Consider the following 230,686-nt stretch of genomic DNA (forward strand, 5'->3'; position numbering starts at 1 on the left):
CGCTCAATGGCGGCAGCGAAACCATTAACTTCCGCTTTTCGCTGGCGAACGTAGATAACAAAAGCATTTTGCCTAATTCGACCTTCAACCGGAAAATTGGCAATCTGAACATCAACGCCGTGCTCAGTAAACGACTTTCGCTCGAAACGGTCGCGCAGTACAACCTGGAGCAGGCCAACAACCGACCAAGCGCGGGCGATGCACCCGGTAACCCCAACTGGGCAGTTTATATGGTCGCGAACACGGTAGACATCCGGCAATTGTCGCCGGGGTATGACGCTACGGGCCGCGAAACCCAATGGAACGAAACGCCCTACGCGTCGAACTCGTATTTTGTCGTGAACCGATTTAAGAATACTGATACGAAGAATCGTTTCATTGGTCAGGCCAACGTAAAGTTCAACCTGTTGAATAATTTGTACCTGCGGGGTAGCGTCAGCCGCGATTTTTACAATTTCCGCTCAGTTGGTATTATTCCAACCGGAACGGTGTACACCAATAACTCAGCGGGCGAGTATCACGAAATAAACTCATCGGTTGCCGAAACCAATTCGCTGCTGACCCTGAACTACAACACGACATTCCTGAAAAACTTCGGCCTGACAGCGCTGCTCGGCGGCAATAAGCGGACGTATAATCTGAACGAAACCTACATCGATGGAACCCAGTTTATCATCCCATTCTTTTACAGCTACACCAACCTGACATCGTTTACGACGCGTCCGGTTAACCAGAAAACGGTGACCAATTCCGTATTTGGCTCGGCCGACCTGGACTATAAAAACATTGCGTTCTTAACCGTAACCGGCCGACAGGACTGGTTCTCAACGCTCAGCCCGCAGAACAACAGTATCTTCTACCCGTCGGTGGGCGGTAGCTTAGTGCTATCGCAGGCCGCCCGGATGCCGACCTGGGTTAGTTTTGCTAAGCTACGTGGTTCGTGGGCGCAGGTGGGAGGGGCAACGCCCGATCCGTACATCCTGAATCAAACCTACAGCATGGTACAGGGTGGTCACGACGGACGCCCGCTCCAGCAGGTGACCCAGTCGAATGGCGTAAACCTGGTCACGAACTCGAGCCTCCGGCCATTGACGTCAACGACCTATGAGTTGGGTATCGATACTAAATTCTTTAATAATCGGCTGGGACTTGACCTGACGTTCTACAACCGGAAAACCACCGACGACATTGTTCGGACGGCCGTTTCGGGAACGACGGGCTACCAGAACGTGCTGCTCAACATCGGGCAGGTTAACAACCGGGGTGTCGAAGTGCTGGTGACGGGTACGCCAGTGAAAGCCCGGAGCTTCGGCTGGAACGTTAGCTACAACCTCGCGTATAACAAGAATGAAGTGATACAGCTGGCCGACGGGCTGAACACCATCGAAGTGGCCAGCAGCGTAGGTGGATGGGCGTTTATAAACAATGCGGTTGGGCATCCCTATGGCGTTATCAAAGGCTATACAATGGCTAAGGATGCCAATGGAAACGTGATCTTCAACACGTCGAACGGCTATCCGCAGCGAAGCGCCCTGACGGAGCTGGGGCAGGGCGTTCCTCCGCTCACAATGGGATTGAGTAATACATTTACGTACAAAAACTTCTCGCTGGATGTCTTGATCGACGGTAAGTTCGGTAACAAAGTTTTCTCGACGATGGACGTGTATGCCACGCGCTTTGGCCTGCACAAAAACACCTTGCCTGGCCGCGACAACGGGTTAGCTGTATCGGGCGTAACGCCGGAGGGAAACCCTTATTCGGCAACAATTCCGGTATCGGGGCTACGGCTGTACTACGACAACCTGAAGAACTACACCGATCTGTTTCTATACGACGGTAGTTTCGTGAAAATGCGGCAGGTCGTCCTCAATTATAACATCCCCGTCAAGGCGCTTCGGTTTGTCAAACTTCAGGGCGCGTCTATATCCTTCGTGGCTCGCAACCCATTCATCCTCTATAAAAAGACGGACAATTTCGACCCCGAATCGAGCTACACCAACAGCAATGCCCAAGGCTTCGAGGCTTTCGCATTGCCTCGTACGCGTAGCCTTGGCTTTAACCTGATGGTCAAATTCTAATCGCATTCCTGATCATGAAGACATTATTTTCGACTAAACACCTGATCCGTACGGCTGCCGTAACGCTCACGATGGCCGGTCTGACCGCCTGCGACAAAGGATTTCAGGAACTAAATATCAATCCCGACGCATCGACGGTTATCACGCCCGCTTACGTATTTACGAAGGCGCAGCTCGATGCCATGAACAATAGCTATTACTCGACTGGCGTCGTATCGACTGGCGGGGCTATGCAGCACTACGCTACGTATAAAGACGTGCCGGGACTCGGCGATAAGTACTACTTCCAGCAGGGCGGTTACCCGTACGATTACTTCACGAGTGCTTACCCGTCGGCAGTGAACGAAACGGCCGAGGTGATCCGGGCCGTATCAACCGACCCGAATAATGTTAATTTACTGTCCGTAGCCCGGATCTGGCGTGTATATATTTTTCATCGCGTCACAGACCTCTACGGTGATATTCCCTACAGCGAAGCGGCCAAAGGCTACACGAACAATTTGTTTACGCCTAAATACGATGCTCAATCCGCCATTTACGCAGATATGCTGAACGAACTCGATCAGGCCATTCAGGCGTTTGACCCGACAAAACCTACGTTCGGCACGGCTGATCTAATCTACGGGGGCGACATCGCTAAATGGAAAAAGTTTGCCAATTCGCTTATGCTACGTTTGGGTATGCGCATGACTAAAGTTAATGCTGACATGGCAAAAACGTGGGTACAGAAAGCAATTGCGGGTGGGGTCATTACGCAGGATGCCGATCTGGCGAAGATCAACTACCTCTCAACCGGGCAGGATTTTAACAAAAACCCGTACGCGGTTGCTATGCGGGCCAACGATTATGGAGCGGGCGACGGCGATGCGAATACCGAAGGCGGCAAGCTGGCCAAAACCCTGATCGATGCGCTCAAAAACACGGGTGATCCCCGTCTGAACGTCATTGCGGTGGTTTGGAACAACAAAGTCCCCGACACAACGACGACTCTTCAGAAAGGAATGCCGAACGGCCTGCTTGGTAAACCCGCTGATTTTAAAACGTATTCGGAGCCAAACCCAAATACGGTACTCCGCTACGATGCTCCGGTATTAATCCTGACAGCCGCTGAAACTAACCTGCTACTCGCCGAGGCAGCCCTGCGAGGTTGGTATACGGGCGATGCCGCCATGGCTTATGCTAACGGAGTAAGCGCTGGGATGCGTAACTGGGCCCTGTTTGGCAGTGGAGGAGCAATTGCACCTACCAAAATCAGCGCGTATCTAACCCGGAACCCGTTCCTGAGCAACGGTACCCTGGAGGCTAAGCTAGAGCAGATTCATACGCAAATGTGGGTCAGCTTGTTTCCGGACGAAGTAGAAGTGTATTCTAACTGGCGCCGGACGGGCTATCCTAAGCTGACCCCGGTCAACATTGTCGGTAATATTACGGGCGGGACCATTCCCCGCCGACTCCTCTATCCGCCTACCGAAGAGAGTATCAACAATGCTCAGTTTTCAGCGGCTGTTGCCCGGCAGGGCGCTAACCTGCTGACCACTCGGGTCTGGTGGGATAAATAGGTAACTAATGAAATTGTACCAAGTACTTGGGTTTTTCTTTCTTCTCAATCAGATTGGCTGGGCCACCCTTTGCGCCCAGCCAATTTCTACTACGTCGGGCCCTACCGTGCCGGGCCTTACCACGCCGGGCCCTACCGTGCCGGGCCTCATTCCGGTGCCGGTGTCGTACACACACCAGCCGGGTGCTTTTCGGGTTTCGGCCAGTACTTCCATTGAAGCCGACCGTCAGCTCTCGGGGGAGACCGCTTCGTTTTTGCAACAGGCTATTGAACAGCTAACTCGTTACCGACTGCCCATCGGTCAACCGGCGCAACCAAACGCGATTCGGTTACGCATCGACTCAACGATGATTACCCAGCGGGAAGGGTATCGTTTAGTAGCCGCGCCCGGCGCTCTGACTATAACCGGCCACGACAAAGCGGGTGTGTTTTATGGGTTACAAACGCTGGTTCAGCTGCTGAATCAGGCAGGCCCATCGTATGGAATCGCCAGTTGTCAGATTGATGATTACCCGCGTTTCTCGTATCGGGGTATGCATCTGGATGTTAGCCGCCATCTTTTTCCGGTGTCTTTTATCAAGAAATACATCGATCTGTTGGCGTCGTACAAGTTCAATACGTTTCACTGGCATTTAACCGATGATCAGGGCTGGCGTATTGAAATCAAGCGGTATCCGGCCTTGCAGCAAAAAGCGGCCTACCGCTCCGAGACGATGATTGGTCATAAAAAAGAACTGCCTCACCGCTTTGATGGCAAACGGTATGGAGGCTATTATAGCCAGACGGAGGTCAAAGACATTGTTCGGTATGCCGCACAACGGCACGTAACGGTCATTCCCGAAATTGAAATGCCGGGTCACGCCCTGGCGGCTCTGAGCGCCTATCCGCAGTTCGGCTGTCTCAAACCCGACGGCAGACCCGGTGGACCGTACCAAACTGCTACCTTCTGGGGCGTCTTCGACGATGTTTTCTGCGCCGGTACCGATAGCACCTTTACGTTCCTGGAAAACGTACTGGACGAAGTAGTTACGTTATTTCCTTCTACGTCTATCCACATCGGCGGGGATGAATGCCCTAAAACGCGCTGGAAAACCTGCGCCCGCTGTCAGGCTCGTATCAAAGCCGAACACCTGAAAGACGAAGACGAACTTCAGAGCTATTTCATCCGCCGGATCGAGCAACACCTCAACAAAAAAGGGCGGCAGATTATCGGCTGGGATGAAATCCTGGAAGGTACCGGGCCATCGTTACGGTTATCGCCTACGGCAACTGTCATGAGTTGGCAAGGTACTCAGGGCGGTATTGACGCCATGCGCCAGAAACGCAAAGCCATCATGACACCCGAAAGCCACGTGTATTTTGATTACTACCAATCGCTTTATCCCGAAGAACCGCTAACGGCCGCTGGCTACACGCCCCTGAGCAAAGTCTATGCGTATGAGCCGGTTCCGGCCGAAGTCACCGCCGGGGAGGCTGCTTACCTGACGGGTGTTCAGGGGAATGCCTGGAGCGAATACATGGACAGTCCTGAGAAGGCGGAGTACATGATTTTTCCGCGCGCCCTGGCCGTGGCCGAAATTGCCTGGAGTCAGCGGTCGCAGCGCAACTACACCGATTTTTTGCGTCGGCTGCGGTTGCAGGAACCCATGCTCAGCCGCCGAAAGATTAATTACGCCAACCGCTTCGATGAAGTAACCGATACCGTAACCGTAAGCAACAATGGAACGGTGCAGATAATCTTGACGACCACCTTACCCAATGCCGTTATCCGCTACAACACCGATGGAACGATTCCTACTAAGGATAGTCCTGAGTACGACCGACCGCTGACGATCAGTACCAGCGGTGTTGTGAAAGCCGCCGTCTTTAAAGACAGCCAACAGCACGGGCGTGTCTTCCAGAAAGAGTTTACCATCAGTAAAGCCACCGGCAAGCCCATTACGTTTACGTACCCGCCTAAAGGCAACTACCGACCGGCCAGTATGCTGGTGGCTATCAATGGCGTGAACGGCACAAGTCGCTATAACACCGGCGAGTGGCTCGGCTTTCAGAGAAACGATGTGGAGGCCGTCATTGATTTGCAAACCGTCCAGACCATTTCGCGGATTGGGACGCACGTTCTCAACTACCACTGGCAACGCATGTGGGCACCCACGCAGCTTCGATTTGCCGTTTCCGAAGATGGGAAGACGTATCGGGATGTCTACGAGCAAACCCAGTTCTCAATCAACGGTATCAATCCCGTGGAGGCCAAATTTAAGCCGGTCCATGCACGCTACGTTCGCGTTCAGGCGATGAACAAAGGTATCATTCCGGCGGGCGAATACGGTGCCGGGACGAATGCCTGGCTTTTACTCGATGAGTTTATAATAAATTAAGTACGGACGAGGCTTCGGTTGCCGTCTGTAGTCGTTTTACCAGTTCACGTACCATGCGCATTCTTTGTTTTCTTGTCTTTCTATTACTAAGCCCATTCGTCTCCGACCTAAACGCCCAGATTGGAGCCAACCATAATAAGCCCGAACGCGAAGAATGGCTCAAAGACGCTGGTTTTGGCATGTTCATTCACTGGAACGTCGATACGCAGTTGGGCATCGTTATTAGCCATTCACTAGTGGGTGCATCACCCGACTATGTAGAGCGGTACATCAATGAGCTGCCCAAAACCTTTGATCCGAAGGATTGGAACCCCGAACGACTGGTGATTCTGGCCAAAAACGCGGGTATGAAATACATCATGTTTACCACCAAACACCATGCGGGCTTCTGTATGTGGGACACCAAAACCACCGACTTCGGTGTCATGAACACCCCCTACAAGAAGGATATTGTTCGGCAATACGTCGATGCCTGCCGCAAATGGGGACTCGCCGTCGGCTTCTACTACTCGCCCGAAGACTTTGTGTTTGCCTACCGCAACGGCATGAAAGACATCACCCGCAACGACCATTGGGAGAAGGCAAAGCCCTTCCACGCCAAGTATAAGCAGTTTGTGGAGGAGCAATGCAAAGAGCTGATGACCAACTACGGGCCTGTCGATTTGTTCTTTATCGACAGCGACGTACTGCGCGAAGAGGTGAAAGCGACCGTCTGGAAATACCAGCCGAACTGCCTCATCACCCGTGGGGTGCTGCAAACGCCCGAGCAATACCTACCCGGCGAAACGCTGACGACGGCCTGGGAAAGCAACATGACAATGGGCACCGACTGGAGCTACAAACCGACCAACGATCACTACAAATCGGGCACCGAACTGATTAACGTGCTTATCGAATCGCGGGCAAAGGGTGGTTCATATTTGCTCAACATCGGGCCAACGCAGTGGGGTGACCTGAACGAAGGCCAGCAGGGACGGCTAATGGAAATTGGTGCCTGGCACTTTATTAATCACGAAGCCGTGCATAATGTGCGGCCCTGGATTGTACGCAACGAAGGGGATGTCTGGTTTACGAAGCAAAAAGACGAAAACACGGTCTTCGCTTATCTGACCAACATGCCCGACTGGCCGCGCGGGCAACGCCGGACGTTCCTGCTCAAGTCCGTAAAAGCGACCGGCTCAACCGAAATCAGCGTACTGGGCCAAACGGGAAATATTGTCGAGTATCAGCCCGCAAATGATGGGAAAGCACGTTTCAAACAAACACCCGAGGGGCTGGAGATTTCGGTGGTGCGGGCGCAACGAATTTACAATAACCATAAGTGGCCCAACCCGATTGTTGTCAAGCTGAAGAATATCGCTCCGGCGCTCGAACCCGCTCATTTTAGAACGGTAAAAGCCGAAAAGCTGACCAACGGCAATCTAAAGCTGACGGCCGACCTGACCAAGCCAGGCAATGGAAACAACTACCGGCTTGGCTTTGAGTATCGGCCGGTGCAAAGTTCGCTCAACGAAGAGTTTAACCAGAAATGGACGGAGACGGATATTTACCCGGTCGCTAAAACCGGCGAGCAGAGCCTGGAAATTGTGCGGGGAAATATTCGATCGTACGACGAAATCGAATACCGCGCCATTTTGTATCAGGACGGCCTCAAAATCGAAGGCAATACGATGAAGATTAGCCAACTGAAGTTGGAATAAGCACTGGCTTGCACGTAATAGCAAACACCAGTGCTTAATCTACATGAAAGTAAGAAAGCGCTTATTTGGCCTTATAAAAAAGTTAATCAACTCAACCAGAAAGCGTCATGGATTGGCGCAGCACTACTCAAACAGTCAATCACTACTACGTACAACAAACATGCAAACCACAGTACTTACACCCGACGAAGCCTTTGCCCAAACCGGCCTCTCTTTACCGCCTGCTCCTAAACCACTGGGCGTTTATAAGCCGTATCTGATCGACGGCAAATACCTGTACGTTTCGGGGCACGGTCCCGTACAAAATGACAAAAGCCTGATCATTGGCCGGATTGGCGCTGACATGGACATGGAGCAGGGCAAGTTAGCCGCTCGCCAGGTTGGACTGACAATTTTATCGACCATCAAAACCAACTTAGGTAGTCTCGACCGGGTGAAACGGGTAATCAAAGTGTTGGGCATGGTTAATTGCACGCCCGATTTTGAACGGCACCCTTACGTTATTAACGGTTGTAGCGAACTCTTCGCCGAAGTCTGGGGCGAAGAAAACGGCATTGGCGTACGGTCGGCGGTGGGATTTGGCTCGTTGCCCGATAACATTCCAGTCGAGATTGAAGCGTTGTTCGAACTAGCCTGATTCATGGAGCAAACACCCTGGTATTTCATTAACGATGTTACGGAGCTGGACAGTCCGGCATTAGTTGTTTATCCGGACCGGGTTCGGCAAAATATTTCGTTGCTGATACGGTCCATTGACGACATCAGCCGGTTGCGACCGCATGTCAAAACGCACAAATCAAGAGAAGCTACGCAACTGATGATGGCGGCTGGTATCCGCAAATTCAAGTGCGCAACCATTGCCGAAGCTGAGATGCTGGCCATGGTGGGTGCCCCTGACGTGCTACTGGCTTACCAACCTATTGGGGCGAAACAACATCGGTTCATTGAATTGATAAAAACTAATTCTTATACTCAGTTTAGCTGTTTGGTCGATAACCTCGTCACTGCACAACATCTATCAGATTTGGCAGTAGAAGCAGGTATGGTAATCCCGGTTTATATCGATTTGAATGTGGGAATGAACCGTACGGGTATCGCTCCAGATGAAGCTGCACTGACGCTTTACGAAGCCCTGGCTGAGTTAGAAGGTGTACGGCCTGTAGGGCTACATGCCTACGATGGGCACATTCGAAATCCGGATATTGACCTGCGTACGGCCGAGTGCGATGCTGCTTTTCGACCGGTGCAGCAACTCGCCGAAACGCTGACCGCACGAGAGTTCGATAAACCTGTTATAGTAGCTGGCGGAAGCCCAACCTTTCCGATTCATGCTAAACGTACCGGTGTTGAATGCAGCCCCGGTACGTTTATTTACTGGGATAAAGGCTACGGAACGATTCTTTCCGAACAGCCATTCCTACCCGCAGGCTTGGTTGTAACACGGGTTATTTCGTTGCCCGATCCGACGAAGATTTGCCTGGATTTAGGGCATAAATCCATTGCCGCTGAGTCGGAATTAGCGCAGCGTGTTACGTTCCTGAATGCGCCTGAATTGAAGGCTATTGGCCAGAGTGAAGAGCATCTGGTTATGGAAGCCGGGAAAGGACACTCGTATCAGATTGGCGACGTGCTGTATGGCCTACCGAACCACATCTGCCCAACCTGCGCCCTCTACGAACGGGCTCACACCATCGAAAAGGGAATAGTGACTGGCGAATGGCAAACCATCGCCCGAGATCGTATTATTTCTGTATAAGGTATTCGGTTCACTGTCGTGTTGAGGCTCTTGCTTTGCTAGTACCTTAGCACGACAGCGCTCGTACAATTTTACAACCTGACCACGTATTGACTCACCGTTACTTAAAACGCATATGTTTACCATTGACGCCCACCTCGATTTAAGCATGAATGCCCTGGAGTGGAATCGCGATCTGCGCCAGCCCGTCGATTACCTAAGAGAACGAGAACAGGGCATGACCGACAAGCCCGACCGCGCCAAAGCAACCGTATCGCTGCCTGACCTGCGCCGGGGTAACGTCGGCCTCGTGGTTGCCACCCAAATCGCCCGCTACGTTGCCCCCGATAATCCGTTGCCCGGCTGGCACTCGCCCGAGCAGGCCTGGGCACAAACGCAGGGCCAGCGCGCCTGGTACGAAGCTATGGAAGCGGCTGGTGAGATAGTGCAGATTCTTGATCTGGCCGGTCTTGAGAATCATCTGGCGCTCTGGAATGATGGTACGCCCAATGATCTGAAACCCGTTGGCTACATATTGAGTCTGGAAGGCGCCGACTCGATTGTGACGCCCGCCTACGTTGAGCGGGCGTATCAGTACGGGCTGCGGGCTATTGGGCCAGCGCATTACGGTCCGGGTCGCTACGCTCAGGGAACCGATGCAACTGGCTTTATGGGGCCGGCTGGCCATGCCTTACTTCGCGAGATGGAACGGTTCAACATCATTCTCGATGCTACTCACCTCTGCGACGATAGTTTCTGGGAGGCTCTCGACCATTTTAATGGCTCGGTTTGGGCGAGCCATAACAACTGCCGGGCACTCGTGAATCACAATCGGCAGTTCAGCGACGAGCAACTAAAAGAACTTATCGCCCGCGACGCCGTTATTGGTGGGGCGCTGGATGCCTGGATGATGGTGCCGGGCTGGGTACGTGGCCAGTCAACCCCTGAAGGTACAAACTGTAATCTAGCCGTGATGATTGACCACCTCGATCATATCTGTCAGCTGGCCGGAAATGCCCGGCATGTTGGTATCGGCTCCGACCTGGACGGCGCTTTTGGCAAGGAGCAATGCCCGTACGATCTGGAAACAATTGCCGATTTACAGAAAATTCCGGATTTGCTCCGGCAACGCGGTTACACGGATGGCGATATTCGTGGCATCATGCATGGCAACTGGCTTCGGTTTCTGCGCCAGGCGTGGAGTTAGTAGCCTGGCCGGGCTGTCGAACCAGCAGCTACCCGGACCAGCGTGGAGCCGCCCGTGCGGTCCAGGCTACACTTTTTCGTAATTCGTCACTCGCTTTTCATGTTTCGTCATCGACCTGCTGGGGAGAGAGCCTGACCTTTGTTGTGTACTAATTAACTCACAAACGTCATGAACACAACTCCCAACAAAAGCTCAACAAACAGCCTCATCTTAGGCGCTACCGGTAGTATTGGTTATGCGGTCACCACTAACCTACTGGCTCGTCAGTTGCCCGTTACCATTCTGGTACGCAATAAGGCCAAAGCGGAGGCTTTATTCCCGAACGCATCGACGCTTACCACAGTGGAAGGCGATGTGCAGAATACGACTCTGCTCAACGGCATAGCAGCGGACAAAACGCATATCTTTCACGGTATTAATTATCCTTACCACCAATGGTTTGGAAATATGCAGGCTGTTACGCAAAAAGTAATTGATGCGGCTTCACTGAACTCCGCTACTGTTGTTTTTCCGGGTAACATATACAACTTCGGCAATCGTAAAGAGCCCATTCGTGAAGACAGTCAGCCCAGACCCATTACCAGAAAAGGGCAATTGCGTGTCGAGATCGAAGCCATGCTTGAGCAGGCTGCCCAGGTTGGCCGTTGCCGGGTACTGAATGTTCGTTTGCCTGACTTCTGGGGCCCCAACGTTCTCCATGAGAGTGTGGCACCTATTTTTGAAGGAGCGCTGCATGGCAAGGCGCTTCCCTGGTTGCTAAACGCCGACGTACCTCATCAGGCAGTATATACCCCCGACGCGGCTGAAATTATAGCTCGGCTTATGCTGCACCAACCTACTCAGTTACCCGTAGCGCCCTACGAAGTCTGGAATTACGGCGGGACTGTTTTGCCTTCAGCACGTGCCTGGTTCGGGCAAATCAGTGAACTGGTAGGTAAATCTCTAAGCACACGGGTTTATAGCCGGTTCACAATCAGCTTTCTGGGGCTGTTTATCCCGATCCTGCGCGAAGTAAAGGAAATGTTGTATCTCTACGAAAACACAGTTTTGCTAGATGATACAAAAGTACGGGAAGCCTTCCCTGATTTTCGGCCAACACCTATGAGACAAGCGCTGACAGACACGTTGAGTTGGTTCGCTCAGCATCGGTTACAGCGTTCATTTACACCTGTTTCAACCGCAAATACTCCCGTAGTAGCTTAGTCAATAATCATTTATAACTCGTTCAATCCAATGAAAACCTTACTCAAACTCGAAGAATTAGCTTTGTTTCTAGGCTGCATTTATTTGTTCTCCCGGCTAACGTTCGCCTGGTGGTGGTTTCCAGCCTTGCTGTTATTACCCGATATAAGTATGATTGGTTATTTAATTAACCCAGCCGTCGGCGCAGTGACTTACAATCTAGTGCATCATAAAGCGCTGGGTATAATTATCGGGTTGGTTGGCCTGATGATGGGCAATCAAACGCTGATGCTGGCAGGGATTATACTCGTCGCCCATTCCAGCATGGACCGTGTAGCAGGATATGGCCTGAAATACTTTGATAGTTTCAAGCATACGAGTTTAGGGACGTTGTAGCGTGCCGTAGCGTGGTCGGAAACCCGCATAGCCCAAAGGTTAAGTTGTGGCTGGCAATCTCGCTTAGCAATTCAACTAACGGTGCGCGGGGTTTCCCCGCAACGGCGGACCGCCCGCCTTAGGCAACTTGGGCCGCCATGCGATACGCACCTGGGGTTTGCCCAGTCCATTTTTTGAATGAACGGAAGAAAACGCTCGGCTCGGCGAAACCCAATAAATAAGCAATGTCGGTGGTACTTAAGTTCGGCTCGCGCAGGTGTTTGACCGCCAGCTCTTTCCGGATGCCATCCAGCAATTGCTGATACGTTGTGCCTTCGTCTTTGAGGTGGAGTTGAAGCGTCCGGATGCCCATAGCCAACCGGTCGGCGACCGTGGCCAGGGTCGGCTCTTCGCCTTTCATAAGCGTAATGATTTCGGCTCGGACGCGGGCACTGAGCGTAGGTTTATGAAGCCGCTGTAAGAGATCGTCAGCGTGTTGATTAAACAAGGTGAACAGGCTGGGGCTGGCGTTCATAATCGGAGTGTTGAGCAGCGCAGCATCCAGCACCATCGCTGTTACATCGGCATCGAACGACAGTTGAGCAGGACTGAAAACCCGTTCGTGTTCGGTTATATCCAACGGACGAGGATACGAAAAGCGAACCTCACGGGCGGTTATGTGTAATCCGGTCATCGCCCGAATGGCGGATAGGTAAATTGACAGCTCTGAGTTTACCGCATAGGCTGGATAGATAATGTCAGGACTGATTAATTCAAGTGATAGAATATACTGTTCGCCTTCCTGGTGACCTACCGTCCGGATACCTTCGCAGACAATGTCCTGATACTGGCATAATTTCTCAAAGGCTTTGCCAAGTGTAGGACAGTGCATCATAACGTAGGCCAAAACACCAACACCGGCTGGATTAATCATTTCCCCCAGTTTTAGTGCAATGTTTGGATCACCCGTGGCGGCTACAATCTCGCGCCACAGCGCTTGTACCTGGCGAATCGCAATCCGGCCATCGGGATCACGAAGTTGATCGGTACTAACACCGATCGATTGGGCCAACTGCTCGGCATTGGCCCCTTTTTGCCGGGCGGCAAACAAGATCAGGTTAACCGAAGCAACCGAAAGGGTATGGTCAGTGAGCGGTACGTTCATCTAGCGAAAGATTCGTTCGTGGGGTACAAGCAGGTCAGGGAAGATGCGGCACGGAATATTCCCCGACTCATACACGTCGACCAACGCATATTCGCCGTTTTCTAGGGTGTACACGTTCACTGCTTTCTCTACCGGCTGAACAATCCAGTATTCCCGGACGCCTGCTTCTTCGTACAGGTTATATTTCTCGTTGAAATCATGTTTGGCCGTTCGGGGCGACGTAATCTCGATAATCCAGTCGGGAGCGCCCATACAGCCGTCATCATCTAACATGGTTAGGTCGCATATTACACAAATATCAGGCTGAATAACGGTGTAGATCTGATTCGGCTTTTTTCGATTCTGCACCGGCAGTCGTACATCAAATGGCGCGTCGTATACTTTACAGGGTTTATCCTCAAAATATTGTAAAAGAGTATATTCCAGATTTACCGATGCGTCCTGATGCTTACGTTTAGGGGCCGGAGACATTCGATGCAGTTTACCTTTGATAAGCTCAACGCTCTCGTCAAACTGCCATTTCAGATAGTCGGCGTAGGTATAGGTGCCCTTAGGATCGAGCTGCGAAATGTCCGTAATCATAAAGTTAGTTGGCAATTTGCTTATGCAAGTTCTTAAAATAATCGGCCGCCCGCAACAACCGACTTCCGTACCAGGAGAATAGTTCACCATCGACAATCAGCACCCGCGACGAAGGGCAGATAGCCTCAAATTCAGGGATGTGTTTTTCGATGAATGGGTACGGCTCCGACGACAGGAAGATCAGGTCAGGCTGGGCTGCCCGCAAATCGTCAGCCTTTATGTCTGGGTAACGCGTGCGATTAGAAAAGATATTCTGGAATCCGGCTCTTTCCAGCATCGCATGAATAAACGTATCGTTAGCTGCTACCATGTAGGGGTTGCGCCAGATGAAATAAGCAACGGTTAGTCGTGGGGCGGTGGGCAAAGGGCTGAGCGTTTGTTCAATCCATTGTGCTATACTTTCGGCAGCTTCCTGTTTACCTACTAATGCTCCCACGTCCCGAATCATCGCTATCGCATCAGGCAAGGTGGCCATGTCGGTGACGTGGACTCGGTAATGCCGTTGAAGTTGTTCAATCTGGTCGCGCGTGTTTTCTTCTTTATTGGCAATGATCAGGTCGGGTTGCAGCGCGTGAATTCGGTCGAGATGCACCGTTTTGGTGCCGCCTACAATGGCTTTATTTTTGACTTTATCAGCCGGGTAAACGCAAAATTTGGTAATGCCAACAACCTCTTCGTCCAGGCCGAGGTCGAAAAGCAATTCGGTTTGCGAAGGGACTAATGAAACAATGCGGTTGGGAAACATTATAAGCTATTTGGAAGCTGAAAATAGGCGTTCGGCATTGATTTAACGACTTTTAGCAACGTTTTGGTAGAGAGTTGAGTAATTTGTGCAACGTTTACTTTCGTAAACTGCTCCTTTCCCTATGAAATTTCTTGTCACTCTCGCTGCTACTGGTCTGCTTGCTCTTTCGGCATGTGGCCAAACGCCCGTTTCCGGTAAAATCACCTATGAAGGAATGCGCCGGATCGATATGTCGCAGATGCGCACGGTTGTCAATGGCCAGGAGGTGAGGCCCGGCAGTCCGGGTGCTCCTGACGCCCCCGAAGGCGGCTCAGACCGAGTTATTTCGTTTACACAGAAGTTGGTTTTTGCCGGGACAATGGCCAGGGAAGAACGTGATCGGCCTCAGAACTTTATGATGCGCCGGATGGGCGATCAGGGAGCGGGTGGTTCAGGCCAGCGTGATGGACAACCGCGCACCATGAACATGACGCCCCCTTTTGAGCAAACAACGTTTCTGGATCTGGCCAATCGGAAGGCCATTGAAGTGATGACCGTCAAGAAAGATTCGGCTACGCAGACGTATCGGACGGAACGCTCGATGCCCGCGGCCGAAGGGTGGCAATTGTCCGACAAGACTAAAAAGATTGCGGGTTATGTTTGTCACAAGGCCACCGTTACGCGTCGGATGTCCAGAAGGCAGGGCGGGCCTAACAGTAATGGCGCTGCTGCTCAAAGTAGCGATAACGCGCCCGAAGAGACCTACACAATCTGGTATACCACTGATCTGCCCTTCACGTATTCGCCCGTTGCCCGGCTAACCCCCGAGAAAGGTGTTGTGCTCCAGATCGAGTCGGATAGCGAGTCGTTTAAAGCGACCGGAGTTTCTACCGAAGCCGTTGCTGAAGCTACTGTACAGCCTCCCAAAGAGGCCAAACCTATTTCTGATGAAGAAATGAGTCAACTACGTCGGAGAACTATGGCCGACTTCCGGCAGAAGATGATGAATGCTGGTGCCTTCCCAGGCCGAAATTAATTCGGTGCATCAGCTACCCAATGAAGTGTGTGATCGGCAAATCAACGGTTTATGAAACAACTACTCTACAGCTTTTTCTTTATAGCCTGTATATCCATACTTAGCAGCCAAAACTTTGCCCAGGCCCAATCGGGTGCAATCCGTGGGACGGTGGTCGACTCCGTAACTCGTAAACCGTTGCTCGAAGCGTCGGTGTCTTTGTTGTCGGGCCGTGATTCGTCGCTCGTTACGTTCGGTATTACCGATGGCGATGGGCACTTTACATTCCCCAAAGTAGCCGAAGGGCAGTATCGGGTACTGGTCACTTATGTCGGCTATCGAAGTAAAGTCCGACGGGTATCGGTCACCAGCGCGACCCCGGCAGTCGATGCTGGTACGCTGGACCTGGTCGCCCAATCGCAGACGTTGGGCGAAGTGCAGGTACAGGGCGAACGGGCGCCTATTGCCGTCAAGGGCGATACGCTGGAGTTTAACGCTGGTTCGTTTAAAACGAGGCCCAACGCGCAGGTAGAGGAACTGCTCAAAAAACTCCCCGGCGTTCAGGTCGATCGCGATGGAACGGTTACGGCACAGGGCCAGGCTGTTAAGAAAGTCTTGGTAGATGGTAAGCCATTCTTTGGCGATGATCCGAAAATGGCGACGCGTAATCTGCCCGCTGATATAATTGATAAGGTTCAACTTTTCGACCAGATGTCGGAACAGTCTGCCTTTTCGGGGGTGGACGATGGCAACCGTGATAAAACGATTAATATCACGACCAAGAAAGACAAGCGTAAGGGCAGTTTCGGTCAGGAGTCCATTGGCGTAGGACCAAAGCCGGGCGATAATGCTCGTTATAACGGTCGGGTGAGTCTTAACCAGTTCAACGGTAGTCGTCAAATTTCTGTGTTAGGCATGGCCAATAATATTAACCAGCAGGGGTTTACGGCGCAGGATTTAGGTCTTGGGGGCAGTTTTGGCGGGGCTGGTCAAGGGCAGGGCGGTGGTGGAGGAAGTAACGTAATTCGCGGTGGAGCTGGGGGCGGCAATTTTGGTGGTCAGAATCAGGTAGGTAGCAACGCCATTACCCAGTCGTGGGCCGGTGGTCTTAACTACCGCGATGCGTGGGGTAAAAAAGTTGACGTGGCGAGCAGTTACAACATCTCGAACACCAATACGTTCACGAACCAAAGTAGCCGCCGGGAAAACGTGCTGCCGACAACAGATGTTGTAAACGGTGGAACGCCAGCCCGGACAGATTCGTCGTTTGTGCGGTATCAAACCAACGGATCAACAAACAGCAATACCAACAACCGCGCTAATCTACGACTTGACTACCGGCTTGATTCATTAACCACCATCCGGTTGATTCCAAGTGTGTCGTGGCTCAATTCCAGCTATAACAACACCAGCCAATCCCGTACGCTCAGTGGCCCAGACACGACCAACACCAGTAGCACGAACTATCGGTCGACAGGTAATGGCCTTAACGCGAATAACCAGCTGTTGTTGTTTCGTAAATTTCGGAAACGCGGCCGTACGGTATCGCTGAACTGGAACGTATCGGCTAACGATCAGGAAAATATAGGCTTTAATCAGTCGCAGAATCGATTTGTCCGGGCCAATACTCCGCTTTCTACAACGGCTGTGTCGACTACGGCCGTTTCTGGAACGGCAACGCCTGGTAGTCAGACTGCCGTTAATGGATTATTTGATAGAAATATCAATCAGCGCAGCAGTCAGCAAACAAACTCAATGACGAACAGCATCAACGTGAGCTACACGGAACCGCTGTCGCTGCGGCAAACGCTTGAATTTCATTACACGGTTTCCATGAACCGCAACACGTCAGACCGTATCGTCAATGATCGCAACGAATCGACTGGGCAGTACGACAGATTTAATACGCTACTCAGTAACAGCTTTATAAACACCTTTAACACCAACCGAGGTGGCGTTACGTGGCAAACCCGACGGCTGAAATATTCGTACTCACTTGGCCTCGATGGGCAGCAAACCAGCATGCGTTCAGATAATGTTAGGAGCGATACAAGCCTTGGTCGAATAGACATAAGCAGGACATATACTAGTCTGTTGCCCAATGCAATGTTTACCTATAACTTCGCCAGGAATCGGGCGCTTCGTATTAACTACCGTACCCGTATCAATGCGCCCAGCGTGAATCAGTTGCAGCCAGTTTTCAATAACACAAATCCGCTGAATATTCAGACAGGGAACCCAAGTCTACAGCCGGAGTTCAACCAGACTTTATCACTAAATTTCAATCGGTTCGAGCCGAACACGTTTCGAAACCTGTTCGCTTTTTTAAACATCAGCCGCACTGATAACAAAATTGTTAATTCAACAACGTTTACTCAGGCCGGGGCACAAACGACGCAGCCCATAAATACGGACGGGTACTATACCGTAAACGGGTCGCTGGTGCTGGGACAGCCTGTCAAATTCGGTGAGCAGAAAGCGAATCTGAACTTCACAACCAATGTGACGTATAACCGGGGTACGAGCTTTATCAATAACCAATCAAACCAGTCCCGGAACTGGTTTGTGGGCCAGGGCGTGGGGATTAGCTCAAATTTCACCGAGAAACTAGACCTTAATTTAGTCGGTAACATCAATCTCCAGTCGGCGAAGTACTCGCTGCAACCGCAGCAGAATACAACGTTCCTCAACCAGACCGTTACGTTGGATGTATTCTACCAACTGCCGTTCAATTTCACCATCTCCACAGATGTATATTATAATCGCTACGGTGGTAATTCGGCAAGCTTTAATCAGTCGTTTACGCTTTGGAACGCAACCTTAGCCAAGCAGTTGTTTAAACAGAAGCAGGCCGAGTTGCGCTTTCAGGCGTTCGACTTGCTGAATCAGAACCGCAGTATTGTCCGGAACGTAACCGATACGTATGTAGAGGAGGTGCAAAGCCAGGTGCTGAACCGCTACTTCATGGTGAGCTTCGTGTATAACCTGCGGAATTTTGGCGCTGGCATTACACCACCCCGCGACCCATTTCAAGAACGCGGTTCAGGAAACCGGGGAGGACGCGGACAAGGAGGAGGTTTCCGCCGGAATTAGTGCTGTTAAAAGAGAGACTATTCGTTTTCGCAAAAAATCTACGCTCCAGCGTGTTGGTCTGAACAATATCAGATCGGTCGGCTGGAGCGTAGATTTTTTGGTACCAGTCAGTACCGGTACCAAAAAATCGTATAAGGTAATCTTATGGCGAAATAGCAAACTATAGTACAAGCTACCCGCAATTTATTCCGGAATGATCTGAGCTTTATGTTCACGCCGTGTTTGATGCGTTGATGAAGGTAACGACTGGTCATCGGACGGCGCGAGAGGCTTTGGGGCCCGATTGAGCTGATAATCGAATTTACCTGTATCGGTCATCCGCTCTTTGTGATTTTTCTGCTGTTGAATGTAGTTGTTAACCTGCTCTTTAACTTGTTCGTAAGCAGTCATCAACTTCTCTTTCAAACCTGGGCCAGACGAAGAATCACCTGATTGGGTACGTTTATCATACTCACTTTTCAACCACTGGCGAGACTCGCGACCAGTGCGCGGAGCCGTCAATAAACCGATCGTTACGCCGGTTGCAATGCCAACAAAAAAATCACGGGTGCTACGCATCGTCGTAAGTGTTTAAGAGTGAACTATTTTTATAACACTGCAAAATTTCATGCCAGCGTGAGCAGCAGCGTTTTACTTTGAATTAAAGGGTTGATATATAAATGGTTAAAACATTGGGTGAAGGTAGCCTCATCAGGTTTTAAGCATACCACATGAGGACTAGTTTCCCCATAGATTGTGCATTCATATCGCCGGTTGGGTTGCCGCTGCATTAATTGCGTTGACGTTCTGATTGGCACAAAAAAAGAGCCCAATTGCAGTTGGACTCTTTCGTATGTGTTCGCTATGACTATTTAATGTACCGAAAATCTTCGCCACCCTTCAGGGCCAGTAGCGTCTCGTACATAAGCTTGATTACGTTCTGAACATCGTCCATGTGGACGGTTTCAACAGTCGTGTGCATATACTTCAAAGGCAGTGAAATCAGGGCAGAGGCAATGCCTTCTGTGGCGTACGCAAAAGCGTCAGTATCAGTGCCGGTTGAGCGACTAACCGCCTGACGCTGGAACGATATGTTCTGCTGCTCAGCTACGCCAATCATAAAATCAAGCACGTTGTTCTGCACCGCCGGGCCGTAGCATAACACAGGGCCATCGCCACATTTCAGATCACCCTGCTCTTTTTTGTCGTATTTGGGCGATTGAGTGTCGTGCGTGACATCGGTGCAGATGGCCAGGTCGGGGCGAAGCCGTCGGGCAATCATTTCGGCCCCACGCAGGCCAATTTCTTCCTGAACCGCGTTGACGATGTAAAGCGTGAAGGGGAGTGTTACGTTGTTTTCTTTAAGCAACCGGGCCACTTCCGCAATCATGAAACCCCCCATGCGATTGTCCAGCGCCCGACCCACAAAATAACGCCCGTTTAACTCCATAAGCCCGTCGGAGAAAGTGCAGACCGTACCGACGTGAATGCCCATGTCGAGTACTTCCTGTTTCGTAGCGGCACCTACGTCAATAAACAAGTCTGTTACTTTGGGAGCCGTGTCTTTGGCCAGATCACGAACGTGGATGGCCGGCCAACCGAACACACCGTCGACAACGCCTTTCTTGGTGTGCAGGTGAACCCGCATTGATGGCGCAATGAGTGCATCGGAACCGCCGTTTCGCCGAACAAAGAGGTAGCCGTCGTCGGAGATGTAATTCACAAACCACGAAATCTCGTCGGAGTGGGCTTCAATAACGACTTTGTAATCTTTACCCGGCCCGATAACACCCACTGCCGTACCGTAGGTATCGACAATGTACTCATCGGTATAAGGCTTGAGGTAATCCAACCAGATCTGCTGTCCCGACGACTCGAAGCCGGTCGGAGAGGCATTGTTAAGGTACTGATAGAGGAAGTTTCTACTTTGTTCGTTCATTCGTTTTTAAATCTATACCCCGCAAAACCGAATTGAGCAGAAAAAGCTGGGCCGTTTCTACACATCATTTGCGTTCCTGCTGCAAGGTAAATGACTCTTCTGTTTTGACAAAAGAATCAGAATCCAATCCGTTCCCGTTTCTGCTCGACGCCCATTGCTCTGGCGATTTCCATAGCGATGCGGTCATCGTATTTGCGTTTCCAGTAATCGGCTTCCAGGCGAAGCTTGTCTAGCTCGACCTGCTGTTTTTCGAGCGTCAGCCGGAGGGTTTCGAGTTCGTGGTTAGTCACTTCAACCGGTTTGTCGTCAACAACTTGCGCAGTAATGGCGTCGTCGGTGAAAAGCGTAACGGGTGGAATGTTTAAGGCGTTGGCAATCTGAGCCAGCCGGGAGAGGGTCAGGTCGGTTTTACCACGCTCAATGTCGCCGTAGGCCGTAGTGGACAAACTCAGTAAGTCGGCCATGTTTTCCTGCGATAAACCGCGCTGGAGTCGTAGCAGCCGTATCTTTTCTGCGATGGATGCCTTCATATCAAGTAACAACGATAAAATCTAAACTAAAACCGACACTGATTTTCGGGATGATAACGCAATTTTGCATCGTTAGGTGCAAGATAGCGTTAAACACGAAGAGAACTGGGGTTTCACAGAGGCTACGGAGTTATATCACATAAACTCTGAAGGTAAGCTTTGAGATCTCTGTGAGACCTCGGTTCTCTCCGTGTTCAAATTAACCGAAACTTACATTAATCGTTATTCGTTTTTAAACTTAAAGAGTAAACCCAATTTATGAATTACGAAAAAGAATTCCGCAAGTTCGCCGTGCACCATATGGGCCTCAATGGCCTAACTGTGGACGGTTACATGAACCACACCGTCGAAAATATGACGCGCTCGGTCATTGAAGAACGCCCGATGAACTTCCGTGAGGTAGACGTATTCTCGCGCCTGATGGCTGATCGTATTATTTTCATGGGTCTGCCCGTCGACGATAACATCGCTAACATCATTGTAGCGCAGCTGTTGTTCCTGGAGTCGGCCGATCCAAAGAAAGATATTCTGATGTATTTGAATAGCCCCGGTGGATCTGTCTACGCCGGTTTAGGGATTTACGACACCATGCAGTACGTTCGTCCTGACGTGGCCACGGTTTGCACGAGCTTGGCGGCTTCAATGGGAGCCGTACTGCTGGCCGGTGGTGCTGCCGGCAAACGGTCGGCGTTACCGCACGCCCGGATCATGATTCACCAGCCATCGGGCGGTGCGCAGGGGCAGTCGGTGGACATCGAAATCACGGCTCGTGAAATTGTTAAGTTACGGGAAGAACTGTATCAGATTTTAGCTGATCACTCGGGTAAGAGCGTCGAGCAGATTGAGAAAGATTCGGATCGCGACAAATGGATGCGGGCTGAAGAAGCTAAAGAATACGGCTTAATCGATGAAGTGTTACGTCGGGAAAAAACGGCGTAGTTCAGCCATCATTAGTCAGACAAAAAAAGCGTAGCGGGTTCGGCCCTCTACGCTTTTTTATTGTTGTCCTTGTGAGAAATTAAGGATTCGCCAGCTTCATCGTTTTGGATTCTGTCAGGAGAGAAGGGTTGCCGGTTAGTTGGCGGATAACGGCGACCTCCTCTGAACTGTATACAGAACCATCGGGCCGGAAGATGTCATGAAACCAGATTTTAGGTTCTTCTCCGCTAGGCATGGGGGCGTCCCAGGCATAAACCGTGTTTGTTTTTCCTTTCACTAACCCCCAGTTAATGGCCCCTACGTTATACTTTTTAAACACGGGTAAACAAGTCTGAAACGTGCTGTTACGTGTACGGGCCATATACTCGGTGCAGATAATGGGCCGTCCGGTTTTCTGAAGGTCCTCGATTGCTTCTTCTAACTTGGAGGCCTCCTGGTAATCGTGAAAGGTGATAATGTCGGAGTTTGCTCTTATTAAATCGTTGGAACGGCGATGATCATTCCAGGAACCAACTGTTATGGGTTGGCTTGGCCTGACAACGCGCGCCCACTCGAATGTCTTGGTTAACAAGGGCATCACATCATCCATGTAGCCTGAGTTCGTTGGTTCATTATACAGATCCCAGGCAATCACACGCGGATCATGGGCAAAAGCTGATATGACACCTTTCGTGTAGCTTTCCAGACCATGCCAGGTTGATGGGTCTTTGAGCCGCTTGGTGCCGGGGGCGCGTACCCAGCCCGAGTTGTGAATACCGGGTTTGGGAGTCGGTTGCTTGCCTAGGGCAAACTCATCGTTCCAGCACGAATCGAAGAGCACAAACATAATCTTGATTTTGTGCCTGTCAGCAATCCGAAGAAATTGGTCGATGCGCTTCTTAAAACCTTCGGCATCATTTTCCCACAAAAGATTATGCAGAAATACGCGCATGACGTTCATACCGACTCCTTCAGCGTACCCCAGTTCACGATCAATGGTGACCGAATCAAAGGAGTCAGCCTGCCACATTTCCAACTGGTTGATCGCAGTACTTGGAGTGAAGTTAGCGCCTACCAGCCAGGGTTGCTTAGCGTACCATGCTTTGGCTTGCTCGGGCGTCCACCGGCCAGCAAATACGGTTGGCTTGGTGGGATAGAAGTGCTTCCAAAGCCAGAACGAACCCAGTAGCACTAAAGCTACGAGTAAGGATATAGATAAATTTTTCATGGAATAATGATGGGAGACGAAGTGCAATATAAATCAACAACCAAGACTAAGCCAATGCTCTTATTAAAAGGTCAATATTTTCAGTTAATACGTAGACTTACGAGCGTAATGGGTTGTGCAACAGGCAATCAGAGGGGATATTAAGCGAAGGAAGTGCGATCTGATTCGGGCCACCCTCCACAAATCAAGGCTTTTGCATTTGGCCATCTCACGACCGATTAATAACTTTGTTTACTGCTGACGACCCGGGTTCGCCTGGGTCGTCTTTATTTACCAGAACAAAAGTAACAAAGGACCTAAAAGAACCGTTAACCAAGCCCAGGTAAGGCCCATTTTCAGGCGTTTTATCTGTTAAACAACCAGCCCTTTTACTCTGCAAACGTACATGCCACAAATCAGTTGCTCGTTCTGCGGACGGCGCAAAAACGAGGTGATGCTGCTGCTGTCAGGAATCGACGCGCACATCTGCAACTACTGCATTGAGCAGGGACACCAAGTGGTGTTAGAAGAAATGCGCCCTCAGCGTAGTGAACCGGCCGAGGTAAACATTAACCTCATAAAGCCAATAGATATGAAGCATCACCTTGACCAGTATGTAATTGGTCAGGACAATGCTAAAAAATCTATTTGCGTTGCTGTCTACAATCACTATAAGCGGCTAATGCAGCCCAAGACCAACGATGATGTGACGATTGAAAAATCGAACATTATTATGGTCGGTGAAACCGGTACCGGAAAAACATACTTAGCCCGCTCCATTGCGAAAATTCTTGAAGTACCATTCTGTATAGCCGATGCAACGGTCATCACCGAGGCTGGCTACGTGGGGGAAGACGTCGAGACGATTTTGACGAGGCTCCTGCAGGCGGCCGATTACAACGTCGAAGCGGCCGAACGTGGCATTGTTTATATTGACGAGATCGACAAAATTGCTCGTAAGGCGGATAACCCCAGCATTACCCGCGACGTTAGCGGAGAAGGTGTGCAGCAGGCTTTACTGAAGCTGTTAGAAGGTTCGGTCGTAAACGTACCACCCCAGGGAGGACGTAAACATCCCGATCAACGGCTGATTGCTCTGAATACCGAAAACATCTTGTTTATCTGCGGGGGCGCGTTTGACGGCATTGAGCGGCATATTACCAAACGGATCAACACCCGGCCCATTGGTTTCTCGGGTGACCGACGGCTCAATGATACCTTCGAGAAGGGACATTTGATGCGTTATATTTCGGCCCTCGACCTGAAATCATTCGGATTGATTCCCGAGCTTATTGGGCGGTTGCCGGTGCTGACGCACCTTGAACCTTTAGATCGTGCGGCTTTGATGCAGATCCTGACAGAACCGAAGAACGCGATCACGAAGCAATACGATAAGCTTTTCCAAATGGAAGGTATTACGCTCCATTGGGACCCCAGTGCACTGAATTATATTGTTGATCAGGCGTTGCAGTATGGGCTGGGGGCTCGTGGACTCCGCTCGATCTGCGAGTCTATCATCACCGATGCCATGTTCGAGATGCCATCGCAATCAGGCGTTAAAGAGCTCATCGTCAGTCTGGAATATGCCCGTGAGAAGTTCGGAAAATCCAGTACGTATCAGTTACGCTCAGTGGCCTAGTCTGTCGAATAGAATGGCAAAAAACAAGCCCCGATTTCACAGGAAATCGGGGCTTGTTTTTTGCCATTTACTCGGAATTCTTCATTTGTGTGTAACAAAGCAACAAGCGTTCAGTTTATCCCTTGATAATTAATCTGTTACATTCATTATAACGTATGTTACTTATGAAAATCAGTACTCAACGCCTTTTAGGTGGCTTGTTGATGGTTAGTTTATTTACTGCCTGCAGCCGTCCAGTAGCTTATTTTCAAAAAAGTTCACGGGAGCATTTTGCAACAGCACCGGCTACGCCAGTGGCTTCTCCTATGCTAGAAACTCCCGCTGCACCGTCAGTCCAAACGCCAGCATTAGTTACTTCCCCTGCCGAACAAGTTGCCCAGGCGAAGGCGGCCTTACATCAAATGGATGCACTGGTTAGTAGCGATAGTAAGCTAGCGAGTGACAAATCATTACAAAAGCGGTTGGGTCGCGTTCGGACAATGCTGGCCTCTGCTTCGACAAGTTCAGCCTTGACATCGGCAGCAACCAACAAATCGCACAAAGCAAACCTGATGGAGCGGATGGTGCTGAAGAAAATGAATAAGAAAATCAACAAGCAACTGGCACCTAGCAATCCGAACAAGGCAATGGCTAATACGGGTGTTCTGGCCGCTGGAGCCGTCCTGGTCATTGTGGCGCTTATTTTATTATTAACAGGAGCTAGCTCTACCCTCGGAGTAATTTTATTACTAGCCGGAGCGGTTGTCTTATTAGTTGGTCTCCTGTAAATTACAGGGTGTTGATAATCAAATTAATACGTTGATACCTTTTAGCTCTATTGATAAAATAGGTAAAAAGGTATCAACGTACTTAAGCAACTGCGTTCAATCAAATTTTTTTGTCAATCCACAACAAACCATAGAAGATGCAGTTGTTGTGGATGATACATTAAACGTTTATCCTTTAAATCCCGTACTCTATGAGCACATTCTCCAAGCATCTTTTCGCAGCCCTTATGGGGGTCGCTGTTATTTCTTCATGCAGTCGTCCAGTAGCTTATTTTCAGAAAAGCCAACGCGAAAGTTTTAAATCACCAAAACAGGAAACCGTTGCCGTAGTAACGCCGGTTGAAGCTACTCAACCAGCTGAGGTGAGTCCTTTGGCTACTGAGACAGCTCCTGCACCAGCCGAACAAGTTGCCCAGGCCAAACAAGTGATGAATCAGGTGGAGGCTTATGTCCGGAACGATAACAAACTGGCGTCAAACAAGAAATTAACCAATCGCCTTGAGCGGGTTAAGGAGTTGTTGACCGTTTCTGGTGAGAAAGCGGCCGTGTCGACAAATACAGCATCTGCCAAGAAGATGTCGCTGATGGAGCGGACAATGCTCAAGAAGATTGACAAAAAAATTAAGAACCACGTAGCGCCCGACGAAGCAAAGGCGCTGAATCGTAACGCCCGTAATGGTATCATCATTGGAGCCATTGGACTTATCTTATCTCTCCTCTTTACGGGAGTTATCGGTGTCCTTGGTCTGATTCTTTTAATAGTTGGTATTGTACTTATTCTGCTAGGTGTTTTAGAATAGTCAGCTCTTTTCTATAATGATCGGCGTTGATATAGTCAGTGAGACTGTGTGAACGCCGATTAATTTTATGAAGCAATAGCCAAACAAATAGTTAGCAAGCTTTATGAGGCTGCTAATTCACCGTCCCCTTACGTAAGATTTATGTAACATTGTCTGGTTTTCTTGTCTATGGCTTAACAAAGCAAACCATGTTGGGTTGATGGGTTGATAACTACAAGGTTCACCTAACTCAGATGTGTCTATGCAAACCTTAACTAACCGTTTTTTTGCTGCCCTACTGGGCATTGCTACACTTGCTTCGTGCAGCCGCCCGGTTGCGTATTTCCAGCGCGGTCCGGTAGAGCATTACAATGCTCCTAAAATAGAAGCAGTAGCTGCCGTAGCGACCCTAGAGCAAGCCCAGCCTGCGGAGGTTATCGAGCCGACGAGTGCTGCTCCAGCGCTTGAGCCAACACCTGTGCAGCAGGTAGCACAAGCAAAGGCTGCCATGACGCAGATTGAGACTTATGTGCGGAATGACAGCAAGCTAGCAGCTCACAAGAAGCTGAACAAGCGGATGGATCGGGTGCGGAACATGCTCAATACGGTAGCCACCAAAACGCTCTCGGCACCGACAACGTCAGCATCTGCAAAAAAGATGAACCTCCTGGAGCGCATGACTGCCAAACGGATTGACAAGCAAATTAAAAACAAGCTATCGCCCGAGAAGACCATGGCTCAGTCCAGGATGACCATTGGTATTATCGTTGCTGCAGCTGGCTTGCTATTGCTGCTGATTGGGAATGGATTCGGTGCCGTCATTGGCGGTATTGCTCTCTTGGTGGGTGTCGTGTTAATTATCTTGGATCTGGTTCAATAAACAAACCTGCTTATGCCTGAGCCCGCAACGCTGGTTCTCATTCACGGCCACGGCGTAGATGCTTCCATTTGGGACGGCATCTACGCCGATTTGGCTTTAGAAACGTCAGTTCTTACACCAGATTTTGCCCGCCTGACCAACCACACAACTATCGAAGCGTATGCCGAAGACTTGTTGGCCCGCCTGCAAGCAGCGCAGCTAGACAAAGTGCTATTAGTCGGTCATTCGATGGGCGGATACATGGCCCTAGCTTTCGCTGAGCGGTGCCCCGACTATGTGCAGGGACTATGTCTGTTTCACTCGACGGCCTACGCTGACGACGAAGCTAAAAAGGAACAACGTCAGCAAGTCATTCAGAAACTGGACGCTTCTGGAGGCCGGTCCTTTCTCGAAACGGCGATCACAAACATGTTTGCTGCGGAGAACCAGCCGAAGATGCAACAAACAATAGTGCAGTTAATTGATCGGTACAGCGAACTACCTAAAGATGCGCTGCTTGCGGGGATTCAGGCAATTTTATCCCGCCCTGACCGCACGCACGTTATCCAGCAGGCTACGTTTCCTGTATCGATTGTGGCCGGTCGGTATGATCAGCTTGTACCTCTGGAAAAGAGTCAGAAGCTGGCAGAAGTAGTCCCTAACGTAAACCTGACGATACTTGAACATTCGGGACATCTGGGCATGGTAGAAGAGCCTGAGGCCTCGCTGGACGCACTTCGGTCATTCGTTCGCTCTGTATAGCAAAATTTGAAAAGAATAGCGAAAAGGAAGTCTCGTCGGCTTCCTTTTTGTAGTTCGGTCTTTTTCGCCTGATAATCCGTAAACTTGCACCAGATTTTGGAAGTCAGAGTAGGATTGTTACTTTTTTAAGAAATGGCTGAGCTTTTTAACGTTTATCCGTTATACGATATTGAACCGGTTCGGGCGCAGGGAAGCTACCTGTGGGACGTCAACGGGACGCGCTATCTTGATCTGTATGGTGGTCATGCCGTAATTTCGGTCGGGCACACGCACCCTCGCTATGTGCAGGCGATCAGCGACCAGCTGCATAAGATTTCGTTCTATTCAAACTCCGTCCGGATTCCCCAGCAGCAGGAGTTAGCCGATAAACTAGGTGCTCTGTCTGATCACCCCGATTATACATTGTTTTTGTGTAACTCGGGAGCTGAAGCCAACGAAAACGCCTTGAAACTGGCGTCGTTTCATAACGGCCGGACTCAGGTAGTGGCCTTCTCGAAGTCGTTTCACGGACGCACGGCTGGCGCTGTCGCGGCTACTGATAACGCATCAATCGTTGCTCCGGTGAATTACAGTAAACACGTTACGTTTCTGCCCTACAATAACGTTGAAGCGGTTCGGGCGGGCATAACGTCGGAGACCTGCGCCGTCATTATCGAAGGCATTCAGGGGGTAGGGGGCATTAACGTAGCGACTGATGAATTTTTGCAGGCACTTCGTCAGCGTTGCGACGAGACAGGCGCTGTCCTAATTCTCGATGGCGTTCAATGTGGCTACGGACGTTCCGGTAAGTTTTTCTCGCATCAATTCAGTGGTATCAGGGCTGATATTATCTCCATGGCGAAGGGAATGGGTAATGGCTTTCCTATCGGTGGCATCCTGATTTCTCCTTCATTTAGGGCGAGCTACGGTTTGCTGGGTACTACCTTCGGCGGAAATCACCTGGCTTGTACGGCTGCCATTGCCGTGCTGGACATCATGAAAGACGAAGGGCTGATGGAAAATGCCACGCGTATGGGTAATTACCTGATGGACGGCATTCGGCAGATTGGTGGTTATAAAGAATTACGCGGCCGCGGCTTGATGATTGGTATCGAATACGATTTTCCGGTTGATGCGCTGCGTAAGACGCTGCTGTTCGAGCACAAGCAATTCACGGGTGTAGCAGGTAAGAATATCATTCGTCTACTACCTTCTTTAGCGCTTGGCATTGACGAAGCCGATCAATTCCTGGAAGCGTTAGGAAAAGAAATGAAGGTTGTTCATTAACCGCAAAGGCGCAAGGTAAAGCGCAAAGGGCGCAAGAAAATGACCGAAAATGAAATTGCCAAAATCACTTTTGAGTGTTCGTTAAAAGTACATCGGCGGTTAGGGCCAGGGTTACTTGAGTCAGCTTACGAGAGTGTCTAAACTATGAGCTAAGTAATGTCGGCCTATCTGTCGAACGTCAAAAAGGGCTTCCACTTGTGTATGATAGCATCAAACTCGATGTCGGTTACAGAATTGATTTGTTGATTGAGCAGAAAGTAATCGTCGAGTTAAAGGCAGTAGAAAGTCTTAACGATGTGCATACGGCACAAGTAATCACATATTTGAAGCTCTCAGGCTGCCGACTTGGCTTACTCATAAACTTTAATGTGGCCTTATTAAAAGATGGAGTTCGACGCTTAGTTAACAATCTATAACTTCTTTGCGACCTTTGCGCTATCTTTTGCGCCTTTGCGGTTAAATAACAATGACCAACTTTCTCTCCCTAGCCGACGTCACTGACCTTAATGCACTAATACAGTCTGGCCTTGACGCTAAAGCCAATCCTTTCGCCGACCAACAATTAGGCAAGAACAAGACCATCGGTTTAATTTTCTTTAATTCGAGTCTACGCACTCGGTTAAGCACGCAAAAAGCAGCTCAGAACCTGGGTATGAACGTCATGATCATGAACGTTGGCCAGGATAGCTGGGGACTGGAAATGGAAGAGGGCGTGCTTATGAATGGTGATAAAGCCGAACACGTTCGTGAAGCAGCCGCCGTAATTGGCCGCTATTGTGACGTTATCGGGATTCGGGCCTTTGCCGAGTTGAAAGACCGTGATAAAGATTATCAGGAGCAGGTAATGCACCAGTTTGCCAGGTACGCCGGTACGGTGCGCCGTCCGGTGCCAATTGTCAATCTGGAGTCGGCAACACGTCATCCACTACAATCATTGGCCGATTGTATCACGATTGAAGAATCGAAAGCGAAATTAAGCCTGGCTCGTCCGAAAGTAGTGCTGACCTGGTTACCGCATTTTAAACCCTTGCCCCAGGCGGTGGCTAATTCGTTCTGCGAGTGGATGAATGCCCGGGCAGCCTCGGGTGACGTAGAGTTCGTGGTGACGCACCCCGAGGGCTACGAGCTGGCCCCCGAGTTTGTTGGAAACGCTAAGGTCATTTATAATCAAGACGAAGCGTTTGCCGGGGCAGATTACATCTACGGAAAGAACTGGTCGTCGTATACACAGTACGGGCAAGTATTGACCCAAGATCCTTCGTGGGCCGTCACAATGGACCATATGAACCTAACCAACAATGGGAAGTTCATGCATTGTTTACCGGTTCGGCGTAATTTAAAAGTGGCGGATAACGTCCTCGACAGTCCACAATCCTTGGTGATTGAGCAGGCTGCCAACCGTGAATGGTCGGCCCAGGCTGTTTTAAAAGAGATCCTGCAAAATTTAGCGTAAGCAGAGAGGAATGGATGTGAAGCATCAAGAACACGTTTCCATTAATTCACACCTCTGTGTTTAAAAACAATGGATAATCTTACTGTTATAAAAATAGGCGGGAATGTCATCGACGATTCTGCTGCTTTACAACGTTTCCTGACGGCTTTTGCTAAGCTGGCTGGTCCGAAGCTACTCATTCACGGCGGAGGGAAAATTGCTACTCAGATAGCGGCTAAGCTGGGTGTCGAAACGACCATGGTTGACGGGCGCCGTATTACTGACCAGGCTATGCTCAACGTAGTGACGATGGTGTATGGAGGTTTGGTCAATAAGCAAATAGTGGCTAAGCTCCAGGCGCTGGACGTAAACGCCATTGGCCTTACCGGAGCCGACGCCAGCACTGTGTTGTCTGAGAAGCGCCCGGTTAAAGACATTAATTATGGATTTGTTGGCGACATTAAAGAGGTTGATTCAGGACAAATCCAGTTCTTTCTCCGTCAGGAATTGACTCCTGTGTTTGCGCCCATCACATACGACGAGGTGGGTAACTTGCTAAACACAAATGCCGACACAATGGCGTCGGCGATTGCGGTAGATATGAGCCATCACAACAGTGTAACACTAATATACTGTTTTGAGAAGAAGGGAGTTCTGGCCGATCCCAATGATGATAGTAGTGTAATTTTAGAATTGACACCTACTTTGTATGCCGAGTACAAAGCCGCCGGAACCATCAATAAAGGCATGATACCAAAGCTGGATAACGCTTTTCAGGCCCTGCAACAGGGAGTCTCGAAGGTAATTATCTGCCATGCTGATGAAGTTGCTTTGGCAGTGGAGCAAGGGGCAGGCACTACACTGAAACAGTAAAGCGGCTTTCCTGCCGCTATTGAAACAAGAAAAAAGCAGCTGGGAAGCTGCTTACTTTTCTGCCAGCAAATGAACGACGCGACGAACGCCCATAAATCGTCGTTTGTAATAATCGGCGTGAAGGTAGTCGTAACGAACGCCACCGTTCCAGGCGGAATGAATAAATTTTACTCGGTTACCAACCACTTCTGTGATCAGACCAACATGGCCAATTCGACTGCCTCCTGAACTGTGTCCTTTGAATAAGATCAGATCGCCGGGTTGCGCTTCGTCCTTGTCAATAGCCTGGCCAACGTTGCCCTGGGCAGCGCTGGAGTGAGGTAATGAAATGCCGAAATGTTTAAAGCAAAACCGGGTGAAGCCCGAGCAATCAAACCCGTGGGTGGTAGTACCGCCAGAGCGATAGCGAATGGTGAGATGTTTTTTGGCAAAGCTGATGACGTCACTAACGAGTGGGATCTGCTCGTAAAAGCTTACGTTATCAGAGGTTACGGCGGGTACTTCAGCTACAGTGGGTGTTCCATTGATTACGGTGGGTACTTCAGTTACGGCGGCTACGGTTTGAGCTTGAACGATGCCAAACGAGACAACACAAACTGTTGTCAGGAGCATTTTCCTCATCATTAATATAGGTCAAATTCAAATTACGTGTTATAAAAGTATTGAATTGTGGAATTATTGCCAAATAAATGAGGAATATATTCTACACTTTTAATGTAGTTGGTGAACGTATAAGATTATAATTTATTGATAATTAGATCATTATATAATAGAAAATAAGTAAGATAAATAATAATTTAATATAGAAGATGAACAAATTGCATAGACTCTGATGTCGTAATTTTTTAAGTTAGAAAAAACTGGCCCATGAGGTGGAGATGACTCCACCTCATGGGCCGCTTATGAGCACACTATATTAGTTAATTAAAACCAACCTGCACCAGCGACTCTGAATGGCCAGGGGATAGCTAACAAGATGAGTAATAGACCTAGACCATAAAATATAGCAACCATACGATGTTTACTTATGGCGTCAGTGAGCCGCTTGTGTCTGGAGTAACCAATAGTCACAAGAACAGCAGCAATGAGCATTGTTGTAATGTGCTCTACTGTATAAAACCGGTAGAACTTGTCCATGGCCAGGTCAAAATTGACTTTGGGACTACCGCCAGCGCTTGCCGGAATTAAATACAATAGCAAGCCGCCCGTTACTTGCAGGTGCGTTGCAATCAGGGCGAACAAATACAGCTTTCGATTGCCATCTGTGTATGAGTTTTTAGCGCTAAGCCGTTGGATGGCTATAACTACGGCGGCTACCAGCAGGATGAGCACAATCCAGCGCAATCCGGAATGGGCATGTCGGAGAATATTGTAAAGCATTAATCAAACGAGTTAGAATTGTTCGGACAAAGAAACAACCAAATGGCTAACTTATGCAGAGAATCGTTTGTTTGGGTAGTATGATCCTCTACAATACTACCTACAGTGTGGCCAGTGAAATTGCTTCAGACTGGCTCCGCTGGATGAAAGCGTTCTATCTGCCAGCCGTAATGGCCACTCAATTACCAGTCAGTTACCGAATGCTCCGTCTTCTTACCGAGCTTGATAACGGGGGCGTGACTTATTCTGTGCAATTTGATTTCAGAACGATGGATGACTACTCATCATACCAACATCTCCACGCCGATGCTATGCAGGAGCGGATTAAGCACCGCTTTAGCAACCAGTTCCTGTCATTTGATACGCTGCTGGAAGAAGTTTAAAACCTCGTTAGCTCCCTAGTCGGGCATAACCTTGGTTGGCATAGTCTTCAGACTACGTTCAACCAGGAAGCCGGTAACGGCCGAACGCAGTCTCCAGACCGCAACCAACTGAAAACTATTGCTAACCCGTCTAAACGTTTACCGAAGCTTGCTGGCTTCTTCTCTTGTTCACGGTTAACAAAAACGCCGGTAGTAAAATCAAATTAGACGCCATACCCATCAGCAGCGTAATAGAAACCAGAATGCCAAGTGCCACTGTGCCCTGAAACGTTGATGCGGTGAAAATGGCGAAACCCGCAAACAAAATCATGGCGGTGTAGAACATACTGATCCCCGTATACCGAATGGTCTCCGATACGGCTCGTTCAAGGCTAAGTTTCTGATTACGTAACTCATCGCGATACTTTGTGATAAAATAGATCGTGCCATCCGATGAGATACCAAACGCAATGCTGAAAATCAGGATCGTAGACGGCTTCAGGTGAATACCGCAGAAGCCCATAATACCCGCAGTAACGATTAAGGGCACAACGCTTGGCAAAATAGCAATCAGGCTCAAACGAATGTCGCGTAAAAGAATGACCAGAATTACCGAAACCAGTACAATCGCCAGTACCGTACTCTCGGCCAGGTTCGTTAACAGATAGTCGTTGCCTTTAGTAAACACGACGCTGTTGCCTGTAATATGGACGTCGTACTGTTCATCGGCGGCTACGCGTTTACCCGTTGCCCGATCTATATTGAAAATAGAGTCAGCTTTGGGTTGAAGTTCGTTCAGGAGCTGTGTCGTACGCACCGTGCCAACATCGGGCATTTGAAAGCTGACTCGGGTGTATTGCTTAGTGCTGTCTAAATAACCCTTGAAGCGGCTTTCGGAGCCTTTCAGCTGAGGGGCGTAGCTGGCTAACTGATTTAGCTCTAATGCCCCTGGCAACGCAAAATATTTAGGGTCGCCACCTCGGTAAGCCTGATAGAAAAACTTGATGGCTTCTACCAGCGAAAGCGGTCGTGTGAACTCGGTATGCTTGCTGAACTCGCGCTCGAGCAGTCTGATCTTAGTCATCGTCTGGGGCGATAGTACTCGGCCCGGACGTTTGGTGTCAATGCTCACTTCAAAAGGCATCACCCCTTTAAAACGGCTTTCAATAAACTTTAAATCAGTGTAGATCGGGTCATTTTTAGGCAGGTCATCAACTACATAACCAATGGCGTTGATACGTAGTGCACCAACGATGGCAATGCCCGTTACGACGGCGATAAAGGTATAGATGGCTGTCCGACGGGTGTGCGCTATGCGGTCAACCCAGGTTAAGAAACCACTGACTTGTTTTCGCTCCAGATGGCCACGCTGTTTAGGCGAAGGTGTTGGTAAATAGCTGAAAATAATAGGAATCAGGATCAGCGATACCGCATAGGTCGTCATGATGCCGAAGGCCGCGACCAGACCAAACTGTAGCAGGAGAGGACTTGCGGTGAAATAAAAGACAAAGAAGCCAATGCTCGTCGTGACGTTGGCGAAGAAAGTCGTTTCGCCTACTTTCTCGGTGGCAATGGCTATCGCTTCTTCTCGACTACGTCGCCGGTTTAGCTCTTCGTGGTATCGGTTCAGCAGGAAAATAGCGTTGGGAACACCGATGACAATGATCAGTGGAGGAATGAGGCCAGTCAGTAACGTAATGTCGTACCCAAACAAAACGATATAGCCGGTTGCCCAGATAACACCCACGCCCACAACCGCCAGCGCTGCAAAGACGACGGTTAACGAGCGGAAAAAATAGAACAGAATGACCGCTGTTACCAAGAAAGCTAAGCCCATAAAGAGGCTCATCTCCTTGCTCACCTTAGCCGAGAATTCCGTTCGGATGTAAGGCATGCCTGACATGTGCACGGTTAACTTATGCTGAGTGCCAAACGAATCGGCGACGGCTTCAACCCGACGAACTATATCAATTCGACTCTTGGTGTTGACTAATTTTTGGTCGAACGTAACGGCCATCAGGTGCGCCCGGCCGGTACTGTCTGAAACCAAACCCCGGTAAAAGGGTAAGGCGGCAATCTTATCGCGCAGACTATCTACGCCAGCCTGCGTTGTCAGGGGGCGAGGTACAAGCGGCTTAATGCGAAACGTATGCGCCGAATCATCACGGACGATGTCGTACAAACTAGCATTTGATACTACATCTTTAATTCCTCCAATAGCCCGTATCTTCTGACTCAAGTTATACCAATCGTTAAAGAAGCTAAGCCGATACATACTATCTGATTCGATGCTCAGCACCATCACGCTGCCATCCTGCCCAAAGCGGGACTTAAAGGCTTCGTAACGCTGGAACTCCGGGTCACTAACGGGCAGAATTTTAGCGAGTTCGTAAGAGAGTTTTACGCGGCTGGCCTGGAAGCCCATAAAAATTGTGCCGAGCAGTACGACGGCTACCAGAGCCACCCGATTGGAAAGGATAGATTGAGAAATGCGCTGCCAGATCATTCAAAGAGGTCGGTTCGAGGTTTGACGTGAAACGGTATGAATACGTAACGTCAAACGTCAAGTTTTGAACGTAAGTAAGGCCGCAAGTTAGGCAAAAAGGGTGGGGATTAACGAAGACAAAATAGTATTTGGACGGATGTAACCAGTGTTGTAGATTACCGACAAATTTTCATTTGTTCACTGTTTAAACACTATAGTATGGTTCCTTTTTACCGGTTTCTTTTTATTGTAAGTTTAGTAGCAACCTGTTGTGCCACCACTTGGGCTCAAAACAATCTAGTAATTACAGGCCCAGAGTCAGCGACACCAGGAGGAAGTAATACCCTGATTGGCTTGGGTGTCGGTCAATTCATAAATGTGAAAAATGCTCAATCAAATGTCTACGTTGGTGGGGGAGCTGGTGGAGTTAGTCAGGGATCGAATAACACTTTTGTAGGTTACATTGCTGGCTTACGGTCAAACGGTAATGATAATACGTACTTGGGTTACTGGGCAGGCTACTCGCTAGGAGGTAATCAGAACGTTGCTATTGGTAAGTATGCTGGTTATGGTGGAGGCATATATGCAGACATATCTAAATCTCGTGGTTCATACAACGTGTACCTTGGAGCATCCGCCGGTTATAATGGATATGCTGATGGCGTTGACCATAACGTAGTCGTTGGTGATTCAGCAGGTTTTAACAATACTGCCGCTGGCAATGTGTTCATTGGCAGCAAGGCTGGGTACGCTAATACAACTGGAGCTACGAATACATTCACTGGGTACAATGCTGGTTTGGCTAACACCACCGGAGAAAGTAATTCCTTTTTTGGATGGTCATCCGGACGGAGAAATGAAACAGGAAAGCATAACGTGTTTTTAGGATACTATTCTGGATACAACAATCAGAGTGGCTCTTTTAACGTGGTCCTAGGCGCACAGGCAGGACAGGCAAATACCAGTGGCTCATACAATGCATTCATGGGTTATTACACAGGAAGTGCAAATACAACAGGCCATGACAATGCATTCCTAGGGTATAGGTCTGGATACAACAATACTATCGGTAATTATAATTTGTTTTCGGGCGGTTATGCAGGTGCTGCCAACAAAACCGGCTCTCAAAACACTTACCTCGGCTACCAATCTGGCTACAACGCCGTAGCTGACTCGAATACGTTTGTCGGGTATCAATCTGGCTACAGCACGACGACTGGTAAAGGCAATACGTTCTTTGGGACGTTATCAGGTAAAGGTAATGCCACAGGAAGCCATAACACCTTCGTTGGCAACGGAGCTGGTCCGTCTAATGGGAATGGCGATGACAACGTTTATATCGGCTATACCACTGGCAACCGTGATGGTGGCTCGCGAAACACCTTCCTTGGCACGGGGGCTGATGCCTTAGCGCAAAACCTGACCAACGCAACCGCCATTGGTGCGGGGGCGGGCGTATCGGTTAGCGATGCGGTTGTGCTGGGTCATAACGCCAATGTGGGTATTGGCACGAGCGCTCCTACAGCGCGACTGCATGTACGTAGCGAACGAATTGATGATGCAGGAATACGGCTGGAAAACCTGACGAGTCATAGTCCGGCTGTAGCACAAACCGATAAAGTGTTAACCGTGAACGAGCGGGGCGACGTGTTGCTGGCCCGGCCCACTATGGGGAAGTTGCTCGTGAAAAGCCCTGCTGACTGGGCAGATCGGGTGTTTGAGCCTGGTTATCAACTCCGGCCTTTAGAGCAGGTAGCCAAATATGTGAGCGTCAACAAACACTTGCCCGGGGTTCCTTCCGCCCAAGAGGTCGTCAAGGACGGCTACAACGCTTCGACCATGGATGCTGCGTTACTAGCCAAAATTGAAGAAACAATGCTCTATATAATCGAGCTTAAAAAAGAGGTGAACCAGCTTCGACAACAGAATAAGCAGTTACAACGCACAATCCAACGCATAAGAAAACAATAAACTAGGCTGTTAAGTCGCTTAACCTATCCCGTTCGTAAGGCAAAAGCGTGCCCGAACGGGATATTTACTTTTTAGCCTATTTCAATATAAATTATGTTTAAAAGCAGTTATGCATACGTATTATTTGCTTAGTGAAGTTAAAGCATAGAATATGTCATTTAAATGTTTGGTTTTGGCAAACAAAAGTGAGGCTAAGGCGCTTATTACCATGTGTTAGTAGTACTTGGCTTTTTCCAGTAACATACTATACCCATTCAACGATTATGATAAATCATCAGAAAAACTCAGTAGTGTGGGATCACAAGCCTAAAAATGTGGCCTTCATTGGTGATTACTTACCTCGTCAGTGTGGGATTGCCACATTTACGTCCGACCTCTTTACATCTTACGACTCATTCATTCCCGACTCCAACGCTTTAGTCGTATCCGTAAACGATACACAGGAAGGTTACAACTACCCCAGTGAAGTTCGGTACGATTTCTACCAGCACGACCAGGAGGCTTACCGCAGAGCCGCTGAATTCCTTAATTCTAAAGATGCCGACGTTGTTTGTCTGCAACATGAATATGGTATTTACGGTGGCCCGGCTGGCAGTTATATCCTGACTTTGCTACGTAATCTGACCATGCCCATTGTGACGACATTTCACACAATTCTGAAAAGTCCGAATGAAGAGCAACTGCTGGTGTTAAAAAGCATCGCCGATTTATCGTCACGGGTGATTTGTATGTCTGAAAAAGGGCGCGATTTCCTGATTAATATTTACGAGGTTCCCGCTGAGAAAATAGATTTGATTCCACACGGTATTCCGGACATGCCGTTTGTCGACCCTCATTTTTACAAAGACAAATTTGGCATGGAGGGTAAGCAAACACTGCTGACGTTTGGTTTACTATCGCCCAACAAAGGCATTGAAAACGTAATTAAAGCCTTACCACGTATTGTTGAACAAGTGCCGAACGTGGTTTATATGGTGCTTGGCGCCACCCACCCTAACTTAGTAAAGCATGAAGGTGAAGTATATCGCGAAAGCCTGAAACAACTAGCGGCTGATCTGGGTGTTCGTGATAATGTCCGTTTTTACAACCAGTTTGTTGAGTTAGACGATTTACTAGAGTACCTCGGATCGGCCGACATTTACATAACACCTTACCTTAATCCCGCCCAGATTACGTCTGGTACGCTATCCTACGCGTTTGGTTGCGGAAAAGCAGTTGTTTCCACGCCTTATTGGCACGCCGAAGAGCTACTAGCCGACGGCCGGGGTGTGCTTGTTCCGTTTGGTGATTCGGACGCTATTGCCGAAGGAATTATAAACTTACTCGTTGACGAATCCAGTCGCCACGTCATTCGTAAAAAAGCGTACATGATGGGCCGCGAGATGATCTGGGAGCGGGTAATTCAATCGTATGCCAACTCATTTGCCCAGGCCCGGCAGGAGCGGATGAGCATCGTTAATAATCAGGCGCCTTACACCATGGGTGGTATGGGCAGTGCTGCGGTTAAGCTGCCCGCCATACGGCTTGATCACCTCTACCGAATGACCGATTCGACCGGTATTGCTCAGCACGCCCGGTATCATCTTCCGTTTTATGAGGAAGGCTACTGCACTGACGATAACGCTCGGGCATTAATTCTGGCGCTCACGCTTCAGGAAGCTGGATTAGGCGATCGGCAACTTGCACAGGCGGCTGATAACTACTGCGCATTCCTAAACCATGCGTACACGGAAGAGCACCATCGGTTCCGTAACTTCATGAGTTATGACCGTCGCTGGCTCGAAGAGTTTGGCTCCGATGACAGCACCGGCCGCACCATCTGGGCGCTTGGTAGTTGCATTGGCCGGGCCACCGACCGTAACACCGTTACGTGGGCCATGAGCCTCATCGAGAAAGTGCTGCCAACCGTTGTCGATATGACCTCACCACGAGCTTGGTCGTTTGCATTGCTAGGCATCTATGAGTATCAGAAAAAATTTAACGACGACCGGTTAGCCAAGAATATTCAGCGACAGTTGCTAAATAAACTGCTGTTCTGCTATACAGAAACGGCAACTGAAGACTGGCCCTGGTTTGAGAATACACTAGCTTACGACAACGCCGTACTAGCACACGTATTTGTGCGTTCGGGGGATGAGCGGTTGGTGCAAATTGGGCTGAAGTCGCTGCGTTGGCTGATCAATCTACAAACGGCTGACCGGGGGCATTTCCAGCCTATTGGCTCAAATGGTTTCTATACAAAAGGAGAACCACGGGCTTATTTTGATCAGCAACCACTGGAAGCGCAGAGTACCGTTTCGGCCTGCATTGCCGCCTTTAACGTGACCGGAGATGATGAATGGTATCGCACCGCCATCCGTGTCTTCAAATGGTTCTCGGGACTAAACGACCTTGGCCTTCCCCTATACGACCAGCAGACTGGGGGGTGCCGCGACGGTCTGCACATTGATCGGGTCAATCAGAATCAGGGAGCAGAGTCCACGCTGTCTTACTTGCTGGCGCTGGCTGAGTTATACACTTTGCAAAAGGATCGAACCGAAAAAAAGTCAGTTGACGTAGCGATTTCGACACTAGTAGATAGCTAGTAGGCCGCTACAGAACGAATAGGGTTATAAAGTTGTCGGATAAGCCCATTTATTTGGGTTGATCTCCGCAACTTTATAACCCTATAACTTTAGGCGGTCACCTTGTTTTCGGCTGCGCTTTCGTTGTATTTTGTATTACCAAAAAATTGTCTTCAACGCAGATGAGTATAAAAGCAACCCGCACGGGTATTGTTCTCCGGCCCGATCCAACGCGTGTCTTGTTTCGTCCTTTTGATTTAGGAAGCACTACCCGGACCTTGAAAATCATTGCGCGGGTAGGAGCGATGAGTGACGACGAAGCTGAGCGGAAGCTGGACGAGGTTATCCACGAATTTGGTGGGCGTCACTATAAGCTCGAACGCTTCCTGCTTCAGCGATTTGAGCAAATCAAACCCCAGTTATTAACCGACGAACCATTGACATTGGAGCGAAAGCTCTTACTGGGGGCCTATTTTACAATGGAGTACTCGCTCGAATCAGCGGCCTTGTTTAATCCGTCGATGATTTGGCACCCCGACCAAAGCAATGTACCGCCGGGTTACAAACGCTTCATCCTGAGCTTACGGGCAACGGGGGAGGGGCATATTTCCTCCATATCGTTTCGAATGGGCTACATTGATCAGGAAGGAAAAATCGTTCTGCGGAAACCTTCGCGTTACGTAACATCGCCCGAGATTGTGCAGAACCACCGATTTAACCGGGCGCAGTTTGAACGCAAGCTGTATGAACTTCGATTGGAGAACAGTATTCAGGAAAAAATGATGGCAGGCCTGGGTGACGAGTTTAGTCTTTCCGAGCTAGATGCGCAAATCAAGCGAGTGTCAGCACAATATCGCTACAATGCCGAGTATGAAACCATTGCTAGCGGACTATTGGCGTTGGCCCGGTCGAACTACGAAATTCACTTTGAAGATGATCAGAGCCTCGACGAGCGATGTATTTTCCCGACCTCGCCCAACGAGACAAACGGAATTGAAGATGCCCGTTTTGTGCAGTTCATCGACGATGATGGCGAAGTAACGTATTATGCAACCTACACCGCCTACAACGGTCGCGTAACGTTTCCTCAACTGCTGGAAACAAAGGATTTTACGCACTTTAGCATCAGCACGCTGAATGGGGCTGAAGTTTCTAACAAAGGTATGGCCTTATTTCCGCGAAAAATCAACGGCAAATATGCTATGATTTCGCGGCAGGATGGGGAGAACATCTACCTGATGTATTCGGATGATCTGTATTTCTGGCAAACCAAAGAGTTGATCTTAAAACCAACCTATCATTGGGAGTACGTCCAGTTGGGCAACTGTGGTTCGCCCATTGAGACCGAAGCCGGTTGGTTGGTATTAAGCCACGGCGTTGGCCCAATGCGGAAATACGCCATCGGGGCTTTCTTGCTTGATTTGAATGACCCCAGCAAAGTCATTGGCCGCACGACAGAGCCTATCCTGAGCCCCGACGAAAACGAGCGGGAGGGTTACGTCCCCAACGTAGTGTACAGCTGTGGTGGGCTTATTAATCAGGGAGAGTTAATTATCCCTTACGCTATGGCTGATTACGCCAGTAGCTTTGCTACTGTAAATGTTGATGAGCTGCTGGCCGAACTAACAGGGGCGAATAAGGCTGAACAAGTAACTTCGGAGCAGGTCGTTTAGTGATTTCTAAACGTGCAAAAAGGCAGCCAACTAGCTGCCTTTTTGCACGTTTGATGAATTTAATCGTTAATCAACTCGCTGAAGCTTTTCCGTGATCACCCGGTCGCCACCAGCACCAGCGTACCGGTAGTTAAGTGTGAACGTGCGTGTAGCCGGGTCATAGGTGTTAACACCCGTTTGAACCGTTGTTGGCGCTCCATTTCTTGGAGTAAGTGTAACGGTATTATCCGCATTAATTTTTAACCACATCAGATAACCACTACCTCCTAAATCAGCATACTCTGTTTGGCTGGTTGTCTCGTCGATTGATGCCAAAGTCTTTGACTTATTAATATCCCGAGAGCTAGCCGGATTCGGGTGCGTGAAACGACCTGTTGCCTGATAAGTACCTTCGTAGTTATTACGCAGTTTAATAGCCAGAATCTTTGTGCCGTAATTGCTACTCACCGTCACATTATTCGTTGCCGTTTTAATTACAAACGGAATCGCGTAGTTGTCAGTGAAGCTTAATGACGTTGTATTCAGCTGGAAAGAAACTGGCGCTAATCGGGTGCCTGCTTTCACCGTAACAGTAGGTGTAGTCAGCTGATAAAGCGATGCTGGCAAGATTTTGTAATCAGTATCATTCTGCGCGTTAAAAGCTGTTAAAGCTGCTTCGTCGATGGCTACTGAAATCTGAACATCCTGCGAGGGTATGTTTGGGGAAGAGACTTTGACATCAAACGTGTCGGCAGCTGCCGCTACCTTCAGATAACTTCGAGTATCTTCCAGACCATAGAATGCCGAAGATGGAATCTCAGCGATTGCTCCAACATTTTTAAAATCAACGTAGTGTTCGTCATCGTTCAGGCAAGAGCTTAGACTACCGGTCAGGCTCGCAGCGACGATAACATATAAGAACTTTTTCATGGTTGTGTCTTTACGGGTGTTAACGTTTTACTTTACCCAGAAAATCTTCGTCGTGAATTGACTCACCGTTCCCTGCGCGTTTGCATTCGTTGCGTTGTAGTTAAACTCGCTCGTTGGGTACAGCAGACGTACTGGAATCTGCCGAACCGTTGTGCTCGGGTCCTGAGAAATCGGTACGTTTGGGTAACCTAATCGACGATAATCAGCCCAGGCCTCAAAGGGGGTAAATCCATTGAGCGACGCCCATTTCTGCGTGATGATAGCCTCTAGCTTGTTAGCTGATGCATCATAGCTCACATTATTGACTGGCTGAGCATAATACGTTGCGGCCTGTGCAGCCGTCAAACCAGTATTTAGGAATGATTCGGTGATTGCCTGCTGATACAACGTTTTAGCATTGCCCGGAATCCATCCACGTTGAGCCGCTTCCGCTTGCAGAAACAAAGACTCGTGTGACGATAAAATAACCGCATCCTGGTCCGGACTGTCAACCAGGGCCGGGCCAATAGCTGACACCGCACTATTCACCTGAGGATCAATGGTACCAAAATAGGTAGCGTTGAAGTTTGTGCCAGTACCGCCGACCGGGGCATAAAATCGGGCTAGTCGCGGATCATTGGTTTGCTGATAAAAATCAATGGCGTACTTGTTACCCCTATACTGATTGTTTAATTCGGTAGGCGTGCCCGTTACTGTTTCGCCAAAATTGCCATAAAATGGATTCTGGCGGTTAGCCGAATTTGTGTAACCAGGGTTAACAGCAGCGTTTGCCCCTTGTCCTAGATAGCCATAGTCAGAGGCATTCAGAATAGCCAGTTGTGCCTGAACGAAAGCTTGACGTTCGGGTTTTTCTGACTGGCGTAATAACATCCGTAGCTTCAACGTATTGGCAAATTCCCGCCACAAGACCAAACGCTCATGTAAGTCGACATCGCCACCGAACACAATGTCATTCGCACCGGGGTCTAATACTGTTTCACCCTGAGCTGATTTGGCATCGGCTTGGTCGAAAAGCGCCAGAGCTGCATCAACCTGCTTAAAGAGATCTTCGTAGATAGCCACCTGATCATCATACTTTGGCGATGCAGTAGTAAGACCATTCAGCGCTTCAGTATAGGGTATGTTGCCGTACGTATCAACCAGGATCTGGAAGTGATACGCTTTCATGATCTTAGCAATCCCCTGAACTACCGGTTGATTTAACGTGGCTCCTTGAGTATCTATGTAATTATAGTTTTTTAGAATCAAGTAGCCATTATCCCAGATTGGAGCACCAAACCCGTTAGTGAACTGATAGTTTTTATCAGACGTACCAATCGAGTAATTACCACTCCAGTTCCAATAACCCATCCATAAGTTCAGGAACGGAAACCGAGTCTGTACATAACTGGCCGTAGACGCCAGAGCGCTGGGCAAAACCAGGTCGGGTGTTGCCGACGTTGCCTGGTTCGGGTTGTTATTGATGTCAAGGTAATCTTCTTTACAACTTGACGTCACCGTGAGCAGTATAGCCAATACGCCAACAGTTATTCTCTTTATATTGAACATTGTTAGTTGCTGATTAAGATTTAGAAACCAAGGCTAACACGGAAACCGTAGAACCGTGTAGGAGGTGTCTGATATTCGTCTGTTGTACCCTGCGCGTTACTGTTATCCAACGAGAACTCCGGATCGGAGAAGACGTTTGTTTTTGGACGCAGCATAAGTAAGTTCCGGCCAGTAATCGCAATATTAACATTGCTGAAAAGTTTAAGCTTGCTTAAAAAGGCGGTTGGTACGTTATAGCCAAGCACTACTTCCCGAAGTTTCCAGAAGGCGGCACTCGTTACGTAGCTCGAACCAGCATTATGGTAGCCCGAATTGGTCCAGAATTCCAGGTTGCCATCGCGAGTCGACACGCTCGTATTTGGTGTATACGAACCATCCGAATTCTGAATGACAGAGTTCGGGTAGATGAAGTTCTGTCGGCCATTGTAGGTCGACCGAATGCCTGCTCCTGTAAACTCAAGGGCGTTACCAATCTCATTATAGATCACGTTGCCCCCACGGTATTCAACGACTGCCGAAAGGGTAAAATCTTTAAACCCAAAGGTGTTGGTTAAACCGAAGCGATGCCGTGGTTGAGTCGTACCGAAATACTTAATGTTGGCATCCAGAATCGGGTAACCCGTTGTTGAGTTAACGATGGGCCGTCCGAAGTAAGGACTATTCTCATCAGATACGCGTTGAATATCCGATAAGTACAGTGCTGGATAAGGCTGATTAACAGCCGCGAACACGGATGAACCTGTACCATCGTTCAATGGAATATTAATCCGATCAAGTCCAGGATAAACCGACGTTACTTTATTATCCAGGAACGTATAGTTCGTATTGATATTCCAGGTAAAGCCACCTGCATTTACAATTGGCCGTAATGTCCGCAGCTCTAATTCCACTCCACGGTTATCCATCGCGCCTGTATTAATCAATGCTGATGTATAGCCTGTTGCCCGAGAGATCTGAATGGGTACCGTCTGATTGGTCGTCGTTGTCGTGTAGTATACCGCTTCCAAATTGACGCGATCAAACAAACCTATTTCAACGCCCACTTCACGGTTCGTTGTAAACTCGGGTTTCAAGTTAGGGTCATTTTGCGTATTACCTAACTCAAAACCAGGCTGACTACCATATGGGAACTGCGTTCCACCCGAAGTTGGATTTGTGCCTGTGCTTTGGTTTGTCCCCGGGTTAAACACGTTCTGCAATTGGTAGGGTGCTACGTTTACGTTACCAGCGCGGGCAATACCGCCCCGAAGCTTCAAATAAGTCAGGGCGTTGTTACTCTTGAGCGATGGTAATGCTTCTGTCAGAATAACCGACGCGTCAACGCTTGGGTAGAAGAATGAGCGGTTGCCCGGTGCCAACAATGACGTCCAGTCATTACGTCCAGTAGCATGTAGAAAAACAATATCACGATAGCCTAATGTCAGATCACCAAACGCACCAAGCAAGCGGCTTTGCTGGTTAAATTCCTGCACATTCGGTTCGCCCAGGCGGTTCGAGATATTGTACACCCCTGGAATGACCAGAGCGGCAGCGTTAGCATACGTATAACGACGGTAGTCAGTACGTGTCTGTTGACCTAATATTAACTTGGTAGTAAAATCGCCAAATGTAGGACTCACTGTAACTAACAGATCTCCAGTAAAGCGGGTGCGTGTATCGGTTTGATCAGTGACGGTCGCACTACGGCGCCGAACGGATGAGGCAATATTACCAGCGCCCCAAGGGTCACTAATGGCATAATCGCTAAACGATACGTCGGCCACATGGGCTTTCAACTGCTGGTTCGAAAGCTGACCAGATACACGGTACAATACGTTTAACCAATCGGTGAATTGATACGCTACGTCGGCATATCCCTGAAAATTGTATTGGTTTGTCCGACGACGCGAATTGTCACCCGTCACCTGCCACCAAGGGTTTGGATAATACGCATTGAAGTACCCATTCACATCACCGTAAGGTGACGTAATATCCTTAAGCCGAGGGTCGGTTAGCGGAGCATGGGCTGGCTGGTTCAACAAGTTCCAGTATACCGGTCGGCCCTGACCAAAATCACCGTTTTCAACATTCGTGTTTTGATAGGTGAAGTTAGCCTTTGCCGTAGCCGAAAACTTGTTAATTGTCCGTCCGCCGTTCACCAGCAGGTTCGTCCGGTTAAAACGATCATTGGGTACGATACCGGTCTGATCAACTCGCTGAACGCCTAGTCCAAAGAAGTTCTGGGCATCGCCTACGCGATACGAGAGATCATGCTGAACTGTTGATCCGGTATTGAAGAACGCCTTCCGGGGGTCTTTGCCTGGTGCTGCATAAGGCACTCGCAGAGTATCCAATCGGAGTGAGCCATCTGGATTGCGCACTTGTATACCATATCCCAACGGTTGAAGCGAACCGTCGTAGGCCGGACCAAAACTTTGGTTTTCAAAGGGTACGTATAGACGCTGGCCGTTAGCATCAATAAACGGAGCGCCTTCACCACCGTTTGATCCGAAACTGGTTTGCAGATCAGGCATGTACGATACGCTCTCAAACTGAGTGTTGTTAGTGTACGAGATCTGTGGCTTGTTATTGTTTGTTCCACGCTTAGTCGTAATGACTAATACGCCGTTTGAGGCATCTGAGCCATAAAGCGCAGCCGCACTAGGACCTTTAAGAATCGTTGTACTTTCAATATCATTTGGGTTGATAGATGAAAGGAAACTGATATCTGTGAGCGCTCCGTCGACTACTAGCAGTGCCTGGTTGTTACCCAGAAATGAGCGGTTACCACGAATTGTTAAGCGTGGAGAGGCTCCTACTGCATTGTTTGTTAAATTGACCTGTAAGCCAGCAACTTTGCCCGTAAGGCCATTCGCAATGTTAACGGGAGCTGCCTGATTAATCTGGGAGCTGTTCAGTTTTGTAATCGATGTACCGATTTCCCGCTCTGTACGTCGAATACCGAACCCTGTCACTACTACTTCATTCAAGGTAGACGCATCGTTTTGTAACACTACGTTAACGCTACTGCGAGACCCCACCGCCACGTCCTGTGATTTGAAACCCACGAACGAAAACGTTAAAGTCGAATTCGGGGCTGCGTTAATTTGGTAGTTACCATTGGCGTCGGTTGTTGTGCCACGGCTTGTTCCTTTTACAACAATACTTACACCCGGTAATCCCGAGCCGTCGTCTGATGAAGTAACGCGTCCTGTTATGGCTGCGTCCTGTGCTAATAGCGGCAGGCAAAACAGCAACGACAGTAGCCAGCTTCCAATTAGAACTTTTCTCATAAAAGTTGATGGAATTGAGTTTGAACTATAAAACTAAGTGAAGCCAAAATTAACGCTTTGTTAAGGATAAAACAGCTTATTTTATCTATTAGTGGCGCTTATATTGGGTAAAACAGTTTGCAATTTAAGCAAATTGCAGAATAAAGTGTATATACGCACTTTTTAATGTATAGCGCATAGAATATAATTTTTAAGTGTTACTACTTAGTACTTATGTTATTTTACAGTCAACAATAGGACGTGAATTCAGTAGAAAATTTTAATGTGAAGAACTGAGATCTATATAATCTATTGGAAATTTATAGTAGGCTAAAATTTTACGTTGAAACCGTACATTTTTAACATTGTTTTAAAATAGGCTTAATACTTAGTTTATAAATATACTTAATGATGTAAGGCTATATTACATAATAGGTTCGTTTGATGAAAATCTTACTTAATGATTATAAAGCGCCAATATTCGCTTTTTGCCGCAGTAATGCTCATATGCCCCCTTCTTATACAAATTGTTGTAAATCAGCAGGTAATGGCTTAGGTAACCAATGCGGTATTTCACATTATAATTGTTGAAATGTAGTGTTAAAATGCTATTGAGTAATAAGTGGAAACCTTTTTTAAAAGATAGCATCGCGTTTGAGTTAATGGCTTATCTCCAGAAGAATATTCGCCTAAACGAGACTTGATGTCGCCTATTGTCGTAAAATTGTTGCGTAGGCAAAATATTATTATAAATATATTCTTTACTTTTGTGATTGTATTATTACCCAAGTAGTACATCTTAACTTAAACAACGTTCTATGCGTAAATTTCTACTGACGCAGTTCTTACTGTGTTTATTCGCTATTCCGTTGCTGGCTCAGACACGAGCCATAACTGGAAAGATCACTTCATCAGAAGACGGCTCGGTATTGCCGGGTGTGAGTATCGTCATTAAAGGTACTACTCAGGGTACTACTAGTAGTTCGGACGGTAGCTATCAGATTAGTGCCGCTAGTGGACAAGAATTGCTGGTCAGTTTTATAGGATTCGCCACTCAGAGCATACCTGTCCAGAACCAATCGACTATTAACGTAACGTTGAAACCCGATGCCTCTAATCTTCAGGAGATTGTTGTGACGGCCCAGGGGATTCGGAAAAGTCAGCGGGAACTTGGTTATGCCGTCTCGAAGGTGGAAACGGGCGACGTAACGGTTGGGCGCTCTCCTCAATTAGCGCAGGCGCTCTCAGGAAAGGTAACGGGTTTGGCCGTTTATAACGTTAATAACAGCGTTGACCCGGCGGTAAAGGTCGTTTTGCGAGGCTATCGCTCGTTAACGGGTAACAATGAGGCCCTGGTCGTGCTGGATGGTATGCAGACCACCTCAACGATTCTGGCCACCATAAACCCAAATGACATTGAAAGCGTGACTATCCTGAAAGGTGGTCAGGCGGCTACGTTGTATGGGTCAGCGGGTATCAACGGCGCCATTCTCATCACGACTAAGAGAGGTACTAAAGGTAAACTGCGTATCGGTTACTCTAACAGTACCAACATCGAGCAAATCAGCTTCCTGCCAAAGTTTCAGGACCAATTCGGGTCGGGGTCTCACTATTATCCTTCTCCTGGATCGCCTGGCTACAGCAATGACCCTCTGGTGCGGATGCAGGGTAACTGGCGTTCGTATGAGAATCAGCAGTTTGGCGACCCCTTTGATGGCTCAATGCGGATTCTGGGCCGTACCGCCGAAGATGGTAGCCAACTTATTGTTCCGTACTCAGCCATTAAAAATGGCCGACGGAAGGCGTTCGATACGGGCGTTTCGATGAATAACCAGATCAACTTCCAGGGTGGCGATGAAACCAGCTCGTTCTACCTGTCGCTGGAAAATCAGAAAATTGCGGGTATTGTTCCCCACGATAAGAGTGATCGGACGGGTGCCCGTTTGTCAGCTACCAAAGAATACGGTAAGTTGACCGCCAGCTTCAACGCGGCTTATGTTCAGGCGGCTTATGATCGGACTACGTCGGATTTTTATTTCAACGTAATCAACCAGCCGGCTAACCTGCCATTGTCTGAGTTGCGCGACTGGCGGAACAATCCGCTGGCCAATCCAAATGGGTTCTATAACGATTACTACAACAACCCATACTTCGACGCTGATAACAACCGAGCAAAGTATAAGGATGCCAACCTGAACGGGAACCTGAGTCTGAATTTCCGGCCTACTTCCTGGTTGACGTTTACCGAACGACTCGGGGTGATGAATAACTCGAGGACGGGCAAAAACACGACCGGCAAATTCACTTACTCGGATTGGGCAAAAACGAAATCTTTTATTCCCGAGCCATTCTTCCGCGAGGGAGACGGTACAGGAATCTACCGGGCTATTTCAGATGTTCTTGGTTCGGTGCTTGACTACTCTAACACGGAGAATGTAGTTAACAACGAATTCTTCGCGCAGCTTAGTAAAGTGCTTGGCCCATTCGACAATAAGCTAATTCTGGGGAACAGTGTTTATCAGCGAACGACAAAAGGAATTGCCGTTGGCTCAAGCTCAATTGTGGTTCCTGATGTATATAACGTAGCCAACAGGCAGGGTGAACTGACTGGGGGCGAGGGTAACACGCAAGAACGCCGAGTGGGATATTATGCTGACCTCACCTCGAACTATAAAAACTGGTTGATTCTGAATGGATCGTTCCGTTACGATCAGACCTCGCGTTTTTACAAATCTACCCGGCCGAGCAATCTGTGGTCGTATCCCTACTACGGGGCTGCCGTTTCGTTCATTGCTACGGATGCTATCCCTGGTCTCAAATCGTCGTTCCTGAACTACGCCAAGATTCGGGCAAACTTTAACAAAAACGCGAATGATAACATCCCGCTCTATGGTCTGGACCTGGTATATGGGAATGGCGGAGGCTTTCCTTATGGAAACACGGTCGGGCTAACGGTTGGTAATCGTTTGCCCGATGCAAACCTAAAACCAGAGGTGGTTTATTCGACCGAGATTGGTGGAGAATTCCAATTGCTGAATGACCGGATCAACATTGACGTTTCGGCCTACAACCAAAATTCAAAAGGGCAGGTAGTTACGGCCCGGATTCCGAACACAACGGGTTTCAGTAACCTGCTCATTAACGTCGGCGAGACGCGCAACTGGGGGTACGAAGCTGAGCTTAAGTATCTGATCGCCAGGGGCGGCAAATTTACCTGGGATGTCAGCCTGCGCTACTCGTATAACGATAATAAGGTACTGGAGTTATACCCAAATATTAATGAATTCCAGTACGGCGGTTACGCATACGCTAATACGAACGTAATCAAAGGCGAGCGATTCCCAATTCTGAAAACGGATGGTTATCAGTACGCGCCGGATGGTTCGGGTTATGTACTAGTCAATCCAACGACGGGCTATCCGTTGCGTCAAACGACCTTAACCCCACGCGGTGGCACACTCCCCCGCCACATTGCTGGCATGGGATCGAAACTAGAGTACGGTAACTTCGGCTTTACATTCAACTTCGAGTATCGGGGTGGCAACGTTACGTACAGCGACCTGGGCCGTCAGATGACCTTCACGGGATCGGGTGAATGGACAGAAAACCGCTACCCGCACATCTTCCCGAACTCAGCCATCCTGGGTAGCGATGGCAAAACCGTAACGCCCAACACGACCGTTCAGGTGGCAGAGGCTGAGTATTCGTTATGGGCGGATAACTATCGGGTTATTTCAGAAAACTTCGTTAGCCCGGCCTGGTTCATTAAACTCCGGGACATCAACCTATCATACACGTTTCCCCAGAGCTTACTGTCCAAAACACGGATCTTCTCGGGAGCAAGCATTGCGTTGTATGGCCGTAACGTGTTCACGATCGTAGACAAGAAGAATTACTACACCGATCCTGAATTTAGCTATCAGGGTAATCCGGCACCGGGTGATATTGCTATACCGTCGACGACTTCCGCAACGGGTATCGGTATCAACACGACAACGCAAACGCCACCGGTGCGTCAGTATGGTATCAATCTTAATCTTACGTTCTAATCATCTGTGATTTTGACCGACATGAAACTAAAAGTTGTTTTTCTATTGACCGCTCTGACCCTGGCCAGCAGTGCCTGCAAAGAGCAGTTCTTCGACATAAATACTAACCCTAACACACTGCCAACGGCCACGCCGAACTTTGTATTTACCAATGCGCTCAAAACAACGACCTGGAATCCAGATGCAGCTGGAAACTTGCTTAACGTCAATGAATTGGGTTCGTATTGGTCGGGGCAGTGGACGCAATCGAACGGGTACATCATCAGTACGACGCAGTTCGGCTATAACTTCACCAATGGCGATTTTAACTATTGGGACGGCTACTACGATAATCTCAATGATTATCAGTTTGTAATCGACAATGCCGATGCGAATGGGCAAAAGTTTTTGAAAGGCCCGGCTAAGGTAATGAAAGCCCTGATTTTTCAGCAGTTGGTGGATATGTACGGCAACGTTCCGTATACGGAGGCACTAAAAGGAGGGGCTGTACTTGCTCCGAAGTTCGATGATCAGAAAGCAGTGTATGAGTCGCTGATTACGTTGCTGGATGAAGCTGCATCAGATATAAAAGCCGGTGCTACTGAATTACAAGCAAATGCGTCGTATAGGACCATATTTAATGGTACAGACATCATATTCGGTGGTAACATCACCAAATGGGCTCAGTTCGCTAACTCGGTGAAAATGCGGATTCTAATGCGTCAGTCCCGCGTTGCTGGTCGCGACGCATACATTAAAACCGAGATCAACAAGATTGTATCGGGTGGGGCTGGCTTCATTACGGGCGAAGATGTTGCGGTTGGTGGGCCTAATTTTTTCGTAGCTACCGCCGGTAAAATCAATCCTATCTACGATCGGTGGGGGTACAGCGAGACAAATGCACGCCGGGCGTTGAATAACTTCCCACGCATCACGCAGTTCCTAATTAACAGCCTGAAAGCGTCGGGCGATACGTTGCGGATGAAGCGCATTGCTTACGCCGTTGGTAACGAAAATCAATCGAATCCCGGTACCAGCACGCGGGCAGAGATTGCAGCCAACTACGTTGGTACGCCGTTCGGCGCTTCGTCCGGTTTTTTACCGGGCAACACCAGTGCGGTTGGTCCAAGCCTGCTAATTCGCGGTCAGTTCAACCGCCCGTTCGTGATCATGACGGCGGCTGAGGTACAACTAAACCTGGCCGAAGCCAAGCAGCGGTATGCTGACGTTACGCTGCCAAACACGGCTCAAGCGTATTTCGAAGAGGGTATCAAGCAGTCGTTCCGGGCGTTAGGAGCCAATACAGCGGGAGCCGATGCTTTCAAAGGCAGCAAAGTAGTCAATTATAGCTGGGACGCTTCGCCGGACAAACTCGCAGCTATTTCCATTCAGAAATGGCTGGCTGCCGCAAATCTGAATGGCTTTGAAGCCTGGTCAGAATATCGCAAAACGGGCCTGCCTGTAACACCACAGAGCGTTCAGGTGACCGATGCTCGTCGGCCCGTACGGCTGTTCTACCCGAACACCGAGGCTGGCTCAAACACGGCTAATGTAACAGCCCAAGGTACCGTTGACGTATTTAATACCAAATTGTTCTGGGACGTTGACTGACAAAATCTAGATGACTTTACGCAAGAAGAGGCTATCAATCTATTGATGGCCTCTTTTTTTTACAGGGCTTAGTCGTTAAAACAATCCCATTAAGCTGAGCTGCTAAGATATTGTAAGCCAATAAAAAAGCAGATCGTCATCGTCGATCTGCTTTCTGCATTACGCTTTATCCAACTATTAAAAATCTTTATCTATTGCCTGAATCGTCTTCTGTGTTCACCTACTGTATAGTTGTCGGTTGTGTTGGCTGAAACTGACGATGCTGATTCCTCTTTCAATGAATTTTAACCGAAAGGTAATGGGTAGTTCGCTGGTTACACAATGGTATATAGGTGAAGTATATTTTTCGGTAGGTATATTAACTTTTCGGTAGGCTAAGCTTACTCCAATCGTCTCCCTGAAGCGCTTTGGGGCAAAGCGCTTCACACCCATTGCACCAGTTATCGACACTAACTAACCCACAAACTTTTTGCCTGTAACGAAGTTATTCTATCTAATTAACCGACTCAGCGACATGAAAGACGAGAAAGATGTAGAGCGCAAAGATGCGCAGATAACTGGCCGCACAGAAGGTCCATTTGGCTCCGATGATGCTGATGATGACCGGTATGTACAGGACAATAAAAACAGAGATGAGATCGAGAACTCGTCTAACGGTCTCGATAGTATGGAGGTGCGTGGCGGGCAGGATGGGCGTAACAACCGACCCTTTGGCGGTATTGATATGGACAGCAAGAACGGCGTTATTCGGATGGGTGACACGGACAATAGTACCATGGAAGTAACCGACGAAGGGGCTAACAATGCACCTAACGATAAAACACTTACAAATACCGCTATGGTAGACGTAACAACCCATGGCCCTGACGATTACGCATCGGCCGACGAGGTAGACGTGCCAAATGCTCAAAAAGAAGCTAAGGAGCAAGGCCACGCCGTCGAGCAGGATGATAGCGCTGGTACGCAGGTTGATGATGCAGAGCAGATATCACAAACTGGTACTGATACTGATCATGAACCTACCTACTGATCTAATCAGCAAGTGGTGACAAACTTATAGTACACGATCAAACTAACAACGTTATGAGCTTAAGTAGCAAACTCCGCAAAGAAAATGATGAGTCTTTTGCGTCTAAGCAGAGACAAAGCACACAAGGCCTGGCCCCAGATCAGGGCTTAACGCAATTGAACGACATACAGCGCGATAATGATTTGCCTTCTCGGCAAATGGACGTCAACGATACAAACTTCGCTGATGACTATGAAGATATAAAAGTAATGGCAGCTGACTCAAACAATGAGAATGACGGTCCATCGGATGTCGATATAGAGGAATCGAAGAGGGCTTCATGGGGGCAGCCTCCCTTGCCTGCTGATGCTGATGATGCCTCAACCGACGAAGATAGCCCGATGACTGCTTACCAACACCCAACCCAGGGTGTACACGAAGCTGACAAAGTAGCTGATGCCGATTGGAATCGGAGCACGGCTGAAGGGGCTATTCCAACGACTCGTACGAATGAGCCGGATCGCACACTGGGTAACTCGTAAACAGTGCAAAAAAGGAATTTTCTAAAATTCCTTTTTTGTGTCTCATTTATGAGTATATACATTCAATGTGATAACTCGTAATTACTGACGTTCAAATTGCTTATCAGACAAACCCAATCGTTATGGTGAAAATTGCAGTAATTTATTACAGTGCAACTGGCACGACATACAAAATGGCTCGTGCTGTAGAAGAGGGCGCTAAAGCTGCCGGAGCAGAAGTAAAAGTTTTGAAAGTGAAAGAGCTTGCGCCACAAGAGGCCATTGCCTCAAATGAGGGTTGGTCTGCTCACCGACTCGAAACTCAGGACGTTCCGGAGGCCACACTAGCTGATTTAGAATGGGCTGATGCCATCATTCTGGGAGCACCGACACGGTATGGTCTGCCAGCAGCACAACTAAAGCAATTCATTGATACAACCGGACCACTTTGGGGACAAGGTAAATTGGTGAATAAGATTACCTCGTCGTTTACAAGCGCAGCTACAGCCCATGGTGGTCATGAATCAACGATTTTAGCTTTGAACAATACATTTTATCATTGGGGAAGTATTATCGTAGGGCCAGGTTATGCGGACCCAATTCAATTTCAATCTGGTAATCCGTATGGTACGTCGCACACGAGCCAAAATGGCTCCGTTCCTCCCGACGAAGTCGCCCTCAACGCGGCTCGTTTCCAGGGGAAGCGTGTTGCCGAAGTGACAACTATGTTCTTAGCTGGTAAATAGCGGCTTGGAGCCCCGATGAGTTCAACGTTATGGTTCTTGTCGGGGTTGCCTGACTAGTTTATTCAATGTGTAACATACTAGCCGATTCATGCGCTTCTTCTGTCCTTTATCGGCGCGTAAATCACCCAGTGTAAGCTCATAGATGCGATTTGGCTTCAACTCGGTCAAGGTGAGTGATACCGTTTTGTGGTCAGCCGACAAACGTACACCTGAAACCGCTACCGAACGAGTGTCCATTTGGGGGGAGCCATACGCCTGATGATATTCATAATAGTAGCTGCGAAAACGGTAGTTAGCCAGATCATTTGCCGTTGGCTCATCAACAGGCTGAGTAAAGGTAAGGTCGAATCCGGTTGGGGTTAATTTCATAGCCAGAATGTCGAGCGGAATGCCTACGCCGGTCTGTTGTCCTTTGTAGCGAATCCGTTGGATACCCCGGTCACCGAGCCACCCGTGATCAGCCTGCCCGAGATACAAACTCCCATCGGGGGCGAAGGCCAGACGGTTGTTGCCAATACGTAACTTAGTACGACCGGATCCTGCTTTGTCGAAGAAAGGTAAACAGGCTCCCTGGATACTGCCATCTACTTCATCGGGCAGAACCCGCAGCAGATGTGGGAAATCCATTTCACCTACGAATAGCTGACCCGAAAATGGGCCAAATTTACCACCTGTGTTATCGAACGCAATCTGTGTGGGCGAATGTGCCATCATCTCATGCGGAAACGCAATGCTTTCAACCGTTCGCATACTATCGAGCGTTGCTACGGGCAAGGTAAGCGGATCTATGTTTGGAAAACCCGGTCGCCAGACTAAACTGGCCGGATGTCCATAAAATTTTCCTTCTTCAACGTGATATAACTTGCTAGTCCCCAACCAGTCGCCCTGGTTGTCAGTGACGAACAGCCGTCCCTGTGCATCGAAACCGATGCCATTGGGCGATCGAAATCCGCTGGCATAGGGTTTTACTTTACCCTCAGGGGTTATCTGCATGACCCATCCCCGGTACGGAACGCAGGCATACATTCGCCCCTGTCGGCCAAGCGCGTCATACTGCCCTCGAACTTCGTCACGGATACCGGCGCCGTTAGACGCTGTGTTAAGACTGATGTAAAGATTACCTTTTGCATCGCGTACCGGGCCAAACGCAAACTCATGGTAATTACCCGACATGCCAAACTGGTCAGTAACTGTCTGATATAAATCGGCTACGCCGTCGCCATCAGTATCAGTTATACGGGTGAGTTCGGGCCGTTGAACGACAAGCAATTCACAGTTATTGATGGCTACCACACCGAGCGGGTCGTGCAGACCTTCGGCGAACAGCTTCCAGGTTTTTGTTTTAGGATTATACAGCATGACCTCACCCCGATGGAAGCAGGCCGCCATTCGACCATCCGGCAGAAATGACAGGCCACCTGTTTCAGCCACCAGCCCCGGCGGGGTAGCAATCGTTTCGACCTCATAATAATCCGAAATGGTATCGGTAGGGAAAGATGAAAGTAGTAACGATGAAAGGAGAAGGGAGGCTAGCATAAGGCTACAGTGTCGATACGGTTAAGGTAAATTGGCGTGTACCAGCTGGTAACTGTAATTCTCCATGTTGGAAACGACCGACGGATGGCTTGAATTTAATACCGGGCTGAGCCGTAGCCACGAACTTTATAGATTGCCGGTTTGGGCTAAGGATAAACGTGCGGATAAAGCCACGACCCGTAGAGAGTGGTTTGATCAACTCCCGTACATCAATGCCATTGACTGAGTAATGAAATTCTGGGTACCGATTTACCAGACGGTAGCCTTTGAACCGAGGTGGTTGAGAAGTTGTACCAATTTTCCAGGGGAAGCCGCCCGAATCACGGTAATAAATCTCGCCTACTACCTTTGTGAACCGCTGGCCTTTGCCATCCCATTGCTCGCTATTGTCAACGAAGCCGCCCGACCAGGCATAGCGTAGCCGACACTGACCAGCATCGAATACGTACGATTGACCACCCTCAGGACCAGGCATTCCGACTGCAATAGCCGCCGGTCCACAATCGGGCATGAACGTTCGGTAAACAGCGGGCAGCTTTAACGGATAAGGGTGGCCTGATTCGACGGCCTGATGCTGATGGGCAACTTCAGCTGTCCTGTCTGGATTGGGTAGGTTTCGATCCTGCTCGGGAGCTGGTAGGCGTTTCGGGTCGTTAGTAGCATAAATAATGCCGTACATAACGTAGCCGTGGCCCGGATACGTACAAACAAACGGATAAGCGCCTTCTGCCAGCACAACGGTTAGTGAATCTGCATTGCCCGGTTCTACACTTACCGTATGCGCCAGTACGTCGTCCATGACGGGTACATGGTGTTGCTGCGGGCCTTTATTTCCAAGCGCCAAGGCAAACTCCACTACACGCAATCGAGAATTTGGCCGGGTTACCACCAGGTTATGGGCCATGTCATCTTTGTTTTGAAAAATGAGCCTCAGTCGGGTATTAGGCTTGATGATAAGCCGCTTCTGATCAAATTGTAAGCCGCCCGACGAGGTTATGGTGATGAGTGTATCTCGCTGAGCGTATGCTGTCAACACCGTTAGCCAAAGGCTCAGAACTAATCCTACTATACGCATACAGATGAAAGAAAGAAATTGTCTCCTTCTAATGCTCTTTTGGGTGATGATGCAGCAAGGCTTGTACGGCAGGCACCGGAAGTAGCTGGCCGATACGTACCTGATTCTCTAAAAACTTTAATCGTTCGTCCATACCCGGCTGGTTATAAAACTGCTTCTCTAAGTGATGTCGAAGGAGTGACTTAAACCAGGTAAGTTGCTGTTCCTGGCGACGCTGACTGTGGTGCCCATTCTGCACCATTAATCGCTGTTGATCTTCAATAGTCTGCCAAATTAATTCTATCCCTTCCCCAGTCAGGGCCGAACAAGTTAACACGGGGGGAAACCAACCTGTGCCGGTCGGTGGAAACAGATGCAGGGCATTTTGGTACTCAACACGCGCTCGGTTAGCAGCAGCCTGATTTTCGCCGTCTGCTTTGGTAATGGCGAGGGCGTCGGCTAGCTCCATGATCCCTCGTTTCATGCCCTGGAGTTCATCACCGGCACCGGCCAGCATTAGCAGTAAGAAAAAGTCTACCATACCATGCACAACGGTTTCGGACTGGCCAACCCCAACGGTTTCCACCAGAATAATGTCGAATCCGGCCGCTTCGCAGAGAAGAATCGTTTCGCGGGTGCGATGCGCAACGCCACCCAGCGAATCACCCGCCGGCGAGGGACGGATGTAGGCGTTACGATCCATGGAGAGCGTTTCCATACGGGTTTTGTCACCTAACAGACTACCACCGGAGCGCTGGCTTGTGGGGTCTACGGCTAATACGGCCAGATGATGCCCTAAACTAGTCAGCTGTTTCCCGAATGTTTCGATGAATGTACTTTTACCAACGCCTGGTACGCCGGTTATCCCAATTCGAATTGAATGTCCTGTTTTAGGTAACACACGGTCGAGAACCTGTTGAGCCAGCTCCTGATCATCCGGGCGTCGACTCTCGACGAGCGTAATGGCCCGGCTCAACAGCAGTCGGTCGCCCATAAGAATGCCATTGGCATATTGATCGGCGGAAAGTCGGTCACGCATGGGTTATAATATCCGGTCGACCAGATCAAAAAAGGGTTGAAGCTCAGCGGTGCGCTCGGTCAGCCACAGCATGCGCATCTCTGCTTTTTGTGGTACGTTGGTTAGTTCAATGGTTTTTAAATGCAGGTTCTGGCCACGTAAGGTTGAGGCTGGTTCAATAGATATGCCCATGCCAGCTTCGACCAGCCGCAGCACGGTACCCGAATACGCTGATTCGTAAGCAATATGCGGTAGAAAACCATACTGTTGGCACAACGCCTGGATACTCTCAACATACCCACTCCCTTCGGCTTGAGGAGGTAAAATAAAAGCGTCGTGGGCGAAAATTGACAAGTCCGTAAAAGTATGTGCGCTTACTGGATGATTTTCAGGTAGAATGACGACAAAGTTTTCCGTGTAAACAACCCGGCTGCTAATGTCGAAAGGAGCAATGATATTAGGCGAAAAGCCCACATCAATTTCTCGATGCTGTAAAGCTTCCATCTGAAAACGGTTAGTTGTCTCCATGAGTAAAGCCCGCAGGTCCGGGGTCTTGTCCCGAATGCTGACAAGTAGCTTGGGAAGGATAGATTGCATCGCCGAACTAGCGTGCCCAATTCGAATGTCGCCCGCTTCGCCCCGGTGAATCTGTGCGGTTCGCCGACATGTTTGCTCCAATTGCTCAACAAGTCGTCCGGCTTCGTGCTTCAAATAAACTCCGGCGGGAGTCAGAGAAATATTACGCTTATTGCGGTAGAACAGCAAAGCCCCAACTTCGCTTTCCAGCTGCTGAATCTGCCGGCTTAGCGCTGGTTGTGCAATGGACATTGCTTCTGCTGTACGGCGATAATTCAATGTATTCGCTAAGGCAAGAAAGTGTTTAAGCTGGTATAAATCCACTGATGCATTTTGGTTATCAATTCATCAAAAATAAGTATTTCCAGCTATCAGATATAACGACTTATTTTGCCAAAACGTCAACTACAATGGGCAGCCTTTTAACGACCGCGTATTCTTCCGAAAGTTTTCGTCAGCAAGCTCATGCGCTGGTTGATTTATTAGCCGATCACCTGGAACGGGCTAAAACAGGACGAGAAGCTGTTATTACTTATCAGGAGCCCGACGAGCAACTCGCCTTTTGGCGGCAGGACTTCGCTCAGCCTGTTAATGCAAATCCTTTACCACTATTTGAAGAAATGGTAAGGCGATCCATTCATCTGCATCACCCACAGTTCATGGGGCATCAGATTGCGCCCCCATTGCCTTTGGCGGCTATAACAGGCTTACTAACCGGTTTGTTGAACCAAGGCACGGGCGTTTATGAGATGGGCATGACGGCTAACGCACTCGAACGTATTGTGATGCAGTGGCTGGCCGGACGGTTAGAACTTGGGACGGATGCCGGTGGACTGCTCACATCGGGTGGTACACTCGCCAACCTTACAGCCTTACTGACTGCCCGTGCTGTATCAGCGCCGACCGATGTCTGGGGAGAAGGTAACACTGACCGATTAGCAATTATGGTATCGGAGGAAGCGCACTACTGCGTAGACCGGGCCGCTCGTATTATGGGGCTGGGCACGGACGGTATCATTACGATTCCCGTTAATGACCGCTTTCAGATGCGCACGGAGCTGCTGGAGCCTTACTGGCAAGAAGCTAAAGCAAAGGGCCTAACCGTATTTGCTGTCGTTGGTAGCGCCTGCTCAACCTCGACGGGGGCATACGATAACCTAACGGCAATCGCTGATTTCTGCGAAACTCATAGTCTTTGGTTTCATGCCGATGGGGCTCATGGGGGCGTGGCAGCTCTGTCCGAAAAATACAAGCCACTTGTTCGGGGTATTGAACGTGCCGATTCAATTGTTGTTGATTTTCACAAAATGATGATGATTCCGGCATTAGTGACAGCTGTACTGTATCGTCGTGATGCTGATTCGTATCGGACCTTTCAACAAAAAGCGCAATACCTGTGGGCCGACGCCACAACCAAGGATTGGTTTAACTCCGGTAAGCGAACCTTTGAGTGTACCAAGCTCATGATGAGCGCTAAGATATACACAGTATTACGAACCTACGGAGAAGAGATTTTTACGGACTATGTCGAGACGTTGTACGACCTGGCACGTCGCTTTGCCCGATTGCTTAGTCAGCGGCCAGAATTTGAGTTAGCAGTTGAGCCCGAAAGTAACATCGTGTGCTTCCGATACGTTAGGACGGGCTTAGATGACAATGAGCTTGACCAGCTTAATAGCCACATTCGTAAGCAGGTGCTTAACGATGGGCGCTTTTACATGGTGCAGACAACATTACGCGGGCGCGTTTACCTGCGCGTGTCGCTTATGAATCCCCTCACGACAGATGAACATCTGGAGAGTTTGCTGAATAGTTTAATTGTGTAAACCAGTCTAAACCGGGCTGCCTGAACCAGGATTTTTACTGAACTAAAGGGGTTGGCAGGATTTTACTTGTTAAAAACTTGTACGAAATCCTGTAAATTCCGGTTCAAACTAGTTCAGGCAGTCAGGGCAAATCCTCGGGTGTCGTAATCTTTATGTTTTCGTAGGCCCCCTCAATGAGCGTAATGGGAAAACCAGCGTGTTCCATTACGCTGGCGCAGTCCGTAAAAAAGGGCTGTTCTTCGGTTTGAAAAGCCTGGCGAAATAGGTCTAAACGAAACGTTTGTGGAGTTTGTACTAACCGGTATCGACTTCGGTCAACGGCCTGACTATTGCCCTCTGTATCGACAATACGTACCGAATCTTTCACGGGAACACACGTAACGGCTGACCCAGTTCGAGCGGCTGTCTCAAAGCTATGCTGAATAATTTCGGGAGAAACGAATGGGCGCACACCATCATGGACAGCTACCAAGCCATCCGTAGCGCGTATGGCGGCTAGCCCGTTACGCACCGATTGAAAGCGAGTGGGACCCCCATTAACGGTTTCGATGGGCGGATAAAAATCGTGTTGTTCACAAAGCGTTGCCCAGGTGAGTAAATCACGGGCCGGAAGCACAAGAATGATTTGCGGGGCAGGAGAAACGGCCAAAAACCGTTCGATGGTGTGTTGAAGAATTGGTTTTCCGTTGAGCGGTAAAAACTGTTTTGAGATGCTTGATTTCATCCGACTGCCGCTTCCTCCGGCAACGATGATAGCAAATAGTCGATGAGCAGCTACGTCAGCAAGTTGATCAGTCATAAAAAAGGGGCCCTGAGGCCCCAAAATTACTGCTCGATTGCTTGACTCACTAATCAAAGAATCAGCATAGCATCACCGTAGCTAAAGAAGCGGTATTTTTCTTTAATGGCCGTTTCGTAAGCCTGCCGAATTAAGTCATGGCCACCAAAGGCGCTCGTCATCATGATTAGAATTGATTCTGGTAAATGCAAGCTCGTTAGCAACGAGTTGGCAATCTTGAAATCGTAAGGTGGGAAGATAAACTTATCTGTCCAGCCTTCAACTGGTTTCAGGCGGCTATTAGCCGATACCGACGATTCTATGGCTTTCAGCGAAGTCGTACCTACGGCGCACACCCGTTTGCCTGCATCGAGTGCCGTATTTACAATCTGGGCCGAATCTTCACCAATGCGGTAGTTTTCGGAATCTGTCTTATGTTTGGTCAGGTCTTCCACATCTACTTGGCGGAAGGTGCCTAAACCAACGTGCAGCGTAATGGGCGCAAAATGAATTCCTTTAATCTCCATTCGCTTCATCATAGCGCGAGTAAAATGCAAACCGGCGGTAGGAGCGGCTACAGCACCAACATGTTGGGCAAACACGGTCTGATATAGATCACGATCGGCGTTTTCGGCCTCCCGGTTGATTTCGCGGGGTAGGGGCGTCTCGCCCAATTCATCGACCGCTTTCATGAATTCTTCATGATTACCATCGAAAAGAAAGCGAATGGTCCGGCCGCGTGAGGTTGTATTATCAATGACTTCAGCTACCAGATCACTATCACCAAAATACAGTTTGTTACCAACACGGATCTTACGGGCGGGGTCTACCAGAACATCCCAAAGCTTCATTTCACGATTCAACTCACGCAATAGGAAAACTTCGATCTTAGCACCCGTTTTTTCTTTATTACCGTAAAGCCGCGCTGGGAATACTTTGGTGTTGTTAATGACCATCACATCTCCATCACCGAAATAGCTCAGTATATCCGAAAATTGCTTGTGTTCAATAGTTTTAGTTTTTCGGTCGACAACCATCAACCTCGATTCACCCCGCTCAACTGGGTATTTAGCAATGAGACTCTCGGGCAAATCAAATTTAAATTCGGATAACTTCATGGCGTATCAGCACGAAAAAGAACGACGCGTTTTTGTAAAGGCCGCAAATATAGTTAAAAACCCGGAAAATTTTATATGTTCCGGGTCGGTTTCTTGCAAATATCACAGAAATGGCTTATTGACCAACCTCAGGCGCATTGATTGGCTTCACAGCTCCGTCTGTATTAACTTCGGCGCGGTCAGTAATATTAAACTTAACCATCAATTCTGACGACACTTCGTTTGAATATGTCCCTTGTGCTGAAACAAATACACCTTTCAATCCATTAGAGGCTGTAATGGCGTACAGGGTCATTTCATCACCGGGGTCTGAGGTTCCTTCAAAGCGATGAAACTCATCAACATTAAACTCTTCGCTTTTAAGTTTGGTAGCTGTGCTTTTTTCTTCCAGAAAGTCTTTTTTCGGGGCAAATTCATGCGTATAGCCACGTCCACGAAGATCTTCCATCGCTTCTGTAAGGGTTTCAAAATGCTTCATAACATTGCAGAGGTTTGTATAAATCTAAAACTCAAAATCTAACTGATGGTTTTTATCAGCCAATGTGTGAATTTCAACAAAAGATCGTATTTATAAATTGGCCAGGATAGAAACGTTGGCGGAATAGCTTAAATTGAACCGTAATGACGACGAAATTAAGCCCGGTTTGGGGAGTACTCGCTGTAATGGTAAGTCTTCTAGGCTGCAACACAACAGACCCTGAGTTTAATGCTTCTACAGTGCCCGAACGGATTCAGTTTTCGTCGGATCGACTGTACCCGGAGGGAATTACCTACGCCCCATCCATCGACAGATTTTTGGTGAGCTCACTCACCCAGGGTAAAGTAGGCGTAGTTGACCCCAATGGTCGGTATGCCGATTTTATTTCGGATAACCGACTCATTAGCAGTCTGGGAATGAAGGTGCGCGACGGGAGACTGTACGTATGTAACAGCGATTTAGGCGTTTCAACAAAAAGTAAGCCTGAAACGATACTCAAAACGGCAAGCTTGTTTGTGTTCAATCTGGCTGATCGGGAGCTGATTAAGGTAGTTCGACTTGATTCCTTACGTCCTAACGTACCAGAAGCTCATTACTTTGCCAACGATATCACCTTCGATGAGGCTGGCAACGCTTATATAACAGACTCTTTTTCGCCGGTTATTTATAAAGTGACACCTGCTTTTGAAGCCAGCATACTCAAAGACGACCCTCTGTTCGGGAATGACCCGCAGATGGCAAGTATGCAGGAGATTAACCTAAATGGTATTGTTTACCACCCCGATAAATTCCTGATTGTTGTGAAGTCCAGTACGGGGGAATTGTTCAAAGTGGATTTAGTGAATGTGGGTATTGTCAAACAAGTGACAGGCGTGACCCTGAAAGGTGGTGATGGGATGGTGCTGGTTAACAATGACCTTTACGTCGTTAACGGGCAGAATCGTGTATCGCTCGTGCGTAGTATCGATGGGTGGAATACGGCCAGTGTGGTCAGGACAGATTCGATTGGCTACGATCAGTCAACAACGAACGTAGAAGTCAGTGGCCGCATCTATACGATCAATGCTCGTATTGGTGAGGTTAATGCAGCTATTAATAATGCCGCTGAACTTCAGGCGAGAGATTACAGTATTCAGCAATTTAAGTAGCGTGTATAGGTGCGTCAAACGAGTTTCAAGACCAACTTGTAAATACTTTAAACAAATTGCTTGAAGTAACTATTCTTTTCGGTAGCGGAGCGAGTGCCCGCATTCACTAAACATACGTTATACTCGACAACTACCCCATGAAAACATCCTGGTTAGTGGGCACGGTGCTGATAACAGCCGGTGCTCTGACGGCTTGTGAAGATCATCGCAATAGCCCTAATGCGCCGTTCCCCGAGCGCATTGAATTTGTTGCCGCCCGGCAATATCCCGAAGGAATAGCGTATTCATCGCAGTTGGGTAAGTTCCTGGTTACGTCTATTCCGCAGGGTAAAATCGGTACCGTCGATACAGATGGCCGGTATGAAGATTTACTCACAGCTCCCGGATTTATTGCGGGCATTGGTATGAAGGTGGCCGATGGTCGCGTGTTTGTCTGTAACAGCGATCAGGGCCGGTCAGACCGGAGCTCTCCCGAAACTACCCGACAGACGGCAGAGCTGCTGGTTTTTGACCTGAGTACCCGCCAATTAATACGACGGACTGATCTGGACGCGCTGTTGCCGGCGGCTGATCCGAACTTTGCCAACGACGTGACCATTAGTCCCGACGGCACAGCTTATGTGACAGACTCGTTCTCGCCGGTCATCTACAAAGTAACAGCTGCTGGCGTAGCCAGTATTCTGGCGAGAGATGATGCCCGGTTTGGCAACCCTGGTTTCGGCCTGAATGGCATTGTGTACCACCCTAACAACTTCCTGATCGTGGCAAACACCGGTCAGGGTAAACTGTATAAAGTTGACTTGGCCAACGGCAATGCCATCTCAGAGATAGTAGTGGCCAATACGAGTCCTACTCCCAACAGTCTGCCTGGCGACGGGTTGACGTTGTTGAACGGCGACCTGTACGTTGTAACTGGTGGGAACCGTGTGGCTCAGGTACGTAGCACAGACAATTGGCAAACAGCGTCGGTTATCAAGTATGACGCGGCCGGTTACAATGGCGCAACCACCAGCGTCGCCGTTAATAACCAGATTTATACCCTTAATGCCCTCATTGGTCAGACTGGCAACGCGCAGAACTTCAGCATTCAGCGGTTCCGCTAAGTAAGTTGGGCAGCAAACGAGACCGCCACCAAGTCGACTGATTCGGTGGCGGTCTCGTTTGCTGTTGAGGGCAATCAGTCTGGCAGCGTTCTTACCATGATGTCTTTGTAGTAGACTTTGCTCTTTGGGTCGTGGCCTTGTAGGGCAATAGTGCCAGCGCTTAGTTTCTTTCCTGAACTGCCCTGGCTGATGCTGTCGGGCTCGGTGTAATTATTAATGACTTTATCGTTGATCTTTACGGTCACGTTTTTACCTTTCACAATGATGTGTTCCGTGTACCACTCATTATCCTTTACAAATACTTCTTTTACGTCCTGAAGGGCATAGACGCTACCTGTTTTGCGCCAATCTGTGTGAGTCTGATTGACCTGGATTTCGTAGCCTTTGCTGGGCCAGCCGTTCTCTTGGTAAGCGGTATGAATAAACATACCTGAGTTAGCACCTGGCATAGTTTTTACCTGCGCTTTCCACTCAAAGTTTTTGAAGTTGTGGTTGTTTACGGGGCCTTCGTAAAACAGGTGGGCTCTGGGGCCGAATACTACAATAGCGCCATCCTGAACGCTGAAGGTACCTGGATTTTCGGCTGCTTTCCAACCATTCAGCGTTTTTCCATCAAATATACTGACCCAGCCATCAGCTGTTGAGCGAAAGGTGAGCGCACCGCAAAGGCCGAGCAGGAGCGTGGCGGTAATGAACAATAGGCGAGTTTTCATAAAAAATAGAGCGTTTGTCTTTATAAAGGCAAACGCTCTAAAACCTAACTATTGCAACGACGAGTACTTAGATTAACCCAACCAAAAGGCGTGCTCAAATGCGTTTGGGTGTGTTTTCTTGAATTCGGCGAATGTAGTAACACCCCAGCTGGCTTGTCCGTCTGGCTTTGGGTCGCTCCAATACACTTTGCCGTTTTTGACACCTGTAATGACAAAGAAATGCGAATCGTTGCCACTGCCCGCTAGTCGGCCCGCTACCATTACCGGCGACTGACCGATCTTGCTGCTAACAACGCTTGTGTCACCGTACAGTTTTTGGTATTGTAATCTGTTTCTGGACGCAAATTCTGTAAGTATGCCGCTGTCCATAAGTAGCCCATAATTTTCGCCAAGCCAGCTATCATAGTAATTTACAGAATTATCATAGAGCGATACAGGCCAGGGCATTCCGGTGTAGGGACCCCAATACATACTGTATATATTCATAGAATGCGTAACGGCCAGCCAGCAGCCATACTTGTAGCTTTGTGGAAATATTGTGAAGTTGTGACGACGATCTGCCATACGTAGTAATGAATAAAAGTGTTCGGTAGCGATCTTTTAGTCGTTAATTTACGAAACAGGCAAACGCCAATTAGTCAATTACTTAACCAACGGTCAGATTGCCGGCACATCTCACTTGCCACCACCAAGTTTACCGGCTTTGCCTGTCTGGCTAGCCTGAGTAGCGGGTGCATTCTTCACGTATTTATCTAACCAGCCATTCATCTCATACAGCATGTGTAACAACGATTCTTTGGCTGTGTAGCCGTGGCTCTCGTAAGGTAAAAACACCAGTTTGGTAGTTGCACCAAAGCCTTTCAGCGCATTGTAGTACCGCTCAGACTGAATCGGGAACGTACCAGTGTTGTTATCCGCTTCACCGTGGATGAGCAGCAGGGGCGTCTTCATTTTGTCGGCATTCATGAACGGCGACATCTTGTTGTACACCTCCGGAGCCTGCCAGTAGCTGCGTTGCTCATTCTGGAAGCCAAACGGCGTTAAGGTCCGGTTATAAGCGCCACTGCGGGCAATGCCGCCTTTAAACAGTTTGCTATGCGTAAGCAGGTTCGCTGTCATGAATGCGCCGTATGAGTGCCCACCCACCCCAACGCGGCTGGAGTCGACAACGCCTAAGCGAACGCCCTCGTCGATGGCGGCTTTGGCACTGGCCACTAACTGTTCAACGTACGTATCGTTTGGTTCTTTGTCGCCTTCACCCACGATGGGAATGCTGGCATTATCCAGAATGGCATAGCCCATGGTCACGAAGGCAGCAGCGCCCCAATAGCTAATTCGATTGAACTGATACGGGGAGCCCGAAACTTGCCCAGCGGCATCTTTGCTCTTAAACTCGGCAGGATAAGCCCACAAGAACGTAGGCAGTGGCCCCTGCTCTTTTTTGTAGCCGGCAGGCAGGTAGAGCGTTGCGGTCAGGTCAACGTCATCGTTACGTTTGTAGCGAAGCTGCTGCTTCTGAACGCCTTTTAGTTGCGGATAAGGGTGCGGAAACGCCGTGACCTGAATAGGGGCAACGCGTGCTTTCAGATTGCGTACGAAATAGTTAGGGTTCTCATCCGGCGTTTCGCGCGTCGTTAGAATCGTTTGTTTGGCCGCATCCAGGACCGCAATGGGCCGTTCGAAATAAGGGGCCGCCGATCGCCAAAGCTCGCCGGTTTTCTTCGTGTTTAAATTCAGCAGAGTCACAAACGGACGATCGCCTTCGGGTGACGCTCCCTGTCCATTGAGCATCAGAATTTCGTTGTTTGGCAAAATATTTAAGACATCCCGACCATACTGATTTCGTTTTGTGTCGGGCTGACCAGGGTTGCTGTAGCGGTCTTCATACGAACGGTCGAAAAGCACAGCTGTTTGCCAGTTGCTGGGGTTGACGGTTTTGGTAACCTCTTTACGGTTTTGCCACCAACGTTCGTTAGCCAGTGCCATCGACTCATTCCCCCATTCAAAACCCTCGAATCGGTACTGAGCCGCATATATTTCTTTGGGTTCGGCCGAAAAAGGAGCTTCTGTCAGGTATACTTTATCGCGGATGTCGGCCTTTACTTTTGGATCACCATTGTCTTGGGCAACGGTGTAATAAACCGAAGCTGGCGCATCGTCACGCCAGTTGAACTCGCGTGGTCCCGAAGGAGCGCCATCTGGGCTATAGGGTACACTTTCCTGAAGGGGGCCGTCGTTGAGGGTCTTCACGAGAGAACCGCTAATGGCGTAGACCTCCGTTTTGCGCGGGAACCGATACACCGGCACCAGGTATGAAAACGGTGTGTGGACAGTTTCAATCAAAATGTACTGACCGTTGGGTGATGGCTCGGCCGATGCAATAATGCCCGCTTGGCCAACAGGTATGGACTGACCATCAAGCGTGAGTCGAACAACCTGCGAAACGGCGTAATAGGCAAATTGCTTTTCGTCGGACGGATTTTTGAGCAAGTCCTGGTACGTAGGGGCCTGGCCACGTTTGCCACCAACGTTTTCCTGAACAGTAGGGCCAACTGGTACGCGGCTTACTTCAGGAGCAGCACCCCGCCCCGCCGGAATCGTTTTTACGATCAGACTCTTGCTGTCAGAGACCCACCGGAAAGGTGTGCCCAGCGTAGCATTCAGTGCAAGTGTACCGATTTTTTGGGCGGTAGCCGTAGCGACATCGACGACGTATAGGTCTATCCGGTTGTCGGTCGAGTTAGCGAAGGCTACTTTTGTTTCATCGGGCGACCACTGCACAAAGCTAATCAGCGGATTGGCAGGTAAGCCTTTTACCTCGATCTCATCTTTACCGGCTATCTTCTTTATTTTCAGGTTCGTTATGTAACGAGCCCGGCTAGGGCCATTGTTAGCCGGGTTCATGCGTAGCCCGGCCAGCTTAAGTTCGGGCTGCGACAGCTCGGCGATGGTTGGGGCAGCTGCCTGCTCCAGAATTAATAATACATCACCTTTGCTCCTAACGCTGACACCTGGCGTTGGGGGCACTGTGACGAGGTCGGCCAGCGCTTTAGGGGGCGTTTGGTACGTTGGAGCATCCTGCGCCCGCACACCGAACGAAAGTACCATGGAGAGACCAAACGGAAGCAGTAGACCTCGTTTAAGAGTAGATAATTGATAGGCCATCAGTTGATGCGGTGTTTGTGAGAGTAGCAAAATTACAAATTAAAATTGGCAGAAGCTCACAGAAGCCAATTAATGCCATATGAAATTGCGATTTTGCAAATGACCATTGCTAATGGCCTGCGAGTGATACATAGGAAATCTATCAAGCCATGAAGTTCATTTCTGGCAAAAGCGGTAACTTGCTGAACTTATGCTTACTGGGGCGTCGCCCTACTCGCGTCAACTCGTTATGCTCACTGACCAATCTGCTAGTTTACAATACCTAGAACTGCTCGACAGCTTGCCTGATGCTGTTGTTTGGACGAGGGCACTGCGTGATGATGAGCATCGGGTTGTTGATTTTCGGGTCGAGTATGCTAACCGGAAATCGTACGAAAATACCCGCGGTCTGTATGTTGTTGGTGTAGGCATGACCGTATTGGGTGACAATATGTCGCATCCAGCCTTTACGGAGCCATCTTTCGCAGAGTTGTGCGAAGTATTAAAAAACGGGCAAACGCATGAGCACAGCTCGTTCGATTCGACCCGCAACGAATGGTTCTTTACGCACCGGACCAAATTAGGCGATGGTGTATTAAGTACGATTCGTAACGTGCCCGCACTGAAAAGTGCTGAGCAGGCAAATCTGCACCAGGCTCAGCTGCTGGATGGGATTCTGGACGCTTCGTTGAACGGTATCATTGCGTACGAGACCATACGCGATCACCAGGGTAATATCATCGATTTTAGCTTCGCCCGATTTAACCGTGCCGCCAAGAAAATGCTCAACCTAACGGACGAAGTAATTGGCGTATCTATGTTGGCCCAACTGGATGGAGTTAAGGAGGCTGGCTTGTTTGACAAGTTTGTACAAGTTGTTGAGACTAGCGAGCCAACGCAATTTGAAACCCCTTTCCCGGCTGGCGATGGGTTGCTGTGGTATCAGATGTCGGTGGTTAAGCTCAATGATGGTCTCGTTATTACGTTCAACGATATTACCGAGAGCAAGCAGAACGAGCAAAATGCCGAACAGCAGGCCAGGGAAAATAAGCGGCAGGCCGATCTGATCAATAATGTATTAAACAACTCGCCCAGCGGTATTAAAGCCATGGAGGCTGTTCGGGACGAGACCGGGCTGATTATCGATTTCGTTGTTATGGTCATCAATAAAGCCGGAGCTGATGTTCGTAATCGAGAGGTGAGCGAGATTATTGGGCAAAGGGCCTTAGCTGTGTTTCCTGGACTGCATGAGGCTGGTTTGTTCGATCATTATGTGCAAGTGGCGGAAACAAACCAGCCTCGACATATTGAGGTTTTATACGGAGATACTTGGTACGATATGGCCATTGCACCTTTTGGGGATGGCGTAACCGTAACCTACACAGATATAAGCGAGAGTAAACAAGCCGCCCTGCAAATACAGCAGCAGGCGGCTGAGAACAAACGGCAGGCGGACTTCCTTAACAGCGTACTCGACAGTTCGTCGAACGGAATTATTGCAGAACGGGCCGTTCGAAATGAGGATGGCGTTATCACCGACTTTGTTATTATGTCGGTTAACCAGCGGTCGGCTGAATTTGTCCAGTCTACTGCTGAGCAACTGGTAGGGCGTTCTGAGTTAGAATTGCATCCGCGTATGCACCAATCTGAACTCTTCGAGGCTTACCGCAAAACCATTGAAACAGGAGAACCTCAGTTTGTAGAGATGCATCACTACGATGGGCAGCGGGACCATTGGGCAAACGTAAATACCCGAAAGCTTAGTGACGATGAGCTGGTCATCACGATTTCCAATGTGTCGGAAACTAAGCTGGCGCAGCAACAGATTGAACAAACGGCAGCTTTGCTGCAAACGGTCATTAATAATTCGCCGACGGCTCTGGTCTTGTATGAACCCATACTGAACGAATCGGGTACCACTGTCGACTTCCGATACAAGCTCGCGAATCCTGTCGCTGCCAGCGCTACCGGCCGCTCTCTGGAATACATGCGAAACAATACGCTCTTCACCATGTTTCCGATGGCCGCCCAGAAAGGCTTTTTCGATCGGTTACGGGTTACACTGGAAACAGGCGAATTGCAACAGTATGAACACCATTTCAAGGGCGATGATGTCGATTTGTGGGCCGAGATCACGTTGGTTAAACAAGGCAATGACGTACTGGCAGTATTTCAATACATCACCGATCTGAAACGGGCGCAAAAACAGTTAGAGCAACTAACTCAGGAATTACAGACGGTTATCGATACATCGCAGACCGGTATTTTTCTGTTTCAGCCCGTCCATAATGAGGTCGGCGAAGTTATCGATTTCCGTTTCCGGATTGCCAATCGGCAGTTAGCTTCCTACGTAGGGCAGCAACCAGAAGCAGTTATCGGTGCATTGGGTAGCACGTGGTTTCCTGATTATAAAACCAATGGCCTGTTCGATAGCTATTATAAAACGTACGCCACCGGCGAAAGCCTGCGCTTCGATTTTCACTACTACGGTAGCGGTATCGATGTCTGGCTCGATATCATGTCTACCAAAATGGGCGATGAGGTGTTGGTAACGTTCGGCGATTACACCCCCTTGAAAAAGCTGCAGCAGCAGTTAGAAGCATCGGTTATTGATTTGCAGCGCTCAAACAAGAATCTGGAGCAATTTGCGTATGTAGCCAGTCACGATTTGCAGGAGCCATTGCGCAAGATTCAGGCGTTCGGCGATATTATCCGAAATCAATATGCCTCTACCATTGGCGACGAAGGGGCAGATATAATTCGCAGAATGCAGTCGGCAGCGGCTCGTATGCAGGTTCTTATCAAAGATGTGCTGGCTTATTCCCGCGTTGCTACCAAACGCGAAAGCATTGGCTTAGTAGACTTAGGGGAGCTCATGAGTGATGTGATAAGCGATCTTGAAACCGCCATCAATGATAAAAAGGCCATCGTAACCATGCAGCCCTTACCCAGCATCCCCGGCGACGCGTCTCAACTTCGGCAGCTGTTCCAGAATTTGATCAGCAATGCACTGAAATTTTCTAAAACAAGCGAATCGGCTGAGTGTCCGCGAATTGACATTACGTCCCGACAGGTTCGGGGAGGTGACACCGACTTCGACATTGTGGCTGCCGACAGCGACCGTTTGTTTAATCTGATTGACGTTGCCGACAATGGCATTGGGTTTGAGCCGCACTATGCTCAACGAATTTTTCAGGTGTTTCAGCGACTGCATAGCCGTAGCGAGTACCAGGGGACGGGCATTGGATTAGCTATCGTGCAAAAAGTTGTTGAAAACCATCGGGGATACATTACGGCTAAAGGCCAGTTGGGTATCGGGTCTACATTCAGTGTTCTGTTGCCCGCCTAATCTACCGCCTACTTGTAGTACGTGATTCGGTTATAGGCTGACAAAACTATCTATTCCAGAAGTTGGCGACTTAAGTCCGTCGTCCGTATCGATAACAGGGGCCTGGCGTGACCTGCTCTTGAAACAAGTAAGGAATAACTTAATCATTCAGCGCAATCGGTTGCTTATCATACCTTGTACCAGCTAGGTTAGCACTTCGTTACGCATTGCTAATTGATAGCTTATTTCAGTTTGATTGACTAATTCGCTCGCTGTTTCGTTACTTTGACGACAGAATCAACTTGAATGCTTCATGCGTACTCTTATTTTGCTGACTGGTTTGCTGGCAATGGTCTCGTGCAAACTCGAAGTTGCCAGTGTTTACCAGGCCCAGTTTGCGTCGGACCCGACCGCTGCCGCTGTAGCACCTGGCCAGATTGACGAAGCGTCGGGTATGGCCGATAGCCGTAGTCAGCCCGGTAATCTCTGGATTGAACAGGACAGTGGGTCGCCTGCCGAATTGGCTTTGCTGGGATACGATGGTAAAGTGAAGGGAAAAATCAAGATTCCAAATGTTACCAACCGCGATTGGGAAGAGCTCGCCTTTGGACCCGGTCCTCAGGCAAACGTAAACTATATTTATATTGGCGACATTGGCGACAACAATGCCCAGACGCCCATTTGTCAGATTTACCGATTGCCTGAACCCAGTAGTCTGCAAGCATCCGTCACTCAAGTCGAGCGAATCAACTTTCGCTATCCGGATGGCCCCCGTGACGCTGAAGCGATGTTCGTTGACCCAGGAACGAAAGATATTTATATCATTTCTAAGCGGGAAGATAACAAACACCTGTATCGGTTGGCTTATCCACAAAATATTAACGAAATAACCGTTGCCGAAGGGTTAGGCGAGCTACCGTCTACGGGCGATGGATTGCCCGCTTACATAACCGCAGCGGCTATCTCGCCCGATGGTCAGGAGATTCTGATACGGACGTACTCTGACATTTTCTATTGGAAGCGTGATCCGGGCCAAAGTATACCTGATGCCTTGCAGTATGGCAACCGACGCCGGTTTACGTACCGCGCCGAGATCCAGGGTGAAGCCATTTGCTTCGATAAAGATGGGAAGGGCTATTTCACCATAAGCGAAAAAGCCACTGCGCCTTCTGTAAGTTTATTTTATTACGCCCGCCAACAGTAGTTCGGTGTTGGTTATAAGTGACTGGCGCTTGCATACAGCTTTCGCGTCAGTCACTTATTTGTTTATGTGTATTTGAACTTAGCGTTATGACTGCTGCTGTTATTGGGGCCGGCATTGCTGGCATCGCGGCTTCTATTCGATTGGCTGTTAAAGGATACGACGTTGATGTATACGAAGCCAACGCCTATCCGGGAGGTAAACTCTCATCATTTGAGCAGCAGGCTGGTAAATTGCATACGTATCGTTTCGATGCTGGGCCGTCGTTGTTTACCATGCCGCATCTGGTTGACGAACTGTTTCAACTCGCTGGGCGAAATCCTGCCGACTACTTTGAATACATCCGCCTGGACGAAACGTGCCGTTACTTCTGGGATGATGGAACGCGCTTAACTGCCTGGTCAGACCATGATCGGTTTGGCCGCGAAGTAGAAACAGTACTGGGCGAACCGGCCAGGCATTTACAGGAGCATCTGCACGACAGTGCGGTGAAATACGACGTAACGGAAAAGCTCTTCCTGCATCGGTCCTTGCATAAAGCGTCGACCTGGCTCAACCGAGATGCCCTGCGGGGGTACCTCAACTTGCCCAGGCTTGGCGTGTTCGGAACCATGAACGAGGCTAACGAACGACGGTTTCAGCATCCGAAATTGGTACAGTTATTCAATCGGTATGCTACCTATAACGGCTCTGACCCGTACCAGACGCCCGCCACGATGAATATCATCCCGCATTTGGAATACAACATCGGCGCGTTCTTCCCGACAGGCGGTATGATTAGTATTACCAACAGTCTGGTGCGGCTGGCCGAAGATCTGGGCGTTCGTTTTCATTTCAACACCCGTGTCACGGAGATTGTCACCGAAGGCAAAAAAGTAATTGGCCTTCATACCAAAGGTCGGGCAGGCGGAGCCGAGGTCGAACAGCTGGTTAATCCGGCGCCACTCGCGCTTTGTATTTCTAATATGGATGTCGTAAACACGTTCCGCAAATTACTGCCCGATGCCCGGCAACCCGAGCGAATTCTGCGCCAGCCCAAGTCGAGTTCAGGGCTAATCTTCTACTGGGGAATCAAACGCGAGTTTGCGGAGTTGGGGTTGCACAACATCTTTTTTAGTAACGATTACCGCGCGGAGTTCGATAGCTTGTTTGGCCGAAATGAGTTGCACAACGACCCAACGATTTATCTGAACATTACGTCGAAGTACAAGCCCGACGATGCCCCCTCAGGTTGCGAAAACTGGTTTATTCTGCTTAATGCGCCTAACAATACTGGCCAGGACTGGGATGCCATCATTCAACAAGCCCGACGTGACGTTATTCGCAAGTTAAGCCATAATTTGGGCGTCGACATTGAGCCGCTTATTGAAACGGAGTCCGTGCTGGACCCACGTAGTATCGAGTCCAGAACGTCATCCTCTCAGGGGGCGCTGTATGGCAACAGCAGCAATAACCGATTTGCGGCCTTTCTACGTCATGCGAATTTTTCGCGGCAGTTCAACAACATGTACTTTGTGGGAGGGAGTGTTCATCCCGGCGGAGGAATTCCGCTTTGTTTGCTATCCGCTAAAATCGCTACAGAGATGGTATAGGTTTATGGGTATTCGGTTTACTGTTTACAGGCCCCACCAAAGACATTTGCGCGCTCGCTGTGACTGCGGACTACTGTAAACCGACTACCGTAAACCGCAATCTGTAGTTAACTTGCCGCATGGATTCCTCGATTCTGATTATTGTGCTGAGTATGTCGGTGCTGATTTCGTACGCCTTCGACTTGTTCAGCAGTCGCTTCAAAATACCTTCTGTTTTGTTGCTGTTGCTGCTCGGCGTACTAACCCGGCAAGCGACGGGTTACTTCGATGTTCAGGTTCCCTACATCAACACAATTTTACCTACGCTTGGCACATTAGGACTTATTCTCGTTGTGCTCGAAGGAGGGCTGGATCTGGAACTTCACGCCGAGAAGCTGAGTGTACTTCGTCGAACCCTACTGGCGTCGCTTCTGTCGATTATCGGCGGAACGTTGCTTATGGCCGGAGTGCTTTACCTGTTGCTTAACGATTCGTTTTATCGCTGCCTGATTGCTGCCCTCCCGTTCTCAATCATTAGTAGTGCTGTGGCCATCCCCAGCGTATCGAATCTGTCGTTGGACAAACAGGAATTTGTAGTGTACGAGTCGGCCTTTGCGAGTATCCTCGGCGTAATGGCCTATAATTTTTTGTTGTTAAGCCGTAATTCAGTATTCGGGGCCGTTTGGCTCTTTACGCGCGACACGCTGGTGATGGCCTTATTGTCGTTGGGGTGCTGTTTTTTACTGTTGTACCTGATCGGCCGAATCAACCACCGCATCAAGTTCCTGCCGATCATCTCAGTGCTCTTTCTGGTGTATGCACTGGCCGAGATCTATCATCTGTCGTCACTGTTGTTGATATTGATTTTCGGACTGTTTCTGAATAACACGGAATTGTTTATTCGGGGGCGGCTAAGCGAAATCCTGAAAAATGACCTGTTCGAAAAAGAGCTTGATCAACTCAAGAACCTGACGGCTGAAGGGTCTTTCGTAGTACGTACGTTCTTCTTTCTCATCTTTGGCTACGCGGCCGTTCCGCGCGAACTGATTGATCTGGATGCCATCATTGTGAGTAGTCTGTTTATTGGTATCATTATTGCCTGGCGCTGGGTTACGCTGAAGTTAACGTATAAGGGCCCACCAAAGCCGTTACTCTGGATTGCGCCACGCGGCCTTACTACCATTTTGTTATACTTGAATATTCCTGAAGATCTGCGACTACTGGGCTTTCGGGAAGGTATTGCGATGCTGGTGGTGGTGCTTTCGTCTGTGGTAGTGATGGCGGGCGTATTAGGCTATAAGGGTCAAGCTGCTGAGTAGCTAAAGACTTCACAAGTAAGCCCGGAACGCAAACCACCGACGGTTACTTAAATAAGTCAGGTCCGCATCATTGGCAAACGCTTCGCGCTCGAAGCTGATGTTCCGGTAGGCCATATAATGATCTCTATACTGAACCCGGCGAACCATGTATTCAAGCACATACCACACATAAAACGGTATAATGCCCAGTTCGGCCTGCTGCCGCAAATGAATTCGTTCGTGGTTAATTAACACAGGACCGGGATTTGGCTGCCGCACTAAAATGAACGGAAACAACGCCATACCATCGGGACCAAGTGAGGAGATGCGGATAATAAACCGGTTCTTTGCCATTATTTTAATGACAATATAAGGGTTAATCAAGTTCTGAAATTCTATGACGCTGACCCTAATCATAATATTTGTAGTTGGCTATATACTTATCACGGTTGAGCACTCTATTGGTTTAAACAAGACGGCAACGGCCCTACTGGTTGGTGTTACGTGCTGGACGGTATATGCTTTGAGTGGGCGAAACCCAGATGAGGTGGTTACGCATCTGGGTGAGCATTTGACCGAAATCGCCGAGATTTTATTTTTCCTGATTGGGGCCATGACCATCGTGGAGTTGATTGATGCACACGACGGCTTCACGATTATTACCGATCGCATCGCCAGCCGAAACACGCGCGTGTTGCTGTGGACTATCAGCTTTTTGGCCTTTTTTCTGTCAGCGGTACTCGACAACCTGACAGCCTCCATTGTTATGGTATCCGTACTCCGAAAGCTAGTACGGAATGTTGACCAGCGGAAAGTTATGGCGGGTATGGTCATTATTGCTGCCAATGCCGGCGGGGTCTGGTCACCCATTGGCGACGTAACAACCACTATGCTTTGGATTGGTGGGCAAGTAACAACGCTCAACATCATCAAGACGTTGCTTCTGCCCAGTCTGGTCGCCCTGCTGGCTCCGCTTGTTATATTGACAATGCGTTATGAGCCCGACACCGAAGCCTCTGTGGGGACGGCTAAACAAGGCGTTAGTCGTCCTTACATTACGCCCGCAGCCCGGCGCGACCGGCGACTCATGCTGACGGTAGGACTAGGTGGCTTACTGTGGGTACCAATTTTCAAAACGGTCACGCACTTACCTCCCTACATGGGCATGATGATGGCTTTAGGCTTTATCTGGGTTGTGTCCGAGTTGATTCATAAAGATAAAGACGAAGCCGAACGGCAGCGATTTACTGCGGCTTACGCCCTTAGTAAGATCGACACGCCAAGCATACTGTTTTTCCTGGGGATTTTGCTGGCGGTTGGATCGCTGCAAGTTACTGGCGTGCTGCGTAGTTTGGCCGAATCGCTCAATGCGTCAATTGGTAATCTGGACGTTATTGTACTGCTGATTGGCGTTGTATCTGCCGTGGTTGATAACGTCCCCATTGTAGCAGCCGCTATGGGCATGTATGATTTACAAACCTACCCCGCCGATGCCAAACTGTGGGAGTTTTTGGCGTATTGTGCTGGTACGGGCGGAAGTATGCTTGTGATTGGATCGGCCGCCGGAGTCGCCGTAATGGGTATGGAGCGGCTGGAGTTTGGCTGGTATCTGCGCCGAATCAGCTGGCTGGCACTTATTGGTTATCTGGCCGGGGCGCTGGTTTACCTACTAGAATTCTGGATAAAAAAGTAGATGTTGTTACGTCGTGGTTTAGTTGCTATAAACTGATTGGAGCACGCGACAAGTTTCTTTCTTGACAGGATGAACAGGATAGGCAAGATGTTTAGGACGAATTCAATCCTGAAAATCCTGTTCATCCTGTCAAGAAAGAAACTTGTCGCGTACCGTTTAGTATCGAATAACTTAATCTTTTACTTTTATTCCTTAACCATCATAAACTATGAAAAAAGTAGCCCTAACCCTTCTAATGCTGTCGGCCGTGTGGGTGTCGGCAGTAGCTCAAACGACACCAGGCGCTAACGAAGTAATCGACAAATACATTGCGGCTATTGGTGGCAAAGATCTCCTCAAAAGTATTAATGACCTACGCGTCGAAATGTCTTCGGAGTTTAACGGCAACCCAATCATGATAACCCGACGGTTCAAAGTGCCTAACAAGTTTTCGATGGTCGTTAATGCGAACGGTATGGAGGTTATGAAGATGACGAGCGATGGCGTAAAAGTGGTTCGCGGAGGCATGCAAGGTAGCCAGACGTTAGAAGGCAAAGAAGCGCAGCAGGCAATGCTGCAAGGAACTCTGTTTCCGGAACTGCACTTTGCTGAGCTGGGCGTAAAAAGCACCGTAACGGGAACCGAAAAAATAGATGGTAAAGACGCGTATAAGGTAACGAATACATCGTCGGACGGCAGCACCAGCTGGACAGATTATTACGATGTCGCTTCTGGTTTGAAAGTGCAGACCGTTGCCAAACAAAAATCACCACGCGGGGGCGAGGAAATAGAAATGACGACGCGCCTGAGCGATTATAAAGATTTTAAAGGGTTAAAATACCCAACCAGCCTTACGCAGGGCAGCGATCAGCAGCAACGGCAAATGAGCGTCGATAAGGTCAAGTTTAACGAAGGTGCCAAAGACTCAGACTTTGCGGCTCAGTAGTCTTTACACGCCCAAAATTCTCTAAGCCCATGTCATTCTCAAAGCGGTGACATGGGCTTTTCGGTTGGTTGATCATCCTTTTCCAGGCTTATGCGCTCGGCGCTCTCGGGTGGATCGGGTGCGAAGTAGTCACTAATAATCAGGCCTACAATCAACCCGGCAGTGATCGCTAACAACGCTAGTGTGCTGAGTTGAATGGTTAGACCAATTATGATCAACAGCACAGCTAATCCAAATCGCACGGATATACCCTGGATGAAGCCGACGTGCGATGGGCCTGCCCGCAGGGTTGTTAAGCTAATGCCAGCTTCAGTCATAAAATACCCCGATAGCGACCCTAAGAGTAGCCACTTCGTTGAGGGGTGTAGTTCATCGGCATCAATGGATTGGATGGCGAGCGTTAGACCAACGCCGATGACCGTTAACGCGACCGTTAACGGCAGATGCAGGTAAAGCCAGAGGGTGTATAAATGTGAACTGCCACCTTGTTTAACTTGCCGCACCGCATCGTCGTCCAGGCGGTCGAAATAAGCCCACCACAAGCCAATGATTACAACTCCGCCCAATAGTGTTGCCAGTATGGTATTTGTCTCAAAGCCCTTCTGAATCAGACTATGTGCCGTGCTGGTAACGGACTGACCAAGCACCAGAAGCGTGAATAAACCATACCGTTCGGGTAGGTGCCGTACATCAGGAGGAAGTTCTTCATGAAGTCGTTTACTCGATGCCGATAAAGGAGTGCCTAACTCAATAAGTAAGGCTAGTCCCCATAAAATAAAGCGATAAGGAACTGGCACCAAGGCTGATATACCCCAGATTAGAACAGATACTGCAAACCCTGTGATGAGGAGCTTGATATAGGGTCGGGCATCCGGGATATAATACCAGGCCCGGCCGTATTCAACCAACAAAATTATCCGAACGGCCGAATACGTTAAGGCGTAGACAACAGCTGCCTGATTTGTCTCCAGCGCATTCGGAACGGCCGCAGCCAGCACAATCAAGCCTAGTAATTGAAAGCTGGCTAAGAAACGATGCAACACGTCGCGGTCATTATCGAAACGGGTCGAGTAATGCGTTTCGCCGTTCCAAAGCCACCAGACTGGAACGTAGAGCAGCAGAAAACCAAACAGCGACGGCGTGTCGGGCGATTTAAGCAAGCGCTGGGCCAGCTGAGCAATGATGACTGTAAAGACGAGATCGTTTAACAGTTCGGCCCAGGTGGTACGTCGTGTGTCATCTTGGGCGGTACTTCTTAATTGCGGTACCCTGGCTGACGATGATTGAGGCATAATACGTTGAGCAAGCTTTTGACGTATAACACCTAAACCAAATGGGAGGTTGAATTACCTCTGTTCCTATTCGCCAATGGTCTGGTTCACTTTTTTCTATTGACGGTTTATCTTACCTGTCCCTACCGCAGTTAATAGCATTATCGATCATGTTTACTCAGTGTCGTTACGTTCACCAGCGAAAAGTTAGCTTCTCCCCGTAGCATCCGCGTCCGAACCTCTAATTGGCTGACCATAGTGTGTTGGCCATTGCTAAACCACCAGGCGGTTTGCAGCGTTTTGCCGCTTTTACGCAGTTCGCCAACGTAGGCCGGATGTCCATCCAATACCGTTTCGCGAACGCGCCCCAACTCATAGCCGCTCCCGCGCCAACAAACGGCCGGATTATGTTCCAGACTGTACCAGTCGGGTAAGGGTTTCAGATAAACCAGTATGTTCGGCTTTGACAACTGAACGAAGCCGTTTGGCAGCGGCTTGCATAAAAAAGAAGCATATCCATACTGATATTTCAGGCTGCAAGGGTCAGTCATTGGTTTTGTTGGGCGGGCAGTATAGGCCATCAAACCGAAGCCGGCAGCCAGCGTTAGTAAGGACCACCGCATCGACCAGATTGGGTGCGTGACTATCTCCTGCCTACGCCCAAACTGCGTTACCAGGAAGGTAGCCAGTCCGCTGGCGGGAAGCCACGCGTAAACGGCTACGCAGAGTAAGCCAACGGCTTCGTGGGCCCAGGTACCGGGTAAGATACCGAAGGCAACGAGAATAATAATTCGGAACAGATTGCAAAGGATGGTCAGGCCAAATGCAGTTAGTCCATACGCAATTGCCCAGCTGATAGGGACTTGTTTCTGCAGTTGCTTTTCAGCCCAGATCAGCAGAAACAAAGCTACCAGTAATGAAGTACCCGTCATTTGTAAGCCCATGCAAGCCGGATCAACGGCCATCTCCTGCCCGCTACGTACCAACACGTTACCGTCGACAGACACTTGCAGGCCAGCGGTTCGCAGAAAAGCCCCTGCCCAGTTGCTCAGCGTTAGTCGGATCGGAAAGGTAAACAGCGCCGATACGTAACGCAGGCCGGGCGAAAGCAACAGCAACACTACTAATCGACCCGTCCATGGGCTCCGTCGGCCCGCAAATACGAGCAGGCCAACGGTTAACCAGGTGGTTAAATCAATGGAGAGCATACCGTTTTCGCCAATAGAGCCAGCCAATTAGCAGAGTCACCATGATCAGCAATGCCCACTCGTGGGGTTCTGGTACAGCGCCTTCAGCCTTTAATGTGGCGTTGGAGAGACCCTGTTTATCCTTTTGGATGCCAAAGCGATCATAATCTTCTTCGGTTTCTAACACCACCAAACTAGATAGGGGAGAGACAACGTTCGCCTGCTGAGCTTCCTGAATCAGTTGGGTAGTCTGATAGCCTTCTGTTAAGTAATTCCGACCGATCTGTTGCAGGAGATGGTTGTAGGCGAACAGCCTTGCCAGGTGATCCGGCGCGTTGGATGGATGAATTATACCAGCTTTCTCTATAGCCTTGTCCGGGTGAACAGGCATCGGCGTCTCGCAGATGGTAACACGGGCCTCAAATAGCATGACCCGAGCAGAATCATTGAGTTGATGAGGAAATTGGTGCTGGTTTACAATATGAGCAGCCAGGTCGTCGCCCGTACCGTTTAAGACGTTTAGAACGCGTAGCTCCGCTAATGTTTTTAGGTAAGGCGACAGCTCATTGCCGAAGCAGAACGTATTGAGGGGCTGATGTTGGGTGGCCGTCAGATGCATCCGGTCGGCAAAGGCACTATGCTTTAAATCGCTTAAGGTAGGCGAAACGGGCGTACCTTTAGTGATGAGCAAAGACGTTGCCGGGTTGGTGATGCGGTAGACCGGAAACAAGCTGAACTGTTGCTTCACAAGCCGCTCGTACGTATCGCTGGCGTTTTGAGCGGAAACTTGTTTAAGTCCATCGTCAAATATCCAGGCCCGGCCGTTTAGCTGGCTGGTGGCGCGAAGAGCTGCCCTAAACTCGTCTTTAGTCCAGGCGGCATTTACATCCAGAAAAACATCCGTTGGTTTAAAGGTATCCTGAACGGGCTTGTAAGGCTCCAGCCGGTACGCTTTTCCTTCCAGCACGAATGACTCATTCGATAAAGGTGGGGCCTCAAAACGTAACGACCAATCAGGATTGTAATGGTCCCGGTGGGTTAGCGTTGTACCATCCAGACCGTCCAATAGCCAGGGCGATTGTAGGTTGTTGGGGGCAGTTGCAAAGTCAACCTTAATAAGCTCGTTGGCCGCGCTGGCGTTTGGCCCGTCGAAATACGGGTTTTCATAAACTAGCTGGCTTCCTTCCAGCCGTAATGGCGATGTAATGCCAATCTTTACACGCCGGTCTTCGCTGGCCTGGCACGGAAACACCCGTACGGTAATGCGACTGCCTTCCTGCCAATACACTACCGACGGGTCACGCGCCCTAACTTTCGACTCGACGTTGACGACTTGCCGGTAAGCGGAGTCTGCTTTGGCAACGGTCGTTAAACGAGCGGGCTCTTCGCGGCCGTTAACCCACAACGACATGGACGAAACGACTGAGCCCGATGGTAGGTGAAAGGTAAACAAGGCTTCTTCGGGTTGTCGGACCTGATTACGAATCCGTAACGTTTTTTCGGTATAGCTCACCCTGAATTGAGGCCAGATACGTACCTGAGAGACCACGTCTTCGGTGGTTAGATGCCGCCCCGTCCAAAACTTTTCCTCCGTGCCATGCCGTTCGTTGTGTAGTACTTTGAGCAGGTTCAGCTGTTCGGCTGCGGGCAGCGTAGTTGCCGGGAAAATTCTTGACGCAATAACTACCAAAGGATCATGCTCCCGGACATCTTCCAGGGCCGTTAAGTGCGAAAGCCCCCAACCGTCGCCGTCAAAAAAGTGGCCCTGATCGTACACCCGACCTGCTAACAATAGACGGTTCGTGATCCAGTTCGGCTTAATACGTTGAGCAATAAGCGCCCACTCGGGTAGGTCGCTGGTTTGTCGAGTCGTAGCTTCCATACGTACGCTTTGCATCTTATTGACATCGTTCATCCAACCGGTCATGAATACGCCGATCGCTAGTAACGGTATCGTCAAACCAACTGCGATGCCCGGGCGTAGATGTTCGTCAGATTTAGCATCGAACCAAATTCGCTTGCATAACACAACCGCGAACACCAGTGGGACAAACGTATGCGCCGACATCCCCAAACCAATCAACGCCGGAACACTAATGGGGTATAACTCAACAATGTACACGGCCATGTAAATGAACAGCCAACAACCGATGCCCAGCGCCAGATACAAGAGTTGCTGTAGTCGAATAGGTAATGATTCTTTCCAGGCATAGGCGACCATGGCGGCTCCCACCAACACTAACGCCCAGCATAACCACTCCGTCGACTGTTGGAAGACGGCCAGATCACGGTTCAGCGCGTAGGCACTCAACAGCCAGAGGAGCAGCCCCAGCCACCGCGCCGGACGTCGTTCGGGATAGCGCTTAGAACGCCAATGACCGTTGCTCAATAGCGCTAGCGAATACGCAACCGTTATGCCATAATGGAACATAAACAGCGTGAAGCTGCTGTCGTTGCCCTGACGCCGGTCGCCCAGCAAATCATAAAGCAGAAAAGCTCCGCTAGACAGCAAAAGCGCTATGAGCCCGATTCCGAAGAGAAAATCGCGAAACGGCTCCAGAATTGGCGACTGACGTAGCGATGTTGAATCGTGTACTGATTCGCCTAAAAGCTCAGCTGGCCGAGCAGGTTCAGGAGCTGCTGAAAGTGGTGGTTGATAGTTCATAAAGTACTTTGTTTTGCAAAGTTGAAAAATCAAAAAAATAGGCACGAGCTAATGGATCAGGTCAAACCTTACAGGTTGCTTACAAAAAATAGACTAACGAAAACGGGGTTTAGAGCGCCATTACAAGTTCTTAATAAACTCTTCCAAAGCATTCAAATGCTCAGAAAACGCCTGTCGGCCAGCATCAGTGGCCGAGTAAGTCGTATTGGGTTTGCGACCGACAAACTGCTTCTGAACAGCGACGTAGCCCGCTTCTTCCAACGCTCGCAGATGAGCCGCAAGGTTGCCATCGGTAAGCCCAAGCAACTCCTTCAGCCCGTTGAAACTCATTGAATCATTGACCATCAGAACTGACATGATATTGAGCCGGGCTTTACTTTCAAATGCCTTATTAAACTGAGACAGCAGGTCTTTTATCATGCCGTATTACGTTCATATTTGTAGTACATCGCCAGGCCGTATACAATGTGTAAAATGCCGAAACCAATAGCCCAGGTCAGCAGGTTATAGCCCGGAAAAAATAGCGATAGAAGCCCTAAGCCAATCTCGAAATAGCTTAATGACTCAACATCGCGGACGGTGTATCGGCTACCGTTAAACAGCGCTAATCCGTAGAAAATAAGCGTTGCCGGAAAAGCCAACCATATAATGTTGTAGTAGAGAAGGGCCAGGCAAACCATGCCACCAGTGGCCAACGGAACCCCCATAGCCCACAGAAGCCGCCGAGACGATGTGTTCCAGACGCTTTGTCCCTGACGACGCGCTTTCCGGACGGTAAAATACGTACCCGATAGCAAAGCCGTAATCAGCACTACAACCGCCACCGTTACCAGAAACTGTTTAATTGCCTGATGCGCTGCGCTGTCGTACAGTTCAAGCCGATCGAAGCCCGGAATGGTCAGCCATCCGGTTCGTAGGCGCATATAAACCACAGCCGCTCCAATGAGTGCAATGATACCTGCCGAAACACCCGACAGTCCGCTTAGTGACAGAAACTTAGAGGAGCGTTCCATCAGGCTGCGAATTTCCGTCAGCGTCTGTAGATGTTCGCGAGATTCGTACATGAGTATCGTCTTACAAAGTTTGGTTAATCGGGTTAATGAATGTCAATCCGTGTGTGATAGCTCCAGCAGATGACCGCCCAAAATTATGATTCCTACCACTACCGCCGTCAGCGCCAGAATCAAAACTGCGCCAGATGACAAATCTTTAATGGCTTTGATTTGCGGGTGCAGGCCGGGCGAAACAAAATCGCATAGCTTTTCGATGGCTGTGTTGAAGGCTTCAGCGGCCCATACAATTCCGATCTGGGTTATGATAACCGCCCACTCGGTTGTACTAAGCTTAAGGAACAGCCCTATCAAAATGACTATTCCGGCAATGAGCAGGTGTACTTTAGCATTGTTTTCGTAGCGAAATAAGTCTACAATTCCCTGCCCGGCAAACCGAAAGCTCCGCAACACCTTTCGAACATCAATCATGAGGCAAACATACCATAAACGTAACAATCGGAAAGGCGGTGTAGTCCCTGTAAACACTGATTAAGAATGAAACTATTTCTTTTCTGTATTTCCCTGCTCGATGTACCAGTAAAAAGCTATGTATAACATCGCCAGTACAAAGCCGTACGACAACGTCAGCTTAATGCTCAGATGATCGTGATAGGACTGCGTAATGGCTTCGGTTAGCAGAGACGGCTTTGTCAGCACATGCCAGCTGTTCCACCTACCAAACCGCCCCAGGTAAATACCGAAGCCAGACAACATCTGACTCGTCAGCATCAGCATCCAGCTGAGACGAAATCCTAATAACGGACGTAACATTCGATGCACAACCAGGGTCGAATACAAGCCGGCCAGCAAACCCGTTTGTGCAAACAGAAACAGCGTCATTGTGTCGAACCAAAGTAGGGGATTATCGATGTGTTTGATGTGGAATAGATCCGTGATGATGTAGGGGGCATTGGGCAGAAACGTTAACCAAATGGCGACGCCGGCACTCAGCAGCCACCGGTTCAGGAAACCGGCCGATCGCAGATCACGCAATACCAATACAACGCCTAATGGAAAAAAGGCCAGGAACAGATTCCACGTCAGCATCACGAATAGCCACCAGTGGTCGGTTAATAACCCACGTAGCGTAACCAGAATAAGTCCTACTAAGGCTAAGCTGGTCAGGGCAATAAGCCCTCGTCCAGGTTTATCGGCTCTAAGGTTAGGCTGCCGCGTGCCTTCAACCAGCTGTTGGAGCGTAGTATACAAGGAGTGTTGCATAAAATAAAGTACTTTGTAGTGCAAAGTAAATAAAAAAGTAAAATGCCAGTCAAGGTAGACTGGCATTTATTTTTCAACTAACCTTATTGGTCGAGACAAACAGGTAACAGGCCAAGGGTTAATCGGCTTTATAAGCTGCCTGGCTTGGCGTATCATCTATGTAGAACAACCGTACGAGTTTTGCCGCCTGACGAGCCGGATCCTTGCCCAGTTCATCTAAGTTTTCGAAGGACTCTGTTTTATCTGGCTGATCGTAATAAATGTCTTCCAGATTATCAGCAGTAATTAAGTGAATGGGGGAATTCGCCTTACGACTAAAATAATATAATGTTGACGAGTTTGAATTTCCTCCGCCGGCAATTGACATATCAGCAGGTTTGCTGTATATATAAATGCGGTCGGCGTGTTCTACGCGGTATAAATCGCCCTGGAAGAAGCGGTAATCAGCTCCTTGCTTACGTTCGCCCCACAACTTAGCGTCTGGGATCTCTACGGCCTCGCCATTGGGCTGAGTAACTTTAACGACTGGTTTAAACATCTCTTCTCGCAAGCTATAACCCGGCTGGTTATCAAAACCATCCGTCAAAACGTGATGGGTGAAATCATTGGCTGATAGATAGACACCGTTGTCGGGAAAGGGAACAAAATCAGTGGCTTGTTGAGCTTGGCTTACTATAGGCAGCGAAATCATAGCTGCCAGTACTACGGTTTTCATAACAATTGAACGATTAAGTGAAACATTAAACCTAACTAACGTAATCGTGCATCATTCAAAATAGCGTAGTGTTTTGTCTTTGTCCGTGACAAAGGTGAAGTGCCAAGATTAGAAAGAGCTTAGTTTTGAATTAACAAGCAGTTAAAAATTAGTGGAGCATGGGCTTGAGGTAACTACCGTATCTTAATAAGTTAGTCAGCACATTCCTGTTATACGCTTCAGTGTCTTTGGCAGAGAGAATAGTCATGACAGAAGTCTCGACTATTGAAGTCTGACAGGTTGCTCTATAGCCTGTAACCGCTGATTTTTTAGTAGCTTTACCCAAAAGCAATACGACAATGGTAGCAGTTGGAAACCTGGCGGAATACCTTCTGGAACAGCTCAAAACGCAGGATGTGGTGCGTGTACCGGCTTCTGAAGCCGAGTATCTTGACATCGCCCCTGAGTTCCCCGGGAAGTTGGAATATCAACATGGTGAAATTATAGCAATGAGCTTAGCATCCGCTCTCCACGAGTTAATTGTGTCCGCCATCAACTACTTGTTGTTCTCTTATTATAAAGACAAAGACTTTCTGGTAACGAGCAGTAATGCGGGTTTACAAGTTTCTCAGCCTGATGGCAGCTACTACCAGCCCGATTTGATGGTTACGAAAGGAGCCTGGCAATTTAAAGAGGGGTCTAAGTCGATTATCACAAACCCGTACTTGGTGGTTGAGGTCATGTCGCCGGGCACGTATCGATACGATAACGAAGATAAATTACCGTTATACAAAGACGTTCCAACTTTGCATTATGTGGTCTATGCCGCCCAGGATAGGCCTTATCTGACGGTTTACGAACGTACCGAACAGCCCGATGTATGGCTCAATACTGATTATAAAACGCTCGATAGTGTAGCGAAGCTTGGTGATCTGACCCTACCGCTGAGCGAAATTTATCATAAAATTACATTTCCCGTAAACCAATAAAGCGCCCCAAACCTTATGGGTTTATGAGCGAAACCAAACAATTTCAGGATCTACCCGCCCGCCGTCAGGAACAGTTGATGGCATTTGACCGGCTGCTAACCATCATGGACGAATTGCGTGACCAATGTCCCTGGGATCGTAAGCAGACTTTAGATAGCCTCCGCCACCTGACCATTGAGGAAACATATGAACTGTCGGACGCTATTCTCGAAGGTGACTTACCCGAGATCCGCAAAGAGTTGGGCGATATTCAACTGCACTTAGTTTTCTACGCTAAAATTGCCTCTGAGACCGGTAACTTCGACATAGCCGACGTCTTAAATGGCATTTGTGACAAATTAATTAGTCGTCATCCGCACATCTACGGCACAGTGAAAGCGGAAACCGAAGAGCAGGTGAAAGCCAACTGGGAACAGCTCAAACTAAAAGAAGGCAATAAATCTGTGCTGGGTGGCGTGCCGGGGTCGTTACCGGCTTTAGTGAAGGCGATGCGTATTCAGGAGAAAGCCCGCGGAGCTGGCTTCGATTGGGACGAGAAACAGCAGGTTTGGGCCAAAGTGGAAGAAGAAATGCAGGAATTCAAAGCTGAGTTTAACGCTGAAGCCAACGAAGCTATTGATCATCAACGGGCAGAAGGCGAATTCGGCGATCTGTTATTCTCGCTTGTTAATTACGCCCGGTTCATTGACATCAATCCTGAGACCGCTTTAGAACGCACCAATAAGAAGTTTATTAAACGCTTTCAATACATAGAAGAACGGGCCCGGGCTAGCGGTAAATCGCTGAGCGACATGACGTTGGCTGAAATGGATGTGTATTGGAACGAAGCCAAAACTAGTTAATTCTGGGCCGGCAAGTTAGCGTTGGAACAAGCCTAAACTTAGCATCTCGTTTATCGATAAATTCGATCTCCATGCGTATTGCCTTCATTACAGATCTGCATATTGGTGGCCCCGATGAGAAGCCACAGGGGGTAGATGTTCGACAAAACTTTTTGAATGCGCTAGCGTACATCAATGAGCTGAAGCCTGCTTGTTTGGTCATAGGTGGTGATATTTGCAGTACGGTTGGTGACGAGCTAATTTATAAGTGGGTAAAAGAGCAGCTAGATAGGCTGTCGTACCCGTACTGCCTTATTGCCGGTAACCATGATGATTCGGTCATGTTGGCCAACGCTTTCAACCTAACCCACCATTTGCACGGTACCGAACTGTACTATGCCTTACCGCTGGAAGGAAGACCCGCTTTGTTCCTGGATACGTCAACGGGGGAGTTGTCGCCAGCCCAATGGACCTGGCTACAGCAGTATGTGGTGGCTTTGCGCGACAACAACCTGCTGATATTTATGCATCACCCGCCAATACTGGCTGATGTTACTTACATGGACGCTCATTATCGGTTTCGGCAGAGCGAAGAGTTTCTCAAATTAATAAAAGACCTGCCCTGCCACGTTACGGTCGTGTGCGGGCATTATCATGTGGAGAAGGTTGTGCAACGGGGGAATTTATTGGTGTTAATTACCCCTTCGACCTTCTTTCAGATGAAGCATGACCCCGCAACTATGGTCTTTGATAACTACTACGTGGGCATCCGAGAACTTAACCTGACAACCCACGGTACCAACAGTACTATACACTATCTGGTATAACGGTTCCTGGCTGGATGCTGCTTCAGAAGGCTGTTCATACCGGGCCTGTGGCGAAGCATGCGGGCCAGTTTCAACCGGAGCAGAAGCGAACAAAATATGTAATTTATCAACAAACTTAGAATGGCATTTACCGGTCGGAGACCGGACAACGCCTGGGCATAGTCTGGAGACTATGCCCAACAAAACCCCAACAAAACCCCAACAAAACTCTCATTTACCGCTTCTTACGCACCTCAAACACCAAATTACTCGTAAAGAACGGTAGCATTTTCTGCTCAATGCGCTCGGCGATGCGGTTGAGATGGTCGCCGTCGTACTCTTCGTAGGTATGTGGAATCTTGTAATTCGTCAGCATGCCGTCCAATATCTTGATGTTAGCCGCGATGCTCTCGTCTTTTGAGCCCGCATCGAACGCCAGGGCGTGCAACTGCTTGATGTTTGATACGTACTGGTCAAGCGTGGCCAGCGGTGCGTTAGCTGCCCAACGGGCCGTAACCATTGGCTGCGGCTGACCGTCTTTTACTGGCAGATCTACGTAAAAAGGAGCATTCGTAGGGTTGGGCGACCAGGAAGCCGCCGAAGCAAACATCGCTTTTGTGAAGAAATCGGCTTTTTCTAACTCGGCCTGCGTCTTAACGCCTTCCAGTTTAGCCGCCATCTCGGGGTTAGTGGGGCCGTTCAGGCTCGGAATCATGCAGCAAGGACTGAGCAGGTATAAGCTCGAAAAAATCTCGGGATGCTTCTGACCAATCCGCATTGTGCCGTAGCCACCCATCGAGTGCCCCGCTAGTCCGCGGCTGCTGGCTTGTGGAATGGTCCGGTAGTTTTTATCAATGTAGGCTACTAACTCAGTCGCTACGTAATCTTCCCAATTGCCGATCGTTGCCGAATTAGAATACATGCTCCCGAAGTACCGGTTGTAGGCGTTAGGCGTCACGATGATAAACTCTTTGGTTTTGCCCTCGGCCAGGGCTTTATCAACCACAGCAGGCAGGCTGATCCAGTGCTTAGTTAGACCGTACCATTTGTCATCGCTGTCCGTAAATCCATGCAGGAAGTAAATGACCGGATATCGGCGGTTCTTATCTGTTCCGTAGCTGGGCGGCAGATAGATTGATACGTCCCGATCCGGTGAATCACCCGCCAGATTACCTTCCAATCCTTTGCCGTGTACTTTAATACGCTCGACTTTGCCGGTCCTGGCGAAGCTACTTTGGCTATAGCACGGCCAGGTGAGTAAGAACACTAACCCGCTTAGCAGCAGAAACGAAAACCTAAAACGGTGAACTCGAATTAATTGATGATACATACGGTGTTGCTTCTTGTTGTTTCCATTCATAAGCTAGAAAGACGAAAAAGAACAGTTTTTACCGGCAGACGCTTACGAAAACTGCCCAAGAAGCTGCTTGAGTTAATGATGCTGGGCGAAGTCTGGAGACTTTGCTGAACCAAGGCAAGGCTACCCAGACGAAAGTTTCTGTAGTTTTACGGTGATCTTAGTCGTTGCTTTTTAGGTAGATTGGCAAATTCGGGGGTAAGGGCTTATCTAAAACTTATAGAATGGCGTCAGATGAATTTACTGCGCTTTCTTCTTCCGCAGTTCAGCGCGTATTTGTTGCTCAATCATGCTGTAGGTGCGTCTGGCTTCGACCATCGGTGGGCCAGGCGCCATCTCAGGTCGTTTGTGGCCTGTTGCGTTGAGCCAGGCATTTTTCATCACGATCTGGCGCTGGTTTACTAATCGTAAAATGGCTTCGCCTTGTGATTTATCAGCTAGTGCCTCCTGAATCGACTGTGCCGAATCGACGGTTTCGCCCAAGTACAGCAGAACCGGTTTCGCCATCAGCCAATGTCCTAACTCGCCAGGATGCACCCCATCTTTGGCTAGTTGAAACGCCGGGTCAGTTTTTCGCTTTTCGTCCAGATAGCGAGTCATGGGGAAATGAATATCGGCTACTTCCCATCTGAGCGAGTCTTTCTGAGCTAGTAACCAGGTCGAGTAGGCATCTAAGGTCAGGTTGTATCCCTGTGTGCCAAGCGTAGGGTCATCGTGCACCGGTGGCGTCAAAAAAATGATACGTTTGGCGTTGGCTTTTTCAAGTTCACTATGAAGCCATTTCATCCCTTCCCGGTACGCCTTAAATCGCTCTTCGTCCAGCGGCATGTAAATGCCATCGTTCATGCCGTAGCAAGCGAATACTACATCTGGCCGAGTCTGCGCCAATACGCGGCTGAGTCGTTCGTGCAGATCGGGTCGGGGAAACCGACCGCCAGCATGGTTGGGTTCACTCAAGCCCGAAACCGTTTCGCTGGGCAAACCAACATTAATGAACTCATAGTGTTGCTTTGGGTGATGAGTAATCAGGTACGCTTCGATAGCCGACACATAATTACCAGCGTAGGTGATACTATTTCCTAAAAAAAGCACCCGTTTGGTCGGCTTCGGAAACGGATGGGCTTGAACCCATGTGAGGGCACTAATCAGGAGGGAAAGCGCAAGGGGTATCTTTTTCATAAACCATCGATTACCCTTGTTTAGGTTTACTGAAAAACTGCCGCATGAAGAGTAGTTGATACGAGATGGCGTTGTTCCAGTAAGGCCAGTTGTGGCCACCGGGGCGGGTAATGTAATCGTGCGCGATGTTACGTTCCAGCAGTTTGTCGTGGAGATTGTTGTTGACACGGAAGAAAAAATCATCAGTGCCGCAGTCGATAATCAATGACAAAGCGCCGGGCGTCAGCAGGTGAAGCAGATTGATAACCGTATTCTGCTCCCAGCGCTCGGGATTCTGGGCGTAGGTGCCTAGTCGTTTGGCGATGTCCCAGTTGTTGGGAAGTGGGCGGATATCGACTCCACCACTCATGCTACCAGCCGCTCCAAACACATCCTGATGCCGAAAGGCCAGATACAACGCCCCGTGTCCGCCCATACTCAGCCCTGTGATGGCGCGTCCCTGCCGGTTTTTGATAGTTTTGTAATGACTGTCAATCCAGGCTACTAATTCGCTGGTCACGTAGGTTTCGTACCGAAACGAAGGGTCGACCGGACTATCGTAATACCAACTACCGAAATTGCCATCCGGGCAGACCACAATGGCGCCGTTAGCATCAACCGCCTGAGCAAGGCTGGGTGCTTTCTTTATCCAGTCGGCGTAGTTGCCGCTATACCCATGCAGGAGGTACACAACCGGAAGTTCGCTGCCAGTGGTATAGGAATCTGGCGTTATGACCACCGCTTTGATGGTCTTTTTCATCGACGAACTATACGTATCGACGGTATCCACTTTAGCCGCCTGCAGGCGACCTATAACGAAACATAAACTAAAGAGCAGTGAGGTACGAAGCGCTGTCATTCGGTCAGGTTTGGGGTCAGCGGTAAAGTAAACGGATACGAATCTGTTTTAAAATGATTTACCCTAAATAATGATTGGTCAGCGGTGTACGCGAGGTTGCACAGTGGCTGTCGCAATCGCCCCGTATATTGACGTATTTTGCCCTCTGTTCTTGTGCCGTCTGGGGTACCTTTGTTGCGTAACCAGATCAGTAAGCAACATGAAAACGATCACCCCCTTCCTGACGTTTAACAACCAGGCCGAAGAGGCTGCAAACCTGTACGTCTCTATCTTTAAAAATTCTCAGATCAATCAAATCACTTACTATGGCGAAGGGGCGCCCGCTCCGGCTGGTAGCGTTATGTCGGTTAGCTTCCAACTCGACGGACAGGATTTTGTCGCCTTGAACGGCGGCTCGCATTTTACCTTTACCGAAGGTATCTCGCTGTTTGTTCACTGCGAAACCCAGGAGGAAGTTGATCATTACTGGAGTGAGCTTTCGGAGGGCGGACAAGAAGGGCCATGTGGCTGGCTCAATGATAAATTCGGCGTATCGTGGCAAGTTGTTCCATCGGCTCTCAGCAGGCTGTTGCAGGATAAAGACCCAGAGAAAGCAAAACAGGTTATGGCGGCTATGATGAATATGAAAAAGATTAACATCCGGGAGCTAGAGGAAGCCCAGCTAGCCTGATTAGTTGAATTGTCATTTGGTGGTCATGACGTGGTCAGGTATCCTCATTCGTAGTCGTTTTATAGTGAGCGGGTAAATACCTGCCGCCCATGACCACTTTATGGGTATATCTGAAATGCCCCTACACCGGTAAGTATACCTTAAACGTGGCTCCCTGGCCCGGTTGGCTGCTGGCCGCAATGGCACCGCCATGATTGATGACCACTTTCTGACAGATGGCAAGACCAATACCCGTACCGGCGTATTCACTACGGCCGTGCAGGCGCTGGAATACCTGAAACATCCGATCCAGATATTTTTCGTCAAAACCAATGCCGTTGTCTGTTACTTCGATCAGGTGGTAAGCGATAGCCGCCCGGCCCGGCTTAACGTCTGGCGGCAGGTGATCGGTGGCAAGCCATCTGGTCGTTAACTTAACAACAGGGGGCACCCCAGGTCGGCGAAACTTGAGAGCATTACTTAAAAGGTTGCCAAATAACTGACCCAGCTGCATAGGATCGCCTAAAACGGTGGGCAACGGATCGACCTGTACCTTTGCCTCAGTCTCGGCAATAACAAGCTCAAGATCGGTCAGTACTGTAGTAATCACTGCATTGAGTGATACCGATTCGCGCGTTTCCTGTTGGGTAGCAATACGAGAAAACGTCAGTAAATCCCGAATCAGCGTCGACATGCGACTAGCGGCTACCTGCATGCGTTCGAGATAACTAACGCCCTCGCCTAGCTGCTCGGCGTACTGCCCTTTGAGGAGGTCGCTGAACTGTTGAATTTTCCGGAGGGGTTCCTGTAAGTCATGCGAAGCTACGTAGGCGAACTGTTCGAGATTGTGATTCGAGCGGGATAACAGGTGTGTCGATTCGGTCAGTTCTTCATTGGTAGACACATACTGCTCATTGGTGGCTAGAAGCTCTTCGTTGGTGGCCGTCAGTTCCTCGTTGGTGGCGGCTAATTCTTCGTTGGCAGCTTCCAACTCCTCGGTACGTTGCTGGACCAGCTGCTCCAAATCACCGGACAAAAGTCGGTAGCGATCTTCGCTGAGTTGGAGTTTTTGCTGGGCCAGCACCAGATCCGTCACGTCGGCCGCCGTATTCATTACACCATATACCTCGCCATAGGCATCGTAAAGGGGGGTGAAACTGTATTTGAAATAATAAGGCTTTAATTGACCGTCAATGACCAAATTGACCTGTTGGTTATTGGCGTGAAAAGGAACCCCTGTGGTATATACTTCCGCCAGCTGTTCATAGATACCCTGACCCGCCAGCTCGGGCAATACGTCCGCATAAAGTTGACCGATGACATTCGTACCTTTACCCCATACGTCGAGTATTGATTGGTTTGCTAGCTGAATCCGCATTTCCTTACCTACGTATACCCCAATAGGAAAGGGAGCACTGTCGACCAGACTGCGTAAACGGGTTTCACCAGATTCAAGCTGATGGCGGCCCAATACCATCTCGGTAATATCGTTGGCCACCACAATTACACCGGTTATGGTGCCATCCAGTTCGCGCAGGGCTTGATACACAAAGTTAAAATACACCCGCTCGGGTTGGCCGTTGCGGATCAGCAAAGCACTTAGCTCATTCGCGTAAAAGGGCTCGCCGGTAGTGAGCACTCCGGCCAGCAGAGCTTCATACCCTTGGCCTTTTACTTCGGGTAAGGCCTCAAAGAGGGGTTTGCCCATCACCTCTTCGGCCTGGCGCCCCCAAATAGCCAGGTGGGCTTGGTTGGCAAGTTCAATGATGTGCTCAGGCCCCCGAAATATGGCAACCGCGACTGGTGCCTGCATCAGCAAATTTTGTAGCTGGCGCTGGGTTTCTTCCATCCTCTGGCGAGCCAACACCTGTTCTGTCACATCCTGGCAGAGCACAATAACCCCCGTAATGCTACCATCCAGCTCCCGGTAGGGATGATACGCCAAGTTGAGAAATCCTTCCTTTTTATCCCCGTTCGCATACACAAAATATGGCTGATCGTTAAGATACAGTGGCTCACCACTTAACCGTACTCCATCGATGATGGGTCGAAAAACGTCTTCCGCTTCGGGTATGACACTGAACAGCGGTTTACCTAATAGCTCGCTAACACTTCGATTAATTAAGCGACCATAAGCATCGTTAACGATCGTTACGCGCGTCTCTTCGCCATTCAGTACTATAATTCCTACGGAGGCATCGCGCACTAAGTTCTGGAAGCGTTGCTCAGAGAGTCGGAGCTGCTTAACGGTGTTGACCTGCTGGGTTGTTTCGGTGCAGGTAACAAACACGCCAGCGGGTTGGCCCAATTCATCGCTCACAGGGCTATAACTAAACGTCCAGTAAACGTCTTCCAGGTGCCCATTGCGGTAAATAGGAATAAGCTGGTCTTCGCTCCAGGTGGCGCCCTCTCCGGCCAGGACCTGATCAATCAGTGGCTTTACGGTATCCCAAATCTCGGGCCACACCAGGGCTCCTGGCTGGCCTAAGGCGGTGGGGTGCTTGCCGTTATTACCCAGGCTGGAGCGATAGGCGTCATTGTAGAAACAAATGAGTTCGTCGCTCCAGAATAAAAACATGGGAAAGCGGGAATTAAGCAAAATGCTCAGCGTTGTGCGCAGACTTTGCGGCCATGTGTCAGGGGTGCCTAATGAGGTTTTTGACCAATCGTGCTGGCGAGTGAGCTGCCCCATTTCGCCACCACCGGCTAAAAAGGAATATGGGTTATTTAGAATGGTCGTATCCAATGGAAAAGAATGATCAAGCCAATGAGTTAACCGTGTTGACCACAAATTAACTATATTACTTGAATCAGGTTCTCATCTGAGAGGGCGTATACCCCTACTTATGCTCTTTTTTTAGTGTACGTAACATTCGGCTTGTTTACTTTTAGCGGTTGAGGCCAGCCTGACGTCCAAGGCCAATTAAGCCTATACCGCAAGTACGGTTTGAAAGTAAAGAAGGAGCTACTTATCGATTTCGAAAGCCAGTAACACGTTGCCAGGCTTTTCGCCGAAGCTGCCATAGCCCGAATTGACGAATAACATACCGTCGGCAACTACCGGCGAGGGACCGTCGATTGAGCCGCCTTTGCCGGTAAGGCCATTAACCGCTTGGTACTCTTTTACGGTATCAAAGTCCCAAAGAATGGTGCCGTCCGTTGTTGCATAAGCCCGGATATGACCATCCAACGCACCGGCAAATACTACGCCTGGAATAACCGTGGGCGCTGCCGAATTAGCCTCAATGCAGCCTGGCTTACCTCCACACGAAGGAGCGGCCGTTTTCCAGGTCACTTTACCCGTACTCACCTCCAGGGCAAACAAACCGGGAGTTGGTTGAATCAGTGAATCTAGCTTAGGATTTATGCCATACGTATTGTCGGCATTGGCGGCATATACCAGCTTACCGTCGGTGGCCATACCCCAGTGAATGCCTCCCAGTGCCCCGCCCCGGCCAATTCGGGTTTGCCAGATGACTTTTCCATCATCGGGCGATAAGCCATAAACAATACCAGCCTTTTGCCCAACCACGAGCAGATCGTTAGCTGTCGATCGTTTGACTAAAATTGGTGCCATGCCGAAATCAAAATCAGGGCCCACTTTCTCGGGACAGTTTGGGTTGCCCGGACAGGCCATGTTCCAGGTGTCGGTTGACGTAGCCTGGAACGACCAGACCAGCCTGCCCGTTTTAAGGTCGAGTGCCTGAATCGCATCGCTAGTAGTGGTGGCAGGTGCTGTGTAGTTTTCGCCGGTACCGTAGTAAAGCAGCCCACGTTTCGCATCGACAGTAGGGCTACTCCACACAATGGCGCCGGATGGGCCATAGAATGGCGCTCCGTTTTTCTTGTTGCCCGCTACTTTGGCCTCCTCTGCGATGACCCGATGTCGCCAGACAATCTTACCCGAGCGAGCGTCAACTGCGACGATTTCGCCCGATGACGAGCAGCACGGATACGTTGGATCGAGCACCGAGGCTACTTCAATGGACGTTAAGGGAACGTAGACCAGATTGTTATATACCGTTACCGAACCTGTAACGCCCGACTGTGGGTGTTGTCCGGCTTTACTTTCCCAGACCAGCTTGCCGGTTCTGACGTCGAGGGCATACACATTAGTGCTGTTATCGGCAAAATAGGCACGTACTGTACTGCCTTGCTCAACTACCGAGATAGCGCCCCGTATGGCTGCTTTAGCCGCATAGTGCCAGCCTATTTTACCCGTATGTTTGTCAAGGCAATACACATCGCCAAACTGGCTACCCACAATTAGCCAATTGCCCACAATGGCCGGTTTACTACGCACCTGATTGGATTCGGGAAAGGCGAAGGCCCATTTTAGTTTCAGCTTCCCAACGGTTTGGGCCGAAATACCCGCCTGTTTGGCTGACCGGTAACCGGTGCCTTCCAGGTCACCTCCCCAGCCAGAATGATGAACAAGGCTGCTTTTGTCAGTTGGCAGGGTGAAGGGCTGGTACGCTTCTTTGGGCATCGGTACGTCCTTCACTTGTCTGCCAGTCAGCCAATGGGCAATGGCTTTGCACTGTTCAGTCGTCAGGTCTTTGGCCTGCACCCGCATTTTACCGGTTTGCAGCGCGGCCACAATGGCGCGAGGAGGCATTTGAGCTAGTACAAAGTAGCCCGGAGCTCCTACGCCCGCATCTGCTTTATGGCAATTGTTGCAGGTGGCCATGTACAACTTTTGCCCTGTTGCTATGTCAACTTGCTGAGCCAGAGCAGTTGTAGACGATAGTAACAAAATGGATGCGAGTCCTGAAAAGTACGAAAGCCATAGTACCCGACTCGATTGATAAGCCATTTTCATCCGTGGTGATAGGTTTAGTTAAGAGCTACAATTTTCGAGTCTAAGAGCTGCTTAGCAGAAGGGGAGCTGAATTTTTTGTTCAGCTGGCCACTCGGAGACGTAGTAAAGGTATTTGGCTCGTAACTGAAGCTTCTCGATTTTATGATGAAAAGCCAATCTTGTGGAGTGAGGTACGGATTATAGAGGACAAACGGAGGTGGCCACTATGCGGTAAAGAAGTGGTAATCAGCTGAAAAAAGCGAATTTGTTCTCAATGATTACGGCAACTGTCGATTAATTTCGCTCAACAGATAGGTTTTAGGATCGCTGAAATACTCCCAGAACATGACGCCTGCCAGCCCACGTCTTTGAACGTAACGGCACTTGGCTTTCACCGATTCCTCGTCATCGTAAGAGACAAACCGCTTTAGGGTGGCATTGTACAGATACGGTGCTTTAGCTTTACGGTCCCAGTGGCGTTTGTAGGCTGGGTTTGTCAGCAAACTATCTTTAATGAAGGTGTAGCCACCGCCCCGTTCTACTTTCGCAATGGTACGGGGTTGCCTGTTGGGGTTGTCGTTTTGCAGTTGCCACGCCCGGCCATAGAACGCAATACCCAGGATGAGTTTGTTAACAGGAACTCCCGCTTGCTTGTACAGCTTCACGGCCCGGTCGCCCGACTGCTCATTGTCTACCTTGCCAGACGGGTAAAGGTTAGTATGATGTCCGGCCAGCGGCCCTCCGGTGTAGTGGTCGTACGTCATGACGTTGACGTAATCCAGATACGGGTGCGCCTGGGCCATGTCGGTATGCGTGAAAATTTCCGGGAAGCCGGGCATGGCGGTCGTTACCAGGTAGTTTTTGCCCGTCTGTTGCTTGAGTCCGTTCAGTTGCTCACGTAACGCTTTGAACAGCAACGTGAAATTTTGTTTGTCTTCTGGCCTGAATACATTGTCTTCGCCTTTCATGCCGGGGTACTCCCAGTCAATATCGATGCCATCGAGCTGGTACTGCCGGACAATATCCACCGCCGAAGCCGCAAACGCGGTCCGGGCCGTATCGCTGAAAACAGCGTCGGAGAAGTTTTCGCTCCAGGCCCAGCCGCCAATAGAAATCAGGATTTTCAGGTCAGGATTACGCTGTTTAAGCTCGTTCAACCTGCGGAAGTTGGTCGAATCGGTAGCCAGGTTATGCAGCCACGCCCGGTTGTTTTTAATATCGACGAAAGCGTAGTTGATGTGCGTCAGCTTTTCAACGGCAATCTTGTCGGTGTCTACCAGGCCGCGAAACCCACCAACGTAAGCCAGTACAACGGGTTTGGGCTTCGGAGCAGGCTTAAAGCCAAAGGGGAGCAGCGCCGTAACGGATAGCAGAATGAGTAGGGTCGTTGCCCGAAACAGAGGAGGTATAAATTGGTACATACAGCTAAGCAGGTTAATCAAACGGGCTATACTTTAGTTACTTGCGCTTGTTCCAGTCCTGATAAAAGATTTGGTTAATACCGGCCGTCTGGCAAACACCTGCATAACCACTCCGGCTCCTAACATAAACAACCCGCAGCCAATGCCAATGTTGGGGGCTGATGAGTAGGACAGTAACTGTCCCGATAAATAAATTCCTACAATGTCGGCCTGGTTACTTAAGGCCATGTACACCGCAAACTGGGCTCCTTCAATACCAGGACGGCATAAACCCATGAGCACGGGAAGCGCTGCGATGCTGAATATGGGTTCGAGCGTTTGCCGAACGATCAGGGCACCTGTTGCCATGCCTGGATTGCTCCAGGCCGAGGCCGCTAGCGAAAAGCTGATATGTAGCAGCCCAATCCCAATCGCTGCACCGATTAGCATTCGTTGGGCGCCCACGCGGTCGGAAAGCCACCCACCTACCAGCGCCAGGCTAACGGCGGCCAATGTACCATACGTACCGTTTAGCCCGGAAACGGATGTATCGGTCCAACCAAGATTGCGGATCAGATCAAAGAAGAAAACGCGTTGAAATAGGCGTTCACTGATCAATACAATCGCCACCGCTGCAAACAGCAACAAACTCCGGGGAGCCGTTAGGGCTTTCGTAAGTTCGCGAAGTAGCTGAAAAAAGGAGTGCGGATATGACTGACTGCCTGGCTGCCGTGGCTGCATACGTAACGACCAAGCTGAATCGCTGGGCTGTTCGCGAATCAGAAACGTTATGAGCGTAAACAAAAACAGTATCGCCGATTGTGTTAGCGCAGCGGTATGGAAGCTTGCGTCGCGAATCATATACGCCAACCCGGCCGATCCGATGGCCTGACCCGTTACCAGCCCTCCTTTCATGAACGCATTCACCCGACCTCGCTCAATGGCTGGCACGACCGTAATGGCCATCGCGTCTACGCTGACATCTTGTAAGGAGGCAAACACCCCGTGGAGTAAAAACGCCCAGGTTAACAGATTCAGATTGGCGACTGGATTGTCGACCAGCAAAATGCTTAGCGAAGCCAGAAAGGCCATGACTTGAGCAAGCAATATCCACGGGCGCCGGTGCCCCATTGCGGAGTCCTGAAAGCGGTCGACTATAGGGCCCCACACGAATTTGAAGCCCCACGGCAGGCCAATCGTCGCTCCGAATAAGCCGATAGCCCGCGCATCGAGCCCCTCAGCCGTCAGGTAGTTCGTTACAGCCGTTAACGCAAAGCCCGACGGTATGCCCTGCATGATGTAGAGATAAAAGAAAGTGCTGTATCGTAACGAACGGCTTTGGCTAAGAACAAGCATTGAAAAGAAGGAAATAATGCCGGATTGTGCTTAGTATACTTACTCGCATTTAGGCAAAAAGTTTTGGTTATTAACGGCGCTTCGGCCGATGCTACACTAGCGCCAAAAATGTTGTCGCAATTCCCCTCTTTATTGTCGCAATCATACACCGTCCGCGCGAACGTATGACCCTATCTTTGTCATGTAAACAATAAACAAAAACAACTCTAAACAACAACCCTTATGGCAACGATGATCTTTGTAAACCTGCCCGTTAAAGACCTGAACAGATCAGTCGAATTCTTCACCAAACTTGGCTATACATTCAACCCTCAATTCACCGACGAGAATGCAACCTGCATGATCATCAGTGATACGATCTACGTGATGCTGCTGGTGGAACCGTTCTTTAAAACCTTCACGAATAAAGAAATTGCAGATACCTCCAAAACCGTCGAAGCGTCGATCTGCCTTTCTGCTGACAGCCGGGAACACGTAGACGAGATGCTGAATAAAGCATTAGCAGCCGGTGCAACCGAACCCAAAGAACCACAGGATATGGGCTTTATGTATGGTCGTGATTTTGATGATCTGGACGGCCACTCCTGGAGTTATATGTTTATGGAGCCGAGCGCGGTTAACCAGGAACAGCCTACCGCAGAAACTAGTGTTGCCTGATGGTCTGTTGTAGCGCGGGGTTAAACCCCGCAGTTCTAGTCCAATAAATTGCGGGGTTCCACCCGCGCTACAGTAGATCTAACGTGAAAAAGTAGCCGGGCCTTGGGCATAGTCACTGACTATGCCCAAGGCCCGGCAATAAACCACCCTAAAAAATCGGGATGACTCCTGTTTTCAGGTTATTAATCTTTAGCCGGTTTAGCGCCTGGTAATCGGCTCTTTAGCCAGGAGATTTGGCCTCGGTGGTTCGACTCATGCTCGCACACGTGAAACCACTTCCAATAGGTATTAACCGGCTCTTGCTTCGACCAGACCGGATCAAGCTCCAGCAACCATTTGTCGTCTTTGGTTTTGAGCAGCTCCAGCGTTTTTGCTCGCACCGTCGTCAGCTTGTCGATGTAAAATTGTGCGTCGTGGCCTTTAATTTCCTTTCGGCCAAGATCGCCTAGCTCCAGACCGGCTCCCCATTCTTTCTTTTCCGCTTCATTAAATTCCTGCCGTCCTTCAAACGAGTTGATCTGGTAGAATTTGTCGACGGCCGCTAAGTGCATCAATAGCCCACCAATGGTGTTGGCATGAGGATCGAACAAAAAGTCCAGCTGCTCGGTCGTCATGCCTTTCACGGATCGAAGTATGGTATCCCGGTTGTAGTTCATCATAGAAACCAAAGTGCCTATCTGAGGGCTGTACCCTTCCAACGGACCGATGACCAGCAGGTTGTTCTTTGGGGGAAGTGCGTGAGCTAACGCCGGTTGAGGTAACAAGCCGGGTAAAGTCAAACCCGCCGTTGCGGCCAGGCTGCCATTGATGAATTTTCTGCGTGAGAATGCTCTAGGAAAACGGTTCATATCAATACGGTTTAAGGGTGAAGCGGTAGTAAAAGTGTTAATTTACAGTTTTTTACAAAAAAATGCCTCACCTGAGATGCAGCTTCATGCCCTCGTGGGAATCAACAAAGCCCAGCGATTTATAGAATTTCTTGGCCTCTGGTCGCTTCTTGTCGGTGGTTAACTGAAGCAGATGAGCTCCCCGGTCTTTAGCTCGCTGGATAGCGTATTGGAAAATAGCTGTGCCCAGCCCCTGACCTCTATGCGACGACTTCACCCGTACTGCTTCGATCTGCGCCCGTATGCCTCCCTGATAAGTCAGATAGTGAATGAAACTTAACTGAAATGTCGCTACTAGTTGGCCATCAAGTTCAACAACCGTCAGCTCCTGGTGCTGATCGCTGGCGATGATAGTGAATGCTTCCATGTAAGTAGCGGGCAAGGGGAGTTGAAAACGTTCGCGGGTGGCTCCCAGTTGATCGTCCGCCAGCAAACCGACTATGTCAATCAAGTCCGCTTCAGTAGCTAGCCTATATGTTAATGCCATGTTATAAATGTCAATAGTTTCGCACCGGCGGACTGGCTGGTTGTGATAACAGTTGTGATTTATGCTGATTCCCTCTGCTCAACCCCCTGATAGCAATGATATTTAATCATGACAAGTCGTAACCATCATATAAATCAGCGGTCTATTTAGTATAGCAATACGGTGAAATTACCCGAATGCAGAGCTAATCTCTGACCAGGTAAAAAGGTGCTTAGACGAATTCCGGTGAATAAATAATCTAGTAATATCCATAAATGTTTACATAGAGTACCGTTTAAAAAAACATTTGATACCCTTCCGGCCCAAAAAATAACCTCTCCTTTGTGACGGGCTAGTATCTCGTGAACTTCCACGCGGTTACGTAGCTCGTCAACCCTTAACCAATTGTATGATGTTTCTAATCTTACCTAGGAGACTGGGCCCTGTTGGCGCCCATGGAGGAGAGCGCAACACTACGGTGGCGCCAAAAGTTGATCGCTTGCTAAAGAGAAGCAGCAATAGCCTATTGCTCATGGCTCTGCTGCTGTGCATGAGCATGACATTGAGTAACGGCCAGACAATTGTTCAGCAGTATGGGCAGTTGCGCGTGAGTGGAAACCGAATTCTGGATAAGAATGGGCAGGCCATTCAATTGCGGGGTATGTCGCTCTACTGGAGTCAGTGGATACCGAAGTACTATACCTATAACACCATTAAGTGGCTGCGCGACGACTGGAAGGTTACCGTTGTGCGGGCAGCCATGGCGGTCGATAACGGTGGTTATGCAACGAACCCCACGGCCGAGAAAAACAAGGTGTTTACGGTGATTGATGCGGCCATCAGCCTGGGCATATACGTAATTGTTGATTTCCACGTTCACGAAGCGCAGAATTACCGAACGCAGGCCCAGACCTTTTTTCGTGAGGTAGCTCAGAAGTATGGCAACACACCTAACGTGCTCTACGAACCCTGGAACGAGCCATTCGATGTGTCATGGGCAAACGTAATCAAGCCGTACCATGAAGCGGTAATTAGCACCATTCGGCAGTATGACCCTGATAACATCATTATCTGTGGTACCCGTTTTTACTCGCAGGAAGTAGATGAAGCAGCGGCTAATCCAATCAATCAGCCAAACATTGCGTATACCCTGCACTACTACGCCGATACGCACCGGCAGTACCTGCGCGACAAGGCTCAGAGTGCCCTAAACAGAAACCGGGCTCTGTTTGTAACCGAATACGGAACCACTGGTGCCAGTGGCGATGGTACGGTGAACGAGACTGAAACGAAAGCCTGGTGGGCATTTCTGGATCAGAACAAGGTCAGCCATGCCAACTGGTCGGTGGCCGATATTGGCGAATCGTCGGCCGCCTTGCAGTCGGGCGCTAGTCCGGATGGTGGATGGTCGCTGAGCCAGATTAAGCCGTCGGGCCAGCTAGTACGTACCGAACTGCGGGCGAAAAATCCGTTAACAACTACGCCACCACCCGCTACAGGCGGACTGGCCAACGGCGTTTACCGGATCACGGCCCGGCACAGCGGCAAATCATTGGACGTAGCGGGTTATTCACAAACCGACGGGGCTAACGTGCAACAGTATACTTATTCGGGCGGAACAAATCAGCAGTGGTCGGTAACATCACTGGGTAACGGACAGTATTCAATCCGGGCGGTGCATAGCAGCAAGTCGCTGGATGTGTCTGGTGCTTCTACCGCTGATAATGCCGATATTAATCAATGGACGTACTCCGGCGGAAACAATCAGCGCTGGAAGATCGAAACCGTCAGCACGGGTTATTACCGAATCGTGTCGGTCAACAGCAACAAGTGCGTGAATGTGGTAGGAGGGTCTACGGCCGATGCTGCGTCAATCAGTCAGCTAACCTGCAATAGTAGTAGTAACAGCCAGCAGTTTCAATTTCAGTTGCTGAGCAGTGGCCGGTTACCTGCAGAGGCTGTATCAATGGAAGAAGCAGTGCAGGTGTATCCCAACCCGTCTACAGGTTCGTTTACGGTTCGTAAAGGAGGCTCGTTCACGTTCGATGTGAACGACGTATCGGGTAAAGCACTACAGAGTGGTCAGGGGGTTGACCAGGCCACAGTGGGTAGTAATCTGGCACCCGGGTTTTACATACTGCGCGTACAATCTGGCCGAGACGTTCAGGTTCTTAAATTGATTAAACAGTAGCAATAGGTTTTTTTTAGCTTATATCAACCGCTGGTTGCAGGTGATCTGATTCCACCCGTGACCAGCGGTTTTTGTTGCGTAGCCCCGCCCCAGTATTCGAAAAGTTTAGATGATTTTAAGTTTTTGTTTTATTAAAATTGCTAAAAGATACAGCCTAGCGACATTAAGTAAATAACAAGTATAAACATCGCCCTGAACAATAATGAAAGGCTTCTTTTATGAAACGATTAGCATTGTTCACTATTTGCCTGAATTTTTTGTGCGCATTGTCGGCGGTTGGACAGTGGCAGAAACCATATTTTACGCGACTATCTACCAACGACGGCCTTTCGCAGAGCACGGTTCATTGCACACTTAAGGACAGCAAAGGATTCATGTGGTTTGGGACAAACGAAGGCCTTAATAAATACAATGGCTATACATTTTCGATTTACCGACATTACCGGAAGAATGAAACCAGCCTGGCAAATGACATAGTTTATGATCTGTTGGAAGATAAAACAGGAAAGATTTGGGTAGCAACGGGTGGCGGACTAGACGTATTCGATCGAGCCAGGGATACGTTTTCGCACTTTTTCACCGATGGCCCTCAACTTATAGTCCGCGACATCCTCGAAGATTCCAGGGGTAATCTCTGGGTTGGTACAACCACCGGTCTATACCTGATTGATGCACAACGGAAAACATCCCGAGTTTATACACATCAACAGGTTGCGAACAGTCTGAGTAATGACTTCATTTTTAAGCTTGCGGAGGATAAAGACGGAAATCTCTGGATTGCCACCCAGGGCGGCCTGAATAAGTTTAACCCCCAAACGAATCAGTTTAAACACTACGTGCACGATGCTAAAAATTCAGCGAGCCTCGGGGCAAGCTGGATTAAAACCGTGTACGTAGACCGAAAAAATACCGTTTGGGTGGGTACCCTCGGGGGAGGTGTTGCCAGGTATGACCCAGTCACTGATTGTTTCGCGACTTTTAAACATGATCCGCATAATCCGGGTAGTGTTGCCCACAACGACATTCTGGCGCTGTTAGAAGATGAGCGGGGAAATTTGTGGGTAGGCACCGAGAATGGGGGAGTGAGTATTTACCATCCTCGCCACAACCGCTTCACTACGTTTACGGCCGATCCGGCTGACGATCATAGCCTTAGCAACAATTCGGTTTATTCGCTGTACAAAGACAATATCGGAAACATATGGGTCGGAACGTACTCGGGCGGAGTGAATCTGTTGCCGAAGTTTGGTCAGAAGTTTAAGCTATACCGAAATGTGCCTACCCGAAATAGCCTCAGCAACAACATTGTGTTGTCCGTAAAAGGCGGCTCCGACGGTCATGTCTGGATTGGCACCGATGGGGGAGGGCTGAATATGTTAGACCGCAGCACCGATGCGTTTACCATCTTCAAGCATCAACCCGGCGTAGCCAACAGTCCGGGTTCCGATTACATCATTACCCTCATCAACGTAGAGCCGAATCTGCTCGCGTTGGGTTACCATCGTAGTGGCTTCGATTTTTTTGACACGAAGAAACGCGTTTTTACGCACTACGTACCCGCTACCAATAACCCCAATAATTTGCCTACGTCGAGTGTAAATGTCCTGTTCAAAGATCGGGACACGAATCTTTGGTTAGGAACCTGGGGACGTGGGCTCTATTTCTATGATCGTAAAACGAAACAGGCTACTCAGTTTCTGCACAATCCGGGCGATCCGAAAAGCCTGGGCGATAACCACTTGAACGCCATTTACGAAGATGAAAAAGGGGGCATCTGGCTAGGCACCGAAAATGGGCTTGATTATCTCGATCGAAAGACAAACACCTTCACGCATTTCAAACACGATCCTCGCAATAGCCAGAGCATAAGCAGCAATACCATCAACTGCATACTGGAGGCTCAAAAAGATCATTTATGGGTAGGCACTACGGGCGGATTGTGTTTACTCAATATGGTTACCAGAAAGGTAACGACCATCACCGAAAAAGATGGCCTTACCAATGATGTAGTTAACGCCATACTGCGAGATAATAAAGGAATTCTCTGGATAAGCACCAACAAAGGCGTTTCTGCCTATAATCCGCGTACCAAAACCTTCCGCAACTTTGGCATTCTGGATGGCTTACAGGGTAACGAATTTAAGGTTGGGTCCATTTTTAAAGCGGCCGACGGGACCATCTTTCTGGGTGGTTCAGACGGGCTGAATTCCTTTCATCCCGACAGTCTACAGGACAATACGTATGTGCCGCCGGTCTATATCACTGATTTTCAGGTTTTCAACAAGTCTATCCATGTTGGTGATGCCGACTCTCTACTGACGAAGCATATCAGCGAAACTGAGGCCATTACGCTCAGCCACGATCAGGGCGTTTTCTCGGTTGAGTTTGCCGCTCTTAATTACACGTTACCCGAAAAAAATCAATACGCCTACAAACTGGACGGATTTGATAAAGACTGGACGTATGTCGGCAATAAGCGAAATGCTACCTACACCAATCTGGACCCTGGCGATTATACGTTCCGGATAAAAGCGTCGAACAACGATGGCGTGTGGAACGAAAAAGGAGCCGCCTTAACAATTAGGGTGCTTCCTCCTTTCTGGAAAACCTGGTGGTTCAGGCTACTAGCCATTGGTTTAATCGTAGGGTCAGCTTACGCGTTTTATCAATTCCGGATGAACACCATTAAAGCCCAGAAATGGGCGCTTGAACGAGTGGTCGAAGAACGCACGGAGCGATTGCACCAGGAACAGATACTCAATAAACTGAAATCTCAATTTGTATCGACGGCTTCGCATGAGTTCCGGACGCCATTGGCAACGATTCAATCGAGTGTCGATCTGGTTGGTTTATACATTGATATGCCGCCAGAACGGGCCAAACCGCAGATTCAGAAACACCTGCGTATCGTTGAGAAGGAGATCAGTAAATTCAGCGATCTGTTAAACGACGTACTGACAATCGAGAAAATGGATGCCGGAAAGATGGCCTTCACCCCACAGCCAACCGACCTGTCTGCCATTTGTGAGGACGTCATAGCCACCCATTTTCAGGCCCGTAACGACCATCGTTCGGTCGATATGTTCATACGAGGAACTCCACGCCCGGTTCTGTTAGATCAGAAGCTAATTAGCCAGGCGCTGGTTAACCTGTTGTCCAATGCCTTTAAGTTTTCGAGCACAAACCCAGCTGTTTGCATCGCTTATGACGAAGCGGTGCTTTCGTTATCGGTGATCGACCACGGCATCGGGATTCCCCGTAAAGATTTGCCGCACTTATTTGAGACGTTCTTCCGAGCGGGCAACGTATCAACCATTCAGGGTACGGGACTCGGCTTATTTATTACCCGTCGATCCGTTGAACTTCATGGCGGTTCCATTCAGGTGGAAACGGAGGAGAACATAGGAACAACCTTCACTATTACCTTACCGGCAATGCCTATTAACTCAGTGATCAAGGAAGAGGCTGGCCAAACGTAATAGATACTCGTTTGACCAGCCTAAGTAAGTATTTGGTTAACAGAGGATGAATGCCGTTAAGCAACTGGCTCCAACGTTGAAGAAACCGAGCTGGCTTTAGGATCGGCTCCGTAGCCGTTAGCGCCTTTGGTGCCTTCGCTGATGGCCAGAATAAAATTATAGACCGGGATCAGCGCGTACCACCAGGGTTTCTCTACATCGTGCATTCGCCGGACGCACACCGCCACGGCTGGTACTAGAATGGCTAAGGTGTATAAGCCGTTTACGACGGCAGCCACAGTTGGAGAAATCAGGCTAACGGTGAAGCTAAGCGCCATTGACACGATGGTGTTCACTAACACAAAGTACCAATACTCACTTCGCCGGGCGCGGCCTTTGAAGTCGGCGTATTTCTGTAATACAGTGAGGTAATGGTTTACTGGGGCGAATGCGGTGGCTGGGCCGGTTGCGGAACTTGTTGCTGTGTTCATTAGTCGTTTTAGTTGTTTATCGCCTACTGCGTTTAAAGACAGAGGCTTAGTTGTTTAACGACCCAAAAGTGCAGCCTGCCGGGGCTGTCCAGCAAAAATAAAGAAGCGAATGACGGTGAAGGCCAAACGAAAAGTAGACAAACCGACATGAACCGTTACGTCAACTTCAGAATACGTCGTGTTTATCTGTACGGTGCCAGGTCCTGAGTACTAACGGGCTAGCTCAATCTTATACTTTTTTCCCTTCATTTTTTCGTCTTTTATCCGGTTTAGTAAAGCGTTGACTTTGTCTTTTTTAACCGCGACAAAGGAAGCGAAATCTTTGACCTCAATCAGCCCTATATCGCCTTTATCGAGCTGACCTTTCTGCGAAAAGAACCCAACGATGTCGACTTTATTGAGTTTATTCTTTTTACCGCCACTGACGTAAACGGTTACGAATTCGGGAGGCTTAGGAAGCGTAACCTCGGTTGGCAGTTCTAACGTTTCGAGGGATTTAGCCAGATAGGCAGGTCGGGGCTCATTCTGATGCAGAATAACGTAAGCTGTGCCGGAGGCCAGCATCCGGGCTGTTCGGCCGTTTCGATGCACAAATTCATGGGCCTGCAACGGCAGATGATAATGAATGACGTGTTTCATTTCGGGGATGTCGAGCCCCCGAGCTGCCAGGTCAGTTGTGATCAGATACGTAACGCTGCCATTCCTGAACAGAATCAGCGCCCGTTCGCGGTCGTCCTGCTCCATGCCGCCGTGGTAAAAAGTCGAGTAAATGCCCCGTTCGTTGAGCAGCGCACTGGTGCGTTCGGCGGCTTCGCGGTGGTTACAGAAAATCAGGGCCGCTTCTGAGTTCAGCGAGCAGAGCAGCTGAAACAGCGTGTCAATTTTATCCTTCGCTTCTGAGTAAACTAATTTGATGGTCAAGCCCGCCGGACTGTCCTGTTCCGGTATGAACGATAAGGTGGTGGGATTATTCAACCCGACAAAATTCGGAATGCTGATGCCCGACGTAGCCGACACCAATACTCGCTTCCGAAGGTTACGTAACGTACTAATGATAAATGCCATTTCGTCCTGAAAACCAAGCTCCAGTGATTTGTCGAACTCATCCAGCACCAACGTATGAATACCTTCGGGAGAGAAGGTTCGGCGGGTAATGTGATCCGTGATTCGGCCGGGTGTACCGATCAGCAGCGCGGGCGGATTACTCAGATTTTTGATCTCAGTTTCCATCGAATGGCCACCATAGCACACATTGACCTTGTGGCCGGTCGCCATTTTTCGCCATACCTGCTCAATTTGCAGAGCCAGCTCCCGAGTTGGGGCTAAAACGAGGCACTGCACAGTTGCCTGGCCGGGCTTGAGTAGTTGCAAAATGGGTAACAGGAAGCCCAGCGTTTTACCCGAACCGGTGGGGGCAATCAGAAACGTATCATTGTCCTGAACGATAGCTTGTTTAGCTGCTTCCTGCATTGGGTTTAAAGCCGCAATGCCTAAGCTTGCCAGGATTTGGGTTTGTTGGTCCCCCTTCGTCATACTAGTACTTCATCAAAAGGTTGAGCAACTTACGGTCCAGCTTATGGCCGTGCCAGTCTTCGTAGGCTACGTCGGCGCGTTTAGAATCCAGAACCCCGAAATCGCCGATAAACTCCCAAAGGGCGAATCCAATCTGGTGGGATGTCAGGATGTCGAGTACGTCGGTAAACCAGGCTAAAAATACGTCGTGGGGCGTTTTGTTCCAGCAACCGCACTCTCCGCAATGCACCCCGACGCCCTTATTGACCAAGTCGATCCACGGCTGGTAGAAGGTTTCCAACATGGCCCGACTCAAGTATTTATCGCCGACTTGTCCCGGCCACTTAGGTTCGGGCAGGTTCTCGGGATCTTTGTTGGCCCAGGGCGCTTTATAATGCGAAATGATACCCGGATGATAGCCTCGGCAGCTTTGCCCAATGTTCAGGTCCGTGATTTCCGGAATGACCGACGTGCCGGTATCGTTACCGTCGGCAATGATCAGGTGATTTGGATTCTCTTTCCGAATCGCGGCCGAAGCGGCCACTGCCAGCTTCCGGTAGAGTTCGCCGGGAACGGTGCTGCGGGCCGAATGCTGGTCGTTCATGTCCTGCCGCATACTCGGCTCGTTCAGCAAATCGAAGCTGATCTTGTCGGACGATACGTTCTTGTACCGCTTCGCCCACATGTTCCAATGGAAACAAAAGGCGTCGAGGGCCTGCTGATCGGTCCAGAGGTTATAGGGTTCGTGAAAGCCCGCGTTGACGCAGTAGCCGGGCGCGCGGTGCAGGTTCAGGCTAACGTGCAGCTTGTATTTATGCGCCATCGTCACCATCGTATCAATCCGTTCAACGGCCTGCTCGTCAATCTGGTAGACCTCCCCGGGTGTGATGTTGCGGCTCCGGTCGAACTTTAAGTAAAACGGGTACGCCATCGGGAGCCGAACAAAGTCAAAGCCCCAGTCCTGCATCCACTTCAGCTGTTCCTCCTCCGTCTTCCGACGGCCGCGCGTCGGATCGGGCGAAAAGAAGTCCAGCAGATTAAAGCCTTTCCATTTCGGCAACGTATTCGGCCGGGTAACGGTCGGTTGCGACACGGCAAAGGCCGCGGAGCCGGTAGCGGTCAAGGCCCCGGCCGCTATTCCCGTGTTTTTGATAAACGTTCGTCGTTGCATTGAGGGAGAGCATTAGGAATGCACAAACATACGCAAAAGGGCTTGTATGCTATGTTTTCTTTGTTTTTGGCCCAGAGGATTGACTGAACACCATACCTACCGGCTACGTTTTCTATAACAGGCTCATCGAATACCCGTACCTTCGCAGTTAAATGAAGACAGCAAAGACGATGACGTTTGACGAACTGAATGTAAATAAACCACTGATCAATGCCCTGAATGATCTGGGGTATACGACGCCCACGCCCATTCAGGAAAAAGTGTTTTCGGTGGTGATGTCGGGGCGCGATGTGTGCGGTATTGCGCAAACCGGTACGGGGAAAACGCTGGCTTATTTGTTGCCCTGTCTTCGCCAGTTTCAATTCTCGAAAGAGAAATTACCGCAAATCCTGATCATTGTTCCAACGCGGGAACTGGTGGTGCAGGTGGTCGAATCGGTCAAGAAACTGACGACTTATATGAACGTCGTGACGGTCGGGGTCTACGGGGGCGTCAACCTGAAACCGCAAGCGGCCGAAGTACAGCAGGGGGTAGACGTCCTGGTGGCCACCCCCGGTCGATTAGTCGATTTACTATCTGGTAAATTTCTGAAAATGAAAGCCATCAAAAAGCTAGTCATCGACGAAGTGGACGAAATGCTGAATCTTGGCTTTCGGGCGCAGTTAAAAACTATCCTTGATCTGTTGCCGCCCAAACGGCAGAACCTGCTGTTCTCGGCCACCCTTACCCCCGATGTTGAGCAACTCATCGAAACGTATTTTAACAATCCCATTCGGGTGGAAGCCGCGCCTGTAGGGACACCGCTGGAAAACATTTCGCAGACGGCGTATGTGGTTCCGAATTTTTATACCAAGGTCAATCTGCTGGAATTGCTGCTTCGTCAGGAAACCGATATGACCAAAGTGCTGGTCTTCGTGGCTACCAAGCAACTGGCCGATCAATTGCACGAACAACTCGAAGAGGAATTTCCTGACCAGGTAGGCGTCATCCATTCCAACAAAGCACAGAACTATCGGTTTGAGTCCGTCAACCAGTTTAAGGCCGGAACGTACCGTATTTTGATTGCTACTGACATCATTGCCCGTGGGTTAGACGTGGCCGAAGTGTCGCACGTGATCAATTTTGATACGCCGGACGTACCGGAAAGCTACATTCATCGGATTGGGCGAACGGGCCGGGCGGATCGGAAAGGCATAGCCATTACGTTTTTCACCCCGGCTGATGAAGAGCAACGGACGGCCATCGAGCAATTGATGAACTACCCGGTACCTGAGCTACCATTGCCCCACAACCTGGTTATTTCAGATGTGCTTACCGACGACGAAACCCCCAGGGTGAACATGAAAGCCATTACGGTGAAAGTGCCTAAGCGCGAGGACGTCGGTCCGGCTTTTCACGAGAAACTTGATAAGAATAAAAAGGTAAACGTACGGCGCAATCATGCCGCCGAAAAAATGAAGAAATATGGACGACCCATCAAACGGAGCGGGAAAAAGTAAGAACTCGTTTGCCTCCCTTGGCTTATCGGAGCCATTGTTAAAAGCTATTGAAGAGCAGCAATATACCCGGCCGTACCCTATCCAGCAAGATGCCGTGCCGGCCATTCTGCAAGGCAAGGACATACTGGGTATTGCCAAAACCGGATCGGGCAAGACGGCCAGTTTTGTGCTACCCATTCTGGAGTTATTTCACCGGACAAAAACGGTTAGTAGTCGGTTTGCCAGCGTATTGGTGCTGGTACCAACGCGCGAACTAGCCGTGCAGGTGGCTGAAGTTTTCCAAACGCTGGGAACGCATCTATTTCCGAAAGTAAAAACGGTGGCGGTTTACGGTGGCGTGTCCATCAATCCGCAGATGATTGCCGTACACGGAGCTGATATTGTTGTGGCCACACCAGGGCGGCTGCTGGACTTGCTGGACCAGCGGGCGCTACGGCTATCCGATGTTGAGATCCTGGTGCTCGACGAGGCCGACAAAATGCTTGAGCTGGGCTTCGCCGACGAAATGGACAAGCTGTTTGACTTGTTGCCCGAGAAACGGCAGACGGTCCTGTTTTCGGCTACGCTGGGCGATGCCATTCAACAGATCAATGCTACACTGCTTCGGAATCCGGTGACGGTTGAGGTCATTGAAGAAGAACAGAATCTGGATCTGATTAAACAACTAGCCTACCGCGTTGATGCGGAGCGGAAAGGTCCGTTGCTACGCTATTTGATTAAGACGGGTAAGATGAAGCAGGTACTCGTGTTTGTCTCATCAACCCGAACGGCCGATAACCTCGTTGTGAAACTCAATAAAAACGGTATTCAGGCGGCAGCCATCCACGGCGATAAGGCCCAGGCTACCCGGACGGAGGTTCTCCAAAAATTTAAGTCTGGTAAGCTCACGGTAATGGTTGCAACAGACCTCATCTCTCGGGGTATTGACATTCAGTTGCTGCCGTATGTCATTAACTTCGAGCTACCCCGTTCGCCCAAAGATTACGTGCACCGCATTGGCCGGACCGGTCGGGCGGAAGCACAAGGCGAAGCGATTTCATTGATTACACCCGACGACGAGCATCACTTCAAGATCATTCAAAAGAAAATGCGCAAGCGCGTCGAGATCATCGAAACCGCTGATTTTGACTTAAAAGGCTATTGATGCTGGTTGGGCGCAGATTAGGCATCGTCTCCAGACTACGTTCAACAAAAACAGCCTATATACATATAAAGAGACTATTATGTGCGCACTGTTGAGCATAGTCTCCAGACTATGCTCAGGCGTTACCCGGTCTCTGACCGGTGTTCATGGTAGCTGGTCCGGTCAGAGACCGGGTAACGCTGGAACCGGTCCGCCGGTGCGGTAGTCTCCAGACTACGTTCAACCGGTTGCCGTTCATCCTTAAATACTTCCGAAAAAAAAAGTGAGTGTTTAGCCAGGCGATGGATTCACGTATCTTGCTCCATTCTATTGATCATAAAATAAGTATATGAAGACCGTACGCATTCTTTGCTTACTCTTTTCGGCGTTCGCGGCTCAGGTCTCGGTTGCCAAGCCAACTACACCCCTGGTGTACGAAGTCAATCTGAACGATCGGGCCGACGACCAATTTAAGGTCACGTTGCGAGTTAGTGGCTTGACCGCCGACAATGCCGTGTATCAGTTTGCTGCTACGGCGCCGGGTACGTATCAGATCATGGATATTGGCCGCTACGTGCGGTCGTTCAAAGCGTTTGACGCAAAGAATAATGAGCTAAAAACGCAGCAACTGTCGACGAATCAGTGGAAGCTCGACCAGCCGGAAAAGGTCCGTACCATTCAATATAGCATTGCCGAAACCTGGGATACACCGGTGAACGAACACAAACCCTACAACATGTGCGGTACGTCCATTGAAACCGATCACGTATTAATTAATGGACAAGGCGTGTTCGGTTTTCCGAGCGGTATGCAGAGCGCCCCGCTGGAAGTAAAGTTAAACTACCCGGTGGAGTGGGCGGTTGGAACGGCACTGGATAAAAATGAGAAGGGCTATTTTGTAGCGGCTAATTATGATCGGATGGTCGACTCACCCATTCTGCTGGGGCGGCTCACGAAAGCGACAACAACGGTGGCCGGGGCACAGGTCGATGTGTACACCTATTCAAAAACCGACAAGATTAAGTCGGACCAACTGCTGAACAACATGCAGTCGATGCTCAATGCGGCCGGTCAGTTTTTGAAGCAGCTGCCCGTAAAACGGTACACGTTCCTGTATCATTTCGAAGATCAGGACTGGGGTGCCTGGGAACATTCGTACAGCTCAGAATATGTCATAAAAGAAGATGAGTTTACGAAGAAGCTGGCCGATAATATGACCTCTATCGCTGCGCACGAATTTTTTCACGTGGTCACTCCGCTGAATATCCACAGTGAAGTGATTGAGCGGTTCAATTTCGTTACGCCAACGCCGTCGGAGCATCTGTGGTTATACGAAGGGGTAACCGAATGGGCCAGCGACGCCATGCAGTTGCGCGGTCAGATCATGGATTTGCCTACGTACTTCGATGAACTGAGCCAGAAGATTGCCTATGACAAAAGCCTGGACACGACCTACAGCCTGAGCAAGCTGGGGATGACCTGCTACACCGACGAAGGCCAGCGGCAATATGGCAATATCTACGCCCGTGGGGCCTTGGTAGCTGGTTTACTAGATATTCGTTTGCTGGAGTTGTCCAACGGAAAACGTGGATTGCGGGAGGTTGTCAATGAGTTGGCTAGTACGTACGGCCCCAACAAGGCGTTTCCGGAGAAAGACTTCTTCGCTGTCTTCGTGCAAAAGACGTATCCAGAGATTGCGGATTTCTTCAACCGATACGTAAAAGCCGCTGAACCGTTGCCATTTAAGGACTATTACGGGAAGCTAGGGATCACTTACACGCCGGCCATCGCTACCGGCGACAAAGCGCCCTCGATGGGCATGAAACCGGCCTTTGTCGACAATAAATTTTATCTCACGAAGGTTACCGAACCCCTGCTCAAAGCGGGCATACAGGAAAATGACGAGTGGGTTGCCTACAATGGACAAGCTCTGACGCTTCAGTCGATTGGCAAAATTCAGGGTGAACTGAAACAGTTAAAAGCAGGCGATACCTACGACGTAACGGTTCGGCGGAATGGACAGGAGGTAACCGTAAAGAATACGATGCTTGAAAAAGACGTGATCAAGCAATATGTTTTTCAACTCGACCCGCAAGCCACACCCCAGCAACTACAATTGCGTGAGGTATGGCAGCGGAATTTGTAAAAGAGAACTTCTGTAGCACCGATAAGAGCCATGACGACATATCGGTGCTACAGAAGTCATACAATTAAAAGTCTGTTTCGTCAGCGCTGGGGCCGTAGCTGCCGGGAATCGGAATATTCAACAGCCGTAAATAGACGCCGAGCTGAGCCCGGTGGTGAACGATCTGGCTGTACGTGATTCGGATGAATTCGCCCTTGGTGGTTCGGCTATGGATCTGGTCCCCCGTTCGTAAGGTCCAGATTGGGTCGAGCTGCTCTTCCGTCGCCTGGCTGATAGCAGCCTCTCCTTCGGCGAGTGAGCGTTCAAAGTAATCCAGCAGTTCTTTCGTATTCTCGATAGGCGTAGGCGTATAGGCCATCACCGCAAAGTCCAGTTCGTCGGTGTTGAGCACCAGGGGTACCCAGGTCGGTAGTTCCGCAATGTGAGTCGCCAATTGGCGAATGGTCATGCTTTTAGGGTGCGGTTGCCAGTCGAATTTATCGTTAGGAATCCGCTCCAGCATCTTGCGCGTTGTTTGCGCTTCCTGCTCCATCTCCTTTGACAACATTGAAATCGGCGACGTAATTGACATCAGTGACATAGTCTTTGCGTTTGGTTGATGCTACAAAGTAAACAGGCACTAGTGACAGCCCTATGTCAGTAGGTTTTGAGGGATTTCGGGGCGTAATGTTCCCTGCCCCTGGCTCCTCTACAGTGGGAGAGGGGTCAGGGAAACGAGTTGCTATTAATCCACACATCAAATCAGCGCAAACAGCGTTGTCAGCATGCGGGCGAACTCGGGTTGGTAGGGGGCGGTAATGCCAATATGAGCTTTGGTAGCGGGGTGTTGACACTGAAGGGTATGGGCGTGGAGCAGCATCGTATTCATAGCGAAGTGATCCTTGAAGAGCTTATTCTGCTTGTTGCAACCGTGGGGACGGTCGCCAATGATTGGGTGCAGAATGTGGGCCATGTGTTTACGAAGCTGGTGCATCCGCCCAGTGGTAGGCGTAAGCTCGACGAGAGAATACCGGGAAGTGGTATGTTTGCCAGATGGTATTGGCACTTCCGTACGTTGGAGGGTTTTTACACTTGTAAAGGCATCCTGGAGAACACCATCGTCGCGCCGGAGTGGGTAATCAATTTGTTGCTCATCGGGTGTGTAGCCACGGACAATGGCGAGGTATGATTTGCTCACCAGGCCATCGGCAAACTGTTGTTGCATGGCTGCATTCATGGTTTCGTTGAGCGCGAATAAAAGAACGCCCCCCGTTTTCCGATCAAGGCGATGTACGGGATACACCCGCTGCCCCAACTGATCGCGCAGGAGCTGAACGGCAAACTCGCTGGCATCACTCGCAATCGGTGACCGATGGACCAGTAGACCATGTGGCTTGTTAATGGCTACTAACTCGTCGGATTGATAAAGTATAGAGAGAGGATTGGAGTGAGACATTAGAAAATAAACCTGCGGGTAAATGGGAGTTGGGATTAACGATCAAATGTAGGTATAACAGGTAGTAGCCTAGGATTGGTTTATTGTCGCTTTATTTAGAAATGGTATGGATGTGCTGCCAGGTTGGTTCGGCACAGTTTAAAAACTACGGTGACAATACCCTCCTTGGCAGGCCTGATCTCCAGACTACGCTCAACGGGGACATATGATACCAACGCAGGAAAGCAGCGTAATACTGCAGGATATTGTCGACCGGGATACGCGTGTGGCTAGACAACTCGTCTTGGAGATAAGTAAGTCGACTTATTGGCTAAAGATGAGCTATTGGCTATTGACCGATAACTTTTCTAAATGGCTTAACTAGCCTGACTAGTAAACTCCTATGCCAACTTGCCTGAAGATGCTGTGATTTAAAATATTAACTATAATAACATAATGGTAACTTTTAATTTATAGCGAATAAGAACCACTTTTGATTAGAGAATGCAGGTAGTACTAAGTATTTTTTTAATGTGTTTTTAATAGAGGGTTGCGTCTATAAATTTTGCATGGTCCCTAATTATTTTGTAGCTACAATAGTCTAACAATCAAGTTTGTTTAACAATACTGTAACAATTTGATAGGTAGTATAATTAAATTAGGTATTTTTTATAATATATAATGATATAATTGTATAATATGAGGAGAAGATACAGCTCTAGGTATTTATATATACGCTTAGTAAATAAATATGGATTGCTAAGCGATAAAAAAAAGTTTTTTTAAAAATCCATGTATCTTTGTTCGTCTAGTCGGCAATTCAGTATTTATACTTAATCAATTAGATACTATATAACAAAAAAATATTGCTTAAATGGTAACAAATATTTGAATATATGTATATTTGTTACCAGATCAATAAGGTAGAGTTGGAAAGCACAATTGCCATGTCGTCAGGTAGTGTTCATTGAGCCTATCATGAAAGGACTTGCAGTGTTACGCATTACCTGAACTCCATAAACGTCAGTGTCGGTATTATTATAAATAAGCTGAAAAGCTTACCTGGAGATTCTTTGTGCCATTCACACCTTAATGATGTCTTGATGACACCCATAGACTTAGTTGCCAAACACAGAGCTGAGAACAGCTCTACCAGTAAAGCTGACGTGCCTTCGCCAGCCTACTAACCCAATTCGAATACCTCAAACTTTACCATACACTAATCTGCTTACTCGTTGAGTTTCGCTCATTTCACCATTCAACCATGAAAACTGTAAAAAGCAGAATTCGATTACTTCTTTACGTCTCCTGCTTGGCAGGTACTCTGTACAATTGCGGTACAAAAGACGTCGAGCCAGTCACTCCATTTACGTACACATTTAAGGGCTTTGATAACGTGAAGCTGCCCGAAGTTACGCCTACTGCTCCTGCGGCTGTATCAGTAACGGCTGCTTCTGTTACTTCGTCAACGGCGGCTGCTGCCGTATCGTCAGGATTGTCAAACCTTACGGCCACCGGACAAGTACCTGCCGCTGTACAAGAAGCAGCGGCCAATGTGAGTAAAGCTATTCCAGCTGAGAAGGCGGCTCAGCTCGTCGCCAGTTTTACACCAGACGTACTTAATACGGTCTCTACAGGCGGCAAACTACCCGCTAATCTGGAGACAGAGGTAAAAGCTATGGCAGCCAACCCGGCTACGAAAGGTTACTGGCCAACGTACACGTTACCAACTGTTAATGGAAAGCCAGTGGGTGGGCGGGCTTCTGCCCCGTCTGGCGCCAGTGTAGTGCCAGCAACCCCAGTTGCCTACGCGACCACCGACGATGATGCCTGCAAGGCGGCTGCAAATGCAGCTTATAACTCGGCCGTGCAAAACCTGGACGCGGCCAAAGCAAGCCAAACGGCGGCTATCAATAGCAATTACACACAGCTTGAAACCGCTATTAAAGCAGAAGCTGCTCCCTGTAAAGCTGGTTTACCTGCTAAATACGATCCCATGCGGGCATTAGCTAAGCAAACGTTGGACGCTAGCTTAGCCAATCTGGATGCTGGAAAAGCGGTTTTAGGGGAAACGACCTATAACTTGTTAAAGGTGCTGTTGTTAGCATCTTACGCTGACGGATTGAACTTGTTCACAACACTGCAAAATGCTGAAGCTGCCGCCTGCGATGCTACGGGCACGGCTAAATTAGCGGCTGCTCAGGCTGCTCGTGACGCTGACCTAAGCAAAATCAACAGCAACTATAACAATGCGTTAAGCCCATTAACGAGAGCTCGTGATCAGGCAGTTGCCAGCTGCCACAACCAGGGTAACGGAGGTTGATCTGGTTAGTTTAATCAGACGCATACCTTCAACTTTCATAACCTCATCTGACCGTTATAATGAAAAATACATACCTTTTCTCAGCCATCGCTGTGGTGGGCGCCTTGTTGGCAAGCCCAGCCAAGACCCAGGCGCAGGTTAACCTCAAGAGCATCAGCGTGGGCGCCAGCTACTGGGCTCCTTCCTTAGACTACTGGAACAACCGCTCGTTCCTGATCGATTACAATGGTGGTCAGGGGGCCAAGCTGTCGGGCACAGTTATGCCAACGGCTGCTGTCGAAGTAGGCCTCGTGAAAGGTCTGTCGGTGGGCGGGCGCGTGGGCTACTGGCAAAAATCAGCGTCCAGCAGCCTCAGCATTGCCGGTATTAGCCGTTCCGAAACGTTTAAGCTCTCCATTATTCCGGTGGCGCTTGACCTCAAATACACCTTTGCAAAGGCGGCTACCGTGAGTACAACAAAGCAGGCTGATGGCACCGAAGAGAAACCCAAAGAGCCATTTCTGACGCCTTATATCGGGATCAGTGTAGCGCGTTATTTTATCAATAACGATTTCAGCCGCCAGGTGGTGAACAACAGCGGCTCGCTGAACGAAACGCAGGCGGGGAATAACTACGGCGTACAGGTGTTTGTTGGTGCCGAGAAAAAACTGGTGAAAAAGCTGTACGTCGGCCTTGATGTGCGCTATCACCTGGGCAGCTACAACCAGGTAGTTAGATCAGAAACGACCACCACAACTGAAAAAGTCAGTTTGAATGGGGTAGAAGCTGGCTTGTCGCTACGGTTCAAATTCAACTAAGCTTATTGTTGCGGGTTCCTGTCAGGCTTTTGGGTTGGCTGAGCTAAGCGCCCTTGTCTGGTGTGTCCGGATCGCGTCAAAGCGATACAAGTTCAGGAGCCAACAAAGCTTCTGCATGCACTTACTTTAAAAATCGACTAGTTACATCGGATAACGTATATAGATATACGTTCAAAAGAACAGCGTCCATGAAGACCGCTAGAAAGGTTTTGTTCATCAGTTTATTCTTACTCAGTATCGCTTTGCCGATGCCGCTTTTGGCGCAGGTAAACATATCGGGTAAGCCAGGGCTCATGTACATTCCTTCCGCCGATGTCCTTGAAGACGGGACGTTCTCAATCGGGTATAATTACAACCCGGTTGATTATGCATTTCGGTTCAACAAGAAGAATTCGGAGAGTATCTGTTTTGTCAATCTGGTGTTGTTACCCAAGCTGGAAGTCAACATTAATCTGTTGATGCCCAATGGACCAGTTCGATTTCAGGATAGGGGTATTGGCGATCGGCAGATTGATCTGAAGTATGCGCTGCTGACCGAGAAGGCGAAACGGCCATCCGTAGCCCTAATTCTTTCGGCTCCGTTCGGTATCGACAATTCGCTGGTAACTTACGCCTTAGCCGCTACCAAGCACGTTCCAGTAACAAAGACCATCACGGCTGGAATAACGGTAGGTATGGGCAGTCCGTATTCAATTTATCGGGCTGAGGTTAGAAATGATCAGAACGCTGATATCTTCTCGGGCTACACCCTGAAGGACAAGCGAGATAAGCCCTACCATTACCTGTCAGGACCGTTTGGCGGGGTAAACCTTAGCTTTGCCCGGAAAGGCGGAGTTATGGTCGAGTGGGATTCGCAGCATCTGAACGTGGGTGCTTATACGACGTTGTTTACCCACTGGACCTTACAGGCCGGATTGCTTAATGGCGATCAGCTAACCTTCGGTACGTCGTACTCGTGGCCGTTGCTTAAACTGCCCAAACGGGTGAAGAAGCATGGGGCGTAGAGCGAAGGGTAACGGGCATAAGGCTGGGGGCCGGGGGCGAAGGGCTTGGTTGATGGGCGTGGGGCTGTTCTTTGGAGTGGTGTCGGAAGGGCTTGCGCAGGTGCAGTCGGTACTGACGAACTACGAAAACCTAACGGTCGACAGTGTGCAGCACCGGGTGTACTACGAGCAACGGTTGTATCGCAACCCGCTCATTGGCATCCTGGAATTGGCCGAGCCATTGGCTGCGCAGGGAATCGGTGAGTTTGTACCACTCTACCAGGGTGTACCCATCGCTCGCTATCGGATTGCACCAACGTTCGGTGTCAACACCTTATCGCGGCAGGAGCGAACCGATTGGGCGAAAAGGCATCCGTTTGACAGCCGAAGGTATAAGTTTGACTTTCGGATACAACCGGAGTTCATTGCTCAGTTTGGCTTTCGGGAGCAGACAGTAGAGAGTAAAACGAATGTGCTGTTGCAAAGCCAGCTGTATTTAAGTCGGGGACTGGTACTGAACTGGGGCGTGTTGGTTCCGCTGGTTAACCATCTGGACGATCAGGCCCTGAATGTGCGACCGGCGCCCACGTTTCTGAATCAGTTTCTGGCCCTCGACGGGGTGAATTTTATGAGTCTGTCGGCCGGTTTGTTTTACAATGATCAGTATGGCCTGAATGTGCAATACCGCCATGCAGACCTCACCAAAAACTGGTCGTTTGGGCTGGAGTCGAGCTATACGGGCTTTTACTTCTTCCCCAGGAACGGCTTCTATTACCAGTCGCCGGAGCACGTCATGGTGCTGGCGGATGTGGCGTACCGATTTCCCTGGCGTGATGTAACGCTTAAGCTCTCGGGAGGCCAGTATCTGTACCAGGATCGGGGGTTTCGAATCGACCTGATCCGGCAGCTGGGAAACGTAGAAGTAGGCTTTTATGCCATGAGAACGGGGAATGGCGGGACCGGCGGCTTCAACTTCGCCATTCCTATTCCGCCCGGACGTATTCTGCAGGGGCAGCGGCTTCGGTTGCGAACGACGGAAGAGTTTAGATGGGAGTATGCGTACAGCCGGGGGTATAAGATTGGCTCAAGGTACCGAGTCGGTAACCAGCTGGATGCACTGCTCCGCCAGTATCACCAAAGCTATTTGCAGAACCAGTATCGATAACGAAGTATTAGTAACGTGACTTGTATGAATTTACGTAATGTGCGCGCCCAGCTTGGGAGTTGGTTTATTGGGTTATGTGTGGGACTGACAAGTTGCGTGTCCAGCAAGGAACTGGTGCTGTATCAGAAGCAGGGAACGGGTAAAGATACCGTGGCGCTGGCTCCGCGCTACATACCGACCATAAAAGCCGGTGATGTATTATCGGTGCAGGTCAGCAGCCTGAGCCCCGAAGCTACAGCGTTCTTCAACCCGTATACTACTATCTCAGCTATGTCTGGAGCCGGAGTACAACAGCCAACATCTACAACTCCCTTACCTTATACGCCTGGTTATCTGGTGAACGAAGCCGGACAGATTGAATTGCCGCTGGTGGGTAAGCAAACCGTGCAGGGGCTGACCAACACGCAGGCGGCTGCCCAGATCCGGCAAAAGCTGCTCGATTTTTTGAAAGAACCCACCGTAAATGTACGTAACCTAAATTTTCAGATTGCCGTGACGGGTGAAGTGGCCCGACCATCGCTGTTCTCGATTCCCAACGAACAAATCACGTTGCCAGCGGCTTTAGGATTGGCGGGCGACATCACGATCTATGGCCAGCGCACCAACATTCTGGTCATTCGGGAGGAGAACGGACAGCGGACCTTCAACCGGATTGATTTAACCAAGCGCGATGTGTTTCAATCGCCTTTTTATTACTTGCATCCGAACGATGTTGTGTATGTTGAGCCGGGTAAAGCCCGCATCGCTAATGCCGACCGGACGTATCAGGTGTTGCCCATTGTTTTGAGTGCTCTATCCTTTATTGCCATTGTTGTCAGCCGATTTTAACGAAAAAGAACATGGTTACAAATCCATATACCCCGTACCAGGCTTACGAAGTCGAACAACAGCCTAACCTGCGTGCCGTGCTGATGCGCTATGTGCGCAACTGGCCCTGGTTTGTGTTGTCACTATTGCTGGCGTTGGCAGCGGCTTATGTGTACCTGCTCTACCAGCCACCGGTCTACAAGGTGCAGGCCAGCCTGTTAATCAAAGACGAAAAGAAAGGCATTTCCGACCAGAGTTTAATGAAGGAACTCGACATTTTCACGACCAGCAAAGTGGTGGAAAACGAGATGGAAATTCTGAAATCCTACACCCTTATGGATCGGGTGGTGAACAACCTGGGGCTGGATGTTCGGTATTACCATCCAACCAATACGTTCAAGCAAGAGATCTACAATGACTCCCCCATTCGGTTGATTGTTGAAAAACCTGAGCCACAACTGTATACCGAAGAACTGGAACTCAAATTCGTGGATGGTAAAACGGTACAGCTGAACGGTCAGAATTATCCGGTAAATCAAAGCATCAAGACCCCCTACGGTCAGCTACGTGTGTTTACTCGAAAACCCATCAGCAGTAAGCTGGAGCCCGTTATTGCGATGGTATCTGACCGTACAGGGACTGTTGAAGACTACCTGAAAAACCTAAAGGTTGAACCAACCGCCAAGCAGTCGACGGTGTTGGTGATGAACCTGGAGGAGCGGGTGCCCGACAAAGGTGAGGCCATTCTGAATCAGCTTATTAACGAGTATAACAAAGAAGCCATTGTTGACAAAAACAAAGAGGCCAGCAACACGCTTTCGTTCATTGAAGACCGGTTAGGGCTGATTTCGGGTGAACTGTCCAGCGTTGAAAAAGAAGTAGAGCTGTATAAATCAACGCAGGGCATTACGGACCTGAGCGTGCAAGCGCAAACGTTTCTGACAACGGTCAAAGAAAACGATACGCAACTGAACGAAGTGAATATCCGGCTCAGTGCGCTGGAAGAAGTGGAGCGGTACGTGCAGAATCAGTCGGGTGATAAAGGCGTAGCGCCCGCTACGCTCGGCATGAGTGATCCGGTTCTGATGGGTTTGCTGACAAAGTTGTCTGAGCTGGAATTGAAACGTGATGAGTTGTCGCGAACTACATCACCCAACAACCCGCTGTTGCAATCGCTGGATAGTCAGATAAAGACGATGAAGACCAGCATCAACGAAAACATCCAGACCATGCGTCAGCAGCTGACCCGCAACCAGAATCAGTTGATGACGAACAACCGACGTATGGAAAACATGATCCGTACGGTGCCCGGTAAAGAGCGGGCGTTGCTGAACATTACACGCCAACAGGCCATCAAAAATGGTTTGTATACCTACCTGCTACAAAAGCGGGAAGAAACGGCGTTGTCGGCTGCTTCGGCGGTGTCGGATAGCCGCACGGTAGATGCCGCCCGTACGGGAAGTAAGCCCGTGAAGCCGGTTAAAATGACCATTTTCATGATTTTTAGCCTGCTTGGCCTGCTCATTCCAGTAGGAATTATCAGTGCGAAAGACGCGCTAAATAATCGCATTCTGCGTCGGTCGGATGTGGAAGAAGCTACGCAGGTGCCTATTCTGGGTGAAATCGTGAAGAGCCGCCAGATAGCCGCTGATAACATGATTTTTAAACCACGACTGCAATCGGTTATTGGCGAACAGATCCGGGCGCTACGTACCAACCTTCAGTTTCTGCGCAGTGACCCGCACAAAAGCCAGGTGCTGCTGTTTACCTCCAGCATTAGTGGCGAAGGCAAGTCATTTATCTCGCTGAACCTGGGCGCTAGTCTGGCACTGGTCGACCGCACGACGGTTATCCTGGAAATGGATATGCGCAAGCCCAAATTGCACAAGAGCCTGCACATAGAAAACCGGGCTGGTCTGAGCAATTACCTGATTGGCGAAGCGACCATCGACGAGCTGTTGCGCCCTATTATTGGTTACGAAAATTACTACATCATTACGGCGGGGCCACTGCCGCCGAACCCGGCTGAGTTGTTAAGCTCACCCCGACTGGCGCAGTTGTTCGATGAGCTCAAAGCCCGTTTCGACTACGTATTAGTCGATTCGCCACCGGTGGGCCTGGTAACTGACTCACAGTTAATTGCGCCGTTTGCCGATGCCACCATGTTCCTGGTGCGCCACGACCATACGCCAAAGAACTACCTGAAGATGCTCGATACACTTTATAAGGAAAACCGGTTCCAGAAGCTGAGCATCATTCTGAACGGCGTAGGCGAAGGCGAATCGTATTACTACAGCTATAGCTACGGCGACTACTATAGCAGGGGGGATAAAAAGCCTCGCCTGGGGGGTGCTTAGTGATAATACCGACTTTTCTGTTCCAACCTGACATACTACACTTAAAATTTGATTTTTATGCTTAGTCTTGACTCACACTACAAACCCCTGTACGTGTATGCGGAGCCACGGACCCGGCACGCTGAATTCACCTACCAACACAGAGGAAAACGGGTATTCGACGTTTGCTTCTCGCTATTGGTAGTTATTCTGATCTTATCCTGGTTAATACCCTTACTTGGCATACTAATCAAGCTTGACTCACCAGGTCCGGTATTGTTTGTGCAGAAGAGGACCGGATACCGGGGAAATTGGTTCTACTGCTTCAAATTCAGGACAATGAAGCACAAGCCTAACGCGGCTTTCAAACAGGCCACTAAGCAGGACAATCGGGTTACCCGCTTAGGCCGCTTTCTGCGGAAAACGAATCTGGATGAGATGCCTCAGTTCTTAAACGTACTCATTGGTGATATGAGTGTTGTTGGACCGCGACCACATGCACTTCAACATAGCGCACAGTTTTGGAACAGTATGCCGGACTATAGAAAGAGGTATCGAGTCAAGCCAGGCATAACAGGCTTAGCTCAAGTACGAGGTTGTAGAGGGGAAACAGAAAAATTGATGAAAATGCAGCACCGAATAAAATATGATCGGTTTTACCGTAAAAAGATAAATATATTTATCGATATATGGATTTGTTGGCTAACTGTAAAAAATATGATAAGTGATAATGTAAATGCGTTCTAATAGTTGCGTAACAATTTATTGGAGCCGCTGATATAAAATAATATCATTACATATCATGTATATTGACGCTCTTAACGGAATTACAAATTGAAGGAAATATACTTTACAAAAACTAATGCTATGAAAAGAAATACTCGCAAGAGATACCTCGGAACAGTTATTGATCCTAGTATTGGCATAATAACTCTTAACTCACACATAAACTTAAATGATTTTTCAAAGGAGTTGTATCCGTACATCGATCGAAAAATCTACGTTATTTGTGGATTGTGGTGGAGCATTGAAAGTATTAAAGAGATAATACAAATGATATATATTATTGCTAAAAACAAGATTTTGTACCCAAAGATTAATGTATCAATATTATGTAATACTCAAAAGGAATTAAAAATTCTAAAATTTCTGAAAATAAATGCCATATATTGTAACCATAATTGCTTTATAGATGAAAATATTTTTGACATTAATAATAATAAAAAAAAATACAAAGCAGTATATAATGCAGTATTAAGTAGATTTAAAAGGCATATCTTATGTTCTAAAATAGAAGGTTTGACTTTGATAACTTATAAATACGATAATACAAAATATAAAAAATATTTGGAAGAAAATTTACATAGCGCTGTCTGGCAGAATTATAAAGAAAATGGTGCAATAGTATTCTTAACAAGCGATGAGTCAGCAAGTGTTTATAATCAATCATATGTGGGTTTAGCTTTATCAAAAGTAGAAGGAGCTATGTATTCGTCCACTGAGTATTTACTATGTGGGATACCAGTAGTTTCGACAAAGTCTAAAGGAGGAAGAGATATATTTTATAACATATATAACTCTATAATATGTAAAGCTAATTCAACTGATGTAAGTATGGCAGTTGATATATTAAGCAAGCGCAATGTGAACCCTTATAAAATAAGAAAAGATACGTTAGAATTAATGCTTGCTCATCGACAAAGGTTTGTAGAGCATATAAACCTTATAATAAAAAAAAATAATTTGGGTTATGATATACGTGACACATGGAATAATTGGTACATAAACAAGTTAAGACATGAACTATATGTTGAAGATTTAAAGGACTTACTATTTAAAAAAGCAGTAGAAGTAAACCAGTTTTAGAAAGAGAAGTAATCGCTATGGCTAGGTTATCTGATAATGTACGTTCGTTAAGAATGAAAAAGAATATAATATTTTCATTCTTAATTAAATTATTAAGTGTTATTGTAAATTTATTGTATGTGCCGTTAATTATTAACTATATTAACGCTGAAAGATACGGTATCTGGCTTACCATAAGTTCTTTCATTGGTTGGATGGGGTTGCTTGATATAGGTTTTGGAAATGGTTTGAGAAATAAATATGCAGAAGCTATTGCATTAAATGATATTGACGCACAAAGAAAGATAGTAAACACTACTCTATTTGTTTTGATAGTTATATCTTTTTTTATACTAGTAATAGGCTCTATTGCTGTTAATCATGTAAATTGGGATTCTCTGCTGGGCGTTTCTGAAGTTTATAGAGAGGAATTGAAGGAATTATTTTATTGTGTGATAATATTATTTTCAGTACAATTTATATTTCAAATAATTACTCCCATATATTACGCGATACAAAGGTCAAGCATGGTATCTTTTTCAAACCTATTAGGTAATATATTTGGTTTAGTAGGGGTACTTATCTTAAAAAAATACTCGCAGCCTTCTTTGATTTCATTAGGATTTATAATAATGTTTGGGAATATATTGTCATTTTTTATACTTTTTTCTAAATATTTTTTTATAGAAAGGCGTGGGTTGCTCAATATACATATGCTCCCCGATTTAGAGCATGTTAAGTCAATTTTTTCATTAGGGGTTAAATTTTTTATTGTAAACATAGCTTATGTAGTTCAGTATCAATCAACGAATTTTTTAATAAGCAAATATTTCTCTTTTGAAAATGTAACAGAATTTAATATTGCATTTAAGCTGTTTAGTGTTGGTGCTATATCTTTTAGTATAATAATTAGTCCAGTATGGAGTACCGTTACAAACGCCTATATCAGTAATGATTATGAATGGATAGAAAGATTAATCAAGAAATTGTTGTTAATGTGGTTATTTATATGTGTTGGCTGCTGTGTGGCCTTAATGCTTTCTGATGACATATATAAGTTGTGGATAGGCAATAACATTCAAATCCCATTTTCATATAGTTTAGGGGCAGCAATTATTATATGTACAAATTGTTTCTCATCAATTTTTATTCAAGTACTCAATGGTTTAAGCAAAGTAAATCTACAATTCTGGCTATCAGTTGTTGTAATTATTATATTTATTCCTTTGGCGTATTATTTATCAGTTCGTTTATCGTTAGGTGTATTTGGTATTTGTATTGCAATTGTACTTTCTAATTTTAATGGAATGCTTGTAGCACCTATACAGCTTTCTAGAATAGTTTATAAGATGAAGAAAAACACTTAATCTAAATTCAGATGAATACATTCAAAATTAATATTTATTTAACCATTTTTTTTATATCAATATCATTATTGGTAAATTTTGTTGTTAGCGTATACTTTGGTAATTATAGATTTGTACATTACATTAACTGGTCTACCCTAACGTTAATATTAATATTTTTGATTGTAACTTCGAGTGTAAAATACAGCGCAAATAAAGTTATATTGTATTTTTGGTTTATATTTTATTTGTGTGGGATTTTATTTTTAAATAGCGTATCAGTTATAGATAGTAAATTAAATATTGACAATGAAGATGCAGATAACTTTTATATACTTTGTTTGATTTCATTATCTATAGGCTTTAAGGTGTCGGAGCTAATATTTATAAATCGGAAATATATAGTGTCTCTTAATAGTTATATTACTTTAAACCCTATTTGTAATATAATTTTGTTTTTATTTCCTTTTGCTTTTTTTGTTTCAACATTACTTTCCCTAGGCTTTGTTCCTATCTTACTTGGTAAGTCAATAATTTCAGATATGTACAATTATAATTACGGGCCACTTTATGGTTATAAGTTTTTAATAATAATAAGTATTTTAGGGTTAATCTTTTATTCGTTAAACAGAAAGTATAAGTATAAATATGTTATACTAATTATAATATTTGCATTTATTAGCTTGATTGACGGTAAAAGGGCAGTTTTGTTGGCCGCTTCAATATCTGGGATCTACATGTATTATATATGTACGGTAAAACATAGTAATAAAATAAATTGGAAAGCAATTATATCACTGTCTGCTTTAATGATAATAATGTATACAGGGCTTTCGTCGTTGCGCAGTGGAGAAAATAATAGCGTAGATATTACAACAATTATTGAAAAATTTCCAATTGGAGTTGAATATACTGACTATGTATATTCTTTTAAAACGTATGATCCAGGGTCAATTAAGAACTATGATTTTTTAAAAAGCGCATTTGGGGCGTTTATGAATTCTACAATATTAGAAGCGTTTGGATACGATAAGCAAGAGATGATAATGTCTGGTAGCGCTTATACATGGATGAAGTTGTATGGAATTGACATGGGTATAAGGACAGGCATTATTTCAGAGCTTTATTTTCAATATGGATATGGTACATTTATTATAATATTCTTTATGGCTTTTTATTTCGATTATATTAATAGGAAAATATTTCAAGTGACAGATTTAATGACCTTCTTGCTAATTTTGTCTTTGTTTGGATTTAATGTTTTACTGATAGTGGGCCAAGCTACAGTTTACACAGGTACCCTTACACTGATATTATATTTTTATGTTTTTAACAAAGCATTCGCAGTTTTATATAAAGGACCTAATAGAGTTGTTCTTCAAAAGTACCAGTTATGAACAAATTGCTAAAATATTCATATTTAGTTCCTAGGAAGCTATTTCGTGTTATTTTTTCCAAAGTATCCTATGCTATGACGTATTATAAATTTAAAGTATTTGATGTAAAATTTTCGAATTTCAAGACAACAGGTATTCCTATAGTTGACACATATGGAGGTGGGGAAATAGTTATAGGACGTAATTTCAAAATGAATAATGGTATGTCGTCCACTTTAATTGGTAGGCAGCAGCAATGCTTTCTTATAGCAAATAGCGGTAGTATACTCATTGGCGATAACGTTGGCTTAAGTGGTACTGCTATTCATTGTAACAAGTTAATAAAAATTGGCAACAATGTTAGAATAGGGGGTAACACAGTTATATATGATACTGATTTTCATAGTTTGAACTATAAAAATAGGATTTTAGAGATAGAAATTTTTCAGGATGTTAATAAGCAAAGTGTGTATATAGGGAATAATGTATTTATAGGTGCTCATTGTACGATTCTTAAAGGAGTAACGATAGGAGATAACTCTGTGATTGGTGCTTGCTCTGTAGTAACTAAAGCAGTACCTGCTAATGAGATATGGGGAGGAAATCCGGCAAAATTTATTAAATTTAATAAATAATAAATTTTGCATTAATATGATTATCGTCAATTACTGTGTGTATTAGTTTTAGTCGATTAAAAGTTTAATTTGATTAACATTCTGTTAAAAGATTTAACTTAAATTGTTGTTATGGTTTATATTGTTATACCTGTCTTTAATAGATACCATTATACCAGAGAGTGTTTGTTAAGTTTATTTAGCCAAAGTTATAATCACTTTAAAATAGTTGTAGTAGATCATGGTTCCACTGATCGAACTAAAGAATTAATTAAAAAGGAATTTCCCAACGTTGTTTTGTTAGAAGGCGACGATAAAATGTGGTGGGCGGCAGCGACAAATGTGGGTGTAGACTATGCCTTAGAAAATAAAGCTGATTTTATACTAACTCTGAATAATGATTTGATTGTTAAAGAAGATTACCTTTCTTCTTTAATCTCTTCCGCTGGTATTCATTCAAAATCAGTACTTGGTAGCGTTTCCGTAGATATTAATAATAGTGACCGAGTAGCTTTTGCCGGTATTAAATGGAATCAATGGCTTGCAAAGTACTCATCGGCTATTCCATTACCGTCTAGTTACAATAAAGTAAAAGAAAATTATAAACTTATAGATACTGATCTACTTCCTGGAAGGGGTAGCCTGTTTCCATCATCGGTTTTTAAAGAATTAGGCTTATTTAATGAAAAGCGTTTCCCCCATTATATGGCTGATGAAGAGTTGTCATTAAGAGCAAGAAGAGCAGGTTATCAGCTGTATATTAATGCCAAATCGGTTGTTTATAGTTATATAGATGATACCGCTTTAAACACAGTTCATAAGAACAAAAAAAGTTTTAGATATTTACTTGATAATTTTGTTTTATTAAAATCGCCCAATAACTTAAGGATTAGATGGCATTGGGCTCAAAACACAAAATGGCCATATTTGTATTTTGTTTTGGATACCTCACGGGTTATTGCTTCTTATATCATAAATTGTTTTAAATGAATATACCTACTGATCTAGCCCCTATATTAATCTTTACCTACAAGAGGTATGATACGTTATATCATACAATTTCAGCTCTTCAAAAGAATATTTTAGCTAAAGAAAGCTGTTTGTTTATTTTTTCAGATTCACCAAAAACCAGTGAAGACTTGGATAAAGTTATTGAGGTGAGAAAATTTGTAAAAAATATATCTGGTTTTAAGGAAATTGTTATACATGAGGCTGATGAAAATACAGGTCTAGCCAATTCTATTATTAATGGGGTTTCTCAGGTTATTAATAATTATGGGAAAGCGATTGTACTTGAAGACGATTTAGTTACCAGCGAAAATTTTATAATGTATATGAATCAAGCTTTAGATTATTACTTATATAATGAAAAAATATTCTCTATTTCTGGTTTTACTATGCCATTAAATATTTTAAATAGACAGGATATTTATTTTACTATGAGAGCTTCTTCATGGGGATGGGCTACATGGAAGGATAGATGGAATGTTATAGATTGGACCGTCCATGATTATCTAGATTTTAAAAGCAATAGTAAGGATAGGGTTCTTTTCAATAAAATGGGGTCAGATTTATCATTTATGTTAGATCGCCAAATGGCTGGTAAGATAAACTCTTGGGCTATTAGGTGGTGTTACCATCAGTTTAAACATGGATTATATACAGTTTACCCTGCTACGTCAAAAGTACTTAATATTGGATTAGAAACACCTGAGGCAACTCACACTAATGAGAGATATAATAGGTTTAAAACAACTCTTGATACGTCAGATTGCACGGTATTTAATTTTCACACTGACATAAAGTTAGATGAAAAAATTATAAAACAATTTGTACGTCCTTACTCCGTTCCGGAGCGTATCAAATATAAGATTTTAAATACATTATTTTCTTAAAAATGAAAATCCTTTTTATTCATAGCTACTATCAGGTTTATGGTGGTGAAGATAGCGTGTTTCAACATGAATTGGATTTAATTAGATCATCTAACCAGGTAAGGTCTTTTTCAATGCATAATAAGCCAGGAGTACTTGGATCAATGCAATTTGTGCTCTCAATCTGGAATTCGTTTGTAGCCAAGCGTTTGAAGGACGAAATCATTGATTTTTCACCTGATGTAATTCATATTCATAATTTACACTATGCTATTGGACCTATTGCTATTCGAGTTGCGAATCGTATGGAGGTACCAATTGTGTACACATTGCATAATTATCGGTTGTTATGTCCTTCGGGCTCCCTGATGAACAATGGACACCTGTTTACCGATAGTATTAAAGCATACTTTCCTTGGAAAGCCGTTCGTAATAAAGTTTTTCGGCATTCATACATCTTAACGTTCTGGCTATCGTTTATTGGATGGTTTCATCGAGTTATTAAGACATGGGCTTTAGTTGATAGATACATAGTTCTTACTGATTTTGCAAAAGAAGTATATGTCTCCTCAACTCTAAATGTGTTACCAGAAAAATTTGTTGTAAAGCCGAACTTTGTAGTAGACTATAACAACGAGTCCACGAAAAGAGGCTCGCATTTTCTGTATGTTGGACGTTTGAGCGAAGAGAAAGGGACAGAGGTACTTCTATCTGCGTTTGCTCAGGTAGGTTATACTTTGCAGATTGCGGGTGAGGGGCCTTTAGCCGGTAAGGTCAAACGTCTCTCTGAAGGAAGTGAGAACATCCATTATTTAGGACCTTTAGACAGATCAGCAGTTTTACAGGCTATGCAGACATGTAATGCCTTGATTTTTCCGTCTATCTGGTACGAAGGTATGCCTATGGTTATTTTAGAGGCATTGTCACTCGGTACACCAGTTATAGCGAGTAACTTCGGAGCCATGGCATCTTTAATCAGCCATAAAGAAAATGGGTTACACTTTACCGTAAATGATAGTAACGATTTAGTAGATAAGCTTCACTTTTGGAGCAAATTAAAAGAGGAGCAAAAAGAAGTCTATAGATCTAACGCAATAGATTCCTACAAACTTAATTTTACTCCTCAGGCTAACGAAACTCAATTATTGACTATATACCGAAGTCTTGTTAAGAAAGCAGATCTGATACAGGTCTAGCTATTTTCAACTTTATATAGTTGCCCTGTTTCTTCTAAATAGCTATTAAGGTCTACGTCCTGATAGTAATACTTCAGATTAATATCCTGGAATAGGAATAAACTGAGTTTTTGCCTTATCAGGGAGTAAACGAAAACAGAGTTAGTGACAGCGTAGCGTTTGAACAAACGACGTGGTTCCTGAACGAGTCTAAAAATCCATTCCATACCTGCTCGCTGCATCCAAAGAGGTGCCCGGCTAACTTCGCCAGCTAAAACAGGTAGTGCTCCTCCAATTGCTAACAAAACTGCTGGAATACGATTCCTCATCCGACTTAACCAAAGCTCTTGCTTAGGACAGCCCAAGGCGACAAACACCAGTTTAGCTCCCGATTTTGTGATAAGGTTAATTTCTTCTTCTTCCTCCTCTTCTGTTAGCTTTCTAAATGGTGGCGAGTAGGCTCCTGCTATAATGAGTCTGGGAAACAGCTGTTGGCACGCTTTTTCGCTACGTTCCAACACATCAGCAGTTGAACCGTAAAAGAAGACAGGAATCTTATGCTCCGCTGCTTGTTCAAGTAAGCTAGGCAGCATGTCCATTCCAGTTATACGGTCTTGCTGTATACCGTATAACAAACGCATTGCCCAAACCAGTGGCATACCATCTGGGGTCACCCAGTCCGCATTATTAACGGCTCTGGCTACATCGGGCTTTTGTCTACATTCAACAGCCATATGGACATTAGCGAAGCAGACTGTACGGGAGTCTCCTCTCTGAGCTGCATTAATGATCCAATCGCGGACATGCTGGTAATTACCCAATGATACATTGAGGTTAATTACATTGGATCGTTTCCTTAAGCTGACAGGTTGTTTGAGTGAGGTAATAACAGACATAAAGTATATAGCGTGCCAGTTAGTTTACACGCCGTTTAGATAGTTGAGGGAATACTACTTTGTTATTAGCCAATGGCTTATCTAGTGGATTAGTCACTATTACTCGGATCGGTAAACCCATTAAGCATCCATAGCGATACCGAATTGATATTATGGGTATCAGCTTCTATGACGCTACGTGAGCCACTGGGAATTGATTATTAATACCGCTGGCTAACTGGCTGATTGCTTCTACTTTATCCTTATAGGTCAAGCTCCCACTTTCTATATGAATAGATGAGAAGATGTTAGGAAAGTTGAAAATAAAAGACTGCTGACAGCTAGGAGCGTTTACATAGTAAGGCTTCCAGTTAGTGCGACGTTGATCAGTCTTTGGGAATATATTCTTCTAACTGCAGGGTTAATTCTTGTCCAGACATAGCTTGTAGGCAAGTGGAACGCCAAGGATAGTTGCTCGTTTTCATTATGTGTAGGTTGTTGAGGAACGGTGGGTTCTTGATTAGCTCTTGATAGAATCGATTTTGCAATAGACTGTGCTCATAATGTAATGTTGAAGTTTACGTGTGTGAACAGGCATTCGACTCTAGTTGATGTAATTATGATCTCTAAACAGTCATTCTATCAGCTTATGAGTATTAATGATCAATTTAGAAACTGGTGGCAAACGCTTTATTAGTTGTTGACATAAATATAAAGTAAACTAATTTATGATACTAATAAGCATATATAATAACTTGTTGATTAAATAAAGAGCTAAGTATTCAAAATCTACTCTATTTAACGAGTAGTTTTAATGGTGAATAATACTTAGTTTGTATAATATCAAAAGTAACAGTATGAATGGGTGAGTCAAAGTATATTTATTAAACGTATTGTAAATTTTATGTTTAAGTATGCCAATTTTCTAGTATAGACAAGGGCTACTACCTGTGACCTTATTTAAGTATCAGTATATAAATCGGTAGCTTAATGAAAAATAGTGCATAGGTAGCTACAAGCTGTAGCTAACACATATGTTAGTAGTTGCAGTAGGAGATGCGCTAAGAAGAGAAGGAAGTAGATACCGTAAGGCTTAATCAATCAACGACTGGTTGAGCAACGGCTGCTCTGCGATCAGTTTGAGATCCGTTGGATTGAGCAGGCGTTCCATCGTGTTCAGGTCGCTGGGCTTGTGCATGTCGCTACCGATGAAGTCGATACTGTGCTCATGAAGAAGATGCCGGGCCTGTTTTTCAACACTTGAGCCGTAGCGCCCCGTGAGCGACATCCAGTTCAATTGAAGTCGGCACCCAGTTTCGCGGAGCTGGGTGAGCGCCTGTTTGTTGTCGTGGTAATATTTGTACCGTTCGGGGTGGGCCAGCACCGGTGTGTAGCCGCGGGTCTGGATGCGGAACAGTATATCGTCAAGATGCAGCGGAGGAGCCGACCAGCCCGTTTCAATCAGGAGGTAGCGTTGGGCGCCAAAGGTAAGCAGGTCGCCGGTATTAAGGCGGTCCGGGAAGAAGTCGTCGAGGAGATATTCGGCCGCTACGTCGACGGTGATTGGTAGCTCGTGTTCGGCAATAATCGTCTGCAAGGCCGCCAGACCTTCCTGAATGGCAGTGGTTGTGTTCGGATACCAGTCGCGGCTGACGTGCGGAGTGGTGATGACTTTCCGAATACCCCAGTCGGCCAGTTGTTTAAGACAGGTCACGGCTTCGTCTGGATCGCTCACGCCATCGTCCAGGTTCGGAATCAGGTGCGAATGGATGTCTACTTGCCAGAAGCAAGCGTCTGATTGACGTGTGGGGGCTTTACGATTGGGAATGAGTCGCTGCCAAAACCTTTTATTTAACATTCATAACAAAGATAGGAAGTTATTTTACAATTGCCGGTGAGGGCTGGTCAATGTGTATCTGGCTACGGCCTTGATAGTGGCTGGTGTTGGCCGTGGTCTCCAGACTATGGCCCAGCCTTATCCGGTCTATGACCGGTATCTAGTCGCAGTGTGTGATTGGAACATATACGTAACAAACGCCGGTCATAAACCGGATAACACCCAAGCCGGTGCGGTAGTCTAATACTGCGCTGAACGGCTCGCTCAATTGGCTAACTACTCAACGGCTTAACCACCCGTCTTACTCGACTGCCTGATTACGCTTACTATTCAACTTGTGTTTACAACGTAGCTTCGGAAAGGGATTCTTCAGTAGCTGTCGGCTGCATTTGACGAACGGCTTTTTCGCCGATGAGTAGGGTTACTAACCCTGTGACGACGCAGACGGTCATGGTCGCCACCATCGGAATGGCGGTGTTATTATGCAATAAGCTGACTACTCCCGAGACGATTGCCCCTAAACCCATGCGGAAGCTGCCCATCAAGGCGGCTGCGCTACCGGCGTGTCGGACGAAGGGGGCGAGCGAAAGGGCAGAGGCATTCGGGTTGGTCAACCCTTGCCCGCATAAGAATAGGAACAGCATGACAATAAGGCTGTACTGGTTGTACCAGCCAGCCCAGGTGCCAACGACGAGCAGCAGGCCAACGACGGACTGGTAAATCAGGACAGTATGTACGATCTGTTCGCTCCGGAATCGTTTGAGCAGAATATGATTCAGTTGGGTTGGCGCAATGATACCCACTGCGAGGGCAGCAAAAATCCAGCCGTATTCCTGTTCGCTGACGTGATAGATGTTCATGAACACGTCGGGCGAACCGGCGATGTAAGCAAACGGGGCTGATGTGGCGAAGCCGCCTGCCAGCGCATACGTCAAAAATTGGGGTTGCTTCAGGACGGTGTAAAAGTTGGCTAATACCGCCGTCGGCCGTAGCGATAACGTAGGGTCGGGCTGCCTGCCATCAGGTAAGGCGAAGTGAATAGCAATTAGGATAAGGGCGGTAATGCCGGCGAGAATGATGAAAATGGCATGCCAGCCAAACGCGGTGGTTGCGTAGCCGCCCACAGTGGGGGCAATCATGGGAGAGACGGCGACTACCAGCGTGAGTAGAGAAAACACCTGGGCGGTCTGGTTGATGGGAAACAGATCACGGACCAGGGCCTGAGCCGCAACCAAACCAACGCATCCGCCGAGGGCCTGTAGTAGCCGCATGGCGATCAGGGTTTCTATCGAGTTGGTCAGGGCACACCCCAGGGAGGCCAGCATATAAACAGTTAAGCCGACATAGAGCGGTCGTTTCCGGCCGTATCGGTCTAGGAGGGGGCCATACAAAAGTTGTCCGGCCGAAATACCGATGAAGTAAGCAGTTAACGAAAGCTGAACCTGGGCAATGGATGTGTGAAGATCACGGGCAATCGCCGGAAAGCCCGGCAAGTACATGTCGATGGCGAATGGGCTGATGGTGGATAATGTTCCTAAGATCAGGATGATTACAAAATACTGTCGTCGCGTCATAACTGGGTAAGCGGTGTCTACTTGTAGACGCTTGAGAGGAAGCGATTGTTCCTTTGGAGGAAGTACGACTGAGGTAGTGGTTCGTTAAGTAACGTCCGGTGTTGGGCGTTTTAGCGTGGTTGAGTGGTTGTCTGGTTGGGCGGTCGAGAGGTTGGGCGGTTGGGCATAGTCTCCAGACTATGCCCAGGTGTTCTCCGGTCTCTGACCGGTATGCTGTTGCTAACCGGGACTGTAGCTCTGTAACATAACACCGGTCAGAGACCGGATAACGCCCGAGCGGAGTCTGGAGACTCCGCTCAGCCGCTCCCGCTCAGCCGCTCCCGCTCAGCCGCTCCCGCTCAGCCGCTCCCGCTCAGCCGCTCCCGCTCAGCCGCTCCCGCTCAGCCGCTCCCGCTCAGCCGCTCCCGCTCAGCCGCTCCCGCTCAGCCGCTAAAGTAAATCAATGTCGATGAGGGCCTGACGACCCGCGTAATTGCGGGCACTTGAATATAGATACTCCTGGGGCTCTTCGACCCAACCCGCGCGTACTGGGTTTTGGTGAATGTAATTGAGCTTCTGATCGATAAATTTATTGGTTATGATTTCGATGGCGTGGTTCTCGTGGGTCCAGAATTGACGGGTTGAGTTGCGTACGTGGCGTTGTGCTGCAAACTCAAATCGCTTCAGCATCCAGTCTTTACGACTTTCCACTTCATTGGCCGCTATCTCTTTTAATATAGTGTTGGCCGTAAATTTTTTTAAATCTCGCAGTACGTCGGATAGGTTTTCGTGGCGAGCGCGAACCATGAGGTGCACATGATTGGTCATAACGACGTAGCCGAATACTTCGAGGCCTTTGTGCTGACGACAGTAGGTTAGGCTGTCCAGCACAATGTCGCGGTAGACACGTCGACTAAAGACGTCTACCCAATCAATGACTTGTAACGTAAGGAAATAAGCAGCCGCTGGATCGCTGATCTGGTAACTATGGTTCATGGTATGTACGGTGGTCAATAGACTGAAGCAATTGTGATCTGCTCCGGCCTAAAACTACGACCGTAACGCCAATTTGTACTGATGAAGTTGTGTTTAGGCAGTTGGGCGTAGTCTTCAGACTACCGTGACGGCGGACCAGCCCCGGCGTTACCCGGTCTCTGACCGGAATAGAGATAAACAAGACCGGTCAGAGACCGGGTAACGCCCGAGCGGAGTCTGGAGACTCCGCTCAACGGCTAAATTTTATAAGGTTGAAAATTACTTCGCTTTCCAACTGTTGTTGCTGCCATCAGCGTCCATAAAAACGCCACCTTCCAACGTCATTGATTGCACTTTTTTCTTCGTCGGGAGCTTCACGACAGCCTGGCTTTGGTTGGCTTGCCAGATGGCGGGCGTCTGATGGAATGTCTCTTTGGTGCCGTCAGTAAATTGCACGACAATGTCAACTGGAGCGACGTAGCCACCAAGGTTCTGGAGTGTCACCGTGTGCTGGTTGGCGGATGGTATAACCTGCTGAATGGCTAAATCAATATAATTGTTACTAAAAAACCAGTTGTTCCAGAACCAGTTCAGGTTTTTGCCCGATGCGTTGTTAAAGCTGTAGAACATGTCCCAGGGGGTTGGGTGTTTGCCGTGCCAGCGGTTCATGAATTCGTGCATTGATTTTTTGAACAGCGCATCGCCCAGCAGGTCTTTCAGGGCCAGGTAGCCGATGGCCGCTTTCCCGTATTCGTTGTTGCCCAGGGCCGCCCCGCTCAGTACGTTGGCTGGCGTAATGATGGGCAGGTCTTCTTCGGCGGAGGGGTCCTGACTCCAATACGCGACCCGGAACTGCTGGAAGTTTTTGGTGGCTTGCCCGGTACCCAGGTCGGCCTGACTGATCAGGTATTCCAGCGCGGTTACCCAGCCTTCGTCCATGAATCCATAGCGGGTTTCGTTGATGCCCATATAAAATGGAAACCACGTATGGGCAATCTCGTGCTCGGCCACAAAGCGCGAGAAGTTCAGATCCTGAGTAGTGGCGTCGTTAACCATCATCGGATACTCCATGTCGGCAAAGCCCTGCACAATGGTGGTTTTGGGATAAGGATACGGAATGCCCGGCCAGTTGTTGGAAAACCAATCCAACGAATGTTGCCCAAATTTGACCATCTGGTGGAAGTCTTTGGCATCGTCCAGAAAAGCGGCCTGTACGCCCGACCGCCGACGGGTGGCTTTGTCGACCACAACGCTCGACGCATCCCAAACGTAATGGTTGCTGAGACAGAAGGCCACATCGGGTACGTAGTTCGCTTTCCACCGCCAGGTATTGGTGGCTTGCTGTTGGGTTACGCTACCGGCCGTTACCTCCTGAAGGGTAGCGACGTGAACCACCGAATCGGTTTGCATGGATTCGCTCAAGCGTTTGGCGTAGGTGGGTTGTAACACCTCGCTGGCGTTTTGCAAATCGCCGGTTCCCCAGACAATGTAGTTCTTTGGCACGTTGACCGTAACGACATAGTCGTTGAAGTCACTATAAAACTCCTGCGCTTCGGTAAAGGTCGTCAGGTCCCAGCCGTAGTAATCGTCGTACACTGCCACCCGGGGGTAGAAATAGGCCAAAAAGAACGTAGTCGAGTCAATGGCTCCTTCGCGACCGCTTTCAATGGACATGTCGAAATGCCAATCGAACGATAGCTTGACCGAGTCGCGGGGCAGAAGCGGCTTGGTGAGGGCTACTCGTTTTGCCGTCGCCGTACCGGCTTCCTGCCAGTTTTTTGGGGTGTTATTTTCGGTGTACTTGTCAATGTGAATGCCTGAAGTGAGGTAATTGTCGGAGGCTGCTCCTTGCCGGGCGGCCCCCGGCTTATGACTGTTCAGAAACAATTTAATGACCAGATTGCGTAAGGTATCGGGGCTATTATTGACGTAGGTAATGTCTTCAGTGCCCCGGATGGTGCGGTTAGGCGGGGTAGCCGTAATGTTGATGGTATAGCGGGCGGAGTTCTGCCAGTACTTCGGACCGGGCTTGCCATCTATGGATCGGGTGCCTTTCTGGTACGCTTTTTTGACGTTACGTGGCATGTAAAGACTTTGGGCCTGGGTTTCCAGCGCACCGAAGGCCAGACAAACGAGTAGTAGGAAACTTGTTAATGAGGAGCGGTAAGTTGACACGTAAATTATTGGTTTGATGATGGCTACAAACTGGATTTTAGCATCCATACTACTAAACTGTTTCGCCTTGAAAGGTAGGGGTTCCTGGACAATCTAGCAATTAAACGCCCGTCTAGACTTAGTTAACGTAAAACGGATCTTCCCTTATCAGCTTTATAAGACTGATTGGGAAAGATCCGTTTTACGTAGTGGGTAAGGTGTATCTTAGTTCTTTTTGCGCAGATATACATCGTTACTAATCGATTCCAGCCGAACGTCGGGGCCTCCACCGTTTATGGTGCCTTCTAACTGATAGCCGACAATTGGGTTCTTTTCCCGCTTGTTCTTGAAACTGATATCCAGGTCGGAGTAAACCTCGCCCGTAATCGTTTTCATAGCCAGGTTAGCGCCTTTGGCTTTCGGCCAGCTCATATCGATATAACCGCTGATGGTTTTAGCGGATACGGCCTCCGTAGCCCCTTCAATGTCGATGTTTCCGCTAATAGTTTCGAGCTTGAGTTTGGCCTGCCGGGGTAAGTATATCTCATAGGTGATGTCACTGCACAGGTAATAGCGAGTGCCGTTGCGCTCCGTCTGCCAGGTCGATTTCTGGCCGGGACAATCCTCGGCTTTGCTTTGTTTCAGCATGTCCTGATCATAGTCCGTTTTTACTACAATTTCTTCATTAGTAGAGTTAGTTGTTACTACGAGAGCGTCGTTGAGCCGACCGCCATTAATCGTAGCCGCGATACGTACCGACACTTCCTTTTTGTCCCAATACCGGACTTGAATGCTGTCGCCAAACTTCAGGTTGAGGTTAACGAGTTGATTAGCTGAGAAGGGAAGTTTCTTTTCGATGATTTTCTGGGCCGATACGGGGCCGACAACAAGGCCCAGGACGAGTAGGAGCAGGATCTTTTTCATGGGAACAGGAGGGGAATGGGCCGGTTATTTCTGTTTACGGATGTAGATGTTGCTGCTGATGGTGTTGAGTTGAATCTCGACGCCACCGCCATTTGTAGTACCTTCGATGTTGTTACCACCGCCTACTTTCGACATGCCGTCTTTGGTGTTCTTCAGACCCAGGTCGAAGTCTGTATACATCTCGCCGTTAATCGACCGCAGCTTCAGGCTGGACTTAGCACTAGCCGGTAACGTAACATCTACCGAGCCGCTGATGGTCGAGATAGCCGTTGGCTTTTCCTGGCTCAGATTTGAGTAGACGACCTTCACTTCCCCGCTGGTGCTGTTCGCCACCACTGGCCCTGTTACGTTGATAAGGTCAATGTCACCGTTGTTGGTGCGCACTTCGAGGTCGCCGTCCATGTTACTGATGGCGATGTTTGCTCCGCCTTGCCAATTAGTTTGCTGATACAGCACCGCCACTTTTCGGGGGAGCCGAATGGTGTATTTAACCGACTTCCGGCTTGCCTTTTCGATGCGAAGGCCACCGTTTTCGGGCGTTACAGCCAGGCCTATGCCCGAGTTGTCGACGGCATTGTAATAAATGGGTTTCAGCCCTTTGGCCCGTTCGGGGGGCGCTTCGAAGCCCGACGAAGCCTGGATAATGACTTCGTCCCCGTTATGGCCTTCGATTTTGAGATCGCTGCCGGCCATTTCAATGACAACTTTACGGTCTTTGGCATTAGCGAGCTTGGTTTTGTATTCCTGCGCCTGCAGCGTGGCTACGCACCACAACAGGCTGGCACTTAAGAAAAGAGACTTTTTCATTGAATTTGGTTGGTAATAAGTGGTGATACAGTGTTGACTTGGTCCTGACTGGGCATAATACACCCAGCCCATGAGAGGGATATTAGTTTTGGTTGGATTGTACGGGAGTTTAGGAAGGTGCTGTGCCGCCCCGACTTAGGCGATTGAGGCCCTCTTCGGCCTTCAGTCGCACCACGTCGAGCACCTGTTGGTTACGCGCCAGTTGTTGGATTTGCTTTATGGCTCGTTTTTCCTTAATCGATACCAGCATGTCAATTAAGGTTATCTGTACGTTCGGATCAGTCTGAATGGCCAGGGACTGAATCAGCGCTTCGCGAACACCCGGTTCCTCCTCAAAGCGAAGCAGTGCCTGGCAGGCCGCCAACCGGACGTTGACGTTGGCGTCGAAATTCAGGGTATTAATGAGCAGCTGCGTTATATCCTGATCAACCCGCGCGAGTTCGTAACTCTGATTCACTGCCTGAATGCGTTCGCTAGCCGAGGTTTTAGGGGTTTGTTCGAAGGCGAGCACTTTTTTCATTTCCAGCGCCGGTGTTACGTCGCCGTTGGCTGCGGTCGGTTGTTGCTCGTTTCGGTCTGAGCGCCATTGGGTATACAACAGCCCACCCCCAAAGCCCACGATCAGCAGGGCCAGGCTGGCGGCTATGCGCGCAACCCAGTTTGTTAACCGACGGACTGGCCCCGGCGCTGGCGGGTTCATCTTGGCGGCCAGCTGATTGCTGAACAGCAACGACGGGTGCTGAGTACGCGCTTCGGCGAAGTAACGGAACTGAGCCGCATGTGTTTGCAGATGCTCCGGAACCGGGTCTTTCTGGAAAAACTGCCGGAGCTGTTTTTCTTCCTCCAGGCTTGATTCTCCGTCGTAATATCGCTCCAGCAGCTTATCAATATCCTGCTTCATAATCGTTCGCTTTTAGGTAGCTGTCGCGCAGCCGTTGGCGGGCCCGCGACAGAATTACTCGAATATTATTCACACTAAGGCCGGTTACCGCTTCGATCTCGTCGAACGAATATTCTTCAACGTCGCGCAGGTGAAGCACCAGTTTTTGCTGGTCGGGTAGTTCGTCAATCAGTCGACGCATTAGACCAGCGCTGTCGGCTAGTTCGGTATGCAGATAAGGCGACACAGCTTCTGTTTGCACGCCCGACAAATCAGCATCCTTAGCCATTTTCTGTTTGTTGTGCGCTTTCAGCCGATCCAGGCATAGATTCTTCGTCATCTGCACCGCCAGGGCTTCTACACTGTGGTACGTTTCCAGCTGCTGCCGGTTGGTCCAGAGCCGTAGCAACACATCCTGTAAGGCGTCCTCGGCTTCTTCGCGGTTGCGTAGAAACAACTGAGCCAACCGAAAAAGGCGGCCCTGAACGGGAAGGATGCGTTGTTTAAAGGCTTGTAGATCCATTTCAGTGACAAAGACGCCTGAAACTGGAAAACATTACAAGCCGAGCGAAAATATTTTGAATAGTTACTGTAAGTGGTTGATAGATAAAGGGATATAGTTATGGCGCTTGGCGGACCACTGGTTTGGTGCAATGTTTTAAAAGTTGTTTGAATTAGCGTGTTTGGAGTTTTAGACCGGTCGGAGACCGGATAACGCTGGGTCGTAGTCTGGAGACTACGACCAACCACGACCAGCCTAATTAACGTCAATTTAGGACTATTTGGCCCGTAGGGCCTTTACAGCGTAGCGTTGGTAGCCTAAACATGTCCATTAAGAATTATCTGTGCCGTCAGGTACAGAACGGTGGCGTGCCTGACAGCAAGCCGACGAAGAATATGTGTTGCCCAATGCAGAAGCCCTATTGGCTAAATCAGCAAACATCGCAATGGCAAATTCACGGTAGTGATTACCTTGCAATACTGCTGATAATTTGTATCTATATGGCAACCATATTTTTAACCGGAGCGGCCGGGGGACTAGGCCGCGTAGTTACCGAAACCTTACTGAGCCAGGGGCACCGCATCATTGCGACTGTTCATCCCGGAGCAGACTCCAGTTTATCCGTGACTGGTTCATCTGGTGAGCTGATTACGTACGAAGTTGACCTGACCAACGAAGCTCAGGTCGGTGATTTAATTCAACGGGTGTTGGCTAACCACGGCCCCATTGACAATGCTATTCTGCTCGCGGGTGGCTTCGCGATGGGTTCTTTTGCTGAAACCGATGGTGCGTTGCTTGACAAGATGCTGACGTTAAATTTTAAAACAGCCTACTACGTTGTGCAGCCCTTGTATGCCCACATGAGTCAGCAACCGGACGGCGGGCGGTTTGTGCTTGTGGGGGCTCGACCGGCTTTAGAAGTACAAGCCGGGCAGCACATGGTAGCCTATGCTCTGTCGAAGTCGCTGTTGTTCGAACTGTCTGATCTGATCAATGCCTCTGGCAAGGAACGCAATATCGTATCGACGGTTTTGGTGCCCAGTACCATAGACACCCCTGCCAATCGAAAGGCTATGCCAGAGGCAGACTTCACGGCCTGGATCGACCCGCACGACATCGCCGACACCATTAGCTTCGTCTTGTTTGGGAAAGGGCAAATCTTGCGCGAACCCGTGCTGAAGTTGTATAACCGGGCCTGATGGTTGACCACTGAGAACATACATGCATGTAACTGCGCGGGTAACGACTCAGGAGGCTTTATCCGTATCCAGCGACGATAGCCAGGCCATCAATCCGCAAAAAGACAGAAACAGGCCGAAGAGGATCAACGTCCATTTCAACACCGGCAAAAACGACCAACGGGCCACAAAACAAAGGCCCGCGACAAACGCTATGCCCAGTAACACCATGCAGCCTAGACCGACGAACACCATATAGCCGGTACCGATGCCCGCATCGCGGCTGTCGTTGTACCGAGCCGAGTCGCACAGAAAACTAACAACAAGCAAGATACCAACCAGGCTGGCAAAGGTGATCCGGAGCAGCCACCACCACGGGCTTCCCGGTGCCCAGAATAAAGACACAAAAGCAAGCAGTACGCCCAAAGTTGGTAAAAACCAGCCATAGTTTAAGAGCTTTTCATGGTCGGCGTCGGCTAGTGGGCGGTACAGCGCAATGATCACACTCGTGAGAATGAACATCAGCACCCAGACTAACTCGGGGCCAAGGAGGTAAGCCGCAGTACGGTTCATAGTAGAGGTTGCCATAACATATAGAAATTACGTAGCGGTATTGACTAGTGACAGAATAGAGAATACCAGGCCAACAATGAAAAAGACACCGGAGAACACAGTTGCCAGAATCATAAGTACACCTCCTACGGGCTTCGGTCCTATAAGCAGCTGATCATTTTCTTTGAACGTACTCGTTGAGAAATTCTCTAACCGAAACGAGCCAGGATACTTAATCGTGAACTCTCCAACCGAAACAGTCCGGTGGCCCGCTATATCGGTACGTTTAGAGGACGAGAAGATGTACGTTCCTACGACTATAGTTTCACCGGTTTGAAGATCGCGGATTCGAAAGGAGTTATTTTTCGGAATCAAGCCCAGTATAGAGGGCCGTTTTACTGCGATCTCGTACACGCCCGGTGCTTTGATGTCGAAATCAAATGCAGCCGATTGAGCACTTTGCTTAGTACACGGTTCTATCGAATAAATGGCAATTAGTTTGGCCACGCTTTTTATCAGAAGCCCCAGGCTGACCAGGGTTAACACAATAAATAAGGTTGTTGCCCAGGTCGAATGCATAATTTTGTGTTGGGTGGTAAAGATGATCGGGGTATGTCGGCAAAAGTACATCCGTGGAGTGGGAGGGTACCAGGCAGAGTGAGTAACCGGTCGCGTAGGGTGAATAAGTAGCCGGAAAAGCCCCACAAGCTGTTAAAGAGCCTAACCCACAAGTCTTTAAGTAACTGCTTTACAATAGAATGATCAGACCACTATTCGTGTGGGTGTTAGTATCAATGCTTGGCTCGAAAAGACATAATACAAAACACTACGTATATATAGGGGTTAGTGTATCTCCCTCTTTACTTTGTTTTATTCCATGCTCGTTTTGCGATTGCTCTGGCAGGTGCCCCTTAGTCTGTTTGTCTTGGTTACGGCGCTGGCGCTTGCCAATGAATACGCCATAGCCCGGCCCAGTCGGCGCACCAAAGACATTCCTTACCTGGCTGCTAACGTCCCTGGCTTTAATCCTGAGCGGCACATACTGGATGTGTACTCGCCCCGACACAAAGCGACCGCAGGCTATCCGGTGGTGGTCTTTATCCACGGTGGCAGTTGGGATAGCGGCAACAAAAACATCTATACGTTTGTCGGCCGGCGGCTGGCCAAGCAGGGCGTCGTCGCCGTTGTTATTAACTACCGGTTAGCACCCACGGTCGAGGTGCCCGCTATGGCCGACGACTGCGCCCGGGCAGTGCTTTGGACCACCGAGCACATTGCCGAGTATGGCGGCAACCCAAACCGGGTTTTCGTGATGGGCCATTCGGCTGGGGGCGGACTAGCCGCTTTGCTGGCTACTGACAATCGGTTGTTTGCTAAGGTTGGCTTGTCCCAAAATCCGATTAAAGGGGCTATCCTCGATGATCCGGCGGGGGTAGACATGTTTGATTACCTCAAAAAAATGGAGTACCCCAACGACCAGCAATACCTCGTGCCGTTCGGGAAAGATCCGGCGGTTTGGCGCGACGTTTCGCCACTATATCATGTCAATGCGGGAAGCCCGCCCATGTTACTGTACGTTGGCGAGCGTACTTACCCGAGCATTGCCAGCAGCACCCGCCGGTTCGATCAGAAGCTTCAGGCGCTTGGTGTTAAGCATACCTTTTCTGTTCTGCCCGGTAAAAAGCACATTCCCATGGTGTTGCAGCTTTACTGGAAAAATAACGTCATCTACCGCGATTTACTCAAGCTGGTCGGCGCGGGATGATGAGCGGGCTCAATACAGTTTGATCTTATAGCGGTAGCGACCTCTGAAGTATTCCCTCATCTTTAAAACCTCCCTCGACTGGTCGGCAATCCAGAACGTAGCGGTGGCGCCCTGCTGGCCGTAATCAATCTGGAGTAGCCAGCAGTTTACTTTGGTAGTACCGCTGATTGGTAGATCTTCTTTCCCGGTTACGGTTAGCTTATAATAATTGGACGTAGGGCTACCAGGTTCGTAAAAGGCAATGGCAAACTGCTGGCCTACTTTCTTGAACGGGAGCAAGGGCAAAATCTCCAGATCCATCGGAAATTCAAAGGCAGGTGGCGTCATCACCACCTTAAACGTACTGTCTTTGGCCGTTTTTCGGCTAGCCTCCGGAATGGTAACGGTGTTGCCGGTGAAGATGAAGTTGCGGTCGCCCCGGTTGTGATACGTAGCATTATGTGAAAGCGGAGCCAGCGAGGGGGCTAAACCAGTGGCCGAAACCTGAGAAATAAGGGTGTCTTTGCGGTACCAGCGCCAATCGAACTGGTAAATTTTCTGTCCTGAAGCATTCGTGGAAAACCGAACGGTTCGGTCCCAGAGGTCAGCGGACGTTAGTCGTTTGCCGGTACTGTCCTCGAAGAAAACGGCGTAGGTGCGCTTACTCTCTTTAAAAGCCGCCAGGTTCAGTTTTGAGGTAGTTGGGTTAATTGTATCGATCTGGGCACTGGCCGGAATAAATAATCCTAAAAGTAAATGGCTAAGTAGTAGAAGCTGTTTCATTGGCCGTTCTGCGTAAGGCCGCAAGTTACCAAGGCAATCCAGCGCCAACCAGCAAAAGTTACCCAACTAGTCTATTGACAGGATGAACTCGCTAATTAGCCAGACAAACGGTGTTGTTTGGCCTGTGCTCATCCTGTAAATCCTGTTCATCCTGTCGAAAGAAAACAAAACTAAAACTCACCGTCGCCCCCTTCTTTCACTTTCTTCTTAGCCTGCCTTAGTCGGTAATTGAAGGTCAGGTTGATTTGTCGTAAGCGCCCCTGCGAGTTGTTTTCCGTATAGAAGTTCTCGCCCTGCGTAATGGAGCGATACCGGCGGGAATTAAATACGTCGAGAACGTTCAGGGTCAGGGTGCCGTTTTTGTTCAGAATGTCGCGGCTTACCGACAAATCCAGGGTGGCTATGGCCTGCCGTCTGCCTTGCGGTGTTTGTTGAGGAGCTTCGTAGTTGGCTCGTAGCTGAAAGTCAGTAGTTTGCCAGAACGTGAATCGCGATGTGGTCCGGGCAAACCAACTGTAGGTGTCACTTTGGTAGCTATCATCCAGGTTATTGCCGTTAGTAATGGCCCGGAAGAAGTTAAGGCTACCATCCAGTTTCCACCAGGGATAGAACGCATACGAACTGGTGAATTCGGCACCGTATGAATCTTCAGTAGCTAAGTTTTCGGGGCGCGTGGTGGAGTTGCCCTGCTCATCGACCCGACGGATTCTGACAATCTTACCCGTTGTGTACCGATAATATAGCGACGAACTGATTGATCCCTTGCCCACGTATTTGACATGCCCGATGTCGAACGAGTTCGTAAACTCGGGGTTGAGGTCAGGATTGCCACTGAAAAAATTCCGACTATCGCTGTAGGTCATGAATGGGCTGAGGTCATTGTACTGCGGGCGACGCACCCGGCGGCTGAAACTGACTTGTAAGGCGTGCTGATGCGGCAGATCATACGTAACGTGCACACTCGGAAACAGGTTGGCATACTGTCTTGGGTTAACGTCGTTGGTTTGTTTCAGGGTTGTTGTTACGCCGGTCCACTCGCCCCGAACGCCTGCCTGGTAAGAGAACTTGCGAATCTTATTACCTACTATGGCGTAAACTGCATGGATGTTTTCTTCGTACAGGAAGTTGTTGGTGAGGCCGTCGAGCGGACGCCAGCCGCCAGTCGTTTGCTCCGTAACGGAGTAGTCGTTGGTCATGTCGCGGGAGCTGCTTCGTAGACCAGCCTCAATCTTGCCGTCTTTTTTAAACGGTTTGACGTAGTCGACCTGTACCAAAAACTGTTTCTCGGTCTCATCGTTGAGCGCTCGCTGCAAGAGACTTGGTACGCCTGATTCGCTGCCGTCGGGTTGAAACGTTTGCTGGGTAAACAACTGATCGGAGCTTTCCCAGTTATCGAGGTAGCGAACATCGACGTTGAGCTCGTGGCCTTCGCGGGCGAAGGTGCGTTTGTAGCTCAACGCATATTCTGAGTTAGGCTCGGTTTCCGTCTCGTCCTGCGTGCGGTTGCTGATGCTGAGGAGGTTGTTTACGTTCGATATATAGTCAAGGTATCGAATATCGGAAAACCGTTTGCCCTTGCTGATTCGCCAGGTGTACGAAGCCGTCAGGATGTTTTTCGGGTCGAAATAATAATCGAGGCCAGCCCGGGCATTGTTGTTCATTCCCTTCAAATTGTTGGTCCAGTTCTGTCGGGTAATGAACGTCGAATCGTTGCGGTACACTTCCTGATACTGCGAACTACGACCGGGTGTATTCCGATACGAAGCTGTGTAATTAACGAAGAAGTTGAGATTCTTTCGTCGGTAGTTGACGTTGGCTGCTACGCCGAAATTACTCGGATAGCCCGTAATGACGTCGAACGAGCCGTTGAACCCTTCTTTACGCTCTTTCTTCAAGACGATGTTGATGATGCCGCCCATACCTTCGGCTTCGTAACGGGCCGATGGGTTCGTAATCACCTCGATGCGTTCGATGCTGCTGCCCTGCAACTGCTGCAAACCCGCCGACCCTTTGAGGCTCACCAGGCCCGACGGTTTCCCGTCGATCAGGATACGAACGCTCCCACTCCCGCGCAGGCTGACGTTGCCCTCACCGTCGACCGCTACCGAGGGGACATTCTGCAAGATGTCGACCGCCGTACCACCGCGGTTGGCCAAATCTCGGCCCACGTTAAAGATCTTTTTGTCCAGCGCCAGCTCCATTGTGCTCTTCTCAGCCTGAACCACCACCTCATTTAAAGTATTGGATGAGGCTGCCAGTTTGAGCGTGCCTAAATCATGAGGAGCTGTCTCCCGTGCAAGACGGATGGCCGATGTTTTATGGGTCTTGTAGCCAACAAATTCCAGCAAAGCATAATAATTGCCCGACAACGCATCGATTGAAAAGTCACCGGTTTCGTTGGTAATGGCTCCGGCTACAAACGAGCTGTCGGTTTGCTTAAATAAGCGAACGTTTGCGTAAACCAGGGGCGTGTTGGTCTGCGCGTCGAATACCTTGCCTCGTAGTTTCAGCCTGCCGCTATCCTGCGCTTGCAGAGCCGTTGCGGTTAGCCAAAAAGCTATTAGTAAAAAGTCGAACCGAAATAAAGAACGAGATAAAGAGGACGAAAAGGTAGTAGAGGTTGATTGCATCAGGCTGTTGAGTGTATTCAGTTCATAAAAGCAATCGATGCCTCATTTTACTCAAGTGCTGTAGCCTGGAGGTGGTCCATCGGGCTACATTCGATTGCAAATCACAATTCAACGTCCGTTATTGGGCTCACTTTGTTAATTCAGCACTAACCCCATGCAATCTTCTGTTCGTTTGGTTCGCGTTTTATTGATGACACTGTTTGTCGGAGCTGCTTTATCTGGGCAGGCTCAGGAGAATAAAGACTCGTTTGTTTTCGGTGATCCGCTGCCCGACGCTCCCGAACTAGCTGCGCGGGGTACCAGTAAAGTGGGCGTTCGTACCCTCAAGCTAACCCACCCTGGTCAGATGGATGTGCTGCATGCAAAGGATGGCAAAACACCGCTCTACGACCGTCCGCTGACCGTCGAAATCTGGTATCCCGCCCGTATTCCAGCGGGCAAAGCGGAGTTTACTCAATATGATGAAGTTATGGGTGTGGCCAACGATCCCAAGCGACCGTTGATTCCTTATACATTTGCTGGCCGGGCCCTGCGCGACGCTGAGCCGGAGCCGGGCCAGGGAGCCTACCCGCTCGTTATCGTGTCGCATGGTTATCCCGGCTCGCGGCTGATGTTTACGTACCTCACCGAAAACCTGGCTTCAAAAGGCTACGTCGTCGTGTCCATCGACCATACCGAATCAACGTACCGCGATGCTGCGGCTTTCCCGAGTACCCTGCTGAACCGCGCATTGGATGAGCTTTTTGTCCTGAATGAAATGGATCGACTCAGCAAAAAAGACAGCAAATCCTTTTTGGCAGGATTGCTCGATGCGAACAACACGGCGCTGGTCGGCTACTCGATGGGTGGTTACGGTGTTCTCAATGCAACGGGTGCCGGGTATAGTGAGCAGGCAGGTAAGCTATTTGGTCAAATGGCGAGCGGTAGTACTGCCTTGCAAGTTCGTTCGACGGGTGCTCCCGAATACAAAGCGTCGCAGGACTCGCGTATTAAAGCGGTCGTTGCGTTTGCACCCTGGGGTATGGAGCGGGGCGTTTGGGATGCCAACGGACTGGCGGGGCTGACACGACCCACGCTATTTGTAGCCGGCAGTAAAGATGACGTGTCAGGCTATGAGAAAGGCATAAAAGCCATCTATGATGGTGCTGTCAATGCTGACCGGTACATGCTTACCTACGTCAATGCCCGGCATAACGTAGCGCCGAACCCACCCCCAACCGAGTCGCTAAAGCCGGGTTTACCGTTTGGGGAGTACATGCGCTATGCCGAACCGGCGTGGAACGAACGTCGGATCAATAACATTAACCAACACTTCGTGACGGCCTTTCTGGGCATTCATTTGAAAGGGCTTGACTACGGAAAGTATTTCGATCTGAAAGAAAACGATGCCGACGGTCCCTGGACGGGTTTCAAGCCCCGGACATCGGTAGGGTTGGAAATGCGCCATGCAAAGCCCTGACGGCTACGGTCGGCTAGCGTTCACAATTCATACGCCCTTTTCTGCAATTCAATGCACTGCATGTTCCGGTATGAGGTAGTGCTGGCTAGTTTTGTTTGCATTAACCATTCGTGCCTGACCAGCTATGAAGATTCTACTTTTCAGTATCGCTTTATTAAGCAGCATTGCCTGCCTGGGCCAATATAATCCGTTGGGAGCCATCACGATGTGGACGGACGGTTACGTCGTGACCATGCAAAACGACACCATCGACGGGCAAGTCCGGGTGAGTTCGTTAGTGAACGACTCTCCGGCAAGTGTTATCATCCGCACCGCCGACGACAAAAAGATCAAGCTCAAAGGCGATGACCTGCGCATGATTGCTCAGCGAATTCCCAACTTCGCCTATGCCACAGGCAGCATTCCTCGCGAACGGGAGATGATCGTTTTTGAGCGGGTACCAAATCCCCGGCGCGGAGGTAAACCTACGCTATTGGAACGGCTAACGCCCTACGGGAGCAGTATTGTCCTGTACTTTGACGTATCGGGCTGGAAGAAAACAGTTGATTATTCGTTCGGTAATTTCTCCATCAGTAATCGGCAGGATTTGAGCTATATCGTGTTAAAAAACAACACCGAGTCGCTAATTGCCAAGCGTGGCGATATGGAAGCCATTCACGAAAACCTCTTCGGCGATTGCCCGGCATTCATCCGCAATTACCCGGTGGCTACCCGCCGTGACTGGAACCTGTTCGGCGACATGGTAGCCGCTTATAACCAGCTCTGCCAACACTTGTAACGTAAGTAGCCCGGCCGGGCTACTTACCTACCGGCTACAATTATGCCCGCGCCTTAGGAGTTGGGTCTAATACCTGCAATACATCTTTGGTCGATACTTTGGTGCCTGTTTTGGCAGCCTGGAAGATGGCTTCAATCAGTTGGACGTCGCGCATGCCCATTTCGCCGGGTACGGTTGTTGGGGTATCGGTTAAAATACAATTGGCAAACGCGTCCATTTGGCGGGCTTGCTGAGGCACGTTTTCGATGTCCATTTTGCCTTGGCTGGTTTCCCCTTTTAGGCCGTCGTATTGATAAGCAGGCGATAGCTCAAACCAGCCTTTAGCGGCTTCCGCTCGTAGTTGGTTGTATTTGTCGTTATAACTGGTTTTGCAATCGGCCACTGAGCCATCCGCAAACTGCAGCTGAAAGTCGACGCCTTCTTCTACTTTGCTAAATTTTTCAGGGTCAGTTACAGGATGTAGTTTGGCCGTCACGGCGATAGGAACTTGCCCTTTGGTGTAGATAGCGCCCTGCAGGCAGTAAATGCCCACATCGCGTAGGGGACCACCTCCGCCAACGCCACCACCCAAACGCCAGGGCGTATCGTTTTCCTGCTTCTGCGCGTTTTGGGCAATAATTTTATTGACTTTTCCCATGACCTCTTGCTGTCCCAGGCGCATCATTTCCTGGTTGTGTGGTTCAAAATGCAGCCGGTACCCAATAGAAAGCTTCTTGTTGGCTTGCTTACAGGCGTCAATCATCTTCTGACAATCGGCCGACGTTAGCGCCATTGGCTTTTCGCAGATTACATGCTTACCCGCCTTAGCCGCCCGAATGGTGTATTCGGCGTGCATCGAGTTGGGTAGCACAACGTACACAATATCAATATCGGGGTTATCGGCAATCTGATCAAACGTCTGGTAGTTGTAAACGTTCTTATCGGGGATGTTATACTTCTCTTTCCATTTTTGGGCTTTGTCAGGGGTGCCCGTAACGACACCCGCTAATCGGCACGATTTTGTTTTCTCCAGCGCGGGTGCCAGCTGCCCTTCGCTGTACAAACCAAGCCCCACCAAAGCAACACCCAGTTTACGTTCTGAACCGGTAGCGCTCGTGGTTGAGGTCGCTGATTCGGCCGACGACTCGCTGCTTTTATTGCCGCAGCCATAGAGCCCTCCTAAACCTGCTAAGCTGGGTGCAACTAAGGCTGCGGTGCCGAAACGTTGTATGAAATCACGACGAGAAAAAGGTGATTGGTCCATGCCTGCGATTGCTTTAGCGTGAAGAACGTTGAGTAATTCTCTCTTTTGTTTGGAATTTTAACTATCGGATTTGTAGATTGTTTGGATGGGGGGAACCTAGCCCAGATTGGTTAAGCCCTTTCGCTGATTATTCGAATTGAAAGGCAAAGTAGGTGCAACTACCCTGACTGGTGTTCTGAATGGCGTGCGGTACGTTCGACTCCAGGAAAATTAAGTCGCCCACCGTGGCCGGATGCAACTGGCCGTTGATACGTTCCTGAGCACTGTTGTCAACCATCAACAAGATCTCAGCGGCTGCGTGCGTGTGGGGCGGATGGCTCCATAACCCTTTGTTCAGCGTCGTGACGTGCATTTCGAATCGTCGGGTCATGGCTGTTGACCGGTCGAACATCTTTCGGACACCTCCCTTATCGTGTGGCTGAAAGGCTACATCGTTCCAGTCAAGCCAGAACGAGCCTCCTGCTTTCTGGCCCCGCTCCCGATCAGCGGGCGCTTTCGACTCGTACCGCATGACGTAATAGGTCGCGGGTTTATCGCCTTTGTTCTCAAAGCCGTGCTCGTCGCCGGGCATCATGAGGGCAACGCTTCCGGTACTGAGGGTCTTTGTGTTGCCTTCGATGGTTACCGTCAGCTCCCCTTCTTTAATAATGATTAACTCTTCGTCGTCGTGCTTGTGGCTGGGGTGCGGAGCCTGATGAGCGGGCAGGGTAGTGGCGTGAATCTTGATATGGCTGAAATCTTTCGTGGCTCCTTCCAGAAGAAGCCGTTGCTCCGACGCGGCCTTTTTAACCACTGGTGTATCGTTCCAGACGTAGACTTTTGAGTCAATCGACTGCTCCGGCAGCGAAAGAGCCATTACGAGCGTAAGTAAGAGTGAAGGTTTCATGGCAAAGGGCGTTACCTGATGCTATAAAGTCGTTTACGCTTCCTGAATACTTACAAAACCATCAGGGCAGCCTGACTGGATGGCCGAATGGTAATTAGCTCTATAACAGTAGAGGACATCTTGGGTAGGCAAACAAGTTTGGTCTGCCAGCCACTGCCACTAGTTGATTGCTATAATTTGAATTTCATAACTTTGTGCCATGGCACAGACTGAGACGCTCGAAGAATTCTACCAGAAAAAATTCAACTGGTTACCTGATAATCTGCAGGAAGATATTGGTCATTTCAATGTATTTCGGCTGGAGGATTGCTTCGGGGATGGTGGAGCCCCAATACAATATAGCCGCCGTGATTTTTATAAATCAGTCTGATACGAGGTAGAAACGTGTATCATTACGCTGACAAAAGCATCGAGATTGACGGGAGTACCCTCATGTTTTTCAACCCTCAGGTGCCTTATACCTGGCAGCCGTTATCAGGCGATACAACCGGTTTTTTCTGCATTTTCAAGGAAACGTTCTTCACGCAGAAAATTAGAGGAAGACTCAGCGGACTGCCCATGTTTGCCCTTGGCGGAAAGCCGGCTTACGTGCTTACTGAGAAGCAGGACGAGCATATAAGCCAGTTGTTTAGAAAGATGCTCGATGAGATAGGCTCTGAATATCAATTCAAATACGACTTAATCCGAAGTTACGTAACGGAACTTATCCATTATGCACTAAAGGGTCAACCTTCTGAAACGCTGCATCGACATGCCGATGCTAAATCCCGGATTACCGCTGTTTTCACCGAGTTGCTGGAGCGTCAGTTTCCCATAGAGTCGCCCACGCAACGATTTAAACTACGATCTGCTAACGATTTCGCCCAACAGTTGTCAGTGCATGTCAACCACCTGAATCGTTCGATTCGGGAAACAACCGGCAAAACGACGACCGAGCATATTGCCGAACGATTAGCAAGCGAGGCTAAGGCGTTGCTAAAACATACCGACTGGAATATTTCCGAAATCAGCTATAGCCTTGGATTTGAAGAACCGGCTCATTTCAATTATTTTTTCAAGAAGCACACCCAGCTGACTCCTTCTGCTTTCCGTAATGTTTGAATTTAGTAAGTAATGGTTTGTTTGCCGCAAGGCCCTGCTGCCTGAGTCCGCCTAATTTTGCGCTCACTAAACGAACAAAATTATGGACACACAACAAGTATGGTTTGTTACGGGCGCATCGAAAGGCCTGGGGCTTACGCTGGTCAAAAAATTATTGCAACAGGGAGCTAACGTGGCCGCCACATCAAGAAGTATCAACGATCTGCGTCGGGCGGTAAATACTGATGATGCCCGCTTTCTGCCGCTGGTGGCCGATCTGAAATCAGAAGCCAGCGTTGGAGAGGCTATTCAGGCAACCATCGCTCATTTCGGACGCATTGATATCGTTGTAAACAATGCGGGCTATGGCCTGTTAGGGAGCCTCGAGGAATTAACCGACCAGGAGGCCCGCGAAAACTTTGACGTCAACGTATTCGGCTCGCTCAACGTCATTCGCCATGTGATGCCGCACCTGCGGCAACAGCAGTCCGGCCACATCTTCAACATCTCGTCGATTGGGGGCTTCTATGGCACATTTCCAGGATTTGGTATCTACTGTGCCACCAAGTTTGCGGTGGAAGGCTTTTCGGAATCACTGGCCGCAGAAGCCAAAGCATTCGGTATCAACGTAACCATTGTTGAACCCGGTTATTTCCGAACTGACTTTCTTACAGCCGGCTCGCTCGGATTACCTAGTCAGCCAATCGATGCTTATGAAGCTGTACGGCAGTCGCAGCAAACGCATCAGAGCGAGATCAATGGCAACCAGCCCGGCGACCCTGAAAAAGCAGTTAATGCCTTAATTCAGGTTGCTTCCTCGCCAAATCCGCCCCTGCATTTATTCCTGGGTCAGGATGCGTATGACCTGGCGTACACAAAGATCAGGGCCGTTCAGCATGATTTAGAAGCCTGGAAAGAAGTGACTGTTTCAACGGGTTACGAGATACAGGGTCCAGTTAGCCTAACCTAGAAGTCTATCTATAATGGATAATCAATCCTACGTCGGCATGTGGGTTACCAAAGACGGGTACATTCGTCATCAACTCTTGCCGGGTGGTCGTCACGATGAGGCACGTGGTGCCCGCAAAAGTGCATATCAAGGTAGTTACACCATACAGGGCAATCACATTGAATATTTAGATGACACTGGTTTCACCGCTGATGGCGACTTCCGGGATGGAGTGCTTTACCACGCTGGCATGATCCTTTTTAGAGAGGAAAAACAGTAAAGGGTACCCGCATTGCCCACGCAAACGAGATCCCGCAACCGCCCTGATATACCAAGGTCGTTGCGGGATTATTTATGGGCTTTCTGGCGGAAGATCCTGTTCATAGTGTTCAGGTCCATCGCCAATCGCACAGGTACGAAATAAAGCGGCTTTCTGCCAATTAACTCGTCGAAACAGTTGGTAAATCATTGGCTTCGTGGCGAAGCGCAGTGGGCAGTCCTTGAGTAAGGGTTGAATTGTCGCAATTAGCGGGAGACGGCCATTCAACGGTGCGGTTGCTGCGCTAGCTTTCAGGTCTGGCTTACGCCGGCAAATACACATGGAAGGTAGCGCCCTGGCCGGGTTGGCTGGTGGCGGTAATGGCTCCGCCATGGTTGGCGGCTACCTTCTCGCAGATGGCGAGGCCAATGCCTGTGCCACTAAATTCGTTCCTGCCGTGCAGCCGTTGAAAAACCTGGAATATACGGTCAACGTATTTTTCATCGAAACCTATTCCATTATCGGATATGCTGATGCAATGATAGACCTTAGCCGTGCGAGTCGGTTTTACGGAAACAGGTAAATGAGCCGCGGATACCTGATGAGTCTTTATCTGAATGATAGGAGGGAGCCCCGCCCGGCTGAATTTAAGCGCATTATTAATCAGGTTTTGAAACAGCTGCCCTAGTTGAGAGGGGTCGCCTTGGATGACTGGTAAGGGCTCCACACGAACGACCGCTCTGGTCTCCTGAATGCGCAGATCCAAATCCAGCAGAACATTGTTGACGACTGTCGTTAGGGAAACGGGGACTACGGTGTCTTGCTGGGTCGAGATGCGTGAGAAGCTGAGCAAGTCTTTGATCAGTATCGACATCCGGCTGGCCGCCGATTGCATACGTACCAGATTGTCAACCCCTTCGCCCAACCGATCGGCGTACTGATTCTTCAGCAGGTCGCCGAAGGATTGAATCTTGCGTAATGGTTCCTGCAAGTCATGGCTGGCCACGTAGGCAAACCGTTGCAGGTTGTCGTTGGAGCGGATCAGTAATTCGTTGGATTCGGCAAGTTCCTCGTTCGTGGCGGCTAACTCCTCGTTTGTAGCCCCCAGTTCTTCGTTAACCGTTTCAAGCTCCTGCGTGCGTTGCTGCACCTTTTGCTCTAAAGCGAGCTGTATATTTCGTTGCTCGGTAATATCTTGCGCAATGCCCTTAAGCACAGTCGGCGTACCTTTGGTGTCGTAAAACACCTGTCCCTGCGCGTGAATAATACGCACTTGCCCCGTGAGCCGGTTAACAATCGGGTGCTCATTTTCATAAAAGCCCGATGAACCCGGTTGAATAGCGGTGGTTATAGCATCAGCTACGCGTTGTCGGTGTTCGTCCGGTAAAGGATTATGGGCTTCGTCTAAAGTTTTGGTAGCCTCCGAAAAACCCAGCCATTCCATAAAGCGTTCAGAATAAGTAAAGTTGCCTGTGGCAATGTCCATACTCCAGGTAGCCAGCTTCGCTAGTTCTACCGCCTGGCGCAAGGAAGCTTCGGCCTCTTCCAGCTCCTGTCGGGCAATGATTTCATCATGCACATCGATCACCGTACCGATGATGCCTTCGTAATCGCCATTCGTACTGATTCGGGGATTACCCGTATCGATTGCCCAGCGGTAAGTACCGTCTTTTCTACGTAGCCGATACAGGGTGCTGAAGGACGTCTGTTTTTCGTTAGCTGACAAAAACAGTCGGCCCGCTTCTTCTTTATCATCGGGGTGAGTGGCGTCGAGCCAGCCGAATCCTTCCGCTTCAGCCTGAGTTTGGCCCGTGTACTCATACCACTGCTTATTCAGGTAGCTGCAATAGCCATCGGGTTCAGTAAGCCAGAGAATGGCCGGTACGGTATCCGTTAAGTGACGAAAATAAGCTTCATTTTCCTCTAACTTTTTCTTGGCCAGCACTTCCTCGGTTACATCCACTGCCATATCCATAATGGCATATACCTCGCCAGTGGAATTGCGCAGCGGTTTATACGTGAAGTCAAAGTAGTAGGTGCCTAATACGCCATCCACTTCCAGGTTGGCAGGAGTGGCTTTCGCTTTGTAGGTTGTCCCCGTTGTAAAGACGTCATCCAGAATTTGCAGAAAAGGTTGGCCCTGTAGCTCCGGTACAGCTTCTGCCAGTGGCTTGCCAATAACAGAACGATTTTTGCCCCAATACCCAATCATGACGTCATTGGCGACTTCAATTATTAAGTTTCGACCAACAAACAGGCAGGTGGCAACCGGGGCTTCTTCTATCAGGGTACGGAATTTGATTTCGCTCTCGAGTATCTTCTGACGGGCCTCTACCTGCTCGGTTATTTCAGTACAGCCAACCGTGATTCCAGTAATGGTGCCATCCGGGCCGTAAAACGGTTCGTAAACAAAATCAATGTAAGTACGCTCGACCTGACCGTTTCGCTCCAGCATCACGGTCAGTTCTTTGGCTACAAACCGTTCTCCAGTGGTATATACGTGAGTTAAAAGTTCTTCAAATCCTTGTCCACTGACTTCGGGTAGAGCTTCAAACAGGGGTTTGTTCATGACTTGTTCGCGCTTGCGTCCCCAATATTCCAGTACGCGCTCATTGGCTAGAGTAATCACAAACTCAGGACCACTAAAGAGCGCCGTTGCAACGGGGAACCGCTCAACCACCGCCCGAAACTGCCGTTCATTAGCTTCTATCTGCTGCCTTTGCACGTACTGGGTCACATCCTGGGCTATGCCCGCAAAACGATACACTTCGCCAACTGTGTTGAAATACCCTTGACCCACACACCGCACCCAACGTACTACGCCGTTGTCGGTACCAATGGTACGATACGTAACGTCAAGTGCTCCACCCGATTTAGAGTCCATGGCCCATTTCACGGCCTGGTCAACCCGGTTCACATCATCAGGGTGGATATGGGTTATGGCCTGCTCATAAGGAAGCAGGTTGTCTTTGGCTAATCCGAATAGTTCGCGACACCGATCGTTCCAATTAATCAGATTCGTGACCGGGTCTAACTCCCAAACGCCCAGCTTGGCCGCCTTTAAGGCAAAGTCTGTATCTAAATGCTCGGTGAGGGGTTTACTTTCAGATGACTTGTGATCGCCGGCCATTGGTCACTACTTAGTTTATAGTGCAAGTTAGCTACGGGGGACAATAGGTTTGTAACTAATTGTAAAATCAATTTGGAGTGGTTTATACGTGGTATCTACGAGGATTGAACTTGGCAAGTAGCTCATAAATACCAGACCCGCTACTTCTCAGTAGCGGGTCTGGTATTTGTGAACGCATGGTATAATCACGCCTACCATGTCAGTTGCCTTAGAGAGTTTGTTACCCTTAAATCAAATCTCCGAGTAATCGGTAGGATGCAACAGGTAGATGTCGGCCCGCAAAAAGTTGTGTGCATACTCTGGCTTGGCGTTGAGTGTTTTCCAGCCCGGATCGGCGCTGAATGCCTTCCAGTGCTCGTCGCGGGCGGCTTTGTTTTCAAACGAGGTCATGTACATCAGGCTCGGTAGTTTGGCACCGGCTTTGACCTGACCGCAAAAAATGGTGTTGAAACCCAGCCGCTTGAAGATGTCCAGCTCACCATTGTTGAACTGACTGATTTTGTTCTCGTGCAGTTTTTCCGTAGCGGCTTCGTAGTTGCGTAACTCATAAATACGCTCCGAGGGTTTGGCCTGAAGGGTGGGCGTTTGCAGAACCGGCATACCCGCGAAAGCTTCCATCAGGATTGAGTCGAAGCGCTTGTACATCGGCTTGTCAAACTCGGCGTTGATATACTCCTGAGCGGCCGCTGTATATTGTTTGTCGTTCATGAGCGTCTCGGACAGCGACATAAACTGATCGACTGACTTTAACGGAATCAAAACGTACAGCAGTGAATCCGCTTCGGTCGCGGGTCTGAAAACGCCCACTTTGCTGATGCCCGCCCGGTGCAGCGCGGGCAAGTAGGCTTGTTTCAGATACGTTTCCAGCCGGTCTTTTTGACTGTTATCTTTCAGGTAATACACCTTGAGCTGGTAAAATTCGCGCCTGGGCGCAGCGGTGAATGCCTGACTGTCGTAGGCTATTAGAATCAATAATGCACTAAACGCAAAGCGGACGCCTGTTTTATACGAGGTAAACATGGTGTTTTTGAAAATATGACTATTAATTAGGAAAGTACTCAATAGGGCAAAACTCACCGTAGAGATCATATGATTTTTCGACAAACCTTTAGAATGGACCGTTAGGTAGTGTCAAGGGTGGTCAAATATTGTCAGGAATTGATAAGGGCCATACGTTCATGACTACCCTTGACACATTGACAATACCGGACAACGCTTGACAATCGTTGACCACTCCTGACCACCCTTGACTTTTTAGTAACCAGAAGGCTGGTTTATGGTGTTGATAAATGCGGTCAGTGCCGTCACATCGAGGATAAAGTCGATGGGCGTATTATCAATAGCCTGTTGGGGCATAAAGCCAACATGGGCCGTTGCCGGGTCCTGCGCTACGATGACTCCCCCCGCCTTTTTAATGGCTATCAACCCCTTAATACCATCAGCATTAGCACCGGATAACAAAACAGCAACCAGCGAAGGCCCATACACATCAGCCGCAGAGTCAAACGTTACGTCAATGGAGGGGCGGCTGTAGTTCACTTTCTCCGAATCATCGAGTGAAAACACCTCATTTTTTTCGATCAACAGATGGTAATCCGCAGGAGCCAGGTAGATGGTACCAGGGATGATGGGGTCTTTATCGTCTACTTCTTTGAGCGGGATGGTTGTTTTCAGGGAGAACAGACCCGCCAACGTAGAATCGGCAGTGTTCTTTCGGTGTAGCACAATGATAATTGCAAAAGGTAGCGGAGGCTGTAAGGCTGGCAGCAGTTTCAGTAAGACATCAATGCTACCCGTTGAACCGCCAATAAGAACGGCTTTACAGTCGCTAATTAGCTTATTTTGCGCCATATTTTTTCGCTGGCCAGTTGTTTAAACTTCGATTGAATGCCGGAAAATTTCAGGGTTTCTTTCGACCCTAATGCCAGATAGCCGAGCGGGCTTAAACTATCGTCGAATAACCGAAGCACATGGTCCTGTAATATTTTATCGAAATAGATCAGTACGTTGCGGCAAAGGATCAAATCAAACTCATTGAACGAACGATCCGATACGAGGTTGTGGGTCGAAAACACCATTTTCTCGGTGAATTCGTCGCTAAACTTAACGTGGCCGTACTGAGCGGTGTAATAGTCTGAAAAATCGCGGGTGCCACCGGACAATATGTAGTTCTCCGAATACTGTTTCATAATCCCCAGCCCATAAATGCCTTTGCGGGCCGTTTCGAGTACCTCCGGATTCAGGTCCGTAGCATACAATAGCGATTTGTGAAGCAGCCCGGCTTCCTTGAGCAGAATGGCCATAGAAAACACCTCTTCGCCCGTTGAGCATCCGGCATGCCAGATCCGAATAAACGGTTTGGCCGTTAAAGAGCTGAGTACGTCTGTCCGCAGGGCTTTATAGAACAGGGGGTCGCGAAACATCTCTGTAACGTTTACCGTGAGCCCCTCTACAAAGCGCTTAAGATAACTGGTGTCGGACCTGACCCGATACCGCAATTCGGCAAAGCTTGGAAACTTATCCAGCACCCACTGCCGATTCACGCGACGCTTTATAGACGCGCGGGAGTAATGGGTAAAGTCATACCCATGTACGGTCAGTAAGTCGGTTAAGAGCAAATCAAGCTCGTCCTCGTCAATCATAATAATCTATTAAATCTGTGATAGAAGCTGCATCAACCGATCGACATCGACTGGTTTCGCGATGTAGTCAGTGGCCCCGGCGCGCAGGCATTTTTCCCGGTCGCCAACCATGGCCTGTGCCGTCACCGAGAAAATAGGCGTGTCGCTTCGGTTTGGTAGATTCTTAATGCGCGGAATGGCTTCGTAGCCATCCATTTCGGGCATCATCATGTCAATCAGGATCGCGTCGACAACTTCATTCGTCTTCAGCAGGTCCAGAGCTTCCTGAGCGCTGCTACACGCCATGCAGTCGAATGACTTGGCCCGCAACGTTGCCCTTAAGGCAAAAATATTTCGCGCATCATCGTCAATGATTAATACCCGTTTCATAGTCATCGTGTTTGAGGTAAAATTCGGTTTACGGTATATCGGGCACGGCTCAGGCTCTTACCGTAAACCGTACTATCGTTCATAGAGCCATACGCGCAGTAGCGAAAGCAGCTGATCAATGTCCACCGGTTTGGTGATGTAATCAGAGGCTCCGGCCTGAATGCACTTTTCGCGGTCGCCGGTCATGGCTTTGGCCGTAACGGCAATGACCGGTACGTTTTTCCAGCGGTAGTTTTCCCGAATCTTCCGGGCCGTTTCGTAGCCATCCATTTGCGGCATCATCATGTCGAGTAAGACGACGTCTATCGTTGGGTTCTCGTCTAGTTTTTGCAGCGCGTCTTTGCCGTCCAGTGCGGTCACGACCTTCATGTTATACTGTTCGAGCGCTTTCGACAGAGAAAATATGTTTCGCACGTCGTCGTCGGCGACCAGCACTGTTTTGTTGTTTAAGACCTGGTTCAGGGCTCCTAGCTTTTTAGGTACAACAGGAGCCGCTGCGGACTCCTTGTTTTCTTCAACTAAATGCAGAAAGAGCGACACCTCGTCGAGCATCCGCTGGTACGAATGCGCCGTTTTGACTATGATGGAGTCGGCGTATTTTTTAATCCGTAACTCTTCGGCCAGGGACAGGCTCTTGCCCGTGAAGATGATGATCGGCAGGTTTTCCAGTCCCGGATTTTTCTTGGCTTCTTCCAGGGTTTCATACGCTTTTTCGTTTGGAATGCCCATGTCCAGAATAACACAGTCGACCTCTTTACGCTTCAATGCATCGATGCCTTCACTGATACTACTCTTTAACTCCGACGTAATATTGAAGGTCTCCAGGAAGTAAGCCAGCGCTTTCGCGTGTTTGGGGTTATCCTCCACGATCAGCACTTTTTTGGGATTACGGTTCAAGACGTATTCTATTTTCTTGAACACTTCCTGCATTTGTTCAAATGCCATCGGTTTGTCCACAAAATCAATGGCTCCTTTCAGGAGACTTTCATTTTTCAGCTTGTGCGACGACATAATGTGCACGGGAATCGGGCGGGTCTGCGGATCAGCCTTTAAAGCATCCATGACGTCCCAGCCGCTCATGATGGGCAGCTGAATATCGAGCAGAATACCGATTGGTTTATAGATACCCGCCAGTTTCAGGCCCTCATCGCCCCTGACGGATACGATGCCTTTGTAGCCTTTCTTGCGAGCGTATTCCAGTAGCGATTTGGCAAAACTCACGTCGTCTTCAATGATCAGAATAGTTTTATCCTGCTCCGTAATACTGGCCCGGTCGTCGGGGATACTTTCGGGAATAACCGTACTGATATACTTGTACTTATCGGTGACAACCGCTTCGTAGGGCTTCTCCTGAGGAGCTGGTTTAGGGGCTTCTGCCGGTTTGGCAAGGGGTATTGACGATGCGTCAGACAGGTGGGAGAGGGGGAGATAGACCGTGAACTCGCTACCCTGGTTAACCTGACTGACGAGGCTAATCTCTCCGCCTAGTAACTTGGCCAGTTCGCGGCTGATGGATAGCCCGAGGCCTGTTCCGCCGTATTTACGCTTGGTCGAGCCGTCGGCTTGCTGGAAGGCTTCAAAGATGAGGTGCTGCTTTTCGGTGGGAATACCAATACCGGTGTCTTTCACCACGAAGCAGAGTATGTTTGGTTGAGACTCCTGCCGTTTTATCGTCAGGGCTACGCTGCCCGTGGCCGTAAACTTGAGCGCGTTAGAGATTAAGTTTTTGAGGACCTGCCCCAGCCGCATCGGATCAGTCTCCAGCATTGGTGGTACGTCGGGCGCTACGGTTATCGAAAAGTCTAGTCCTTTGTCGCGGGCCACAAGACCGAACAGGGCCTGCAGCTCGTTGGTAATCGTATCGAGCGACACCGACTGAAAATCGAGCTTCATCTGACCGGCTTCGATCTTGGACAAATCCAGGATCTCGTCGATCAGCCCGAGCAAGCCATTGCCGGACGTTTGAATCACCTGGGCGTATTCGACCTGATCGCCGGTCAGGTTTTTCTCGGTATTCTCGGCCAGCAAGCGGCTCAGTAGCAAGATCGAGTTGAGTGGAGTCCGAAGCTCATGCGACATGTTGGCCAGAAACTCTGACTTGTAGCGGGTCGTTAACTCCAGCTCATCGGCCTTTTTCTGAATTTCACTATTTTTCTCTTCCAGAAGCACCCCCCGTTCTTCTAGTTCTGTGTTGGTTTGCTGCAACTCTTCCTGCTGAACGCGTAACTCTTCTTCCGACGCCTGTAGTTTTTGGGCCTGCATCTCAAGCTCGGCGTTGAGGTTCTCAAGCTCGCTCTGCTGGGTTTGTAGCTCTTCGGCCTGGGCTTGGGTCTCCTCCAGAAAGTTCTGCAATCTGACGTAGTCAAGCGCGGCATTAACGCCAATGGCAATCGGCTCCTGGTTGGCTTCTAGAAATTCAACGACTAGCGGATCGGGCTGGCGAAGCAGCCCCAGCTCGATGGCACCCAGACAAAGGTCTCCGTACAGCAAAGGCACAATGAGCAGCGACGTAGGCCGGGCTTCGCCCAACGACGAACTCACACGCATGTAGTCATGAGGCAGGTCGTTGATAACCATAGTTTTTTTACGTTCGATGGCCTGGCCGACTAAGCCTTCGCCGGCCTTAATGCTTAGCGGAGCCTGCTGGGCCGCGAAGCTACCCACTCGTTTGAACTGCGTACCGTTATCAATCAGATAAACCGTGCCCAAGGGAGCCTCCAGATAGTTTGCTACGGTGTTGATCAGGTTGGTCCCTAACGTATTCACATCTTTTTCGCCCCGAATGGCAGCACTCACCTGAACGGCTCCCGTTTGCAACCAAGTTCTGCTTTTGAGATCCGTAAACGTCTGTTCGAGCGAGTCGGCCATCGTGTTCATCGCTTTGCCGATGCGGCTCAGGTCGTCGCCCCGATCATCGTCGCTCCTGACAGCATAATTCCCTTCGGCAATCTCCTGCGTGATGTCTTCCAGCACCGCAATGCGTTTGGTTGTTTGGGTATATTGTTCTTCGGCCAGCTGTTGAGCGGCAATGCGCTCATCGAGGTCGTTTTTAATACGGCCATAGGCAAAGGCAGTAATCAACATCGAAATAATGGCCGTAATTACCAGCAGATACGGCGTGTAGGTAATGTAAATCTGCTGCTGATTAATCCGGCTTTTGAGCAGATTTTCTTCCGATGTTTTAATCCGGTTAACCACAATCCGAAGGGCATCCATCGTTTGCTTCCCCTTCAGCAAGGCCTGGTATTGCTCGACCGTATTGAGAGAAAACGCATTGTTTTGTTCGTTCAGGGCGATACTGCGTCGCATCTGAGTAAACTTAGACTCATACAGCCGTTTAACGTTGGCCATGTTTTTTTGCTGAGCCGGATTGTCGGTTGTTAAGGCAACAAGCTGGTTGTAGCTGTTCGTTACCTTCTCATAACTACCCGTGTACGGCTCCAGAAAAACAGGGTTGAGCGTAACCAGGTAGCCGCGCTGCCCTGTTTCGGCGTCCTTCATGTACGAGATGATATTCTCCGCTTCAATCAATACCTGATTGGTATGATTAACCAGTTGAGAATTGCTGATTAGCTTCTGGATGCTGTAAAATGAAGCAACCAGGCTGATGAGCAGCAGAAGCGTGGATAGCGAAAAAACAAGCTTCAACTGCTGGATCACCGAATTTGATGTTGTTGCTGGTGGCATAGGGTTAGTTTAAAAACCTTCTAACGGTCAGTAACATATGAGAGATAAACGCAAAGCCGGTTATCAGCATACTTGATTCAAGGCGGATTACGCTGTTAATCGGTACCGAATGGCAGTGCCCTTAGTCAGGCTGCACAATGGGCAGCACTAAAATGAAGCTGGCTCCTTCGCCCTCGCGACTGGTGGCCGAAATCAGGCCGTTATGCTTGTCCATATTCTTTTTGGCGATCGCTAAGCCAATGCCGGTACCTTCGTAGCTGGTGCGGTTATGCAGGCGCTGAAAAATGACGAAAATCCGGCTCAGAAACCGCTCGTCGAAGCCAATGCCATTATCGCGTACGACGATGCGGCAGAAATCACCCGTTGGAGAAGCCGGTGCATCAATCGCCTTTGTGGCAACCCGCTCGGCGCTGATGGTGATGACTGGCGGCTGGTCTTGTTTGGCAAATTTGAGCGCGTTGCTGATCAGGTTTTGAAAAACCTGCCGCATACGGGTCGGAATCGTGTCGATGATGGGAATCGGACCGACTGTGATGACCGCTTTCGTTTGTTGCAGCATATCGTCAAAATCCAGCAGCAATTCATCCAGCAAAGCATTCATGTCGGTAGGGTGAAATGACTCGGGGGCCGACAATTGCGAATAGGCCAGCAGGTCGTTAATCAGGCGCGACATGCGGGCCGACGATCGAATGGATCGGTCGAGGTAACTAACCGCTTCGGGATTGTCTTTGAGGTATTTCTCCTTGATGGTATCGTTCAGGAGCTGAATTTTGCGCAGGGGCTCTTTCAGATCGTGCGATACCACCCAGGTGAACTGTTGCAACTCATGATTGGTACGTTCCAGCTCGGCGTTTTTTGACAGTAGTTCGCTGGTTCTGAGCGCTACTTGTTGCTCTAGGAGTTCGGCAACCCGTTTTTGCGGATCAATATCCGTGAAGGTACCTATCCAGCGTCCCGAGCCCCCCTGTTGCCTGACGGGCACAACACGCAGTAAGTGATAGCGGTGATCGCCGGTAGCCAGTTCTTTCAGTCGTACCTCTTTTGTGAATTCTACGCCCTGACCCAGCGCCTGTTTCCAGTCGATATGAAACGCGTCGTCCGAATGGGTGTCCGGAAAAGCCGCTGCGTTTGACGCATAACGGAACCAATGCTCGTTTACGTATTCAATGCGGCCGTCTGGCGCTACGATAAAGGCCATTTGCGGTAAAGAGGCCAACACCGTCTGTAACTCCTGCATGCGTTCGGCGAGGGCTTCCTGCGCCTGCTTCCGCACCTCAATTTCCTTGCGCAACGAGTCCTGAGTCGCCCTCAACTCGCGCTGCTGCTCATAGAGCCGGTGCAGGGTTCTTACTTTCAGTGCCAGAATGTCGGGGTCAACGGGCTTAGTCAAATAATCGACACCACCGGATGTGTACCCCTGCGTAATGAATTTCTTCTCGGTGTTGACCGCCGACAGAAAGATGATGGATGTGTCTTTGGTTTTGCTAAATCCCGCAATAGCATTGGCCACTTCAAAGCCATCCATGCCGGGCATCTGCACATCAAGAATGATGACCGAGTAAGTCGTTTGGAGTACCTTTTTGAGGGCTTCTTCGCCCGATTCGGCCGTGTCAACGGAAAAGCGATGCAGCTCCAGAATCTTTTTCAACGGAAGAATATTCTCTGGTCTGTCATCAACAATAAGAATCATGTAACGCTACTGGTTAAAACGTTGAGAAAGACCGGGTAAGCGGCCTAATTCCCCAGAAAAACAAACTAAAGAATGCTGACAGGACGGAACGTTGATCTGTGTACTCTTAAGGAATTTTACGCAAAGATAAAGCCCTGAAGGGGTGCTGCCAAATCACTAGCTTTATCTATCCCGGTATTGATCAGTCTTACCAATAATCACCCAGACGAAAGCGGGAGGTACCTACGAACCCCAGAAGCTGTACAAAAACTTCCGGGGGGCGAACCCGACATTAAGCCGTTGTTACGTCGCCGTGGACTTATGAAGGATGTATAGAAGCTAGGCAGGCTGGACCTGTTTTCGCACTAAGTTCAGCCTGCTACAATTATTACTTAACAAAACTTCGCAGTACGCTGCTGATTACCAATTGATATAAAGGAAATTTGGCTATTTATTCAGAGTTGAATAAATTATCGCCATTGTAAGTATTATCCGCTATACTAGCTTATCCAAGAAATAATAAATAAGTAGTTGTATATCTTCCCATAATTATTTGCTTACTTTGAGGTTAGTTTGGTTTGGTAGTGCCATTTCAGGCTGCTTTTTGCGATACTCCATGAACGTTGTGAATTCTCAATCTGCACAAGGTAGTACCCTTGCTGATACGCTACTTCATTTGTCCAAGAACGCTATTTTGGTTTTTGAGCAGGTGCAGATCCCGGTCCCAACGTTTCGGATAAAGCAGGCCAATGCCAGTGTTCTAAAACTGGCGGATGAGTTTCCAACTCCATTGATTGGCGCTTATGTTGACCAATTACCCGTTCCGTTTAACTCGCCTTATCTTGTTCAACAGCTTGAGCAGGCGCTCAACCAGGACATAGCCGCTCGTTTTCAACTCATTCATCCTTTTCCGGCTACGGGCGTATTCCCCATTTATGATTGCCAGCTGGTTAACGTTGATAATCAGCTACTGGTGCTTTCAATAGAGGTAATCAATCACTTACCCGAACGTAGCGATTTTCTGGAAGAAGTTCTGGAAACAATGCCTATCGGCCTGATTATATTCCGGGCGATACGTAACGAGCAGGAAGAGATTATTGATTTCCAGGCCACACTCTGCAACCAAATCGGGGCCGAAATATCGCGTCAAAGCCGGGAGGATATTCTGGCTCGTCCGATCAGCGAACGCTATCAGGACATGAAAACGTTTGAGTTGTTTCAACACTACGTACAGGTTGTTACGACGGGAAACTCGCATCATCAGCTTTTGTATCTGCCCCCTCAGGACATCTGGCTGGATGTTTACGTAGTGAAGTATAAAGATGGCTTACTGGTTTCTTTTCAGGATGTTACCCTGGGACAAAAGACGGCATCTTTGCTCGAAAGTGTCATGAAGAGCTCTCCGGCTGCCGTTCGGTACTACGAAGCCGTCCGCGACGAAACGGGCCTAATTATTGATTTTATCATTAGTACGGGTAACGAACTACCGGCCTATCGGGCATTCCGGCCGTTAGAGTCGACAGTTGGCCGACGGATGCTGGAATTGTACCCGTATCTTAAAGTGGATGGACTCTTTGATCGATATGCTGCTGTCGTAGAAACGGGGCACAGCGATCAGTTTGAAGTGTCGTATCCGCATCCGCTTGAGGGTAAACAAATGTTGTTCGATTGTACGGCCGTACGGCATGGGAATGGCTTTGTTCTCACGTCGCTGGATGTTACCGCCCGCAAAGAAGCAGAACTGGCTCAGCAACGCGAAGCACACTTGCTACAAACCGTTCTGGACAACTCCTTAACCGGAATCGCCTGGTTAAAACGGGTCGATAATCCGATGGGGCAGGTAGCTGACTTTACTATCTCCATGATCAATGCGACCTTAGTGGAAACACTAGGGACTTCTCATCTGGCCGTTGAAGGTAAGTTGTTGTCAGTGCTTATGCCGCACCAGATGACCAATGGCCTCTTTGAGCGGTACGCAGCTGTGGCGCAAACGGCCCGGCCGCAACGGTTCAACTGGTCGAATGAGGTCGGTAGTGTCTGGTATGATATTTCCGTAATGCCCTTTGAAGATGGCATCATCGTTACCTTCATGGACATCACGGCTATCAAACTAGCTCAGCTGGATCTGGAGCGGCAAGCTGAACTAATAACCGGTGTTCTAAATAGTTCGTCGAGCAGTATCCTGGTGTTTGACGCCATTGAAACAGACGGCGACATTACTGACTTCCGCGTTGCCCTGGCTAACCCGGCCACCTTAAGCCTGTTTCCGCGGCTGGTTGGCCTGACGTTTACCTACGACGACCTAATGACGCATACGATGCTGGACCTTCTGCCGGAGAGCCGCGAGAAGGTCGTTTTCGCCAGCATGGTGGACGTTGTTAAAAACCGGCAGGCGGTTCATCGGCAGGTTGAGTACCCCGACCTGAACTTAGTTTACGATTACGATATTTCTCCGTTCCGAAATGGTGTCCTGATCATTACCACCGACGTAACGGCGCTGCGGCAGTACCAGCGAAAGCTAGAAGAAAAAAATGCCGCGCTTAGTCAATCCAATGAGCATCTGCAACAGTTTGCCTACGTAGCCTCCCATGATTTACAGGAGCCATTGCGAAAAGTGCGTTCACTGGGCGAATTGCTGGCCTCTAACTACGCAAGCCAACTAGGGCCGAACGGCATAAGCCTGCTGGAACGTATACAAACTACTGCAGCCCGGATGGATACCCTGATCCGGGATTTGCTGGCCTATTCGCGTCTGACCACCAAAGAGCGGGTGCTTGAACCGCAGGACCTGAACCAGATTTTAACGGGCGTTCTCTCGGACCTGGAAGTTACGATCCAACAGAAAGGGGTAACGCTGGAACTGACGCACCTACCCATTATCCAAGGTGACGCGCTGCAACTACGTCAACTATTACAAAATCTGCTGTCAAACGCACTGAAGTTCATTCGCCCGGATGTGCCGCCTGTGATTCGAATTGACTGTCGAGTTGTTCTACGTACCGAAGTTATTGACCTACCCTTAGAGCTTGCGGGAGATTCGTTCTACGAGATTTCGATTAGTGATAATGGTATTGGTTTCGAGCAGGCATTTGCCGACCGCATCTTCCAAATGTTCCAGCGATTGCACAACCGGCAGCATTACAGCGGAACGGGCATGGGCTTAGCGATTTGTAAAAAAATAGTCGAGAATCATCATGGTTTTATCACGGCCCACAGCCAGCCCAATCAAGGATCAACGTTTACGATCTATTTGCCGCAAACCTCTGTAGCTGAAAGGCAGCTGGTGATGTAAGAAGTTTTGAAGTGGTCTCGACTGGTTTCAACGATAATGTATTACTATACATAGATTAAACAGAAGACAGAACTTCATGGTCAGTAAATCTATTAGGGCTGTTTTGTAGATCATACTCCCCGAAATAAAGCCGAGTGCAAAGGTTCAGCTTCAAGATAAAGGCCTTTTATCATAATTTTTTATAATCCGTCCTTTATCAATGTAAGCGCTGAAGACTCCCATGCCAGGAATGCTATAATAAACTTTACTGACAAGTTTTTCCGCTGGATCAATAGCCCTCGATTGACTATTCACTCGCTGATTCGCAATTGTGTGAGTAGACAATAATTGGACGAGGTCGGTCCAGTAGCCACGTAATGAAGCATAGGCTTTTTTCATTTTGTTGACTTATACAAAAGTGAAAAGTACAAGTTTAAACGGTTTGGAATCAGTTACGATTGTTATTCTTTCCAGTAGGGGTTCTGAAACTCATTATAGCTAAACCCAAGGCTAATATATTACAAAATGAGTAGTATAACACGAGCCACCATCCCCTTAACCACTACCGCAAACAACTCATTCGTGGCGGTGCAGAAAAAGGCTAAGATGTTCATTGTATCGGCGTTCTGACAAGGGGTGTTTCCTACATTATTTACTAAGCTAGCGCCTGTTGTCGCTTTACTGCTCTTGCTCAATCTGCCAGCTCGACTTAACAACTCGGAAACATAGGGATAACAATTTTATAACTCTCCATCAAAAGAGCGGGGGCTCGTTTGTCAATACCTTTGCGAATCGTTTAACCCGATTTTAATCGAGCCGTTATGAAAAAGATGATACTCTCTATTCTCTCCGGTGTAAACAGAAAACGGGCGTACTCCAGCACAATCGCCTAGCTGTCTCCCTATTTTTTATCGCTAATGCCCAGGTCACGTTTTACGCTGACCACGGTGCCTTATTGTTTCATTTTACCAACCATCATACAACCCATATCATGAAAAAAACAATACGTAATAAGCTGGGATACTGGCCAAAAGCGCTGTTCATGGGCATACTGCCGTGTGCGCTAACGCTCCCGGCGACTAACGTCAGTTACGGAAGCGGGACACCGACCGTACTGCTTCACAAGAACAACGTTCCCAAAGACATTACCGTAAAAGGAACGGTGCTGGCGTCGGATAACAAAGAACCGCTGCCGGGCGTAAGCGTGGTCGTGAAAGGCACCCAACGGGGCGCAACAACCGATGCAAAAGGAACGTACGAAATCGTTGTGCCAAATGCCGATGCGGTATTGGTGTTCAGCTTTGTGGGCTACGTGCCGCAGGAAGTCAAAGTGGGTAACCGGGGGCAACTGGATATTACGCTGCAGGCCGGTGCCAAAGCGCTGGACGAAGTCGTCGTCGTCGGGTATGGTACGCAAAAGAAAATTAACCTGACCGGCGCGGTTGATCAGGTGACGAGCGAAGTACTCGAAAACCGGTCGCTGCCTAACCTCACCCAGGGTTTGCAGGGGGTTATCCCAAACTTGAACCTCCGGCCGCTGGATGGAAAGCCCATTCAGTCCCCCGCTTACAACATCCGGGGCACAACGTCTATTGGGCAGGGCGGTAATGCACTCGTACTGATCGATGGGGTAGAAGGCGATCCCAGCCGACTCAACCCCAACGACGTCGCCACGGTGTCGGTCCTGAAAGATGCCGCGTCGGCCGCTATCTACGGAGCCCGGGGTGCCTTTGGCGTGGTGCTGATCACCACCAAGAATCCGACCAAAGACCGCACGAGTGTTACGTACTCGCTTAACCAGTCGATTAAGAGTCCAACGACGGTTCCGGATCTGGTCACCGATGGTTACCTGTTCGCCAAGATGTTCAACGAATCCTGGACGGCCTGGAACGACTATTCGCAGACTCCGCAGAATGTAAATAAAACGGTGCGTTTCTCGCCCGCCTACTTAGCCGAGTTTGAGCGACGGTCGCAGGACCCCAGCTTACCCAGGACCGAAGTGGGCGCCAACGGTGAATACGTGTATTACGAAAGTACCGACTGGTACAAAGAGCTGTATAAGAAAAGCCTAAGCGCTACGGAGCACAACCTGTCGTTTTCGGGCAGCAGCGGTAAAGCCGATTTCTACGTGACGGGTCGCTATTTTGGTCAGGAGGGCTTATTCCGGTACAATTCCGACGATTATAAGATTTTAAGCTTGCGGGCGAAGGGTTCCATTCAGGTGTTTCCCTGGCTGAAGATTACCAACAATGCCGATTACTCGTCGCTGACGTACCATAACCCGCTCAACGTGGGCGAAGGGGGGGGCATCTGGCGGAACATTGCCGACGAAGGGCATAACATGGCCCCCATGTTCAACCCCGACGGTACGCTGACGTATTCGGCGGCTTATACGGTTGGAGATTTCTGGTATGGTAAAAATGGCATCGACATGACCCGCCGGGTATTCCGTAACACGGCTGGGTTTGCTACCCAGTTTTTCAACGATAAGTTTCGGGTAAAGGGCGATTTCACGTTTCAAAATACGGATAACGACGAAGACCGTATTCGGGTGCCGGTGCCGTACAGCCGCAAACCGGGCGTGATTGAATACGTTGGAACCAACACCAACGATGTTCAGAACACGAACCGGACCACCCAATACATCGCTACGAACCTGTACAGCGAGTACGAAAATCGGTTCGGAAATAATCATTACGTGAAAGGGTTGGTTGGATTTAACTATGAGCAGTCGACCTTTAAAAGATTACAGGTGCTGCGGAATGGACTCATCTTCGAAGATGCTCAGGACATTAGCCTGGCTCTGGGCCAGTCGATTACCACAAACGGTGGCTGGGAGAAATGGGCCATCCTGGGTGGCTTTTACCGATTCGACTACACATTTAAGGACAAGTATCTGATTGAATTTAATGGCCGCTATGATGGGTCGTCCAAGTTTCCGGCCAGCCAGCGGTACGCGTTCTTCCCGTCAGTGTCGGCGGGCTGGCGACTATCAAACGAGTCGTTCTGGAAAGTATCGCCTAATGTTATTTCGGAGCTGAAAATCAGAGCGTCCTATGGCTCGCTGGGCAACGGTAGCATAGATTCCTATGCCTTCCAGGAGCAGTTCTCGATCGCTCAGTCAGGTCGGGTGTTGAACGGCGTACGCCCGCAGCGAACCGGCCAGCCAAACGTATTGCCCGACGGTCTGACCTGGGAAACGTCGACGACGCAGAACCTGGGTATTGACCTGTCGTTGTTTGCCAATCGGTTGACGTTGGTCGGGGATGCGTATATCCGGAAAACGACCGACATGTTCACCGTCGGCCTGACCCAGCCTGCCGTATTCGGCACCGACGTACCGAAAGGGAACTACGCTGACTTAACCACTAAAGGTTGGGAGGCTACGGTATCCTGGCGCGATAAATTCAACGTTGGGTCCAAGCCGCTGGGCTACGAAATTCGACTGAACGTATCTGATTATCAGGCTACCATTGACAAGTATAACAACCCGACACAACGATTAACCGATTACTACGCTGGTCAGAAAGTGGGCGAGATCTGGGGCTACGTAACCGATGGGTTCTTCACCTCGGCCGACGAAATCGCGAAATCACCCAAGCAAACGTTAATCAAAGCATCGAACACAGGGCAGTTGTTACCCGGCGACATCAAATTCAGAGACCTGAACGGCGATGGCGTCATCAACAACGGCGATAATACGGTCGGCAATCCGGGTGATCGGATGATTATCGGCAACTCGACGCCACGGTATTCGTACGGCATCAACCTGAGCGCCGACTGGAATAACTTTTTCTTCTCGACCTTCTTCCAGGGCGTGGGCAAGCAGGATTGGTGGCCGGGTTCCGAAGCCGGTACGTTCTGGGGGCAGTACAACCGACCTTACAACCGAATCCCAACCTGGCAACTCGGCAACATCTGGTCAGAAGAAAACCCGGATGCGTATTTGCCCCGCTACCGGGGGTATACCGCGCAGAATAGCTCTGGAGAGCTTTACCAAACCCAGACCAAATACCTCCAGAACATTGCGTATGTGCGGATGAAGAACATCCAGATTGGGTACATTCTGCCAACGCGGTTTATTCAAAAGATTGGCATGACCAACGCGCGGGTGTATCTGTCGGGCGAAAACCTCTGGGCCTGGTCACCGCTCTATAAACTCACCAAAGACCTGGACGTAGAGAGCACCGGCCGGTCGGATGCCGTTATCAGCCCACCCAATAGCAATGACCCCAATAGTAACAGTAGTGGTAACGGCAATAACTACCCAATCCTGAAAAGCTTCACCGCTGGACTATCGGTCACATTCTAACCTCATTGACTTTACTTATGAAAACCAATAAATCAACATACGCGTGGTTACTCGGGTTTAGCTTACTTTTCGCTGCCGGATGCAGCGAGCTGGACCAGGTGCCCGAAGCCACGGCAACCAAGACGGCAGTATTCAGCAGTGAACGAGGACTTGAACTGTACGCCAATTCGTTTTATGATGTATTGACTAGTCCGGACTTCAGCATTTTACCAACGGCTAATAACATTATCCGTTCGGATGAAATGGCCGATTACGCAGCCAGAACGCAGGTGCCGGACTTCCTGAGAGAAGGCGCTTTTAGTTCGCGGCAAAGCTCAGGCTGGGATTGGCGGGCCCTGCGGAACATCAACTACTTTATTGAAAACAACACGAGTCCCAACGTAACGCCCGAAGCCCGGCGGCACTACACCGGACTGGCCCGATTCTTCCGGGCCTGGTTCTACTACGATAAAGTAAAGCGGTTTGGGGATGTGCCCTGGATTAACAAGACGCTACCCGTTGGCGACTCGGCCCTGTACAACACGCGCGATCCACGTACGCTCGTAATGGATTCGGTGCTGGCCGATCTGGATTACGCCACGCAGAACATCCGGACAACGACCGACAATTCGCGGTCGTTGATTACCAAGTCGATTGCCTACGGACTAAAGTCAAGGATCTGTTTATTCGAAGGGACGTTCCGGAAATACCACACCAGTTATAAGCTGGAAAGTACGGCTGCCAAGTGGCTCACCGAAGCCGTAAACGCGGCCGACAAGGTTATAAAAGAATCAGGCTTTACCCTGAATGAAGCCGGTGGGCCGACCGCATCCTATCGGCAGTTGTTTATCAGCAAAACGCCGGTCGGGTCCGAAATCATGCTCTCGGCCGTTGTTGATCCGGCGTTGAGCGTATTCAACGATGCCAACTGGTGGTGGACCAGCGCTACTTACGGGGCTCGGGTGAGCCTGACCAGAACCTTCGTTAATACCTATTTAACCATCGACGGAACTCCTTTTACAGCCAAACCGGGCTACCAAACCATGACGTTCATGGAGGAGGTAAAAGGCCGTGACCGACGCCTGCAGCAAACCATCCGAATGGGCGATTATAAGCGTATCAATGGCGGTACACCCGAACCGGCTCCTCCGGTATTTTCGTATACCTATACCGGCTACCAGCCCATCAAGTGGACCGTCGATGATACGTATCCCGATGGCGGAAGTCGGAACGAAAACTCCATCTCGGTCATGCGATACGCCGAAATTCTCCTGAATTACGCAGAAGCTAAAGCTGAGCTGGGCACTTTAACCAACGAAGACTGGGCAAAAACGGTTGGTGCCCTTCGCAAACGGGCCGGCATTACGGGCGGATTGTCTGCTAAACCAACGGTGGTGGATACGTACTTACAGACCAACTACTTCCCGACTATATCAGACCCGGCCCTGTTGGAAATCAGACGCGAGCGCGGGATTGAATTAGTGCTGGAAGGCTTTCGCTTCTACGACATTGTGCGTTGGAACCGGGGCCAGTTGATGGAGCAGGAGTGGAACGGCTTTTACGTGCCAGCGCTCGACAAACCGCTTGACCTGAATGAAGATGGCAAAAACGACGTGGTTTTCTATAAAGTCAGACCGGCCACACAGTTGCCAGGGGTTACGTATATCAACGTGGCCGAAACGGTCAACGGTGTACCCAACCCGCAACGGCTCAAGAACGATACCTCTGGCGAATTAACCTGGCTCAGCAACATCCCCAGAAAGTGGGACGAGAAGCATTATCTGTATCCGATTCCCGAAGCCGACCGGCAGGTGAACCCTAAGCTTGGCCAGAACCCAGGCTGGTAATTGATTCGTTAAAACGAACGCAGATGTTTGTGATCATAAGAATCATAAACATCTGCGTTCTATTATTGTAAACGTTAACAAACAAATCCTCGATGAAAATCCTTGGCATAGTCTTGCTTGTGTGCGCGTTAATAACTCCCAAAACATTCGCTCAGAAATTGACACCCATTCGCGTCGCTACGTATAACATCCGGTACAACAATCCCAACGACGGACCCAATGCCTGGCCAAACCGGAAAGAGAACGTGAAGGGCCTGATTCGGTATCATGAGTTCGACATCTTCGGGACGCAGGAGGGGCTAATCGACCAAATGAACGATTTGAGTGAGATGCCGGAGTTTGCCCGCATCGGAAAAGGTCGCGACGATGGTAAAGAAGCCGGTGAGCACTCGGCCATTTTCTACAAGAAAGACCGCTTCAAACTGCTGCAATCCGGCGATTTCTGGTTGAGCGAAACGCCCGACAAGCCGGGTAAAGGATGGGACGCTACCTGCTGCAACCGTATTTGCTCGTGGGCTAAATTCAACGATCAGACCACCAACAAGGAGTTTTACTTTTTCAGTGTACACTTTGACCACCAGGGCGTTGAAGCGCGTCGGCAATCGGGTAAGCTGATGGTACAAAAAATTAAAGAGATCGCGAAGAACGAACCTGTGATCTGCGTGGGCGACTTAAACTCGACGCCCGAAACGGAGCAGGTTCAGACCATGCAAACGCTCCTGAACGACGCTTACCGCGTTACGGCCACGCCACCCTATGGCCCCGTTGGGACCTTCAACAGCTTCAAGTTCGACGCGCCCATGCAAAATCGCATTGATTACATCTTCGTGAGCAAAGGCATCGACGTACTAACATACGCCGTGCTGACCGATGCCAACCAGCAGCGCTACCCATCCGACCATCAACCCGTAGTGGCAAAGGTTGTGATTAAGTAAGAATGTAGCCCGGCCGGTTGTAGCTTGGACGGCCATGTCCTGGTAGCCGTAGGCTAAATTGTAGAGGGAATACCAACTACCCCATTAGCCTGCGGCTACTAGGACCAGCGCGGGGGCGCCCGTGCGGTCCAGGCTACATCACACCTAAATTTTTAGCTTAATCTTCAGCCGACCCAGAAGGGCGGTGATGCCTATCACCAGAAAAGCGAACAGTAAGGATTTAAGCAGGCCAACAACTCCGAACGTCAACGATTTGGGTAACGAAACGCCCGACAAATCGGCCACGCTGTAGTAGACATAAGGAATCAAATAACAGGTCAATGTGCTGGTTCCGGCTGGTTTTATAAGCCTGAACCAGCTTGCTTTCTCTTTCAGATCAACCAGGTAATAGACGATGGCATAGCTCATAAAGGCTATACCAGTACAGATGAATACCCAGGTTGGCGTTGCCTGAATTTTCGAGATGATAAAGTACTGTCTGAGTACCGAACCGCCCAGTAGAAGCAGCGTACCCATGCTGGCAAAACGCAACGGGAGCGATCCTGCTTGTTGGGTGTTATAAAGACGGTCGAGCCAGAGGGTCGCTAGTATCCCCGCCGATGTGAACGCGTGGAAAGCACCATTGCCCAATATCCAGTCGTGAGGGCCGCCGGGCCAGAGTTGACGGAGCCACCCCGCATGTCCGGCAATGTTGATAAGCGTAAAAACTACCCAGGAAACGACAAGCAAAGCTGGCCGTTTGTACGTGAACAGGTAGATGATGGCGCACGTGAGGTACGTCCAGCCAATCAGGCCCAAAATTCCCCACCACTGAGGTGCCATTCGTACTACGTTGTCGTTGGCACCCCCTCTGAACGTAATGGCTAAATAAAGCAACAAGCCGACGCCGATGAGTTGCAGTCCTCTGAAAAGCCATTGCCTGGCCCCGTCACGTTTGGGGTAAACATTCCAGATTAGAAAAAAGCCCAGTACCATCAGCATCTGAAACCACTCGGTGCTCATCCCCGTGGCTGCCGCGTTCAACTCGGGAACATTAACCGTGAAAACGCCCATGATCAACAGCGCAACGGAGCGAATAACAATGTGCTGAATGATCTGCCCCGTGGATTCTCCTTTGGCTATTCGCTGACGAACGGCGAACGGAATTGACATGCCCAAAATGAACAGGAAGCACGGAAAAATTATGTCGGCAAAGCCTAAAAAGTCCTGATTCGCCCGCGAATGTTCAAGCCAGGCCGGAATGCCCGATAGTGTCCATAAGTCGTTGACGAAGATCATTAGAAGCATCGTCAGGGCTCGGAAAACGTCGATCGAGGCAATACGTCTTGGCAACGGGGCCTGGGTAGGTATTGACTGAGCAATTGGTCTGGTCTCCATCGTGTCAGATAGTGTGCCCGAAAGTGGCGACGCTATTTAGCGGATAAAATTCTATTTACGAAGGCTTAGGTGCTGATTAAGGTAGTGTTTTTAAAGCTGCCAGTGTGGTTGTTATCTGCTGAGTGGCTGTTGCCATCTCTGACCGGTCAGAGACCGGATAACGCCCGAGCATAGTCTGGAGACTATGCTCAACAGGAGCAAGCCTAAGCCTTATTGAAACCTTCGCGGGGCTCTCCGAGTTATCGCGAGGGTTACACACCCGGTTAATTTTACTAATTCAGTCTACGTACTCATGGCAGATCACATCAGAACCGCCCTCATCACGGGCGGGTCGAAAGGTATTGGTTACGGCATTGCCGAAGTGCTCATTAAAGAAGGGGTTAAGGTGGCCATCACCAGCCGTTCATCGGTGGCGGCTGAACTGGCTGCGGCTAAACTGAACGAGATCAGAGCTGATCACGCGCTCGGCGTAGCCGCCGACGTACGTGAGTTGGCATCGCAGCAGCGGGCTGTTGATACCGTACTCCAACAATGGGGGCGGCTCGACTACGTAATTGCCAACGCTGGTGTAGGGCATTTTGCGCCTATTCAGGAAATGACACCTGAGCAGTGGCACGAAACCATCGACATTAACCTTACCGGTGTGTTCTATACGGCAAAGGCAACGCTCCCCGCACTGAAAGAAACTGAAGGCTATTTTATTACCATTGCGAGTCTGGCGGGGACGAATTTCTTCGAGAAAGGAGCTGCCTATAACGCCAGTAAATTTGGTCTGGTGGGCTTTTCTCAGGCTATTATGCTCGACCTGCGTAATGAAGGCATCAAAGTGTCGACCATTATGCCAGGTTCGGTAGCCACCGAATTTGCCGATCACCAGCCGAGCGAAAAAGACGCCTGGAAAATTCAGCCGGAAGACATCGGGCATATCGTGTACGACCTGCTCAAAATGCATCCGCGCACCTTGCCCAGCAAAGTCGAAGTTCGCCCAACGATACCGGGCGGGCGGAAATGATAAAATTAGTTGACAGGATGGACAGGATTTTAGTACATCTTGTTCATCCTGTGAATCCTGTCAGAAAGAACTGTTTCTGGCTAGGGCAACCACTGCAACGCTTCTTCATTACCCTGCTGGATGGCCAAGTCGCGAGCCGTTAATCCGCGCATGTCACGGAGCGACGTATCAGCCCCGGCATCGAGCATTAGTTTCACTAACTGATTCCGGCCGAACAACGTGGCAAACATGAGCGCTGTGCCACCGTTACCGTTTTGAGCGTTCAGGTTGGCACCATGTTCAATTAAGAGTTGGGCAATATCGGCGTAGCCTTTAAAACAAACGCCCATCAGCGCCGTGTTACCGCTAACATCCTGCACATTAACGTCGGCACCAGCCGCAAGCAGCGCTTTTGTCGCATCGAGATGACCATCGTAAGCGGCAACAATCAACGGTGTGAAGCCTTTCCCATTTTGAATGTTAACATTAATGTTAGCGTCAATGAGTTGCTGTAGGTAGGCTGTATCGCCTTTGCGGGCCGCATCGAAAAGCAGATCTTCTGGTTGGGCAGAGTAAAATGACATAGACGTGTACTGTTGCGTGTTAAAATGTAGGACCAACAATAGGACAACAACGTAGAACAGATTGTTTCTTTCGGATGATCTCTTATTCGTTAGAACGCAACTTGACAAGCCGCTATATGGCTCTATAACCAACCACCGGTAAGCCCAAAGAACTAGGCTAATTTTTGCTCCGCATTGGTCGGCAAAATAACCGTCCGCAACCAGTGCTGCTGCATAACGGATACCAGATTGACAAATTGAGTGAGGTTGCTGGGTTTGCTCATGAACGTATTGGCTCCCAGTCGATAACTCTGCTTAACAGACTGATAGCTACCTGTACCGGAAAGCACCAGCACGGGTACTTCTTTCAGCATTTCGTTCGCCCGCATCGCTTGAAGGACAGCATACCCATCTATTTTAGGCATGTTCAAATCCAGCAGAATCAACGTCGGCAGGTGCTCCGCCGATAACGTAATCAAATGGTCTAGAAGGGATTGTCCTTCGTTGAAAAAATGAAGTGAACAATCTTCGGTCATGTCGGTAAAGACTTGCTTAATGATTAGTCGGTCGTCTTCATCATCTTCGGCTATATATATTGTGTATGTTGGAGAAACCACAGTGTTTTTGCTTAGTTAATTTTACTTAAATATAAGTCTATTAAAATTGTATACAGATAGGTCTGTGTATTTATTAATGTGTATTTAATCTTTACATCTGGTAAGCAGGATATTAAGCGGTAAATTTTTTGTACTTGAGTCAATCTTGAGCCATAACCGTAATTTGTCTTCCCTCAATAACCAATTTCAGATGGCTGTAACAGTAAGATCTCTTGCAAAACGCCTGAGGCATAGGCATTGCTAACGCATATTGATTAAGTTAGCGTGTCGATCATGCCACTGAAACCAATATTTGCTGCCTCTATTGCCATGAAGCCATTTTTTACGCTCTTCTTTCTATTGAGTTACGCGGCCTTTGCGCAACCTGTAGCACCATCACGTACGACTGCTCCCGTTGGCCACGTGACTACGTATCAGCCGCCCGTTTTCAGCGATGCCGACCGGCTCAAAAAGCTCGAAGCCGCTTTCCCCATTGTTGAAAAATTATATCGCGAGCGGGCCGAGAAGTTTCATTATCCGGGCTTGGCCTTTGGCATCGTTGTCGACGGTAAACTGGTCTATTCGGGTGGGTTTGGCTATACCAATGTGGCTAAAAAGACAGCGGCAACGCCCAGGTCATTGTTTCGGATTGCGTCGATGACCAAAAGTCTGACGTCGATGGCTATCCTAAAGCTTCGCGATGAGGGCAAGCTGCGGCTCGATGATCCGGCTGAGCAGTACATTCCGGAGCTGAAAAATCATAAATACCTCACGGCCGACGCCCCCCGCATTACAGTCCGCAACTTGATGACTCATTCGGCGGGTTTTCCGGAAGATAATCCCTGGGGCGACCGCCAACTTGCCGATTCAGATGCCGACTTGCTGGCGTTAATCAAGAACGGGATTTCAAACGCCAACGCGCCTAGTATTGCCTACGAATACAGTAACCTCGGCTTTGCGATGCTTGGGCGTATCATTACCGTTGTGTCGGGCAAGCCGTACCAGCAGTACATAACCGAATCGATTTTGAAGCCGCTGGGCATGAACGATACGCAGTGGGAGTACACCCGCGTACCGGCTGAACAATTGGCACTTGGCTACCGCTGGGAGAATGACCAATGGAAAGAAGAACCCCTGCTGCACGACGGCTCCTACGGTGCCATGGGCGGGTTAATTACGTCCATCGAAGATTTTAGCAAATACGTAGCGGTACACTTAGCCGCCTGGCCACCCCGTAACGATCCTGAATCGCAGCCTGTGAAGCGCAGTTCGATTCGGGAAATGCAGCAGCCCTGGACCTTTTCGGGTTTGGCTCTCCAGGCCAAAAACGCGGCTGGTCAGATCTGTCCGGCGACAAGCGGCTACGGCTACGGACTAGGCTGGAGTCAGAACTGCGCCGGACGCGTGAGTGTGGGCCACAGTGGCGGTCTGCCGGGTTTTGGTAGTCAATGGCGTATGATGCCAGATTATGGCATCGGCGTAATCGCCTATGGTAATCTAACGTATGCTGGACTTGGGTCCGTCAATACTGCCGTGCTCGATACGTTGGTTGCCATTGGGAAGCTTCAGCCTCGCCAACTGCCCGTGTCAACTATTCTGGCGCAACGGAAAGCCGAGCTGGTGAAGTTGTTACCCAACTGGACGAATGCCGAGCGAAGCGGCATTTTTGCCGAAAATTTCTTTCCCGATAAGTCCGTCGAAATCCGCCGAAAGACGGTGCAGGATTTGTACGCGAAAGCCGGAAAAATTCAACGCGTGGGTGAGCTGATTCCAGAAAACCAACTGCGGGGGCATTTTGTGATGGAAGGCGAGAATGCCAATATTGACGTGTTTTTTACGCTGACGCCCGAAAACCCAGCCCTGATTCAGCAACTCGATTTCCGGGAGGTGAGTAAGTAACGTACTATGAGAGTTTACACCCTTCTTTTCTTTTTGTGGCTGGGGGCGTTAATGACCGGACGTGCGCAACGGGGATGGCCGCCTGTTTATGAAATCAAAACGGATTCGGGCAACCTGGTTATCGATACGACTCATTTTCAGATACTGGAAGATCCTGAGGGAGACTATACACTTGAACAGGTTCAGCGCAACTCTGCCTTTCGGTTTGGGGCGGTTTATAACAAAAATCGACGTTCGCACGTGTACTGGGTGCGAATGCGGGTAAAGAACTCGCTGCCACACGACCTAAACCTGTATTTGTGCGAATTCAATACCAGCTATCTGGACATGTACTGGCTGGACGCTAAACAACAATGGCAGCATCAGCGCACGGGTATACTGGTTCCGTTAAGCGAAATTCCTGACCACGAGGGCAATAAAGAGCGATCGCGTTTATTCTTTCGGTTACAGCCCGGCCAGAAAACAACCATCTATCAACGGTCGGCCAATGCGGTTTGGCAGCCACCCATTATGTACCTTCAGCCCCAGTTGCAAACCGAAGCGTATCGAATCAAACTAGCCTACAAATCCCTACGCGTTGATAATAGCTGGAGGGATTATTTCTTTAAAGGAATTATGATTGGAATTCTGATTCTGGCGGTTTGTTATAACCTGTTTATTTTCTTTTCCACCAAAGACCGGGTCTTTCTATACTTTGCTATTTGCCTGTTCTTTTTCACGTTAGATCGGAATGGATATTACGTTCAGCTCTCTTTCTTTGCCGACTATCCATATGTATTCAGGCTGCTTTATTACTCCTTCTTTTTTCTCTTCTTTACATTTTTCATTCGGTCAATTCAGTTGTTTATTCAACCTGCGCCTGAATTGACCCGGTTGAATAAGGCTACTACGTTCTTGCTGGGGTTAACCATTCTTGTTTCTATCATTCAATTTCTTGCTTTTGGTTTGCTACCGCTTCCTGCTAATACGTTAGGAACGGTCATTGAGGTATTAATTCGGGTTGTTTACATTCTCTGTGTTATTATGATGGTCAGGATGATCCGGCGAGATTCTTCCGATGCACGTGTCGCATTACTGGCAACGGCCCCTCTTTTTCTGTTCTGGATGATAGCGCTGACTTCCTCCTTTGGGGTTAATGTTTCCTATGAACTCTGGCAGGAGTTACTTATATACATCGAAAATGCCTGCTTTGCCTGGATGATTGTCTTTTTCTCGGGAGCGCTCATTAGTCGGTATAACTCAGCGCGTAAACGGGTGGCTCAGCAGGCGATAGAAAAAGAACAGCTCGAAAAAGAGCGCGAAATTGAACGGAACCGCCTAATTGCTAATCAGAATGAGCTGCTCGAACGGCAGGTTAACGAACGCACGGCCCAGCTACAAACGTCGCTCGAAAACCTGCGGACCGCGCAGGATCAGCTTATTCAGAAAGAAAAACTAGCCTCACTGGGCGAGCTGACCGCTGGCATTGCGCACGAGATTCAGAATCCACTAAACTTCGTTAACAACTTCTCGGAGGTGAGCACTGAACTAGTAACTGAACTCGAAGAGGAGCAGGAAAAACCAGATCGCGATTCGGATCTTGAAAAAGAACTGTTGGGCGACCTGAAACAAAATCTTCAGAAGATCACTCATCATGGTAATCGGGCCAGCCGCATCGTTGAAAGCATGCTCGAACATTCGCGGACCAGTAACGGCGAGCGGCAACCCACTGATCTCAACGCGCTTTGCGATGAATACCTCAGATTAGCTTACCACGGCCTTCGCGCCAAAGATAAGTCGTTTAATTGCCAGCTAGTAACCAATGTTGAGCCGTCCAGCCAACGGCTTAACGTAGTGCCGCAGGAGATCGGCAGGGTGCTACTGAATCTGTTTAATAATGCCTTCTACGCTGTTCACCAAAAGCAAAAGGAATGCCCTGATGATTACCAGCCAACCGTCACGGTCAAGACAAAATACCTGGATAATCAGGTTGAGATACGAGTGGTCGACAATGGTTTGGGTATGACCGAAGCCGTCCAGCAGAAGATCTTTCAGCCTTTCTTCACCACCAAACCGTCTGGCGAAGGTACCGGCTTGGGCCTCTCGTTAAGCTACGATATCATTACCAAAGGACATGGCGGAACAATGCACGTAGAAAGCGAACCAGGCAAAGGCACTGAGTTTATTATTCGATTGCCCATTGCCTGAGCACGGTACTAGCGGGTCAGTCGGTAAATTAACAGTGCGGTGCGTTGTATCAGGAGAGGGTATTCGGTAAGATTCATGCTTTCTTCGATGCTGTGCGCTCCTTTCCCCGATGCGCCCAAGCCGTCCAGACAGGGCACGTATTGGGCCACAAACGATACGTCGCCCGCCCCGCGCGAACCCGGATCACCCGCCTGTACCGGGCCTAATCCCATATCCTGACTGATCCGGTCGACGACCTTACGTAATTCGTCATTAGCGGCCGAAGGCTCCATGGATGGAATACCATCGCTGAATGAAATGGTTGCTTTGGTTAGCGGCAGGCTTTTGTCAACGATTTCACGCATACGAGCGCGGGCGTTTTCTTTCTGAGCTTCGCCTAGAAACCGTAGGTCACCTTTCACGAGCGCTGAACCGGCTACAATGTTCGTTTTACCAACGGTTTCGGCCTTGGCGGTCTTGTCGTCGTAGTGTACTTCGGAGCCGCCAACCATCAGGCCGGGGTTGAAGGTCAGGTTTTGCTCCTGACCCAACGCCCGCCGAAACTCGTTCAGAATGCGGCTAGCCTCATAAATGGCGCCATAGCCGAGGTCGCTAAACACGCGGGATGAGTGCCCCGACCGGGCTTTTACATTTAGTGTCCAACTGCTCGACCCCCGGCGACCCGTAGTGACACTATGCAGGCCCTGGGCGGTTTCAAACGCCAATGCTACGTCGCAACGTTTGGCCCGCTCAATGAAATCCCGCCTACTTTCAGAACCTCCCGAACTTTCTTCATCGCCGGTAAAGTAGATCGTAATGGACGTATCGTCGAGCAGCTTCTGCGCCTGTAAGGCTTTCAGGGCCGCAATGATTAACACGTCGCCCCCTTTCATGTCGTTAACCCCTTGTCCTGTGGCGGTTGAGTCATTGACGCGGGTGAAGGGCTCCATCGGCAGGCTTTTTTCGAAAACGGTGTCTAAGTGCCCAATCAGAAACAGCTTCTTACCTTTCTTGCCTTGCCGGGTCGCTACCAGGTGGCCAGCCCGGTTCAGGGAGTCCGGCAGGGTAACCCATTCCGTCTTGAAACCGAGTTTATCGAACTCATCCGACATAAGCTTGCCTACCGTCCGAACGCCTTCCTTGTTGAGCGTGCCACTGTTGATGTTGACCACCTTTTCGAGGAGCTGAAGCGTTTCCGGTAGTTGGGTTTGCACAGTCTGTATGACACTTTTCTCGGGTTTGGAAAGCGATTGCCCGAAAAGACTGTTACTAAGTACAAGCAGTAGGTAGACGATTTTCTTCATAGGTTGGTGAATTAAAGTAACCCGGCCAGGCTACAAACAAACGGTTGCTAAAAATAATGAAATCGGAACCATAGCTCTTAAAATCTGGCTTATAGGCTATCAATACTCGACATTATGCAAAGGATCATACGTAAAAATGCCTGGCGTAACCTAATACTAGCCATACTTGCCGGTGCATTCGTTGCGTCCGTGCCGGATCGCCCACGCGAGCGAACGGTTGAGTTTACGTATAAAGCCCTGGTCAACGATATTCCTACAGGAGCGAAGAAGGTGGATCTGTGGATACCTGTGCCACACGACAGCCCATTTCAACGAATCACGAATCTAGTTATCAACTCGCCGTATCCGTACCAGATCGATACGCTGGCCTATGGGAATCGATTGGTGCATATTCGGATCGCTTCTCCTCAAAAAACGAGCTTTACCGTCGATATGCGTTTCACCGCCCTGCGTAAAGAGCACATACAGGAGCGATTACAGGGTAATAACCCGCCTGAAACGGCCAGCTCACAGCCAGATATGAACCGGTGGCTACAACCGGATCGACTGGTACCCATCGACGGGAATGTGAAGCGCTGGGCACAGGACGTAATTGATAAAGCTAACGCCAAAACAGATCTCGAAAAGGCGCGGGCTATTTATAACCATATCATCGCCACCGTCAAATATGACAAGACCGGCACAGGATGGGGTAGGGGCGACATCTATTACGCTTGCGACGTTCGACGGGGTAATTGCAGCGATTTCCACGCCATTTTTATTGGGTATTGCCGGGCCGTTGGCATTCCGGCGCGGTTTGCCATTGGTTTCTCATTGCCCACCGAGCGGCCCGCCGGACAAATTAGCGGGTACCATTGCTGGGCAGAGTTCTACCTCAATGGGGTTGGCTGGGTGCCGATTGATGCATCGGAAGCGGCCAAGAATCCGGCCAAGCGAGAATACTTCTTCGGTGCCCACGACGAAAATCGGATTGAATTTACCATCGGCCGAGATTTGACGCTTTACCCTCAGCAACAGGAACCATTGAATTACTTCATTTATCCATACGTTGAAGCAGACGGCAAGCCGCTTACTACAGTCGATAAAGCGTTCACGTATCAGAATCTGGCTGGCTCTACTGTCAGTAGTAAGAAGTAGCATGATCGTAGCCCGGACCAGCGGTCCAGGCTACTGACGTGGTTTCAGTAATTTTCGTTTAAAAAAATCTGCCGTGGCGTTCCCCATTTTTAGCGCGTTGCCATGTTTCATCCAGTGATGCGTGTCGTCAACGATCACCAGGGTTTCCAGGGGCACACCCTTCTTCTCCAGGCGTTGAACTAAGTCCGTGCTTTGGCTGAAACGCACGTTACGGTCGTCATCGCCGTGAATGATCAGGACAGGCGATGTCCAGCCGTTAACCGCCGAAGCCGGTGACGACGTCCACGCTACGTTGGCGGCTGCCTCTGTATCGGGTGCCTTTTCGACGCGGTTGGCGGCTGGGCTTGCGGTCGCCGTGCGTTGGGCTGTCCAATCGTGTACGCCATGAATGTCGACGCCCGCGGCAAAGAGTTTCGAGTCGTGCGCCAACGCCATCGCCGTCAGGTAGCCGCCGTACGAACCGCCATAAATGCCAATGCTGTTGGCCTGAATCTGTGGTTGCTCGGCCAGCCACAAAGCCGCTGCTTTTACGTCCTGGTACTCTGCCGCTCCGTTGGCTCCTCCTTTAGCCGCCTGATGAAACTCATAGCCATATCCAATCCCCAGGCGGTAATTAACCGACAATATCGCAAAGCCAAGGCTGGCCAAGTATTGATTAAGCGCATAGGAGTTTGCGTAGTAATCGGAGTAGTTCCACCCTAGCAGCATTTGCCGGGGCGGACCGCCGTGGACATATATCAAGGCTGGCTTTTTGGCGGGGCCACCCGCTGGCTCAAACAATTGACCGTGTATGGTAACACCATCGGGTGCCTTAAACGTAACTTGTTTGGGCGTTACAAGCTGACTCTGCGGAAACTGACCAGGAATTAACTCTTGTCCCAGCACTTTAGGTGTGCCTTTACCAAACGCCATGACGGTTGGCAGGGGCGGACGTTGCGCCGTGGCGCTGATCATGGCAACCGTCGCACCATCGCCCGTCACCACTGGCGTCCATTCAAGGCCTGTGCCGGGTGTTAGTACTTCCATAGCGGCTTTGTCGACGGGAACGCGTACCACGTGCCGACGGTCAATGTCGAGTTTGTCAGGTCCCGTGTTACCACTAAACACCAGCCATTTGCGGTCGTGGCTCAGCGTAATGTGCTCGGCCATGAACGGATTGGGGGTAAGTAACAACGGCGTGCCACCCGAGGAGGCCAGCGAGTACAGATGGGGCCAACCGTCCTGATACGAGAGAAACACAATGCGGTCGCCTGCCGCCCAATGCAGGTTGACCCCGCCATGGGTAGTCGGTACGGAACCCGCCAGCGTTTTGGGAGCCTGCCAAATGGAGGACGCTGTTCCTGAGGATACGTCAGCCGTCCAGATGGCCCAGGGCTGATGATGCCGCGTTAGGAGGGAGTCGGGCGCTCCACCCGCTCCGGGCGTACGAACAAACACCAGCTTTTTTCCGTCGGGCGACCAGCGTGGCGAACGGTCCCGCGAGAAAGAAGGGGCAATCCAGGTAATGGGCGTTTCGGCGTTGGTGAACACACCCACAAAGGCATGATCGTCGCGGGTGCAGACAAAAGCGAGCTGAGTGCCATCGGGCGACCATTCGAGCGAGTTGTTCTTGCCCCGTGCGGTGAAAAGCGTTTTAGCCCCAGCCGACCCATTGATCGGTGCCACCCAAACCTGATCGCCCTTAACAAAGGCTACTTTGTCATTTTTAGGTGATAAGGCCGGTTCATCGCCTTCGGCCAGCGCTTTGGCTTCGCCACCCGCAAACGGAACACTCCAGAGCTGTACTTTGGGCGATATGGGAGACGAGGAGGTGTTCACGGCTACTTCGTCGTCCCAGTTTGAGCCGTGATCGCCACCGCGAACGTAAACTACCCATTGGCCATCATTTGATAGCGATAAACTGCTGATCTCCTGGCCATCGTCTTCGTTATAATTCGTGAGCTTTCGAGGGGTAAAGTCAGGGCCTTGTGCCACGTAGACGTTACGTTTCCCCTGCTCGTTGAACACCCAGGCGATGCGTGACCCCTGGGCGGAGCTGGTCAGCTCGGTTGGGAATGGGTAGCTTTTTACCGACTCCAGCGTAAAGGATTGGGCTTGTGCCCGTGTGTAGTGGAGTAAACAGATAATCTGGAACAGTCCAATCAACGTAAATCTTTTCATGAGTGTAGTGTTAGGTTGTAGTCTGAAGGGTATTTACGATATATTTCAAATAACCTATTTTATTCGTTAAAATGGTAGATTAGCAAAAGAAAATTGTGAGTTAGTTTATCGGGGGTATATAGCGATAAAAGGCCTTATAAACGATACATCCATGCGGACAAGGAGCTTAAACGAAGAACTGGCGATCAATCAGTTTGCGCAGGGAGTCCGTTCGGCCGACGATTTACTCACAGAGTTTAGCGAACTGGATGAGGAAAGGCAATGGAAGCGTCTCTTTGATTTGTATCGCCAGGTGCAGCCATTAGCGTTGGTCGAGGCTGACTTTGAGCAGGCACTCGCTGATAGCTCATTAGAGGCTTCCGATACTGCTTATAATTATCTTGATTTTTCGTGGTCGGCAAGGGAAGGAAAGAAGAGAGTACTGTATATAGCTGATCTGAAAGGGGCACTGAACAGTAACCTTGAAAACACGTATAAGCTGCTGCTGTATCTGTTCAGAATCGATTATCAGCGACGATTTGAGCAGGAAAAAGAAAGCCCCAGCAAGTGGTGGTACCAGGATTTGTCGGACAATGAGATTGTACAAGGCATACTGACGCAGTACTGGGCGTTAGTTGATGAGGTATATGCGACTGCCACCTTCCAAAGCGAATTTGCAAGCCTGGCCAAACTGTGGAACGTCCGTGATGCGTGGAAACAGGCCGGACCTCCTCAACCTGATCCTCAGATGCAGACCCGGTTTAACTTCGTCACGTATAATGAGATGCTAAACGAGTCGGATAAATTGATCGGCAACAAGAATTCATACGCTATAGGGGTACTGAGCCACTCGTTAGGGAAGGCACTGTCGATACGTTATAAACTGGATACTGACCAGACTGAGCGATTGATGTTCGACGTAATTGAGAAGCATTTGCAGAACATATACAATCGGGGGTTTTGTGAATAAAGTATCTGCTTTAGCTACAGACTAATGTAGTTGAGCCCTGTTATGCAGGAAGTATTCCTGTACCATTCGAGGAAAACTCGGGTCGATTACCAGGCCCGGAAGTCGCTCAAAACCTTATTGCATCCGACCACGATACCTCAGTGTCAGATTTTGTGGGAAACCCTACATCCCCGCGGGTGAACCGTTTTACAAACTATTCTAGAGGCTACCACCGCCAGAACCGTCGGACAGGGAAGAAGTTCGCTTTCTGTCAAAATCACCTTTGATTAAAAGGCCGAACCTGGTTAAAGTTAGTTTGCCTTGGTTGTATTTGGGTGGAAAGATCGCCATGAGTGCCAAAATTCCTGATGGGCCTGAGGTATTGAGGAGAGCTTCTGCCCTTTCAACGCTCCATCAATGCATTGGCCACGCCAGGTCCAGATAGAGCCGGTTTCCTGGTCGGTCAGCCGACGGTTGGCGTAGTGGAACGTGAGGGTCTTCACGCCCAGGCGTCGGCTCCAGACGCCGAATGAAACGCTATCGGAGGCTAAGGTCAGTAAGATAGGCGCTCCACCCAGTACATCGTTTAGAATACGCTTCTTCTGCAATTGATTCCAGTCATAAGCCTTGGCGAAACCGGCCCGTTCAACACCAATCACCCAGGACTTTGGCTTCCAGGAGGCCGAGTCACGACGGGTTAAAGAACCCTTTGATAAGCCTCGCTCGTAATTTTTCATTCCTTTAAATTCTTCGGCAAAGGTCGAGTCTGCCTGCAAGACACGGGTATTAGGGTATTCCTTTGCCCATTCGCGTAAAGTCATCTGACGAGCCGTTAGCTCCGCGACCGCTTTTCCCCGCAAAGGTCCAATCACAGCTTCGCCAGTTGCCTGCCGCCACCAGGTACCTGTCCGCTTATCTTCGAACATAGCGTTGAAGTGATCCATACCGACTAACCGAAACTCGTCGGCCTGACCGTCTACCAACGGACTAAATACCCGGCCCGTTCGGCAAACGGTACAATACGTAACCATAATTGGCTGTCCCCCGACGGTATCCCGAACCTGATGATGGTAGCCAATCAGTTGAATAGGATAGGCCGTTGCCTGACCTACTGATTCAAAGCCAAGGACGAGCTTATCGAGTGGAATCTGGTTCTGGCTCATCGGCACTACACGCTTATGAATCGGCTGCAAGAACATCTGATCGGCCATCATTTCGCGGTTGATCATGTAGAACACCCCACCATAGATGAGCAGTAGGCCCACAACCACGTACCGATGCCAGGCTCGACTGGGCTTCGCTACTAACTGATAAGCTGGGTAAACCAAAATCAGTAAACCAATTATCCTCAGCCAGCCTGCGTTATGGTGCAGCCAGTACGCCAGCTTAACACGGCCCAGCCCCGACGATTCAGGTTCATTCAGCCCAAGCTGACTGCCTGGAAAGGGCATGATGAAATAGACACGGGCACTTTCCAGCAGAACAAGCAGGAGAAGCACGCCCACAAAAAGCCAGATTCTGGAGGCTCGATTCATATTCTTGAAATTATTGTAACCAAGTTATTGAGGGTCAGCAGCCGCATAACCATTGGCAACAACACCAATGGCTCGGTTGCGGTAAAAATCAGGATTGTTGACAGGGGCTGTCGTGGCCAGCCCATCGACATAGCGGTTAAACAGGCAGAAGGCCGCGGCAATCAGGACGGTGTCGTGAATATCCCGGTCGGTTGCTCCTTGCAGGCGGGCGGCCTCAACCTGCTCCGTCGTGACGTATTTACCACCTTGTTGCACGCTCGCTGCAATGGTGAGCAATGCTTTTAGCTTATCCGAAATGGCTGCGGTTTGGTAATCACATTTAACGGATTCAACCAGGGTCCACTCTGTATCGCCTAAGTGATGGCTGGCAACGGCACCATGAATGGTTTGGCAGAAATAGCAATCATTTCGGGCCGATACATAGGTGGCGATTAACTCGCGCTCCCCTTCGTTAAGGGTTGAGTCGGGATGATGAGCATTGGCCCGGAGTAACACATTGGCTAAGTCATTGAGTGGACGAGCCGTTTCGGGACTAAACGTCATGGGGCCACGGATGCCGTGAATACCCGGTATTAAGTCAATATGTGGCATACAAGCTAAAGAGGTTTACGGTCAGTTTGCTGAATGTCTCGGCTGACAACTGCCAGCCGAGAACACAAACTACTAACCTATGATTTAATGAATTACTTTTTCGAGTTCATTGAATTGATCCGGTCCTCAATCGCATGGCGTATCCGCAAGCGCTCATCGTAGCATAAACCAGCGATAAACCAGTTGGTAGCATTGCCAGGAGTCAGGCCCATACGACTCTTACCATTTAGGAGGAAATAGGAGTGGGTGCGGGCAATACGTAGCCCATTGAGCCCATCCGTTCGCCCATCGCTTCGTAGGCCGCTGGGTCAGTTGGGGTCAGCGTGGCTAGCCCGTCAACATAGCGGTTATACATACAGAAAGCGGCCGCAATTAAGACAGTATCGTGAATGTCGCCATCGGTAGCGCCTTCGGCGCGGGCCAGGGATACATCCTGGTCAGATACCTTCCGGGCATCCTGTACAACTCGCTCGGCGATTGTAAGCAAAGCCCGCAACTTGGGCGAAACGGAGGTCGTGTACGGGTCGGCCAGTACCTGATCGACCAGGTTTCGTTCCTCGCCGAATAAATAGCGGGCTGCAGCCGCATGCGAGTTCATACAGAAACGCGTGCAGTTTTTGCTGGACACAAAGGTTGCCATTAACTCCCGTTGTGCATCCGTGAGGGTGCTATCGGGAGAGCCAGCACGAAGCAACGCCTGGGCTAGCTCGTATAAAGGCTTGCCGGTTTGTGGCCGGTAGAGAGCGAGGCTGCGGATACCCGGAGCGTCGTTGTTGAGTTGAATGTGTGCCATTTTTAAAGAATAAGTAAGAGTATATAGTGCTATTGAGCAGCGGCTGCTGAGCGAATCCGTAGGTAGACCCCCAGAAAGGCAACCAGAAACGCGCTTGAAAACACCAGTAGTGCATTCCCGAACCCGCCCAGGCTGGTAACCATCGTACCCACGAAGAATACCGCAGTAGCCGTGAAAAAACGTCCTACGTTGAAGCTGATACCCGTTGCCGTGGCGCGAATACGAGCCGGAAACAGAGCCGGAATAATGCTCGATAACGCGCCCTGACTAATGCCGAAGAATAAAGACACAAGCATGGTTTCGGCATAGATCACGGGCGAGAAACTGCGGTTTGTTAAAAACAACAGCGCGCAACCACCCGCGCAACCGGCGAATGTCACGAGCAGGGTTCGACGTGTACCAAGCCGGTTGAGTAAAAAGCCCGACAACAGGCCACCGCCAATACCTCCCACACCCAGCAGCATCATGGTTAACCCGCGTTCGCGTCCCCCCGATTGACCGACCGGCAGTAACGACTGCACCCAGGTTGGAATCCAGGAGAAGGTGCCCCATAAGCCAATCAGCACCGCGCCAAAGACGAGCACGCCCGTCAGCAGGTTCGTTTTATCGGTTGGTGTCCAGGCCGTTTCGCTTTGGTGTCGGTTCCGCGTCCAATGGGTCGACTCCGGCAGGACCGCCAGCATAATCGCAGCGATAAAAAGGGGAATCAGTCCCAGCCAGAAAGCCTGTCGCCAGGGCACTAATCCCGCATTCAGTCCGCCCGTTGCCACAATGCCAACGGGAAACATAACCGCCAGTACGCCTAAGACAACCGCCCGGCTCTGACTGGGCCATATTTCAGACAGATAAACGGTGGTGAGCAGCAACACACCGCCAACGCCCATTCCCGTTACGAACCGGCATACGAGCAGTAGTGGCCAGTTTGGTACAACTACCGTTACGAGCATGCCTCCGCCGTACAGCGCCGTAACAAAAGCGACGGCTCGCGCCCGGCCTATACGATCGCCCACCACGCCGAATACCAGACCGCCGATCATCCAGCCGTACAGGAACGCTGCGCTGACATAAGCGCTAACATCACTGATCTGCTCCGGACTAGCCAACTGGCCCACCAGTTCGGGTACGGCAACGGGTAAGAAGGTTGCCATCAGCGTTGAGGCTGTTCCGCCTAGCATATATGAGACCGCGCATAGCCCAAAGGCAAACCAATGGCTCGTAATCGTTTCAGGTTTTGTTTGAATAGCTTCCATGTGAGTTAAATCTGTGTCTAATGCCGCCACCGTAAATGCTGATCGAATACCAGGGAGACGTAGTAAAGCCCACCCACGGCCGGAGATCCGTAGGCCTGTACGATGTACTGATTGGTCAGGTTGGAAGCGCCTAGTTTCAGTACCGTCTTTAAGGCTGGCATCCGGTAATTGACCTGTGCATCGAGCAAATGATAAGCCGGTACACGACCCGGAATCAGGGCGTTGAACGAGCCAACCCAATCGAAGCTTTCCTGCCAGTGCCAGGCTAGGTTGAAGCCGAGATTAGGAGCGATGTTGCGGTGACCTAGCGTTACATTGGTCTTGAAACGGGGTGTATTAAAAGCTGCCACGTTATTGGGGTCGGCATTCCGAATGTTAAAGGCCGACCAGGTTCCGTTCGCGCCGAGTTGATAGCCGCCCGATGTGCGGTAGGTCAGCCCGAGCGTAGCCCCTTGCGCGGACACCTTATCGGGCGCGTTCGTGTAGAGCTGAAAGGCTTGCACGCGACTATTCAGGATGTCCTGAGCTGCGGCCGGGTTAGGCTTACCATCTGTGCCTAACACCGGACTGTTGGGACGCAGAACCACCGTGTTCAGAATGAAGTTAGTGTATACGCCGTAGTAGTAGTTGGCATCGACCGATAAGTTACTGGTCAGCAAACCCCGGTAGCCTACCTCGGCGCTATTCACTCGTTCGGGGGCGATATAAGGCACATTTGACTTCTGGAGTTTGTCTTTGTTATTGGCTAGTGCCTGTTGGGGGCCAACCTTGTTCACCTCGGCTCCAAAGCCCGCGCCGAAGCTGTTAACGCTAGCTGCCGTGTAGGAATTTTCGTACACATTCATACCAGCGCTGTTACTGGGAGCCCCACCCAATATGGTAATCGGGCCAACGTTTAACTTAATGAATTGATCGGAAGGGGTCGGGTTCCGGAAGCCGGTCTGGTAGCTGGCCCGAAAGTGGTGCCGATCGGTAGCGGAGAAAACGGCCGACGCTCGGGGAGTGAAATACCCGGCAAAATTCTGGTTTTTGTCGTACCGGCCCGATACAGTCAGCTTCAGGCGATCGGCCAGCAAGGGCTTGCTTATCTGAGCAAAGGTACCGTATTCATGATAGCCAATGCGTCCTCCCTTATCGTCGAAAAGGGTTCCGTTCGTAAACAGGCTATACTGCCGGAAATTACCCCCTACCAGTACTTCCGCAGCGTTCTTAAAGGCCGAGGTCAGGTTGTACTGTCCATCGGCGTGCCACATGCTGGTCTGGCTCAGGATACCGGCTCCATTTAGCCCCTGAATGCCAGTTAACCGTTGCTTTTGCGTGTCAAACTCGGCAGAGCCTGGTAATAATCGGCCCTGATCCGCAAACGAACGGGCGGCTGTATGGTCATTTGCCGGTATAGTCGGAATTTGGCCACCATATGCAGCGGCATAGCGATCAAACCAGGTTTGGTCGGCCTTATCGGGACTGACCACATTGCCCGCTAAATCACGCACCCAGGTTCGGTTAATCTGCTGACCGAGCGAACGGGTATTGTACGAATCGTGCGAATCTTCGGCATTGCTGTACCAACGCACAAAAAAATGGCTCCCCCGAAGTTCGAGCCGGTGTTGCATGAGCGAGAACCCGTTGACGGAAAAGCGATTCGAGCCCGTGTAATTAGCTGTCCCTTTCGCATAATTCACGGCATAAATCGCTTCAAGTTTAGGCGTAATCCGGTAATGAAGGGCGCTATTTAACTTCAGACTGTAGACGTTGTAGTCGGTCAGGTATCGTTCCAGATAGCCCGTGCGTGACACCTGGCCTATGCCCGGCAGCGTTCTGACAACTTCATCGCCGTAGCTATTCAGTGCATTAGCCGCCGGATTTTTTAACCCGCGCTGATCAGCCGGGGTTGTCTGGTTCACATCGGTGTAATCCGTTGCAAACCAGTCCAACCCATACATATACGAGGCATTCAGTTTGAAAGCAAACCGATTTCTGAAGGCTTTCGCGTAGCGAATCGCGTGATCGTTATACAGGGCGGGGCTGGTGTTCGGATCGCTTACGTGGTTGACGCCTACTTTCGCCTGAACACTCAAGCCCTGATAGGTAAAGGGGTCTTTGCTCGTCATGAGCAGGGCTCCGTTAAAAGCCGCGGGTCCGTATAAAGCCGAAGCGGCACCCGGCACAAGCTCGACGCTTTCGGCGTCTAAATCGCTCAGGCCGAACATATTGCCAACGGAGAAGCCAAAGCCGGCGGGTTGGTTATCAACCCCATCGATGAGTTGCAGAAAACGGCTATTTCCTGTACTGGCGAAGCCGCGGGTGTTAATCTGGCGGTACGTTAGTCCGCTGGTCACCATATCTACCCCTTTGAGGTTGTTAATGCCTTCGTAGAACGTAGCCGAAGGGGTTTCCCGAATGGTACGGGCATCCATTTTTTCGATGGTGACCGGAGCGCGAACGAGCCGTTCCTCCACGCGCGAGGCTCCTACCACTACCTCTTGTAGGTCGCTACTGGCTGGTCTGAGCTCAACAAGGATAGGTTTGTCGGTAGCCGTTACGACGACTGTCTGCGGCTCATACCCCAGCATAGAAATTCTCAGTTTCAGGGTACCTGTCGACTTTGTCGTAATGGTAAAAGCTCCAGATGCACTCGAAACGGTACCCGTTAGCTGGCCATCCACCCGGATGCCTGCTCCCGCCAAGGGAGTCTTACTAATCGGGTCAAGAACCGATCCGGTTACGGTTTTCGATTGAGCTAGGGCGGTCGTGCTGATGAGCCAAACAAAGGCCCATCCCCACGCCAAAAGCAGAGTCCATGTATTCGTTTTCACGATTGTTTCTAAGTAAAGTTTTGACATGCCCAGCCCGTGCCGTTCTACATCAACGATCAGAGCTACAGCGGGACAGGCAGATTTGTAGTAAGGTTACTCCTGCGTATCCACCGATAATGGAGGAGGATAGCCACCCGGTGGGCGGTTATAGCCCCGGTGCACGATGCGGTCACCGAGTACGTCGTAATAGGACGCATCAGTAGGCGTTACGGTGGCCAGCCCATCAACATACTTGTTGTACAGACAGAACAAGGCGGCAATCAGTACCGTGTCGTGAATCTCCAGGTCCGTAGCGCCTGCATTACGGGCCCGGGCAACCGCGTCTTGGGTAACGGCGCTCCCTGACTGCTGGGTGAGTGCCGCAATCTGAAGCAAGGCTTTCATCTTGTCGCTAACGGGGGCCGTTTCGATGTCGGTTTGCACGGCGCGAGCTGTCTCCGACTCACCCAGGAGTATGTTGGCTGCTTTTGTATGAGCCGCCGTACAAAAGCTTGTGCAGTTGCGGGAGGAAACTAAAGCCGCCATTAATTCACGCTCGGCCTGGCTTAAGGTAGACTCACCTCTAAGCAATAACTGAGTTAATTCCCGAATCGGCATAGCCGTATCGAGTCGATATTCAAGAAGGCCGGTAATACCCGGCAAATGTTCAGACAATGGAATATGAGGCATGATTAAGCGAGTTTTGGTATTACGATGTAAGTGGTCGTAAGCGCATACGCAGACGTGTGTACCCGGAGGTACAACTCGTCGCAACTCGTGCATCACCCGCTGTTTCAATACGTCAACATTATTCCAACATTGCTGAACGAGTGGCCTTCTCCTGTCGGCAAGCACCAACTTGCCCATAAATCTATAGAGGCAACATGCGGCTGGCGCTGGCAGAGAACTGCCAACCAAGGGTAAGAACACAAAGCCTACACTCTTATGCCGGTTGAATGGACAACCCAGAAACTGTTGGAAACAGCAGATAATCAATCAATACGTTATCGATTGTCTACTCGCGTTAAGTAAGATGACGTTGAAGCCAGCGGGGAATTGGTTTGCCTATCGATGAGCTGCCTACCCAGGTGGTATGGACTGGCAAAACGGTATACAGTATACCTATGGACAGGCCGTTAGGTCCAACTTTTCGCGGGCAAACCAAAGAGAGTACCTCAGATTTCGGGCGGGGGCGAATAAACTGGTAAGGCCCGGTGTAACAGAAAGGAAAGCAGATGGGGAATTCGTACCGCGTTGCGCCAGCTAGGGGACATGAAACGGAACACGGTCCGGGCGTTGGGCGAGTATTCTTTGAGGAGAAATTTTAGAAACTGATTGGCTTTCTTGCCCGTATCGGTCGCTCCGGCAACGTGATGATTTAAGAATGAAAGCAGGTCTTCCTGCCAGAAGGAGCGATTCTCTGATTCCAGGGCAGCAATGTGAAGGCCGTTGCCCCGAAGCTCCAGACTAACTACGTTGTAATACCGGCCTTTATATACGAAGCCATCATCCGTCGTACGGGTTATTTCTTTTATATCCGATGTACCCGTCAGTGGAATCTCAAACTCAACAAGGCTGTCAACTGATCGATAAATCCTGAGTCGTTCTGATAGGTCATGCTCGGCTTGCCACCATGACCCCACAAACACGAGCACATAGGCCAGCGTGTGGTATAGCAGCAAAGCAAAGAGACCGATAGAAACGACTTTCTTCACGTTCGGTTAAATTTTTTCCAAATATAGTATAAGAGATGTTAATTCGAAGTAACTCATTAACTAGCACAAAATTTAGGCCAATTAGCACATATTATATGAACCTGATGCTGGTCATGAGATCCGGGCAAATTTTATTACGGATGATGAGATCCTAATCGAGTCGGCTAAAGGATATAGCGACAGAAACTTGTCCGCCATAGAATCCTATGGCGCTCTCTGATGAAAGCCCTTTCGATACGTTACAAAACAGATGCTGACCAGGTGATGAGGCTGATATCCGCGACGAAATTGAAAAACATTTGCAGAGCACATACAACTGGAGCTTTTAGGCTGAACAGCCTTTTCTCAGCGTCTTGCCCGTGAGCTACCTCGAGCCTATTCAATAACGATTTTCATTCAGCTTATGGCTTCGTACTCTTTTAATAGAGTCAAATACAGTATAGGTAATAAGACAAATACGATTAATGTAGTACTATTTTATCCAACTTTCGTTCTTTCGGGCGTAGACGAGGGCTAGATTTGCTTGACGGCGAACTGTTAACCATTTTTGCTTTTGCAGGGCGTTAGGTCCCGTCTCTTAAGAACCAAACATCGTATGAACGAGCAATCACGAAGAGCATTTGTCAAAAATAGTGTCGCAGCAAGCGTAGGATTAGGATTACCTTCAACGGCTTTACCAGAAACAGCCGCTAAAGAGCTGTTTGTCCACCACGTTCTTTTTTACCTGAAAAATAAAGGTAACGAGGCCGACAAGGCTAAGTTGCTGGAGGGGTTGAACAAACTGGCCAAAGTACCTACTATCAAAATGGTACATATTGGCACACCAGCGGCCACCAACCGCGAAGTGATTAACCGGGATTACACCTTTTCGTGGCTGTGTTTCTTTAATAGTCCCGCCGATGAGGAAGCGTATCAGAAGCACCCCATCCACGATGAGTTTCGGAATAACTATGCGTCGTTGTGGGAGAAAGTGGTCATTTATGATTCCATTGGCCCTCAGCGATAAAGAAGCGTGAAACCAGCACAAGAACTAACCACTCATCGTTTACACATGAACAAAATTTGCTTACTAGTCGGACTGTGGTTGGGCGTGTCGGCCGTTGGTTACGCCAAAAGCCCACGAAAAAGAATGGCCGACCCAAAGGCGACTAAAGAAACCGTTGCCTTGTTTCAGAATCTGGACAAACTGGCCAAAAAACACATTCTGTTTGGTCACCAGCACGCCACCGAATATGGCCATGGCTGGACGGGTGAGCCAAACCGGTCGGATGTTAAGTCGGTCTGTGGTTCCAATCCTGCCGTTATTGGGGTTGATTTCAGCGGTTTGTCGGGGCGTCCTAAAGAGTCGATTGAGCGAACGAAAGAATCGCTTCGTAAGCAAATCGTTGATACGTACGATCGGGGTGGTGTAACAACGGCTGCCTGGCATTTTTCAAACCCGGCCTCGGGCGGAGGATTCTATTGGCGAGATTCGGTGTCGGCACCGGCGGTAGCGTTGTTGATTCCGGGCGGTTCACACCACGAAAAGTACAAGGAGATTCTGCGCACGGTCGGTGACCTGGCCAAGTCCGTAAAAGGTAAAGATGGTAAGCTGGCTCCTCTGATTTTTCGACCGTATCATGAGTTCGACGGTGGCTGGTTCTGGTGGGGAAAACCGCATTGCAAACGCGAGGATTTTATTTCGCTGTGGCGCTTCACCGTCTCTTACTTACGCGACAGTCTGGAGGTGCATAACTTTCTGTACGCGTTCTCGCCCGACTGCACATTCAAATCCGAAGCCGATTACCTCGAACGGTATCCTGGTGATGAGTGGGTGGACATGGTCGGTGTCGACAACTACGCTGATTTTGGTCGGGACGGCCGCTATAACCTCGAAGCGGGTATCAGAAAGCTAAAAATCGTTTCTGACTACGCCCGGAAGTCGGGTAAACTGGCGGCTTTCACCGAAACCGGGCTGGAGTCGATTCCGAATCCTACGTGGTGGACGGCTACGTTGCTGAAAGCATTACGGTCGCAGGATATGCGATTGACTTACGTGCTGGTCTGGCGAAATGATGCCCGCAGCCCTACGCATTATTATGCCCCTTACCCTGGCCATTCCAGCGTTCCTGATTTTCTCCAGTTTTATCAGGACCCATACACCTTGTTTGAAACCGACCTGCGCAACGTATATCGGAAAAAGCTGCTGTAGTTATCGTAGCTCTAACACCGTAACGACAGACCAGCCCGAGCTACAAATCAGCTAGCTACGCTGGAAACCGAACCTTCGGGAAAATTGGTTTGTGCTGAGTTGCCGCTTGTTGTACCACGAGTCAATGAAATTAAGGCCCCCAGCAACACCAGTCCAGTCATTACCAGGTAGGCGTAATGCATGCCAAGAATCTGGGCGGGTGTTGCTTCGGGCGCTACGTTATTCGCCAGCGCGTAGCGGTTGCGGGTGCTGTACCAAACGGCTGCCGCCAGGGCAATGCCTACCACAAACCCCAGGTTGCGCATGAAGGCAATCATACTGCTGGCAATACCTCGCTCCGATAGGGGCGCTGCATTCAGCGCGCTGCTGCTATTAGGGGACTGAAATAAGCCAAAGCCCAAACTGACGAGCGAGCTGCGCCATACGACATCATGCCAATCCCAATCAGCCTGAAGCATCGAGAAGGCGAAGTAGCCCGAAGCTGTGATGAGCAACCCGGCGCTGGAAATCCAGCGGGCGCTGATTTTGTCAGATAAATAACCGCCTAATGGGGCCACTACACTCAAGGTAAGAGGGCCTGCCAATAAGACCAGTCCGGCGGTGGCAGGCGGTAATCCCAGCAGTTGCTGAAGAAAGAAAGGCATAACGAAAATATTAGATCCCGACGCCACAAAGCCGCAGAAGGCCGCCAGAATAGCCGCGGTATACGGCCGAATCGTAAACAACCCCAGCTTTAGCATCGGTTCTTTCTGACGCAACTCCCATAGTAAAAACGCTACCAGCAGTAGCACACCAGTTGATAATAAGCCAATTACTAATGAGTTATCCCAGCCGTAGCGCGGCTCAGGGCCAAAGTCAAGTCCCGTCAGCAGAGACGTAACGCCGAGCAGAAACAGCCCTGCCCCAACGATATCGAAACGTTGGCCGATCACTTTGCGGCTTGGTGGCAGAATGGTGGCGGCACGCCATATAGCAATTAAGCCGATGGGAACGTTGACGAAGAAAATGCTCGACCAGCCAAACTGACCCAGCAGCAGACCGCCAATGACCGGACCCGCACTAGAACCGGCGGCCACCACCGAACCTGTCAGCCCAAGTGCTCGCCCACGCTCCTGCGGAGAAAAAGCATCACTCACAATGGCGGGGCCAATGGCGAAGATCATGGACGCTCCCAGTCCCTGAATGATCCGAAAGCCGACGAGTGCCCAGATGTTTTGCGCTAATCCGCACAGCAGCGAGCCCAGCACAAAAACAGAAAAGCCCGTGATGTACATCTCCCGACGACCTAACCAGTCCGACAGTTTACCCATGATGAGCAGTGTACTCGTAGTTGTGAGCAGATAGCTCAGAATGATCCATTCGACACTGTCGCCGGCTCCAAGTTCCCGGCGAATTGTGGGTAGAGCAATATTAACGATACTGCTGTCGAGCGTTGACATAAAGGTACCCGTAACAACGGTACTCAAAATCATCCATTTATTGGACGCTGACGATTCAATAGGAGCTGCTGATGAAGACACAAGTAAAATTGGTTGACCCTCGGACGTAACCTGCCCATGGATAGAGTTGTTTGGTGGGGCATCTTGCCCAATAGGCCTTACAATTAGCTCCTTGGTGACTTAGTGCCGTAGACAGAATGTGGCTGTTTATTTTTTATCTTGCTAAGCGTGTCAAACTACGTGTTAACAACCTGATGAAAACATCTCGACGCAACTTTTTACATAGAACTACCCAAAGCGGTCTGGCAGCTCTATCGTTAGGTGGTATTACTACCAACGCTTCTCAATTGATGGCGAGTCCCTTGCCCGGCAATGAGCCAACGGGCGCACCACCGTTACGTATAAAGCCCGACCATGTTGTACGATCCTTACCCGAATATATGGTCTGGGGGTATTTTGGCGCCGATGTGCCACCCGTGTACAAAGTGAAAGACGGCGATGTTGTGGAGATTCAAACCGTAAATCCATCGGGTGTCAGCCGAACTAATCCTGAAGAGTTTTACACCAAAAATAACCTGCCGATTGATGCTCACGCACAGGAAGTGATCGCCATTATGAAAAACGTAAAACCCGAGCCATCGGGCATTCGCGGGCATATGCTGACGGGACCTGTCTATATCGAAGGCGCACAACCCGGTGATACGCTGGAGATTCGTATTCTTGATTTGACCTTTCCGGCTGGTTTTGGCGTCAACAGCGTGTGGCCTGGCGGAGGGGGTATTCCTGACGCCGTTACAACCCGCGAAACGTTCGTTTATCGGTATGATGCCAAACGCAAAACGGCGTCGTTAAAAGAGGGTGTCGACATCCCTTTGAAGCCGTTTATGGGTGTCATGGCCTTGTCTCCTCCGGCCGAAACGGGTCGCGTCAGTTCCATTCCACCCGCGTTCTTCGGGGGTAATCTCGACATCAAGCACCTTACTAAAGGCACGACGCTGTTCTTGCCAGTATCAGTGCCGGGAGGTTTGTTTACAACTGGTGATGGGCACGGTGCCCAAGGTAATGGCGAAGTCAGTGGAGTAGCGATTGAAACGGCGCTCACGCTCACTACTAAGTTCATTGTTCACAAAGGAAAACTGCTAAAGCAGCCCCGGGCCGAAACGCCCACACACTTTATTGCCGTTGGCCTGGACAAAGACTTAAACAAAGCCATGAAAAATGCCCTTTCTGAAGCGGTTAACTTCATTAAAGATGAGCTGGGGTTTACCTTCAACGAAGCCCTGTCAATAGCCAGCACGGGCGTCGATTTTGAAGTGAGCCAGGTTGTCGATCAGACGCTGGGCGTTCACGCGATGATTCCGAAAGCCATCTTTACAAAGAAGAAATTTGACTTCTGGACGTAGCGGACTATTTACTAACTACCTGCACGATGTATGTTTTCCGGGCTTGTCCATTGCCCTGGTCATTGGCTTGCTTCTCCGAAAAAATGACATTGGCGGTGCCTATCGTGATGCCTTTTAGCTGGAAAGTAGTAGGAGCGGGATTCGTACGTTTGAGCGTGTCAACGGCGGGAGCCAGCTGTTGCCGGGATACTTCCACAACTTCCTGATTGTCGGAAGTTCCGATAAGCTCTACTGCATTATCGCCCCGCCCCGACATGCTAATCTCTTTGATTTCGCCGACTGTAAGGCGAATGCGTTGTTTTCTGCCCAACGATTTGTCAGTGCTGCATGCTCCAATAGTAATTGGGACAATCAGCCAAATGCAAACCTGCCTGACGTATTTAAGATGGACCAGAGTGGACCGGGTTGTCTTACCAAATAGTGCTGTCATGCAGCTATAACTCAGCCACCCCGCCAACGGTTTGTTGTATATAATAACTCTTGTGACCTGAATGCGAAGAGCAGCTATCAGATTAGTCAACCTATGCCCGAGATGAGCGCTTTGGCGATGATTATTTGGCTACCGATATTGACTATACGGCATGAAGATTACTGTATTCCATAACACGTATTGACAAAAAACGGGACTGGTTGATGGGGCAAAAGCTAATGAGTTTGAGTTTTAAGCGGATTTATATGATGTTGACGCTAAGGAATATGAACAGTTCTAAGTTCGCTTAAAAGAAAGGACGCACACATAAGAATTTATGCATGCGTCCTTTTTTACGACATAATAATATAGGCCACAAACTTGGCTAACAAGTTTGCGGCATAACCGAAATGGTCGAATGTAGCTTAACAATACTTAGGCAAGCTCATAAGCTGTTGCCTTCGAGGACAGCTCTGTCTTATCCAACTCCTCCAGGACAGACTTGGCGAAAGCGATTTTGTCCGACTTCCGATACAAGTCTGCTTGCTTAATACCCGATGGAGGAGTAAATGATTGAGAAACTCGCTGACAAGCAGCCCACATTTTAGGGTTGAGTTTAATTTTGTACTCTCGAATTGGCGTCTCTGCACCAAACCAGAGATTAATTACGTTGTTAACTGTCGGTTTCATTCCTGTAAACTATCCGTGTAGTAAAAGCCAAACGATGACTTCTTATACTTATTAGACATAACGACCGTATTTAACCAAAAGTTAACAGTCAGTTACCTAAAAAGCGGGTATTTCCTGTCAATCGTTCATCTTATTTTGTGTAAGCAAGTAGTTTGCCAAATAATGTAAAGTAAGGTGATTATTGATGCGTTTAACTGAACAAAAGACCAACCGGCATCGACATCGTTCAGGTCGCTGAAGAAACTTTAAACTGCCAGATTGCCCCACTCCTAAAACGTATAAACCAAACCTTAATTTATGACAAACTGACAAATCTGTTAGAGGGTTTGAATTTGAGGAGTTTACTAGTCCTAACAAACCTTAAAAGTATTCGTTGGCTCTTTATTGAGACCTTATAGACTTAACCTAATGATAAGTTGAAGAAATCTAAGAAAACAAAATGTACGTATATCCAGTATTAAACTAAAACACACAAAATCTAGAGCATTACTTTACTATATATGAACCAGTACTCAACCCTTAAATCGCGACCTGTGGCGTCGCTCCGCTATGGTACGCTCGGATGGCGAGAGGCATTAGGTCGTCGGATCGTTGCATTACTTGTTGGGTTTCATCCTAGTCTGACGGAAAAAGACCAAATAAAGGCTATTCCGAGCATTCTGAAAATGCTGCTTATTAGCTTGGGGTCTACACTTCTATTCATCGCTTACACGCTTTACCACCTGTTAACCTAATGGTTAACTGACTTATTTACAAAAACGCCCGGCTGCTCTGGTGAGTGGCCGGGCGTTTCCTTATCTAATTCAATCCGTTACTCCAACGCAGGCACCACCTTATCTAAGTTGTAGAAGATGATGTCTTCTTTGCCGTTTTCGTCTTCATTCATCATCATGCCGACAATGGCGTCCTTCTGAATCCGGCCTGCCAGGATCTCTTTTGAGAGAGCGTTGAGGATGCGCCGTTGCATGACGCGCTTCAGCGGACGAGCGCCAAACGTTGGGTCGAAACCTTCGCGGGCGATGAAGTCGAGCACTTCGTTGTCGGCTTCGAGCGTAATACCCTGCTCGGCTAACCGCGCCTGAATCTGCTTGAACTGGATGTCCATGATCTTGCGAACTTCCCGCTTGGTCAGCGGTTGGAACATCACCAGCTCGTCGATCCGGTTGAGGAACTCAGGACGTACCGTTTGTTTCAGCAGCTCGAACACTTCTTCTTTCGTATCCTCGATCACCTGGTCGGCATTGTGCCGGTCCATCTCGGCAAATCGCTCACGGATGATGTGTGAGCCGATGTTCGAGGTCATGATGATAATCGTGTTCTTGAAGTTCGCCACGCGCCCTTTGTTGTCGGTCAGGCGACCATCGTCAAGCACCTGCAACAGGATGTTGAACACATCGGGGTGTGCTTTCTCAATCTCGTCGAGCAGGATAACGCTGTACGGCTTCCGGCGGACGGCTTCGGTCAGTTGACCACCTTCGTCGTAACCCACGTATCCCGGAGGTGCACCAATCAACCGGCTCACGGCATGACGCTCCTGGTACTCCGACATGTCGATCCGCACCAGCGCGTTCTCGTCGTTGAACAGGAACTCGGCCAGGGCCTTCGCCAACTCCGTCTTACCCACACCGGTCGTGCCGAGGAAGATAAACGAACCGATTGGTCGTTTGGGGTCCTGCATACCAGCGCGGCTCCGGCGAACCGCGTCGGCTACCACCTGAATGGCTTCCTCCTGACCAGCTACACGCTTGCCTAATTCGTCTTCCAGGTGGAGCAGTTTCTCGCGTTCGCTTTGCAGCATCCGGCTTACCGGAATACCCGTCCACTTAGCAACCACTTCCGCGATATCGTCGGCGGTAACTTCTTCCTGCAACAGGTTATTGGCACTGGTATCTTTCTGACTCAGCTCTTCTAACCGTTTTTGCGCTTCAGGGATGCGGCCATACCGGATCTCAGCCACTTTGCCATAATCGCCAGCGCGTTCGGCATTATCGGCTTCAATACGTAGCTGGTCCAACTGTTCCTTCAGCGTCCGGCTTTCGTTCACCGACTGTTTTTCAATTTCCCAGCGGGCTCTTAGTTCAGTACGTTGCTGATTGAGGTCAGCAAGCTGACGATTCAAAACCGCTTCCTTTTCGTGATCGTCTTCGCGACGGATAGCCTCGCGCTCGATCTCGAATTGCATAATTCGTCGGTTCAACTCGTCTAATTCCTCAGGAACAGAGTCAATTTCCAGACGGAGTTTGGCAGCCGCTTCGTCCATGAGGTCAATCGCCTTGTCGGGCAGGAAGCGGTCGGAAATATAGCGGTTCGAAAGTTCAACGGCGGCAATTACCGCGTCGTCTTTAATGCGTACGCCATGGTGTAGCTCGTACCGCTCTTTAATGCCTCGCAAGATTGAGATAGCATCCGTTACGTCTGGCTCATCGACCATCACGGCCTGGAACCGACGCTCCAGCGCCTTATCCTTCTCAATATACTTCTGATACTCTTTCAGCGTCGTGGCACCAATGGCGTGCAATTCGCCACGGGCCAGCGCTGGTTTCAGCAGGTTAGCCGCGTCCATCGCGCCTTCGCCACCTGCACCTGCGCCAATGAGGGTATGAATCTCGTCAATAAAGAGAATGATTTCGCCTTCGGAGTCAGTCACTTCTTTGATAACTGCCTTTAGCCGTTCCTCAAACTCTCCTTTGTATTTTGCCCCGGCGATGAGCAAACCCATGTCGAGTGATACAATGATCTTCGACTTCAGGTTTTCGGGTACATCGCCCTGCACAATCCGTTGCGCCAAGCCTTCAACGATGGCGGTCTTACCAACGCCCGGCTCACCCAGCAAGATTGGGTTGTTTTTTGTCCGGCGGCTCAGGATTTGAAGCACTCGCCGAATTTCTTCATCACGGCCGATGACGGGGTCAATCTTACCCGTCTGCGCACGCTCGTTGAGGTTAATGCTGTACCGCTCCAGCGACCGGTACTTTGCTTCTGCGTTCTGATCTTTCACAGGGTTATTTTTACCTCTAAGTTCTTTTATCGCTTCTTTAACTGCCTTTTCAGTAAACCCGACGTCTTTCAATAAGGTTGCGACGGCATCTTTACCGCCAACCAGCCCAAGCAGCATTAATTCGACACTTACAAATTCGTCGCCAAACTCTTTCATCTGGCTGGTCGACCGCTGCAGAGCCGCATTTAAATCATTACCTAAATAAATGCCTTGTGACTGGGTGCCCGAAACGGATACTTTTGGATAGCCATTTACGATGGCATCCAGCGCTAGTGTCAGGCGGCTGGTATCAACACCTGCTTTTTTGGCTAAGAACCCTACGGTGTTGGGATCTTCGTCCAGGATGGCCTTCAGTACGTGGCCCGTCTCGACGGTCTGCTGGTTATTAGCCTGGGCCATCTGAGCTGCCTGCTGAATGACCTCCTGCGCCTTAATGGTATAATTATTAAAGTTCATGGCTTGGTCTAGTCGCTCCACCTATGTGGGAGCTTTAGTTTTATATCTATCTCTATAGTAACAAATGATGAGCCACGGCGGTTTTTCGGACATTTTGTCGGAAAATAACCTATTCGGAAGACGTTTTATGTCAAACCGGCATGAACAAGTGCCTAATAGTCGAGTGATGCAGGCCCTATGTTAGGTCGCCCCTCGGGGCTAAATGAATATATGTTATACGTCATACTGTTGGCAGGCCGCCCCTACAGGGCTTTAAGATTGGCAGAAAACTTGCTTTAGATATTTACTCAATGTGCATTGAGAACGGACGTTTCTAATAACCCTGGTAGAAGACTTCTATAGCAACGCAAATGGCTACTCTACTGGCTTATCTGCTACTGGCTGGTCGTAAAAATCAAAGACATACTTAGGATCGTAGGGTACTTCAAACTTTTTGCAAAAGGTCAGATATTCTTCGCGAAATGTACGATTACGATGATGCTCTTCCTGATTCAGGATATAGTGTATCACATTCTTTACTTACGATTGAACGTAGGTGAATGCCCCATACCCCTCTTGCCAACTGAACCGCTTCACCCAGCCCTGCTCCTTAATAGATCCGGAGGATGAGGCTTTAACATCGCGAACTAAATCTGCCATCGTCAAGGTAGGGCCAAAGCCGATAAATATGTGTACATGGTCGGGCATACAGTGAATAGCGAGCATTTTAGCCCCATGATTATGAACTACAGCGGTCATGTAACCATATAATTCATCTTTGTGTTGACGGGGAATGAGGCTCTGATGGCCTTTCACGGCAAAGACTATTTGAGCGTAAAGTTGCGTATACGTGTTAGGCATTGTTACGGTGTTTAAGCTGGCAAGATAGTCCCAGGTACGTACTCAACACAGACAAAACGGGCTAAGGAATTCCCTTAGCCCGTTCGTTATTCTTTACCTGGCAAATTACTTCGCTGAAAACTTGTACACCGTGGTTGTCTGGTACGTTTCGCCGGGTTTCAATGTTGTTGTGGGGAACTTGGGTTGGTTGGGCGAGTCAGGGTAATGCTCTGTTTCTAAGCAGAGCCCCGTCCGCTTTTTGTAAACGACGCCCCCTTTGCCGGTGAGTGTTCCGTCCAGAAAGTTGCCGGTATAAAACTGCACGGCTGGTTCTGTTGTCATCACTTCCATTACGCGGCCGCTCGTCGGTTCAAACACCGTAGCGGCTGGTTTCAACTTGTTGCTTGTATCCGTAAATACCCAGCAATGGTCATAGCCGAGGCCATACTTGATCTGCGTATCAGTTGAGTCGTTGATGCGGGCACCCACGGTGGTCGGCTTCGTAAAATCAAAGGGCGTTCCGGTTACCGGTTTCAGCTCGCCTGTTGGAATCAGCGTCTTGTCTACGGGGACGAAGCGGTTGGCGTTGATGGTTACCTCGTGGCCTAAAATATCGTTCTTACCAGCAGTTAGATTAAAGTAGGAGTGGTTAGTCAGATTGACTACGGTTGCCTTATCGGTGGTGGCTTTGTAATCAATTTTCAAAGAATTGTCTTTCTGAAGCGTATACGTGACTTCCACAGACAAATTTCCAGGATAGCCTTCTTCGCCGTCTTTAGATGTGTATGCCAGTTTTAGCGCCGGCTCCTCACCATCGACAGGGGTGGCCGTCCACAGCACTTTGTCGAAACCTTTCAAACCGCCGTGCAGGTGGTTACCCATATTGTTGGTAGCCAACGTATACTGCTTACCGTCAAGAGTAAATTTACCTTTTGCGATCCGGTTTCCATACCGGCCAACTAAGGCACCAAAGAACGGATTACCTTTCTCATACGCAGCCAGCGAATCGAATCCCAAGGTGACGTCTTCGAATTTGCCGTTCTTGTCGGGAGCCGTCAACGATACAACGATACCGCCATAGTTCGTGATTTTCGCTTCCATGCCAGCGCCGTTGCGCAGGGTATACAAATCAGCCTTCTGACCATCGGCAAGGGTACCGAATGATGCGTTTTCAATCCCGGCTTTTTGATCACCTTCTTCTTTGTTTGAGCTACAGGAGGTTAGCATGGTTGACGTGAGTAAAGTAAATAGAGCAACTGAGAGGTTTAGGTAATTCATGCGAATGGGGGAGGGTTATAGGAAAACAATAATCTTAACAACCTGTTAGCAACCTTGTCCGTAATAGGCGTTCTTGCCATGCTTGCGTTCGTAATGCTTCATGCGAAGAGTGTCTTTAATGCGGGCCGTGTCGGGATTAATCTGGAGGGTTAAATAAGCCATACGCGCTACTTCTTCCAGAACGGCCGCGTTGTAAACGGACTTCTCGGCAGTCTTGCCCCAGGTAAACGGTCCGTGATTTTGCAGCAATACCATTTCGACCTCCTGATGGGATAAACCTTTTTCGCGGAAAACGTCGAAGATCTGGTTACCCGTTTCGTGTTCGTAATCGCCTTCAATCATGGCATCGGTCAAAACAGGAGCGCAAGGAATATCCTGGTGCGTATGGTCTGCGTGGGTAGTGCCCAAAATCGGAATATCCATTCCGGCCTGCGCCCAGGCTACGGCATAGGTGCTGTGCGTATGCGTAATACCACCAATATCGGCCCAGGTTTTGTAAAGCAACGCATGGGTTTTAGTATCTGATGAGGGGCGCATTTTGCCGTCCACAACCTTTGCTTCATAATCCATGATGACAATATCTTCGGGTTTGAGAATGTCGTAGGGAACGCCACTCGGCTTTATGGCAAATACGGCCTTGTCGCGGTCAACGGCGCTCACATTGCCAAACGTAAACAAGACGAGGCCCAGCTTGGGAAGCTGCATATTTGCTTCGTAGCATTCGTCGCGTAATGAGGTATACATGGTGGTGTAAAAAGTGAAAGAGTGAAATCGGACCGCCGAAGCAGAGTGAATGAGCGAAAAGGTGAATGAGCCATCGCTAACTCACTCTTTCGCTCATTATAATTCTAGCACTACTACTGAAACGGGTGGCAGGGTAACGGTTAGATTATCGCCGTTTAGTTTGGCCCCGTTGAAAGCAACTGGCTTTACTTTGGTTGGGTTTTCAAACGTATTGTGGTCCTGTACCTTAGCCGACGTTAAGATACGACCCGTCACACCATTTGCCTTTAGACCCTTCAGATTCAGCGTAATCTCCTGCGGTTTACCGGCGTCGATGTTTACCAGCGAGATGTGGGTTTTGCCTGCCTTGTCCCGCGATGCCGAAACCGATACCGCCGGGAGTTTATAATTAGCCACTTTATAGTCTTCGGTCTTTACGTCAACGGGGAGCATAGTCGCATCCTGGTGTACATTGTACATTTCCAGCACATGATACGTTGGGGTCAGCAGCAGCTTGTTGCCCTGGGTCAGAACCACGGCTTGTAGCACGTTAACGACCTGTGCCAGGTTAGCCATGCGCACTCGCTCAGCGTGTTTATGGAAGATGTTGAGCGTTGCTCCCGCCAGAATAGCGTCGCGCATGGTGTTTTGCTGATACAGGAAACCTGGGTTCGTTTTGGGTTCAACTTCGTACCACGCTCCCCATTCATCAACCACTAAGGCTATCTTCTTCTGCGGGTCGTACTTGTCCATAATTTCCGAATGCTTCTGCACCAACATGTCCATTTTCAGGGCTTCGTTCATGGTATGAGCGTAGTCGGTTTCAGTAAATTGGGTCGCTGATCCTTTCTCGTTCGGACCCCAGCCGAACGTAGAATAATGGTGCAGAGCGACGCCTTCGACCATCTTACCCGGAATGTTTTTCATGAGGGTTTCGGTCCAGTTGAAATCATCGGAACTGGCCCCTGACGCAATCCGGAAGATGGTTCCTTTACCTACTTTGGATTCCATGAACGTAGCGTACTGCCGGTAGATGTTGGCGTAGTAATCGGCCGTCATGTTCCCCCCGCAGCCCCACGCTTCGTTTCCAACACCCCAGTAGCGTACATTCCAGGGAGTCTGGCGTCCGTTCTGCTGCCGAAGACTCGACATGGGGCTGTTACTGGGAAAATTGACGTACTGCACCCACTCACTCAGGTCATGCACTGTCCCACTGCCAACGTTTCCGGCCAGGTAAGGCTCTGTTCCGAGCAGTTCGCACATGTTCAGAAAGTCGTGTGTGCCAAAGCTGTTATCTTCCGTAACACCACCCCACCAGGTGTTAACAATTTTTGGGCGCTTGGCTTTAGGGCCGATACCATCTTTCCAATGATAGGTGTCGGCAAAGCAGCCGCCTGGCCACCGCAGGTTGGGTATTTTCATTTTCTTGAGGGCTTCGACAACATCAAGCCGTACTCCGTTTTTGTTAGGGATTTTAGTGTTGCCTTCGCCTACATAGAAGCCATCGTAGATACACCGTCCGAGGTGTTCCGCAAAATGGCCGTAGATATGTCGGTTAATGGTTGTCTTGCCTTGGTCGGCGTTGATGGTTATTTTGTTTTGCGCCGTAGCAGACAAGCCAATGCCTGCAATAAGAATGGTTATTAGTTGTTTGTTCATGATAGAGTACGTACTAGTGCCTCAGCCTGCTTGGTTTATGAAGTCAGGAAACGACCTAAGGCTAGCGGTAAGCGGCTTCGCTCCAGCGCAGTTCATTCTTAAGCTGACGAAGATTCGTGTTCTTGTCAATAACGACTAGCTCTACCCCGAAGATGTCGGCGAAGTCTTCAATGTCGTCGGTCGTCAGGTTCTGGCTGTATACGGTATGGTGTGCTCCACCGGCCAGAATCCAGGCGGCACAACCGGTCTTCATGTCGGGCATGGGTTTCCAGAGCGCTCGTGCAACGGGTAACTTTGGCAGGGCTTCGGTAACGGCCACGGCTTCTACTTCGTTGACCAACAGACGGAACCGGTTACCCATATCGATAAGCGATACGTTGATAGCAGCGCCACCGGGCCGATGCGTCGGACCGGCGTTGAACACTAACCGAACCGGGTCGGCTTTCCCACCAATGCCTAGTGGATGCACCTCGCAGGAAGGCTTGTCAGCTGCGATAGTCGGGCAGATTTCGAGCATGTGTGAACCCAGAACCAATTGGTTGGCCGGATCAAAATGATACGTATAATCTTCCATGAATGAGTTACCCCCTTGCAGGCCAGCCGCCATCACTTTCATGGTCCGTACCATGGCCGATGTTTTCCAGTCCCCTTCGCCCGCAAACCCGTAGCCGTCAGCCATCAGTCGTTGGGCGGCAATGCCTGGCAATTGGGCCATGCCGTGCAGGTCTTCAAACGTATCGGTGAAGGCTGCAAAATTGCCGTCTTTCAGAAACGTCCGCAAACCAATTTCAATCCTGGCGGCTTCGCGCAGGGAGCTGTGCTGGGCCTGTCCTTTTTGCAGTGACGCCATAAGGGTGTAGGTGTCAGCGTACTCCGTTACGAGCTGGTCAATGTCGGCATCGGCGACCTGATTGATAACTGCTACGAGATCACCGATTCCGTACGTATTGACGGACATGCCAAAAGTCATTTCAGCGGCTACTTTATCGCCTTCGGTGACGGCGACCTGGCGCATGTTGTCACCAAAGCGGGCTACTTTCATGGTCTTCAGTTCGTGAGCCGCTACGGCCACGCGCGACCACGAACCGATTTTCTCCAAAACATCAGTCTGTTGCCAGTGCCCAACCACTATTTTGCGGTTCAGACGCATCCGTGACATCATGAAACCGAATTCCCGGTCGCCGTGTGCCGACTGGTTGAGGTTCATGAAATCCATGTCGATCTCGCTCCACGGAATGTCCCGGTTGAATTGCGTATGCAAGTGAAGCAACGGCTTTTTAAGGATACTCAGGCCCCGAATCCACATTTTAGCCGGAGAGAACGTGTGCATCCAGGTAATGATACCCACACAGTTTGGTGCTACGTTCGCATCCTGGCACAAGGCATAAATTTCGTCGGGCGTTTTCACGACGGGTTTGAAAACAACCTGTACCGGAATCTGAGCGGCTTCATTAAAGAATTTGGCAATAATTGTTGAGTGATCTGCTACTTGTTTAAGCGTTTCTTCGCCGTACAGATGCTGGCTTCCGGTGATAAACCAGATTTCAAATTGTTTAAGATCAAGCATTTCGCTGTAAAAAGAACTGCCAAGCAGTGGTTGTATTATGAAAAAGACGTGAGTTTGTGACCTAAACGGTTATGCGACACTCTCGGCCAGAACAGACCGGGAAGCACCATGCTCAATGAACTCACCTAGTTGCTGATATTTCAGGTAAAGCTTCTGATACACTGCCGATACGTCGGGTCGTGGCTCGTAGCTGGCGTCAAACCCTGATCCCATCGCATCCTGAGCCGCTGCCATGTCCGGGTGAACGCCCGCTGCCACCGCTGCACACATAGCGGCACCAAGGGCGCAGGCCTGATCTGAACTGGCAATCCTAATGGGCATGTTCAGCACATCGGCCAGGGTCTGCATCACAAACGGTGACTTTTTCGCTACGCCCCCAATGGCAATGACCTGACGGATAGGAACACCTTCGTGCAGGAAGCGGTCGACAATGGCTTTTGAGCCGAATGCTGTGGCTTCGACGAGCGCCTTGAAAATTCGGACGGCATCACTGCCCAGGTTGAGCCCAGAAATAGTGCCTTTCAAGGTATGATTTGCATCGGGTGTCCGGCGGCCGTTGAACCAGTCAAGCGCCACCGGATCGTTGGCCGTGACTGGCAGCTGAGAGGCTTTGCTTGATAAGTGTGGGATCAGGTTTTTAGCCAGTTCATTGGCGGCTTCATTGCCCAGCAGATCACGAACGGGCTCGACCAGGACCCGCTGGAACCACGCATACACATCGCCGAAGGCCGATTGGCCCGCTTCCATGCCGAGCATATGCGGAATCACAGACCCATCGACCTGCCCACAAATGCCGCGAATGAGTAGATGTCCAATTTCATCGTTGGGCGCGACGAGAATATCACAGGTTGAGGTTCCCATAACGCGCACGAATGTGTAGGGCTTAATTTCAGCGCCAATAGCGCCCATGTGCGCGTCGAAAGCGCCGACACCGATTGCTACCTTCGTTGATAACCTTAGTTTCTTGGCCCATTCTGCTGAGAGGGTTCCCATCGATTCGTCGGAAGTAAACGTATCGTGGAACAGCCGATCCCGAAGACCGGCCAGTAATGGGTCGAGCGTGACCAGAAAGGTCTCGGCGGGTAAGCCGTCAAACTCTTCATGCCACATGGCTTTATGCCCAGCGGCACAGCGCGAACGCTTGAGCGTGAGCGGGTTTGTATTGCCCGTCAGTACGGCCGAAATCCAGTCGCAATGCTCCATCCAGGAAAACGCTTTTTCGCGAACGGCTGCGTCTACACGTAACGTATGAAGAATTTTGGCCCAAAACCATTCTGACGAGTAAATACCGCCCACGTATTTTGTGAAATCGACGTCCCAGCGGTGCGCCAGCGTGTTAATCTCGTCGGCTTCAGCATTAGCCGTATGGTCTTTCCATAGGATGAACATGCCGTTGGGATTTTCGGCAAATTCGGGCAGTAGGGCCAGGGGCGTACCGTTTTGATCAACGGCAACGGGTGTCGAGCCGGTCGTATCTACCGAAATACCAACCACTTGCTCACGAACTTCCGCTGACACGTTAGCAAGCGCTCCGTTGATCGAGCTTTCTAGCCCTTCTATATAATCCAGGGGGTGCTGTCGGAATTGAGACTGAGTTGGATCGCAGTACAAGGCTTGCTTCCAGCGGGTATATTCATGGACGTGTGTGCCTACCGTTTCACCCGTTTGCGCGTCGACCAGCAACGCCCTGACTGAGTCAGTGCCAAAATCAACGCCGATAACGTATTGACTTTTCATGTGTATAGTTGTCCGTTCCGGATGGTTAGGGGGTTAATGAATTTGGTTGATTAGCCCTTTCGGCAGTATAGTCTAGTAAAGAAATAAACTCGTACGATCTAATGACAATGTGTGCTGTACACCATTTAAGCCCGAAAAGCATATCTGCTTGCCAGGTATAAGTAAATAAAGTCACCCATTTCAGAAAATCAGTCCCGCGAACAACGCCATCTGTGTTGTAAAGTGTCTTTTTGACACAATACTACTACAGTTTGGCGTGAATTCCGCCTGAACTGGTTGGATATTTTGTATCCAGGTTAGGCCAGCCATTCTTAAATTTCAATAGCCTCAGATCTAGTCTGGGTCTTCCTTTGTTTTCAGCGTCGTAAAAATGAATCGATACCAGATTGCGGTTTCCTTCCCGTAATAAACCCACATGGCCTGGACCAATGTACTGCCCGGCGGTACGCAACACAACGGTGCCCCCCCCGACTGTCAGGTCCCGACCGGTCTGGTCCAGAAAGGGACCCAATGGGCTTTCGGACCGGCCAACCACGATGTAATACGTACTGTTCAGTCCTTTACAACATAAACCATTGTTTACGAACAGGTAGTAATAACGGCCCTCTTTGACCAGGGCGGCTGCTTCCCAATCCGATTCGCGGCCACCCGCCACGCGTTTCACGGTGGTACCGGCTTTGATCTTTCCCGTTACGGTATCAATTTCAGCTGCGCCGATGCCACCGTGAAATGAGCCATACACCATGTACACCCGTCCGTCGGTATCACGCATCAGGCCTGGGTCAATGGCGTTGAAATCAGCTTTCACTTTCGACTTCACAACCATACCCTGATCGGTCCATCGGTAATCGGGTGATTGCTGATTCAGCGTAGGGGAAGTGGCGACGCCGATGGCCGACGTGGGCGAGCCAAAGGTGGAGCACGAATAATACAGGTAATATTTCCCGTTCATACGGACGCAGTCGGGCGCCCAGAAATGCCCCTTGAATCCCTGAACGGTGCTGTCGATCCAGTTGGGCCAGGTACCTTTTTCGAAAATCGACTTTTCGACTTTCCAATGCTGTAAGTCCGGCGAACTAACTGCCTGTATACCGTGACCGGTCGAGAAGTACCAATATTGTCCATCCTCTTTCTGGATACTGCTGGGGTCATGAGTGGCAATGCTGGTTTCCGAGGTAGGAGTCTGGCTTTGTGCACTGACGACCAGCGGCAGTATCAACCCCGCAAGTAGTAAAGCCGTTTGTCGTTTTATCATAACAATAGGTTAGGATTTATGGACCCGGATGCTTAGTCGACGTTGCGTTTAGCACCCGGGAGGAGTAGTGGGCTACTGAACTACTTTTATCCGGACGACCGAAAATGATTTCGGAGCGAGCGTCAGGGCAACGGTTTTTTTTCGGGCATCCACCGGAATCGTTTGGTCTACCGGGCTGACGTTGGTGGCGTTCTCGAACGAGTTGACGGCATCCAGGTTGTCGTTTTTCAACAAAGTTAGTTTGCCTTTGGGATCGAGCTTTTTGGCTCCATCGAGCTGAATTTGGCGGGTCTGCGTTTTGTCAGACACATTGGCAACTTTCAGAATCACCTCGCTGGTCGCTTTATCCCAGGCCGCTGACGCATACAAACTATCCTGTCCGGCCAGTGGCTCGTTGTTTTGGGTCATCTTGAGCGTGTGCGTGCCTTTGTTGAGCGAATATAGTTTCTGAACGTAGTAATTTGGCGTACCATAGACCCGTAGGTTGTCGACCCAAATCAGGTCGGGGGTCCATTGCCAGGCGTCGGCGTTCGCGAATAAGGGGGCATACGACGCCATATTTACCACGGCTGCATTACGTTCGAGGCCCGTCATGAAAGCCGCTTCCGACAGGGCGCAAAGCCAGTTGTTCTTGTTGTTGACGCTCACCGTTTTGTCGCTCTGCGCGGCCCATTCACCCGCAAATATTTTTGAGCCGTTGCGGTCGTAATTGTCGTACCGGCGCGCGTTTTCCAGAAACCATTCGGGTCGGCGGTAGTAGTGTTCGTCAATCAGATCGGCTTTCATGTCGCGCAATTTGCCGTTGAGGTAATCGAAGCGCTCGCCGTTCGGGTCGGTGCCTGAACTACAGACCAGCTTCATGTCAGGATATTTCGCTTTGATGGCCTTCTGAAAAATGGCCAGCCGGTCGATATACTGCGGGCCCCAGTTTTCGTTACCCACGCCGAGTAGTTTTAGATTAAACGGCTTCGGGTGGCCAAGGCTGGCGCGTACCTTCCCCCAGGGTGTCGACGCGTCGCCGTTGGCAAACTCAATGAGGTCAACTGCATCCTGCACATACGGATCGAGTTGCTCCAGCGGAACCAGTTCGGCGGTGTTGAACTGGCAGGCCATACCGCAGTTCAGGATGGGTAGCGGTTCGGCGCCAATGTCTTCGCAAAGCTGGAAGTATTCGAAAAAGCCCAGACCGAACGTCTGAAAATAATCGGGGGTGGGGCGGTGCGCAAACTCAAAGTTCCAGCGGTTAATCACGAGCTGACGTTCTTCGAGCGGGCCAATGGTTTTCTTCCACTGGTACCGCTGGTCGAGGTCGAAGCCCTCCACAATACAGCCGCCGGGGAACCGCACGAAACCGGGTTTCATATCAGCCAGCATTTGAATCATATCCGCCCGCATACCCCCCGGACGTTTCTTCCAGGTATCTTCCGGGAAGAGCGAAATCATATCGAGGTCAATGACGCCCGTGCCTTCAAACCACACATTCATCTTGCCTTTGGGCTCGGTCGCCGTAGCGTTAAAGCTGACAGCCTGCTTATGCCAGTTGTTATCCGATTGGTTGAGGGGCAGCGTCGTCTGGCCAATAGGTTCGCCTTTGGCATTCAACAGTTCAACGTGGAGCTTCGCGTTGCTGGCCTGCGTGCGGTACATCACTGAAAAATCGTAGCGCAGGCCATTCTTGATACCCATGCCCCGAAATCCTTCGTTGGTTAGCCCCAGGTCGCCTTTGTTGGTATTGTTTGTCGCAACGCGCAGAAAACGGGGATTGCGTGTGTCTTTTTCCTGACGGTTTTCGACCAGAATCGTGCCTTCGGTGTTCTTTTTTCCCTGGACGCTCCAACCCATGAGCGGGCGGTAAAACTCGAACGAGCGATTTTTGACCATCTCGGCGTAGATACCGCCGTCCGCTCCGAAATTGATATCTTCGAAGAACACGCCCCACATGGTTGGCTGGATATCGGCTACTGGTTGACTCACGTTCACCTTTACTACAGGAGTTGGCTGAGCGGTCGACAGGGTAGCCGTAGTTAGGAGCAAACAGGCAGTTTTAAGCAGGTTATTCATTACTTTTTTGTGATTAAACTCGTTTGGTGGGTTTTACTAGAAACAACAGTTGACGTTAAATTTACCGTAAAGCGGTGCAGCAGGCTATTGTTAACCCCCGCTAAAATAATCTTTCTATGCATGGCATCAGGTACGATGCCCAATGCCTTTACATCGCCTTCCAATAGTACTCCGCCGTTACGGTACGGCACTGGCTGAACATTTCCCTTACCATTGCCTCTCAGAAATAAGCCGAGAGAAGCATCGTAACGGCCGGTACTTACTTCGGTCTGATACTCATTACCCGCCAGGAGCAGGTCGGTTTTGCCATCGCCGTCCAAATCGTCGGCGATAATGGCGTTAACAGGGGCAAACTGCGCTTCGGTCGGTAATACGTGCATGGCGAATTGGCCTTTCCCCTTACTTTCGAGCCAGACGGTTGATGCGTTCGTGCAGCGCAGTTCGAGCAAATCATCGGTGCCAATGTCGTTGAGAAGGGTAGCCATATCAACACGGGCGTAGTCGCTGTGGAGCAGGTATTTCTTCTTAATGATCGGGGTTTGCTCGGCAAACTGGGTGCGGTCGAGATCGGGGAAAAGCGAAAACGCACCGGTCTGGTTCTTAATGTAATAAGCCGGAATGAGTTCATAGGAGCCATTTTTGTCTATGTCTTTGGCGTACAGGATATGGGGCCGCTTGGCCGAAATATGATACTTATTATTATGCCCCAGGTTACCCGCTACCAGGTCTTTATCACCGTCGCCATCCAAATCTGCTACGGCCAGCGACCGCCATAGCCCATGCATGTTGGTCAGGCCGGTTTTGTCGGTCACTTCAGTTAGTTTACCCCTGTTGTTTTTGAAAAACCGTACCGGCATCCACTCGCCACATACGACTAAATCGGCCTGCTGATCACCGTCAATGTCCGTCCACACGGCATCGGTTACCATACCAGCCTCGGTCAACGGGGGGCAAACGCGGGCGGTGACGTCCTGAAACACGCCGTTGTTGTTTTGTAACAGATAACTTTTGGGAGAAGCTGGAAACCGATCGGCCGACACACGTCCACCCACAAATACATCCTGGTCACCATCGTGGTCATAGTCAGCGGTTGCGAGGGTAGCCACCAGCGACTGAACCGTGGCTGGAACTGCGTTTGGACTGATGGTAAAACTTCCTTTGCCGTCGTTTAAGAACAATTTGGGCGGAAGCATCAGGTTGCCCCGGTATTCAGTGCTGCCACCGGCTACGAATAAATCGAGGTCGTGGTCGCCATCGGCGTCGAACAGTTCAGCGGCCAGGTCTTCCTCATCTTTGGCTCCCGCTAGTACATCTGTTCCGGTAAATGTGCCCGCTGCGTTTTGGATAAACAGTTTGCCTGGTTGCCGGGCCGCGCCACCGACAAAGAAATCGGTTAAGCCATCGCCGTTTACGTCGCCCGTGGCTAAACACGGTCCTAGCTGCGAATACTTTTGCGGTTGAAGCCGACGCTGGTAATAGTCGAAAAATGGCGTTTCCTGATGTCGAAAGTCGAGCGTTGCCGCCTTAAATAAGGAAGGCGAAGTGGTGACTAACTGCCTATTGTCGGCTTCCTGGCTATCGGAGAGCCGCAACGTCAGGAACTGGTTTACGGTTACGTTCTTTAATAATTGAGTACGCCCATTGGGCCAAATGATGCGTAGGGAATCGGCCCGACGGCGATTGCCCAGGCCGATGTGCAACCGCGTGTCAATGGTGGACAGGTACCCCCGAACCAGCGATTGCTCGAGCAACTGGGTTTCGTTGCCCGTGTATATAATGACTTTAGCACCAATGCCGGATAAATTGGCTCGCTCACCGGCCAGGCTGATGGACAAAAAATTGTTGGTTGTATCGGCTTTCGTTTGGCGAAGGTCGTTCCGGTAGACGAAAGCTTCGCGGTTCATGTTGTTCACGACGAGATCAAGATCGCCGTCGTTATCGAAGTCTGCATAGGCGGCCCCGTGCGAAACGGAGGGCGTTTCCAGACCAACAGCGTTGGTTTCGTCGGAGAACGTCAGGTTCCGGTTATTGCGCATGAACACGTTACTTGGCTCAACGCTCCCGTAGGTGTCCAGTTTTTCGCGCAGGTTACGTATCGTTGCCGCATCGGCTAACGGGTTGCTGGTAGCTCCGGCGAATTGGTAGTCAGGTTGACTAGTTTCCTGCCGAAACATCACGAAATCGCTGTTGGTCAGGTCGCGGGCTAAGCCGTTGGTGACGTGCATATCTTTCCAGCCGTCGTTGTCAAAATCGGCCATCAGTACGCTCCAGCTCCAATCGGTTTCCGACATACCGGCCAACTGGCCAATTTCACTAAAGATCGGTTCAGCCATAAGGCCGTTCTGACGGATTCCCTGGTTCAGTTGCAGCATGTTGCGCGAGTATTCGGGCTCATAGCCCAAACGCTGCTGCACATCGAACTTTTCGGGGCTGACACCGGTGAACATTAACTTCTTGCGCTCGTTGGTCGGGGGCGACATATCCAGCACGGCCAGGTCGGGCAGCAAGTCGTTGTTTATGTCGGCGGCATCGACGCCCATGCTGTTATAGCTCTGGTGTTTGGCCGCTCTGGTTAAGCAGTTTACGAACTTACCATTGCCGGTATTAAGCCAGAGTACGTCATTGCTAATGTAATCATTGGCTACGTACAGGTCAGGCAGGCCATCCTGATTGGCATCGGTCACCACAACGCCCAGGCCATAGCCGTCTTCCCGGATGCCCGCTGGGAGAGAAACGTCTGTAAAGTGCACTTTGGCTCCTATTTCTTGCCCGCGCGAAGCAGAGGCTAAGCTTACCGGGCCGTCATTACGGTATAGCTTATCGGCGGCAGGAGAAGTACCCGTTGTGTCTTTCGGTACTAGTTTGTTAGGCTGCGGATTGTACAACTGGTGATTGAGCAGGTACATGTCCAGATCGCCATCCTGGTCGTAGTCGAGGAAAGCGGCCTGAGTCGAGTAGCCGGTATCGGCTAAGCCGTATTGTTCAGCCTCTTCAGTAAAGGTTAAATTGTGTTGGTTGATAAAGAGTAAATTCTTGCGCTTTTGCGGATCGGCTGAGTGCGAAACGCAGACGTATATGTCCTGAAACCCATCGGCATTGATGTCGATGACGCTAACACCCGTACACCAGACCCGGGTCTGGATGCCCGCTTTGTCGGAAATATCTTCAAACTGAAACGAAGTTGATTCGTTCGTCCCCTTATTGATATATAGTTTACTAGACACCTGGCTACCGGCGAAGAACACATCCTGGAGACCATCGTTGTTGAAGTCGCCTACGCCCACGCCCGCGCCGATGTACATGTACTCGTTATTATAAAAATTAACCGAATCGCTTTCGGTGAGCTGGTTATTGAACGTAATGTTGGTTTGCGAGGCCGGAAGCTGCGTGAACCCTAATCCAGCGGTGGATCGTCTGGATTGACAGGAAGTAAGCAATAACCCAAAGCAAAGCAAAGCCGCTGGCCCCAACAGAAATGGCCAGTTGCTCTGCTTTGATTTGGAAAAGTAAGTACTCATGTTACAGAAACCGTACGACGTTACAGCATTAATAATAAGCGACGGTAGGCCAGCCGCCGGACCACGTAAACCGAACGGTTTCCAATTTTGGATTACCATTGTCATTGCCGTCATAATAGTGCACCGAACCGTTTTGAGTGCCAGCTATGCGTGACAATTGACCGGGCCCGATGTAGCGTCCCTGGGTGCCAAGCACAAAGGAACCACCTCCTGAGGTCAGCGACCGTCCATTCTTATCAACGAAAGGGCCGAAAGGACTTGATGAGCGCCCGACCACAATATAGTACGTACTGTTGGCCTGGCGGCAGCAGTACCCTCGGTTTACGAATAAATAGTAATAACTGCCTTCTTTAATCAGGCAGGGGGCTTCCCAGTCGGCTCCACCACCACCGGCCACGATGGTTCGGCCACCCGTTGGCTTGCCCGTTGAAGGGTCAATCCTATACACACCGATGCCCGCGAAAAACGACCCGTAGGCCATGTAAACGCTTGATCCATCGACCAGAATTGACGGATCAATGGCGTTGACGTCCGAATTAGACGACGACCGCACGACCTGGCCTCGATCGGTCCATTGCGCACCCGAGGTTGGAATTGTTGGGGCGGTGACTAAGCCAATGGCCGAGGTCGACGAACCAAAGGTCGAACATGAGTAATAGACGTTCCAACGACCGTTGAAATAGGCCGCGTCGGGTGCCCAGAATTGAGTGCCGAAGCCTGGTACGGCACTGTTGATCCAACTGGGTATCGTTCTGAATACGTTACCCGCTCCTCCCCAGTTTACCAGGTTGGTTGACGTGCCAATGGGCAGGTAGTCGCCGGTATTAAACACAAAATAGTTGCTTCCACTCCGGGCAATCGTACTTGGATCGTGCGAAGGTACATTACCCGAAACCCGGGCGTTGGCGTTGCTGCGCTGCTGGTCGGGCTCAACAGTGCTAACCTGAGGTTCGGGCTGGCAGGAAAGGCCAAGCAGGACCGATGCGCTGAGCAGAATGGATGTTGTTTTCATAAAAAGGGTTGGATTTAGGAATAGTTAAAAAAACTCGTAAGTAACTGATAGTTAAAGGTGCGGACGCCTAAATAGGCTCTGCTTGTTATTTCTTTTTACCCCAAATAGCGGTACCTACGTTGTTCAGCCCCGTGAATACAATCGTTTCTTTTCGATTCTCCCAATCCCGGCCTTTTTGCACATATACCTGATCGGTAAAGCCGTTGCTGTAGCTTAGCTTAAGCCAGGGAGGTGTATACGTCCATTTGCTGGCTGGGTCAGTGTTCATGGTGCCATCGGCATTGATCGCCAAGGGGGCCGATGTCTGAAAATCGGGCGATGTTTGCTCTTTGTCATACCCCGGTACCACCCGATAGCCTACTATAATCTGCTCCCAGTTGCCCACCAGGTCGGCTTGTGCCACGGTGGCATTGTCCTCGTAAGCGTACCGTTCCGGCGATACGACAGGCCAGCCGTCGGGCGTCCAGAAGATCTTGCGTACGTGCAGATCCATGAAGTATTTATCGACCCCCGGCCGGCCCTGGTGCGCCATGTAATACTGCCCGTTGGTTTCAAACACCGAACAGTGTGCAACGCCCTGCCAGCCGCTGTGGCCGCTGAACTGATACGGCGCCAGAATCATCGGCCCATGATCAATGTCGTCGTTGAGGTTCTTACCTTCGAAATCAAAAAAAGGTCCGTTGGGGCTGTCGCCCCGGCCTACGCGTACGTTGTATTTAGTTTCGAGCCAGTCGTAGGCGATGAAGAGGTAATATTTTTTGAGCGTTGGGTTATAAATGATTTCGGGCCCTTCGATATTACCGTTGTAGCGCCCGTTTGTAAACCCACGGTTGGCAATGCGCTTCCCTTTGTCGCCGGGCGATTGGGCCATGCCCGTACCAGGATTGAGCGGCAGTACGTAGATGCCATCGTAGCCTGAGCCGTAGTGCATCCAGTGTTCGCCCGTTGGCGTTACCACCACCGATGGGTCAATGGCGTTGGTTTGTGGATTATTCTGGCATTTGGAGCTAACGACAATGCCCTTATCGGTCCACGGACCTTCGGGGTTAGTAGCGGTGGCCAGCCCGATAGCGCTCAGTTTACACTGATCCGATGACAATGAATAGTACAGCCGTAACTCATTGCCTACCTGCATGATGTAAGGCGCCCATAACGCATCGTTGGGTTTGCCTCCACTTTGTTTGATGTAGTCTGAAGCCTCTTTGGGTAAGCCGCTGTTGAATACCCAACCCACAAAAAACCACTGTACCAGATCTTTCGATTTACGGATTTGAATGCCCGACCGGACCGCCGTACCATAGGCAACGTCTGTATTGTAGCAATAATAATAATCGCCGATCTTAAGGATGGATGGATCGTGTACGTTGTAAGGCCCCCATCTCAGATAATTCGTAGCGGCCGAAACATCGGCATACGTATCATTGATCGAGTTGATGTCAAACGTTGGGGCAGGAGGAACAGGCACCGTCGGACCCGTAGGCGTTTGCGTGACGTCGTCTTTCTTACACGAAACGAGCCATAACGCACTGGCC

Annotated in this window: 175 protein-coding genes and 3 pseudogenes (2 of these 178 cut by a window edge); 83 read left to right on the forward strand and 95 right to left on the reverse strand. The window is 49.3% G+C overall.

From position 1 onward, the window contains the following. The 9 genes from ACFSUS_RS08600 to ACFSUS_RS08640 form a co-directional block, all read left to right on the forward strand. Nucleotides 1-2,078 carry the 3' portion of a SusC/RagA family TonB-linked outer membrane protein gene (locus ACFSUS_RS08600; protein WP_381521568.1) on the forward strand. Its footprint begins 1,048 nt before the window's first position, so the window shows 2,078 of its 3,126 coding nt (coding positions 1,049-3,126); its start codon lies beyond the left edge, outside the window; the stop codon is at nucleotides 2,076-2,078. Between the two features lie 14 nt (nucleotides 2,079-2,092). Continuing rightward, on the forward strand, nucleotides 2,093-3,637 hold the full coding sequence (locus ACFSUS_RS08605) for a SusD/RagB family nutrient-binding outer membrane lipoprotein (RefSeq protein WP_381521569.1): 1,545 nt from the start codon (nucleotides 2,093-2,095) through the stop codon (nucleotides 3,635-3,637). 7 nt (nucleotides 3,638-3,644) lie between these two features. After that, on the forward strand, nucleotides 3,645-6,014 hold the full coding sequence (locus ACFSUS_RS08610) for a glycoside hydrolase family 20 protein (protein WP_381521571.1): 2,370 nt from the start codon (nucleotides 3,645-3,647) through the stop codon (nucleotides 6,012-6,014). A 53-nt stretch (nucleotides 6,015-6,067) separates the two neighbouring features. Then, nucleotides 6,068-7,714, forward strand: coding sequence for an alpha-L-fucosidase (locus tag ACFSUS_RS08615; RefSeq protein WP_381521573.1), 1,647 nt, complete (start codon nucleotides 6,068-6,070; stop codon nucleotides 7,712-7,714). Nucleotides 7,715-7,874: 160 nt separating this feature from the next. Continuing rightward, entirely contained in the window at nucleotides 7,875-8,351 is a 477-nt protein-coding gene (locus ACFSUS_RS08620) for a RidA family protein (protein ID WP_381521575.1), read from the forward strand. Nucleotides 8,352-8,354: 3 nt separating this feature from the next. After that, nucleotides 8,355-9,470 carry a D-TA family PLP-dependent enzyme gene (locus ACFSUS_RS08625; RefSeq protein ID WP_381521577.1) on the forward strand — a complete coding sequence of 372 codons (1,116 nt, stop codon included), beginning with the start codon at nucleotides 8,355-8,357 and terminating at the stop codon, nucleotides 9,468-9,470. Nucleotides 9,471-9,585: 115 nt separating this feature from the next. Then, a complete protein-coding gene (locus ACFSUS_RS08630; RefSeq protein ID WP_381521579.1) occupies nucleotides 9,586-10,656 on the forward strand; it encodes a dipeptidase in 1,071 nt (356 codons plus the stop codon). Between the two features lie 168 nt (nucleotides 10,657-10,824). Then, nucleotides 10,825-11,859 (forward strand): NAD(P)H-binding protein, encoded by a 1,035-nt coding sequence (locus ACFSUS_RS08635; protein WP_381521581.1) that lies wholly within the window; start codon nucleotides 10,825-10,827, stop codon nucleotides 11,857-11,859. A 30-nt stretch (nucleotides 11,860-11,889) separates the two neighbouring features. Further along, nucleotides 11,890-12,234 carry a DUF4260 domain-containing protein gene (locus ACFSUS_RS08640; RefSeq protein WP_381521583.1) on the forward strand — a complete coding sequence of 115 codons (345 nt, stop codon included), beginning with the start codon at nucleotides 11,890-11,892 and terminating at the stop codon, nucleotides 12,232-12,234. A 118-nt stretch (nucleotides 12,235-12,352) separates the two neighbouring features. Here ACFSUS_RS08640 and ACFSUS_RS08645 read toward each other — a convergent pair whose 3' ends face one another. The 3 genes from ACFSUS_RS08645 to ACFSUS_RS08655 are packed head-to-tail and all read right to left on the reverse strand — an operon-like array spanning nucleotide 12,353 to nucleotide 14,705. Beyond that, nucleotides 12,353-13,378 carry an AraC family transcriptional regulator gene (locus ACFSUS_RS08645; protein ID WP_381521585.1) on the reverse strand — a complete coding sequence of 342 codons (1,026 nt, stop codon included), beginning with the start codon at nucleotides 13,376-13,378 and terminating at the stop codon, nucleotides 12,353-12,355. Continuing rightward, a complete protein-coding gene (locus tag ACFSUS_RS08650) occupies nucleotides 13,379-13,960 on the reverse strand; it encodes a Uma2 family endonuclease (protein WP_381521587.1) in 582 nt (193 codons plus the stop codon). Nucleotides 13,961-13,964: 4 nt separating this feature from the next. Continuing rightward, nucleotides 13,965-14,705, reverse strand: a complete 741-nt coding sequence (locus tag ACFSUS_RS08655) for a helical backbone metal receptor (protein ID WP_381521589.1) — start codon at nucleotides 14,703-14,705, stop codon at nucleotides 13,965-13,967. A gap of 121 nt (nucleotides 14,706-14,826) precedes the next feature. Between ACFSUS_RS08655 and ACFSUS_RS08660 the strand changes: the two genes are divergently transcribed. Both ACFSUS_RS08660 and ACFSUS_RS08665 read left to right on the forward strand, forming a co-directional pair. Then, the gene (locus ACFSUS_RS08660) at nucleotides 14,827-15,720 is read left to right on the forward strand and encodes a GLPGLI family protein (protein WP_381521591.1); all 894 of its coding nucleotides are present in this window, start codon (nucleotides 14,827-14,829) and stop codon (nucleotides 15,718-15,720) included. A gap of 51 nt (nucleotides 15,721-15,771) precedes the next feature. After that, entirely contained in the window at nucleotides 15,772-18,792 is a 3,021-nt protein-coding gene (locus ACFSUS_RS08665; protein ID WP_381521593.1) for an outer membrane beta-barrel family protein, read from the forward strand. A gap of 183 nt (nucleotides 18,793-18,975) precedes the next feature. On the opposite strand, the gene ACFSUS_RS08670 is transcribed toward ACFSUS_RS08665, so the two are convergent. The 3 genes from ACFSUS_RS08670 to ACFSUS_RS08680 form a co-directional block, all read right to left on the reverse strand. Then, nucleotides 18,976-19,350 carry a YtxH domain-containing protein gene (locus ACFSUS_RS08670; RefSeq protein WP_381521595.1) on the reverse strand — a complete coding sequence of 125 codons (375 nt, stop codon included), beginning with the start codon at nucleotides 19,348-19,350 and terminating at the stop codon, nucleotides 18,976-18,978. Between the two features lie 289 nt (nucleotides 19,351-19,639). Then, nucleotides 19,640-20,710 (reverse strand): M42 family metallopeptidase, encoded by a 1,071-nt coding sequence (locus ACFSUS_RS08675; protein ID WP_381521597.1) that lies wholly within the window; start codon nucleotides 20,708-20,710, stop codon nucleotides 19,640-19,642. Nucleotides 20,711-20,826: 116 nt separating this feature from the next. Further along, nucleotides 20,827-21,240 carry a helix-turn-helix domain-containing protein gene (locus tag ACFSUS_RS08680; RefSeq protein ID WP_381521599.1) on the reverse strand — a complete coding sequence of 138 codons (414 nt, stop codon included), beginning with the start codon at nucleotides 21,238-21,240 and terminating at the stop codon, nucleotides 20,827-20,829. 258 nt (nucleotides 21,241-21,498) lie between these two features. On the opposite strand from ACFSUS_RS08680, the gene ACFSUS_RS08685 reads away from it, so the two are divergent. Further along, nucleotides 21,499-22,179 carry a ClpP family protease gene (locus tag ACFSUS_RS08685; protein WP_381521601.1) on the forward strand — a complete coding sequence of 227 codons (681 nt, stop codon included), beginning with the start codon at nucleotides 21,499-21,501 and terminating at the stop codon, nucleotides 22,177-22,179. 79 nt (nucleotides 22,180-22,258) lie between these two features. Here ACFSUS_RS08685 and ACFSUS_RS08690 read toward each other — a convergent pair whose 3' ends face one another. Beyond that, a complete protein-coding gene (locus ACFSUS_RS08690; RefSeq protein WP_381521603.1) occupies nucleotides 22,259-23,386 on the reverse strand; it encodes a cellulase family glycosylhydrolase in 1,128 nt (375 codons plus the stop codon). A gap of 385 nt (nucleotides 23,387-23,771) precedes the next feature. Between ACFSUS_RS08690 and clpX the strand changes: the two genes are divergently transcribed. The 9 genes and pseudogenes from clpX (at nucleotide 23,772) to argB (ending at nucleotide 31,742) form a co-directional block, all read left to right on the forward strand. Further along, nucleotides 23,772-25,004, forward strand: coding sequence for an ATP-dependent Clp protease ATP-binding subunit ClpX (clpX, locus tag ACFSUS_RS08695; protein ID WP_381521605.1), 1,233 nt, complete (start codon nucleotides 23,772-23,774; stop codon nucleotides 25,002-25,004). Between the two features lie 164 nt (nucleotides 25,005-25,168). Further along, nucleotides 25,169-25,771 (forward strand): hypothetical protein, encoded by a 603-nt coding sequence (locus ACFSUS_RS08700; RefSeq protein WP_381521607.1) that lies wholly within the window; start codon nucleotides 25,169-25,171, stop codon nucleotides 25,769-25,771. Between the two features lie 191 nt (nucleotides 25,772-25,962). Continuing rightward, the gene (locus ACFSUS_RS08705) at nucleotides 25,963-26,571 is read left to right on the forward strand and encodes a hypothetical protein (RefSeq protein WP_381521608.1); all 609 of its coding nucleotides are present in this window, start codon (nucleotides 25,963-25,965) and stop codon (nucleotides 26,569-26,571) included. Between the two features lie 241 nt (nucleotides 26,572-26,812). Further along, nucleotides 26,813-27,430 (forward strand): hypothetical protein, encoded by a 618-nt coding sequence (locus ACFSUS_RS08710; RefSeq protein ID WP_381521610.1) that lies wholly within the window; start codon nucleotides 26,813-26,815, stop codon nucleotides 27,428-27,430. A gap of 12 nt (nucleotides 27,431-27,442) precedes the next feature. Next, a complete protein-coding gene (locus ACFSUS_RS08715) occupies nucleotides 27,443-28,171 on the forward strand; it encodes an alpha/beta fold hydrolase (protein ID WP_381521612.1) in 729 nt (242 codons plus the stop codon). 132 nt (nucleotides 28,172-28,303) lie between these two features. Next, on the forward strand, nucleotides 28,304-29,437 hold the full coding sequence (locus ACFSUS_RS08720) for an aspartate aminotransferase family protein (RefSeq protein WP_381521614.1): 1,134 nt from the start codon (nucleotides 28,304-28,306) through the stop codon (nucleotides 29,435-29,437). A 39-nt stretch (nucleotides 29,438-29,476) separates the two neighbouring features. Beyond that, nucleotides 29,477-29,853, forward strand: a pseudogene (locus ACFSUS_RS08725) (GxxExxY protein). A gap of 50 nt (nucleotides 29,854-29,903) precedes the next feature. Next, complete coding sequence (locus tag ACFSUS_RS08730; protein WP_381521616.1) at nucleotides 29,904-30,890, forward strand: N-acetylornithine carbamoyltransferase; 987 nt, start codon at nucleotides 29,904-29,906, stop codon at nucleotides 30,888-30,890. A gap of 69 nt (nucleotides 30,891-30,959) precedes the next feature. Next, nucleotides 30,960-31,742 (forward strand): acetylglutamate kinase, encoded by a 783-nt coding sequence (argB, locus tag ACFSUS_RS08735; RefSeq protein WP_381521617.1) that lies wholly within the window; start codon nucleotides 30,960-30,962, stop codon nucleotides 31,740-31,742. 51 nt (nucleotides 31,743-31,793) lie between these two features. Here the strand turns inward: argB and ACFSUS_RS08740 are convergent, their stop codons facing one another. Then, a complete protein-coding gene (locus ACFSUS_RS08740; RefSeq protein ID WP_381521619.1) occupies nucleotides 31,794-32,363 on the reverse strand; it encodes a C40 family peptidase in 570 nt (189 codons plus the stop codon). A 303-nt stretch (nucleotides 32,364-32,666) separates the two neighbouring features. Beyond that, nucleotides 32,667-33,122 carry a cytochrome B gene (locus ACFSUS_RS08745; RefSeq protein WP_381521621.1) on the reverse strand — a complete coding sequence of 152 codons (456 nt, stop codon included), beginning with the start codon at nucleotides 33,120-33,122 and terminating at the stop codon, nucleotides 32,667-32,669. Nucleotides 33,123-33,175: 53 nt separating this feature from the next. Between ACFSUS_RS08745 and ACFSUS_RS08750 the strand changes: the two genes are divergently transcribed. After that, nucleotides 33,176-33,505: a DUF4286 family protein gene (locus ACFSUS_RS08750; protein ID WP_381521623.1), complete on the forward strand. Its 330-nt coding sequence runs from the start codon at nucleotides 33,176-33,178 to the stop codon at nucleotides 33,503-33,505. A gap of 130 nt (nucleotides 33,506-33,635) precedes the next feature. Here the strand turns inward: ACFSUS_RS08750 and ACFSUS_RS08755 are convergent, their stop codons facing one another. Further along, nucleotides 33,636-35,990: an efflux RND transporter permease subunit gene (locus ACFSUS_RS08755; protein ID WP_381521625.1), complete on the reverse strand. Its 2,355-nt coding sequence runs from the start codon at nucleotides 35,988-35,990 to the stop codon at nucleotides 33,636-33,638. A gap of 357 nt (nucleotides 35,991-36,347) precedes the next feature. Between ACFSUS_RS08755 and ACFSUS_RS08760 the strand changes: the two genes are divergently transcribed. From ACFSUS_RS08760 to ACFSUS_RS08770, 3 genes are all read left to right on the forward strand, one after another. After that, on the forward strand, nucleotides 36,348-37,940 hold the full coding sequence (locus ACFSUS_RS08760) for a hypothetical protein (RefSeq protein ID WP_381521627.1): 1,593 nt from the start codon (nucleotides 36,348-36,350) through the stop codon (nucleotides 37,938-37,940). Between the two features lie 263 nt (nucleotides 37,941-38,203). After that, a complete protein-coding gene (locus ACFSUS_RS08765; protein WP_381521629.1) occupies nucleotides 38,204-40,525 on the forward strand; it encodes a glycosyltransferase family 4 protein in 2,322 nt (773 codons plus the stop codon). Between the two features lie 161 nt (nucleotides 40,526-40,686). Beyond that, nucleotides 40,687-42,177 (forward strand): glycoside hydrolase family 130 protein, encoded by a 1,491-nt coding sequence (locus tag ACFSUS_RS08770; protein ID WP_381521632.1) that lies wholly within the window; start codon nucleotides 40,687-40,689, stop codon nucleotides 42,175-42,177. A 66-nt stretch (nucleotides 42,178-42,243) separates the two neighbouring features. On the opposite strand, the gene ACFSUS_RS08775 is transcribed toward ACFSUS_RS08770, so the two are convergent. Genes ACFSUS_RS08775 through ACFSUS_RS08785 form a run of 3 tightly spaced genes read right to left on the reverse strand, consistent with a single transcriptional unit; the run spans nucleotide 42,244 to nucleotide 47,906 of the window. Beyond that, on the reverse strand, nucleotides 42,244-43,086 hold the full coding sequence (locus tag ACFSUS_RS08775) for a BT_3987 domain-containing protein (RefSeq protein WP_381521634.1): 843 nt from the start codon (nucleotides 43,084-43,086) through the stop codon (nucleotides 42,244-42,246). A 27-nt stretch (nucleotides 43,087-43,113) separates the two neighbouring features. Further along, the gene (locus tag ACFSUS_RS08780; protein ID WP_381521636.1) at nucleotides 43,114-44,634 is read right to left on the reverse strand and encodes a SusD/RagB family nutrient-binding outer membrane lipoprotein; all 1,521 of its coding nucleotides are present in this window, start codon (nucleotides 44,632-44,634) and stop codon (nucleotides 43,114-43,116) included. A gap of 20 nt (nucleotides 44,635-44,654) precedes the next feature. After that, nucleotides 44,655-47,906: a SusC/RagA family TonB-linked outer membrane protein gene (locus ACFSUS_RS08785; protein WP_381521638.1), complete on the reverse strand. Its 3,252-nt coding sequence runs from the start codon at nucleotides 47,904-47,906 to the stop codon at nucleotides 44,655-44,657. 797 nt (nucleotides 47,907-48,703) lie between these two features. On the opposite strand from ACFSUS_RS08785, the gene ACFSUS_RS08790 reads away from it, so the two are divergent. The 5 genes from ACFSUS_RS08790 to wrbA all read left to right on the forward strand — a co-directional run bounded on the left by ACFSUS_RS08790 (nucleotide 48,704) and on the right by wrbA (nucleotide 55,800). After that, nucleotides 48,704-51,934: a SusC/RagA family TonB-linked outer membrane protein gene (locus ACFSUS_RS08790; protein WP_381521640.1), complete on the forward strand. Its 3,231-nt coding sequence runs from the start codon at nucleotides 48,704-48,706 to the stop codon at nucleotides 51,932-51,934. A 21-nt stretch (nucleotides 51,935-51,955) separates the two neighbouring features. Continuing rightward, entirely contained in the window at nucleotides 51,956-53,524 is a 1,569-nt protein-coding gene (locus ACFSUS_RS08795; RefSeq protein WP_381521642.1) for a SusD/RagB family nutrient-binding outer membrane lipoprotein, read from the forward strand. 514 nt (nucleotides 53,525-54,038) lie between these two features. Beyond that, nucleotides 54,039-54,554 (forward strand): hypothetical protein, encoded by a 516-nt coding sequence (locus ACFSUS_RS08800; protein ID WP_381521644.1) that lies wholly within the window; start codon nucleotides 54,039-54,041, stop codon nucleotides 54,552-54,554. Between the two features lie 53 nt (nucleotides 54,555-54,607). Continuing rightward, a complete protein-coding gene (locus ACFSUS_RS08805) occupies nucleotides 54,608-55,075 on the forward strand; it encodes a hypothetical protein (RefSeq protein WP_381521646.1) in 468 nt (155 codons plus the stop codon). Nucleotides 55,076-55,197: 122 nt separating this feature from the next. Continuing rightward, nucleotides 55,198-55,800: an NAD(P)H:quinone oxidoreductase gene (gene wrbA, locus ACFSUS_RS08810; protein WP_381521647.1), complete on the forward strand. Its 603-nt coding sequence runs from the start codon at nucleotides 55,198-55,200 to the stop codon at nucleotides 55,798-55,800. A gap of 27 nt (nucleotides 55,801-55,827) precedes the next feature. On the opposite strand, the gene ACFSUS_RS08815 is transcribed toward wrbA, so the two are convergent. Genes ACFSUS_RS08815 through ACFSUS_RS08830 form a run of 4 tightly spaced genes read right to left on the reverse strand, consistent with a single transcriptional unit; the run spans nucleotide 55,828 to nucleotide 60,308 of the window. Beyond that, nucleotides 55,828-57,336: a PQQ-dependent sugar dehydrogenase gene (locus ACFSUS_RS08815; protein ID WP_381521649.1), complete on the reverse strand. Its 1,509-nt coding sequence runs from the start codon at nucleotides 57,334-57,336 to the stop codon at nucleotides 55,828-55,830. Between the two features lie 4 nt (nucleotides 57,337-57,340). Continuing rightward, nucleotides 57,341-58,411, reverse strand: a complete 1,071-nt coding sequence (locus ACFSUS_RS08820) for a plastocyanin/azurin family copper-binding protein (RefSeq protein ID WP_381521651.1) — start codon at nucleotides 58,409-58,411, stop codon at nucleotides 57,341-57,343. A 28-nt stretch (nucleotides 58,412-58,439) separates the two neighbouring features. Further along, nucleotides 58,440-59,429 (reverse strand): methylmalonyl Co-A mutase-associated GTPase MeaB, encoded by a 990-nt coding sequence (gene meaB / locus ACFSUS_RS08825; RefSeq protein ID WP_381521653.1) that lies wholly within the window; start codon nucleotides 59,427-59,429, stop codon nucleotides 58,440-58,442. A gap of 3 nt (nucleotides 59,430-59,432) precedes the next feature. Continuing rightward, nucleotides 59,433-60,308, reverse strand: a complete 876-nt coding sequence (locus ACFSUS_RS08830) for a LysR substrate-binding domain-containing protein (RefSeq protein WP_381521654.1) — start codon at nucleotides 60,306-60,308, stop codon at nucleotides 59,433-59,435. Nucleotides 60,309-60,394: 86 nt separating this feature from the next. On the opposite strand from ACFSUS_RS08830, the gene ACFSUS_RS08835 reads away from it, so the two are divergent. After that, entirely contained in the window at nucleotides 60,395-61,810 is a 1,416-nt protein-coding gene (locus ACFSUS_RS08835; RefSeq protein WP_381521656.1) for a pyridoxal phosphate-dependent decarboxylase family protein, read from the forward strand. Nucleotides 61,811-61,931: 121 nt separating this feature from the next. Here the strand turns inward: ACFSUS_RS08835 and ACFSUS_RS08840 are convergent, their stop codons facing one another. From ACFSUS_RS08840 to ACFSUS_RS08850, 3 genes are all read right to left on the reverse strand, one after another. Continuing rightward, nucleotides 61,932-62,609 carry a 2-C-methyl-D-erythritol 4-phosphate cytidylyltransferase gene (locus tag ACFSUS_RS08840; protein ID WP_381521658.1) on the reverse strand — a complete coding sequence of 226 codons (678 nt, stop codon included), beginning with the start codon at nucleotides 62,607-62,609 and terminating at the stop codon, nucleotides 61,932-61,934. A gap of 53 nt (nucleotides 62,610-62,662) precedes the next feature. Then, nucleotides 62,663-63,706: a tRNA preQ1(34) S-adenosylmethionine ribosyltransferase-isomerase QueA gene (gene queA, locus ACFSUS_RS08845; protein ID WP_381521660.1), complete on the reverse strand. Its 1,044-nt coding sequence runs from the start codon at nucleotides 63,704-63,706 to the stop codon at nucleotides 62,663-62,665. Nucleotides 63,707-63,821: 115 nt separating this feature from the next. After that, entirely contained in the window at nucleotides 63,822-64,184 is a 363-nt protein-coding gene (locus ACFSUS_RS08850; RefSeq protein ID WP_381521662.1) for a hypothetical protein, read from the reverse strand. Nucleotides 64,185-64,327: 143 nt separating this feature from the next. Here ACFSUS_RS08850 and ACFSUS_RS08855 point away from each other — a divergent pair, with 143 nt between their 5' ends. Next, entirely contained in the window at nucleotides 64,328-65,332 is a 1,005-nt protein-coding gene (locus ACFSUS_RS08855) for a gluconolaconase (RefSeq protein WP_381521663.1), read from the forward strand. A 137-nt stretch (nucleotides 65,333-65,469) separates the two neighbouring features. Continuing rightward, nucleotides 65,470-66,435: an SMP-30/gluconolactonase/LRE family protein gene (locus ACFSUS_RS08860; RefSeq protein ID WP_381521665.1), complete on the forward strand. Its 966-nt coding sequence runs from the start codon at nucleotides 65,470-65,472 to the stop codon at nucleotides 66,433-66,435. Nucleotides 66,436-66,509: 74 nt separating this feature from the next. Here the strand turns inward: ACFSUS_RS08860 and ACFSUS_RS08865 are convergent, their stop codons facing one another. From ACFSUS_RS08865 to ACFSUS_RS08875, 3 genes are all read right to left on the reverse strand, one after another. Continuing rightward, complete coding sequence (locus tag ACFSUS_RS08865) at nucleotides 66,510-67,148, reverse strand: 3-keto-disaccharide hydrolase (protein WP_381521666.1); 639 nt, start codon at nucleotides 67,146-67,148, stop codon at nucleotides 66,510-66,512. 72 nt (nucleotides 67,149-67,220) lie between these two features. Further along, the gene (locus ACFSUS_RS08870; protein WP_381521668.1) at nucleotides 67,221-67,712 is read right to left on the reverse strand and encodes a hypothetical protein; all 492 of its coding nucleotides are present in this window, start codon (nucleotides 67,710-67,712) and stop codon (nucleotides 67,221-67,223) included. A gap of 111 nt (nucleotides 67,713-67,823) precedes the next feature. Further along, the gene (locus ACFSUS_RS08875; RefSeq protein ID WP_381521911.1) at nucleotides 67,824-70,256 is read right to left on the reverse strand and encodes an alpha/beta hydrolase family protein; all 2,433 of its coding nucleotides are present in this window, start codon (nucleotides 70,254-70,256) and stop codon (nucleotides 67,824-67,826) included. Between the two features lie 247 nt (nucleotides 70,257-70,503). On the opposite strand from ACFSUS_RS08875, the gene ACFSUS_RS08880 reads away from it, so the two are divergent. From ACFSUS_RS08880 to ACFSUS_RS08895, 4 genes are all read left to right on the forward strand, one after another. Further along, nucleotides 70,504-73,641 (forward strand): PAS domain-containing sensor histidine kinase, encoded by a 3,138-nt coding sequence (locus ACFSUS_RS08880; RefSeq protein ID WP_381521670.1) that lies wholly within the window; start codon nucleotides 70,504-70,506, stop codon nucleotides 73,639-73,641. A gap of 292 nt (nucleotides 73,642-73,933) precedes the next feature. Beyond that, entirely contained in the window at nucleotides 73,934-74,824 is an 891-nt protein-coding gene (locus tag ACFSUS_RS08885) for a PE-PGRS family protein (RefSeq protein WP_381521672.1), read from the forward strand. An 86-nt stretch (nucleotides 74,825-74,910) separates the two neighbouring features. Then, complete coding sequence (gene crtD / locus ACFSUS_RS08890; protein ID WP_381521673.1) at nucleotides 74,911-76,413, forward strand: 1-hydroxycarotenoid 3,4-desaturase CrtD; 1,503 nt, start codon at nucleotides 74,911-74,913, stop codon at nucleotides 76,411-76,413. Between the two features lie 119 nt (nucleotides 76,414-76,532). Further along, the gene (locus ACFSUS_RS08895; RefSeq protein WP_381521675.1) at nucleotides 76,533-77,711 is read left to right on the forward strand and encodes a cation:proton antiporter; all 1,179 of its coding nucleotides are present in this window, start codon (nucleotides 76,533-76,535) and stop codon (nucleotides 77,709-77,711) included. A 9-nt stretch (nucleotides 77,712-77,720) separates the two neighbouring features. Here the strand turns inward: ACFSUS_RS08895 and ACFSUS_RS08900 are convergent, their stop codons facing one another. Further along, nucleotides 77,721-78,044, reverse strand: a complete 324-nt coding sequence (locus tag ACFSUS_RS08900; RefSeq protein WP_381521676.1) for a hypothetical protein — start codon at nucleotides 78,042-78,044, stop codon at nucleotides 77,721-77,723. 43 nt (nucleotides 78,045-78,087) lie between these two features. On the opposite strand from ACFSUS_RS08900, the gene nhaD reads away from it, so the two are divergent. Both nhaD and ACFSUS_RS08910 read left to right on the forward strand, forming a co-directional pair. After that, on the forward strand, nucleotides 78,088-79,383 hold the full coding sequence (gene nhaD, locus ACFSUS_RS08905) for a sodium:proton antiporter NhaD (RefSeq protein WP_381521678.1): 1,296 nt from the start codon (nucleotides 78,088-78,090) through the stop codon (nucleotides 79,381-79,383). A 208-nt stretch (nucleotides 79,384-79,591) separates the two neighbouring features. Continuing rightward, nucleotides 79,592-80,308, forward strand: a complete 717-nt coding sequence (locus ACFSUS_RS08910; protein ID WP_381521680.1) for a hypothetical protein — start codon at nucleotides 79,592-79,594, stop codon at nucleotides 80,306-80,308. Between the two features lie 38 nt (nucleotides 80,309-80,346). Here the strand turns inward: ACFSUS_RS08910 and ACFSUS_RS08915 are convergent, their stop codons facing one another. The 8 genes from ACFSUS_RS08915 to ACFSUS_RS08950 form a co-directional block, all read right to left on the reverse strand. Further along, on the reverse strand, nucleotides 80,347-81,600 hold the full coding sequence (locus ACFSUS_RS08915; protein WP_381521682.1) for a low temperature requirement protein A: 1,254 nt from the start codon (nucleotides 81,598-81,600) through the stop codon (nucleotides 80,347-80,349). A 140-nt stretch (nucleotides 81,601-81,740) separates the two neighbouring features. Further along, entirely contained in the window at nucleotides 81,741-82,787 is a 1,047-nt protein-coding gene (gene xrtN, locus ACFSUS_RS08920; protein WP_381521684.1) for an exosortase N, read from the reverse strand. After that, nucleotides 82,774-85,431, reverse strand: a complete 2,658-nt coding sequence (locus tag ACFSUS_RS08925; protein WP_381521686.1) for an XrtN system VIT domain-containing protein — start codon at nucleotides 85,429-85,431, stop codon at nucleotides 82,774-82,776. The genes xrtN and ACFSUS_RS08925 overlap by 14 nt, the downstream gene beginning before the upstream one ends. A gap of 120 nt (nucleotides 85,432-85,551) precedes the next feature. Then, on the reverse strand, nucleotides 85,552-85,851 hold the full coding sequence (locus ACFSUS_RS08930) for a winged helix-turn-helix domain-containing protein (RefSeq protein ID WP_381521688.1): 300 nt from the start codon (nucleotides 85,849-85,851) through the stop codon (nucleotides 85,552-85,554). Next, nucleotides 85,848-86,495 (reverse strand): hypothetical protein, encoded by a 648-nt coding sequence (locus tag ACFSUS_RS08935; RefSeq protein ID WP_381521690.1) that lies wholly within the window; start codon nucleotides 86,493-86,495, stop codon nucleotides 85,848-85,850. The genes ACFSUS_RS08930 and ACFSUS_RS08935 overlap by 4 nt, the downstream gene beginning before the upstream one ends. Nucleotides 86,496-86,537: 42 nt before the next feature. Continuing rightward, a complete protein-coding gene (locus tag ACFSUS_RS08940; RefSeq protein ID WP_381521692.1) occupies nucleotides 86,538-86,912 on the reverse strand; it encodes a diacylglycerol kinase family protein in 375 nt (124 codons plus the stop codon). A 72-nt stretch (nucleotides 86,913-86,984) separates the two neighbouring features. Further along, nucleotides 86,985-87,704: a DUF1361 domain-containing protein gene (locus ACFSUS_RS08945; protein WP_381521693.1), complete on the reverse strand. Its 720-nt coding sequence runs from the start codon at nucleotides 87,702-87,704 to the stop codon at nucleotides 86,985-86,987. 118 nt (nucleotides 87,705-87,822) lie between these two features. Next, nucleotides 87,823-88,419, reverse strand: a complete 597-nt coding sequence (locus ACFSUS_RS08950; protein WP_381521695.1) for a hypothetical protein — start codon at nucleotides 88,417-88,419, stop codon at nucleotides 87,823-87,825. A 338-nt stretch (nucleotides 88,420-88,757) separates the two neighbouring features. On the opposite strand from ACFSUS_RS08950, the gene ACFSUS_RS08955 reads away from it, so the two are divergent. The 3 genes from ACFSUS_RS08955 to ACFSUS_RS08965 all read left to right on the forward strand — a co-directional run bounded on the left by ACFSUS_RS08955 (nucleotide 88,758) and on the right by ACFSUS_RS08965 (nucleotide 91,035). Continuing rightward, nucleotides 88,758-89,387: a Uma2 family endonuclease gene (locus ACFSUS_RS08955; RefSeq protein ID WP_381521697.1), complete on the forward strand. Its 630-nt coding sequence runs from the start codon at nucleotides 88,758-88,760 to the stop codon at nucleotides 89,385-89,387. A 23-nt stretch (nucleotides 89,388-89,410) separates the two neighbouring features. Next, nucleotides 89,411-90,229, forward strand: a complete 819-nt coding sequence (mazG, locus tag ACFSUS_RS08960) for a nucleoside triphosphate pyrophosphohydrolase (RefSeq protein WP_381521698.1) — start codon at nucleotides 89,411-89,413, stop codon at nucleotides 90,227-90,229. Between the two features lie 71 nt (nucleotides 90,230-90,300). Then, nucleotides 90,301-91,035 (forward strand): metallophosphoesterase family protein, encoded by a 735-nt coding sequence (locus tag ACFSUS_RS08965; protein WP_381521700.1) that lies wholly within the window; start codon nucleotides 90,301-90,303, stop codon nucleotides 91,033-91,035. A gap of 214 nt (nucleotides 91,036-91,249) precedes the next feature. On the opposite strand, the gene ACFSUS_RS08970 is transcribed toward ACFSUS_RS08965, so the two are convergent. The 3 genes from ACFSUS_RS08970 to ACFSUS_RS08980 form a co-directional block, all read right to left on the reverse strand. Continuing rightward, nucleotides 91,250-92,344, reverse strand: a complete 1,095-nt coding sequence (locus ACFSUS_RS08970; RefSeq protein WP_381521701.1) for an alpha/beta hydrolase — start codon at nucleotides 92,342-92,344, stop codon at nucleotides 91,250-91,252. A 267-nt stretch (nucleotides 92,345-92,611) separates the two neighbouring features. Continuing rightward, nucleotides 92,612-93,550 carry an SGNH/GDSL hydrolase family protein gene (locus ACFSUS_RS08975; RefSeq protein ID WP_381521703.1) on the reverse strand — a complete coding sequence of 313 codons (939 nt, stop codon included), beginning with the start codon at nucleotides 93,548-93,550 and terminating at the stop codon, nucleotides 92,612-92,614. 10 nt (nucleotides 93,551-93,560) lie between these two features. Continuing rightward, nucleotides 93,561-94,388, reverse strand: a complete 828-nt coding sequence (locus ACFSUS_RS08980) for an alpha/beta hydrolase (RefSeq protein WP_381521705.1) — start codon at nucleotides 94,386-94,388, stop codon at nucleotides 93,561-93,563. Nucleotides 94,389-94,587: 199 nt separating this feature from the next. Here ACFSUS_RS08980 and ACFSUS_RS08985 point away from each other — a divergent pair, with 199 nt between their 5' ends. Further along, a complete protein-coding gene (locus ACFSUS_RS08985) occupies nucleotides 94,588-95,058 on the forward strand; it encodes a VOC family protein (RefSeq protein WP_381521707.1) in 471 nt (156 codons plus the stop codon). Nucleotides 95,059-95,179: 121 nt separating this feature from the next. Here the strand turns inward: ACFSUS_RS08985 and ACFSUS_RS08990 are convergent, their stop codons facing one another. The 4 genes from ACFSUS_RS08990 to ACFSUS_RS09005 all read right to left on the reverse strand — a co-directional run bounded on the left by ACFSUS_RS08990 (nucleotide 95,180) and on the right by ACFSUS_RS09005 (nucleotide 102,594). After that, nucleotides 95,180-97,729 (reverse strand): PAS domain-containing protein, encoded by a 2,550-nt coding sequence (locus ACFSUS_RS08990; RefSeq protein ID WP_408020211.1) that lies wholly within the window; start codon nucleotides 97,727-97,729, stop codon nucleotides 95,180-95,182. 273 nt (nucleotides 97,730-98,002) lie between these two features. After that, entirely contained in the window at nucleotides 98,003-99,853 is a 1,851-nt protein-coding gene (locus tag ACFSUS_RS08995) for an outer membrane protein assembly factor BamB family protein (protein WP_381521710.1), read from the reverse strand. A gap of 263 nt (nucleotides 99,854-100,116) precedes the next feature. Further along, a complete protein-coding gene (locus ACFSUS_RS09000) occupies nucleotides 100,117-101,259 on the reverse strand; it encodes a glycoside hydrolase family 18 protein (protein ID WP_381521712.1) in 1,143 nt (380 codons plus the stop codon). Between the two features lie 33 nt (nucleotides 101,260-101,292). Then, on the reverse strand, nucleotides 101,293-102,594 hold the full coding sequence (locus ACFSUS_RS09005) for an MFS transporter (protein WP_381521714.1): 1,302 nt from the start codon (nucleotides 102,592-102,594) through the stop codon (nucleotides 101,293-101,295). A 222-nt stretch (nucleotides 102,595-102,816) separates the two neighbouring features. On the opposite strand from ACFSUS_RS09005, the gene ACFSUS_RS09010 reads away from it, so the two are divergent. Then, nucleotides 102,817-103,251, forward strand: coding sequence for a VOC family protein (locus ACFSUS_RS09010; protein ID WP_381521716.1), 435 nt, complete (start codon nucleotides 102,817-102,819; stop codon nucleotides 103,249-103,251). Between the two features lie 182 nt (nucleotides 103,252-103,433). Here ACFSUS_RS09010 and ACFSUS_RS09015 read toward each other — a convergent pair whose 3' ends face one another. Together ACFSUS_RS09015 and ACFSUS_RS09020 are read right to left on the reverse strand one after the other, a co-directional pair. Continuing rightward, on the reverse strand, nucleotides 103,434-104,099 hold the full coding sequence (locus ACFSUS_RS09015) for a DinB family protein (RefSeq protein WP_381521718.1): 666 nt from the start codon (nucleotides 104,097-104,099) through the stop codon (nucleotides 103,434-103,436). A gap of 67 nt (nucleotides 104,100-104,166) precedes the next feature. Further along, nucleotides 104,167-104,625 (reverse strand): GNAT family N-acetyltransferase, encoded by a 459-nt coding sequence (locus ACFSUS_RS09020; protein WP_381521720.1) that lies wholly within the window; start codon nucleotides 104,623-104,625, stop codon nucleotides 104,167-104,169. A gap of 511 nt (nucleotides 104,626-105,136) precedes the next feature. On the opposite strand from ACFSUS_RS09020, the gene ACFSUS_RS09025 reads away from it, so the two are divergent. Next, a complete protein-coding gene (locus tag ACFSUS_RS09025; RefSeq protein WP_381521722.1) occupies nucleotides 105,137-106,795 on the forward strand; it encodes a cellulase family glycosylhydrolase in 1,659 nt (552 codons plus the stop codon). 218 nt (nucleotides 106,796-107,013) lie between these two features. Then, entirely contained in the window at nucleotides 107,014-110,274 is a 3,261-nt protein-coding gene (locus ACFSUS_RS09030) for a ligand-binding sensor domain-containing protein (RefSeq protein WP_381521724.1), read from the forward strand. A 56-nt stretch (nucleotides 110,275-110,330) separates the two neighbouring features. Here ACFSUS_RS09030 and ACFSUS_RS09035 read toward each other — a convergent pair whose 3' ends face one another. From ACFSUS_RS09035 to ACFSUS_RS09045, 3 genes are all read right to left on the reverse strand, one after another. Beyond that, nucleotides 110,331-110,744, reverse strand: coding sequence for a DUF805 domain-containing protein (locus ACFSUS_RS09035; RefSeq protein WP_381521726.1), 414 nt, complete (start codon nucleotides 110,742-110,744; stop codon nucleotides 110,331-110,333). A gap of 210 nt (nucleotides 110,745-110,954) precedes the next feature. Next, nucleotides 110,955-112,277: a DEAD/DEAH box helicase gene (locus tag ACFSUS_RS09040; RefSeq protein WP_381521727.1), complete on the reverse strand. Its 1,323-nt coding sequence runs from the start codon at nucleotides 112,275-112,277 to the stop codon at nucleotides 110,955-110,957. Between the two features lies 1 nt (nucleotide 112,278). Further along, nucleotides 112,279-113,427, reverse strand: coding sequence for a glycoside hydrolase family 5 protein (locus tag ACFSUS_RS09045; RefSeq protein ID WP_381521729.1), 1,149 nt, complete (start codon nucleotides 113,425-113,427; stop codon nucleotides 112,279-112,281). 170 nt (nucleotides 113,428-113,597) lie between these two features. Here ACFSUS_RS09045 and ACFSUS_RS09050 point away from each other — a divergent pair, with 170 nt between their 5' ends. From ACFSUS_RS09050 to ACFSUS_RS09060, 3 genes are all read left to right on the forward strand, one after another. Then, nucleotides 113,598-114,926: a DEAD/DEAH box helicase gene (locus tag ACFSUS_RS09050; protein ID WP_381521912.1), complete on the forward strand. Its 1,329-nt coding sequence runs from the start codon at nucleotides 113,598-113,600 to the stop codon at nucleotides 114,924-114,926. Continuing rightward, on the forward strand, nucleotides 114,892-116,070 hold the full coding sequence (locus ACFSUS_RS09055) for a DEAD/DEAH box helicase (protein WP_381521730.1): 1,179 nt from the start codon (nucleotides 114,892-114,894) through the stop codon (nucleotides 116,068-116,070). The genes ACFSUS_RS09050 and ACFSUS_RS09055 overlap by 35 nt, the downstream gene beginning before the upstream one ends. A gap of 328 nt (nucleotides 116,071-116,398) precedes the next feature. After that, on the forward strand, nucleotides 116,399-118,195 hold the full coding sequence (locus ACFSUS_RS09060; RefSeq protein ID WP_381521732.1) for a M61 family metallopeptidase: 1,797 nt from the start codon (nucleotides 116,399-116,401) through the stop codon (nucleotides 118,193-118,195). Nucleotides 118,196-118,259: 64 nt separating this feature from the next. On the opposite strand, the gene ACFSUS_RS09065 is transcribed toward ACFSUS_RS09060, so the two are convergent. Further along, entirely contained in the window at nucleotides 118,260-118,775 is a 516-nt protein-coding gene (locus ACFSUS_RS09065) for a DinB family protein (protein ID WP_381521734.1), read from the reverse strand. Nucleotides 118,776-118,931: 156 nt separating this feature from the next. Beyond that, nucleotides 118,932-119,630, reverse strand: a complete 699-nt coding sequence (locus ACFSUS_RS09070) for a pseudouridine synthase (RefSeq protein WP_381521736.1) — start codon at nucleotides 119,628-119,630, stop codon at nucleotides 118,932-118,934. A gap of 1,243 nt (nucleotides 119,631-120,873) precedes the next feature. Here ACFSUS_RS09070 and ACFSUS_RS09075 point away from each other — a divergent pair. The 14 genes from ACFSUS_RS09075 (at nucleotide 120,874) to ACFSUS_RS09140 (ending at nucleotide 136,271) form a co-directional block, all read left to right on the forward strand. Then, nucleotides 120,874-121,932, forward strand: a complete 1,059-nt coding sequence (locus tag ACFSUS_RS09075; protein WP_381521737.1) for a hypothetical protein — start codon at nucleotides 120,874-120,876, stop codon at nucleotides 121,930-121,932. A 59-nt stretch (nucleotides 121,933-121,991) separates the two neighbouring features. Further along, nucleotides 121,992-122,729 carry a hypothetical protein gene (locus tag ACFSUS_RS09080; protein WP_381521739.1) on the forward strand — a complete coding sequence of 246 codons (738 nt, stop codon included), beginning with the start codon at nucleotides 121,992-121,994 and terminating at the stop codon, nucleotides 122,727-122,729. Nucleotides 122,730-122,917: 188 nt separating this feature from the next. Continuing rightward, nucleotides 122,918-123,733, forward strand: a complete 816-nt coding sequence (locus ACFSUS_RS09085; protein WP_381521741.1) for a YjbH domain-containing protein — start codon at nucleotides 122,918-122,920, stop codon at nucleotides 123,731-123,733. Next, the gene (locus ACFSUS_RS09090) at nucleotides 123,723-124,877 is read left to right on the forward strand and encodes a hypothetical protein (RefSeq protein WP_381521743.1); all 1,155 of its coding nucleotides are present in this window, start codon (nucleotides 123,723-123,725) and stop codon (nucleotides 124,875-124,877) included. The genes ACFSUS_RS09085 and ACFSUS_RS09090 overlap by 11 nt, the downstream gene beginning before the upstream one ends. 24 nt (nucleotides 124,878-124,901) lie before the next feature. Further along, complete coding sequence (locus ACFSUS_RS09095) at nucleotides 124,902-125,705, forward strand: polysaccharide biosynthesis/export family protein (protein WP_381521745.1); 804 nt, start codon at nucleotides 124,902-124,904, stop codon at nucleotides 125,703-125,705. An 11-nt stretch (nucleotides 125,706-125,716) separates the two neighbouring features. Further along, on the forward strand, nucleotides 125,717-128,041 hold the full coding sequence (locus ACFSUS_RS09100; protein ID WP_381521746.1) for a GumC family protein: 2,325 nt from the start codon (nucleotides 125,717-125,719) through the stop codon (nucleotides 128,039-128,041). Between the two features lie 57 nt (nucleotides 128,042-128,098). Then, nucleotides 128,099-128,767: a sugar transferase gene (locus ACFSUS_RS09105; protein ID WP_381521748.1), complete on the forward strand. Its 669-nt coding sequence runs from the start codon at nucleotides 128,099-128,101 to the stop codon at nucleotides 128,765-128,767. A 120-nt stretch (nucleotides 128,768-128,887) separates the two neighbouring features. After that, nucleotides 128,888-129,886 carry a glycosyltransferase gene (locus tag ACFSUS_RS09110; RefSeq protein WP_381521750.1) on the forward strand — a complete coding sequence of 333 codons (999 nt, stop codon included), beginning with the start codon at nucleotides 128,888-128,890 and terminating at the stop codon, nucleotides 129,884-129,886. A 53-nt stretch (nucleotides 129,887-129,939) separates the two neighbouring features. Then, complete coding sequence (locus ACFSUS_RS09115; RefSeq protein ID WP_381521752.1) at nucleotides 129,940-131,232, forward strand: lipopolysaccharide biosynthesis protein; 1,293 nt, start codon at nucleotides 129,940-129,942, stop codon at nucleotides 131,230-131,232. Nucleotides 131,233-131,243: 11 nt separating this feature from the next. Then, entirely contained in the window at nucleotides 131,244-132,608 is a 1,365-nt protein-coding gene (locus ACFSUS_RS09120; RefSeq protein WP_381521754.1) for an O-antigen polymerase, read from the forward strand. Then, nucleotides 132,605-133,222: an acyltransferase gene (locus tag ACFSUS_RS09125; protein ID WP_381521755.1), complete on the forward strand. Its 618-nt coding sequence runs from the start codon at nucleotides 132,605-132,607 to the stop codon at nucleotides 133,220-133,222. Before ACFSUS_RS09120 ends, ACFSUS_RS09125 begins: the two co-directional genes overlap by 4 nt. A 111-nt stretch (nucleotides 133,223-133,333) precedes the next feature. Next, on the forward strand, nucleotides 133,334-134,191 hold the full coding sequence (locus ACFSUS_RS09130; RefSeq protein WP_381521757.1) for a glycosyltransferase family 2 protein: 858 nt from the start codon (nucleotides 133,334-133,336) through the stop codon (nucleotides 134,189-134,191). Next, nucleotides 134,188-135,096, forward strand: coding sequence for a hypothetical protein (locus ACFSUS_RS09135; protein ID WP_381521759.1), 909 nt, complete (start codon nucleotides 134,188-134,190; stop codon nucleotides 135,094-135,096). Before ACFSUS_RS09130 ends, ACFSUS_RS09135 begins: the two co-directional genes overlap by 4 nt. Before the next feature lie 2 nt (nucleotides 135,097-135,098). Continuing rightward, a complete protein-coding gene (locus tag ACFSUS_RS09140; RefSeq protein ID WP_381521761.1) occupies nucleotides 135,099-136,271 on the forward strand; it encodes a glycosyltransferase in 1,173 nt (390 codons plus the stop codon). Here the strand turns inward: ACFSUS_RS09140 and ACFSUS_RS09145 are convergent. The 9 genes from ACFSUS_RS09145 to ACFSUS_RS09185 form a co-directional block, all read right to left on the reverse strand. Beyond that, complete coding sequence (locus ACFSUS_RS09145; RefSeq protein WP_381521763.1) at nucleotides 136,268-137,146, reverse strand: WecB/TagA/CpsF family glycosyltransferase; 879 nt, start codon at nucleotides 137,144-137,146, stop codon at nucleotides 136,268-136,270. The two genes, ACFSUS_RS09140 and ACFSUS_RS09145, sit on opposite strands and share 4 nt — an antisense overlap. Before the next feature lie 1,072 nt (nucleotides 137,147-138,218). Next, nucleotides 138,219-138,983 carry a tyrosine-protein phosphatase gene (locus ACFSUS_RS09150; protein WP_381521765.1) on the reverse strand — a complete coding sequence of 255 codons (765 nt, stop codon included), beginning with the start codon at nucleotides 138,981-138,983 and terminating at the stop codon, nucleotides 138,219-138,221. Between the two features lie 320 nt (nucleotides 138,984-139,303). Further along, a complete protein-coding gene (locus ACFSUS_RS09155) occupies nucleotides 139,304-140,536 on the reverse strand; it encodes a Bcr/CflA family multidrug efflux MFS transporter (RefSeq protein ID WP_381521767.1) in 1,233 nt (410 codons plus the stop codon). 429 nt (nucleotides 140,537-140,965) lie between these two features. After that, nucleotides 140,966-141,511, reverse strand: a complete 546-nt coding sequence (locus ACFSUS_RS09160) for an REP-associated tyrosine transposase (protein WP_381521769.1) — start codon at nucleotides 141,509-141,511, stop codon at nucleotides 140,966-140,968. Nucleotides 141,512-141,769: 258 nt separating this feature from the next. Next, the gene (locus tag ACFSUS_RS09165; RefSeq protein ID WP_381521771.1) at nucleotides 141,770-143,713 is read right to left on the reverse strand and encodes a M1 family metallopeptidase; all 1,944 of its coding nucleotides are present in this window, start codon (nucleotides 143,711-143,713) and stop codon (nucleotides 141,770-141,772) included. A gap of 156 nt (nucleotides 143,714-143,869) precedes the next feature. Next, a complete protein-coding gene (locus tag ACFSUS_RS09170; RefSeq protein ID WP_381521772.1) occupies nucleotides 143,870-144,568 on the reverse strand; it encodes a DUF4097 family beta strand repeat-containing protein in 699 nt (232 codons plus the stop codon). Between the two features lie 24 nt (nucleotides 144,569-144,592). After that, nucleotides 144,593-145,375 (reverse strand): DUF4097 family beta strand repeat-containing protein, encoded by a 783-nt coding sequence (locus tag ACFSUS_RS09175; protein WP_381521774.1) that lies wholly within the window; start codon nucleotides 145,373-145,375, stop codon nucleotides 144,593-144,595. Between the two features lie 109 nt (nucleotides 145,376-145,484). Further along, nucleotides 145,485-146,276: a HEAT repeat domain-containing protein gene (locus ACFSUS_RS09180; protein WP_381521775.1), complete on the reverse strand. Its 792-nt coding sequence runs from the start codon at nucleotides 146,274-146,276 to the stop codon at nucleotides 145,485-145,487. Continuing rightward, complete coding sequence (locus ACFSUS_RS09185; protein WP_381521777.1) at nucleotides 146,260-146,778, reverse strand: RNA polymerase sigma factor; 519 nt, start codon at nucleotides 146,776-146,778, stop codon at nucleotides 146,260-146,262. Before ACFSUS_RS09185 ends, ACFSUS_RS09180 begins: the two co-directional genes overlap by 17 nt. A 479-nt stretch (nucleotides 146,779-147,257) precedes the next feature. On the opposite strand from ACFSUS_RS09185, the gene ACFSUS_RS09190 reads away from it, so the two are divergent. After that, the gene (locus ACFSUS_RS09190) at nucleotides 147,258-147,956 is read left to right on the forward strand and encodes an SDR family NAD(P)-dependent oxidoreductase (RefSeq protein ID WP_381521778.1); all 699 of its coding nucleotides are present in this window, start codon (nucleotides 147,258-147,260) and stop codon (nucleotides 147,954-147,956) included. Between the two features lie 48 nt (nucleotides 147,957-148,004). Here ACFSUS_RS09190 and ACFSUS_RS09195 read toward each other — a convergent pair whose 3' ends face one another. Beyond that, nucleotides 148,005-148,523 carry a hypothetical protein gene (locus tag ACFSUS_RS09195; protein ID WP_381521781.1) on the reverse strand — a complete coding sequence of 173 codons (519 nt, stop codon included), beginning with the start codon at nucleotides 148,521-148,523 and terminating at the stop codon, nucleotides 148,005-148,007. A 12-nt stretch (nucleotides 148,524-148,535) separates the two neighbouring features. Then, on the reverse strand, nucleotides 148,536-149,066 hold the full coding sequence (locus ACFSUS_RS09200) for a hypothetical protein (protein WP_381521783.1): 531 nt from the start codon (nucleotides 149,064-149,066) through the stop codon (nucleotides 148,536-148,538). A gap of 298 nt (nucleotides 149,067-149,364) precedes the next feature. On the opposite strand from ACFSUS_RS09200, the gene ACFSUS_RS09205 reads away from it, so the two are divergent. Continuing rightward, nucleotides 149,365-150,252 (forward strand): alpha/beta hydrolase, encoded by an 888-nt coding sequence (locus ACFSUS_RS09205; RefSeq protein ID WP_381521785.1) that lies wholly within the window; start codon nucleotides 149,365-149,367, stop codon nucleotides 150,250-150,252. Nucleotides 150,253-150,261: 9 nt separating this feature from the next. Here ACFSUS_RS09205 and ACFSUS_RS09210 read toward each other — a convergent pair whose 3' ends face one another. Next, nucleotides 150,262-151,014, reverse strand: coding sequence for a hypothetical protein (locus tag ACFSUS_RS09210; RefSeq protein ID WP_381521787.1), 753 nt, complete (start codon nucleotides 151,012-151,014; stop codon nucleotides 150,262-150,264). Nucleotides 151,015-151,184: 170 nt separating this feature from the next. Then, entirely contained in the window at nucleotides 151,185-153,644 is a 2,460-nt protein-coding gene (locus tag ACFSUS_RS09215; protein WP_381521789.1) for a TonB-dependent receptor domain-containing protein, read from the reverse strand. Nucleotides 153,645-153,798: 154 nt separating this feature from the next. Between ACFSUS_RS09215 and ACFSUS_RS09220 the strand changes: the two genes are divergently transcribed. Both ACFSUS_RS09220 and ACFSUS_RS09225 read left to right on the forward strand, forming a co-directional pair. Beyond that, on the forward strand, nucleotides 153,799-155,103 hold the full coding sequence (locus tag ACFSUS_RS09220) for an alpha/beta hydrolase family protein (protein ID WP_381521790.1): 1,305 nt from the start codon (nucleotides 153,799-153,801) through the stop codon (nucleotides 155,101-155,103). A 124-nt stretch (nucleotides 155,104-155,227) separates the two neighbouring features. Further along, nucleotides 155,228-155,881, forward strand: coding sequence for a hypothetical protein (locus ACFSUS_RS09225; protein WP_381521792.1), 654 nt, complete (start codon nucleotides 155,228-155,230; stop codon nucleotides 155,879-155,881). Nucleotides 155,882-155,921: 40 nt separating this feature from the next. On the opposite strand, the gene ACFSUS_RS09230 is transcribed toward ACFSUS_RS09225, so the two are convergent. After that, entirely contained in the window at nucleotides 155,922-157,124 is a 1,203-nt protein-coding gene (locus tag ACFSUS_RS09230) for a Gfo/Idh/MocA family protein (RefSeq protein WP_381521794.1), read from the reverse strand. A 127-nt stretch (nucleotides 157,125-157,251) separates the two neighbouring features. After that, entirely contained in the window at nucleotides 157,252-158,010 is a 759-nt protein-coding gene (locus ACFSUS_RS09235) for a cupin domain-containing protein (RefSeq protein ID WP_381521796.1), read from the reverse strand. Between the two features lie 199 nt (nucleotides 158,011-158,209). On the opposite strand from ACFSUS_RS09235, the pseudogene ACFSUS_RS09240 reads away from it, so the two are divergent. From ACFSUS_RS09240 to ACFSUS_RS09250, 3 genes and pseudogenes are all read left to right on the forward strand, one after another. Next, nucleotides 158,210-159,111 (forward strand): annotated as a pseudogene (locus ACFSUS_RS09240) (helix-turn-helix domain-containing protein). Between the two features lie 82 nt (nucleotides 159,112-159,193). Further along, on the forward strand, nucleotides 159,194-160,060 hold the full coding sequence (locus ACFSUS_RS09245; protein ID WP_381521798.1) for an oxidoreductase: 867 nt from the start codon (nucleotides 159,194-159,196) through the stop codon (nucleotides 160,058-160,060). A 13-nt stretch (nucleotides 160,061-160,073) separates the two neighbouring features. Continuing rightward, entirely contained in the window at nucleotides 160,074-160,319 is a 246-nt protein-coding gene (locus ACFSUS_RS09250; RefSeq protein ID WP_381521800.1) for an Atu4866 domain-containing protein, read from the forward strand. 301 nt (nucleotides 160,320-160,620) lie between these two features. Here ACFSUS_RS09250 and ACFSUS_RS09255 read toward each other — a convergent pair whose 3' ends face one another. The 7 genes from ACFSUS_RS09255 to ACFSUS_RS09285 all read right to left on the reverse strand — a co-directional run bounded on the left by ACFSUS_RS09255 (nucleotide 160,621) and on the right by ACFSUS_RS09285 (nucleotide 171,816). Continuing rightward, nucleotides 160,621-163,428 (reverse strand): PAS domain-containing sensor histidine kinase, encoded by a 2,808-nt coding sequence (locus tag ACFSUS_RS09255; protein ID WP_381521802.1) that lies wholly within the window; start codon nucleotides 163,426-163,428, stop codon nucleotides 160,621-160,623. Nucleotides 163,429-163,659: 231 nt separating this feature from the next. Beyond that, nucleotides 163,660-164,448, reverse strand: coding sequence for an NIPSNAP family protein (locus ACFSUS_RS09260; protein ID WP_381521804.1), 789 nt, complete (start codon nucleotides 164,446-164,448; stop codon nucleotides 163,660-163,662). Nucleotides 164,449-164,682: 234 nt separating this feature from the next. Then, nucleotides 164,683-165,279, reverse strand: coding sequence for a chemotaxis protein CheB (locus ACFSUS_RS09265; protein WP_381521806.1), 597 nt, complete (start codon nucleotides 165,277-165,279; stop codon nucleotides 164,683-164,685). Next, nucleotides 165,261-166,070, reverse strand: coding sequence for a CheR family methyltransferase (locus tag ACFSUS_RS09270; RefSeq protein ID WP_381521808.1), 810 nt, complete (start codon nucleotides 166,068-166,070; stop codon nucleotides 165,261-165,263). The genes ACFSUS_RS09265 and ACFSUS_RS09270 overlap by 19 nt, the downstream gene beginning before the upstream one ends. 9 nt (nucleotides 166,071-166,079) lie before the next feature. Beyond that, nucleotides 166,080-166,445, reverse strand: coding sequence for a response regulator (locus ACFSUS_RS09275; RefSeq protein WP_381521810.1), 366 nt, complete (start codon nucleotides 166,443-166,445; stop codon nucleotides 166,080-166,082). Between the two features lie 66 nt (nucleotides 166,446-166,511). Beyond that, nucleotides 166,512-170,126: a response regulator gene (locus ACFSUS_RS09280; protein WP_381521813.1), complete on the reverse strand. Its 3,615-nt coding sequence runs from the start codon at nucleotides 170,124-170,126 to the stop codon at nucleotides 166,512-166,514. Nucleotides 170,127-170,247: 121 nt separating this feature from the next. After that, a complete protein-coding gene (locus ACFSUS_RS09285; protein WP_381521815.1) occupies nucleotides 170,248-171,816 on the reverse strand; it encodes a hybrid sensor histidine kinase/response regulator in 1,569 nt (522 codons plus the stop codon). A 595-nt stretch (nucleotides 171,817-172,411) separates the two neighbouring features. Here ACFSUS_RS09285 and ACFSUS_RS09290 point away from each other — a divergent pair. The 4 genes from ACFSUS_RS09290 to ACFSUS_RS09305 all read left to right on the forward strand — a co-directional run bounded on the left by ACFSUS_RS09290 (nucleotide 172,412) and on the right by ACFSUS_RS09305 (nucleotide 182,139). Beyond that, complete coding sequence (locus ACFSUS_RS09290) at nucleotides 172,412-175,087, forward strand: PAS domain-containing sensor histidine kinase (protein WP_381521817.1); 2,676 nt, start codon at nucleotides 172,412-172,414, stop codon at nucleotides 175,085-175,087. Nucleotides 175,088-176,057: 970 nt separating this feature from the next. Next, nucleotides 176,058-179,378, forward strand: coding sequence for a SusC/RagA family TonB-linked outer membrane protein (locus ACFSUS_RS09295; RefSeq protein ID WP_381521819.1), 3,321 nt, complete (start codon nucleotides 176,058-176,060; stop codon nucleotides 179,376-179,378). A gap of 17 nt (nucleotides 179,379-179,395) precedes the next feature. After that, complete coding sequence (locus tag ACFSUS_RS09300) at nucleotides 179,396-181,204, forward strand: RagB/SusD family nutrient uptake outer membrane protein (RefSeq protein ID WP_381521821.1); 1,809 nt, start codon at nucleotides 179,396-179,398, stop codon at nucleotides 181,202-181,204. Nucleotides 181,205-181,296: 92 nt separating this feature from the next. After that, nucleotides 181,297-182,139: an endonuclease/exonuclease/phosphatase family protein gene (locus ACFSUS_RS09305; RefSeq protein WP_381521822.1), complete on the forward strand. Its 843-nt coding sequence runs from the start codon at nucleotides 181,297-181,299 to the stop codon at nucleotides 182,137-182,139. 144 nt (nucleotides 182,140-182,283) lie between these two features. Here ACFSUS_RS09305 and ACFSUS_RS09310 read toward each other — a convergent pair whose 3' ends face one another. Then, complete coding sequence (locus ACFSUS_RS09310; RefSeq protein WP_381521824.1) at nucleotides 182,284-183,516, reverse strand: DUF5009 domain-containing protein; 1,233 nt, start codon at nucleotides 183,514-183,516, stop codon at nucleotides 182,284-182,286. 292 nt (nucleotides 183,517-183,808) lie between these two features. Between ACFSUS_RS09310 and ACFSUS_RS09315 the strand changes: the two genes are divergently transcribed. Beyond that, nucleotides 183,809-184,528, forward strand: a complete 720-nt coding sequence (locus ACFSUS_RS09315) for an SDR family oxidoreductase (protein WP_381521825.1) — start codon at nucleotides 183,809-183,811, stop codon at nucleotides 184,526-184,528. An 80-nt stretch (nucleotides 184,529-184,608) separates the two neighbouring features. Here the strand turns inward: ACFSUS_RS09315 and ACFSUS_RS09320 are convergent, their stop codons facing one another. Next, complete coding sequence (locus tag ACFSUS_RS09320) at nucleotides 184,609-185,091, reverse strand: ankyrin repeat domain-containing protein (protein ID WP_381521827.1); 483 nt, start codon at nucleotides 185,089-185,091, stop codon at nucleotides 184,609-184,611. 152 nt (nucleotides 185,092-185,243) lie between these two features. Beyond that, on the reverse strand, nucleotides 185,244-185,687 hold the full coding sequence (locus tag ACFSUS_RS09325) for a response regulator (protein WP_381521829.1): 444 nt from the start codon (nucleotides 185,685-185,687) through the stop codon (nucleotides 185,244-185,246). A 309-nt stretch (nucleotides 185,688-185,996) separates the two neighbouring features. Here ACFSUS_RS09325 and ACFSUS_RS09330 point away from each other — a divergent pair, with 309 nt between their 5' ends. Further along, nucleotides 185,997-187,565, forward strand: a complete 1,569-nt coding sequence (locus tag ACFSUS_RS09330) for a serine hydrolase domain-containing protein (RefSeq protein WP_381521831.1) — start codon at nucleotides 185,997-185,999, stop codon at nucleotides 187,563-187,565. A gap of 6 nt (nucleotides 187,566-187,571) precedes the next feature. Then, nucleotides 187,572-189,752 carry a sensor histidine kinase gene (locus ACFSUS_RS09335; RefSeq protein WP_381521833.1) on the forward strand — a complete coding sequence of 727 codons (2,181 nt, stop codon included), beginning with the start codon at nucleotides 187,572-187,574 and terminating at the stop codon, nucleotides 189,750-189,752. A gap of 8 nt (nucleotides 189,753-189,760) precedes the next feature. On the opposite strand, the gene ACFSUS_RS09340 is transcribed toward ACFSUS_RS09335, so the two are convergent. Next, entirely contained in the window at nucleotides 189,761-191,035 is a 1,275-nt protein-coding gene (locus tag ACFSUS_RS09340) for a M20/M25/M40 family metallo-hydrolase (RefSeq protein ID WP_381521835.1), read from the reverse strand. A 114-nt stretch (nucleotides 191,036-191,149) separates the two neighbouring features. Here ACFSUS_RS09340 and ACFSUS_RS09345 point away from each other — a divergent pair, with 114 nt between their 5' ends. Continuing rightward, entirely contained in the window at nucleotides 191,150-192,172 is a 1,023-nt protein-coding gene (locus ACFSUS_RS09345) for a transglutaminase-like domain-containing protein (RefSeq protein WP_381521837.1), read from the forward strand. A gap of 30 nt (nucleotides 192,173-192,202) precedes the next feature. Here the strand turns inward: ACFSUS_RS09345 and ACFSUS_RS09350 are convergent, their stop codons facing one another. Beyond that, nucleotides 192,203-194,332, reverse strand: a complete 2,130-nt coding sequence (locus ACFSUS_RS09350) for a S9 family peptidase (RefSeq protein WP_381521839.1) — start codon at nucleotides 194,330-194,332, stop codon at nucleotides 192,203-192,205. Between the two features lie 151 nt (nucleotides 194,333-194,483). Between ACFSUS_RS09350 and ACFSUS_RS09355 the strand changes: the two genes are divergently transcribed. Next, entirely contained in the window at nucleotides 194,484-195,281 is a 798-nt protein-coding gene (locus tag ACFSUS_RS09355) for a DUF5958 family protein (RefSeq protein ID WP_381521842.1), read from the forward strand. A 290-nt stretch (nucleotides 195,282-195,571) separates the two neighbouring features. Here the strand turns inward: ACFSUS_RS09355 and ACFSUS_RS09360 are convergent, their stop codons facing one another. The 7 genes from ACFSUS_RS09360 to ACFSUS_RS09390 form a co-directional block, all read right to left on the reverse strand. Next, nucleotides 195,572-196,795, reverse strand: a complete 1,224-nt coding sequence (locus ACFSUS_RS09360; protein WP_381521844.1) for a DUF3179 domain-containing (seleno)protein — start codon at nucleotides 196,793-196,795, stop codon at nucleotides 195,572-195,574. Nucleotides 196,796-196,819: 24 nt separating this feature from the next. Continuing rightward, nucleotides 196,820-197,386, reverse strand: a complete 567-nt coding sequence (locus tag ACFSUS_RS09365; protein ID WP_381521847.1) for a carboxymuconolactone decarboxylase family protein — start codon at nucleotides 197,384-197,386, stop codon at nucleotides 196,820-196,822. Between the two features lie 226 nt (nucleotides 197,387-197,612). Beyond that, complete coding sequence (locus ACFSUS_RS09370) at nucleotides 197,613-198,179, reverse strand: carboxymuconolactone decarboxylase family protein (protein ID WP_381521849.1); 567 nt, start codon at nucleotides 198,177-198,179, stop codon at nucleotides 197,613-197,615. 29 nt (nucleotides 198,180-198,208) lie between these two features. Next, complete coding sequence (locus tag ACFSUS_RS09375; protein WP_381521851.1) at nucleotides 198,209-199,429, reverse strand: MFS transporter; 1,221 nt, start codon at nucleotides 199,427-199,429, stop codon at nucleotides 198,209-198,211. Nucleotides 199,430-199,446: 17 nt separating this feature from the next. Continuing rightward, nucleotides 199,447-202,245 carry a TonB-dependent receptor gene (locus ACFSUS_RS09380; RefSeq protein WP_381521853.1) on the reverse strand — a complete coding sequence of 933 codons (2,799 nt, stop codon included), beginning with the start codon at nucleotides 202,243-202,245 and terminating at the stop codon, nucleotides 199,447-199,449. Between the two features lie 93 nt (nucleotides 202,246-202,338). After that, nucleotides 202,339-202,914 (reverse strand): carboxymuconolactone decarboxylase family protein, encoded by a 576-nt coding sequence (locus ACFSUS_RS09385; RefSeq protein WP_381521855.1) that lies wholly within the window; start codon nucleotides 202,912-202,914, stop codon nucleotides 202,339-202,341. 485 nt (nucleotides 202,915-203,399) lie between these two features. Beyond that, nucleotides 203,400-203,939: a hypothetical protein gene (locus ACFSUS_RS09390; protein WP_381521857.1), complete on the reverse strand. Its 540-nt coding sequence runs from the start codon at nucleotides 203,937-203,939 to the stop codon at nucleotides 203,400-203,402. A gap of 595 nt (nucleotides 203,940-204,534) precedes the next feature. Between ACFSUS_RS09390 and ACFSUS_RS09395 the strand changes: the two genes are divergently transcribed. Further along, a complete protein-coding gene (locus ACFSUS_RS09395) occupies nucleotides 204,535-204,945 on the forward strand; it encodes a Dabb family protein (RefSeq protein WP_381521859.1) in 411 nt (136 codons plus the stop codon). 123 nt (nucleotides 204,946-205,068) lie between these two features. Then, a complete protein-coding gene (locus ACFSUS_RS09400) occupies nucleotides 205,069-206,130 on the forward strand; it encodes a glycoside hydrolase family 26 protein (RefSeq protein WP_381521914.1) in 1,062 nt (353 codons plus the stop codon). A gap of 47 nt (nucleotides 206,131-206,177) precedes the next feature. Here ACFSUS_RS09400 and ACFSUS_RS09405 read toward each other — a convergent pair whose 3' ends face one another. Continuing rightward, nucleotides 206,178-207,650, reverse strand: coding sequence for an MFS transporter (locus tag ACFSUS_RS09405; RefSeq protein WP_381521861.1), 1,473 nt, complete (start codon nucleotides 207,648-207,650; stop codon nucleotides 206,178-206,180). Nucleotides 207,651-207,823: 173 nt separating this feature from the next. Here ACFSUS_RS09405 and ACFSUS_RS09410 point away from each other — a divergent pair, with 173 nt between their 5' ends. Further along, the gene (locus tag ACFSUS_RS09410; protein WP_381521863.1) at nucleotides 207,824-208,972 is read left to right on the forward strand and encodes an acetamidase/formamidase family protein; all 1,149 of its coding nucleotides are present in this window, start codon (nucleotides 207,824-207,826) and stop codon (nucleotides 208,970-208,972) included. A gap of 4 nt (nucleotides 208,973-208,976) precedes the next feature. On the opposite strand, the gene ACFSUS_RS09415 is transcribed toward ACFSUS_RS09410, so the two are convergent. Together ACFSUS_RS09415 and ACFSUS_RS09420 are read right to left on the reverse strand one after the other, a co-directional pair. Further along, nucleotides 208,977-209,402 (reverse strand): hypothetical protein, encoded by a 426-nt coding sequence (locus ACFSUS_RS09415; RefSeq protein WP_381521865.1) that lies wholly within the window; start codon nucleotides 209,400-209,402, stop codon nucleotides 208,977-208,979. A gap of 414 nt (nucleotides 209,403-209,816) precedes the next feature. After that, nucleotides 209,817-210,071, reverse strand: a complete 255-nt coding sequence (locus ACFSUS_RS09420; RefSeq protein ID WP_381521867.1) for a hypothetical protein — start codon at nucleotides 210,069-210,071, stop codon at nucleotides 209,817-209,819. Nucleotides 210,072-210,571: 500 nt separating this feature from the next. Here ACFSUS_RS09420 and ACFSUS_RS09425 point away from each other — a divergent pair, with 500 nt between their 5' ends. Then, on the forward strand, nucleotides 210,572-210,805 hold the full coding sequence (locus ACFSUS_RS09425) for a hypothetical protein (protein ID WP_381521869.1): 234 nt from the start codon (nucleotides 210,572-210,574) through the stop codon (nucleotides 210,803-210,805). A 77-nt stretch (nucleotides 210,806-210,882) separates the two neighbouring features. On the opposite strand, the gene clpB is transcribed toward ACFSUS_RS09425, so the two are convergent. The 12 genes and pseudogenes from clpB to ACFSUS_RS09490 all read right to left on the reverse strand — a co-directional run. After that, on the reverse strand, nucleotides 210,883-213,525 hold the full coding sequence (clpB, locus tag ACFSUS_RS09430) for an ATP-dependent chaperone ClpB (RefSeq protein ID WP_381521870.1): 2,643 nt from the start codon (nucleotides 213,523-213,525) through the stop codon (nucleotides 210,883-210,885). Nucleotides 213,526-213,879: 354 nt separating this feature from the next. Continuing rightward, nucleotides 213,880-214,365, reverse strand: a pseudogene (tnpA, locus tag ACFSUS_RS09440) (IS200/IS605 family transposase). A gap of 105 nt (nucleotides 214,366-214,470) precedes the next feature. After that, nucleotides 214,471-215,571 carry an aldose epimerase family protein gene (locus ACFSUS_RS09445; protein ID WP_381521876.1) on the reverse strand — a complete coding sequence of 367 codons (1,101 nt, stop codon included), beginning with the start codon at nucleotides 215,569-215,571 and terminating at the stop codon, nucleotides 214,471-214,473. A 96-nt stretch (nucleotides 215,572-215,667) separates the two neighbouring features. Then, nucleotides 215,668-216,366 (reverse strand): L-ribulose-5-phosphate 4-epimerase, encoded by a 699-nt coding sequence (locus ACFSUS_RS09450; RefSeq protein WP_381521877.1) that lies wholly within the window; start codon nucleotides 216,364-216,366, stop codon nucleotides 215,668-215,670. A gap of 96 nt (nucleotides 216,367-216,462) precedes the next feature. Further along, nucleotides 216,463-218,004, reverse strand: a complete 1,542-nt coding sequence (locus tag ACFSUS_RS09455) for an alpha-N-arabinofuranosidase (protein ID WP_381521879.1) — start codon at nucleotides 218,002-218,004, stop codon at nucleotides 216,463-216,465. 61 nt (nucleotides 218,005-218,065) lie between these two features. Continuing rightward, nucleotides 218,066-219,571, reverse strand: coding sequence for an L-arabinose isomerase (araA, locus tag ACFSUS_RS09460; protein WP_381521880.1), 1,506 nt, complete (start codon nucleotides 219,569-219,571; stop codon nucleotides 218,066-218,068). A gap of 69 nt (nucleotides 219,572-219,640) precedes the next feature. Continuing rightward, entirely contained in the window at nucleotides 219,641-221,308 is a 1,668-nt protein-coding gene (locus tag ACFSUS_RS09465) for a ribulokinase (RefSeq protein ID WP_381521881.1), read from the reverse strand. 244 nt (nucleotides 221,309-221,552) lie between these two features. Beyond that, nucleotides 221,553-222,563, reverse strand: a complete 1,011-nt coding sequence (locus ACFSUS_RS09470; protein ID WP_381521882.1) for an arabinan endo-1,5-alpha-L-arabinosidase — start codon at nucleotides 222,561-222,563, stop codon at nucleotides 221,553-221,555. 72 nt (nucleotides 222,564-222,635) lie between these two features. Further along, nucleotides 222,636-224,624 (reverse strand): alpha-L-arabinofuranosidase C-terminal domain-containing protein, encoded by a 1,989-nt coding sequence (locus ACFSUS_RS09475; RefSeq protein WP_381521884.1) that lies wholly within the window; start codon nucleotides 224,622-224,624, stop codon nucleotides 222,636-222,638. Then, complete coding sequence (locus tag ACFSUS_RS09480) at nucleotides 224,624-228,142, reverse strand: VCBS repeat-containing protein (protein ID WP_381521886.1); 3,519 nt, start codon at nucleotides 228,140-228,142, stop codon at nucleotides 224,624-224,626. Before ACFSUS_RS09480 ends, ACFSUS_RS09475 begins: the two co-directional genes overlap by 1 nt. A gap of 28 nt (nucleotides 228,143-228,170) precedes the next feature. Further along, nucleotides 228,171-229,154 (reverse strand): arabinan endo-1,5-alpha-L-arabinosidase, encoded by a 984-nt coding sequence (locus tag ACFSUS_RS09485; protein ID WP_381521888.1) that lies wholly within the window; start codon nucleotides 229,152-229,154, stop codon nucleotides 228,171-228,173. An 85-nt stretch (nucleotides 229,155-229,239) separates the two neighbouring features. Next, nucleotides 229,240-230,686 carry the 3' portion of an arabinan endo-1,5-alpha-L-arabinosidase gene (locus tag ACFSUS_RS09490; protein WP_381521890.1) on the reverse strand. Its footprint extends 38 nt past the window's final position, so 1,447 of the gene's 1,485 nt are visible here — the last part of the coding sequence; its start codon lies beyond the right edge, outside the window; its stop codon occupies nucleotides 229,240-229,242.

Source organism: Spirosoma soli (assembly GCF_042684525.1).
GTDB classification, from domain to species: domain Bacteria; phylum Bacteroidota; class Bacteroidia; order Cytophagales; family Spirosomataceae; genus Spirosoma; species Spirosoma soli.

Excerpts from the sequence above, each read along its gene's own strand:
- ACFSUS_RS08605 (WP_381521569.1), top strand. The coding sequence starts at position 2,093 with ATGAAGACATTATTTTCGACTAAACACCTGATCCGTACGGCTGCCGTA.
- ACFSUS_RS08610 (WP_381521571.1), top strand. The coding sequence starts at position 3,645 with ATGAAATTGTACCAAGTACTTGGGTTTTTCTTTCTTCTCAATCAGATT.
- ACFSUS_RS08615 (WP_381521573.1), top strand. The coding sequence starts at position 6,068 with ATGCGCATTCTTTGTTTTCTTGTCTTTCTATTACTAAGCCCATTCGTC.
- ACFSUS_RS08620 (WP_381521575.1), top strand. The coding sequence starts at position 7,875 with ATGCAAACCACAGTACTTACACCCGACGAAGCCTTTGCCCAAACCGGC.
- ACFSUS_RS08625 (WP_381521577.1), top strand. The coding sequence starts at position 8,355 with ATGGAGCAAACACCCTGGTATTTCATTAACGATGTTACGGAGCTGGAC.
- ACFSUS_RS08630 (WP_381521579.1), top strand. The coding sequence starts at position 9,586 with ATGTTTACCATTGACGCCCACCTCGATTTAAGCATGAATGCCCTGGAG.
- ACFSUS_RS08635 (WP_381521581.1), top strand. The coding sequence starts at position 10,825 with ATGAACACAACTCCCAACAAAAGCTCAACAAACAGCCTCATCTTAGGC.
- ACFSUS_RS08640 (WP_381521583.1), top strand. The coding sequence starts at position 11,890 with ATGAAAACCTTACTCAAACTCGAAGAATTAGCTTTGTTTCTAGGCTGC.
- ACFSUS_RS08645 (WP_381521585.1), bottom strand. The coding sequence starts at position 13,378 with ATGAACGTACCGCTCACTGACCATACCCTTTCGGTTGCTTCGGTTAAC.
- ACFSUS_RS08650 (WP_381521587.1), bottom strand. The coding sequence starts at position 13,960 with ATGATTACGGACATTTCGCAGCTCGATCCTAAGGGCACCTATACCTAC.
- ACFSUS_RS08655 (WP_381521589.1), bottom strand. The coding sequence starts at position 14,705 with ATGTTTCCCAACCGCATTGTTTCATTAGTCCCTTCGCAAACCGAATTG.
- ACFSUS_RS08660 (WP_381521591.1), top strand. The coding sequence starts at position 14,827 with ATGAAATTTCTTGTCACTCTCGCTGCTACTGGTCTGCTTGCTCTTTCG.
- ACFSUS_RS08665 (WP_381521593.1), top strand. The coding sequence starts at position 15,772 with ATGAAACAACTACTCTACAGCTTTTTCTTTATAGCCTGTATATCCATA.
- ACFSUS_RS08670 (WP_381521595.1), bottom strand. The coding sequence starts at position 19,350 with ATGCGTAGCACCCGTGATTTTTTTGTTGGCATTGCAACCGGCGTAACG.
- ACFSUS_RS08675 (WP_381521597.1), bottom strand. The coding sequence starts at position 20,710 with ATGAACGAACAAAGTAGAAACTTCCTCTATCAGTACCTTAACAATGCC.
- ACFSUS_RS08680 (WP_381521599.1), bottom strand. The coding sequence starts at position 21,240 with ATGAAGGCATCCATCGCAGAAAAGATACGGCTGCTACGACTCCAGCGC.
- ACFSUS_RS08685 (WP_381521601.1), top strand. The coding sequence starts at position 21,499 with ATGAATTACGAAAAAGAATTCCGCAAGTTCGCCGTGCACCATATGGGC.
- ACFSUS_RS08690 (WP_381521603.1), bottom strand. The coding sequence starts at position 23,386 with ATGAAAAATTTATCTATATCCTTACTCGTAGCTTTAGTGCTACTGGGT.
- clpX (WP_381521605.1), top strand. The coding sequence starts at position 23,772 with ATGCCACAAATCAGTTGCTCGTTCTGCGGACGGCGCAAAAACGAGGTG.
- ACFSUS_RS08700 (WP_381521607.1), top strand. The coding sequence starts at position 25,169 with ATGAAAATCAGTACTCAACGCCTTTTAGGTGGCTTGTTGATGGTTAGT.
- ACFSUS_RS08705 (WP_381521608.1), top strand. The coding sequence starts at position 25,963 with ATGAGCACATTCTCCAAGCATCTTTTCGCAGCCCTTATGGGGGTCGCT.
- ACFSUS_RS08710 (WP_381521610.1), top strand. The coding sequence starts at position 26,813 with ATGCAAACCTTAACTAACCGTTTTTTTGCTGCCCTACTGGGCATTGCT.
- ACFSUS_RS08715 (WP_381521612.1), top strand. The coding sequence starts at position 27,443 with ATGCCTGAGCCCGCAACGCTGGTTCTCATTCACGGCCACGGCGTAGAT.
- ACFSUS_RS08720 (WP_381521614.1), top strand. The coding sequence starts at position 28,304 with ATGGCTGAGCTTTTTAACGTTTATCCGTTATACGATATTGAACCGGTT.
- ACFSUS_RS08730 (WP_381521616.1), top strand. The coding sequence starts at position 29,904 with ATGACCAACTTTCTCTCCCTAGCCGACGTCACTGACCTTAATGCACTA.
- argB (WP_381521617.1), top strand. The coding sequence starts at position 30,960 with ATGGATAATCTTACTGTTATAAAAATAGGCGGGAATGTCATCGACGAT.
- ACFSUS_RS08740 (WP_381521619.1), bottom strand. The coding sequence starts at position 32,363 with ATGAGGAAAATGCTCCTGACAACAGTTTGTGTTGTCTCGTTTGGCATC.
- ACFSUS_RS08745 (WP_381521621.1), bottom strand. The coding sequence starts at position 33,122 with ATGCTTTACAATATTCTCCGACATGCCCATTCCGGATTGCGCTGGATT.
- ACFSUS_RS08750 (WP_381521623.1), top strand. The coding sequence starts at position 33,176 with ATGCAGAGAATCGTTTGTTTGGGTAGTATGATCCTCTACAATACTACC.
- ACFSUS_RS08755 (WP_381521625.1), bottom strand. The coding sequence starts at position 35,990 with ATGATCTGGCAGCGCATTTCTCAATCTATCCTTTCCAATCGGGTGGCT.
- ACFSUS_RS08765 (WP_381521629.1), top strand. The coding sequence starts at position 38,204 with ATGATAAATCATCAGAAAAACTCAGTAGTGTGGGATCACAAGCCTAAA.
- ACFSUS_RS08770 (WP_381521632.1), top strand. The coding sequence starts at position 40,687 with ATGAGTATAAAAGCAACCCGCACGGGTATTGTTCTCCGGCCCGATCCA.
- ACFSUS_RS08775 (WP_381521634.1), bottom strand. The coding sequence starts at position 43,086 with ATGAAAAAGTTCTTATATGTTATCGTCGCTGCGAGCCTGACCGGTAGT.
- ACFSUS_RS08780 (WP_381521636.1), bottom strand. The coding sequence starts at position 44,634 with ATGTTCAATATAAAGAGAATAACTGTTGGCGTATTGGCTATACTGCTC.
- ACFSUS_RS08785 (WP_381521638.1), bottom strand. The coding sequence starts at position 47,906 with ATGAGAAAAGTTCTAATTGGAAGCTGGCTACTGTCGTTGCTGTTTTGC.
- ACFSUS_RS08790 (WP_381521640.1), top strand. The coding sequence starts at position 48,704 with ATGCGTAAATTTCTACTGACGCAGTTCTTACTGTGTTTATTCGCTATT.
- ACFSUS_RS08795 (WP_381521642.1), top strand. The coding sequence starts at position 51,956 with ATGAAACTAAAAGTTGTTTTTCTATTGACCGCTCTGACCCTGGCCAGC.
- ACFSUS_RS08800 (WP_381521644.1), top strand. The coding sequence starts at position 54,039 with ATGAAAGACGAGAAAGATGTAGAGCGCAAAGATGCGCAGATAACTGGC.
- ACFSUS_RS08805 (WP_381521646.1), top strand. The coding sequence starts at position 54,608 with ATGAGCTTAAGTAGCAAACTCCGCAAAGAAAATGATGAGTCTTTTGCG.
- wrbA (WP_381521647.1), top strand. The coding sequence starts at position 55,198 with ATGGTGAAAATTGCAGTAATTTATTACAGTGCAACTGGCACGACATAC.
- ACFSUS_RS08815 (WP_381521649.1), bottom strand. The coding sequence starts at position 57,336 with ATGCTAGCCTCCCTTCTCCTTTCATCGTTACTACTTTCATCTTTCCCT.
- ACFSUS_RS08820 (WP_381521651.1), bottom strand. The coding sequence starts at position 58,411 with ATGCGTATAGTAGGATTAGTTCTGAGCCTTTGGCTAACGGTGTTGACA.
- meaB (WP_381521653.1), bottom strand. The coding sequence starts at position 59,429 with ATGCGTGACCGACTTTCCGCCGATCAATATGCCAATGGCATTCTTATG.
- ACFSUS_RS08835 (WP_381521656.1), top strand. The coding sequence starts at position 60,395 with ATGGGCAGCCTTTTAACGACCGCGTATTCTTCCGAAAGTTTTCGTCAG.
- ACFSUS_RS08840 (WP_381521658.1), bottom strand. The coding sequence starts at position 62,609 with ATGACTGATCAACTTGCTGACGTAGCTGCTCATCGACTATTTGCTATC.
- queA (WP_381521660.1), bottom strand. The coding sequence starts at position 63,706 with ATGAAGTTATCCGAATTTAAATTTGATTTGCCCGAGAGTCTCATTGCT.
- ACFSUS_RS08850 (WP_381521662.1), bottom strand. The coding sequence starts at position 64,184 with ATGAAGCATTTTGAAACCCTTACAGAAGCGATGGAAGATCTTCGTGGA.
- ACFSUS_RS08855 (WP_381521663.1), top strand. The coding sequence starts at position 64,328 with ATGACGACGAAATTAAGCCCGGTTTGGGGAGTACTCGCTGTAATGGTA.
- ACFSUS_RS08860 (WP_381521665.1), top strand. The coding sequence starts at position 65,470 with ATGAAAACATCCTGGTTAGTGGGCACGGTGCTGATAACAGCCGGTGCT.
- ACFSUS_RS08865 (WP_381521666.1), bottom strand. The coding sequence starts at position 67,148 with ATGAAAACTCGCCTATTGTTCATTACCGCCACGCTCCTGCTCGGCCTT.
- ACFSUS_RS08870 (WP_381521668.1), bottom strand. The coding sequence starts at position 67,712 with ATGGCAGATCGTCGTCACAACTTCACAATATTTCCACAAAGCTACAAG.
- ACFSUS_RS08875 (WP_381521911.1), bottom strand. The coding sequence starts at position 70,256 with ATGGTACTTTCGTTCGGTGTGCGGGCGCAGGATGCTCCAACGTACCAA.
- ACFSUS_RS08880 (WP_381521670.1), top strand. The coding sequence starts at position 70,504 with ATGCTTACTGGGGCGTCGCCCTACTCGCGTCAACTCGTTATGCTCACT.
- ACFSUS_RS08885 (WP_381521672.1), top strand. The coding sequence starts at position 73,934 with ATGCGTACTCTTATTTTGCTGACTGGTTTGCTGGCAATGGTCTCGTGC.
- crtD (WP_381521673.1), top strand. The coding sequence starts at position 74,911 with ATGACTGCTGCTGTTATTGGGGCCGGCATTGCTGGCATCGCGGCTTCT.
- ACFSUS_RS08895 (WP_381521675.1), top strand. The coding sequence starts at position 76,533 with ATGGATTCCTCGATTCTGATTATTGTGCTGAGTATGTCGGTGCTGATT.
- ACFSUS_RS08900 (WP_381521676.1), bottom strand. The coding sequence starts at position 78,044 with ATGGCAAAGAACCGGTTTATTATCCGCATCTCCTCACTTGGTCCCGAT.
- nhaD (WP_381521678.1), top strand. The coding sequence starts at position 78,088 with ATGACGCTGACCCTAATCATAATATTTGTAGTTGGCTATATACTTATC.
- ACFSUS_RS08910 (WP_381521680.1), top strand. The coding sequence starts at position 79,592 with ATGAAAAAAGTAGCCCTAACCCTTCTAATGCTGTCGGCCGTGTGGGTG.
- ACFSUS_RS08915 (WP_381521682.1), bottom strand. The coding sequence starts at position 81,600 with ATGCCTCAATCATCGTCAGCCAGGGTACCGCAATTAAGAAGTACCGCC.
- xrtN (WP_381521684.1), bottom strand. The coding sequence starts at position 82,787 with ATGCTCTCCATTGATTTAACCACCTGGTTAACCGTTGGCCTGCTCGTA.
- ACFSUS_RS08925 (WP_381521686.1), bottom strand. The coding sequence starts at position 85,431 with ATGAACTATCAACCACCACTTTCAGCAGCTCCTGAACCTGCTCGGCCA.
- ACFSUS_RS08930 (WP_381521688.1), bottom strand. The coding sequence starts at position 85,851 with ATGATAAAAGACCTGCTGTCTCAGTTTAATAAGGCATTTGAAAGTAAA.
- ACFSUS_RS08935 (WP_381521690.1), bottom strand. The coding sequence starts at position 86,495 with ATGTACGAATCTCGCGAACATCTACAGACGCTGACGGAAATTCGCAGC.
- ACFSUS_RS08940 (WP_381521692.1), bottom strand. The coding sequence starts at position 86,912 with ATGATTGATGTTCGAAAGGTGTTGCGGAGCTTTCGGTTTGCCGGGCAG.
- ACFSUS_RS08945 (WP_381521693.1), bottom strand. The coding sequence starts at position 87,704 with ATGCAACACTCCTTGTATACTACGCTCCAACAGCTGGTTGAAGGCACG.
- ACFSUS_RS08950 (WP_381521695.1), bottom strand. The coding sequence starts at position 88,419 with ATGAAAACCGTAGTACTGGCAGCTATGATTTCGCTGCCTATAGTAAGC.
- ACFSUS_RS08955 (WP_381521697.1), top strand. The coding sequence starts at position 88,758 with ATGGTAGCAGTTGGAAACCTGGCGGAATACCTTCTGGAACAGCTCAAA.
- mazG (WP_381521698.1), top strand. The coding sequence starts at position 89,411 with ATGAGCGAAACCAAACAATTTCAGGATCTACCCGCCCGCCGTCAGGAA.
- ACFSUS_RS08965 (WP_381521700.1), top strand. The coding sequence starts at position 90,301 with ATGCGTATTGCCTTCATTACAGATCTGCATATTGGTGGCCCCGATGAG.
- ACFSUS_RS08970 (WP_381521701.1), bottom strand. The coding sequence starts at position 92,344 with ATGTATCATCAATTAATTCGAGTTCACCGTTTTAGGTTTTCGTTTCTG.
- ACFSUS_RS08975 (WP_381521703.1), bottom strand. The coding sequence starts at position 93,550 with ATGAAAAAGATACCCCTTGCGCTTTCCCTCCTGATTAGTGCCCTCACA.
- ACFSUS_RS08980 (WP_381521705.1), bottom strand. The coding sequence starts at position 94,388 with ATGACAGCGCTTCGTACCTCACTGCTCTTTAGTTTATGTTTCGTTATA.
- ACFSUS_RS08985 (WP_381521707.1), top strand. The coding sequence starts at position 94,588 with ATGAAAACGATCACCCCCTTCCTGACGTTTAACAACCAGGCCGAAGAG.
- ACFSUS_RS08990 (WP_408020211.1), bottom strand. The coding sequence starts at position 97,729 with ATGGGGCAGCTCACTCGCCAGCACGATTGGTCAAAAACCTCATTAGGC.
- ACFSUS_RS08995 (WP_381521710.1), bottom strand. The coding sequence starts at position 99,853 with ATGGCTTATCAATCGAGTCGGGTACTATGGCTTTCGTACTTTTCAGGA.
- ACFSUS_RS09000 (WP_381521712.1), bottom strand. The coding sequence starts at position 101,259 with ATGTACCAATTTATACCTCCTCTGTTTCGGGCAACGACCCTACTCATT.
- ACFSUS_RS09005 (WP_381521714.1), bottom strand. The coding sequence starts at position 102,594 with ATGCTTGTTCTTAGCCAAAGCCGTTCGTTACGATACAGCACTTTCTTT.
- ACFSUS_RS09010 (WP_381521716.1), top strand. The coding sequence starts at position 102,817 with ATGGCAACGATGATCTTTGTAAACCTGCCCGTTAAAGACCTGAACAGA.
- ACFSUS_RS09015 (WP_381521718.1), bottom strand. The coding sequence starts at position 104,099 with ATGAACCGTTTTCCTAGAGCATTCTCACGCAGAAAATTCATCAATGGC.
- ACFSUS_RS09020 (WP_381521720.1), bottom strand. The coding sequence starts at position 104,625 with ATGGCATTAACATATAGGCTAGCTACTGAAGCGGACTTGATTGACATA.
- ACFSUS_RS09025 (WP_381521722.1), top strand. The coding sequence starts at position 105,137 with ATGGCTCTGCTGCTGTGCATGAGCATGACATTGAGTAACGGCCAGACA.
- ACFSUS_RS09030 (WP_381521724.1), top strand. The coding sequence starts at position 107,014 with ATGAAACGATTAGCATTGTTCACTATTTGCCTGAATTTTTTGTGCGCA.
- ACFSUS_RS09035 (WP_381521726.1), bottom strand. The coding sequence starts at position 110,744 with ATGAACACAGCAACAAGTTCCGCAACCGGCCCAGCCACCGCATTCGCC.
- ACFSUS_RS09040 (WP_381521727.1), bottom strand. The coding sequence starts at position 112,277 with ATGACGAAGGGGGACCAACAAACCCAAATCCTGGCAAGCTTAGGCATT.
- ACFSUS_RS09045 (WP_381521729.1), bottom strand. The coding sequence starts at position 113,427 with ATGCAACGACGAACGTTTATCAAAAACACGGGAATAGCGGCCGGGGCC.
- ACFSUS_RS09050 (WP_381521912.1), top strand. The coding sequence starts at position 113,598 with ATGACGTTTGACGAACTGAATGTAAATAAACCACTGATCAATGCCCTG.
- ACFSUS_RS09055 (WP_381521730.1), top strand. The coding sequence starts at position 114,892 with ATGGACGACCCATCAAACGGAGCGGGAAAAAGTAAGAACTCGTTTGCC.
- ACFSUS_RS09060 (WP_381521732.1), top strand. The coding sequence starts at position 116,399 with ATGAAGACCGTACGCATTCTTTGCTTACTCTTTTCGGCGTTCGCGGCT.
- ACFSUS_RS09065 (WP_381521734.1), bottom strand. The coding sequence starts at position 118,775 with ATGTCACTGATGTCAATTACGTCGCCGATTTCAATGTTGTCAAAGGAG.
- ACFSUS_RS09070 (WP_381521736.1), bottom strand. The coding sequence starts at position 119,630 with ATGTCTCACTCCAATCCTCTCTCTATACTTTATCAATCCGACGAGTTA.
- ACFSUS_RS09075 (WP_381521737.1), top strand. The coding sequence starts at position 120,874 with ATGAAAACTGTAAAAAGCAGAATTCGATTACTTCTTTACGTCTCCTGC.
- ACFSUS_RS09080 (WP_381521739.1), top strand. The coding sequence starts at position 121,992 with ATGAAAAATACATACCTTTTCTCAGCCATCGCTGTGGTGGGCGCCTTG.
- ACFSUS_RS09085 (WP_381521741.1), top strand. The coding sequence starts at position 122,918 with ATGAAGACCGCTAGAAAGGTTTTGTTCATCAGTTTATTCTTACTCAGT.
- ACFSUS_RS09090 (WP_381521743.1), top strand. The coding sequence starts at position 123,723 with ATGGGGCGTAGAGCGAAGGGTAACGGGCATAAGGCTGGGGGCCGGGGG.
- ACFSUS_RS09095 (WP_381521745.1), top strand. The coding sequence starts at position 124,902 with ATGAATTTACGTAATGTGCGCGCCCAGCTTGGGAGTTGGTTTATTGGG.
- ACFSUS_RS09100 (WP_381521746.1), top strand. The coding sequence starts at position 125,717 with ATGGTTACAAATCCATATACCCCGTACCAGGCTTACGAAGTCGAACAA.
- ACFSUS_RS09105 (WP_381521748.1), top strand. The coding sequence starts at position 128,099 with ATGCTTAGTCTTGACTCACACTACAAACCCCTGTACGTGTATGCGGAG.
- ACFSUS_RS09110 (WP_381521750.1), top strand. The coding sequence starts at position 128,888 with ATGAAAAGAAATACTCGCAAGAGATACCTCGGAACAGTTATTGATCCT.
- ACFSUS_RS09115 (WP_381521752.1), top strand. The coding sequence starts at position 129,940 with ATGAAAAAGAATATAATATTTTCATTCTTAATTAAATTATTAAGTGTT.
- ACFSUS_RS09120 (WP_381521754.1), top strand. The coding sequence starts at position 131,244 with ATGAATACATTCAAAATTAATATTTATTTAACCATTTTTTTTATATCA.
- ACFSUS_RS09125 (WP_381521755.1), top strand. The coding sequence starts at position 132,605 with ATGAACAAATTGCTAAAATATTCATATTTAGTTCCTAGGAAGCTATTT.
- ACFSUS_RS09130 (WP_381521757.1), top strand. The coding sequence starts at position 133,334 with ATGGTTTATATTGTTATACCTGTCTTTAATAGATACCATTATACCAGA.
- ACFSUS_RS09135 (WP_381521759.1), top strand. The coding sequence starts at position 134,188 with ATGAATATACCTACTGATCTAGCCCCTATATTAATCTTTACCTACAAG.
- ACFSUS_RS09140 (WP_381521761.1), top strand. The coding sequence starts at position 135,099 with ATGAAAATCCTTTTTATTCATAGCTACTATCAGGTTTATGGTGGTGAA.
- ACFSUS_RS09145 (WP_381521763.1), bottom strand. The coding sequence starts at position 137,146 with ATGTCTGTTATTACCTCACTCAAACAACCTGTCAGCTTAAGGAAACGA.
- ACFSUS_RS09150 (WP_381521765.1), bottom strand. The coding sequence starts at position 138,983 with ATGTTAAATAAAAGGTTTTGGCAGCGACTCATTCCCAATCGTAAAGCC.
- ACFSUS_RS09155 (WP_381521767.1), bottom strand. The coding sequence starts at position 140,536 with ATGACGCGACGACAGTATTTTGTAATCATCCTGATCTTAGGAACATTA.
- ACFSUS_RS09160 (WP_381521769.1), bottom strand. The coding sequence starts at position 141,511 with ATGAACCATAGTTACCAGATCAGCGATCCAGCGGCTGCTTATTTCCTT.
- ACFSUS_RS09165 (WP_381521771.1), bottom strand. The coding sequence starts at position 143,713 with ATGGATGCTAAAATCCAGTTTGTAGCCATCATCAAACCAATAATTTAC.
- ACFSUS_RS09170 (WP_381521772.1), bottom strand. The coding sequence starts at position 144,568 with ATGAAAAAGATCCTGCTCCTACTCGTCCTGGGCCTTGTTGTCGGCCCC.
- ACFSUS_RS09175 (WP_381521774.1), bottom strand. The coding sequence starts at position 145,375 with ATGAAAAAGTCTCTTTTCTTAAGTGCCAGCCTGTTGTGGTGCGTAGCC.
- ACFSUS_RS09180 (WP_381521775.1), bottom strand. The coding sequence starts at position 146,276 with ATGAAGCAGGATATTGATAAGCTGCTGGAGCGATATTACGACGGAGAA.
- ACFSUS_RS09185 (WP_381521777.1), bottom strand. The coding sequence starts at position 146,778 with ATGGATCTACAAGCCTTTAAACAACGCATCCTTCCCGTTCAGGGCCGC.
- ACFSUS_RS09190 (WP_381521778.1), top strand. The coding sequence starts at position 147,258 with ATGGCAACCATATTTTTAACCGGAGCGGCCGGGGGACTAGGCCGCGTA.
- ACFSUS_RS09195 (WP_381521781.1), bottom strand. The coding sequence starts at position 148,523 with ATGGCAACCTCTACTATGAACCGTACTGCGGCTTACCTCCTTGGCCCC.
- ACFSUS_RS09200 (WP_381521783.1), bottom strand. The coding sequence starts at position 149,066 with ATGCATTCGACCTGGGCAACAACCTTATTTATTGTGTTAACCCTGGTC.
- ACFSUS_RS09205 (WP_381521785.1), top strand. The coding sequence starts at position 149,365 with ATGCTCGTTTTGCGATTGCTCTGGCAGGTGCCCCTTAGTCTGTTTGTC.
- ACFSUS_RS09210 (WP_381521787.1), bottom strand. The coding sequence starts at position 151,014 with ATGAAACAGCTTCTACTACTTAGCCATTTACTTTTAGGATTATTTATT.
- ACFSUS_RS09215 (WP_381521789.1), bottom strand. The coding sequence starts at position 153,644 with ATGCAATCAACCTCTACTACCTTTTCGTCCTCTTTATCTCGTTCTTTA.
- ACFSUS_RS09220 (WP_381521790.1), top strand. The coding sequence starts at position 153,799 with ATGCAATCTTCTGTTCGTTTGGTTCGCGTTTTATTGATGACACTGTTT.
- ACFSUS_RS09225 (WP_381521792.1), top strand. The coding sequence starts at position 155,228 with ATGAAGATTCTACTTTTCAGTATCGCTTTATTAAGCAGCATTGCCTGC.
- ACFSUS_RS09230 (WP_381521794.1), bottom strand. The coding sequence starts at position 157,124 with ATGGACCAATCACCTTTTTCTCGTCGTGATTTCATACAACGTTTCGGC.
- ACFSUS_RS09235 (WP_381521796.1), bottom strand. The coding sequence starts at position 158,010 with ATGAAACCTTCACTCTTACTTACGCTCGTAATGGCTCTTTCGCTGCCG.
- ACFSUS_RS09245 (WP_381521798.1), top strand. The coding sequence starts at position 159,194 with ATGGACACACAACAAGTATGGTTTGTTACGGGCGCATCGAAAGGCCTG.
- ACFSUS_RS09250 (WP_381521800.1), top strand. The coding sequence starts at position 160,074 with ATGGATAATCAATCCTACGTCGGCATGTGGGTTACCAAAGACGGGTAC.
- ACFSUS_RS09255 (WP_381521802.1), bottom strand. The coding sequence starts at position 163,428 with ATGGCCGGCGATCACAAGTCATCTGAAAGTAAACCCCTCACCGAGCAT.
- ACFSUS_RS09260 (WP_381521804.1), bottom strand. The coding sequence starts at position 164,448 with ATGTTTACCTCGTATAAAACAGGCGTCCGCTTTGCGTTTAGTGCATTA.
- ACFSUS_RS09265 (WP_381521806.1), bottom strand. The coding sequence starts at position 165,279 with ATGGCGCAAAATAAGCTAATTAGCGACTGTAAAGCCGTTCTTATTGGC.
- ACFSUS_RS09270 (WP_381521808.1), bottom strand. The coding sequence starts at position 166,070 with ATGATTGACGAGGACGAGCTTGATTTGCTCTTAACCGACTTACTGACC.
- ACFSUS_RS09275 (WP_381521810.1), bottom strand. The coding sequence starts at position 166,445 with ATGACTATGAAACGGGTATTAATCATTGACGATGATGCGCGAAATATT.
- ACFSUS_RS09280 (WP_381521813.1), bottom strand. The coding sequence starts at position 170,126 with ATGCCACCAGCAACAACATCAAATTCGGTGATCCAGCAGTTGAAGCTT.
- ACFSUS_RS09285 (WP_381521815.1), bottom strand. The coding sequence starts at position 171,816 with ATGATTCTTATTGTTGATGACAGACCAGAGAATATTCTTCCGTTGAAA.
- ACFSUS_RS09290 (WP_381521817.1), top strand. The coding sequence starts at position 172,412 with ATGAACGTTGTGAATTCTCAATCTGCACAAGGTAGTACCCTTGCTGAT.
- ACFSUS_RS09295 (WP_381521819.1), top strand. The coding sequence starts at position 176,058 with ATGAAAAAAACAATACGTAATAAGCTGGGATACTGGCCAAAAGCGCTG.
- ACFSUS_RS09300 (WP_381521821.1), top strand. The coding sequence starts at position 179,396 with ATGAAAACCAATAAATCAACATACGCGTGGTTACTCGGGTTTAGCTTA.
- ACFSUS_RS09305 (WP_381521822.1), top strand. The coding sequence starts at position 181,297 with ATGAAAATCCTTGGCATAGTCTTGCTTGTGTGCGCGTTAATAACTCCC.
- ACFSUS_RS09310 (WP_381521824.1), bottom strand. The coding sequence starts at position 183,516 with ATGGAGACCAGACCAATTGCTCAGTCAATACCTACCCAGGCCCCGTTG.
- ACFSUS_RS09315 (WP_381521825.1), top strand. The coding sequence starts at position 183,809 with ATGGCAGATCACATCAGAACCGCCCTCATCACGGGCGGGTCGAAAGGT.
- ACFSUS_RS09320 (WP_381521827.1), bottom strand. The coding sequence starts at position 185,091 with ATGTCATTTTACTCTGCCCAACCAGAAGATCTGCTTTTCGATGCGGCC.
- ACFSUS_RS09330 (WP_381521831.1), top strand. The coding sequence starts at position 185,997 with ATGAAGCCATTTTTTACGCTCTTCTTTCTATTGAGTTACGCGGCCTTT.
- ACFSUS_RS09335 (WP_381521833.1), top strand. The coding sequence starts at position 187,572 with ATGAGAGTTTACACCCTTCTTTTCTTTTTGTGGCTGGGGGCGTTAATG.
- ACFSUS_RS09340 (WP_381521835.1), bottom strand. The coding sequence starts at position 191,035 with ATGAAGAAAATCGTCTACCTACTGCTTGTACTTAGTAACAGTCTTTTC.
- ACFSUS_RS09345 (WP_381521837.1), top strand. The coding sequence starts at position 191,150 with ATGCAAAGGATCATACGTAAAAATGCCTGGCGTAACCTAATACTAGCC.
- ACFSUS_RS09350 (WP_381521839.1), bottom strand. The coding sequence starts at position 194,332 with ATGAAAAGATTTACGTTGATTGGACTGTTCCAGATTATCTGTTTACTC.
- ACFSUS_RS09355 (WP_381521842.1), top strand. The coding sequence starts at position 194,484 with ATGCGGACAAGGAGCTTAAACGAAGAACTGGCGATCAATCAGTTTGCG.
- ACFSUS_RS09360 (WP_381521844.1), bottom strand. The coding sequence starts at position 196,795 with ATGAATCGAGCCTCCAGAATCTGGCTTTTTGTGGGCGTGCTTCTCCTG.
- ACFSUS_RS09365 (WP_381521847.1), bottom strand. The coding sequence starts at position 197,386 with ATGCCACATATTGACTTAATACCGGGTATTCACGGCATCCGTGGCCCC.
- ACFSUS_RS09370 (WP_381521849.1), bottom strand. The coding sequence starts at position 198,179 with ATGGCACACATTCAACTCAACAACGACGCTCCGGGTATCCGCAGCCTC.
- ACFSUS_RS09375 (WP_381521851.1), bottom strand. The coding sequence starts at position 199,429 with ATGGAAGCTATTCAAACAAAACCTGAAACGATTACGAGCCATTGGTTT.
- ACFSUS_RS09385 (WP_381521855.1), bottom strand. The coding sequence starts at position 202,914 with ATGCCTCATATTCCATTGTCTGAACATTTGCCGGGTATTACCGGCCTT.
- ACFSUS_RS09395 (WP_381521859.1), top strand. The coding sequence starts at position 204,535 with ATGAACGAGCAATCACGAAGAGCATTTGTCAAAAATAGTGTCGCAGCA.
- ACFSUS_RS09400 (WP_381521914.1), top strand. The coding sequence starts at position 205,069 with ATGGCCGACCCAAAGGCGACTAAAGAAACCGTTGCCTTGTTTCAGAAT.
- ACFSUS_RS09410 (WP_381521863.1), top strand. The coding sequence starts at position 207,824 with ATGAAAACATCTCGACGCAACTTTTTACATAGAACTACCCAAAGCGGT.
- ACFSUS_RS09415 (WP_381521865.1), bottom strand. The coding sequence starts at position 209,402 with ATGACAGCACTATTTGGTAAGACAACCCGGTCCACTCTGGTCCATCTT.
- ACFSUS_RS09420 (WP_381521867.1), bottom strand. The coding sequence starts at position 210,071 with ATGAAACCGACAGTTAACAACGTAATTAATCTCTGGTTTGGTGCAGAG.
- ACFSUS_RS09425 (WP_381521869.1), top strand. The coding sequence starts at position 210,572 with ATGAACCAGTACTCAACCCTTAAATCGCGACCTGTGGCGTCGCTCCGC.
- clpB (WP_381521870.1), bottom strand. The coding sequence starts at position 213,525 with ATGAACTTTAATAATTATACCATTAAGGCGCAGGAGGTCATTCAGCAG.
- ACFSUS_RS09445 (WP_381521876.1), bottom strand. The coding sequence starts at position 215,571 with ATGCTAACCTCCTGTAGCTCAAACAAAGAAGAAGGTGATCAAAAAGCC.
- ACFSUS_RS09450 (WP_381521877.1), bottom strand. The coding sequence starts at position 216,366 with ATGTATACCTCATTACGCGACGAATGCTACGAAGCAAATATGCAGCTT.
- ACFSUS_RS09455 (WP_381521879.1), bottom strand. The coding sequence starts at position 218,004 with ATGAACAAACAACTAATAACCATTCTTATTGCAGGCATTGGCTTGTCT.
- araA (WP_381521880.1), bottom strand. The coding sequence starts at position 219,571 with ATGCTTGATCTTAAACAATTTGAAATCTGGTTTATCACCGGAAGCCAG.
- ACFSUS_RS09465 (WP_381521881.1), bottom strand. The coding sequence starts at position 221,308 with ATGAAAAGTCAATACGTTATCGGCGTTGATTTTGGCACTGACTCAGTC.
- ACFSUS_RS09470 (WP_381521882.1), bottom strand. The coding sequence starts at position 222,563 with ATGATAAAACGACAAACGGCTTTACTACTTGCGGGGTTGATACTGCCG.
- ACFSUS_RS09475 (WP_381521884.1), bottom strand. The coding sequence starts at position 224,624 with ATGAATAACCTGCTTAAAACTGCCTGTTTGCTCCTAACTACGGCTACC.
- ACFSUS_RS09480 (WP_381521886.1), bottom strand. The coding sequence starts at position 228,142 with ATGAGTACTTACTTTTCCAAATCAAAGCAGAGCAACTGGCCATTTCTG.
- ACFSUS_RS09485 (WP_381521888.1), bottom strand. The coding sequence starts at position 229,154 with ATGAAAACAACATCCATTCTGCTCAGCGCATCGGTCCTGCTTGGCCTT.